Origin of the sequence: Paenibacillus cineris (assembly GCF_018333335.1) — a bacterium.
In the GTDB taxonomy this organism is placed as follows: domain Bacteria; phylum Bacillota; class Bacilli; order Paenibacillales; family Paenibacillaceae; genus Paenibacillus_AQ; species Paenibacillus_AQ favisporus.
The window spans coordinates 230,686-459,403 of record NZ_BORU01000005.1; the positions used below are offsets into that span (position 1 = coordinate 230,686).

Here is a 228,718-nt window from a genome sequence, read left to right on the forward strand (position 1 = left end):
GGCTGGAGCCGAGTCCCGGCCCCCAAGCTCGGGACTCATGTCGGACCGGACATAGAATTCCACGTCCTCCGCTTCCGGCTCACGGCTGATGCTTTGCTTGGTGTATGTTCCCGTATCCTTGAAGTCATCCCGGGGCAGCTCAAACTCGGGCGGAAGCTCGCGCTGCTGGTCGTACCGTTCATAGGTCAAATCGGCATCGCTTTTCATATTCTTATTATACTCATCAGCCATGTCATCCATCTCCTTTGGCGTATTTTCTTTCCTTACCGTTACCCGAAATGAGCCCGTATATCCGCTCCCGGATTAAAACTTAGGAAATACGTATCGGATCAAGAAATAGAGGAAACCGAAAAAAATAATAATGTACGCGGCATATTTGATAAAAGTGGCTGCTACAAGACTGGAATCGGACTTCTGCTGAACTTCCTTATGCTCAACCTCAACGTTGTTCCGGCGGAATTCACTCATGGGTAATCCTCCTTTCAGCGCAGATCGGGAAGTCTGTGTCGTTTGCTACTTTAATAAACGTACCCGCTCAAGGTGAAACATCGTTACCATACTTAGGAAAAAGTGGTATGATTAAATAAGTCCCGGCTTGTATAGCCCCGAAGGCAGTTGTGCTAAGGTTGATGTCAACCCGGGGATTCTTATGTTTTCAAAATGCATAAATATAAAGAATGGCGGCAGTGTGCTCGAGGTTGTATGTATATTTATGCAAATGATATATTTTTTGACGATGCCCGAAAGAACAGGAAGGAGTGGACGATGATGATAGCGAATCTACATAGCAGTTGAAAATTTTACAAATATTAACTTTTGAGGTGTTTTATGAAGGGTTTCCCCAAATCCGTAATCACGAAGCTGGCTCTGATCGCTTGCCTGACCCTGCTGTTTGTGACGGTACCGGTATTTGCTGGAGCGATGCAGACGGGTGGAGAGCGTTGGATTACCGAGTGGGAGGTCAAATGGGCGGACAGCGCGGATCTTGCGGCAGTTCCCGGATCCGTAACGGCAAGCGAAGGCTGGAGCCCGAATCCATCCGGCATGGCTTTGCCGAAGAGGCCCGGAACATCATCGACATTATGGATCAGAACGAAGCTCCCTGCCTTGAACTGGGACATCCCCTCCATGCTTCTCCCTAAGATATACGGACAGAACATTGCGATTTTTATCGGCACGACCCCCATCTACGAATCAAACCGCGACTATATTTACGATAACAACAAAGTGTTAACTCCCCTTCAGAAAAATGATTCCGATAAAATACTGTACATAGGCGTTCAATCCGCCAAGGACCGCATCGGACTGCGTCACGGCATTGAACTGGGCAACTATCCGGAATTGCTGGACAACTACGTCAAGAGAGACCTGATCGATATCATACTGGGCTGCGCGTTTGTCTTTATTGCGCTCGTCATGCTCATTTGCTCGGTTTTTTTGAAAAAGGAGCAGAACGCCTCCTGGATTTCACTGAGTCTGGTGATCGCCTCCGCCGGAGTGCTGGTCATCACGTATTCCCCGTTTCTTTATACCTTTTACAAGGATTACGGCAAGCTCTATACCCGCCTCTGGGATGTCGCGCTGTTCGTGCTGCTTCCGTCACTAACCTATTTTATCGAACGGATCTTCGGCAGCGGGTACCGTTCGGTGATTAAGAAGCTGTTGTATTTTCAAATCGGATATTCGGCATTCTGCCTGCTCTTCATGCTGGCGAACATCGTGCTAAACGATAAATTATTCGGTATCCATTACTTTCTGTCGGTCCGTGTTCTGGGAATCGTTATGATCGTACAAGCCGTGCTGCTCGTCAGCAATTCGATCATCCATGCCGTGAAAGGGAACCGGAGCGCCGAGATTCTCACCGTCGGTTTTGCAGTGTTCGGCTTGACGGTCATTGGCGAAATGGTCTGGTTCTATTTGAAGGACGGCAATTATGACCTGTTTCTGTGGAAGTGGGGGGCGGCTGTATTTATCATATCCCTGATGCTGATCCTCGGCCGGAACTATACCATCAATCACGAACAGATTGTAAAATATTCAAGGGAGCTGGAAATGTTCAACAACGAGCTGCAGCGCTCCGAGAAAATGGCCATCATCAGCGAATTGGCGGCATCCGTCGCCCATGAGGTCCGGAACCCGCTTCAGGTGACACGCGGTTTCCTGCAGGTGCTGACCAAGAAGTACAGAAACCAGGATAAACTCTATATGACGATGGCCCTGGAGGAGCTGGACCGGGCCGCAGGCATCATCACCGACTTCCTGACCTTTGCCAAGCCGCAGTTTGAACGAATTTCCGTCCTGAACGTCAAAGAGGAGCTGGGGCATGTGGAGGGCGTCATCGTACCGCTTGCGAACCTTCAGGGCGCCCAGATCGATATGCGTGTTCCGGACCATCTTCAGGTGAAAGGGAACTCTTCGAAATTTAAGCAGGCTTTTATCAATATGGTGAAGAACAGCATCGAGGCGCTTAACGGAGACGGTCAGATTAACGTATGGGCTTACGAAATGGACGAACGGGTTGTCATCCATATTCAGGACAATGGGGAAGGGATGAGCAAGGAGGAGCTTGCCCGGCTGGGCGAGCCGTATTTCTCCAACAAGACGAAAGGGACCGGGCTTGGTCTAATGGTTACGTTCCGGATCGTGGAAGCCATGGGGGGAAGTCTTGAATTCAAAAGCGAAAAAGGGGTGGGAACCGAAGCGGTCGTCTCCTTTCCATCAGCGGCTGTATAAGCCGCTTGACGGTAAGGTGGCGAACTTCACTGTTCCCAACCCTTTCATCATTTATGTATATTCAAGATGAGGTGAGTAATCTCAATTACCAGGAGTATTTCGGCGCCGCGGCCGCTCTGACCGTTTCTGTTGGACTTGGGGGAAGCACGAGATAAAACTCGTTGGATGATTCCTCCACTGTCTTTACTTTGATGTGTTCAGGTAAAATAATACCGAGCACTTCTTTGATTGCGGCCTTAGGGTCGGCCAGGAGTCTTTCCTTGAAACTTGGGTCTTCCCAGGCTTTTTGAATAACTTGGTTGTGAAGGATAGCTTCTGCTGTCATTAGAATCACCCTTTCAACAAAAATGGTTAATATTACCTTTATAAGTATACCATGGAATAAATTATAAATCTATCATTATTTGATATGATTTAACAACCATAAACTTAATCCGCCTTTTTGCAAGGCGTTTCTCTCATCTTCGATCCGGTTTGCGTCGTCCTGAATCGACAGCAGAATATGCTCGTGAAAAGAAAGCAGCTGGGGAATGCTCAATGGGGTCTGCTTGATGTGCTCATGGTTGGCTTCCGCCACGGCGGTGTATGAGCGCAGAATGCCGTGAACGGCAATATAATGCTCGACACGATCGGCAGTGAGCGGTCCGCCTTGGGCAAACTGCGACCGGATCAGCGAGAGCAGGCTGTTATAGCTGCCTTCCTCAAGATCTTCCCGCCAGTCGGCCCAATCGTCCGCCATTTGCAGCGTAGCCAGTACGTGTTCGAGCAAGTCGGTCACGGCCGGAATTTGTTCCTCCCCGCCCGACAGGAGCAGCGCTCCGGTGCTCGACAGCTTCAGCGGCGCAGCCTTGCGCGCGATGAACAGCGGATTCACGCGGAAATAGTCGGCCGTGTGCTCATTGGTAACGGCTTCCGCCCATTCATGCAGGTACTGCCTGAAATAGGACCAGAACCGGGACGCTGAGGGGAAGTAGCCGCGATAGATGTCGAGAAACTGCAGATACAGCAAATTTCCCAGCGGCAGCTGCTCCTTGTCCTGGGGCGAGGAGGAATCCATGCAATCGTCCTGAATGAAAAAATAGAGCATGGCGCAAACGTTGCCGATCGACAGCTTCCGGGCGTCTTCGGCCGAAAGTCCTGCCATTTCCATCAGCCAGAAGGGCAGCAAATAGCAGATATAGTTTTTGGCGCTGTTTTCTTCGAGCGGGTTAAAATGGGTTAAATAGGAAAGGCCTTTCGTGTTCAACGGAGAAGGGAACGCGGCAATGATGCACTCGGTTTCGCGGAATACATACGACAAATCGGCTTCATAACGCTCTAACCATTCCATATAATCACCTTTTTTAGATAGAATTGTTGTTCCAAGCGGCGGTATCCGGTGCTGAAGACCTCATTGAGCCGTTGACCTGGTTATGAATATGGGGTTGTGTGTATGTTGTTATATGAAGTTTAGTTGAGGTTTTGATTAGTTTAGCATATATTTCCAATTTATGAAATCCGAAATTGAAAGAACCGGATGCGAGGCTGCAGACTGCTGGTTCCGGTACACTAACATTCGGTAGAGGTGCACATATGAAAGCTTCGAGAAAATACGGCATCATCGCGGCGGCGATTTGTATAGTCATCCAGCTTGTGCTTGCCGCCTCCTGTTACGGCAGTTCCGAACCGGCTCTAAAGCCGCTGACGGACTGGCGGTTCACTTGGGAGGGCGGAGGTACGGGCAGCCGCAGCACGGACGGCATCGGGCCGGCTTCCGGGTGGGAGCCGTACCGGATGAAGCAGCCGCTGCAGCTAAGCACCGGGGAAGAGAAGGCGGGATGGTTCGAAACGAAGCTGCCGGCACTCATCTGGAATACGCCTGCCATTTTGCTCAAACCGGTTTATGGAATCAAAATCGACATCTACGTCGGTCAAGAGAAACGATACGAAATCGATCGGGATTACCGGTATGATGTTCATCATATCCTGCTTCCGCTGAGCCGTGAAGACGCTGGTCAAACGCTGCTCATGAAAATCCAGGGGGGAACCGGCCGGATCGGCATGGACGGTCCCGTGTGGGCCGGCGATTACCAGACGCTGCTGACCAAGCTGATCAAGGCCAATCTGGGTGATATCGTTTTGGGAAGCTCGTTTATATTCATTGCGCTGATCATGCTGATTTCGGCTTTACTCCTCAACCGGAGTGAGCGGAACAGCTGGCTGTCCCTGACGACAGTCATTTTGTCGATCGGGCTCATGATCCTGACTTATTCTCCTTTTGTGTACAGTCTGTTCAGAAGCTATGGAGAATGGTTTCAGGTCGTTTTTGACCTTGGCCTGCTGTCGCTCTTACCGGCGATAACCTATTATTTTGAAAGAACCATTGGCCCCGGCTACATGCTGATCATTCGGATGTGCCGTAAATTCCAGGTAGGGTACTCGCTCTTTTGCCTCGGGTTTATGGTCATCAACCTGCTTAGCGGCAGCCGTTTCTCCGATATTTATTATTTCTTCTCCGTCAAGGTGCTCGGCTGCATTATGATCGTTCTGCTGATGATTTTGGCGGCCAGCGCGATATCCTACGCCGCCAAAGGAAACAGGGACGCAGCTGTGTTTGCTTCGGGTTTTGCCTTGTTTGCCATCGCGACGCTGGGTGAACTTGTCTGGTTCTATGTACGCCAGGGGGACTACGTGCTGTTCTGGTGGAAATGGGGAGTCCTTGGCTTCGTGATCAGCCTCATCATGATCCTTGGCCGGAAGTTCGCCCATAATCATCGGCAGATTGTCGTGTATTCCCGGGAGCTTGAAATGTTTAACAGCGAGCTGCAGCGGTCGGAGAAAATGGAAATCATCAGCGAGCTGGCCGCCTCGGTTGCGCACGAGGTGAGAAACCCGCTTCAGGTCACCCGCGGCTTTCTGCAGCTGCTGCAGGAGAAGTCGAGGGACCGGGAGAAAGAGTATCTCCGGCTGGCGCTTGAGGAATTGGACCGGGCATCGGGGATTATTACGGATTTTCTTACATTTGCCAAGCCGGAGGCGGAGAAGGTATCCCTGCTCAATGTGGGGTATGAATTCCGGCATATCGAGGGCATCTTGATCCCCCTGGCTAACCTTCAAGGCGGCCGGATGACGACGGATATTCCCCAAGACTTGTACGTTTACGGCAATTCGTCGAAGTTCAAACAGGCCTTTATCAATATGATCAAGAACAGCATTGAAGCGCTGCGGGAGGAAGGCCACATTCAAATCCGGGCTTACCGGGAGAACGGCCAGGTCGTCATTCGCGTCGCCGACAATGGAGAGGGGATGGAGCCGTCAGAGGTGGCGAGGCTCGGCGAGCCATATTACTCCAACAAATCGAAAGGAACCGGGCTCGGACTGATGGTCACGTTCCGCATCATTGAGGTGATGCAGGGAAAGATCGAGATTGAGAGCAAGAAAGGCGCCGGTACGGTGATGACCGTCCGTTTCCCGGCCGCCGCATCCGGCGAACAGGGAACGGAATAATCCCTTGATCCGCATACACTGGAACAAAAAAATGGCGCCTGCATCGGCGTCATTTTTTTACGTTTAAAATAGCTCTTCAGGAGCGTTCCCTCCATGGAGGTCTCTCCAGGCCAGATATAAGCTGATCGTTGCGGCAATAAGAAACAGAAAAGCGGAAATAAAGGCAAGCTGCTTTCCGATGCTCATCGCACCGATACTTCCGCCTGCTCTCATTCCCGGGGTCGCGGAGGGGACCAAACCGCTGATTCGAACGGGCTTCGCCGGTTTTGATCTTGATTTAACCCGCTTCCTTGGCTTTGCCGATTTCACTGGTTTCACGTTAAGACACTCCTTTGCGTGAGAATCCTTCTTTAAAAAACGATGACAGGGTGCTTTAACGAACTCACAGTAAGTTATGTTACTGCCGTTCGGGTCGTTCCGAGGCCAAGAGAAAATAGACTGGGAAAGAAACCGATGTATGTTTGATCATCTAGAATCGATTTATACAGCTTGTCGCCGCAGCTGAAGCCAGAGGTCTTATTGCAGTGTATGATGGGGCGGCCGAGATGTTATCTACAGGAGCAAAAAAATAGGGTCCCAGTTAGCCCTCGAGCCGTCCCTTCCCGGTGATCCGAAGATGTTGAAAACATCCGGCTGGTGGGGAAAATGATCATTTACTAGATTGTTAGTTTTGTTATAATAAATTATGCTAACTTTCTTTGGACAATACGAGCAATGGCAGGAGGATATCATGGACAAAACGCAATGGAACATCAGCAGCTGGAGCTTTAAAGCTTGCAAGGACCAGGAATGGATGGAGGCGAAGGTACCGGGCTGCGTACATACGGATCTGCTGGCCAACGGCAAAATTCCGGATCCGTTCTACGGAACGAATGAGAAGGAAGTACAGTGGATCGACAAGCAGGATTGGGAATACGAAAGCCGGTTCGATTTGCCGGAGGAGCTGCTGTCCCTTCCGCATCTGGAGCTCGTCTTTAAAGGGCTTGACACCTATGCGGACGTCGCCGTGAACGGCAAAACTGTTCTTCAGGCGGATAACATGTTCCGCACATGGAAGGCCGATGTTAAGAATATGCTGCAGCCGAAGGACAATACCGTCCATGTGCGTTTCCGCTCGCCGGTCCAGGAGGATCTTCCGAAGCTGGAACGCCTCGGCTACGATTTGCCGGCAACGAATGACCAGTCGGATGTCGGAGGACTTGGAGACCGGAAAATCAGCGTATTCGCCCGCAAGGCGCCGTATCATTACGGATGGGACTGGGGTCCTCGTTTCGTAACCAGCGGCATTTGGCGGGATGTCTATATTGAAGGATGGGATCACAGCCGGATTCAGGATGTGTACATCGATCAGACGGAGGTTACGGCAGCATCGGCCAAGTTAACGGCCGTGATCGAGCTGGAGTCAGACCTGGAAAGGGAAGCGCTGGTTCGCCTGAGCGCGGACGGTCAGACTTGGGACCAGAAGGTCCAGCTGTCACAAGGCGCCCAAACGGTGGAACTCCCGCTGGTGATCGACAATCCGAAGCTGTGGTGGTGCCGTGGACTCGGTGAGGCGAATTTGTATGAATTCCGTGCGGAGCTGATCGTTGACGGCGGCGTGGCAGCCGAGAAAAGCGTTAAAACGGGCCTGCGCTCGGTCAGGCTGGTCCGCGATAAGGACGAGGCCGGCTCTACCTTTTATATCGAGCTGAACGGAGTACCGGTGTTCGCCAAGGGTGCCAACCATATCCCGAACGACAGCTTTATTACCGAAGTAACCTACGAACGCTACCGTCATGAGATTGCCAGTGCAGCAGCCTCCAACATGAATATGCTTCGCGTCTGGGGCGGGGGGATTTACGAGCAGGACGCTTTCTATGAGCTGTGTGACGAATACGGCCTGATGGTATGGCAGGATTTCATGTTTGCCTGCAGCATGTACCCCGGCGACGAAGCATTTTTGGAAAATGTGCGGCTGGAAGCGGAGGAAAACGTCAGACGTCTGAGAAATCATCCTTCGATTGTTTTATGGTGCGGCAATAACGAAATCGATACGGCCTGGTCCCACTATTCCGAAAATACCGGCTGGGGCTGGAAGCAGCAGTATACTCCGGAGCTCCGCGAGCGCCTGTGGCAGGATTACGAGGCGATCTTTCACCGGATTTTGCCGGAAGCGATTACCCGTTATGCGCCGCAGGCCGATTACTGGCCGTCTTCGCCGATGATCGAGCTGACCGGGGACATTCGTCAGCATGCGACGAACAGCTCCACCGGCGGGGACATCCATTACTGGGGCGTATGGCACAATGTGGAGCCGTTTGAAAATTATAACGTGTACATCGGGCGTTTCATGAGCGAATACGGTTTTCAGTCGTTTCCGGAATACAAATCGGTTCGCCGTTATGCCGAAGAGCATGATTTGGCCCTGGAATCCGAAGTGATGCTGGCCCACCAGAAGAACGGGCAGGGCAACCGTCTGATCAAGCAGTACATGGATATGAACATGAACGAGCCGAAGGATTTCCCTTCCTTCCTGTATATGAGCCAGGTGCTGCAGGCGGAAGCCATGAAGATGGCGATTGAGGCGCATCGCCGCAAGAAGCCTTACTGCATGGGGACGCTGTATTGGCAGATGAACGATTGCTGGCCGGTGGCTTCCTGGGCGGGGATGGATTATTTCGGCCGCTGGAAGGCGCTCCAGTATTATGCCAAACGCAGCTTCCGCGACGTCGCCGTTTCCATCGACGGTACGCGCGGCGATGAATTGGACATTTACGTCCTTTCCGATGTGCTTCAGCCGCTGTCCGGAAATCTTCGCCTGCAGGTCATGGACCTGAAAGGGAACGTCCTGCAGGAAACGGCGGAGAGCTTCAGCATAAGCGCGAACATATCGGAAAAGGTGCATACCTGCTCCGTGGAGCAGCTGCTGGGTGGAAGCCGCCCGCAGGAAACGTTTCTGCTCGTCCAGCTTGAGGTGTCCGGGCAAGTGGTGGACAGCAAGGAGCATTATTTCGTGCCGGCTAAGGAGTTCGCGTTCGCCAAAGCGAATATCACGGTACGGGAGGAAGAAGGCAGCCAAGGTCATACGCTGATCCTTACAACGGATACGCTGGCCAAACAAGTATGGATTTCCAGCGAGGCGGAGGGCAGCTTCAGCGACAATTTCTTCGATTTGATTCCGGGCAGGGAGCAGCGCGTGCAGTTTTACGCCCGTTCGGAAGGGAAAGAGCCGTTCATCCCGGCCAGACCGGGCCGGATCGAAGTGAAATCGATGGCGGACTTTATCGTAAAGTAGGATATTTGCATACAAAGGAGCCGTCCGGGTATACCGGGACGGCTCCTTTTCTTTGGTTGGACGCGTATGCACCAGCGCTGTAGCCGCTGCTGTTAAATATAATGCAGTCCGGATAAATAAGGCAGAGGTATCGTACAGAAATCTTCCGGCGCCCCCGCCAGGTGGGGAGACTCGGGATCAAACAGCAGCGACAGCAAACCGCTGTCATCCAGCACGAGTTCCTGTCCCTTGTTTGTGACCGTGTATGATCTGCCGCCGGCTTCATCGATGCGGATAAAGGATTGCCAGTCTACCTTGAGCAGCGGGGAACACTGCGTGAGCAGGCTGTGGGCGTCCGCGATCCATACGGTGCCGCTGTTCGGGCCGGATTGGACCGCGGCGCCGGCCTGCTGAAGCAGTTTCAGCAGGGCTTGCTCCTGCCAAGGCACCGGAACCTCCAAGCGCTGAATCCGGTGGCGCTGGAGCATTTCGGCCAGCAGCCGGGCGACGGCCTGCGGATGGCCACCCCACTCGACGGCCTTGGCCGGTTCGCCGGACGTCGAGGATTCAGGAGCCGTTGGCACGGCAGCGGCCAGAAAGGCTGCTATCGCGCCGTCTTTGCGAGCGGTGAGCGTTTCTTGGCGCATCATGGTGATGTCCGCGATGGCGCTGCTGCCCAGCAGCGTGAGCAGCTGTGCGGGGCCCTGCTCATAGGCCGGGGAAGCGCCGGAGAGGATCGCGGAGATGCCGAACGTATCCTCCGGCCGCATAGGGCTGATGCTCCATTCATCTGTATCCGGTTGCAAAAGGGCTGCCGCGCTGCTGCGATCCAGCATGGCATAATGGACTCTGCCAAAATCGTAGCAGCCTGCCCGGCGGTACAGGGAACGGCCGCCGGATACGAATACGAGGGAAGCCCCGGAGCGGCGTGCATGCTCCATGCATTCCGCCAGAAGCGTGCTGGCCAGATTTTGCCCGCGGAAGTCGGGGTGTGTGCATACCGAACCGATGCTGAACACGTTCAGCCTGGCTTCCCCGATCCGCACCACGTCCGGCGCCAGTCCCATGAACGCCACCAGCTCGCCCTCATCGGTGAACGCGCCATAGGAATGGCTGACACCCGGATGAAACAGGGCCGGAAACGATTTGCCCATAGAGGGCTGGCCGGGCTTGCCAAATACAAGGTCCGACAGGTCTGCGGCCTGTTGCAATTCATTTGAATTAAGCAGCCGAATCTTCAAGTTATACATGCCTCCTCATCCGTCATGCTAGTTGTCAAATAGGTCGAGAATAAGTATAGCCCTCTAACGGGATAAAGTGAAGATGGGCGAGCCATTTCCTCTATTGAAAAAAACAGATGCCCGGAAAGCCGTTGTCTGCTCCAACGTTACAAAAAAGTGCTTAAATGACTTTGAAGTGCGTACTTCCCGAGGGCGCAATCCGGGTGCACAATAGAGCCATCACCAAGCACAATAAACAAAGGAGCTGACATTCCATGAATGATCATAAATCGGTTAAGGAAGAACGGAAAGTGGCATTGGTCGTCGGGGCCAATGGGGTGATTGGACGCAATCTCATCGACTATCTGCTGACGCTGCCGGAGTGGGAAGTGATCGGGGTATCCCGGAGGGGAGGGGAGGACCGGGAGCGGGTCCGCTATATCGCGGCGGATCTGCTGGACCCGGAAGATGCCCGGCGCCGCCTGGGCGCGCTTCCCGAGGTGACGCATCTGTTCTACGCCGCTTATCAGGACCGTCCGACCTGGGCCGAGCTGGTGGCACCGAATTTGGCCATGCTGGTCAACAGCGTCGAGGCGGTCGAAGCGGGATCGCCGGGGCTGCGGCATGTCAGCCTGATGCAGGGGTACAAAGTGTACGGTGCGCATCTTGGCCCGTTCAAAACCCCGGCCAAGGAATCGGATGCCGGTCATATGCCGCCCGAGTTTAATGTGGATCAGCAGCAGTTTTTGGAGAAACGGCAGCAGGGGAAGGCTTGGACGTGGTCGGCCATTCGTCCTTCGGTGGTCGCGGGTTTTGCATTGGGCAATCCGATGAATCTGGCCATGGTTATCGCCGTATACGCGTCCATCTCCAAGGAACTGGGCATTCCGCTCCGTTTTCCGGGGAAACCGGGGGCCTATCATACGCTGATGGAGGTTACTGATGCCGGGCTTCTTGCCAAAGCTACCGTGTGGGCCGCAACCGATCCGCGGTGCGCGAATCAGGCGTTCAATATCAACAACGGGGATCTGTTCCGGTGGAACGAGATGTGGCCGAAGATCGCCGCTTACTTCGGAATGGAGACGGCGCCGCCCCTTCAGATGTCCCTGGACGTCGTTATGGCCGACAAGGAGCCGTTGTGGAATGACATGGTCCAAAAGCACGGGCTTGCCCCGCATTCTTACCAAGAGGTTTCTTCCTGGGGCTTCGGCGATTTCGTCTTCTCCTGGGATTACGATTTTTTCGCCGACGGGACCAAAGCCCGCCGCTTTGGCTTCCATGAGTACGTGGATACAGAAGAGATGTTCATGAACATTTTCGATGATTTGCGCCGGCGTAAGGTCATTCCGTAACGCGTGGGTTTGGCCGTCATGCCTATGATAACCCCAACGTATATAAAGAGAGGCTGCCCCTGATCTTGCAGGGATGCAGCCTCTTTGTTTATATGCTTCTGATCCTTCCGGGTTATGCCGCAGGATCTCTCTTGGCGCCGCCGGTGCCTTTCAAACGGCCGATCTGCCGATGGCCGCCTGCCCCTTGCAGCCGGTCAACCTGCCTGTTTACGGCGCAGACTCCAAACGGGAGTTTTCTCTGATGACCGCCGTTCCCTGGTACTTTTTATCGACATGCATTTCTCCCCATCGGCACATCATATGCAGCAGCTCCTTCATGCTCCAACCGTATTCGGTCAGTTCATACTCGACCTTGGGAGGAACCTCATTGTAGATGATGCGCTGAATGATGCCCTCGTCTTCCAGTTCGCGCAAATGCTGGGTCAGCATTTTCTGGGTGATGGAAGGAATGAGGTGCAGGAGCTCGTTATTCCGCTTTTTGCCGAAGGTCAGATGAAACAGGATGACCGGCTTCCACTTGCCGCCGATCACCTCCAGGGTTACTTCCACTGCCGTATTGTATATTTTCACCGGTTGGTCCATACGTTTGCACCTCCGTAAGTAAAGGTCTGTTCGCCGCCGTCTTCAAGTCATCTCAACGGTATAGGATTACCTGGGGCCGCAGGGAGCGATAATCCGTCTGATTAATTCCAATATAGCATGACTGGTTGCGATCCGCATAACAGGTGACGGGAAATGGGAGGGCATTTCATTTTTATTCTTGAATTTAATATATGTATGCGATATATTGCATACATAAGATAAAGGAGTGAGCGATCATGCCGATCCCTAAAAGTTATTCCTCGCCTGTGCGTATGACCGCCAAGGAGCGGGCCTTCAGCCAAATTCAGAGATGGATTATCGACGGCACCCTTCAACCGGGAGAAAAACTGGTGGATGCCGAGTTGGCGGAGGCGTTGGGGGTTTCCCGCACTCCCGTACGCGAGGCGCTGCAGCTGCTTGAAGTCCAAGGGCTGGTTGAAATGCATCCTGGAAGGGATACGCGCGTTCAGACGGTCGAGAAGGATGACATTCTGAAAATGTATGCTACCCTAGCTGCTCTGCACTCCCTGGCGGCTGAAACGGCTGCGACTCATATTTCGGCGGAGCAGATCGAACAGCTGAAGGGGCTTAACGCCGATTTCGCCGCCGCGATCAAGCAGGGACAGCCGTACCAGGCGATGGAGCTTGACGAGCAGTTTCATAACTTGATCGTGGACGCCTCTGATAATGCCTACGTTGCCTCCTTCAGCGCCTCGCTGCAAATCCATATTCGGAGGTTTAAGTATGTTTTTCTGGCCCAGCCGGTGTCGGCAACCGCTGCCTCGGCAGAAGAGCATGCCCGCATCATCGAGGCGTTCGAGAAGAAGGATGCGGCGCTGGCCGCCTCGGTGATGAAGCAGAATTTGCTGAGACCGATGAATGAGCTTTATGCATTCATTCAAAACCACTCGGAAGGAGACGATTCGAAATGACGAGTCAAGATCGACCAGATCTGCGGATTCGCAGCAAAGTTATCAGTGAGGGTGTAAACCGGGTCCCGAACCGGGCCATGCTCCGTGCGGTCGGATTTAAGGATGAGGATTTCAAGAAGCCGATGATCGGCGTGGCCAGCACCTGGAGCGAAGTGACACCTTGCAATATGCATATTGATGAATTGGCCAGGGAAGCCAAGAAAGGCGCTCAGGCCGGCGGCGGGGCTCCGCTCATATTCAATACGATCACCGTTTCCGACGGGATATCGATGGGGCATGAAGGCATGCTGTTTTCGCTGCCCAGCCGGGAAATTATTGCCGATTCGATCGAAACCGTCGTGAACGCCGAGCGTTTTGACGGCCTGGTAGCGATCGGCGGGTGCGACAAGAATACGCCGGCCTGCCTGATGGCGATCGGACGCATGAATCTTCCGGCTGTATACGTTTACGGAGGCACAATTCAGCCTGGATCGCTGAACGGCCGGGACGTAAATATCGTGACGGCCTTCGAAGCCGTCGGGCAGTATCATGACGGCAAAATGACTCCCGAGGAGCTCCATCAAATCGAGTGCCACGTTTGTCCGGGTGCCGGAGCCTGCGGGGGAATGTATACGGCCAACACTATGGCTGCAGCCGCGGAAGCGATGGGCATGAGCCTGCCTGGTTCCTCATCGACGGCGGCCATCGCAAGCGGAAAAGCCGATGAGTGTGCGAGGGCGGGAGAAACGGTGATCCAGCTTCTCGAAAAAGGAATTTATCCAAGAGACATTATGACGAAAAAGGCATTCGAGAACGCCATTACCGTCGTCATGGCTCTGGGGGGATCGACCAACGCCTTTCTGCATCTGCTGGCCATCGCCCATTCCGTTCAGGTTGATCTGACCATCGACGACTTCGAGCGGATTCGCAAGAAGGTGCCGCATCTTGCCGATCTGAAGCCGAGCGGCCGGTATATGATGCAGGATCTGAGCGATGCCGGGGGTGTCCCTGCGGTCATGAAGCTGCTGCTTGAAGCGGGCCTGCTTCACGGCGATTGCATCACCGTAACCGGGCATACGATAGCGGAAAATTTGGCAGCGGTGCCGCCGCTGCGGAGCGGCCAGAACGTCGTCAGACCGCTGGATCAGCCGCTGAAGCCTACAGGGCCGCTCGTGCTGCTGAAAGGTAATTTGGCGCCGGATGGGGCCGTAGCCAAAATGTCCGGCCTGAGCAGGCTGTCCTTTACCGGGCCTGCCCGCGTATTTGACAGTGAAGAAGAAGCCACGGAAGCGATCGTGAGCGACCGGATCCGGAAGGGAGATGTCGTCGTCATCCGCTACTGCGGACCGAAAGGCGGTCCCGGCATGCCGGAAATGCTGTCCGTCACCGCCATGATTGTGGGCAAAGGACTGGGCGGTGACGTGGCGCTTCTGACCGACGGCCGGTTTTCCGGCGGCTCGCACGGTTTTGTGGTGGGACACGTGGCTCCGGAAGCTCAGGTCGGCGGTCCGATTGCCCTCCTTCGGGAAGGGGATATCATTACCATCGACAGCGAAACCCAGGAAATCAATATGCAGGTCAGCTCGGAGGAGCTGGAGGAGAGAGCAAAGCAGTGGTTCCCGCCGCAGCTGAAGCATTCCGCCGCCGTGCTGCGGAAGTATGCGCGGCTCGTATCCTCGGCATCCAAAGGAGCCGTCACGGATGGGGACGTTTAAATTGTAAGCAGGGGCACCGCGATAGAAGCGGTGCTCCCTTTTTTATTTACCATGATCCGCTCATGTCCAATAACCCCGCATAATCCCGCCTTTATTTGGAAAATGTAGACCCATGATTCCCCTTTTCAGAGGGCTGTTCTCACCGTCAATTGACGGCCTAAAGGGGAGGGGACATACCGCTTTTGTTTGTAACATTAGTTGCTTGGTTTATATATAACTAGGGCAATTTTCTTGTTCGCAACCGAAATCAAGGCGTGTTTACATTCCATTTTAAAGAGGCGAGGCTGTTTGGATTCCACAACACTGGTTAATTCACTTGTTCTATTAATGGCCGGCCTGCTGCTCGTCGGCGTACTGACCACCAAATTTTCCTCAAGATTCGGCATGCCGGCCCTTGTGCTGTTTATCATCGTTGGCATGCTGATTACGCGGTTCGTGTATTTCAATAACGTCCTCATCACCCAGATCGTCGGGATTTTGGCGCTGATTGTCATTTTGTTCGAAGGGGGCATGCAGACGAAGTTTGCTGATATCAAGCCGGTCATCAAGCCGGCCCTGTCGCTGGCGACGGTGGGGGTGCTGCTGACGACCTTTATCGTCGGCGTCTGCGCCAAGTATATTTTGGGCGTGTCCTGGGTGGAAGGCTTTCTCTTCGGTGCCATCGTCGGATCGACGGATGCGGCCGCGGTGTTCTCGGTGCTTGGAGGGAAAAATATCAAAAAGCGTCTGACCTCCACCCTGGAAGCCGAGTCCGGCAGCAATGACCCGATGGCCGTCTTTCTTACCGTCTCCCTGATCGAATATGTTCAGCATCCCGAGGCGGAAATCTTCCAAATGATCCTGTCGTTTTTCTGGGAAATGGGCATCGGCCTGGTCATGGGGCTGCTCATCGGCAGGCTGGCGGTTTACGTCATCAACAAGATCAATTTCGATTCGTCCGGACTGTATCCCGTGATGGCGCTCGGATTCGCCATTCTTGCGTACAGCGCCACCTCGGTGATCCATGGCAGCGGGCTCCTCGCCGTCTACGTGACGGCTATCGTCATGGGCAATTCCGATTTGGCCTATGGGCGTTCGATTATGCATTTTAACCAGGGGTTCGGCTGGATGATGCAGATTGTCATGTTCGTGCTGCTCGGCCTGCTTGTCTTTCCATCCGAACTGCCGGGCATCGTCGGGGAAGGTCTGCTGCTCTCCCTGATTCTGATGCTGATTGCAAGGCCCGTTGGCGTCTTCCTCAGCACGCTCGGGATGAAGTATTCTTTCCGGGAAAAGCTGCTCATTTCCTGGGCCGGCCTGCGCGGAGCCGTACCGATCGTGCTGGCGACTTATCCGATGCTGGCGGATATGGAACACGGACGGCTATTTTTTAACGTGGTGTTTTTCGTCGTGCTGACTTCGGCCATTATCCAGGGGGCAACGATTTCCCCGTTTGCCGGGAAGCTGGGGCTGGCGGGAGAAATCAAACCGTCCAACCCTTCGCTCCTGGAGCTGACGGCCTTAGGCAAAGCCAAATCGGAGATCAACCACGTGGACGTCAACGAGACGATGGCGATCGCCGGCAAGGAAATTTCCGAGCTCGACCTGCCGGAGGACATTTTGTTTACAGCGATCATCCGCAACGAACAGATCATCGCTCCGCGCGGGAACACGAGAATCGAGTCGGGCGATACGGTGTATGTGCTGAGCCCGAAGGCGAAACGGAAGCAGGTGAAAGCGATTCTGACCTCGCCGGCGCTTCCGGTGGTTCATCTCAACGAAGAGAAGCAGAAGCCCGAAGAGGCCACTAACATCATACCGCCTAAAGATCCGGACGGCCATCCGGAACAGGAAACTTAACACAAAAGCCCTGCCTTCTTTGCGAAGAAGCAGGGCTTTTTGGAATGCCGGAGGCTCAGGCTTTTCCCAAGATAAAGCTGATGATCAGAATCAGGAGCACCAGAGTGGTAATTCCTGTATACAGCTTGTCGCCTTCGCGCACAAATACCCAGATGGAAATGGCGACGCGCAGTACGGGGGTCAGAATGAGAAGGATCAATCCGGCCGTGATGACGGCATAAGGCTTGAACGACGCGATTCCGCTCACAATATCGGGGAGGCTGTGCGGGTAAGAGCTGCCGGGGTATCCGCTGCTTCCCTCCATAAAAAAGAGCACCAATCCGACGATGATGACGGCTGCGCTCAGCACGACGCCGACCCGGAGCCAGCGGCTGACGGCCAGCTCCACCTCCAAAATATCTTTCTGCTGCCGCTCTTGACGTTGCTCGTTCGTTTCGCTCATTTCGTCAGTCCCACTCCTTCCAAAATCATCTGCACGGCCACGTACGCCAGCACCGGAATGAACAGCAGGCGGATCGTCTTGCTTTTGAGACGCTGCATAATTTGCGCTCCGACGGTCGCTCCGGCCAGAACGCCGAGAGCCACCGGTCCGGCGATATGCGGATCGATATCCCCGCGCAGCAGGTAAACCCCCGCGCTGGCCGCCCCGGTCACGCCCATCATGAAGTTGCTGGTGGCGGTCGAGACCTTCAAAGGAAGCTTCATGAACACGTCCATGGCCAGCACTTTGAAGCTGCCGCTGCCGATGCCGAGCAGGCCGGATACGATGCCAGCGCCGTACATGACGGAGAAGCCTCCGTAGACGTTTCCGGCATGGTAAGGGACGTCCTGCTTGATGGCTTTGTCATAATAGCATCCTTCAAGCCGAAGCTTCTTGGCAGCCGGGCTCATGCTGACCTCACCGGCGGCACCTTCGCTCTTCTTCTTGATCATATTAAACGCGGAGTAGATGAGCAGCAGCCCGAAGATGATATAGAGCAGATTAGGGGCGATGATGCCGCCGATAAACGCTCCGGTGATCGCCCCGATGGTCGTGGCGATTTCCAGAAACATCCCGACCCTCATATTGGTGATCCGGTCGCGGATGTATGCGATGGCGGAGCCGCTTGAAGTGGCGATGACGGATATGATGCTGGCGCCGATGGCATGCTCGATGCTGACGCCGAATAGAAGCGTCAGCGCCGGCGTGACGATGATGCCGCCTCCGAGACCCAGCACCGATCCGACGATGCCGGCCAGAACGGAGATGAGCAGAATTTCCAAAGATAACGTAATCACATGAGTACACCTGCCTGTATCAGAAAATAAGAGTCCGGATTGCGCTCTTCCGCCGTGTCCCTGTACACTAAAAACACGGGGCTTATCGCATCCGGATGCCGTAGGACGGATTCATTATACACCGTTTGTATAATATTAACCATACAAACGGACGATATTTATGTAGTTTATTTTTACAATGTAAAATACAACGAAGCAATGAAGCTTATGCCGGGAGAGGAAGAAAGCCATGAAATTCAAACACTTGGACGAAAAAGACAATATGATTCTGGATCATCTGCTCGATAACGGCAGGCTCAGCCATGCCGAGCTCGGCCGGTTTGTGAACCTGACGCGGGCTGCCGTGCGGGAACGGGTCAATGGCCTCATGGAGCAGGGAATCATCGATAAATTTACGGTGATTGTCAACCCGCTGAAGGCCGGAAAAAGCATGTCGGTGTACTTCTTGATCGAAGTGGAGTGGAACCTGCTTGAGACGGTTGCCGAAACGCTGCTGGCGGATGATGAAATCACGAGCGTCTACCAGATGAGCGGCGGCCCGCACCTGCATGTCCATGCATTGATGGATGACCAGGAGCATGTGGAAAAATATTTGCGGAAGCTCCAGACGGTGGAAGGCATCACGAACGTGCACAGCGAGTTTCTGATCCGCCGGTTCAAAGAGCGGGAAGGCATACAGATTTAAGATGTCCATCATGCAGCTGCATCCATGCGGTCTTTCTCGTTTATCATGCCTATCTTTGTATGTGGTAGCCGGATCGCGGGGAAGGCGTATCGGGGCCGTGTTACATGAACAACCAATTTTGGGAGGTGTCTGGACAGATGGAGACCAAAGATCAGCTGGAACAGGAATTAAGGCGGATTGAAAAATGGGAGAAGGATCAGAAAAGCGCGTGGTTTTGGGAAAAATGGAGCCGGCTGCCGTTTATGCTGTTGGACCGGCTGACGCCGAAAGTGATTCAGGACAAGCTGGCCGAAGGGCTTGGCGAGGTCGGACGGTTTCTGCAGACCGGCGGGCAGTATTTGGTGCAGCGCAGATCCATTCTCAAGCGGCTTGAGCGGACGCATTCGCTTTTGGGAAGCGGTCCGGAGGGAAGCAGAGCGCCGGAACCGGCGGATGGGCATGACGGCGGGGCTGGAGCCGGACTGACGCTCGCCGAGGCGGCGAATCTGCCGCTTGCGGTCATGGACAGCGTGGCGGATGAGCTCACCGCGAGCCGCGCCAAGCTTGCTGCTGCCCAAGGGGCGACAACGGGCATTGGCGGCGTATTGACGCTGGCCATCGACATCCCTGCGGTACTGGGCCTATCTTTGAAGGTGCTGCAGGAGATCGCCGTTTGCTACGGATACGATCCGAGGGATGAGAAAGAGCGCCTGTTTATCGTCAAGTGCCTGCAGTTCGCATCGGCCGACATCGTCGGCAAAAAGGCTGTGCTGGACGAGCTTGGGCAGTTTGACGGAGAGCACGCGCCGGCCCAAGTCATGTCGCAGATTCAGGGCTGGCGGGAAGTGGTGCAGACGTACCGTGACAGCTTCGGATGGAAAAAGCTTTTCCAGCTCGTGCCAATTGCCGGGATTTTCTTCGGCTCCATCAGCAACAAGGGCACGATTGAGGATGTGGCCGAAGCCGGAAAAATGCTGTACAAAAAGCGCCGGATTGTGACCAAGCTGCGCTCGGAGCGGCCGGACGGTGAGGCATAGGGCCGGCAACCTAAAAGGACCGCCACCAGGCTTTTTATAAAGCCCAGGGCGGTCCTTTTTTGCAGATGAATCGCTTGGACGCGCAACAACGCTGATCAGGCTTCCGTTCCCTCGGACCACCGGTTCAGCAGCTTGTCGGACGGAAGCAGATAAGTCAGAATGCCAAGCAGCGGCAGGAAGCTGCAAATCTGCATGACGGTCGTAATGTCTACAATATCGGTCCATTTACCCAGCACGAGTGCGCCAAGGCCTCCCATTCCGAAAGCCAGGCCGGTAATAAGGCCGGAGACGGTTCCGATTTTGCCGGGGAACAGCATTTGCGCATACACGACCGTCACCGAGAAGCTGGAGAAGACGATCAGTCCGATGATCGCCAGCAGCACGCCGGACCAGAATAGATTCGCATAAGGCAGAAGGATGGCCAGCGGAGCAGCAAGGATCATCGAACAGAAGATCATGTTCCGTTTGCCGAACCGGTCGGCCAGCGGACCGCCAAAGAACGTGCCGACGGCGCCGGCTGCTAGGAACAGGAAAATGTAAACCTGCGCGTCGCTCACGGAAAGGTGGAAATTCTCCATGAGATAAAATGAAAAGAACGTGCTGATGGACGAGCTGTACCAGGAACGGACGAACACGAGCAGCACCAGCAGCACGATCGCGAAACGGACGCGGGAGCGCACTTCCGGCCGCAGCTGGCGCGCCTGCGTTTTCTTCTTCTGGTACGCCCCGGTGCGCAGGCGGTTGCCGTACCATCTGGCGATAAAGATTTGGACCGCAATGCCGGCCGCGGCGACGACGGTAAACCAGATCGAGCCGAACAGGCCGAGCGGGATGAAAATCCACATCGTCAGCACGGGAGCCAGGGACTGCCCGGCGTTGCCGCCAACCTGGAAGATCGACTGGGCCAGCCCGCGGCGCGTTCCGGAGGCCATGTGGGATACCCTCGAGCCTTCCGGATGAAAGGCGGCCGAGCCCAGGCCCACAAACACGACGGCCAGCAGCACGGCCGGATAGGTGGTGGCGAAGGCCATCAGCAGCATCCCAGTGAAGGTGAAGCCCATCCCGATCGGGAGCAGCGCGGGCGTCGGCTTGCGGTCGGCGAACCATCCGACCACCGGCTGCATGATGGAGGACGTAAAGTTGATCGCAAAGGAAATGATCCCGATCTGCGTATAGGTCAGGTGCATGGACGACTTCAGAATCGGGAAGATCGCCGGGATGACCGATTGGATCGAGTCATTAAACAGATGCACGAGACTGATGGCGATGAGGATCCGGTAGACCGTGGCCGACATATCCGGCTGCGTCAGCGGCTGCTGTCCACTTGGCGGCGAAGTCTTGGTCATCGTTTGAACGGACATGTTACCTCCTTGTGTTTGAACTCAAGAAGGATCGGCTATGTACATGTCAGGTCCTCTTTTGTTCGGAATGTTTAAGGAGATTATATGTCAGATTCAGGCGAACCGTATACCCCTTACTTGATAAAAACTCCCCCGAACGGAATGATCTCCCTCAGCACCCGCTTGATCAGCCCGTCGTTGTTCAGGTCCTTCTCCAGGTGGCTGCTCCGGTGTCCGGCCTGAAACAGCACCGTTCCCACACCCGTCATTTTAAAATGATAATTCATGTGCTGACTGGCCAGCGTATTGCCGTAAACCGTCAAGTCGAGCTTGGCATTCTCGGGATAAGCGATCACGCTTCCCGCGTCAACGTACAGCGGCTCGTCCGGATGAAGCTCCGCTTCCAGGACCATGCCTTCGGTCAGGACGCCGATCGTGCCCGTCCCGGCAAATTTCACCTTGACGGCGTCATGGGTAATCAGCATATTCTTCGCGCTCAGAATCCGCGTTTTCATAGTGATGCCGGAGCTGTAAAAAAATAAATGCCGCAGGTCGTACAGCAAATCGCTGCCGCCGGCAAGCTCAATCGGTTTGACGCTGTAGCCGGGAGGCAACGCTGCGGTAAAACTGCAGCTCCCCCGCATATCCGCCTGAATCAGCTTTTTCTTCCGGTACATCCCTTTGATATTCATCAGCCGGTCGCTCCGCCCGTCGGACGGTCCCCTGTAGGCGATGATCTGCTCCGGATGCAGAAAGTGCATCTCTTCCCCTTGTTCCAGCAGGAAGGTCACGGCTTGTCCGCTGTCCGGGCTTGCATGTTCCAGTATCGACAGATTCAATGGCAATTCCTCCTACTTCGGACTCCGGGTTTGTCGCTAGATCCGGTTGGCTCTGCGCATGAAGTACCGCATAATGCGAATAAAAACAAAATACCCGGCGGCAAGAGCAACCACAGTGACCAGCATGACTTTCAGCTTATGCTCCCTGGCTGCCCTTGCCTGATTGGTTTCCTGCAGCGCCTGAACGGTTTCGGACAGCTCCTTGTTCTGCGCCATCAGCTCGGCGTTCTGCTCCTGGTACTGCTTCGCGTTGGCTTGAGCCCGGTCGAGGTCGTCCAAGGTTTCCCGGTAGCTCTCCTTCAGCCGGTTGACTTCGCTGGGAAGGCCGGAGAACGTCTCCACCCCTTTATAAAAATCGTCGAAATAATTCGCTTTGGCGGAAGTCTTGAAAAGCATCGTGCCGCATATGACAATCATCACCGCGCATAATAGGCGGATGAGCGATAAGTTCCGGTTCATAAAACAACAACCTCCTGCATAGAGTTATATAAAGTGAGGGTTGTCCATCACGCAGGACAGGCCGGAGCCGTCCATAGAATATACTCGAAAATCGGCGGAAAAGTTCCACTTTCGTCCATTTTTGCCGGACCGGTTTCAAATGGCGCCCAAAGCGGGTAAATGAAAAAGGAAGCCGGATGACGTACCAAAAGGCGGACAGAAGAGCCAGTCCCAGGAATAGAAGAAGCCCTCTCAAATATACGAATATATACGACATGAAAAGGAGTAATGAATGATGCGTGAAACAGAACAACAATATAAAAAGATTATGATTACCGTTAACGGCGAGCCTTTGGGCAAGGAGCTGTGGATTGACAAAATTACGTATGCACCGGTCCAAATCCGCGAAACGGCCGGTCCAAACGAAACCAAAATGAATGCAATTGTCAGTTAATGTCTAAATAATACCATATTTCAACACGCAAAAGACCTGGAATCCTTCGAGATTCTGGGTCTTTTTTCGCATGGGCGAAATTTATGCCGATAAAAAAAGTTGGCCGCTTTGAATCTACACTACACGTTTCGACATTTATTTCAATTTCGTTCTTTTATACTAGTTTAGGACAAATCGTAGGACTTTTTACATAAAAATGCATTGAAGTGAAAAAGCCGCGGTAAAGGGAGTGGTTTACTCGAAAAAAAGGAAGAATCAGGTAGAAAATAGTGGAATGTTGTGATATTATTTACAAATATATGAATACGAACGTATGTTCCGTGACAAGATGCTGTCAGCCAATATTGGTACGATATAAAGACGATGAATTAAGATAGGGGTGAACATCCATGCAGTCAGGTATACAGGATCAATTTACATGGAACCGCAATCATATTTTTGCCAGCGGAATGAATAAGGCTATTCTACTAGTCGAGTGGTACGGAGGAACGCTGCGTCCTGCCCGGAGGCGAACCTCCCCTAAGCTTATCGCCCGGGATGTGGAGCTGCACTTGTGGCTGGAACCGCATGTGACCTTGCTGCGTATTTACGGGGCAAAGGCAAGAAGAGGACTGAATCATTCATTGATCGTGCCGCTGGGGCATCTGCAGGACGGAGTCAAGCAGTTCTTTGCGATCGAGCTTGCCCTTGAGCCGCAAAGTCCAGGTCTTCATGGCGTTATCTCGGTTCAGTGGCGTTATAAGGAGCGGAACAAGGAGCGGATTAAGGAGCTACCCGTCAAAGAACTTTATCTGAATTACACGTATCACATGGGGCTTTTGCGTCAGCCGGAGGATTTCCACGTCCATAAGCATGTGAAACTTCTGGAAACACCGGGAGTAGTCAAGGAAGCCATCAGGCTGTTCGAATTCGGCGATATTGAGCATGGGGAATGGGTGCTCCGCCGCAAGGGGGACGAGCTGCTGATCAGCGCGGCCCGGAACGCGGACGGCCGTTTGCTGGCCGAGGCCGACATGCTGTACCAGCTCAGCGAGCACTATGTAGGAACTTACATGAATAGGAATACTTCTTTGGTTAGAAACGGGTAAGGAGTCGCATGTATACCCTGCCATTTCAAGTACATATTTTTCAAGAATAAATAGCAAAAACGAAGGGGATGGTCTTTGGAACATGAAAGCAGGATTCACTTTGCTACAAGTCGAATGGACTACTTCGGAAGTTGAGATATGAGTCTAATTTACTATACGAGCTAGGAGAATCCACATGACAGACAGACTGATCCGACTAATGCGCATTATCACCCTGGTTCAGGCCAAGCCCGGCATTCTGGCCAGGGAGCTTGCGGAGCGTTGCGGCACCAGCGAGCGGACGATATATCGCGATATGGATGCCCTGAGCGCCATGCACATTCCGATTACCCATCAGGGGCATGGCAAGGGGTACAGGTTCATCGGGGATTTTGCCTTGTATCCGCTGGATTGGACGGAAGAGGAAATGTCCGCTTTCGCGGCGCTTCCTTCCATTATGAATCAGATTAAACCGATCCTGCCCGCGGCGTTTGAAAGTGCATATGAGAAAGTCATGGCGGCGAACCATAAGCGAAGAGCAGATTCCGCGGTAACAGAGCAGCAAGAAGCGATGACATCGGCGGACAAGTCTGCGGCAGCGATACGGGATCAGCCGCCGTTTCTCATCCCGATCCTCATGGCCACCTTGTCCCAGCATACGATCCAGGCGGAATACGTTCTTTCTGACCGCCGGGAGCGAAAGTCCGGAAGAATCGATCCTTACTGGCTCGTACCTTGGAAGCAGCGCTTTTATCTGGTCGGCAGGAGCCATTCGGAAAGGAATATCCAAATTTACGCTCTTAGCAATTTTCAGCAGGTAGAAGTTTTAGATGACGTATTCGTCAAAGTACATATGCATGTTCAGCAAGAGTTGTTGGATCCTTATCATGAGCAGCACGAGCAAGACCAAATACAGTTTAAAATCAGGATCTCTCCCCGGATGGCGAGTATGTTCAGAACTGAGGCGTTTATTCCCCCGATGCGAATGGCGGAGAGCCGGGACGGCAGTCTGATTGTGGAGTTATGTGTAACCAACGTGGTTGAATTTATAAGCTGGCTGTCCCAGTATGGGGCGGAAGCCGAAATCATGGAGCCCGTATTTTACAGGGAAATGATGAAACGAAATTTACGCAAATGGCTTGCTTTATACAAATGATACAGGATCCCCGCACTTTATTGCTCACCCTGCAACAGGGAAATGCCAGCAGTTGACATCCCCCTGCCCGATGGATGCTGGCCCTGTCTTTTCAACTCCTCCGCATGCTTGGCAGCGACTTCAGGTATAGTTTCCCGCCTCATTCGAGAATCCAACGATGAAAGGCCGACTTCGCTTGAGTCATTACGATACAGCCCAGGAAATCGTATATTTATCATTTTCCTATCATTCTCCTCACTGTCAAGATATGTTAAAATTATGGGGAATGTTTTCCAGTATGAGATGAGTGCAAGGAAGTGGGGAGATCGGTGAACAATTTTTTGGGAAGGAACGTGAAAGGCGATAAGGACAATGAGCCCAAGTCCGGGCTTAACTTACGGGTGAATTTGTTTTTTTTCAGCACCTTCGTCATCTTTTGCGTCATTATTATCCGGCTGGCCGTCATACAATTCGTCGAAGCGGACACGCTGACGGAGAAGGAAACCGGGCAAAACACGAAAAATATTCCGCTCCCGCCTGCCCGTGGAGATATTTTGGACGCGACCGGAACCAAACTGGCTTTTTCTACGCCGGTACAGTCGCTGTACATAACGCTTCAGAAGGATTACAGCAACGCGACGGAAAAAAGCAGGAAGAACCGTGCGGAAGCGTTGCAGTTGGCTCAGAAAATAGCGGATGTCTTTAACGGATTGGGGGACCCGATCAAGAAGGAAGACATCATCGAAGCGATGGACCTGGACTCCAAGAAAGAGCACGGGTATTATCCGCGCCGGATCAAGATGGATTTATCACAGCGGGAGATCGCCTATTTCATGGAGCGGAAATCCGAATTTCCCGGGATCGAAATTATTGAGGAATCGAAGCGGACGTATAACCCGAATACGATCGCGGTGCAAACGGTCGGATACATTAAGAGCTTCAAGCATACGGAGTCGTTAAAAGAGTATGACGAGGCGCGCAAAGACCAGAAGGATCCCGGACTCGTCTATACGCCAGATGAGTTGGTCGGTGTCGACGGTGTCGAGATGTCCTTTCAAAAAGAGTTGCGGGGCAAAAACGGGTATAAAGTAGTCTCGGTAACGCCGGGCAACATCGTTGACGGTGTCGAGGAGATCGTCCCGCCCGAGAAGGGGAACGACGTCTGGCTGACGATCAACAAGCAGGTGCAGCAGACGGCGGAGCAGGCGATCATGGACCAGCTGGACTGGGTGCATCACAATCCTGTATCGGGTGAGACGCATCCCAATGCGTTAACGGGTTACGCCGTTGCCATGGAGGTGGATACCGGCAAGATCGTGGCGATGGCCAGCATGCCGGATTATGACACAAATGTATGGGGGAATGGAGGGATTTCTCCAAAAGATTTTGATAAGATCCAGACCAACTATCAGAACGGAACAATTACTCCTTATTCATCCGGTAAATCAGGCCACAACATGGAATCTACGCTGCTTCTCGGATCTACAATGAAGCCGCTGAGCGTGCTGGTCGGCCTGCAGGAGCATTTGTTCTCGACGACGACGCCTTATAACGATGTCGGCATTGCGTATTTCGGCAAAGAGAAGAAGCCTGTACGGAACTCGCAGAACCATGCCTACGGATACCTCCGCACCCCGGCTGAGGCCATCGAGCATTCGTCGAACGCCTTTATGGTGGATATGGTCGGCGACAGGTTGTTTAAGAAATATATTAACGCGGGCGGCGCATACAACAAGGGTGTCGACGTCTGGGATAGATATATGAAGCAGTTCGGTTTAGGCGTATCGACGGGAATCGATCTCCCTAATGAATTCCTTGGTAAACGGGAATATATGCCCGACAAAAACGGAAAGTTCCCGCAAACAGGCAGCGCCCAAGGGTCTCTCGTCTATGCATCCTTCGGCCAGGAAGGGAGATATACAACCCTTCAGCTCGCCCAATATGCCACTACGCTGGCGAATGAGGGGGAACGGATCAAGCCGCAGATCGTCAGCAAGATTACCGACCAGAACGGCAAGGTCGTCAAAACGTTCAAGCGCGAGGTTCTGAACAAGACGGACGACTTTGACAAGTCTTACTGGAACCTTGTGCGGAGGGGGATGAACACTGATGTAAAATCCGCGTTCGCCGGCTTCCCATATGATTTTGCCAGAAAGACTGGGACATCCCAGCAGGAGTCGTCGGATGGGGTCAAACGGGATAACGGCGTCTTTATCGCCTATGCTCCGCGGAACAATCCGAAGCTGGCCGTCGCCGTCGTCATTCCGGAAGGGGGCTTCGGCGCATACAGTGCGGCTCCGATCGCCCGCAAAATTTTCGATGCGTATGACCAGGAATACGGACTCGACGGGGTACCGAAGAAAAACAAGCAGGCTGTGAACCCGTAAGACCGTTCGAAAACAACGGCCATCCGCTTAGCATCTTCACTGATGTCCGCTCTGATAGAGCATTGCTTTCATATGTATATATTGGATGAAGACCGACCCGATTTTCCGGGCGGTCTTTTTCTGTTGTTCTTAAAAAAGTAACAGCATTATTATGTCCCAACCCAGAGGAAGAGCGAAAGATGTCGAATACATGCCTTTTATGCTAGAATAATAAAGGTCGTTTTACATAGGACAGACAGGAAGGAGGAATGCTGGTGAGCGACTATACGACGGACCATGCGCAGGAAGGTCCGAAGAAAGGGAAAAACAGCTTTAACCTGCGGATTAACCTGTTCTTTTTCAGTACGTTTATTATTTTCTGTGTCATCATTATCCGGCTCGCCATTTTGCAGTTTGTGGAGGGGCCGACGCTGACGGAGAAGGAGTCCAGCAACATCGTCAAGGATGTGCCGCTGCCTCCGGTCCGGGGAACAATTTACGACGCTTCGGGCGTGAAGCTGGCCTATTCCACGCCGACCCAGTCGCTGTATCTTACCTTGATGAAGGATTACAGCGAGAAGAACGGGAAGAAGAACCGTCCGGAAGCCGAAAAGATGGCGGAGGATCTGCTGGAAGTGTTCAATAAATACGGCGATCCGAACGGCGAGAAAATGACCAAGCAGGATATCATAGATGCAATGGATCTGGATTACAAGAAATATTCGGGTTATTCACCGCGCCGGATCAAGATGGATTTGTCGGACAAGGAAATCGCCTACTTCTCGGAACATAAGTCCGATTTCCCGGGTATCGCGATCGAAGAGGAAAGCATCCGGCATTATGACCCCGACACCGTGGCGGTGCAGACGATCGGGTACATCCGGACCTTTAAGGGATCCAAAAGTTTGACCAAGTACAAGACGATCGACGAGCAGCAGCGCAGCGGCGATGCTCAGACCGATCCGGGCCTGATTTACACCGAACCCGAGTTTGTCGGTTACGATGGCCTTGAGCTGATGTATCAGGACGATCTGCGCGGCAAGAACGGATACAAGAAGGTGCCGATCGATCCCCGCAACATGCCGGAGGGCGTGGAGGATATCGTGCCTCCGGAGAAGGGGCACAACATCTACAGCACGATCAACAAGGAAGTTCAACTGCAGACGGAGCAGGCCATTACCGAGCAATTGAGCTGGCTCCACTCGCATCCGGTTTCGGGCAAGCTGCATCCGAACGCGACGACGGGATTCGCCGTCGCGATGGAAGTGAAGACGGGCAACATCGTCGCCATGGCCAGCATGCCGGACTACGATACGAACGTGTGGCAGTCAGGCAGCATCTCGCCGGAGAACTGGGATAAGATTCAGAATATTTACCAGAACGGCACGATCCGTTCCTTTAACCCAGGGAAATCCGGCAGCCATCCGGAATCAGTCGTGCTGCTCGGTTCCACGATGAAGCCGCTCAGCGTCCTGATCGGACTGAAGGAAGGCTTGATTCGAACAAACACCTACTATAACGATACGGGTGCGGCATACTTCGGTAAAGAAGGCCACCAGACCCGCGTACAGAACTCCCAGGGCCACGTATACGGCGGGATGGACCCGGCGCGTGCGATCGAGAAGTCGTCCAACGCGTTTATGGTCGACGAGATCGGTAAAAAACTCTACGATAAATATAAAGGAAAAAGTATTGAGGTCTGGGATAAATATATGACCGCGTTCGGCCTTGGTGTAAGCACGGGCAGTGGTCTGCCGGGGGAATGGGAAGGGCGTAAGGAATATAAGGACATTACAGCTGCCGGTTCAGCCCAGGCGGCCATGGCCTATGCTTCCTTCGGGCAGCAGGGGAAATACACGACGCTGCAGCTCGCCCAATACGCCGCCATGCTGGCTAACGAAGGCAAGCGGCTGAAGCCGCAGCTCGTCAGCAAGATCACCGACGACAAAGGCAACATCCTCAAGACGTTCAAACCGGAAGTGCTGAACACCGTCAATTTCAACCAGTCATACTGGGATGAAATCAAGCGCGGGATGAAGAGTGACGTTTCCTCCTTTGAAGGCTTCCCTTACAGCTTTGCCCGGAAGACGGGGACATCGACCCAGAGCGTCGGCGGCAAGCTGATCGATAACGGGGTGTTTATCGCTTTCGCTCCGAAGGAAAATCCGGTTCTGGCCATTGCGGTCATGATCCCGGAAGGGGGCTTCGGCTCGCAGAGCGCCGCGCCGATCGCGCGTAAAATTTTCGACGCGTACGACGAGGTGTACGGACTGGACGGCGTTCCGAAAGGCAAGAAGGAAACGACCGACGGTCAAAGCAACCCATAATAAAGTCAGGCAGTGCCTGCAAGGCCGTGGGTTCCATCGGTGCTTGCGGTAAACTGGCTGATCTAGGCAGGCAGTGACACGGGACTTTCCCCGGCTGCCTGCTTTTTTAATGTTAGACCTGTCCAGCAATGTAAGTGCCGCCGCAAATCCTTTTTGTGAGGTCCCGGTCCTTGTGGTAAAATGTCCGTATGTCTGTGTCAAAACGGAAAGAAAAGCGCTGGAACAAGGACAGGGGGAAACGGCATGAGTACGAAATACAAGTTACTCGCACTGGATATGGACGGAACGCTGCTGACCGATGAGCAGAACATTTCGAAGGAAACGGCGCAGTGGATCCGCAAGGCATCGAAGCACGGCGTGCATGTGTGCCTGTCGACAGGACGGGCGTTTATGAGCGCCCTGCCTTATGGGGAAGAGCTCGGGCTGACTACGCCCATGATTACGGTAAACGGCAGCGAGGTATGGCGTGCCCCGCATGAGCTTCACCTGCGTTCATTGATGGATGTGGAGCTGGTGAAGGCGATGCACGACATCGCGGTGGAAGAGGACTGCTGGTACTGGGCCTATTCCGTGGAGCAGCTGTACAATAAGGATCATTGGACGGATGACGTCGAAGGCAAGGAATGGCTCAAATTCGGCTACCATACAGAGGATGACGAAGCGAGACACCGGATACTCATGAAGCTGCAGGATATGGGCGGCCTTGAAATTACCAACTCCTCGCCGTTTAATCTGGAGATCAACCCGGAAGGCGTGAACAAGGCTGCGGGCATTGCGGAAGTGTGCAAGCTGCTGGGCCTGACGATGTCTGAAGTCATTGCGGTCGGAGACAGCATGAACGATCTGGCGGCGATCCAGCAGGCCGGGCTCGGCGTAGCTATGGGCAACGCGCAGCAGGTCGTGAAAGATACAGCCGATTATATTACGTCAAGCAACAACGATGACGGAATCGCTGAGGTTATCCAAAAATTCATTTTTGACGAGGAGTGAGCATAGGCGATGGCTGTGCTTGGCTGGATTTTGGTCATTGCGCTGTTCGCAATCGGCTTGGCCGGCGCCGTGTACCCGATACTGCCGGGGGCGCTGGCTATCTTTTTTGCCTTTTTTGTGTATGGCTGGTTTTTTACGTTTTCCCATTTCAATACCTGGTTCTGGATCATCCAGGGCCTCATCATCGTGGTGCTGTTCGTAGCCGATTATGCCGTCGGCGCCTGGGGAACGAAGAAATTCGGCGGCTCCAGGCTCTCGGTCATTCTAAGCACCATCGGGGCTATCATCGGGCCGTTCGTCATTCCGGCCTTCGGACTTGTGATCGGACCGTTTGTAGGCGCGTTTGTGGGAGAGCTTATCAACGGATCGTCGCCGTCAAAAGCGGTGAAAGTGGGCTTCGGGACGCTTGTCGGCCTGTTCAGCAGCATGGTGATGAAAGTGATCCTGCAAATCGTCATGATCATCGTATTTTTCGTATGGATCGTGTTTTTCTAATGAGAAGATAACGCACGGGCGGTCACCCGTCCGGGGTTGTGCTTGCTGGGGAAAGAAGGGGAATAGGGTTTGGCGAAGAAAGAATCATTTATTAGAGGCACGCTCATTCTGGCTGCTGCTGCGCTGGTGGCGCGCGTGCTCGGACTGGTGCAGCGGGTTCCGCTGGATCACCTGTTTAATGACATAGGCAAGGCCTCGTTTACGATTTCGAACAACGTCTATTTGCTGCTGCTGACCGTAGCAACGGCAGGCATTCCGAGTACGCTGAGCAAAATGGTATCCGAGCGCTATGCGCTGAAGAAGCCGGCGGAAGCGCAGCGCGTGTACCACGCAGCGCTTATTTTCGCCGCGGCGGCGGGCGTCATCATCACCATTCTGCTGTATGTGCTCGCACCGTATTATGCGACCTACGTTTCCAAAGTGCCGGAAGCGTCGCTCGCCATCCGCGCGCTGGCACCGGCGCTGCTGCTGTTTCCGGCGATCGCGATGATGCGCGGATACTTCCAGGGCCGCGGCAACATGACCGCGGGCGGCATTTCGCAAATCGTCGAGCAGTTCGCCCGGGTCGGCACTGCGATCCTGCTGGCTTACATTCTGCTGAAGAGCGGATATGAGGACAGCTGGGTGGCGGCCGGCGCTTCTTTTGGGGGCGTGCTCGGCAGCATCGGCGCGTTTGCCGTCATGCTGTATTACACCGTCAAGATTCGCAAGCAGGACCGGGCACTGATGCTGGAAGCCGGTCCGGATTCGCATCTGCCGATGGGACAGATTTACAAGGATATCTTTACGATCTCCATTCCGATCGTGCTGTCATCGATGACCGTGCCGGTGGTCAACTTTATCGACTCGTCGATCGTCAATCCGCTCCTGATCGGCCGGATCGGCGAAGCGAAAGCGACGCAGCTGCTCGGAATTCTCGGACAGCGCGCGCAGAGCGTGGCCGGCATCCCGCCGATTCTGGCCATCGCCCTCAGCACCTCGCTGATTCCGGTCATTTCGGCCGCTTTCGCCCGGAAGGACGAAGCGCATCTGAAGCAGCAGATCACGCTTGCGCTGCGCATCTCGATCCTGACCGGCATGCCGATCGTCATCGCCCTCTGCGTGGCGTCATATTCGATCAACGGCCTGCTGTTCAGCAGCCTGGACGGCAGCGGACTGATTATGCTGCTGACGTTCGGCACGATCTTCCAGATTACGATGATGACGACCAACTCGATCCTGCTGGGCGTCGGCAAAGCGTACCTGACGGTCATCAGCGTGATGATGGGCATAATCATCAAGCTCCTTGGAAGCCTTATTCTCGCTCCATGGCTTGGCATTTACGGCATCATCGCCGCGACGGGACTCTGCTTCCTCGTCATTACGTGGCTGAATCTGCGCGTCATGAAAAAAATCGTGCCGTTCTCCATTCTGGGGAAACGCTGGCGTGGTTTTCTCATTACCGTGATCGTCACCAGCGCCGTTGGATACGGGCTTAACGCCGCGGGCGATCAGCTCGTCCACATTTTGCCGGACAGGCTGGCGTTCCTGATCACCTGCCTGGTGGTTGGCGTCGTGGTCGTGGTGCTGTATCTGGCACTGCTGGTCATGCTCGGCGTGCTGCGCCAGCAGGAGCTGTCCAGCTATCCGCGTATCCTGCAGAAGGCGCTGCGTCCGCTGATGCGCCTGCAGCCGTCCCGGTTGAAATCGCAGGAACGGGGTTAATACGGTCCGTGCCGCATCAGTTTAAAGACAAGCTAATACGTTGAAGTCACAGCCCTCCCGACATCGTGCGTGAGGGCTGTTTTTTGCAGCGCGTTCCGGTGGGCATGCGTCATTTCGATCATCAAGGGCCGTCTCGGCCGGCTTACGTAATGAATCGCATCCTCGTTTTTGAACCAGTCATAACGCGGGATCGGTTCGCTGTACAGGTCATGCCACACGTCGTGCAGGAGCGGGCTGTACAGGCGCCGGCCGCCGGGGAGCCATTCCTGCTTCATCAGCTCGACACTTTCCAGCGGGGAGTTCAGCGCGTTTTTCTTGTCATGGGTAAACAGCTGGGGCCAATATTCGCTCCGTGAACCGCGATGCTCGACGACTGAAGCGAACGAGTGCACGCCGGACAATACATCCTCGTAACCGAACAGAGTGGCGTAAAGCGCTTTTCCGAAGGCAATCCTCTCGTTCAGGCTGGAGAACTGCTCCAGAATGAGTCCGACCATGGAATCGGCGGCGTAGCCGGCTGACTCGCGGATCCGGGACTTTTCTTCGGGGGTATGGAACACGTCGGCTTCGAGCTCCGGGATATGCGGCAGCATCGGGAAGACGACTTGATTCATCTGAAATTTGCTGTGCATGGAAAATGCTTTTTTACGGAGGACCCGGCTTTGATAATAACCATTCTGCACGACGCGGCCCTCAATATAGTTTTGTTCATTGATGATCAGCCCGATGGCAAGCAGGGCACTGTCCCGTTCAATCCAGAAGCGGTCCCAGAACGGGCTCATGAACGCCGATACGCCAAAGCTCGGGAGCAGGTGAAACAAGCTCCGTCCAAGGCGCCGGCTGTGACTGTACAGCAGAAGCTGGGGGTAGGCGTCCTGAAAAATGAGCGCGTTGCACCGCTCCAGCATCCGGTACAGGTCTTCCCGGGCGGAAGGCTCCATCAGATCGGACATGAGTCCGCCCTTCAGGTCGCTCATATTCCAGCCGGCGTTCCGCGACACCATGTGGGCCAAAAAGGACCAATGGAGCTCGGGATACTCCCGGTAGCAATCGTAATAGGCCTTCGTCCGCGTAATGTTGCTGTGGTTCGCCTCCCGGGTGCGGGTCCGGATCGTATGTAGAATGTCCTGCTCTTCCTGGGAGCGGGCATTCGTATCCCGGGGATAAGCCAGGTGGTTGCGCATTTCCCGCATCCGGCCGATGTCGCCGGCCATCCGGTCCAGCTGGTCGCGGATACTCTGGGCGGACGTCTCCTTCCAGTCGAGCGGCCGGCGCCGCCGGGTCAACTGCCGGGAGGCTTTCCAGCCGGCGGCTTTGCCGCGGGCGACCTCGGCGGCCGTCTTCGGCAGGGCCGACATGATCCGGATCCAGGCGGGTACAAGGGTGCGCTGCGCAGATGTTACCGGCATGACCGCATCCTCCTTTCTTGTAAACCTCACATTACTTTCAGTATGGCTAAAAAATTTGACTTCCACTCGGTATTTTGATTCACTAAGAGAAGAAATGGACAAGAATTGGACAAGATGTGGGATAGAAAGGGCGGATATCCATGCAAAAAATTACTTCTCAAGCCGAATTTCAAGTCGCAATCCAGTCTCCGAGACTGACCGTAGCCGTATTTAAAGCGGATTGGTGCTCGGACTGCAAATTTATGGACCCGTTTATGCCGGACGTGGAAACGAAATTTTCGAACGATCTGACGCTTGTCGAAGTGGACGTGGATCAAGTCGGCGACCTCAGCCAGGAGCTGAACATTTTGGGCATACCAAGCTTTGTGGCCTTTTCGGACGGCCGGGAGCTGGTGCGGCTGGTAAACAAGCTTCGCAAATCGCGCGAAGAAATCGAGGGATTCCTGAATACGGCGCTGGACGTATACAGAACGATTCATAAATAAGCTTATTCGCACCGCTCTTGCCGCACAGAGGCATTTGAGGCGGTGCTTTTCTCTTTAGAGAGCAGCTTCATGGCATGGCTGTACGGAACCGAAGGTATTCGGGTTTCACCACCATTTGGCCGAACCGGCAGCGAAGCAAAGGCCCCACTTCGTGGGGCTGTTTCATTTTTCCGACATTTCTCCGACATTTTGTCACAAAGTGGCCGTGATGTATGTCAAGGAATCAGGTATAATAGATGAGATTGGTAAAATATTGAGGTACCTGTCTTCAGTGGTAAAGTTTTTATTATGAGCAGCAGGTGAGAGAATTTTGAATACCAGACAATTGAAATGGCTCAGTTATTTAACGTTTGTCGTGATGTTTTTTGCGACGTTCGGCGGAACCGTGGTTACCAAGACCGATTCCGGACTCGGATGTGGGCATGAATGGCCGCTGTGTCACGGGGAGTTCGTTCCGGCGCATACCATCGCCTCATTAATTGAATATTCGCACCGGCTGGTCAGCGGGCTGGCTGGGCTTACAGCGGTCGCGGTGGTGGTCGCCTTCCATCTGTTCGCCAAGAACCGGCGTGACCTGCGCACGTATTCGGTGTTGACCCTTATTTTCGTATTGGTTCAGGCTGTCATGGGGGCAATGGCCGTCGTGTATGACCAGTCCTCGGCCGTGCTTGCCTTCCACTTCGGTTTCTCGCTGATCGCATTTGCCAGCTCGCTGATGCTGGCCTTAGGCGCCCGCAGGATGGACAAACTGGGCGAGGCTTCGTACCCGTCCGGCGGTACATCGCGCGTCAGTGCGACCTTCCGCGGCTATACATGGGCCGTGACCATCTACTCCTATATCGTCGTTTATATCGGAGCATATGTCAGCCACACCAACTCGGCGGGGGGGTGCCTGGGATGGCCGCTGTGCAACGGGAAGTTCATTCCCGAGCTGTCCGGAGGGGTGACTATCGCGTTTATCCACCGGATCGCGGCACTGCTGCTGCTGATCGCCATCGCCGTACTGGCCGTCTGCGGCTACCGGCTGAACCGGGGGAACCGGGAGCTGCAGGGCCTCGGCATCGCCGCGGTAACGCTGTGCCTGATGCAGGTGTTCAGCGGGGCGGCGATCGTGTCGACGCTGAACAAGCCGGAGGTTTACATCTTTTCTGCGCTGCTGCACAATCTGCTGATTTCGTCTCTGTTCGGCGTGCTCTGTTATTTGAGCGTCCGTGTCTGGCAGACCGGAAGGGCGACGCTTCAGCAGCCGAAGTCCGCTTCGGCCGCCCGGGGAATCGGCTTTGAGCCGCAGGGCGGCAAACGATGAACTGAATACCGCTGCACATCCAAAGTCCGCGAAGTGATTCGAGGGCTTTGTTTGTAAGTTTATTTATTATTTTTTGGCTTATTCTGGAGAGGAATGATCGTGTGAGCTATCAAAATTTACGCCAATGGCTCGAAGCCTTGCGCAAGGAAAATGACCTGAAAGTGATCGAGGCTCCCGTGGATCCGTACCTGGAGCTGGCGGAGATCCACCGCCGGGTCATCGACGAACAGGGGCCGGCGCTGCTGTTTACGAATGTACAGGGGACTCCGTTTCCCGTGGCTACGAATCTGTTCGGTACCAGCCGGCGCGTAGACATGGCGTTCGGACCGCGTCCGGAGGAGCTGATGAAGTCCCTGGTGGGTGCGCTCGATACGATGCTTCCGCCGACGCTGTCGGCGCTGTGGAATGAACGCGGCCTGATCAAGGACATTCTAAAGGTAGGCATGAAAACCGTACCGATGGGCGATGCCCCTGTACTCGGTGTCTCCCGCAGCGACCAGCCGCTGAAAGACCTGCCGCGGGTCACAAGCTGGCAGGAAGACGGCGGCCCGTTCATTACGCTGCCCCTTGTTTATACGGAGAGCCCATCGCGGCCCAAGGACCACAATCTGGGCATGTACCGCATGCAGATTTATGACAACCAGACGACCGGTATTCACTGGCAGATCCACAAGGGCGGCGGCTTCCATTACCACGAAGCCGAGCAGCGCGGCGAAGCGCTGCGCATGACGACGTTCCTCGGCGGACCGCCGGCCCTGATCGCGTCGGCGATTGCACCGGGCCCGGAAATGCTGCCCGAGCTGCTGCTCACGTCCATGATTCTCGGCGAAAAGCTGCCGATGGTGGAAAATCCGCTCGGCGGGCACCGGATTCCGGCGGAAGCCGAGTTTGCGATCAGCGGCCTCGTCCCGCCGTTCGAACGGCGTCCGGAAGGCCCGTTCGGGGACCATTACGGGTATTACTCCCTGATGCATGACTTTCCGGTCTTTCACGTCAACCATATGTGGCACCGCAAGGACGCCATTTATCCGGCGACGATCGTAGGCAAGCCGCGGCAGGAGGACTATTTCATGGGCGAATTTCTGCAGCGTCTGCTGTCGCCGGCCTTCCCGCTCGTCATGCCTTCGATCAAGTCGTTGTGGACATATGCCGAGACGGGTTTCCATGCCCTTGCTTCGGCTATAGTCCGCGTCAGTTACTCCCGCGAGGCGCTCGTATCCGCCTTCCGGATGCTGGGTGAAGGTCAGCTGTCCCTGACCAAATTCCTGATCCTGACCGACCAGCCGGTCGATCTCGAGAACGCCAGCGAGCTGCTGGAAACGGTCCTTGCGCGGTTTAACCCGGCCGTCGATCTGTTTATATTTAATAAGACATCCCACGATACGCTCGATTACACCGGACGCAAGCTGAACCACGGCAGCAAAGCCGTGCTGATGGGGATCGGGGAGCCGGTTCGCGAGCTGCCGCGTGCTTATGAGGAGGGGCCGATCGCGGAGATCGAACAGATTGTTCCTTACTGCGGAGGATGCCTCCTTGTCTCAGGCGCAGGGTACGAGGATGAACCTGAGCTGCCGGAGCGCCTGCTGCAGCGGCTGCAGGAGAAGGGAACCGAATGGCCGCTCGTCCTTCTGGTGGACGATGCCCGCCAGACGGCAGCTGACCAGACGTCCTTCCTGTGGACGGTGTTTACGCGCTTCAACCCGGCCACGGACATCTATGCGGGTGCCGAAGTGCGGAATCACCATCTGTCGTACCGGCTGCCGATTGTAGTGGATGCACGCATGAAAACCGGGTATCCGGACGAACTGATTCCGCGGGAGGATATCGTCAAGAAGGTGGATGAACGCTGGAACAGTTATTTTGCGTAAATACTGATCAGGGAGAGAATGCCGATGCTGCGAACGCTGCTTGGAGAGATGCCCCGCCAAAATAACGGGCTGCTCGAAGATGCCATCGAAACGATGGTGGAGACGATCCATTTGCTCCAGAACGAGATCGAAAAGAATGAGGATCCCAGCCATGATTACCGCAAACTGGAGATATGGACACGCGGTTTGGTGTCTTCCCTGGATGAATTGGAGCAGAGCTGGTATGCCGCTTCCTTTTTCCGTCAATCGGTCAAGGCCGGTTATGTGGATGACATGACGATTGAGGAGCAGGCCGAGTACGCCAGGTACGTATACTTCTATAAAAACGGGTTTATTCGCGTGTTTTCCGTTCTGGACAAGCTCGGAACGGTGCTCAATGATCTGTTTGATCTGAACACGCAGAAGAACAAACCGCATTTTTCCTATTTTACGGTGCTCCGGCAGTTTCACTACATGAAAACCCATGAAGGCCTGGCCGGGCAGCTGTCAGAGATCAAGGACGAATACAAGAGCGCCCTGAACGTGCTGCGCAAACGGCGCAATGCAGAGGTTCATTACATGAACTCTGAGATGCAGGATGACTTGTGGCAGCGGCACCAAGGTCTTAAGGATAAGGTCGAGCTGGAGGATCTGGACCAGCATTTGAGCGAGCTGAAGCAGGGGCTGGACATGGTATGCAAGTCGCTCTCGGCATCCTTTCATTACGCCAACAAGCTGTGGAAAAAGGAAGGCATGCATCCATAAAGGGATACAACAAATTTCCTTTTGACAAAGTGCGCAAATATATCTATACTGTAAAAATGAAAACACGTCATCATTAATTTCATAATCTTTTCTTATCGAGAGAGGCGGAGGGACAGGCCCGATGAAGCCCGGCAACCGATTTGAGCACGGCATCCGCCGTTACTTGAATGTCATGGTGCTAATTCCTACAAGCTGCAGCTTAAGCTGCGGGTTGGCAGATGAGAAGGCAGCGACTTTTACAAATAAGGGAGCCCCTTTTCTGATTCTGTCAGAGGGGCTTTTTATTTTGCCTGGATTCGATAGAATAGACTGGTCATTTAGATAGATTATGCGAACCCTATTCGGGTAGGATAGGGGGAAGAGAGGGGGGCCCTTCGGTTGATCGAACTGAAGCAGCTGACGAAAAGGTACGGCCAAGGGGCAAAGGCGACGGAGGCTTTGTCCGGGCTGAACCTCAGCATTCATAAAGGAGAAATTTTCGGCGTGATCGGCCACTCGGGCGCAGGGAAGAGCACCTTGATCCGGTGCATGAACCTGCTGGAACGCCCGACCTCCGGAGAAGTATGGGTAGGCGGCGTTAACCTGACGGGCCTGAGCAAGCAGCGGCTGCAGAACGAACGGCGGAAGATCGGGATGATTTTTCAGCATTTCAATCTGCTGAGCTCGGCGACGGTGTATGACAACATCGCCTTTCCGCTCCGGTTGGCCCGTAAGGGCAAGGCGGAGGTGGAGGCCAAAGTTAACGAGCTGATTGCGCTGGTCGGGCTGGAAGCCCACTGCAATAAATATCCGGCCCAGTTGTCGGGAGGCCAGAAGCAGAGGGTGGGCATCGCCCGCGCGCTGGCCAGCGATCCGCAGGTGCTGCTGTGCGACGAAGCGACTTCGGCGCTAGATCCGCAGACGACGGATTCAATTCTGAAGCTTCTGCTGGACATTAACCAGAAGTTTAATCTGACGATCGTCCTGATCACTCATGAGATGCACGTCATCCAGAGCATCTGTGACCGGGTGGCCGTGATCCATCAAGGCGGCATTGTTGAAGAGGGAGCGGTCACGGACGTATTCCTGAAGCCGCAGCACCCCGTGACCAAGGATTTTGTCCGCGGGGAGCAGAGCCAGGGCGAACCGCTTGAGCTGGCTGCCCAGGCTTCCGGAACGGGTTCGGCGCAGGCTGTGAAAATTACGTTTCTCGGCAGCAAAACGTACGAGTCCATCCTGTCCCGGACCGTGCGCGAGACGGGGGCGGATTTCGCCATCCTGCAGGGTACCATTTCCACCATTAAAGATACCCCTTACGGGCAGCTGATCGTCCGCTTCGAGGGCGGACGGGAGCAGATCGATGCGACGCTCGCGAAGCTAAGCGAGCAAGGGCTTGACGTGGAGGTGATGAACTGATGTGGGGTTTGGATTTTTCCTCGGTTGACTGGAACGAGATCGGCGTAGCCACCCTGGATACGCTGAAAATGCTCGGGGCTTCCGCGGTGTTCACCTTTATCCTCGGTCTTCCGATCGGCATCTTGCTGTTTATGGCATCGGGCTCGACGACGGGCTGGGTGCGTGCCGTCTATGCGGTCATTTCCTTTATCGTGAACATCCTCCGTTCGGTCCCGTTTATCATCCTGATCGTCGCCCTGATCCCGGTCACGAAAGCGATCGTCGGCGTCACCTTCGGGGTGCTGGGGACGATTCCGCCGCTGGTGATCGCCGCTGCGCCGTTCTTCGCCAGACTGGTCGAAACATCGCTGCGCGAAGTGGACCGCGGCGTAATCGAGGCGGCGCATTCGATGGGCGCTTCGACCTGGCAGGTCATCACGCGGGTGCTGCTGCCCGAAGCAAGACCGGGCCTGCTGGCCGGAATTACGATTACGGTCGTGACACTCGTATCCTATACGGCGATGTCGGGAATGGTTGGCGGCGGCGGTCTCGGCGATTTGGCCATCCGCTACGGTTATTACCGCTATGAAACGACCGTCATGATTATTTCCGTCATCTTCATGATCGTGCTGGTGCAGCTGCTGCAAATGGCGGGCGACCGGCTGGTGCGTCACTTTACCAGAAAGTAAGGCGTACAACGTGTTTGGCTCACAGTCATGCATCCGGATCACCGGATTTGACCTGGAAAGGCAAGGCAGGTAACATCAAAGCACTGCCTTTCTAATATAAATCATATTATTCTTATGAATTTAAGGGGGATTTATTCAATGAAAAAATGGCTCGTTTCTTTTCTGACCTTGGCCCTGGTTGTCGTGCTCGCCGCGTGCGGCAGCAAGCCGAATAACAGCAGCAGCGATGCTGCGGGCGAATCCACGGACAAACCGGCTGCAGCCGAAACGGTTACACTGACGGTTGGCGCAACGGCGAAGCCTCATGCCGAAATTTTGAAGCATATCCAGCCTGCGCTTGAAAAAGAGGGCGTGAAGCTCGTTATCAAGGAGTTTTCCGATTATGTGCAGCCGAACGTGCAGACGTTCCAGAAACAGCTCGACGCTAACTTTTTCCAGCATCAGCCTTACCTCGACAATGAAAACAAACAACGCAAGATGGACCTTGTTCCGGTCGTAGGCGTTCACTTGGAGCCGCTTGGTGCTTATTCCAAGAAGGTGAAAAGCGCTGACGAAATTCCGGACGGCGCAACCGTCGGCATTCCGAACGATGCGACAAACGGCGGACGCGCGCTCAGCCTGCTGGCCAAACAAGGCTTGATTACATTGAAGGATCCGAATAAAGTAGAATCTACGGTGAAGGACATTACCGCCAATCCGAAAAACCTGAAAATCAAGGAAGTCGATGCAGCAATGCTGCCGCGTCAGCTGAGCGAATTCGATCTGGCCGTCATCAACACCAACTACGCGCTGGAAGCCAGCCTTGATCCAACGAAAGACGCGCTCTTCATCGAAGGCAAAGACAGCCCTTATGTTAACATTCTGGTGGCACGTCCGGACAACAAAGACTCCGACGCCATCAAGAAGCTGGCTGCTGCCCTGACTTCCGACGATGTGAAGAAGTTCATCGAAGACACGTATAAAGGTGCCGTTATCCCGGCATTCTAAAGCCTGCGCAATGCCGCAGCACAGCCGCAAGGGGTTCATCCCCTGCGGCTTTTTTATTTGCATCTGTGTCGGGCAACCATTTTTTATTTGGATCGCTTTTCCTCGCGGCCCGGCTGTACAGGGTTTCCAAGTTGCGGCGGTGCCGTGAAATCTTTTATACTATACAGGATCAATGATCTTGCGTGAGGTTTGTACATACATACACCATTATATTTTTAATAGGAATGATGTGTCATCGAATGGATCAAAGGATGGGAAGTTCGGATAGCAGAAAGGAGGGTGGCATTTTGAGGGGAAAGGTTGCCCTGATCACAGGCAGTGCCAAGGGACTTGGCAAAATGACGGCGCTCACGCTGGCACGTTCCGGCTGCGACGTCGCGCTTAACTATGTCCACAGCCGCCGCGAAGCGGAGGAACTGCGGGCGGTCATCGAGGGACTGGGCGTGCGCAGCATCGCCGTGCAAGCCGATGTCTCCGACACGGGCCAGCTGGAGCAGTTGGTGGCTCGCGTCGAGTCCGAGCTCGGCAGTCCGGACATCGTCGTGAACAACGCGGGACCTTTTATCCGCGAGCGTAAACGGTTCTCCGATTATACCCAGACGGAAATTTTGTCGCTCATCCAGGGCAATCTGGTCGGCACGATGCTGCTGGACCATTTGGTGCTGCCTGCGATGCGGACTAAGCGCTGGGGAAGAATCATCCACTTCGGCTTCGGCCATGCGGCGGAATCGAGAGCGTGGCCGCACCGGGCGGTGTACGCCGCCGCCAAGACCGGACTGGTTTCTTTTACGAAGACGCTGGCGGTCGAGGAGGCCCCGTACGGCATTACGGTGAATATGGTGTGCCCCGGGGACATCCGCGGGGATAACAAGGAGAAGACCATTGCCGAAGTGGCCGGGTTGCAGGACGGCGAGACGCCGCGGGGCCGGCCAGGCAGCGGCGAAGATATCGCGCGCGTGATCGAGTACTTGTGCCGCGACGCTTCCGATTTTATCACCGGCAACATTATGGACATCTCCGGCGGGCTGGATCCGATCCGTCCCTGGATTGGTCCGGCCGATCACGGGATGTGAGCGCCTGTTATGGCGCCCCAAGCGACAAAAAAAGAAGAGACCCGTCTTCGATGAAGTCAGGTCTCTTCTTGCTATTGAATGGGATTAGAATACTTGAATAACGTCGTTGATTCCTTCAACTTCCTCAACGAGGGCGCGTTCGATCCCGGCTTTCAATGTAATGGTGGAGCTTGGGCAGCTGCCGCAGGCACCCATCAGTTTCAACTTCACGATGCCGTCTTCCACGTCAACCAATTCCACGTCGCCGCCATCGCGTTGAAGGAACGGGCGAAGCTTATCAAGCACTTCCGCTACTTCATCATACATGGTGCTCTGTGCGTTTTCGCTCATTGATTTCAACTCCTTTCCTGTAATCTTTATTATATTACAAACCGAGACAAAATAAAATGGCTATATATGCTGAATCGGACAAGGCCGTTGATATTATTCGGCTCACCCGGTAAACTAAGATAAGGCCTACCTAAGAATCAATACCTAAAGCAGGTGATATCATTGAGACCCATCATCGAGTTTTGCACCAACAACATGCATTTCGGAACCGATGAAGTCATGGAGAAGCTGGAGGAGAATCCGGATTATGACGTTATCGAATACGGATGCCTGAGCAATTGTGGCCAATGTGCCATGATGCCCTTCGCCATGGTGAACGGTGAGATTATAGATGCGGATAGCGCCGATGAGCTGTATGAGGCCATTATGGCCAAAATAAAAGAACTCGAGGCTTGGGACAGCCTCGAGCTGGATTAGCCGAAATGGCGTCTGGACTTCCAGAGTACCCCGCTTTTTAACAGGCGGGGTACTCTTCCTTTTACCGAAGTTTTCCCCATCAGGCCAAAGCCCGCCTTGCTGCCAAGCGATCCAAGGGTTCCGCGTAGGTGGATCTTGTGGATCTTCGGCGTTTCGCCTTTCCAGAGCGCATGGATCACATCAGCCACTTGTCTGGCCTGGGCTCCTGCCGCCTGGGCGCTGGGAGCGAACGGAATGCTGGCGCAGTCCCCCACGACATACACTTCCGGGTAATCCGGAATCTGGGAATACGTGTTGACCACGACCCGGCCCCCCGGATCCTTCGGCACGTTCAAATCCTGAACGACCTTCACCGGCTGAATGCCGCCCGTCCAAACCGCGGCGTCGGTGTAGATTGCTTCATCCCCGTTATAGACGATACCGTCTTCCACCCGGCACACGGATATGTGGGAGCGGGTATTCACTTCATGATCCATGAACCACTGCTCCACGTACAAGGAAACCGTCTGCGGGAAGGAAGAGAGCACCCGGCTGCCCCGGTCCAGAATCGTGATGTTAAGATCCGGACGGCTCTCCCGCAGCTCCGCAGCCGTTTCAACGCCGCTGAGGCCGCCACCGATAATATGTACGTTTCCGTACGGCTTGACATCATTCAAGCGCTGATAGGTTTGGCGCGTGCTTGAGAACGTCTGGATGCTGTTCGTGAATTGATCCGCGCCAGGTATGCCGTGATAACGGTCGGTACAGCCCAGGGCGATCGTCAGGTAATCGTATTCGATCGGGTCGTCGCCTTCGAGGTGTACCCGCTTGCCTTCCAGATCGATGGATGTGACTTCGCCGTATTTTTTCGTGAGCTGGGGATGGTTCGGAAACTGGATACGCAGATCATAGTCGCTTGCCGTCCCTGCCGCAAGCGCGTAATACTCGGTTTTAATGCCTTGGAAAGGCATGCGGTCAATCAAAATCAGCTCCATATCTTGGGGGAAGTGGTTGTTCAGGAGACCTTGAATCAATGCAAGGCCTCCGTAACCTCCACCCAGGATGACGAATTTTCTCATATGTCCGTCTTTCCTTTCTCATACGTCGGGTTTGAGGAAAGGTATAAAATTCCTCTTACTTATTCATAAACTTTTATTTCATTATAAAACGTGTCGCGTTCCACAGGAATGCGTCCTGCGCCTTTGACTAGCCAGATCAGCTCATCGCGGGTGAGGCCTTCCGGAGTGAGCGCGCCTGCGGCGTGGCTGATACGTTCCTTAAGGATGGTGCCATGGACGTCGGAAGCGCCGAAGCTCAGCGCAACCTGGGTCAGCTGCGGCCCGATATTAATGAAGTAAGCCTTCACGTGGTCGATGTTGTCCAGCATCAGACGGCTGATGGCAATGGTCTTCAGATCCTCGTAGGCGGAGTTACGGCGCATGATGCCGGCATTTTTATTTCTTGGCTGCATGGAAAGAGGAATAAATACCATAAATCCGTTCGTTTCGTCCTGAAGGTCGCGAATCTGCATCATGTGGCGGATCCGGTCTTCATGGGACTCGATCGATCCGTACAGCATGGTAGTATGCGTCTTCATGCCCAGGTTATGCGCCGTCCGGTGCACCTCGAGGTATTGCTCGACGTTAGCCTTTTCCACCCGCATTTTTTTGCGGTATTGGTCGGACAAAATTTCCGCACCGCCGCCGGTCAGCGATTTCAGTCCCGCTTTTTGCAGCTCCTGCAGCACTTCCTTGATGCTGAGGCCGCTGATGCGGGTGAAGAAGTCGATTTCGGCCGCTGTATAGGCTTTAAGCGTTACGTCCGGGAAGCGGTCGGTCAGCGCCTGCAGGGAATCCACATAGTATTGGAAAGGCACGTGCGGGTTATGTCCGCCAACGATATGGAATTCCCGGACGCCCGGATGAATGTGCTGCTCAATGTATTCGACCATTTCAGGACCGGAATACGTATAGGAGCCTTCATCACCAAGGTCTTTGCGGAAGTTGCAGAACGCGCAGTGCGCCTCGCAGACATTGGTAAAGTACAGGCTCATGTTTTCGATGAAATATACTTTTTTGCCGTTCTTGCGCAGGTTGGCTTCGTTCGCCAGCTGCCCCAGCGTCAGCAGATCATCGGTTTCATACAGAAATACTCCATCCTCAAGGTTCAGCCGCTCACCCTGGCGGACCTTCTCGATGATTTCCTGCATGCGTCTTTCGGTGTTCGATGTTACAATAGTGGACATTTCCATTCCTCCTGTTCGCATTTTGGTCGTGCGGAAGACACGCCCTTTGCAGGACGCAAGAGTCAACCCGCAGCGCCTGGAAGGAGTCCGGCGTTCAACCCGTCCAGTCGATTTGCCAATTTTATCGGTCAGCGTCTTCCATGTACCGCAGAGGATATGTATTCAGCGGATCATCCAAGCCGTAAGGCCAGACGCTTTGGTAAGCACTCCGGAGAGGCTTTTGGCCGGTAAAGAAAAAGTAGGGGGCCGCCTTTTTTAGATTATAGAATGTATACATTTTTCAACGAAGCCGAAGAATTCTATAATCGCAAGACAAACATCCGCCAAGCGCGGCCTGTCTTCTGTAATGAATCGATAGACTTTTTTTATGTGAAAAAAGTTACAACCCAGAGTGACAGACCGTTGTCTTTTCCATGACAAATTACCGACACTTGCTCCCTCATTACCCACCTATTATAAACCGCCTATCCGGGGTCCGCAATACAGTTATACAGAATCGGCATGCGAAGATCCGGAAATCATACCATCTTTAAGAATCCTGCGAAGGGAGCAAATGTGATATAAATCCTCCGGATGAAGCCTGATTATACCTTTTGGAGGCGCGAATACGGCATTCCGACTGCCCTTCTGGTACATCATGGGAATGGAGGGGCTGCTGCCGGGCGGAACCTCTCTTGAGGGGAACAACGTTGTGGAGTATACTAAAGGTAAGTGCAATGTACTCACAGAGCGGGACTTTTGCTCGGCCGCCTTTCAGGTGCGCTGCTGAAGCCCTGCAATGAATAAATTCACATCAGTTAACCAAGGAGGGTTACCTATGATCAACATTAGCGATTCCGCTTCCGATAAGCTGAAAGAAATGCTCGCCGAACAGGAAATTCCAGGGATGTTCCTCCGTCTTGGGGTACAGGCCGGCGGATGCAGCGGATTTTCTTACGCCATGGGCTTCGACGATGCCGAAACCGAAGATGATGTATACATGGACGTTAACGACCTGAAGGTGGTCGTGGATAAAGAAAGCCTCCGCCTGATTGACGGGCTGGAAATCGACTTTGAGGAGTCCGGCATGAGCGGCGGATTCACTATGAACAATCCGAACGCTACGGCGACCTGTGGATGCGGCGCTTCGTTCCGTACAGCGCTCGATGCAGGCAAACCGGCTCCTGAGGAGTGCTAACGGGCACACACTGCGGATGAATAAGACAAAAGGCTCACACCCGCTTCGTACAGAAGCAGGTTGTGAGCCTTTTTTTGTTCGTTAGGAGAGCCCGGGAACGATAAACGTTTTGTTCACCATCATGACGAGCATGGCCGCCGCCACGATTGAAAAAGCGATGCAGCAGGTGCCGAGCCCTTTGCGTCTGTCTTTCAGAAATTTAAAGCCCAAAGCAAAGATTAAAACGGTTGTCACGACCAGAGCAAGGGACATGCCGATCATGCCGACCCAGTATAATACCCCGAAAAATTGAGCCACAGCTGTTATCCTCCTTCGCAGGATATTCCAAATTTACACACTTCATTTCATTATATCCGATTTAGACAGGCACGCCAAGGCTCCGCTATCCCCCGTTTTTTACGCGTTTATCCTTTTCTATGCACAAACATACAGGAGGGAACCTGTAGATACGAGTATGTTAATAACATAGGAGCATAGAAAGGAGGCGACAACATGGGGGGAAGACAGCTGGCAAGCAAATGGCTGAAGACCGAAGCGCTGCTGACGGATCCGGATGTTGCCCCATATATTCCGCAGACCCGGTCTATGAGCCGGGAGAATCTCCAGCAAATGCTGGGGATGTATGACTTTGTCGTCGTAAAACCGGTCGTCGGCGGAGGCGGTTACGGTGTCATGAAAATATCCCGTACCGGCAGCGGTTATAGTATAACCCGCTTCTCTCAAACCTATTATTTTGACAGCTTCTCCGGCATGTATAGCGGTTTTCGGAAGCTGAAGGTGAGAAGGACCTATTTAATTCAGCAGGGGATTAAATTGGCCCAGGTCGATGGGCGTCCGATCGATTACCGTGTTAAATACGTCAAAGTGGACGATCGTTGGGTTATTACCGCAATGGTGGGACGGGTCGCGCGCAGCGGACTATTCGTAACCAATCTGTGCAAGGGCGGTTATTTGCTGAAAGGCCGCGTTGGCCTGAGCCGTTCCCTGCCGCAGATCTCTTCCAAAGCAAAGCTTAAAGAGATGCGTTCCCTTACCCGGCGCTGTACAGCAATTCTGGAGCGGCGTTTTCCCGGCATCGGCGAGCTCGGCTTTGACTACGGTCTGGACAATAGCGGGAGAATTTGGATTTTTGAAGTAAATACGCGCCCTCAATAAATCAAACTGGCAATGTTTAGGAGATTATAGGCGGGGTAATATCATTATATAAGACTATGAAACTGGAAAAAATTTTTTGAAGCCGGGTCGTATGCACAGCACCTGTGTATAACGTTTATCCCCAAAATCCACTGCAATTTTATTGGTATTCCGACACTTGCTAACAAATTATACACAGGATTTCCACAACAGGTTGTGGATAAAGCGAACGCTTGTTCTCTTATGTGAAGTTTGATATGATAGTTTTGAGGAAAATTAAGGAAAGGATGTGAAGATAATGGCTATGTTGTCGGATGAATTGCTGCTCGATTCTTATCATATGGCCGTGGAACTCATGCTGGATCATGATTTCATCGCTTTACTCCTGGCCGAAATCCACAAGAGGAATCTAGAGACTTCATCAGAGAGTTTAGTTCATTAGGACACATCCCGGTACACATCCACAAATGCTGTTGTATTATAAGCTGCATATGACGTGGAAGTTATGGAAGGTGTGGAGGTGTAACATCTATTTTCCAGATTAGCAGCACCGCAACAAAATGAGGGTATCCTATCTGAATCATGACTTCATGACGATCAGATCAGGATACCCTTTTTTTCGTGCCCAATTTGCGCGGTACTTCGGGCTAGAGTTTCATATTGCTGCTGTGGCCGGGAGACAGCTTAGCTTCCGGATCAATGTATACCTTCGCGTTGTTGACCGCGGTCGGCGCCTCGCCGAATCCTACGGCGATAAGCTTCAGTTTGCCCGGATACGTGGTGATGTCTCCGGCGGCGAAGACGCCGGGAATGTTCGTCTCCATGCGGGAATCCACCACGATGGAGTTGCTCTCGATCTGAATGCCCCAATCGGAGATCGGGCCAAGGGAAGATACGAAGCCAAAGTTCACGATGACGTCGTCGACTTCGATCTCCTGCGTTTCTTTGGTCTTCACATGGGACAAGGTCACCTTGGTAATCGTGTCTTCCCCGTGCAGGGCGGTGATTTCCGTCGGCGTCACGACCTGAACCTTGGAAGCCATCAAATTCTCGACGCTGTGCTCATGCGCACGGAATTTGTCGCGGCGGTGAATCAGCGTGACCTGCTCGGCGATCGGTTCCAGCATGAGCGCCCAGTCTACCGCGGAGTCTCCGCCGCCGCTGATCAGCACCTTTTTCCCCTTGAAGCGGTTTAAGTCATTCACAAAGTAGTGCAAATTCGTTTTCTCAAATTTCCTAGCGTCTTCAAGCTCCAGTCTACGGGGTTCAAAGGCTCCGACCCCGGCCGTAATGATGACGGCTTTGGAGTGGTATTCGCCTTTATCGGTCGTCACCACAAAATGGCGTTCGTCCTGCTTAACGAGGGAAGTAACCTTTTCCTCCAGGCGTACGTTCGGCTGGAACAGGTCCATCTGCTTTTGCAGATTGTCGACCAGCTCCTGTGCCGTTACTTTAGGGAATCCGGCCACGTCATAAATGTATTTCTCGGGATATAAGGCTGCAAGCTGCCCGCCAAGCTGGGGCATACTTTCAATGAGTGTGACTGATGCCTGGCGCATCCCGCAATAGAAAGAAGCGAACATGCCTGCAGGACCTCCTCCGATAATGAGCAGGTCGGTTATGTCAGCCGGCTGCGATGTCATTAGTGTAAGCACCTCCAACAAATATAAATAAGAACGCTAGCGGAATTAAGCACGCTGTATATTCTTCAAATTCCATCTCATTATAATACATCCGGGCTTCGGCTGAAAAGTTTACATCCTATTTTGCAAATTCTCCGTTTAGATAAGAGAATAAACTTAACTGAAAACTGGAATGAAAAGGAAAATGAAAACAGCATGGATGCTCTCATGGAAGGCCAAATAATACTTGATCTTTTATGGGAAAGTGGCTATCATTTTAGTTATGTGCGGGCAGGTTTTGGTAGTATTCCCGCTGTTTTTTTTCTTACACAGGCTGCCTGTGATAAAAAGATTCATTGAAGTTCAAACTAATGTGTAATATTTCACAATAACATTTGTAATGGTTCACAAATATATATAGAGACCGACATTTTGGAAGGAGCAAGATGATGAGCAACATTCCCAAGATAGTAATCCTTGGTGCGGGTTACGGCGGCATCCTGACAGCACAGCGCCTTCAAAAGGAATTGAATTATAATGAAGCGGACGTAACGCTTGTTAACCGTCACGATTACCACTATATTACGACCCATTTGCATATGCCCGCTGCCGGTACGGACAGCGTCGAGAATACACGGGTACCGATTTCGAAGCTGATTGACGAATTCAAGATCGATCTGGTCAAATCCTCCGTTCAGGAAATCCGTCCGCATGAGAAGAAGGTCATCCTGGAGGACGGGACGCTCTCCTACGATTTCCTGGTCATTGCCCTCGGCGGGGAATCCGAAACCTTCGGCATTCCGGGGATGGCCGAATATGCGATGACGATCCGCAGCATCAACTCGGTGCGGCTGATCCGCAAGCATATCGAGTACCAGTTCGCGCTGTATAAAAATGAACGCAGTCCGCAGGAAAGAATCAATTTTGTCGTCGGGGGAGCGGGCTTCAGCGGCATTGAGTTTGTTGCCGAGCTGGCCGACCGCATACCGGCACTGTGCAAGGAATACGATGTCGATCCGAATCTTGTGAATGTCTACAATGTGGAGGCGGCGCCTACGGCGCTGCCGGGTTTTGCTCCGGAGCTCGTGGAGTATGCCATGGAGGTGCTCCGCAAGAAAGGCGTAACCTTCAAAATCGGCGTGGCCATCAAAGAATGCAAGCCGGACGGCGTAGTGCTTGCGACCGGTGAAGAGATCAAGGCGGCTACGGTGGTGTGGACCGGAGGAATCCGCGGCAACCATATGATTGAAGCGGCCGGCTTTGAAACGGCAAGAGGCCGGGTGAAGGTTGACGAGTACTTGCGGGCGCCTGGAAGCGACCACATCTATGTCATCGGGGACAACGCCCTGATTATGAATCCGGAAGGGCGTCCATATCCGCCGACGGCGCAGATTGCGATGCAGCAGGGCGTGTGCTGCGCTCATAACATCGTCACGGCAATCCGAGGCCAGCAGCCGAAAAAGTTCGAATTCAGCAACAAGGGCACCGTCGCTTCCCTGGGTAAAGGCGAAGGTATCGCTGTAGTAGGCGACAAGCATATAAAGGGCTGGCGGGCAGCTCAATTGAAGAAGATCGTGGATATGCGCTACCTATTTATTATCGGCGGCATTCCGCTGGTATTGAAGAAAGGAAAATTCCTGTAATGAGGCACTGCAGTGTTCAAGTCCGCGCATTGTTGACCCGGGACGAACTGGACCGTTATAACGCCTTGATGGAAGTGGGATCCTTCCTTGAGGACCAGAACCGGTACGATCTGTCGTACACGGTCCAAAAGGAAGTGGACATCCTCATCCTGCCTGCCATTGAAAGGTTAAAGGAAAAGGGAAGGGACCGCGATCGCGCGACCGCCGAATTTTTGGAGTCAATGAAATCGCAGCAGGATGAACAACAGGAAGAGGATTAAGGAATTAGCAAAAAGGTTTGCCCTGAATTTACTCGGGGCAAACCTTTTTTTAAGAGATCAGAAAAGTATAAGTTTCGGAGCTTCTGGTTCCTGATCTCGCAAGAAAAACTTCCTTTAGACGCGGTCTGTCTTCTTTGAAGGTACGTCGATAGACGTTTTTTTTAAGAGATCAGAAAAGTATAAGTTTCGGAGCTTCTGGTTCCTGATCTCGCAAGAAAAACTTCCTCTAGACGCGGTCTGTCTTCTTTGAAGGTACGTCGATAGACGTTTTTCTTATATATGAAAGTATTTTAAATTTTCAGCATGTCTTCAAAAGATTCCGGCGTCAGAATCGCTCCGACGAAGAAGCCGCCGAATTCGGCATAGCGGGCGCTGACTTCATCAAAGCGCATTTCATAGACCAGCTTCTTAAATTGAAGCGCGTCCTCTGCGAACAGAGTAACTCCCCATTCCCAATCGTCGAATCCGATGGAGCCAGTAATGATCTGCTTCACTTTGCCTGCATAGCTGCGGCCGATCAGCCCGTGGCTGCGCATCATGTTGCGGCGGTCATCCATGTCAAGCATGTACCAGTTATCGGCCTGATCGCGCTTTTTGTTCATTGGATAGAAGCAGATGTATTTCGTCTTCGGCAGGATCGGCTTCAGGCGGGCGACGACATGCGGATTTTCCATCGGGTCGCCTTCACCGGAACCGGCGAGATAGTTGCTGAGCTCGACGACGCTGACGTAGGAATAGGACTTCGTCGTATATTGCGCAAACAGCGTTTTGTTAAACGCAGTCTCGATGGCGTTCAGATCTTCGAGCGTTTCGCGCAGGTGCATGAACACAAAATCGGCCTTCTGTCCGATGATGCTGTACACTGCTGTGCTGCCCTGCTTGCTGGATTCCACCTCGGACCATTCGTTCAGGAACGCCTGGAGCTCGTCCAGCGCCATGGCGCGGTCCTCGTCGTCGGCGGCCTTCCATGCCGCCCAGTTCATGGAACGGAAATCGTGGAGAGCGTACCAGCCCTCCAGAGTTGATGCTGCTTCATTCATCTATGAATCACTCCTATAAATAGTTGCCTGTAAGCGGATCCCAAGGTTGCTTGCTGGACCCGAGTATCAGGGTCGTTGACGTTTTTCTTCATTGTAGCTCAACCGCAAGCGCAAGAGCAAATGAAGTCACAATCTATTCACCGATTGTTCGTTGATTCGTGACCGTTTTTTTAGTAAACTAACTACTAGTCCACAAAACTTGGCAAGACTGTGAACGGCCTGTTTGTATCCGTTTTAGCGGGGCGATAGAAAAGAAGAGGTGACTTGGCTGAGATGCAATTTATACCCGTTCTCGTGCTGATGGTGTTATTTTTTGTCATGATGTTCGGCATCGGCTTTATTTTGAATATGTTAATGAAAACGACCTGGTTCCCCTGCTATTTGTTTGTCATCGTTATTTTACCGGTGGTCGTATACTCTTTATGGGACCGCAGCCAAATGTCGCTGCTCAGTCACTTGGAGTCTTTTCGCGTAGTTGACTATTTAACGGGAGTAGCCGGATTGGCAGGCGCGGTCATCAGCGGCTGGTCCATCCAGAAGCTTCGCAGAAGCGGATTTAAAATGTTCTAGGCCGGCAAATCGGCCGATTTCGAAACAGCTCTCCACCCGGGGGGCTGTTTTGCGCTATCCCGGCGCTGAAGGGTTGAATGATGGGGGGACGGATGGATGTGGAGAAAAGCATTGGGTCTGGTGCTTGCCGGCGGGCTGATGGCGGGAGCTTCGTTACCAAACGCGATGGCGGCGTCCGCGGGAGAGCAGACTATGATCCCGCTCCGGATTGCGGCCGAGGCGCTGGGCGCCAAGGTGCTGTGGGACGGGACGGACAAGCGGGTTCAGGTCTCGCTCGGCAAAACCCGCTGGAAAATCACGCCCGGCAGCAAGCAGTCCTTATTGGACCAAGCGCCGTATGAACTTGCGCGTACCGCGGTGACGGACGGAGGAGGAGCGCTGCTCGTGCCGCTCCAATCGTTTACCGGGGCTTTGGGCATCCGGGGAACTTGGGCGGACCATCGCTGGTCCCTCGATCCGGATGACTGGAAGGGGCGGGCGATCTACTGGATGACCCTGCTGCGCCATGGGAAATGGGAAGAGGCAGGACGGATGATGGATGCGTCCTTATCGGCTGCTTATCCGCCTTCGTCGCTTCCCAAGTACGAAGAACGGCTGGAAAAGCTGTACGGCCTCGACTGGAGCCTGCTGCATGCCGAAGCCTATACGGATTCCGTACGCAGCAACGCCCGTCTGGTCTACCAGACGCCAAAAGGAGAGACGTTCGGCATGGAGCTCCGGTTCAGCCCGGAGGGGCTGCTGAACGATATCGCCTGGATCGAAAATGTGACCAGCAGCTATCGGGCACCCGCCTATGACCACCCGGAAAAGTACACGGAGGAAGAAGTGCAGGTCGGCCAGAGCCCTCTGCTCCTTCCAGGCACGCTGACGCTCCCCCGGAACGTTCAGGAGAAGGTTCCCGCGCTTGTGCTCGTTCACGGCTCCGGCCCCAATGACCGGGACGAGTCTTCCGGCGGGGGCAAGCTGTTCAGGGACCTGGCGGTGGGGCTGGCCGGCGAAGGGATTGCGGTGCTCCGCTACGAAAAGCGGACGCGGGAATACCCGCTTCGTTCCGCCACCCCGTCCTTTACCGTCCAAGAGGAGACGGTTGACGATGCCGTCAGCGCTGCTGCCCTGCTGGCCGCCGATCCAAGGATCGATCCGCAGCAGATTTATGTGCTCGGCCACAGCCAAGGCGGGATGCTTGTCCCGCGCATCATCGCTTCGGATACGGGCAAGCATATCGCCGGCGCGGTCGTGATGTCCGCCCCATCCGGACCGCTGGAGGACCTGATGCTGATGCAGTACCGGGGAATATTAGGGCGGGCGGAAGAAGATGGAGCTTCGGATGAGAAGCTGGCCCGTCTGCAAAAGCAGGTGGACACATGGGAAAAAGCCGTCGCGCTGCTGAAGGACCCCGGTTATTCGAAGGAGCATCTGCCGGAACATTTTCCGCTGCCGAACGCGTATTGGTGGTTCGATTTCAGAAACTACAGCGGGCCGCTTCTCGCCAGAGATCAGAACGTCCCGATGTACATCCTCCAGGGGGAAAATGACGTGCAGGTCCCTCCGCCGAGCCTTAAGGTGTGGAGAAGTGCGCTGAGCCAACGAAAAGACGTAGCCTTTAAGTCATATCCGGGACTTAATCATATGTATATATATTATAGTAAGAACTCGACCGGCGAGGAGTACAAGCTGCCCGGCAATGTGCCTGAGGAGGTCATCACCGATGTCGCAAACTGGATTCATTTGGGGATGAAAGACTTGTCGAAAAACGGAGAAGAAGCGGACCCTTTTGTGATAGAATAGAGAAAGTCTACGAATCGATGGGAGGGAGCATAGATTATGCATATGAAGAGCCTGCTGCATTTTACCGAAAACCACCGGTACTGCGTGTTCCGTGATTTTGGTTTAAGCAGCCTGGACAACCGAATGCTCAGCTCCGTATACCAGCCCATGGTCGGGGCATTTGCCATCAGCTTATACCACCTGCTGTTTCAGCATATCCCGGCAGAGAAGCTGGGCTACTCCCGGGTTGAACAGCAGCGGCGCATTTTCCTGTCGCTTGGGCTTGAGCCGAGCGAGAAGGGACGCAAATATCTGATTGAGCAGGCTTCCCGTCTGGAAGCGGTGGGGCTGCTGCAATCCTGCCGGATTTACGTGCCCGAGCAGGAAGATTACATGTACGAATACGAGCTCCAGGCTCCACTCTCGCCGACGGAGTTCTTTAATACACAGCATTTGACGCTGCTGCTGCGCGATAAGATCGGCAAATTTGCCGTCCTGTCGCTGCGCGAGGAGCTGTGGTCGAAGGAACCGGAAGAGTATGCCGGATCATCGTCCGTCCATAAAGAAAATATTTCATTGGCCTTTTACGATATTTTTGAACTGAACACCCATGTGATCGATTACGAGCTGGAACAGGCGTTGTCTGAGGTATCCACGTCAAGACAGCCTGGACTTCGGGTTCTCGATGAGGAAGGGGCGCTGAATTATTCCGATATCATCCTGCGCTTCCCGCGGGATTCCGCCAACCGCCGGCATGTGGAAGGGCTGCGCTTCAACCATGAGCAGATGGGCGTCATCAATTTTGTCGGACGCAAATACGATCTTAGCGTCCAGGACATTTGCCGCCTGCTCGATGAGGACGGCATCTTTGGGCCCGACGGCGACATTCTGCTCGACGAGTTCCAGCATAAGGCCAGCCTGCAGTTCCGCCAGGACAAGCGGCGCCAGGAACAGCGGGACGTGTATGCAGGAAAGGTCATTTCCTTCCGGCAGGCGGAAACGGAAGAAGAGCAGGCTCCGCTGGAGCATGCCGTGCAGATGGAATATTACGTCGACGTTCCGGTTCAGTTCCAATCCAAATGCGACATTCACCAGTATAATATGATGCTTCGGAATGAGCCGTATACGAAGCTGCTCAGAACTTATTTTCCGGGCTCGGTGCCGGACAATTTTATCGATATATTCGAGAAGATCGACCTCAGCTACAAGCTGCCGGGTGAAGTCATCAATGTGCTGATCCACTACTTGATGTCCCTATTGACCGAAGGCGGGAACGACCAGCGGATCAACCGCAATTTTGTCGAGGCCATCGCCTCCAACATGCTGCTGAAGCAGGTCAACTCCTATGAGAAAGCCGTGGAGTACATCCGCGACCAGTCCAAGGTCAAAGGAAAGCAGGCCGCAGCAGCCGGCGGCGCAAGAACCCGTACATACGGCGGCAAAACGGTGAAGATGAAGCCGGATATCCCACTGGCCCAGGAAGACGGGCAGGGCGGCGATGTCAGCGAGGAAGAGTTTGAGGAAATGCTGCGTATGGCAGCTGAAATGCAGGCAAGCAAGAAAAAGGGCGGCATATAGAACCGCCTGAAGAGAGGGGAGGACAACCGGCATGGATTCTTTGGGGCAGCTGCTGAAGCAGATGAGAGGGCCTTCCTTTATACAGCGGTCGCAGGAGATCGCGGACGAACTGCTGAGGGATCCGGCGGTACGGGAGCTGCGGAAGGAGCATCCGGAGCTGGAAGAATCGCTGCTGCGGATGAACGTGACCCGGCTGTACCAGTTTGCAACCGACCGGCGGCACTGTGACCGCTGCCCGGGGCTCGATCGGTGCCCGAACGATTTTCAGGGTCATTACAGCAAGCTGGAGGTGGAGGTCGTCAACGGGATTACGGAACTGGTGGAACGCAAGGTTCCCTGCACCCTGCAGACGGCCAAGCAGCAAGAGGACCTGATCAAGAAGCGGATCCGCAGCTTTTACGTGGACGAGCGTGCATTAAGCGAAGGATATAACGAGGTCGAGATTATGGGCAAGGACCGGAACCGGGCTCCGGCGGTGAACCAGGTATTCCGGTATATCCGGGACGTACGCGAGAACGGTCTGCCGAACAAGGGACTGTATCTGTACGGATCGTTCGGGACCGGCAAAACGTTTCTGATGAGCTATCTCCTCCATGAGCTGGCGATTACCGGTCATACCGGGGTTATCGTGTACATGCCTGATTTTGTGGAGGATCTGAAGGGAATGCTTAGCGATAACGTGAAGCTGAAGGAGACCGTGGAGCTGATGAAGGCGTGCGATCTGCTCATTTTTGACGATATCGGCGCCGAAAATTTGAGTCCCTGGGTACGCGACCACGTGTTGGGCTCCATCCTGAATTACCGGATGAACCGCAAGCCGACCTTCTATACGTCGAATTATGCTCTGGACGGCCTGGAAAGGCATCTGAGCTTCACGAACAAAGATGGCGAAGAAGGGCATAAGGGTCAGCGGCTGATGGACCGCATCGCGCCGTTCGTCGATGTCGTGCATTTGCACGGGGAGAATCAGCGCCGCAGACAGTGATAAGGGCCATTTCAACAGGACCTGGGCCAAGCGGCATTTTGCATCATTACCAAATTCACTGTTTATAAGCCAAAAAAACCTGGCCAACCTGTCCAAAAGACAGGCGAAGCCAGGTTTTCTTGTAAGCCCTATGGGGCTAATTAGCCGGAAATAACAAATTTAATGATCACCATGACTGCAAACAGAACGGTCATAAACAGCGCCATTCCGCCAAAGCCATTCATCAGATCCATTAAATCATTGCGCGGCTCTTCGTTCACGTGTTTCCGCGGATCGTTAGCGTGCACGTTTGCATCCATTTGAACAAATGCCTCCTCATCATGGTTTCAGCCTGATGTCAATGAGCCTTCTCATGAACAGAGAAACCCGAGTTAACATTAGTATACCCAAACTTCAAAGAATTTGTAAAGAATATATGGTGAATACTTATAGGGGCAGGAAAGGGTGGCTGAGCGGTTTAGGGGCCCGAATTTCGTTTAATCTGTAATTAAGGGTTTCACATTTCTTGACGGAATGTGTTATACTTAAACTGTCCACAAAGACATATCAGTTTAGACGTCCATTTGCGCTCTTGCGATTACGGGGGATACCAAGCCGCATGGCCGTTTTTTCGTCTCCTGCGTACAGCCGCTAAACATGGTCTGTCTTCTGTGAAGCAGAATACACCGAATTTTTTTCTTATAAGGAGGAAACCTATTATGGCAATTGTGAATGTATCCGACCAATCCTTTAACGCTGAAATCGAAGGTCAAGGTACGGTTCTGGTAGATTTTTGGGCACCATGGTGCGGTCCTTGCAAAATGATCGCTCCGATTCTGGAAGACCTGGCTAACGAGCTCGGAGACTCCGTGAAAATTGCCAAACTGAACGTGGATGACAACCCGGAAACGGCGTCCCGTTTCGGCGTGATGAGCATCCCGACTTTGATTTTCTTCAAGGACGGTCAACCGGTTGATAAAGTGGTCGGCCTGAACTCCAAAGAAAACCTGAAAAACATCATCGCTAAACACCAATAATTGGTGCATGGCCGATGACAGGCGCCTCCGGATGATTCCGGGGGCGCTTTATTCGTATGTAGGTACGGATCCCTGGCAGATGGCCGAAAATAGGTTGTCGGGATTTTTTGCATATTTATATGCAGCGCTGGAATGACCCGAAGGTAACCGAATAGGCTATCTTGACGAAACCCCGACTTTTGCCGGGTTATATTGCTGTATTCAGCCGTTTTCTCCTATAATATAAGTACCGGGAGGTGAGCCGATACGGCATGGACGATTTTGCAAAGCAATTACAGGAACAGGAAAAAGCACTGGAGAAGATCCGCAACAAGCTGGCTTTGCTGCCCGATCTGCCCGGTTGTTATTTAATGAAGAATGCCGATGGCAAGATTATTTATGTAGGTAAAGCCAAGGTGCTGAAGAACCGGGTCCGCTCCTATTTTACCGGCAGCCATGACGGCAAGACGCAGCGCCTGGTGGCGGATATCCGGGATTTTGAATATATCGTGACCGGAAGCAACATTGAAGCACTCATTCTTGAATGTAATCTGATCAAAACGCATCAGCCGCGATATAACGTCCTGCTCAAGGACGATAAGACGTTTCCTTATATTAAAATTACCAACGAGCCGCATCCCCGCCTTGAGGTGACCCGCCGCGTGCTCAAGGACAAGGCCAAATATTTCGGCCCTTATCCGAATGCTTACGCTGCCCAGCAGACGAAAAAGCTGCTGGACCGGATGTACCCGCTTCGCAAATGCGGGGTCATGCCGAAGGAGGTATGCCTGTACTACCATATGGGCCAATGCCTGGCACCGTGCGAGAAGGAAGTTCCTCAGGAGGAATATGACCGTATTACCCAGGAAATTACTTCATTTCTGAGCGGTGGGCACGAGGAGATTAAGAAGGAGCTCCAGCGCAAGATGCAGGAGGCGGCGGAAGAGCTGTATTTTGAACGGGCGAAGGAACTGCGCGACCAGATTCTGAACATTGAAGCGATCATGGAGAAGCAGAAAATTACGACGACGGACACGAAAGACCGCGACGTATTGGGCTTTGCCGTGGATAAAGGCTGGATGTGCGTGCAGATTCTGTATATGCGCCAAGGGAAAATGATCCAGCGCCACGCATCTGTTTTTCCGTTCTATGGCGAGGCGTACAGTGATTTTATGTCCTTCGTGACGCAGTATTACAGCGACAATCCGGCGCTGCCGAAAGAAATTTTGCTGCCTGACATGCCAAAAGGGGAAGAGGCGGAAGACAGCAGCCGGCCAGAGGATGCCGCGGAATCGATCGATGCCGGCGGCGGTGCTGCATCCCTGCAGGAATGGCTCGGCATCAAGGTGCTGGTGCCCCAGCGGGGAACGAAGCGCCAGCTTGTGGCCATGGCGGAAGAGAATGCCAAGGTCTCACTGGACGAGAAGTTCCGCCTGATCGAACGGGATGAGGAGCGGACGTCCAAGGCCGCCGCGAACCTCGGCCAGTATATCGGCATTGAGTCGCTGCACCGGATCGAGGCGTTCGACAACTCCAACATCCAGGGAACGAATCCGGTATCGGCAATGGTCGTGTTTATCGACGGCAAGCCGGACAAAAAGGAATACCGGAAGTACAAAATCCGTTCGGTTCAGGGACCAGACGATTACGATACGATGCGGGAGGTCGTCCGCAGACGCTATGAGCGCGTGCTCAAAGAAAATTTGGAGCTGCCCGACCTGATTGTCGTTGACGGCGGCAAAGGCCAAATTTCCGCTGCGATCGACGTGCTGCAGAACGAGCTGGGCTTGTTCATCCCGGTGTGCGGTCTGGTCAAGGACGTCAAGCACCGGACCGCGCAGCTGATGGTGGGCGATCCGCCCGAGCCGATTTCGCTGCCGCGCGACAGCCAGGAGTTCTACCTGCTTCAGCGCATCCAGGATGAGGTGCACCGGTTCGCCATCACCTTCCACCGCGAGCAGCGCGGCAAGTCGATGGTGGCATCCAAGCTCGACGCCATCCCGGGCATCGGCGAGAAGCGGCGCAAGCTGCTGCTGAAGCATTTTGGCTCGCTCAAAAAAATAAAAGAGGCCCGGATTGAAGACTTCCGGCCTCTCTCGATCGGCGACAAGCTCGCCGGACAAATTATAGCAGCCCTTCAGGAGGAGGAGTCGTAGCATACGGCTTCTCCTTCTTTTTGCCGTAAAACAGGTAAATGACCCAGGCGACGATAAACGGCATGACGCAGGTGACCACGCCCGCCAAAATGTTCGTCAGATCCCCCATGCTGAACAAGCTGAAGCTCATCAGGATGCTGTCGAACACGACGTGGGCGAACATGACCGCGATGTAGCCGTGACGCAGGAAGATCAAGCTGAACAGGAGACCGATGAACAGGAGCTCAATCGGCCGGGTGTATATCGGGTAGATCGGGTACAGCGTATGGCCGAAGGCCCAAATCAGCGTCGGAATGACGCAGGCGACAAATGTGTTTCTTACGATTTTCTTCAGCATCGGTATGCCGAACAGGCGGTACACGGCTTCCTCGGAGATGCCGGCCATCCAGGCCATGATCGGCAGCATCCACGGATACAGCATGTTATACGGGGACTGCGAGGCGTCCGTCGTGGACCAGCTGTGGATCGTCCGGTCCAGGACGAGATAGATCACCGACTGCGCCCCCATCAGGATAAACGCCCACAAATACCCGGTGAACATGCTGTGGAGCACGTAACGCCCGTATCCAGGCTCTTTGGCGCGGGCCCAGGCGTTGTAACCGGCTTTGCGCCATAGTCCGTCCCCGCCGACCAGGGAGAAATACAGGAGCACCGTCATCGCTATGCTCAGGATCACCTGAACGACCATGGCCGCGATGATCCCGAACTGGGAGAAGCCTTCCGCTTCCAGCACTGGCAGCATGTTATAAGTCGTCAGCAATGAGACAACAAAATAAAACAAGGACAAAAACAGCCCGCGTGCAAAGGAGGTGTACCGCCGCGTCAGTGCACTGTAAATGATGGCGAGAATGCCGAGCACGATCGTAAACAGTCCGTATCCCAGCATAGTCAGCATCGTGGCGCTTTTGGTCTGCTTCTCTACATAAGCCGTATGAGCGGATGGGACCGAAAATCCAGGGAGGAAGGAGTGAAGCTCCCCATCCTCAAAGGCAAACTTGAATTCCAGCTGCGATTCCCCGATGTGCGAGGAGAAGTCGGTATAGATCAATCCGGGCTCATCCTTGCCGCTCGATACTTTCAGGGAGCCGGTGTTATAGCCCAGCTTCTGCAGCCAGGACGAGGCGATTTCCTCTTTATCCTCCAGCGTCATGTTCCCTTCCACAATTCTCAGTTTCTGCTTGCGCATGGTTTCGTTCGATTCAGCCATCGCGGCAGCATACTTGGAGTATGGAGGCGTGATAGAGAACCCGACCACCTTGCCCGTGTTCATATGTACGTCTACATTGACATATCCCTGATCGCTCGACTCGGGCAGCCGGACCCGGAACACGTCATAAGGATACTTCGGTTCGTATTTCTTGTTATATTCGTTAAGAAGCTTCTCTCTGGATAAATAACCGTAAAGGTCCGATTCCGACTGGTACGTGACGAGCGGTTCGGCGGCAATGCCTGTTTGAATATTCAACCGGTCCGAGGCAAACGCTTTGGCGGCTGCTTCCGCCTCCGATTTGCTGATGACCTTGGTCGTTTGCCCCTCTAGCGTCTCCGAGCTCGTCTGCGGAAACACTTGTACAAAAAAGAATAAAATAAGGCCGATGACCCCCAAAATGCCCAGCCATTTATAATTGGCCCTGATTTCCAGCGGCTGGTTTAACCGGTCCATGAAATCCCCCCTTGAATGTGATAAAGATACCATTCCCCCCAATACAGTACGGTAAACATAACATAGAAGATTCGCCCAAAACCAGTATACCCTGAAAATAGTGGTGAAAAAACGATGAAAATCAAGGAAAGCCATCGAAAAGAGAAGATAACCGCAGGCCGTGTCCACCTGCATTGCGAATCAGGCTGTTTTCCATCCAATTCATCAGAAAAAGGCCTTTGTGAAGTCCTACAATAAAGATTATAATTTTGATGCAAATGAATAAGAACGCCGAATTTCCAAGTGAAAACGGGGGAACCAATTTTTTGGGGTGAATTTCGTTGGGACGGTTTAGTCCGCGAATAGGGCAACCTGTGCATGCCCGAATCCGTCAGCTAACCTCGTAGGCGTCGTGCATGCAGGAGCCAAACCGAAAGGCATTGGATTTCCGATGCTTTTTTTCTTTTGACTTTTTTAAAGAGGTGAATGTATTGATTGGGAAATGGAAGTGGTTCCGGCTGGCCCCTCCGCAAGTATTAACGCTCGGTTTTGCGGCCATCATTTTGATCGGAGCCATACTGCTCACCTTGCCGATTTCGAACACGACGGGTAAGCCGCTGAATTTTATGGATGCCTTGTTTACGGCAACCTCGGCGACCTGCGTGACCGGTTTGGTTGTCAAAGATACGGGGCTGTATTTCAGCACGTTCGGTCAAGTCGTCATCATGCTGCTGATCCAGATCGGCGGGCTCGGTTTTATGACGATGGCCACGCTGATCGCTCTGGTGTTCAAGCGCCGGATTTCGCTCCGGGACCGGCTCCTGCTGCAGGAAGCGATGAATCAGAACACGATGGAAGGCATCGTCCGCCTGATTCGGAAAGTGATATTTTTTTCGTTGAGTATCGAAGGCTGCGGAGCGTTGCTGCTCGCCATCCGGTGGTCGTTCGATATGCCTCTTGGAAAAGCGATCTATTTTGGAATATTTCATGGCGTGTCCATGTTCAATAATGCGGGATTTGACCTGTTCGGCCATTTTAACAGCCTGACGGGATTTGTATACGATCCGCTCGTCAATTTTGTCGTGATGTTTCTGATCGTATCCGGCGGCATCGGCTTTATCGTCATGTCCGATCTGGTGGATTACCAGGTACACCGGAAACTGTCGCTCCATACCAAAGTGGTGCTGTCCATGACCGGTGCCCTGATTGTGGTCGGAGCGGTCGTCATCTTTATCTTTGAATTCACGAATCCCAAGACGCTCGGTTCGCTGAATTGGGGCGGCAAAATTCTCGCCTCCCTGTTCCAGTCGGTCACGCCGCGGACGGCAGGGGCGAATACGCTGAACTTGGCAGATATGCGCCAGGCATCGCAATTTTTCACGATTATTCTGATGTTTATCGGCGCGTCGCCGGGCTCTACCGGGGGCGGGATCAAGACCACGACGTTCACCATCCTCGTCGGTGCGGTGATCGCGATGATCCGCGGCCGCGACGATATCGTCCTGTACCGGTACCGTTTGGCGCAGGAGAGGATTTTCAAAGCGTTGACCATTACCTTTCTGGCCTTGTTTCTGGTCGTCGGCGTATCGATGATTCTGTCCACGACAGAAGACAGCAGCTTTTTGATGATCCTGTACGAGACGACTTCGGCTTTCGGCACCGTAGGATTATCGCTCGGGCTGACGCCGCATTTGTCCTTGATCGGGAAAATCCTGATCTGCCTGACGATGTTTGCCGGCCGTCTTGGGCCGCTGACCTTCGCCTACGCGCTTGGTCCGAAGAAGGGCAAGGAGCTGTACCGCCATCCCGAAGGTAAGATCATTATCGGGTAAGGAATTTGGGTGATTCAAAGTTTCAATATTGTTATAAGAACCATATATAGAACCAACATTAAAGGATAAGGAGCATCTGGAAAGAAATGAAAACACAGCAGTTTGTCGTGATCGGTTTAGGGAGGTTCGGCTCAAGCTTGGCCATGGAGCTTATGGATCTGGGTTATGAGGTGCTTGGGGTAGACATCAATGAAGAAGTGGTCAATGATATGAGCGAGCATCTGACCCACGCCGTGGTGGCGGATGCAACCGATGAGGAGGTTCTCAAATCGCTGGGAATCCGCAATTTTGACTGCGGAATCGTGGCGATAGGGGACGATATCCAGATGAGCATCCTGGCCGCAATCCTGCTGAAAGAACTCGGCGTTCAGACCGTAGTGGCGAAGGCCATCTCCATGCTGCACGGCAAAGCCTTGTCCAAGCTGGGCGTGGACCGGGTCATCTTTCCGGAGCGGGACATGGGCATCCGGGTGGCGCACCAGCTCGTGACGCCGAATTTGCTGGATTACATTGAGCTGTCCAAAGATTACAGCATCGTGGAGATGACCGTACCGCAATGCCTGAACGGGAAGACGCTGAGCGAAGTCAATACGAGAGCCCGGTACGGATGCAGCATTGTTGCGCTCCATCGTACCGAGGGAGTCATCGTCGCGCCGACGGCGATGGACCAGCTGCATGCGGGCGACATCATGGTCATCATTGGCTCCAACAGCAATATCGACCGCTTCGAGAGCGAAGCGGTGAACGTCAAGTCATAAATCCGGAAGTGAGACAGACATGGAATCCCCGACGACCGAAATTATTCATCACATTTTAATACTGCTGCTGTTTATCATTGCCGTCGGCATGCTGTCCGGAAGACTGGCCTCCTGGCTCAGGCTTCCGGACGTTGCTGTGTTTATCGTGGCCGGCATGCTGCTTGGGCAGGGGCTGCATCTGATCAACGAAACAAGCAGCTCCCTCATCAACCAGCTGATCCTCACCGTTGGGTCGGCGCTTATTCTGTTTGACGGCGGCCGTAACCTGAAGCTGAGCGGGCTGCGGAAGGTATGGATCACACTTTCCATGCTGAGCGTTCCCGGCGTTATCGTCACGACCTTGATCGTCGGAGCTGCCGTGCATTACCTGTTCGGGCTGGACTGGCTCGTAGCCTTCCTGGCCGCCGCCGTCATTGCCTCGACTGACCCCGCTTCGATCATTCCTGTGTTCAAGCAGGTAAAGATCAAGGAAAGGGTCCGGGAGACGGTGGAGAGCGAGTCTGCCTTCAACGATGCGACCGGCTCGATTCTGACCTTTGCGCTGCTGGCCGCGGTGACGGGCAGCGGTTCTTTACATATCGGGACGATGGCCTGGGATTTCGTAAAAACCGCCGTCGGCGGCATTCTCGTCGGCGCCGTCGTATCTATGATTCTTACGTATCTCGTTGCCCATTTCCGGCTTGGCGTCCTGAAGGATTACACGACGATCACGATGATTGTCGTCGCACTTTCTTCTTATTTAATAGGGGACCTGATTCATGTCAGCGGATTTATGGCGACCTTCGTGGCCGGGCTGATCTGGGGGAACGCGGATACGTTCGGGCTGTCAATGGACGATAAGCTGGAGGAGACCGCATCGTTTGCGGACAATACGAGCGTCATGATGCGGATGCTGATTTTCATCCTGCTCGGCAGCCAGGTCAACTTCCGGGTGCTTGGCGATTACTTCTGGCCAAGCCTGGCGGCGGTCCTGGTGCTGATGGTCATCGCCCGGCCCATCACGATTCTGCTCTGCGCCCTGCCCGACCGCAAGGTCAAATGGTCTTGGCGCGAGCTGCTGTTCATGATGTGGGTCCGGGAGACCGGGGTCATTCCCGCCGCCCTTTCGGGCATGATCGCCGGCATGGGCGTAGCCCACGCTGATGTTATCTCGGCCGTGACGTTCATGGCGATCATGCTGACGATTCTGCTGCAGGCCAGCACCACGGGACTTGTCGCCCGCAAGCTGGGCCTTGAGGTCAAGGCGGAGCCGGCGGCTTCCAGGCCCATGGGGCAGAAATAGCCTGTAACATGATACGAGCCGTCAGGAGCGGGGAATCCCGTCTTGACGGCTCGTCATTTGCCGGCACCGCGTCATTCATCCCGGGTGCGGCCGAAAATCTTTTTCGTTTCTTCGATCCAGCGGCGTGCCCCGGCGCTCAGCCCCCCGTTTTCGGAGTAGACAAGCGAGGTGGTGCGCCGCGTTTCCTGCAGATCGGGAATATGAAGAATCGCCAGGTCGTTGTCGTCCAGCAGCTGACTGCGCAAATACGACTTGGGCAGCAGTGCCGCCGCCCTGCAGGCGGGCAGAAGCCGGACGATCGCTTCAAATGAATCCATTTCCATCCGAATGTCCGGCACGACGCCGGCCCGGTGGAACAATTCGTCGGTCAATTTCCGGTACCACGTTCCGGTTGAGAAAATAATCATCGGCAGGCCGTGTAGCATGTCCATGCTCACATTATCCTGGCCGCACAGCCTGTGATTGCGGGGAAGCACCAGCTCCAGGTGGTCGTCGAACAGCGGCGTGCAGCGCAGGCCGGGCTCTTCGATTGAAGAGGCGACGATGCCTGCGTCCAGCTTCTTGTCGCGGACGGCCGACACGATTTCATGCGTTTTCCCGGTGACCAGCTTCAGCTCAGCAGAAGGGTGCTTCTCCATAAACGCGTTCACCAAAGGCGGTAGCGTCGTCTGAAGCGTGGTCAGGCTGGCTCCGAGCGTCACCGAAATTTGATCGTCCCCTTTGTACTTGGCGATCATCTGCATGAACTTCTGCTGCTGCTGCCGCTGCTCCAGAGCAAAGGTATAGGCCGACTGGCCGAAGGCCGTCAGCTCAAGGCGCTTGCCGCGGCGGTTGAACAGCTGCACGCCGAGCTCGTCCTCCAGCTTGGTAATTTTACGCGAGAGGGCGGGCTGGGACAAATTCAGCAGCTTCGAAGCCTTGTTCAGGCTCGACTGCTCCACCACCGTGGCGAATACATCCAGATCTTCAAACATGTCATTCATCTCCATGAAACTTTTGGACTGCGGCTGCTTGGGGTAAGATGGTTATAGGTGCGGTCTGTTCTTCTGTGAAGTTACATCGACAATTGATTTTGTTTAGATATAAGAACGAATATGCTTCAGAGAATGAGCTTCCCTATATCGCAAGAAAAACTACAAGCTAAACGTAGGTCTTATGCATTTACATTATAACGTTTAATAATTATATTGCAATTCCATTATAAGAAAAAAAAGAGTAACATGAAAAGTGCCACAAGTTGTTCACAGGTTAGAAAAAGGGTGGCAGAATGATGTCGAATAATGAATTATGAAAACGTTGTACTATGAAGAAAGGGGCACGTCAATTTATGAAAGGTTACTATGCCAGAAAGCTTCATTCGCTTCTTGGGGTCATTCCGCTCGCCTTGTTTTTCATCGAGCATGCCCTGACGAATTTTGGCGCATTTGAGGGAGGGCCTGAGCGATTCAACGCCGGCGTTAAATTGCTGAATGACCTTCCGCTTATTTTCGTCCTGGAGTGGGTGCTGATTTATCTTCCGCTGATCTATCACGGCGTATACGGGCTGTATATCGCGTATCAGGCGAAACCGAACACCGGACGCTTCAATTATGAGCGCAACTGGCGCTATCTATTGCAGCGGATTACCGGCGTCATTACGTTCGTATACATCATCTGGCACGTATTCGAAACCCGGTTCCAGATCACTCTCGGCAACGTGACTCACGAAGGGCTAGGTTCCCTAATGCATGATATCGTGACACAGCCGGTATTCTTCGTCCTCTATCTGATCGGCGTCGTATCCGCGTCCTTCCACTTTGCGAACGGACTCTGGTCGTTCCTGGTCGCATGGGGAATCACGGTCGGGCCGCGCGCACAGCGGGTATCCTCGTATGTGTGCATGACGCTGTTCGTCTTGGTAGCATTGATGTTTATTTTGTCCCTGGTCGCCTTCCGCAGAGCGGAATTCCAGGAAGCTTCGGTATGGATTGATACCGTGAAGTCAGTTTTAAGTTAAGGAGAGTGAGCAGGCATGGCAACATCTAATATTATTATCGTGGGCGGCGGTCTGGCAGGTCTGATGGCCACCATCAAGGCAGCGGAAGCAGGCGTCCATGTTCACTTGTTTTCTTTGGTTCCGGTCAAAAGATCGCACTCCGTGTGCGCGCAGGGCGGCATCAACGGTGCCGTCAATACGAAGGGCGAGGGCGACTCGCCATGGGTTCACTTCGACGATACCGTGTACGGCGGGGACTTCCTGGCCAACCAGCCGCCAGTCAAAGCGATGTGCGAGGCGGCGCCTGGCATCATCCACTTGATGGACCGGATGGGCGTTATGTTCAACCGTACGCCGGAAGGACTGCTCGATTTCCGCCGTTTCGGGGGAACGAAGCATCACCGTACGGCGTTTGCCGGGGCAACGACCGGACAGCAGCTGCTGTACGCGCTCGACGAGCAGGTGCGCCGCCACGAAACGGAAGGCCTCGTCACGAAGCATGAGCACTGGGAATTCCTGCAGGCGGTCATCGACGACGAAGGCATCTGCCGCGGCATCTGCGCGCAGGATTTGCGCACGATGGAGATTCATACATTCCAGGCTGACGCGGTTATTCTCGCCAGCGGCGGACCGGGAATCATTTTCGGTAAAACGACCAACTCGGTCATCAATACCGGCACCGCGGCCAGCGCCGTGTACCAGCAGGGCGTTCATTACGCCAACGGTGAATTCATCCAGATTCACCCGACAGCGATTCCGGGCGACGACAAGCTGCGCCTCATGTCCGAATCGGCCCGCGGTGAAGGCGGACGGATCTGGACATACAAAGACGGCAAGCCTTGGTACTTCCTTGAAGAGAAGTATCCGGCCTACGGCAACCTGGTGCCGCGTGACATCGCGACCCGAGAAATTTTCGACGTGTGCGTCAATCAGGGGCTTGGCGTCAACGGGGAGAACATGGTGTACCTCGACCTGTCCCATAAAGATCCGAAAGAGCTGGACGTCAAGCTTGGCGGCATTATCGAAATCTATGAAAAATTCGTCGGCGACGATCCGCGCAAGCTTCCGATGAAGATCTTCCCGGCGGTTCACTATTCCATGGGCGGCATGTGGGTCGATTACAACCAAATGACGAACATTCCAGGCCTGTTCGCAGCCGGCGAATGCGATTACCAATACCATGGGGCCAACCGTCTTGGAGCCAACTCGCTCGTATCAGCGATCTTCGGCGGCATGGTGGCCGGACCGAAAGCCGTGGAATACATTAAGGGAATGAAAAAATCCTCAGCTGATGTACCTTCAAGCGTATACGAACGCTACAAGAAGCAGCAGACGGACAAATACGAAGGCATCCTGAAAATGAACGGCACGGAAAATGCGTACGGGCTGCATAAGGAGCTCGGCGATATCATGACCGCCAATATGACCGTGGTCCGTTACAATAAAAAGCTGGAAGAAACGATCGCCAAAATCAAGGAACTGAAGCAGCGCTACAAAAACATCAACGTCAACGACACGTCGCGCTGGAACAATCCGGGCGCTTCGTTTACCCGCCAGCTGTGGAACATGCTGGAGCTGGCCGAAGCGATGACGCTGGGAGCACTGCTCCGCAACGAGAGCCGCGGGGCTCACTACAAGCCGGAATTCCCGGACCGCAACGACGAGGAGTTCCTCAAGACGACCAAAGCGGCGTGGACACCGGATGGCCCGCAAATTTCTTATGAAGCAGTGGATGTATCGCTGATCCCTCCACGGATCCGCGACTACTCCAAAGACAAGTAAAGAAGGGGGATTTGACATGGCGGAAGCAACTGCATCTTCCAAAAAAGTGAAGTTTATCATAACCCGTCAGGACGGCCCGGACGCTGCTGCTTATACCGAGGAGTTCGAGCTTCCGTACCGCCCGGGAATGAACGTGATCAGCGCGCTGATGGAAATTCAGCGCAACCCGGTCAACGCCAAAGGCGAAAAGATCGCCCCGGTATGTTGGGAATCCAACTGTCTGGAAGAGGTGTGCGGCGCATGCTCGATGGTGATCAACGGCAAGCCGCGCCAAGCGTGTGCGGCGCTGATCGATAAGCTGGAACAGCCGATCCGGATTCAACCGATGAAGACGTTCCCGGTCGTGCGCGACCTTGTCATCGATCGCAGCCGGATGTTCACCGCGCTCAAGCGGGTGAAAGCCTGGATTCCGATCGACGGCACGTACGATCTTGGCCCTGGACCACGGATGCCGGAGAAGAAGCGTCAGTGGGCTTATGAGCTGTCCAAGTGCATGACCTGCGGCGTCTGCCTGGAGTCCTGCCCGAACGTAAACGACAAGACCGACTTTATCGGTCCGGCGGCGATCTCCCAGGTTCGCCTGTTCAACTCCCATCCAACGGGTGAATTGAACAAGGAAGAACGCCTGGAAGCGCTGATGCAGGACGGCGGCATCGAAGGCTGCGGCAACTCGCAGAACTGCGTGCGCTCCTGTCCGAAAGGCATTCCGTTGACCACGTCGATCGCGGAAATGAACAAGCAAACCACCAAACACATGTTCAAGCAGTGGCTGGGTGTATAAATCAACGTTAACCATCATCCCCTTGTCAGCGGAGAGCTTTTCGCCGGCGAGGGGATTTTTGGTATATGTCAGGATGCGTCCAACCCTTGTGGCGGGGGTAATCTAACGATAAAGACTTCTAAAACTTTACAGGCAGAAGATGTGCAGGGAGAATGGAGGAGGATGGCTCATGTCTTGGTGGATGTGGGTGCTCAATATTACCGGTTTGATTGTCCTGATTGCGGTGTTTTACGGGTTGGAGAAGAAATGGACGAGCAAGGCGATCCTGCTTGGGCCAATTCTCATTTATGTTCTGGTCTCCCTGGAAGACTTGATCGGCTGGATCGACCTTTCCCGGGTCGTACCGGGAACAGGCGGGATGCGGGCCTTGATTCTGATCTTCTGCCTGAGCTCGGTCATCTTCTACGTGCTGTATATTTTCAACCGGATTGCCGAGTCGGCCCTGAAAAAAGAAGTGCAGCTCAAAACCGTCATTACGCGCATCAGCATGGCCACGTTAACGTGCATCCTCTTTTTTACCGTTATCTACACGTCGATTTACAAGCTCTTCGGCCATAACAGCTTCGACGGCAAAAATATCGGCAACGATTTGCTGAGCCAGGTGATTTCCTTCTTGTATTTTAGCGTTGCAACCTTTGCTACCGTCGGCTACGGGGATATCACTCCTGTCGATAACACCTCCAGAGGAGTCGTCGTGATGGAGATCGCCTTCAGTTTTATTACGGTTGCTTATGCGCTGTCGCTGCTGAGCGTGTTCCGTAAAATTTTTAAAGAGGGCCCGGAGGGTGCAGGTCAGGAGGAGGGGTAAGCTTTCCGGCATCATGCCCGGACTTTGCGCAATAACCGTTGAGTGTATCCCTTTGAACAGCAGCGTTTGTCCCGGGCTAGTGCACCGCCTCCGGCGGAATGATCCGCACTGCTGGAAGAGCGGCGGCCTGAAGGATATAATAGGGGAAAGTCCTATTCTATTCCAATACAGGAGGCCGCCTGCATGAAACATACGCCGCATCCGGGAACGGGAATTCGGCAGGAGGCAGCCCAGCCGGAGCTGCCCGGCAGCCGGCTCACCCGCAGGCAATTTTTGAAGCGCGGCGTCGCCCTAGCGGCCGGAGCGGGATTGCTGGCAGGCGCTTACGCCTGGTTATGGGAGCCGCAGCAGCTGGATACCGTGTACCGGACCCTGGTATGTCCGCGGCTGCCGGCGGCTTTTCACAACTTGAAAGTCGTCCATTTCAGCGATGCCCACCTCGGGTTTCACACCCGAAAGAAGCACATCGAGCTTCTGATTGCGGCCATTCGCAGGGAAGCTCCCGAGCTGATCTGCTTTACCGGCGATATCATTGATTCGAGTGCGGAGGCGATGAACGAGTATATTCCGCTGCTCGCTTCGATCGAAGCCCCTCTTGGTAAATTTGCGGTGCTGGGCAATCACGATTTTTGGGGAGGAAGCGGCAAGGATGTGAGTCAAAGGCTGCAGGTGGCCGGCTTTCGGGTTCTGCAGAACAGCAGCCAGCTCCTGAACCGCGGCGGACAGTCCATCGCGGTGGTCGGCTTGGATGACTGGCTGCATGGATTTCCCGATCCGCAGAAGGCAAGAGCCGGCATTCCGGACGACATGTTCAGCTTGCTCTTGATGCATGAGCCGGATTACGCCGGTAACGCGGCCCTGTTTCCTTTCGATCTGCAGCTGTCCGGACACAGCCATGGCGGACAGGTGCGTCTGCCCCTGCTCGGTGCGCTGATGACGCCTCCGGGATCCAAACGGTACGTCATGGGGATGTACGAAGTGGGAGAACGCCGAATGCCGCTGTATGTCAACCGGGGGATCGGGGAGACCCACCTTCCCGTCCGCTTGTTATGCAAGCCTGAGCTTACCGTCTTCACCCTGCAGTCTGACGCTCGTTAGACAAGCTGGTAACGATTCGAATCAATTTAAGGGAATCAAGCGAAGGAAGGGGAGAAGAGCGTGCTGAATGAGGACACACGAACGCCGATGCCCCTGCTTACGGGCAGCCGTCTGATGATGAAACCGATCGAACCGCAGGACGCGCCGAGGCTGCTGGATATCCTGGCAGACCCCCAGGTGATCAAATACGTGACCCAGAGCTCCTTCTTCAGCTTTGCCCGCTCGCGGCGCATCGCCTCGGAGCTGCTGAGCACCGGCCGCAGGGACTCGCTGCACATGGGCATTTGGCTTCATGGCGAGCGCGAGCTGGCCGGCGTGGTGTCGATGCAGCATTGGCGTGAGGAGAAGCGCGATGCCATGATCGGCTATATGCTGGCCAAAGCGTACTGGGGCAGGGGAATCGCCACCGAAGCGCTCGGCTTGATGCTGCACTATGCCTTCACCGAGCTGAAACTGCTGCACATCGAAGGCAGATGCCATGCGGTCAACACGGCGTCGGCCAAGGTCATGCAAAAAAACGGGATGCAGCTCAGCCGTACTTTTCAGCATAGACGCATGTTTTTCGCCGCGCCGGTCGAGATGATGGTGTACGCTCATACCGACCGTACCTATGATGAATACCGGAAGGGGCTGCAGGTTCAGGCAAACCAGGAGAATGCGCCCAATCTGCAATCATATGAAATCAGGTAAGATTTGTAACATAAATGAAATATTGCTGTTATGGGACTCTAACAGAGACCGGGTAAACTTATTCACATGACCCCCTTTTTGAAAATATAAATGATGTTCTGGGACCCGGATCGTGCGGGTTCATTTTTTTTGCCCAAAAAAAGAGGCTCCCTCAGAGGGGAACCGCCTTTTTGTCTTTGCCCTTGAAATACACCCATTCCCGGAATCCGATGTCCTTCAGGCGCCGGGCTACTTCGTCCCGCTCGTCTCCAACCCTTCCAGGAACATGAGCGTCCGAGCCGAAAGTGACGTCCACGCCGAAGTGGAGCGCCCGCTCAAGGATGGCGTCCGCCGGGTACCAGCCGCCGCTGAGCTTCGTTTTGCCCGATGTATTGATTTCGATCGCGATTCCGCACTCGGCAATGGTCTGCAGCGTTTCGTCAATGATCTCATCGGCGGGAATGTCGGAGAAGGCCGGGAAGTTGCCTTTCATCGCGTCAATATGCCCAAGGATTTGGAACATGCCGCTTCGGGCGGAGTCCTGGATCAGCCGGTAATACTCCTCCTTGACGCGGATGCGCTCCTGTTCGGACAGCCCCTTCCAGCGGTTTTTGTTAAAGATGCTGACGCCGCCCACGCTATGTACCGAGCCGATGATGTAGTCAAACGGAACATCGGCAAGAAACTTCCTGTATGTTTCGGCATGCTCCGGAAAAAAGTCGGATTCGATGCCGAGCAGCACGTCGATGCGCCCCTCGTATTCCTTTTTCAAATCAAGCACTTCCCGCACATAATGCTGAAGCTCCGATTTGCCCATGGCGATGCGCGGAAACGCTCGGTCCTCTTTCTCGCCAAAATAGGGGGTGTGGTCCGAAATGCCGATGACTTGAAGTCCGGCCTCCAGCGCCGCTTCCACGTAATCCCGGATATTGCCGTCGGCGTGCCCGCAGCGGAAGTGATGGGTATGCAGATCGAATTTCATATCGTACTCCTCCTTGTCAATAATCGTTGGAATCAAAGGTATGCGGCGGGGTTACTCCGAGCTGATGAAGTTCGTTTCCGGCATGCCTTTCAGGTCGCTCAGAAACTGCTGCATGGCCGAGTTCAGGTATTTGCCAGACTTGTAAATGACGCCGACGGGATGGCTCACTTCCAGTTCGGTCAGCGGTATGATCTTCAGTGTGCCGAGGCGGAGCTCGCTCGCGACCGACTGTTTGGACATGATCGCCGCGCCGAGGTCGATTTCGACCATCCGCTTGATTTCTTCACTGCTGGACAATTCCATGACGACATTGGGCTCGATTCCGTGCTTTTTTAAAATATCATCGGCAAACCGTCTGCCCACCGTATCGGGTGACAGCAGGATGAGGGGCGTTTCCCGGAGGACATCGATCGTGACGGCCGTCTTCCGGGCAAGCGGATGGCGCGGGGAGACGATCAGCTCAAACGTGTCATAGTACAGAACCGACGTCATCAAATTGGGGTTGCGCTCGATCAGATAACCCAGGCCCACATCGATCTGTCCGTTCTCCACGCTGGTGTAAATCTGGGAAGAAGCCATGGACATGATGGAGGTTTTAATGAGTGGAAACTGGTTCTGGAAGTAAGAAAGGACTCTGGGTAAAATTTGTATGGCTATCGAAGTGGTGGTTCCGAGCACGATGTGTCCCTGCGGTGTTTGATCCAGGTCGTACAGGCGCTCCTTCAGCTCTTCCACAATCGCTAGAATCCGTTCGGCATGGCTGAGAAACACTTCTCCGCGGTCGGTCAGCGTGACGGGCTGATTCCGGTCCACGAGCACCGTCTTGAACTCGTCCTCCAGACTTTTGATCTGGGCAGACACAGCCGGCTGGGTTAAGTTGAGCAGCTCTCCGGCTTTGCGGAAGCTCATGGTTTTTGAGATGGTAATCAGGGTCTCCAATTGGCTAATGTTCATGCATTTCCTCCTTCGGCGTTGATGCCTGCCGTCAAGCAGATCAGTTCGAACAAGTGTATCCTTTCATTATATGGGATTCCGGAAGTCAGGGCAACGCGGGCGGGGCAGCCGGTGATTCGTTTTATTTTTGGAAAAAGCAATCTACAAAATTCGCCACGGTCTTCAAAATTGCTCCGGAAGTACCGATATAGATAAAGGGAATCATCCCGGTTTTCTTTCTTAAATAGGAAAGCCGGTGGATATATAAGGGTATTTATACCCTGGATTGAAGACGTTTCATGAATTTTTCGTGATTTATTCCAGGGTTTAAAGTATAATTATTCCAATGGTAATGGGACTTTTGGGACATGTCCCAACCCGTTGTGAAAGGGGCAGTAATTACATATGAAGGCTGAAGTCATTAATCCTTTTCTGGAGTCCGCCCGGACCGTCATTGAACAAGTGATTCAGGTTACCCCTTCTACAGGCAGCCTCGGGGTGAAGAATATGGAGATCATCGAGGATCACATCTGGATTCAAATCGGGATGACAGGACAGCTTACCGGCAACATCGTGTTCGGAATTCAAGAGCATGTAGCGCTGCGGATGGTGTCCGTGATGATGGGCGGTTACATTCTGACGGAAATGGACGAAATGGGCCAGAGCGCCATATCCGAACTTGGTAATATGATCAGCGGCAATGCCAGCACGATTTTGTCCAACCAAGGGGTCACGGTCGACATTACGCCTCCGAGAGTGATGAAGAGCGAGCACATCGAGTCGTTCCTTCCGCAAAAGGCGCTCAGCATTCCGCTGCTTATGGACGGAATCGGCGAACTGGATATTCAGGTCATGATATCTTAAAATATCAGCAAGGAATAACGGCAGGAAGCACAAGCGTTACGTTTGCTGATCCCTGGGCATGATGCTGGTCCGCTGTGAGCATGCGGGCGACGTTATCCTACAGAAGTGGGAAAGGGCGGGAACAAACTCTGGACGGCGCTGCTGCGCTGATTCGGGGTGTTCCGGCTTGCTTTCCTATAGGAGGACGAGAAGCCATGTTAAAGGACAAAGTCGTCGTGATCACCGGGGCGTCGAGCGGGATCGGGGCCTTGACGGCGAAGCTGGCCGCAGCGGAAGGCGCGGTGACGGTGCTGACCGCCAGGTCGGAGCAGCGCTTGCAGGAAGCAGCTGAAGGCATGACGGGATCCTTTGAATTGCGGGCCATGGATGTGACCCGGGAGGACCAGGTGAGCACCACGATGCAAGACATTATACATAAGTACGGCCATATTGACATTTTGCTGAACAATGCGGGCTACGGCAAGTTTGAGACGATTACGGACATGCCTGCCCAAGAGTTCGGACAGATGATGGACGTCAACTATATGGGCACGGTCCGGTGCACCAAGGCGGTGCTGCCGTCAATGCTCCAGCGCGAAGCGGGACATATCATCAATGTGGCGTCGATGGCGGGGAAAATCGGAACGGCCAAATCCACGGCGTACACGGCCACGAAGCATGCCGTTCTCGGCTTCAGCAACGCTCTCCGGCAGGAGCTGCGGGAATCGGGCATTCGGGTGTCGACGATCAATCCAGGTCCGATCGATACGCCGTTTTTTGACATTGCAGATCCGTCGGGTGGATATATCAGCAACGTGAAATGGCTGATGATGACGCCGGAACATGTAGCCCGCAAAATCGTCAAGGTGATGCATACCGGGAAGGAAGAAATGAACCTGCCGGGGAAAGCGGCGGTCGCCATGCGCCTGTACCAGATGTTTCCCAGACTGGCGGACCGGCTGACCTACCGGATCATGAACCGGAAGTGATACGCCTTCTGATCTCTATAAATAAGCTGGCTCCCATAAGGGGCCGGCTTATTTTTTACGACCGCAGAATTTTGCGGTGAGTCCTATACTTGCATTTGGTGGGATGGCACTTTTGGCATATAATGATAAAGAATGACTTAAAACATAAAGGATGAACGATTTCATGAACCCGACTTCTTTTGAAGCAACAGGTATTGACCGAGTATGGATAGACAAGCTGGCCGAGTACGGCATAACGGAGCCTTCGCCGGTCCAAGCGCAGGCCATTCCTGCGGTGCTGCGCGGAGCGGATGTGCTCGCCCGCTCGCAGACGGGAACCGGCAAAACGCTGGCCTACCTTCTGCCCGTACTGCAGACCATCGATCCGGAGCTGAAGGCGACACAGAAGCTTATTCTTGCGCCGACCCAGGAACTGGCGATGCAGATTGTACGCGAAGGCGAAAAATACGGGGAAGCCCGCGGCATCGGTGTGCTTGGGCTGATCGGCGGGGCCGCGGTCAAGCGTCAGGTGGAGAAGCTGCGGCTGCATCCCCAGCTTGTGGTCGGAACTCCCGGCAGAGTCCGCGAGCTGATCGAGATGCGCAAGCTGAAGATGCATCACGTCTCGACCATCGTGGTGGACGAGGTCGACCAGGTATTTCAGCTCGGCGGTGCCGGCGACGTCGACCGGATATTGAGCAGCGCACTGCGTGACCGGCAGCTGGTATTCCTGTCGGCCACGGTCAGCGAGAGCACGGCGGCGCTGGTCAAACGGGAGATGCGCAGCCCGGTCGAAATCGGCATCGACCCGGACCAGACGACCGCGCCGGGGCTGGAGCATTTGTATGTGGTCGCCGAGGAACGCGACCGGGTCGACATGCTGCGGCGCCTTATCCGCCAGTACAACCCGCAGCGGGCGATCGTCTTCGTCAATCAGACCGAATCGATCGCCGAGGTGGAGGCGAAGCTGACTCATTTGGGCATCGCGGCGGAGGGATTGTACGGAGACGCGGACAAACTGGCGCGCAGCCGGGTGCTGGGCGGCTTCCGCCACGGCAGGTTCAAAGTGCTCGTGGCAAGCGACGTGGCGGCGCGCGGGCTCGATATCGAAGGGCTCGAGCTCGTTATCAACTTCGACCCGGCGCCTGACGCCGAGCACTATGTGCACCGTGCCGGACGGACGGGCCGGATGGGGCGCAGCGGGCGCGTCATCTCGATTGTGACGGACCGCCAGACCTTTATTATGCGGAAGTTTGCAGGAGAGCTCGGCATCTCTCTCGAGCCGCGCGTGCTGTACGCTGGCAAAGTGCTGTCGCCGGAGCAGTTTGCGGCCCGGAAGGGGGAGCCGTCAGGCCAGCCCCATCAGCGCCAGGTTCGGCCATCCGGGAGCCAGGCAGGCATGGCGGAAGTGCGCGGCAGCCGGCAAGGAGACTCGAAGCCGGCCAAGGGGAGCGTCCGCGGCTCATCCAGCCCGGGCGAAACGCGGGAAGGCGGCGGACGCCGCGACGGCCGGGATACGACCCGGCAGGGCGGTGAGCCTTTCAAGGGCGGCAAACCGGCGGCCCGCCAGAGCCAAAGCGAACGGGAGCGTATCCGCAAGAACAAGGGCGCCCCGAAATGGTTAAAAAATAAACCTCCCCGGCCTTAATCGGCGAGCGGGGAGGCAAGTACGGATGGATTCTCCCGTGCGGACGCGCCCCTGGCTATTCCGCCCGGGAATTGAATGAGGTGAAGAGTTGATGAGTGATACGGCTGTGCTGGATATTCAAGGCCTCATCGGTGGTTACAGCCTGAACCGCCCAGTGCTGCACGATATTTCGTTTCAGGTCGGGTCCGGCGAGATGGTCGGCCTGATCGGATTGAACGGGGCCGGCAAAAGCACGACAATGAAGCATATTCTCGGATTAATGCATCCGCAAAAGGGTGACATCCGCGTGAAGGGCAAGAAGCGGGAGGAAGACGCCGGGACCTACCACGGGGCGCTTGCCTTCGTTCCGGAATCTCCGCTGCTCTATGACGAGATGACTGTCAGGGAGCATTTGGAGTTTACCGCAAGAGCGTACGGCGTTGACCGCCAGGACTACGAAGAGCGGGCGGACCGGTTGTCACGCATCTTCCGGATGCAGGACAAGATGGACAGCTTGTCCACGCACTTATCCAAGGGGATGCGGCAGAAGGTCATGATCATGTGTGCGTTCGTGGCCCGGCCTTCCCTGTACATTATCGACGAGCCGTTCCTTGGCCTGGATCCGCTCGGCATCCGCTCCCTTCTTGATTTTATGGTCGAGCTCAAAGAAGGCGGGTCGTCGATCCTGCTGAGTTCCCATATTTTATCGACGATCGAGAATTACTGTGACCGCTTTATCGTTCTCCACCAGGGACGCGTGATTGCGCAGGGGACGCTGGAGGACATCGCCGCGCAGGCCGGCAGACCGGGACTGCCGCTGGAGGAGCTGTTCTATACTCTCGTGCAGGGCAGGGATTGAATGATGGACTTGAAAAAACTTCGGATGGAGCGGCGCGGCCGCTTCTGGGGGGAAGTCACCCCTTATCTCGGCTACGTGATCCAAAGCGGTGTGGCCGTGCTGCTGCTGTTTATGCTGATTGCTTTTGCGGCGTGGTACACGTCGCTCGTTCAGCATATTCCAGCCGGGCTGCCGATTCGCTGGATTATGCTGATCCTGTTCGTGCCGCTGACGGTAAACAGCAGCTTCCGGACGTACTTGCAGCCGGCGGACACGGTGTTTCTGCTGCCGCAGGAGTCCAGGATGAACGATTATTTCAAGGCAGGCTGGACCAGCGGCGTCGTTTATAAACTTATCGGCCTTGCCCTGGTCTTCATCCTGTCCTGGCCGCTGTATGTACGCAGTGATGCGGATCCCAAGTCCTTCTGGCCGTTTCTGCTCCTCCTGTTTGCCTTGAAGATTCTGGCTTCCTACGGCTGCTGGAAGGAGCTGCGGATGGTTTCCCGCCGGGCATCGGCAGGTTACCGTCTGCTGCGTTACGTCGTGCTGATCCTTGCGGTTGCCGCCTGGCTGTGGCAGCCGGAGTGGCGGAGCCTTCTGTTTATCGTGCTGCTGGCGCTGACCTATATCGCCGCCCTGCGCATTCCGGCCAAGCACTTGGTGGCCTGGGAGCGGCTGATTGCCGTGGAGAAAACGCACAGCGCACGCGTTATGCAGATCCTCGGCTGGTTCGTGAACGTTCCAGGCAGGCAGCAGCGCGTCTATCCGCGCAGGTGGATGTCTTGGGCGGGGAACCGGGTTCCCTGGAAGCCGGAGGCAGCGTACCGCTATTTAATTACGAAGAGCTTTGTCCGCAGTGATGTATTCAGCATCGTGATCCGGGCAGGCATCCTCGCAGCGCTCCTCGTTTGGTGGACCCGGCAAGGGCTGCTCGGCAGCGGGATCTACCTGTTTTTCGTATTCGTGATCGGCGTTCAGCTGTCCTCGCTGCTGCGCTACCACCAGGAATCCTTCTGGCTGCACATTTATCCGGTGCCGCCAGCATCGCGCAAGCAGAACGCCGTTAACCTGGCTTTTCAAATTCAGCTGGTTGTAGCTGTATTGATCTGGCTGCCCATGCTGGGTGCGGGGAGCGGCCGAATCGGACCGATGCTGCTGACGCTGCTTGGCGGGGTCGTGATCAGCGTGCTGTTCCGTTATTTTCAGTCCCGGAAGGGCAAGAGTGATGATGATGACGATGACGATGAATAGACAAGCGAAAAAAGACCGGGAATAGGCTCCCGGTCTTTTGGTGCATCCGTCCAAACTGCCGAGAGCTCAGCAGTCTGCTTGGATGCGATTTGCCTGTTTACTTTTTCGATTATAACCAGAAAGAACGAGTGATGATAACCAAGAGGATGAAGAGAACCAGGATAGCGCCTGTGTTGCCAAACAATCCGTGGCAATGTCCATATCCGTATCCATATCCGCCTCTTACTTCTTCGCTCATTGTGCATTCCCCTTTACAGTGGTTTGTTTTTCGTTACACCGTATCCTATGTCTAGGGGGGCTGCTGTGCTTGGGCAATCACCCGTTCTTTCCCAAAAAAATAGGTTGTTGATGGTTGCCCGCTAAATGGTACTTCCGTGCTTATTTCCGCTGCAGATCCTGAACGCCCTGATAGATCAAATCGAACAGGTCTTCGAGATATTCCTCGTCGATGCAGGAAAACGCGATGCGCAGGTCATGCTCGCCTAGGGCGATGGTGCCGACTCCGTATTGGTGGATCAAGTGGCTGCGCAGCTCCTCGGCCGACACGCCTTTCAGCTTCAGGCACATGAAATATCCGGAATTAAACGGATAGTACTCCCACACATCACCGTACTTGCCGCTGTCCAGCAGCGATTTTACTTTGTTGGCTCTGCCTTTCATGATGTGGAATTTCTCTTCTTTCTGAGCCGCGAAATCAGGCGACTTCAGCGCGTCCAACACGAAGGTCTGGGAAGGATGGGGGCCGCTGGAAATCGTCGCGCGAATGATGCCAAGTGTCTTTTGCTCGAGGGCGGCGAGCACGTTGGTATCTTGGGAAGCGTAGGTGATGAAGCCGACGCGGAATCCCCAGACGAACTCCTCTTTGGTGGCACCGTCGACTTTAACGGCCAGTACACGCGGATGGATATCCGCCAATTTGCCGAACAGCGACTCTTTGAGGGAGTCCTCAAAGAAAAGGCCGAAATAGGCATCGTCCGTAACCGCCACGACATTGATGCCGGCTTCGGCGGCTTCCTTGATGGCAGCGACGATGGCTTCGCCTTCCGCCGGACCCGGCGTGTAGCCCGTCGGATTGTTCGGGAAGTTGAGCAGCACGACGGCTTTGCCTTTGTCCTTCTGGGCCAGCAGGGCTTCGCGAAGTCCGTCACTGTTGAAGGTCATGTCCCCGGTGAACAGCGGATAATTGACCAGTTCGCCATGGCGGCGGATGCCGAAGGTCAGCTCGTAGTTCTCCCAGTTTTTGTCCGGATAAATCACGGCGTCCCCTTCGTCCACGAACAGATCGGCCACGATACTAAGCCCGTGGGTCAGGGCGTTCGTCACAATCGGGCTGCTGACCGTTTTGCCCGCGAGCGACGGGTTTTCTTCGATCATTTTTGCCAGCCAGGCAGCGCGCAAATCGGGTTTGCCTGCGGGTGGTGCGTATGGGTACAGGTCCTTCGGCGCGAATGCGGACAGCTTCTCCTGGATAGCAGCCAGATGCATCGGGATGCCCTGTTCGGTCGCAATGCCGATCGTTGCGTTATATTTTTTGGCATGGCTGGTCGCTTCCGCAGATTGGCTCAGGATGCCTTCCTTCGGAAAATAAATTTCCTGGCCGAGCTTGGACAACATTTCGTACACATGCGCGTTGCCGGCTTTCAAACTTTCGTTCAACTGTGCAGCGAGTGGGTTTAACATGGTTTCCATCCTTCCAAATCTGTGTAATGATAGGCTTTTGCAAGGTATATGCCATTTTAACTGCCTAACATTATATCACCTGCGATGAGAGCCGTCACGGAAAAAGGAAAAGGATGGTTGTGCTGTGAAAAAGGTTCTCTAAGGCTCTTGGTGAATCATGCCGCTTTACTCTTCTTCGGAATAGGGATCCGGGGCCAAGGTTTGCTGCATATGAGGGCAAGCGCTGCTGCGAATCAGCTCCATCGTCTCCCGGTCCTTGCCGCGGCCTCTGGCGTCCAGACCCTGCAGCACCTGTTCCCTTTTGTCCTCCGTCAAATTTTGCCCAAACTTGAACTTCGCAGTAATTCGGTCGGGAACGATCCGCAGAACGGCGACACCGCGCAGCCTGGAAGCGTATTTGGGGTTGGCGGCGTCAATGGGGGCGTATCCTCCTTCGGGCTGGAGCTTGTTCATAAACAGGGTAAAGGCGGCTGCTTTCTCTTCCAGGTCCTGTACGACTTCGACCCGTCCCGATGCGGTCACGCTCTTGAAATACGAAGTGGCGGGGCAGGCCATCAGAGGGTCGGTGAAGTAGGAAGGAATGATCGCATATTCCTCCGCGACGCTGAAGCTCACCGCGGGATTGGCGGCGAGGTGGTCCATTTTTTCGCCGAAACGGCTGCCATGCATGTAGAACATGCCTTGATGATACACATAGTTGATCGGAGTCACCCGGGGATGTCCGTCTTCACCGAGGGTCCCCAGGAAGCCGAAGCTCATCTCCGACAAAAACGCCTCGATTTCTTCCTCACGCGTCACTTCAAATTCATTTCTTCTCATTGGTTTTCTCCTCCTTGATGTATCGCTTGCCGATCGGCGGTTATCGCTGCGGTGACAACAGCATAACGGGAATATTGACAAGGAAAAAGGTCCAATTTAGAGTATTTTTTATAGTCCATTTTGCTGGCGGCTGAGACGATAAGCGGTCACGGGAGGAAAAATACGTTTGTTGCATCTGGTTCCGCAGCAATGGAAGGGAGGACGGCATGGAGATATCCCTGCATCTGGAAACTTATATTGAGAAACACCGGTACAAGTACCTGGCGCTGTATCACGCTTTGAGGGACGCCATTATGGAGGGGAGGCTGCCTGGAGGAACGAAGCTGCCTTCGACCCGCGAGCTCGCGGATCAATACGGCTTGTCGAGAGGATCGGCCGCCTTAGGTTACGATATGCTGGTGTCGGAAGGCTATGTCCACAGTGAAGTAGGCCGGGGGACCTTCGTGGCTCAAGCGGGACCTGCGCCAACAGCAGGGGGGGATGCGGCTGCCGCACCGCTTGCCCTATCCCGCTGGGGAGAGCGGCTGCTAGAGCTCCCGCCAATCCCGAGATCCGGCGGCGGCAAGGCTCCCGCCGGCATCGACTTGGGGGGAGGCGGGATGAGCATGGAGCTGTTTCCCTATGCGGAGTGGCGCAGCGCCATGGCCTATGCAGGAGGCCGGGGTGGAGAGGATATGCAGCGCGGCGCTGATCCCGCCGGGGACCTTGGCCTCCGGCAGGCGCTCGCCGCCCATCTGCGCGTCACGCGGGGAATTCATACCGATCCGGAGCAAATCGTGCTCTTCAGCGGATCAATGCAGGGTATTACCCTTCTCTTTCAGCTGCTGCTGAATGAAGGCGAGGCGGCCGTGCTTGAAGATCCGTGCTATTCGGGAATCATCCGGGCGGCGGCTGCCTGCGGAGCGGAAGTGATTCCGGCTGAGGTCGATGTCCACGGCATCCGTCTGTCCGATTGGGACGCCCGCCTTGTACTGGTGACGCCGAGCCGCCAGTACCCGACCGGCGCCGTCCTGACGCTGGAGCGGCGCCGGCAGCTGCTGGACTGGGCGGAGCGGCACGAGGCGGTCATCCTGGAGGACGATTACGACAGCGAGTTCCGCTTCGGCGGCAGGCCGATCGAGCCGCTGAAGACGCTGGATACGCGGGATCGGGTCATTTATATCGGCTCCTTCTCGAAGACGATGTTTGCCGGGCTGCGCCTGGGTTACGCCATTGTCCCCCAATCGCTCGTGGATGCGGTGCTGCGGGCCAAAACGCTGTACGAGCCGCTGACGACAGGGCTGCTTGAGCAGCGGGCGCTTGCCCGGTTTATGGCCCGTGGCGATTATGGCCGGCATCTCCGCCGGCTTACGCGGATCTACGGTGCCCGCCACCGCCGTTTCTGCACCCGGATGCGGGAGAAGGCGGGGCATCTGTTCTCGCTGATGCCGGGAGATTCGGGCCTGCATGTGTATGCTTATTGGCTGCAACCGCCGGAAGCTTTTGCAGCCTTTACAGCCGCAGCAGCGGCTCGTGGCGTAACGTTCAGGGACGCGTCCGGCTACAGGATCCAGCCGGGACCGCCGGCCGCCTTTTTCAGCTATGCCCGATGGGATGAGCGGCAGCTGGAGGAGGGGGTTGACCGGCTGGCTGCGGCATGGGAGGATATCCGGCATCGTATGAACGAATAGTCGAAGGCAGATCCTGTATATTGTGTGCGGTTATTTACGGCATTGGGAGAAGGCGCGATTTTGGACAGGCCTACAGGGGCGTAAACCCGTCGGAATCCCAGGGGGATGGGCCGGATGTGCAAAAACCGCGCCGAAATAGTATCATAGGGAGGAAAGATATGAGTCTATGATATAAGGGGGAATGACGACATGCTGCACGCATCGCCGTCATCTTTTGAAATATTGCCGTCCCTCGCCAAAATTGTGTGCGAGCCCGGCTGGAAATGGCAGAAGCGCGAGAAGGCGCTGGAAAATTACGATTTATTTTACGTATGGAGCGGGGAAGGGACCGTCATCCGGAATGACGAACCGTATGAGGTCGGCAAGGGGAGCTGCTTCCTGTTCAGGCCCGGAGACCACACGAGCGCCACGCACAATCCGCAGAAGCCGCTCGTTCTGACTTACAGCCACTTTCGGGTGTCCGAGCCTGTGACGGATATTCCGCTGCCGTACCGGAAGCTGACGGAAACCGTTGACTTTGAATACATGCTTGCCCGTTACGTCAGGCTGTTTCTTGTGAACACCTTCGCCGCCCAGGAAGAGGGGCAGCTCATCCTGAAGCAGCTGATGATCCATCTGCTCCGGCACGACCGGCAGCAGCCGGAGGAGAAGAAGGTCAGCAACCAGCTGACCGAGGTGATCCACGAGATCGCCAATTACATTCAGCAGCATCCCGGCTTACCGCACCGGGTCGAAGATCTGGCCGCCCGCGCCGGGTTGTCGCCGCGGTATTTCTCGATCAAATTCAAGGAGCTGATCGGCTCACCCGTTCAATCTTACATTATCCGGACGCGGATCGACCGGGCGCAGCATCTGCTCCTGCATGCCGGTATGAACGTCACGGAGGTGGCCGATGCGCTCGGATACCGCGACATTTTTTTCTTCAGCCGGCAATTCAAGCAGTATACGGGCAAGAATCCGTCCGAAATCCGGTAATTGTTTCCTGCTGTTTCGCGGTCTTCCCCTTTCGGGTAATAAGCTTCAAGCTTGCAAATGCACCGAATAAACGAAGGGAGGAAAGAGTCGGATGAGCAGACGGCGGATTCGCAGGCGTGACGGGTATGCCGCAGCTGCGGCGGCGCGGGGGAACGGCCGTAACCGGATGCGCCGGTTCAGACCGGTCAGCATCATGAGCGACGTATGGTTTTAACCCCACTCGTTAACCTTTTTTATGAACTTCATCACACCTGATATAAATGATGTCTAAGAGCAGCGCGGGATGCCAGCCCGCCGCTGCTTTTTTGTGCGCGCATCATTAGATTGAAATGGTCAATAGTACCGGTTACGCGGAGAATACGGTTCGCGGTTGCGCCCTCCCCTGGCCTGCCGGCTTATGGTATGCTGTGGGAGCAAGGTGTTAAGCAGAGGATGGAGGATTGCGAAATGAATGAAGCATTCGGAGCAAATTCGGAGGACAGCCTGCGCCTCCTGCTGGTTCAGGCGGAGCAGGTGCTGATGTCCGCACTGGAGAAGTTTGGCATTAAGGAGGAACATGCGGAATTTATCCAAATTTCAGACCATATTACCTACCGGGTGAGCGCGCGGTCCGGCGGCAAATTTTTGCTGCGGATCCATCCGGTGTCGGCTGACGTACCGGCCATCCGTTCGGAAATGATGTGGCTGAATTGGCTTTCTTCCCAAGGCCTGCCGGTTCCGGAAGGCGTAGCGGACCAGGAAGGGAATACCGTGGCGATCTGCGAGGCGGACCGGAGCCAGGGCTGGCCGGTGACGCTGCTGCGCTGGATCGAAGGGGAGCAGGCGGAGGGCGGCCTCGATGACAGGCAGGTGTACCGGATGGGCGTGCTTATGGCCAGGCTCCATCAGGCTGCGCAGAGCTTTGTTCCGCCGGAAGGGTTCGTCAGACCCGAATGGGGGGCTGCGAGCCTGACAGAAGATATGCAGCGGCTGGAACGGCGGCACCGCGCCTTTCTGAGTTCCGATGAATGGGCGCTTTATGTACAGGCGGCGGACCTAATCAGAGGGCGGATCGCCGCATGGCCTCCGGGCCCTTCCCGGTACGGTATGATCCATGCGGATCTCCACGAAGGGAACGTTGTATTCACGGACGGGGAACCTTGCCCGATCGATTTTGGCCGCTGCGGGTTCGGTTATTATGCATACGACTTGGCGCAGGCGCTCATCGGTCTGTACCCGGCACAGCGGAGCATGCTGCTGGACGGGTACGAAAGCATGCGACTTCTTCCGAGGGAGAGCGTGTCCATGCTGGAAACCTTTTTCCTGCAGGCGGTCCTGGAGAATCAGGCGTTTCACGCCGGCAATCCGCAGGAAATTCCGTCGCTGAAGGAACAGAAGGGGTATATTCTGTCCGCGATCCGCAGCTACTTGGCGGATGAGCCGTTTTTGTTTCCGGCGAAATAACATCTGAACGGGGAGTGGAGCGCAATTGGGAGGACATGATGAGCGGCCGGTCGCGCTGGTCACGGGTGGTTCCAGCGGCTTCGGGCTGCTGACCAGCGTGGAGCTGGCCGCCTCCGGATACACGGTTTTTGCCGGCATGCGAAGGCCGGAAGCGAGCGGGGAGCTGATGGACGCTGCGCAGACGGCGGGGGTAATACAGCATATTCACGTGGTTAGGCTGGATGTGACGGACGGGGGACAGGTGCTTGAGGCGGTATCGGGCATCCTGAAATCCCACGGAAGAATTGACGTGCTTGTGAACAATGCAGGCACCGCATACGGAGGAATGATCGAGGAGATTCCGATGGACGAGTGGAAGGCGCAGCTGGAAACGAATTTCTTCGGGATGGTTGCGGTCACCCAGGCCGTTCTTCCCGCGATGAGGGAGGCCCATCAGGGAACAATCATTCAGATCAGCAGCGTCAGCGGGGCTGTCGGATTTCCCGGTTTTGGCCCCTATGTCTCGTCGAAGTTTGCTGTGGAGGGATTTAGCGAATGCCTTGCCCTAGAAATGCGGCCATTCGGCGTCGATGTCGTTGTGGTGGAGCCGGGTTCGTACGGAACGGCCATTTGGGACAAAGGATTTGCGCAGATGAGCGCCGCCGAGCGGTCACCCTACGAGCGGATGCTGAGCCAGGTGATGGCCTTTTCCCGTGACAACGACGACCAGCGCGGCGATCCGGCCGATGTGGCCCGGCTGATCGCGAGAATCGCACGTATGAACAAGCCGGCATTCCGCTATGCGCTGCCTGCCGGCACACGCTGGACGATGAAGGCCAAGCAGCTGCTTCCGGGCCGGTGGTTTCAGCGGATTATGCTCGCGCTCCTAAGCAAAAAAGGCTGAGCCGGATTCGCTTCCGGTTCAGCCTTTATGCGGGTGCAGCTGACCGAGCAGCTGGCCCATGCGGACATGATCTCCGGTCCGGAGGTCTGTCCGCGGGGTGAATGCGCCGTCCTGGATCAGCAGCACGACGGTCGAACCGAACTCAAAATAGGCGAGCGGATCGCCGTTACGCCAGGAATTGGCGGTTTCGTCGTCGTAGCGGATGCTGCTGACATTCATGGCGCCGACTTTGACGACCGCGACTTCTCCCAGGGCTCCCTTGATATACGTTATCAGCCTCTCATTGCGGCACAGCACGGATTTCATCTGGGTCATGCCAAAATCATTGACCGGGTAGCACCGGCCCTTGATATGCTCGCTCTCCACTTTCACGCCTGTGATTGGAGAGTGGATCCGGTGATAGTCGGTAGGGCTGAGGTACAGCACAAAGACATAGCCATGTTTATATAACTCCAGGTGGGGAGAGAAATTAAGCAGCTCCGCCACCGAATAATCCTGCCCTTTCACGTTCAGAATCGTGCCTGAGGTGATTTCACCCATTGCGGTGATCTTGGCGTCGACGGGGCTCGTGAGTACGTGCTCGCCTTCGTGAATTGGACGCATGCCAGGCTTCAGCCGCCGCGAAAAAAATTCGTTGAGCGTGCGGTATTCATAGATTTCTTTCTCCGCTTCATGCGCCGGGATCTGATAGCTTTTGATAAACGTAGGGATGATCCCTCTGCTGAGTCGGCTGTGCGAGAAGCGTCCCATCATGGAAGAGAGCCACTTTCGCGAGGAGAGCTCTGTCATGAGCCGCAGTAATTTCTTTGTCATGCCTAATCTCCCTTCCATACGTGCCTGTAGCACTCTGAATATATTGACATAGAACGGCTACCAAATCAATATGCAACACATGCTGGAAACCGACCCGGAGAAAAATGGTATTGCCAATCCTTCGAGGATCATGTATTTTGGAATCAATACGGGCCCGACGTCGACTCATCGCGGCGAGGTGCCTGTTACACGGAATCGAACCCAAGCATCTCATCGCTTTGGACGGCGATGGCTCCGGGACCAGGAGGCGGCGATGCCGCGCCTTGCGTTCATCTGTGTACATATGGGAATACGGGAGCTCGAGCGAATCGGGCTGAGAGTGCAGCTAATGAACCGCTGCTGACCGGGAATCTGATCTGGATAATGCCAGCGTAGAGAATTCAAGTCCTTTTATGGGCTTATTTGACGATCTCCCTCGCTTATCCAGGGGGTTTTTTTATTGCCCAATTTTGGAAAAAGAAAGGATGTTGTCAAATGAACAGCAGTACGATGCAGATGGATCGGCCGAAGGGGCTCAAGCTCAGCGACCTGCTCGTGACGATTCTGCTCTCCCTCGTGATCGGGGTGGTGTACCATTTTTGGGGTTCGGTGAACGACTTGTTCAAGCCGCTGTTTTTCCAAGCGGATGAGCTGATGTACGGCATGTGGTTCCTCGCTTCGACGCTTGCCGCGCTGCTGATCCGCAAGCCCGGCGTAGCCCTCCTGGCCGAGGTTGCCGCGGCTCACGTAGAAATTCTGTTCGGCAGTGAATGGGGCCTTCAGCTGGCGATTTACGGCGTGGCGCAAGGTCTAGCCGCGGAGCTGATCTTCGCCCTGTTCCGTTACCGCAAATTCTCCATGGGGGTAGCGGCGCTGGCCGGCATGGCTTCGGGATTGGGATCATTCCTGGTAGATGTGTACTACGGCTACGTCACGGACTATACGACATGGATGATCGTGTTGAAGTATGTGATGCGGTTAATCAGCTCGGCGGTACTCGCAGGGTACCTGGCGTATGCCCTGACCAAAGCTTTGGAAGCAACCGGAGTAACCCAGCTGCTCCGGCCGGTGACAGCCAAGGATTATGAAGCGCTCGATCATGACTGAGACTAACCGGGGTATCGCGACGATGCAGCATTCGGCGGTGCATGAGACGGGTCAAGGAGCGGATCAAAGGACGGATCAAGGGAGCAGGCAAATTGCCGTTTCGGTAACGGACCTGCGCCTGAAGTTTCCGGGTGAGAAGGCGTTCGTGTTCAAGGATGTTTCCCTGTCCGTGCCGGCCGGGGAAAAGGTGCTTCTGCTCGGCCCAAGCGGATGCGGGAAATCGACGCTGCTGCAGGTGCTCGGCGGGTTGATTCCGGCAGTCATTGACGTTCCGCTCAAATATGCGGACATTCGGAAGCCCCGCTCGTGCGGGTATGTATTTCAGGACCCGGATACCCAGTTCTGCATGCCGTATGTCGATGAGGAGCTGGCGTTTGTGCTGGAGAACCGCCAAGTAGCCAGGGAGGATATGGTGCCACGGATGCGGGAGGCGCTCGGACGGGTCGGCCTGGACCTCGAAGAGCTGCACACTCCGATTGAACGGCTGTCCCTGGGGATGAAGCAGCGGCTCGCGCTCGCCTCGGTCCTCCTGCTGGAACCGGAAGTGCTCCTGCTGGATGAGCCCTCGGCGCTGCTGGACCCCGAGGGGAGACAGCAAATTTGGGAGGCGGTTCGCGGTGTATCGGCCGGACGGACCGTGCTGATCGTCGAGCACCGAATCGAAGAAATCGTGAACTGGGTCGACCGGATCGTTCTGTTCGCGCGGGACGGAAGCATTCTGGCCGACGGCAAGCCGGCCGAAATCTTCACGGCGTACCGCCGGACCCTTCAGGAAAATGGCATTTGGTATCCCGGCGTTTGGGAGGATTATATCCGTCACCGGGATACATGGAACAGCGGCCTGGTGCAATCCCCGCAGCAAGGTGCGGACTTGGCGGCGCCGGTCTTCTCCTTGCGGGGGTTTGTCGGTCTCCGCGGAGATGAGCCGGCGATTATGGTGGAAGAGGCGGAGGTATATGCCGGCGATTTTGTCGCTGTTGTCGGTCCTAACGGGGCGGGGAAAAGCTCCTTGCTGCTGAGCCTGATGCAGCTTCTTCCGACAGCCGGCAGCTACGTGCTGGAAGGCAGGCTGCTGCAGGGAAGGGGCAGGAAGCGGACCTGCCCTTCGGACCGGATCGGGTTCGTGTTTCAGAACCCGGAGTTTCAGTTTGTGGCCCAGACAGTACTGGAGGAGACGGCCTTTTCCCTTCACATGCAGGGCGGCATGTCGCGGGCTGAGGTGGAGCGTAAAGCCGAAGACTGCCTGAAGACGTTTCATTTGCATGGCTTGGAGAACCGGCATCCGTATCAGCTCTCGACCGGACAGAAACGCAGGCTGAGCGTTGCCACCGCGGCGGTCCGCCGCCAGGGGGTGCTGCTGCTGGATGAACCGACGTTCGGGCAGGATGCCCGCAACGCCTTTGCGATCCTGGAATACTGCGAAGCGCTTCGCCGCAGCGGCACGGCGATCATTATGGTGACGCATGAGCGAGAAATCGCTGAGCTGGCCGCTACCCAGGTATGGGAAATCCAAGGCGGAAGCCTGACGGCGATAAAGCCCGGGAGGCGGAGGCTTGAGGGAGAAGGCGCAGCTTCGAATGCCCAGGAGGAGGTGAGCGGATGAACCGGTTTTTAACTCCGAGCCGTCATACCTGGCTGCACCGGGCGAATCCCTCGCTGAAGCTCGCCGTGCTGATCATGTTGTTTATCGTTACGATTCAGACGCGAAGCATGGATTTTGCCGTCTATCAGGCAGCGGTCTACATCGCCCTCCTGTTTCTGCTCAGCGGTTATCCGGCATGGAAGGTGGGGCTGCTCGTTCTCTCCTTCAGCCTCGTATTCGTCTCTTCATCCCTGACGATGATCCTTTTCGGGAAAGGGGATCACGTCTGGTGGCAGTGGGGGCTGTTCCGCGTATCCGAGGAAAGCTTCTACCGCGGGCTGCACCTGGGATTCCGGACGATTGCCTTTGCGGCAGAAGGACTGCTCTTCGTCATGACCACGCCGTCCGTCAAGCTGTTCTATTCACTGATGCAAAATTTTCGCCTTCCCCCCAAATTCGCATACAGCTTCATGGCGTCGATCCGGCTGCTGTCCATCGTATGGGAGGAGTTTCTCATCCGCAGGCAGGCGCTGCGGATCCGCGGCGTACGGACAGGCTGGGGGCCGAGTGGCCTCCTTCAGCATGTCCGGTTGTATGCGGTGCCGCTGCTGTCGCAGAGCATCCGCCGGGCGCACCGCGTTGCCGTGGCGATGGAAGCGAAGCAGTTCAGCGGGTCGGGGCGCAGAACGTACTATTATCCGTCGGCTTTCAGCAGGTATGACGGGCTGGCGGTTCTCATGTTCGTCATTGCCCTAGCGGCTGCGTACTATGCGGCCGCTGCCGTTCCCTGGTTCGGCATCGAAGATGTCAGGTACCATGGACAAGGTTAAGCCGTATGATAGCTATTAGCCGATGCAGAACAGACCGAAAAAGCAGCATGACGCATTTTCGGTCTTTCGTTTAAGCATCTTTTTGTCCGGCATCCGTTGTTTTCCCGGTTTCCCGTTCTGCGTTTTTACCTGCTTTACCGGATTTCCGGAGGTTGCGCACAATTTATGGCAGACTAACCCGGGATCCGTGCTCAAAGTCCTATGCCGGCGTGCTGCCGATTTACCAGGTACCGGGCATAGGCCATGGGCTCACGATAGGTTTTTTTCCAATATTGGGGCATATTGGCGTTTCGGAAGCCGTAACGCTGATCCCGTCCGTTGCATTCAATAAAATACGGCTTGCCGCCCTTCGTGACGCCGATATCCAGGCCAAGGTCCGCCGCAAAAGGCAAATGCTGCTCCAGCTGCCGGACCACGCCGAAGGCGAGCTGATGTACGCTATCCGAGATTCTGTCCGCAGATAACCCCGGCAGGCTTTCGGCGAGAATTCGTTCGGCCGGGAAGGCCTTGCCGCCTTGAGCGACATTGGAGACGAACATTCGGGATGCGGCGACTTTGGCGTACATTCCCGTCAGGCTCCAGCTGCCGCTAATGCCTCGCTGGATGGAGACGCGAAGGTCATAAGGCCGCTGTTTATATTCCGCCAGTGCGATGCGTTCCTGGACAAGGAAGGGCGCCTGGGAGATCCGGCGCAGCAGGATGCCCGGAAGTTGTTGTCTATTCAAGCGAACCGTCGTCCATCCCAGGGATCGCCCGGTTCGGGCATAAGTAAGATACCAGTGCTGGCCGTGGGCGTGAAGGCGCATAATTCCTCTGCCGACGCTGCCGACGCAAGGCTTTAATATCAGATCACGATATCGCCGCATCATTTCCTGGACAGAGGAAGGGGCGGCGATCGTCGTATCGGGAAGATGCTGCGAAAGCAGCGGGTTACTTTCGAGCAAGTGATGAATTTCATCTTTCCCGTACCGATTGTGGGCGTTGAATATCATATATCCGCCGTCTATAAGACGTTGAATTCTATTTTTTGACCGCCCGTCAAAGTAGATGGCCCGGTTATGAATGACCCTTGGCAGCGGAAGCCTGGTGTAAACGTATTTTCCCTCTCTCAGAACAAACGCCGAACATTCATGGCGTTCAATATCGATATCCTGTAGTTTCATATAGCACGGCCTTAAGCCGAACATCCGGGCCGCCTCTTCATAATTGACGAGGGATTCCGCTCCCGTCTTTCCGCCGGGAATTCCCCGGTGCACCGCTGCATTCAGCAGAATTCCAACATCAGAAATCCACACGTTCATCCCTCCCTGGCATTCCGTCATCCCACTTTTTATATATCCTATGCCATAGATTGCTATAAGCAAGGGTCTTTGTCCGTAACGTGCCGCCTATTTTCTCAAACGGTGAAAGGATGAATGCACAGAGTAGTTATTGGTGGGCAGGTGACACTCATGTCCCTCAGGATGTCCCTCGATCATCCCCCGAACTTCAACCTTTTATCCCTGAATATTTGTGATCCCGTCCTCCCGGACTGTTCTGCCGGAAGCACTCATCCGATTGGCTAGTTCAAAATCGTTACAAAAACCGGGAAATCAGTGACAACGGCCTATTTGTTCGCATATGATGCCCAAGATGCATCCGGTCAGGAAGGAGCGAGGTCTTTTGAAGAAGAAAAATAAAAGCCGGACGGTTAAACAACCGAACAAGAACCTCTATTTCGTGGATAATCCTGAAATTCAGGAGTTGGAACTGATCCGTAAAAGCAAAGTAACGGCGCCAAAGACAAACCAACTTGATTCATATGCGGAAATCCGATCCATTGCCCCTGATGCAGTCCTTGAAAAGGAAGAAGTCCAGCAAACAACGACTTTGGACACAGTTGAACCGATACAAGAGCACCAAATGGAGGACACTGCAGAGAGCAAGCCTGAGGCAATAGAAGAGCCCGAGGAGGAGGCGGTATCCGAGGAAGCGGTACCCGAGGAGCCTGTTATTGAAGAAGCTATACCTGAGGAGACGGTGCCGGTTCGGGACCGTGAGGAGCTGGAGGAGATCATTGAAGAAAAAAGGATGCCGAACTCCCCGGAGCCAATCATTTATACGGATGATCTGAGCGATGGTTCGGTCACGACGTCCAAAATTGCGCTCCGGGCCATTGACTCGTCCAGACTTCAGCCCGGCTCGGTAGGCAGCGAGGCCATTGCCGATTATGCTGTTTCTCATATTCACTTAGCCGACGGCTCCGTGGTCTCCTCCAAAATTGCCTCTGAGTCCATTTTGGAGGAGCATCTGACCGACGGCGCGATCAGCGGCAGCAAAATTCGGGATCGCTCCATCAGCGGGGAAAAAATCCGTGACGGAAGCATTACATCCGCCAAGCTGGGCGACCAGGTGATCGATTCCACCAAAATCGCCGACGGTTCCATCACGTCACGCCATTTGAGCAATCTGGTCGTAAACACAGATCTGCTGCAAGACCAAGCCGTAACGGCAAGCAAAATTGCTGGGGCCAGCGTCCAGTCCATGCATTTGACCAATGAAGTGATCGACACGTCGAAACTGGCCGAAGGCGCCGTTACCGGCTCGAAGATCCGGACCGGCGAAATTACGGGCGACAAGCTAAAGGAGCGCTCCATCGAAAGCGTTCATATACGGGAAGGATCACTGACCGGGGAACTTCTTCAGAACGGCTCCGTTGGCGGAAATCAAATCGCGACGGGGAGCGTGTCAAGCGAGCATGTCGCCAAAAAATCAGTCGGCACCCAACATCTGCAGGATGGAGCCGTGACCGGACCAATATTGGCACCCTTTGCGGTAACGTCCGCGCATTTGGCGGATGCGACCATTCGCGGCAAGCATATCGCCCCCGGCGAGATCACTGCAGCGCACTTGGCCGACCACAGCGTCGGGGCGAACAAATTGGCAGAGCAGTCGGTCGGAACGGTGCATATTGTCGAGCAGACGGTCACCTCATCTAAAATTGCCGATCAAAGCATTCTGCCCCAGAAAATTGCAGACGAAGCCGTGCAGACCCGGCATCTGGCACAAGGTGCCGTCCAGAAAGCACAGATTGCGCCGAATTCCATCCAGACGTCCCACATTCAGCAGGGGGCTGTTAACGGCAGCCATATTGCGGCAAACGTCGTGGAAGGCTCTCATGTCAGACACGGGTCGATCACCACGGGACACATTACCCGCAGCGCCATTGTCGAGCAGCATATCTCGGATGGAGCGGTAGCTTCCCGTCATCTGCAGAACAAATCTGTCATTGGTGAAAAGCTCGCAGGCGGCAGCGTGACGAGCGGCATACTGGCAGACGGCGCGGTCGGCGGCCGCAATATAGCCGAAGGCGGCATCAGCGCGGAGCATATCCGCCCGGCTTCGATTCAGGATCGGCATTTGTCCGACAAAAGCGTGCGAGCGTCCGCGATTCAGGATCAGGCCGTCACAACCCAGCATATAGCCAAAGGTTCGGTGAACGCAGATCATCTGACGCCCGGAATCGTACACAACGCAATCATTAGGAATGAAGCGGTAACTGCAGAAAAGCTTTCAGCAGGAAGCGTTCAATCCGGTCATCTCAATCACGGCATTATCTATCCGGCTCACTTAGCAGACCATGCGGTCACCTCCCTGAAGCTTTCACCCGAAAGCGTGGCGACCGACAAAATTCAGGATCTGGCGGTGACGTCTGCCAAACTGGCTGATGGGAGTGTGAGCAGCCCCAAGCTGGCCTCCGCGTCCGTAAGCAGTGAGCATTTGTCCGACAACGCCGTCACTTCCCGCTCGATCAACGTGGGTGCGGTAACCCAGCGGCATCTCTCGGAAGAATCAGTCGGCGGAGTACAGCTTCAGCCCGGCTCGGTTTCCAGCGTGCATTTGCACAGTGGAGCGGTCGAAGAAAAGCATCTGGCTGAAGGCATCGTCAGCGAGCGCCATCTAACGGCCGGCTCGGTCGGAGGAACCCAGCTTCAGGCCGATTCCGTCACCGGAGCGCACCTGCAAAACCATTCAGTAGAAGAGAAGCATCTGGCCGAAGGTATCGTCAGTGAGCGCCACCTTACGGCCGGCTCGGTCGGAGGAACCCAGCTTCAGGCCGACTCTGTCTCCGGAATACACCTGCAAAACCAAGCGGTGGAAGAGAAGCATCTGGCTGACAATATCATCAGTGAGCGCCATCTTACAGCCGGTTCGGTCGGAGGAACCCAGCTTCAGGCCGACTCTGTCTCCGGAATACACCTGCAAAACCAAGCGGTGGAAGAGAAGCATCTGGCTGACAATATCATCAGTGAGCGTCACCTTACGTTCGGTTCGATCGGCGGAAATCAGCTTCAGGACGGTTCCGTATCCGGGGTGCACCTGCAGAACCAAGCGGTGGAAGAGAAGCATCTGGCTGATAATATCATCAGTGAGCGTCATCTCACGGCAGGCTCAGTCGGAGGGAATCAGCTCCAGGCCGGTTCTGTTTCCGGCGAGCATCTGCAAGACCGTACTGTCGAGGAAAGACATTTAGCTGAAGGCATTGTCGGCGAGCGTCATCTCACACCCGGCTCGGTCAGCGAAGGGCATCTGCAGTCCGCATTGATCCAGGAACGCCATTTGAGTCAGTTATCGGTTAACACAGAAGCCATCAAGGACGGCGCAATAACCGCATCGAAGCTCGGACCGGAATCGGTCGGCAGCGTCAATATCAAACAGGATGCCGTCCGCTCCATTCATCTCCATGAGAAAAGCGTACAGCAGCGGCATCTTGCTCCGGGGGCGGTCGGTTTCCGGCATCTTGCTCCGGATTCCGTGGGAGAAGAGCAGCTTCAGTCAGGCAGCATCAAAGCCCAGCATTTGGCTGAAGGTGCCGTATATTCGGAGGCACTGCAGGATGGTGCGGTGGGCGCCTCCAAGCTGGCACCGGCATCCGTCGACAGCGCTCATCTGAAACCGGCCTCCATCGGTTTTGAGCATCTTCAGGAGGGGATTATCCGCATCGGCCACCTGGGTGAAGAAGCTGTAGGCTCTAAGCAGTTAGCGCCGGCATCCGTCACAGCGGCCCATCTGACGAACGGCAGCATACAATCCGGCCATCTTGCCCCGGATGCGGTATCCGAAGTTGCCCTCCAGGGCGGATCAGTAACCGGTGACAAGATCGCGCCGGATTCGATCGGAACCCGCCATATCGAGGCGAAATCGATCGGCTCGGCTCAGCTTCAGGAAAAGAGCGTGGAGAAGCAGCATATTGCCCCTGGTGCGGTGGACTTCAGGCATTTAGCCCCCGAATCGGTCGGAGAGGAACAGCTGCAGGCAGGCAGTGTCGGTATGCAGCATCTGGCCACAAGTTCGGTGCATACCGAAGCGCTGCATCCCGGTGCGGTCACAGCCGATAAGCTGGCGGACACGTCGATCGGAAGCCATCACATCCAGACAGGGGCCGTAACGGCGGAGCACCTGGCCTTTGGGGCTGTTCACGAGCATGCGCTGAAGGATGGATCCGTAAGCTCGGCTAAATTGGCCACGGGTGCGATAGGAAGTGTCCACATCCAGCCGGAATCGATCCTCCCGCTTCACCTTCAGGCCGAGAGCATCCAGGATTGGCATCTGCAGCCAGGACTCATTCAGGGCCAGCATATTACAGAAGGGGCCGTCGGTCCGGATCATCTGGCCCCCGAATCGGTCACCTCGGATCATCTGCAGCGGAGCAGCATCCAGCCGCATCACCTGGATCGGAGTTCCGTAACGACTGATTCTCTGAAGGACGAAGCCGTTACGGGGAATAAAATCGCTCCAGGCTCGGTTAGCAGCAGCCATGTCCAGCCGGAATCAATTCAGCCGTCCCATCTGCAGCCCGGCCTCATTCATGAAGAACATCTTGCAGTGGGAGCGGTCGGCGCGGAACATCTGGCAGCTGAATCCGTCACCTCGGATCACCTGCAGCAGGGCAGCATCCAGCCGCACCACCTGGCACGGAATTCGGTCATGACGGATTCACTCGAAGACGAAGCAGTGACGGGGGATAAAATCGCTTCCAACGCGGTTGGCAGCAGCCATATTCAGCCGGAATCGGTTCAGCCGTCCCATCTGCAGCCCGGCCTCATTCATGGGGAACATCTGGCAGAAGGAGCGGTCGGCGCGGAACATCTGGCAGCCGAATCCGTCACCTCGGATCACCTGCAGCAGGGCAGCATCCAGCCGCATCACCTGGCACGGAATTCGGTCACGACAGATGCTCTGAAGAATGAAGCCGTCACGGGAGATAAAATCGCTTCTCGCGCCGTAGGCAGCAGCCATATTCAGCCGGAATCGATCCAGCCGCACCATCTGCAGTCCGGCATTGTACAGGAATGGCATCTGCAGCCGGGTATCGTCCAGGGCCAGCATCTTGCCGAAGGTACGATCGGTCCGGATCATCTGGCGGCCGATTCCGTCACCTCGAATCATCTGCAGTCGGGCAGCATCCAGCCGCATCACCTTGCGCCGGATTCGGTTACGACCGGTTCACTGGAAGATGATGCCGTGACTGGGGATAAGATTGCCTCTAATACATTGGATGGCAGCCATATCCAGCCCAAATCGATCCGGTCTTACCATCTGCAACCCGGCCTTATTCGCGGAGAACATCTTGCAGAAGGAGGGGTTGGCCCGGAGCATTTGGCGTCCGGATCCGTCACCTCGGGTCATCTGCAGCCAGGCAGCATCCAGCCGCATCACCTTGCGCCGGATACCGTCACGACCGAATCGTTGGAAGATGAGGCCGTTACGGGCGACAAGATTGCTCCTCATGCGGTCGACGGCAGCCATATCCAGCCCGAGTCGATCCAGCCGTACCACCTTCACGCTGAGACGATTCAGGAATGGCATCTGCAGCCAGGCCTTATCCAGCCGCATCATCTGGCGGCGGATTCGGTTACGACCGAATCACTGAAGAAGGAAGCCGTAACAGGGGATAAGATTGCTTCCCAAACGGTTGACGGCAGCCATATCCAGCCGGAATCCATCGAGCCTTACCACCTGCAGCCCGGCCTCATTCAGGGCGAACATCTGGCAGAGGGAGCAGTCGGTCCGGATCATCTAGCCCCTGAATCCGTATCCTCGGACCATCTGCAGCCGGGCAGCATCCAACCGCATCACCTGGCGCCGGAGTCCGTCACGGCCGATTCGTTGGAAAAGGATGCTGTAACGGGGGATAAGATCGCTTCCCGTGCGGTCGACGGCGGCCATATCCAGCCGGAATCCATCGGGCCGTACCACCTGCAGCCCGGCCTCATTCAGGGCGAACATCTGGGAGAGGGAGCGGTCGGTCCGGATCATCTGGCCCCTGAATCCGTATCCTCGGACCATCTGCAGCCGGGCAGCGTACAACCGCATCACCTAGCGCCGGAGTCCGTCACCACCGGTCTGCTCGAAGATGAAGCCGTCACGGGGAAAAAAATTGCCCGGAACACAATTGACGGCAGCCATATCCAGCCCGAATCGATTCAGCCGCACCATCTGCAGTCCGGCATTGTGCAGGAATGGCACCTGCAGCCTGGCCTCATTCAGGGCGAACATCTTACAGAAGGAGCGGTCGGTTCGGATCATCTGGCCTCTGAATCCGTATCCTCGGAACACCTCCAGCCTGGCAGCGTCCAGGCGCATCACCTGGCGCCGGAGTCCGTCACCACCGGTCTGCTGGAAGATGAAGCCGTCACGGGGGAAAAGATTGCCCCGAACACGATTGAAGGCAGCCACATCCAGCCGGAAACGATTCAGCCGCACCATCTGCAGTCCGGCATTGTGCAGGAATGGCACCTGCAGCCCGGCCTCATCCAAGGTGAACATCTTGCAGAGGGAGCGGTCGGTCCGGATCATCTGGCCCCTGAATCCGTATCCTCGGACCATCTGCAGCCGGGCAGCGTTCAGGCGCATCACCTGGCACCGGAGTCCGTTACCACCGGTCTGCTGGAAGATGAAGCCGTTACGGGCGATAAAATTGCCCCGAACACGATCGACGGCAGCCACATCCAGCCGGAAACGATTCAGCCTCTTCACCTTCAGGCGAGAAGCATCCAGGAATGGCATCTTCAATCCGGGGCGGTCCATTCGGACCATATCCAGAACGGGGCGATCCAGAACAGACACATCGCCGCTAGGTCGGTCACCGGTGAACAGCTTGCTTTTGCACCCGTTCAGAGTGCTTCGGGACAGCCGGCCCTTCAACAGTACGGCATCACTTCTTTCCGGATCGGCGAAGGCCAGCTGCAGGTTGAAGTACCGGTGACGCTGCCGGAACCGTATCCAAACACCCATTATGTGATCGTGGCGATGTGCAATCATCCCGATTTCTATGCTGTATTGAACACGCAGCGGGAAGATATCGCCTTTATCGAAGTGGTGAGAAGACGGGTGGGCCCGGAAACCTTCGGTTTCCTATCCTGGATCGCGATCGGCTCGGTCTCTCCATCAGGAAAAGGAACCACGGGCTATGCACAGCGCAGCATGAGGCAGCGAAGCGCGTTCAGGACTGAGGCAGAACCAAAAGAGAATAAAGATAAGGAATAAGTAACCAGCGCGGGGCAGAGTCCCCGCGCTTTTTTGTTATGCTCTTGATCATCAGCAAGTATCGTGATGAAATCCGTGAACGATACCTAAATACATTGCACAAACGCCGCTTCCACGGCATTCCCCATGGCATAGGATGTGATGAGATACGTGCTGATATGACAGGGAGGGATATGTCGAATGATGAGGCGGATAAGATACAGACGAACCTATCGACCAACCCGCCGAAAGTACCGACAAGCATCGAAGACGGGCGTATGGTCAAGAACCAGGCATCGAACCAAGCCGCAGGCAAGGCGGATGCCCCATACCGACCTTCCTCCGGTCTTATCGGTGATCATCCCTGCGATGAATGAACAGAAGACGATCGCTGCCGTGGTCCGGGAAGCGCTGCGGGTACATCCTTCCTGCGAGGTTATTGTCGTAGCCAACGGCTGCCGCGACCGAACGGCAGAAGCGGCCGAGTCTGCGGGGGCTCGTGTGCTGAGGTATGAGCATCCGCTTGGGCATGATGCGGGAAGAAGCGCAGGGACGCAGGCCGCCCGGGGTCAGGTAATGCTGTACCTGGACGGAGACATGCCGATCGGTGCCGGGCAGCTTCGTCCCTTCGTCACGGCGGTTATTGGCGGGGTAGATGTCGCGCTGAACCGGTATAGAGGCCCGGTTCGCCGGCGTCAGACGCATCCGGTCGTTCAGGCCAAGCATGTTCTAAATACGATGCTGCGCCGCGCCGATCTGCTTGGAGCCTCTCTGACCGCCGTCCCGCATGCATTAAGCCGCCGCGCCGTCGACATGCTTGGAGCCGAATGCCTGTCGGTCCCTCCCCTTGCTTTAGCGAAGGCAGTCACCGCCGGGCTCAGGGTTGAAGCGGTTCATGAAGTACCCGTAGGACGGTTAAATAAGCGGAGAGCCAAAGTGGACGGAAAAGATCCACTGCAGGAGGTGGTTCTTGCGGATCATATTCAGGCAGTGAAGTGGTATTTGTCGGTAACGGATCCGAGGGGGCTTCGAAGCGATCTGGGACGGGAACGAAAGCGGGTGAGAAGGTGAGCCTGATGAGAAGAAGAACAAGAAGAAGTGTAACGGCTCGGTCTCGAATAAACTGGGCCGGGAGGAAGCGGCGGCAGGAAAGGCGCACCATTCCGAAGCGGAGCCGTGCGGCCCTACCGTCAATCTACCGGGCGGGGGAAGGCAAGCTGGCGGATGCCGCTTATCAGGCAGGACTCCTTGCAGGAGGCAAAGCCGACGCCGAAGAAGGAGAAGGGGATGTTCTCCTCTATGAATCGCCGCTTCAGCGGGCGTTTTCCGATTGGTGCGCGGCATATGTGAAGAAGCGTCCGGGTATTCGTACGATGCTCCGGCTGTCAAAAAGCTACGCCGACGGTTATGCTAAAGGTTCCGGGCGAAAGGACAACCGTATTCCGCTGCCGCTGGCAAGGACGGCCGCAGCCGTCGTCTGTGCCAGCAATGAACAGGATACGCTGGGCAAGGTGCTTCAGCAATTGGAACGGCTGCCGCTCCAGGAAGTAATCGTCGTACTGAACGGCTGCCGGGATCAAAGCTACTCGGCTGCACGCAATCACCGGATCGCCAGCATCCTCCATGTTCCGGGCCGGCTCGGACATGACGTGGGCCGGAGCATGGGGGCCGCCATGACCTCGGCGGATATCGTGTTGTTTACGGACGGGGATGTCGTGATCTCCGCCGAGGAACTGGCTCCTTTTATATATAAGGTGGATGAAGGGATAGACGCTGCGCTGAATGACCTGAATCCGTATTTGCCGCCATATATGCATCAGGATGAGGTAACGCGGTGCAAAAGCTTTTTAAATACGGTGCTAGGGCACCCGGAACTGGGGGCAAATTCGCTAACGGCCGTTCCACATGCACTGGCAAGACGTTTGATTGATGATATCGGCAGCGAGCAGTTGATGGTTCCCCCCAAGGCCCAAGCCCTGGCCCTTGCGAAGGGGCACCGCTTCGCGCTGGTGCAGCCGGTTGACGTGATCAGCGCAAACCGGAAGCGTCCCGGGAATACGGGCACCGGCAATGCGGTGGCAGACCTGATTATCGGTGACCATGCGGAAGCGTTCCATGCGCTGATTGATGCCGGCTGGATGCCCCAGTCTTCTACAGTCTCCCGGACGGAAGTCGCCTTGCGGAGGAATGCCTGATGAGTCTGAATCAGCGAATGACGAGCATTATCATCCCCACGCATAACGGCCTGCATCTGCTTGTCCCTTGCATCGAGGCGATCCGCAAATACACCGATACGCCGTACGAAATCATCGTTGTCGACAACGCCTCGACTGACGGTACCGACGGCTACTGCATCAAGGAGGGAATTCCATTTATCTCCCTTCCGGTGAACCGCGGGTTTCCAGTCGCCTGCAACATCGGTCTGGCGGCGGCCGGAGGGGACGATCTGCTCCTGCTCAACAACGATGTGACGGTTACGACGAACTGGTTATCCAATATGCTCGCCGCCCTGCACAGCCGGCCGGATGTCGGCTTGGTCGGGCCTGTTACCAATGCAGCCTCGGGTAGACAAAAGGTGGATGTTTCTTTTAACAATACAGAAGAATTCCAGCTGACAGCTGCCCGAAACAATCAGCCAGATCCGTCCCGCTGGGTGGAAGTGAACCGGGTTATCGGCATGTGTCTGCTTATAAAACGGGAAGTGTTGAACAGGATCGGATTTCTGGATGAAGCATTCTCACCAGGTCATTATGAGGATGACGATTACTGCTACAGGGCTCGGTTGGCCGGCTTTCATCTGCTGATTTGCGGGGATGCGCTCGTTCACCATCAGGGCAGCGCCAGCTTTAAACAGGCATCCTCCGAACAGATTCAACAGCTGATTGACCGGAATCACCGCTTGTTTATAGAGAAGTGGCAGATTGATCCCCGCCAGTTTATAGAGTAAGCAGGCAGCATATCTGAAGGAGGAGTGGTGCAGTGAGAGGTATTATCTTGGCGGGCGGGACAGGTACCCGATTGTATCCGCTGACCCGGCTGATCAACAAGCATTTGCTACCTGTCGGAAAGTATCCCATGATCGTATACGGCATCGACAGATTGCGTCAGGCAGGAATCAAGGAAATTCTTATTGTCATGGGCAAACAGTCCGCAGGTTTGTATACGGAATTTTTGGGAAGCGGTCAGGATTTTGGTGTGCAGCTAACCTACCGGATTCAGGAGTCTGCGGGAGGAATCGCCGAGGCACTGGATCGAGGAAGAAGCTTTATTATGAAGGACGAAAAATTCGTCGTTCTGCTTGGAGATAATCTGTTTATGGATGATTTGAGCACGTATGTAAATAAATTTGCGCAGCAGCCTGCCGGGACGGCGCGGGTTCTCCTGAAACAGGTTCAGGATGCCAGAAGGTATGGTGTCCCGGTGTTTGACCGGGCGCGCCCGGAGCTCATCAGCCGGATTGAAGAAAAGCCAGCGAAGCCTAAATCTTCTTACAGCGTCACCGGTTTTTATATGTATGACACTTCCGTGTTCGATATCATTTCCGGGATCCGTCCATCGGACCGGGGAGAACTCGAAATAACCGACGTCAACAACGTCTATGCGGCAGACGGGCGGCTGGAGTACGATATCCTGCAGCATTGGTGGGGCGACGCGGGAACCTTTGAATCTCTGCAAGAAGCTGGCAAAAAAATGAAGGGAATTCTCCCATGAGCCGCCCTCGGATCCGAAACAGAGCCTTCATTCCTCCATGGAAGAGGGCTCTTCGTGTCAAATTGGCCAAGCGACGTTTAATACTCCGTCGGCGGCATGCTCCCCTGAACCGAAAGGAGAAAAGAAAGCACAAGTACGGCCAGCGGGGAAATGGTATAAAGCATCCGAACCTGCTGGGGCTTACTCCCCTCGCGGTGCATCCTCTTCCCCAAGAGAGGCCCAGTGAACCCAGTACGGAGCCCTCGATCGATATCCAAAAGGTGCAGGACGCTGCTTACCAGGCCGGATATGCAGAAGGGGTGGAGGAGACAGTCGCCTCCCAGCTTCCACCGTATACGGTACTGCCGGATATAGGTGCCAATGAGGTAATCGCCGCGGGAGTATCGGCATACCGGGAACATTGGCTCCAGCTATTGCGCCCCGAAGAGGTCCATGGCCGCATGGCGCATGCCTTGGCCGTTGGCCAGCCCCTGTCGGTTGTCCGACTGGGAGACGGAGAATTGCTGGCCCTGGCCCATGACACCGTGCTTCCGCTGGAGGAAGTCCGACAAAAGGGGCGCTTTCTCTCGACAGCAGGAATGCAGCTGCCTGATCCGCAGGCACGAGATATGCTGGCCGATTCGCTCCGCATGGCCGGGATCATCGGCATTCCGCATTCCCGTCTGCCGACGTTCCAGGGCCTTTTGTTCCCGGTGCTCCGGTATTACGGGCTATCTTACCGCAGCCTGACACTGACGACATCCACGATGAATTATGCGCTGCATGAGCATGGTCTGCTGCAGCAGCTTCTCCCGGGGAAACGGCTGCTTCTGATCGGAAACCGGGCTCCCGAGCTTGCGAATACGCTGCTGGCTTCGGCTTCGCTGACCATAGCCGGTGTAATCAGCCCGGTGCGGGGATTTTCGGACATTCCAAGGGTGATGCAGGAGGCGGCCATATGCGAATTTGACCTGGCTCTCGTGGCCAGCGGCATTCCCGCGGTCGTGATCTGCGAGCGTATCGCGAGCCAGCTGGGCAAAGTTGCGCTGGATTTTGGACATTTGGCGGATAAGCTCGTTTCCGGTGAGATTCCTTATGCCAGATAGTAAGGTGTATAGCGGAGAGAAATATCATGTGTGCAAAACGGGGAGGGATTGAAATGATAAAGCGGTTCAGGAGTGCAAGGGGCCGCCGGCCAATCCGGCAGTCTCCTCCCTCATCCTCTGGAAGCGACCGATATAACGAGGGTTACGAACGCGGGTACACGGAAGGGCTGGTAAAGGGAAGGGACACATTCCATATTCCGTTTCAAGGCACCAGCATCATCATTCCGACCTATAACCAGGCGGAATATCTGATCCAGTGTATAGGGAGCATCGAGGCCCATACGCCGGAACCGCATGAGATTATTGTCGTTGACAATGCGTCTACGGACGATATTGCCTCCTGCCTCAAGCCGTTTGGCGGGAAAATCAGGTTTGCAAGGCTGGAGCAGAACCGCGGATTTGCCGGCGGCGTCAATTACGGCATCATGATGGCCAAGGGAGAAACGGTTGTCATCCTGAACAATGATATTCTTGTCACGCCGAATTGGCTGACCCACATGCTCCGCTGCCTGGACAGCGACCCTCAGATCGGTGCCGTGGGGCCTGTGACGAACTATATTAGCGGCGAACAGCAAATTCCGGTTCCTTACGAAGATGTGAAGGAGATGTGGGAATTTGCAGCCGGTCATAATGTGCCGGACGAAGGGAAGTGGCGTGAAGCCGACCGATTGGTCGGCTTTTGCCTGCTGCTCCACAGAGATGTTTTGCACCACATCGGTTATTTGGATGAGGGGTACCGGATCGGCAACTATGAAGACGACGACTGGATCATCCGGCTCCGGCTGACCGGCCGGAAATTGTTTATTGCCGGGGATTCGTTTATCCACCATTTCGGAAGCGTAAGCATGAAACAGTTGGGCCAGCAGTTTGAGTCGGTCCATCATCATAACGAGTTGTATTACACGAATAAGTGGGATAATCCTTACGCTTGGGTGACAAACATGAAGGAAGGCGCGCTGGCTCGGTTTCCCGGATTGCGAAGCGGGCATGATTTTTACCCGTCACATGTACTGGTACGGGACCAGTCTGGCCTTGTGTATTTTCTGCTGAACGGGCGCAAGTACGCCCTTAGCGGCGGGGCGGAACAAGTGGGTGCAGAAGCCGTACTGCTGTCAAGGTTAGATATCCGGCAAATTCCAGACGGTGAGTATTCTCTGACAAGCGAGCAGATCCGGGAAATGCTGGATTCGGCAGCAATAGATGAGTCCTTATCGGCCGGGGAGGCCGGCGCCGGTCAGCTGGTGGAGGGCCCCGGTGGACGGGTGTACCAATGGTCCCGCGGAACGATGAGGCCGTTTGCATCGCTGCATACCCTGGAACGATGGCATATGGCGTTGAGAAAACGATCGGTGTGGCCGCTCGAGCGGTTAAATTCTGTGCCGGAAGGGGATCTGATCATCGCCCCCCCACACCTGGATAATCCCGTGCTTTGACGGTTTTCTAAAAAAAGATGAGAAAAAAACGGATGCTGCCCCCAATCGCGTAACTGACTTCAGGATGGCGGCATAGGATATAGCAGGCAGATGCGGATCAGGCGGACCGCCTATTCGCAGAAGGCGTGACCTATCACCAGGGAGGGACCGGAATGCAGAGCAAAATTGACGAAATGCTCACCCATATGTCACATTCCAAGCAGCAAATGGCCAGGGTTCTGGATGCCGAGCGCCAAGTGGCGGTCCGGATGGCCCAGATTATTCATGATTTGCCCGATGAACATCCGGAATTTGACGGTGTGAGCGGGTTGATTGAAAATTCCAGCCAGATCAACAAGAGCATTATTTCTTACCTTAGCAGCATTGCTGACCTGCAGGAAGCGCTGGCGGAAACGTTGAATCATGTGGTGAAAGAGATGGGCAGCAATGAAGAGGAATAATTTCGGGAGAAACGTAAGGGAGTGCTGGATATGAGCAGAGAACAGGCCTTTTTGCATATGCTGGACGCCGCCTCCAAAATCCAGTGGAACATCGCCATGATTCTGGAAGCCAAAGCGGTCGAAGCCGAAAAAATGCGGAACTGGACGCTGAATCATTTGAACTCGGATGCGTTTGCAAGCCATGAAAATCAACTGAGCGAGCCTCTGCAGATTCACGGTCAGATCGTGGAGCTTTTGGAGGGGCTCACGAAGATGGAGAATGGATTGTGCAGCAACTTGAAAGCATTGCTCGTACAGGAAGAAGAAGAGTACGGCGGCGGTGGTGGTGGTGGTGAAGGCATGTTTGGCGGCGGTGATTACGGCGGCCTCGGAGACATGGGCAAATGAGTTTGCTCCTTCGTGAGCAAGAAACGAAGCTGGAGCTGATTCAATCCATCGCGCTCAGCCAAAAGGCGCTGGCTCGGATTCTCGGGAGCATCGCCGACATTTCTTCCGAGTCGGACCTCTCTGCCCGGGCACTTCTTGAAAATATCCGGCTCCTGACGCAGCATCAAGACGCATTATGCCGGATGCTCACGGGCATCAGCCTGTGCCAGCCCCGAAGCGGGAATTCCGCGCCGCCCTGGTTAAACGCATCTCTATCCGCCCATTTCGCAGTCACCCGAGAATTACAGGAGGATTAACGGATGATAACGAAGAAAAAACGTCATCGGAGGCCAAAATCCGTGAAGCGCCTGCTGCTTAGCCGTAAGGCGCGAGTCATCAAGTTGAAAAAGCGGCGTAAACACCTGCTACCCAAAAAAAGAAAGCATCGGATCAAAAGCATTCGCAGAAAACGGAAACGGGTCGTAAAGCCGGTGCTGCCTGTGCCTGTGGCTCAAGGTGTAGAGCCTCATACCAGTCCGGACTCGGCGTACAGCCAAGGATTTGACGAAGCTTACAATGAAGGGTTTAACGCGGGTTTTGCCAAAGGCTATGAAGATGGTCATTTGCTAGCCTACCAATCCAAGTAATAACGTGAGGGAACGGGACACAGTCAAGCCTTTCGCTCCATGGGACAGCCATGGGGCGAAAGGCTTTTTGCCGTTTTTCGGCAGGGCATCCGCCAATTTATCCGCGCGAAGGCAGTCGTCCATGATGCAATTGCCTCTTCCGCATATATTTATATTGTTCTTTCACAATTCAAGACAGACAGGGTGAAGACTGTGGAAAATGTGGCTGAAACGGCGGCAAGCGCCAGTTACCTGCAGGGCTACGAGGACGGCTTGCGCCTTGGTGTCTGTCAGGCTGTCATGGAACGGATACCCGCTCCGGAGCCTTATTTCCGGGACATGAAAGTATTTTATATTCCGCAGGGCTTTCATGCCATTGATCAGGGTATATCTGCCGCGCTTAGCAGCCTGGTCAGAGAATGTATCGTCGTAGAGGCTCCAAAGATGCTGGAGCTTGCTCAAAAGGAGCGTCCGCATCTCATCCTCGTATTGAACGGACTGCATGTATTTCCCGAAAATCATTTGGAGGATATCCGGCGGGTTCGCGCGATGGGGATCAAGACGGCCGTCTGGTTTGTCGATGATCCCTATTTTAGCGAGGATACCGCGGCCGCATGCACCGCGTACGACGTCGTGTTTACCCACGAGCTGGGATGCGTACCTTTTTACAGTGCTCTTGGGGTCAAAAGAGTCCACTATTTGCCGCTGGCCGTGAACGCTGACATGTTCAAGCCTCTGCGCTGCGGACCGGAGCACCTGTACGACATTTGCTTTATAGGCAATGCCTTTTGGAACCGTGTCGCTATTTTTGACGAAATGGCACCGTTTCTGAAGGATAAAAAAGTGTTGATTGCCGGGGGGTTCTGGGAGCGCTTGTCCCGGCAGGATTTGCTGGGCCGCTCGGTACAGCTTGGGTTCATTCCGCCGGAGGAAACAGTCCGCTATTACAATGGGGCGAAAGTGGTCATCAATATCCATCGTCCCGACGAATGGGGGCAGGACAACCGCAACAGTCATCGGATCAGCGGCAAATCGATCAACCCCAGGACCTATGAAATCAGTGCTTGCGGAGCGATGCAGATCACAGATATCCGCGAAGATCTCACCAATTATTACAGACCAGGCTATGACATCGAAACCTATACATCCACTGAGGAACTTAAAAACAAGATCATCTATTACCTGGAGCATGAAGAGGAGCGGAGAATCATGGCGGCCCGCGGGCTGTACACGACTCGGCAGGAGCATACGTTTATTTCCCGGATGAGAACGTTTCTGGAACAGTTCTGACACCGGACAATATCAAACAAGGGAGTGTCGATATGTCGAAGGTTAAATGGCCCTCAAGGGTCCCTGAGCTGACCCTGAGTTACGATTCCGCCCAAGCGAGAGCCAGGGGACGACAGGACGGCTATCGCCGCGGATATGACGAAGGTTATTTGCGAGGCCGTGCGGACGTGATCGCCAGCCGGCCGCCTGAATCCGTCCCGTTCCGTCAAATTCGCGTCTTGTATATCGCTTCGGGCAAGGGGTACCCGTATTCGCCGCTGGACGAGGCCATCTCTTCCACGCTCCGGACGATGGTCGCCGAGGTGGTTATTATCGAACCGGGGCAGATCACCGTCGAAGCAGTTTTGCAGGCGGCTCCAGATCTGGTGCTCGCTTTGGACGGCATGTTCGTAAACAACGAAATGATGGATATCATTCGGCAGCTTGGAATCCGTACGGCCGTCTGGCTTACGGACGATCCCTACTATACCGACATGACGACGGAGAACGTCAAACATTACGACTACATCTTCACGTTGGAGTCCAACTGCGTACCTTTTTATCAGCAGTTGGGATGCACGCATGTCTATCATTTGCCTTTTGCTGCACACACCGAATACTACCGGCCATCCAGGAATATATCTCCGCTTCGCCGGGATGTCAGCTTTATCGGCTCGGCGTACTGGAACCGCATCGGCTTTTTTGATCCGATCATCGACCGGCTTATGCAGCATAATACCGTATTCAACGGGATCTGGTGGGACCGTCTGCCTCAATATACAGCCTATCAGGACCGCATCGAGCTCAACAAATGGATGGGCCCGGCCGAGACCGCGGAGGCTTATAACGGTTCCAAGATCGTCATCAATCTGCACCGATCCCATGAAGACGATACCGTCAACAACAACGCTATTAAAATTCCCGCAGCTTCCCCCAACCCCCGCACCTTTGAAATTGCCGCCTGCGCGACGCTTCAGCTAAGCGACAGCCGGAGCGACCTGGCCAAATTTTATACGCCTGGCGTGGAGATCGAAACTTACAGTTCACCGGAGGAGTTATTGTACAAAATTGAATACTATCTTGCCCACGAGGAAGAACGCAGACAGATCGCCTTGAATGCCTTGGAGAGAACGTTCAGAGACCATACGTACGGCAAACGCCTGAACGAGATGCTCACGATCATTTACCCGTAGTCTCTATACGTTTGGAGGCTTTTTTGTACGAATGACGGGTAGCATGTGTCAGTGCCGGCAAGTGTCGCCTCTCATATCTTGTATTATCTGGGTGAAAGGAGGTGTGATTCGCACCCCTGTACGATTTTTGCAGGTGGGCCTAAAACATGGATATGACTAAACCCAAATTGATGCTGTTCTCGCATGTCAGCAACACCAAAAGCATTACAGGAGCCGAGAAGCTGCTGCTCCTGTTCTGCCGATGCATGGCGTCTTATTTCAATTGCATCTTGGTGGCTCCAGGTGAAGGTAAGCTGACAGACCACGCCCGAAAGCAGGGAACGGTGGTCATGATTCAGACCTTTCCCTTGCTATACGGGATGTATACTCCGGATTCCCGGCTGCCGCTGAATGCCGATGAGCTACGCAGCCATCCCGATTATGCTTCTGTCGTCAGGCTCATCGGAGAGACCGCGCCTGATTTGGTGCTGACGAACACGATCGTCAACGCGCTGCCCGCGTTCGCCGCTAAACAGCTGGGAATCCCCGTCATTTGGAAAGTGACGGAGGTGATTCAGGAGAACGAATTCACGTCGGAAGTGCTAACCATTGTAGACAATTACAGCGATTGGATCATTGCGATTTCGGAGTCTGCCGCCCGTGTGTTTTACGGGCGAATTAGCAGTCCGATCAGCCTGCTCCCTCCATCGACGGACAGCGAGCGGCTTCACTCCTTTGGTAATCTCGTAAGGCAGAGCGAACGAAAGGGGATCGGGCTAAAAGAGGAACATAAGTGCATCGGCTACATTTCCGCTTTTATTCATCCGGAAAAGGGCCTTAGAGAGTTTATTCGTATGGCGTTGTCACTATGCCCGGGCCATCCCGATTGCCGTTTTGTGATCATCGGCCGGGCTGCGGATCACCGTTATTACGATGCCTGTTTGGCGGATGTCAGATTTTCGGGTTATAGATCAAGATTCCAATTTATCCCGTTCGTGGAATCGGTTCAGTCGGTTTACAGCGCGATGGACATTCTGGTCGTACCGAGCATGGTGTCCGAGGGTTTTGGCATGACCGCGCTGGAAGGCATGTTGTGCGGAAAACCGGTTGTGGCCTTTGCATCCGGGGGGCTCGGTGAGCTGATGGAAAGTACAGGCAATGGACATTTGGCGGTACCCGTCGGGGACGCCCAAGGGCTCGCCGATAAGGTTGCCATGCTGCTGAGCGATCCGGATGCCTTGAAGAATATCGGCATACACAATGAAGCGGCGGCGAGGGCGTTGTACGGAATTGAAGCCTACCAATGGAGGCTGGATCAAATCATCAGTCAATGGCGCGAATACCATCCTCATTGGCTGACAGCCGGAAACCGAGCCCCCCTCCTGGTGGAGGGACCCCAGGTACAAGCGGAGCCCCCGGTTGACAAGGCACAGGCCCCCCGCAAAGTGCGGAGGTCCAGTCGAAGAAGATTCTATTATATACGGATTACCCGCAAAAGGAAGTTGAAGAAGCTCGCGAAAAGGCCACGAAGATCCGCGCGAGGAAAAACCTTCCGAAGATCGAGGAGCAAGAAGCGTAAATCCGTCGGGCGACGGAGGGCAGCGAAACGATAGATTAGGAGACGGAAGATATGAGAATTATGACCATTTTGGGTACAAGGCCAGAAATCATCCGCCTCAGTCTCGTTCTTCCGAAGCTGGACCGGTATGCGGAGCGCCACGTGCTGGTGCATACCGGACAGAATTTTGCAGAAAGGCTGAGCGGGATCTTTTTTAGCCAACTGGGATTGCGAAAGCCCGATTACGTGCTGCAGGACTCGGCAGCTTCCCTGGGAATGCAGCTGTCGGCGATGTTCTCCCAAATGGAAGAAATCCTGAAGCGGGAGCAGCCCGACAAAATTTTGCTTCTTGGGGACACCAACAGCGCTCTTTGCGCGATTTTGGCCGAAAGGCTCGGATATCCCGTGGTACACATGGAGGCCGGAAACCGCTGCTTCGACCTGAACGTTCCGGAGGAGAAGAACCGGCGTATCATCGATACGATTTCTTCTATTAATATGCCGTATACAGAACAGAGCAAGAAGCATTTGATTGCCGAGGGTTTTCCGAGCAATCGGATCGTTCTTACAGGAAACCCCATTTATGAAGTAATGAAGTATTACGAACCCCAGACCCGGAGCAGCAATATTCTGAAAACCCTGGGTCTTAAGCCGAAGGAGTATTTTCTTGTCACCGCGCACCGTGCGGAGAATGTGGACCGGCCAGAGCATCTGGAGCAGATTATGCAGGGGCTCAACCTGATCGCTGAAAATCACGGCCGTCGTATCATCTGCAGCATTCATCCCCGGACCGCTTCACGGATTGCCGAGCACTCCGGATTTTCCATGAACCCTCTGGTGGAATTTCATGAACCCTTTGGATTTTTCGACTTTGTCCAATTGGAGCGATCTGCCTGCTGTGCACTAACGGACAGCGGAACCGTGCAGGAAGAGTGCTGCATTATGCAGGTACCGACTGTCACGATGAGGCGAACGACGGAGCGGCCGGAAACGGTGGATTGCGGGAGCAACATCGTATCAGGCGTCGATGCGAAGCGGATTGCCGATTCAGCTGCCCTGATGCTTGAGTTGAACACGATGTGGCAGTGTCCCCAGGGATACCTGGCCGAAGATGTATCGGATAAGGTTGTCAAATTTCTGCTTGGAGGGAATGTGCATGTTTGAAAATCAGCGTATATTGGTGACCGGTGGCACCGGATCATGGGGCTATGAGTTAATTGCCCAATTGCTGCCGCTCATTCCAAAGGAAGTGGTGGTTTTCTCGCGGAATGAATCCTCTCAAGTCGCCATGAGCCGGGAATTCGAAAATGACCGGCTGCATTTCCGGATCGGAGACATTCGTGACAAAGAAGCTTTGATGGCGGCATGCCAAAATATCGATTACGTGTTTCATCTGGCGGCCCTTAAGCATGTTCCGGTATGCGAGGATCAGCCTTATGAAGCACTGAAAACGAACGTGATCGGCACACAGAACGTCATCGAGGCCGCAATTGAAAATAAAGTTAAGAAAGTGTTCTATATTTCGACTGACAAGGCTGCAAATCCCTCCAACTTTTATGGGATGACGAAGGCCATCGGGGAGAAATTGATCGTATACGCGAATCTGCTTCACACCGATACCCGATTCGTCACCGTGCGTGGGGGCAATGTGCTTGGAACCAACGGCAGCGTCGTGCATGTGTTCAAAGAACAGATACGTAATAAGGGCTATGTGTCTATCACCGACATGAAAATGACACGTTTCTTCTTAACGCTTCGCGATGCGATCGCCGTGCTGTTCAAAGCGGCGGAAGAAAGCGTCGGCGGCGAAATTTTCGTCATGATGATGCCGGCCTGCCGGATCGTAGATTTGGCGGAGGTGTTGATCGAGGCTTCCGGACGGGAGGATGTTCAAATTGTTGAATCCGGCGTTCGTCCGGGTGAAAAAATTCATGAAATTTTGATGAGCGACTATGAGAGTCTTTCGACCGTCGTGTTTGACGAAGAATATCTGGTCATTTTGCCGACACTCAACATACCTGGCCTAAAATATCGGTACAGTCACTGCCAGCCGGTCTCGTTCAGCAGCTTCTCTTCAAACACCCACCTGATGAGCAAAGAGGAAATCCGCAATATTTTGGAGCGCGGGGGGTTCTTATAATGAAGCTGTTGATCCTGGGAGCAAGCGGGATGGCAGGCCATATGCTGGTCGATTATTTCAAGCTGCAAAGCAAGCACCAGGTCTTCTACACGACCCGGGATCCCCGCAACAGCGGTGGACTAATCATGGATGCTTCCGATATCGGGACAGTGGATAAATTGGTCGAGATCGTGAGACCCGATTGCATCATCAATGCCATCGGCGTACTCAACCATTTTGCGGAAGAGGACAAAATCAATGCCTACCATATCAACGGCTTTCTGCCGCATCGTCTCCGCCGGGCGGCGGATTCGGTCGGGGCCAGATTGATTCATATCAGCACCGACTGCGTGTTCGAAGGAACGCGCGGAGGTTACCGGGAGAGCGACGTACCCGATGGAACGAGCGTCTACGCAATGACCAAAGCGCTGGGGGAAGTCCAAGCCCCGGGACATTTGACGATCCGTACCTCCATCATCGGCCCGGAGATCCGCTCGCACGGAATCGGGCTGATGCACTGGTTCATGCACCAGCGGGGAATCGTGACAGGGTACTGCAACGTGTTCTGGAACGGGGTAACCACGCTGGAACTGGCAAAAGCGATCGATACTGCATTATTTACGCCATCATTATCTGGGCTGATTCATCTGGCTCATCCGGAACCGATCAGCAAGCACGATCTTCTTCTCTTGTTCCAAGAGATTTGGAACCTGGAGGATGTGACCGTGGTTGCGGGTCATACCCCCGTTCAGGACCGGACGCTGGTTTCGACTCGAGGCGACTGGACTTACAAGGTTCCGCCTTATCGAGACATGCTGAAGGAGCTGAAACAATGGATGCGAGAAACGACTCCCTACAGCGCATCATTCTAATCACCGGAGCTTCGGGGTTTACCGGCAGCCATGCCTGCCGGTATTTTGCCGGGGAGGGTATGCAGGTTGCCGCTTTGGTTCGTCATATCAGCGAAGACGATAAGGTTGAGGGCGTCCAATACTATACATGCGATCTCCTTGACAAGAAGGGCATTGAAGAGCTTGTCGGGACCATTGCTCCGGATTATGTCCTGCATCTGGCCGGCAAGAACTCGGTGCCCGAGTCTTGGACGGAACCGGTGCTCTATATGGAAACCAACGTGCTCCCAACGCTCTATCTCCTGAATGCCCTCCGTCCTTATCCTTTCTGTCGGATATTGATCACCGGTTCAATGCTGGTTTTTCCTCTGTATCCGCCGTTTAGGCCGCCTCACCCCTACGGCCTGAGCAAAAGTTTGCAGAAGGCAGCGGCCCTATCATGGAAAGAGCTGTTCGGCCAGGCTATCATTCTGGCAGAGCCGTCTAATCTTATAGGCCCGGGTCCGTCGAGAGGCTTCTGCAGTTTGCTGGGGCAGCATATCTCAGCCTGGGAACGGGGGGAAACGGATGAAGCTTTCCACATTCCCTCACGCATCATACGCAGAGACTTTTTAGACGTCCGTGATGCGGTTATAGCTTATAAGATTTTGCTGGAGCAAGGACTCCCCGGAGAGATCTACTCCGTCCGGTCAGGAAAAGAATATACACTCGGCGAAATTACAGATCTTTATATGGACATTTTTGAGAAGCCATTCCCTATCGAGTGGGGCGAAGGAGAGAATTCCAGCCAGGGGAATCCAAAGAATACGGCCCCCAGGATGAAGGGACTGGACTGGGAACCTTCCATTCCTCTCCGCACATCCCTTACCGATGTTCTCGAATACTTTCGTACCTGTGGAGGTGATTCCAAATGAGACCTTTAGTCACGATCGTCATTCCTTTTTACAACGATCCATATGTAGGGCAGGCGGTTGAAAGCGCCCTGTCGCAGTCCTACAGCCCCATAGAGATCATTGTGGTTGATGACGGATCGACACAGCATGCCGAACGATTGGCACCTTACAGGCCCTACATTCATTATCTGGGAAAAGCTAACGGAGGCACTGCCAGTGCACTCAACCACGGAATCCGCCATGCGTCGGGAGAATATATCGCGTGGCTGAGCTCAGACGATTTGTTTTACAGGGACAAAATCAATAACCAGGTGTTATTCATGCTGGAGAGGAATGCGTGGATCTCCCATACCAATTTCAATAATATCGACAAGAACAGTCAAGTTGTGAAGTACCATGCGGGCGTATCATATGAACGGATGATTGATTTCTACCGGTACTTTCTGAGCCATGCCAACCCAGTTAACGGGTGCACGGTCATGATGAGAAAAGAATTATTTTGTTACATCGGGCTGTTCGATGAGTCCCTTCCATACACGCATGACCTGGAGATGTGGGGCAGGGCGATTCAAGCCGGCTTTTCGTTTCATTACTTAAACGAAGCGCTGGTCGGCTACCGCTGGCATGAGGCGATGGGAACCCTGCGGCATCAGGAAGTCATTAAACGGGAGAGTGCGGTCACTTGGCAGAAGGTCAGTTACGCGATTGGCCGAATCTCAGCCATGATGGAATAATAGGCAGTCTGCCCGGTGATCTTCGCCAGATTCACTGAAAGCACCGGAACCCTTGGTTTTGGTGCTTTCTTTCATCAATTTGATATAAGCTGACGGCACAGAAGTGAGATCGGTGAATCCAGTATCCCACCGGACTCATAGGAAGGAGAAGAGATGAAGATTTTACTGGCAACCTACTGGCTGATTCCCCATGTTGGCGGAGTATGGAAGTATATGACACAACTCCAACAGAGGCTAGAAGCGATGGGACATCAGGTGGATCTTTTTGGAAACAGCCCGGATTATTCTAAATTCCACATCGTAAACCGCGGCCGGGAGCTCCCCAAGGACCGAATTCGCCCGTTTCTGTCCGCCAAGCTGGCACAGGAATATGCACCTCAGCTGCATGCTGATCGGATCATTTATTTCTACGAAGAGGACCGATATCATTTGGAACTTTCCGCCGCATACTTCGGTCTTGATCAATATGATATTATACACACCCAAGATATTTTTGCGGCTAGAGCGATCAGCCGCGTGAAGCCGGCTCACGTGCCCCTGGTAGCGCAGGTACACGGCTCGGTTTCCGGGGAGCTCCACAATCATTTTCGATTGAATCCTCACCTTGGCATCACAGAGGGATCGCCTGCATGGAAGTATCTGAAGTCTATCGAGTACTATGGGGCTACCTCCGGTGCCGTTACGATTACGTCAACCCATTGGCAGAAAAACGAACTGATACGTGATTTCGGGGTCCCTGAGAACAGAGTTTGCGTATTCCAGTACGGTTTGGATACCCTCGATTTTTGGAGGAAGGCCCAGGCTGGAACCAACATGCAGCGCCCTGTGGATAAAAAGGTGATCATCTTCCCGGCCCGATTGTCTTTTGTCAAAGGAATCGATGTGCTTATATCGGCGCTTGGCATGCTGAAATATATTCGGCAGGATTGGGTATGCTGGATCGTCGGGAACGGGGAGAAGATGGAAGAACTGCAGCGGCAGGTTGACGGGTTGGCCTTGAGCAATGACGTTTTGTTCCTAGGCGAACGCCATGACATCCCAGCTCTTCTCATGCAGTCGGATATATTCGTGCACTCCTGCATCCAGGACAATCAGCCGTTCTCGGTCATGGAAGCACAGATTGCCGGGCTCCCTGCGTGCGTATCGAATGCCGGCGGCCTGCCGGAGATGGTTGAACATGGCCGGACGGGTCTTATTTCGCCGATAAAAGATCCGGTATCCTTGACGCAGCATTTGCATCAGCTTCTGGAGGATGAGAGGTTACGCAAACAACTCGGCCGCAATGCTTCCGCCTGGGGAGAGGAGCACTGGTCCTTGGATCGGATGGTTGGGCGGCTGTTGGAACTGTATCGTCAGGTTATTGGCTAGGCTTGAATCAAGAGCCCAGGAAAGGATTGAGAGGCTTATGTCTGAAGAACCTTTTAAGGTCATAGGTGATTTATATAACCGTATTTTCACGGTCCAGTCTTCCCATTTGGAAATAAAGGTAGATTATTTGGTCTGGAATCAGATTTTTGCGAATCTCCCGAAGGATTACAAGCTGCCGGATATCCCTGTTCTGCAATTAGACCGCCCCTTTGATATAGGAGAGCGATAATCTATCCCACGTACCGTCCCCAGGGCGGTACCTCATATGGCAAAAACGTCCAAATAAATCACAGGGGGAATAAATATGTCCATATTGCGACTGGTGTCGAATGCCGACGGGCCCATAAACAGCCGCTGTATTCAATCTGTTGATTTGGAGATAAACAATTCCGGGGAAGTTCCCTTTGAAATGCTGATCCACGGGTATGGCATTGAGGGACTATTTTATATCGGCCTGATCCATGCGGGGGCGGATGAGTGGGTTGGTGTTCACGATATTATGACTAACTATTCACCGTTTGAGCTAGTACTTGTTACCAACATCAATAACCTGGCGCATACGGGTGTCGTTTTCAAGATAAAGAATCAGGGCATGTTGATTGCTGAGTACACACAGGAGGACACGATGAGAGAAAACTAAATGGCTGCAGGACGGGAGGAGGAGTCAATGAAGGTCTTATTTGTATTTTACGTGCCGAGCGGCGGGATGGATACGATCAATCGTTTGCGCTGCCATGAACTGAGGAATCATGGAATCGAGGCTTCCTGTTTGTATTATTTCTGGGGGGCGGGCATGCAGAACAGGGCGGATTTTCCGATCTATATTACCAATGATGACGCGGAAATCAAACAAATACTGGATGCGGGCGGTTATGACGTGATCGTAGTTACGACAGATCATGAGAGCTTCCCCCGGTTCCGCCAACTTGGATATACCGGCAAGCTGGTGCTTGAAATTCAGGGTTACGGGCCACAAGAGGTAGCCCGAAGCAAGCTGACCGAGGCCGTTCCCTATGTGAATGCTTACGCATCCGCCTTAATGAACCCCAGCACACCGCATATCACTGCTTTATTCCAGGAACTGTTTCCGTACATCCCCTGTTATATCATTCCTAACAGTATTAATTCGGAGACGTTTACCTATCGCCAAACGACCAAGCTTTCCTACCCGGTCATCGCCTGGCTGGGAAGGATAGACGATAATAAAAACTGGCGGGAATTTTTGTATATCGGCCATCAACTAACGCATTTTGTGCCCGATTTGCAGCTGTGGATGTTTGAGGATCCCAATCTTGGTGACCCCGATCAACGCCAGCAGTTTTTAAAAGTTGTGGACGACTTGCAGCTGGGCCCCCGGCTAACCATGCATGCTAATATCCCGAATCAAGAAATGCAGTACTATTATTCTTCGATTGGAGATTCGGGCGGATTTATGTGCTCCACTTCGAAAGTGGAGGGTGGGCCACTATCGGTATTGGAAGCGATGAGCTGCAGATGCCCTATTTTAGCAACCAATTCCGATGGAGTAACGATCACCATCAAGCATAATGTTACAGGAAAGAACTATAATCTGGGAAATGTTCACCAGGCTGTCATTGAGGGATTGAACCTCATGCAAGATGTTGGACTGAGGGAAAGCATTAGGGATGCTGCTCAGCACTTAGTTAAGACAGAATTTACTCCGTATAGGTATAGCGTAAATTTCATTGATATGTTGAACAACATCTAAATTTTAAAACGGACAGTGACTTGATGTTTTAAACAAAATGTATAACCACAAACAAATAAGGGCCTGCCGTTGGGTAACGGTAAGCCCTTATTTGTTAAGACTGCGCCGGTTTCGACAAGGGTGATTCCCTGGCATCGCTGCTAACTCACCCCGCTAAGCGGCTGGATGATGCTCATATCAGGAATTTTATAATCTATAGAATTAGCTTGAAGTGATCTAAGAATTGGATTCCAAATTTCTTCTTCATAAGGAGGGAGTCCCGGTAATGAAAATATGGAAGCGAGTGTGAGCGGTGGATCATCTTTAGTCTTGTTTTTTTTCTTGTTTCTAATAGATAAGCTCCTTAGCATGTACCTCCATTTTTTGCGCTTCCGTCTTTGATAAAGTTTTTTTTGGCGGATTCGCTTTATGGCTGTTTTTTTCTTAGCAGTCTTCTTCTTTTCAGGAAGCGTACTTTTCTTTTTCTTCTGAGTAATAGGCGCCTTCTTCTTTGACTGCTCCATTTTCCATCTCCTCCTTCTGAAGTGTTTTGATTTTGCAGATCATGATCTGGAGCAATTTCGTTACCTTGATCGAGATGCTTGCTGCGTGCGAGCTCATACAACTCATGTAGGCGGGAGGTTAATGCAGGTAAAGACCAGTATATTTCTCCTTGTTCTCTGGCTTGATTTGCGACGGAAAGGAACATTGCGGGGTTCTCTAAAGCAGATCGCAGTAAAATATATAACTGATCGCTATCTCCGCTGCGAAATACAAATCCATTTGATGCACTTTTTATCATTTCAGGAATGCCACCGGCATTAGAAGTGATAATCGGTTTACCAGCAACTTGGGCTTCAATAATGGCGAAAGGCTGGTTGTCTTGGATGCTCGGGAGGACAATGAGGTCTGCTTGGTGTAACAATTCCGGGATATCATCACGATTTCCCAAAAAGGTAACGTGGTCCGTGAGACCAAGTTCCTGCACGGCTCGCTTTAATTTATCTCGGAGTGATCCGTCACCAACAAGCCAGCAAACCCAATCTGTGCGTTCTTCTTTCAGCTTAGATAGAGCATGAAGCAGATAGATGTGCCCTTTTACAGCATCGAAGCGTGCAGGACACATAAACACTTTTTTTGCGGTAGGTTTCGGTATGGTGGCTACACGCATCATGTTTTGTTGAAATTCATCCACATCTATACCGTAAGGGCTAACCACAACATGGTGTTCGGGAACAGAAAATTCTTGAACCAATATATCTTTGAGCCATTGTGATGGAGTAATGGTCACATCGCTAACGGTTGCACCCAGATATTCGCGCAAGGAGCAATAGCGCCATAGGGGAGAGCTTTGATCTTGCTCGGGCAATCCCATTTCCGTCCATTCAACAAACACTTCCTTGGCGAGACATCCGTGAATTGTCGTTACTAAGGGGGTATGTGGCGGTTTAACACGTGACATGGCATGGGCGCTCACGATGTCCTGCGCATGAATCAGATCGTATTCTGCCAAACCGAAATACATGATAGCGGCTTCCAAGCAGTATCGATCGATCTCGGATTGCTTAATCCATGGATGAATTCCTGGTAGATGTTGATCCATATACTGGTGTGTCTGGTCGGCGATCAAGGATTGCAGCCTTCCTCTTTCTATATACAAGTCTTTATTGGAGATCCGAAATCCCTGGCCGTCCGGCGTCGGGGAGAAGATATCAGTGGTATGCCCCGCGCGTTGTAATGCTTTGGTCAGTTGATTGACATAAGTGTTCACGCCACCAGCATTAGGCAGCGCCCAACTGCAGGCGATTAATATTCTCATCTGTTCATCTCCCGATTGACTAATCTGTCGTCCCCATATCATATGAGCTGTTCATACCATTGCTCACGTACATATACCCATTTGCCCCGCAGCAAATTTACGTTTTTATCGGGAGGTACGCCTGCATCATTTAAAAAAGCGGCCACCAATCTACAGCACCCATGACAGACACGGAGATAATAATTATGTAAAAATAAAATGATCCGGCCGCCTGTTTTTCAAGACGACCGGATCCTATTTCTATAATGGTCTGTTTGAGGAAGTCCTCCCCATTGCAAATACGATCAAAATCCTTGCTGCGACCGCTGCTCCGGATAAATCCGATAGTAGTACAATATTTCAGGCAGGTTCTCAACCGAATAGCCCCTAAGCACATATCTTGTAATAAAATACACGTCTTCGGTCGTTGTCTCCGTTCCTGCCGGATAACGCTCCAACCCGCCAAGCAGATCGAACAAAGAACCGCGCATCATTAGCGCGCCATGGCATACACAATGACCGCCTGACAAATAAATGCCGGCAATATTCTCATAACCATACTTTACGAAGTCGGTGACAAACTGCTGCTCAAAGTTTCCATCTACGAAGCAAGCTATTCCTGATCCACAAAGACAGAAGTTTGTATTTGCCTGTAAAAATGCGACCTGTTTTGCGATCCGCTCCGGGTGCGAGAGGTCATCTGCCGCCATTGTGGCAATAAACTCGCCTCTTGCTAAAAAATAGCCTGTGGTAAACGCACCGGAAAATCCGATATTATAAGGCAGCGGATGGTAGACAAATCTGTTTTCTCTTATTACGGGATGATCTCTATGCTTCTGCACCCATTGTTGAATGATTAGGTCTGTATTATCTGTAGAACCGTCATTGACAACAACAATTTCAATAAAAGGGTAGGTTTGATGAATCAGGCTATCCAGTGTTTCCTCGATATGTCGAGAAGCATTATACGCACCTACTACAATACTGGCCAGGTTAGGAATTCTTTGGAATTTCACGTATTGACCTCCTTTATTTAACGTGGCTGAAAGCCACAAGCGTATCAATGATATACTGCTGCTGATCATCGGTAAGAAAGGGATGCACGGGAAGTGCGAGCGCATGCTCGGCTGCCTTTTCAGAAACAGGGAAGTCTCCGACTTTATACCCTAAAGAGGAGAATGCTTGCTGTAAATGAAGCGGACATGGATAATAGCGGGCAGTAGTAATTCCATGCTGATCCATGTGGAGTAATAATTTGTCTGGATCCGGAACCTGTATGACGTATAAATGATAGACATGGCTGCAAGCTGAATCGCAGTATGGTAGAATCACGTCGTTCAGCTGCACGAGTTGATTCGTGTAGCGCTGTGCCAGTTCCTGGCGGCGTTTCGTCCATGCGCTTAATTTTTGCATTTTGATTCTCAGCATCAAGGCCTGAATCTCGTCCAGCCGGCTGTTAAGTCCCACGGCCTCGTGATAATATTTAAGCTTTCCCATCCCGTGGAAAGCGAGTACCCGGATACGATCAGCCATTTCGTCATCATTACTCGTAACCATGCCTCCGTCGCCGAAGCCGCCTAGATTTTTAGTGGGATAAAAGGAGAGGCAAGCCGCATGGCCTAAGCTGCCTACCTGTTTGCCTTTATATTCTGCACCTATGGCCTGACATGCATCTTCAATAATGATCAGAGAATACCGATGTCCCAGTTCGGCAAATGCGTCCATATCTGCTGGCTGCCCGAATAGATGGACGGGGATGATCGCTTTGGTACGCGCCGTTATCTTTGCTTCCGCGTGTGCTGGAGAAAGGTTATACGTTCGCTCATCGATGTCGGCAAAAACAGGCGTTGCTCCTACGCGTACAATAGCTTCGGCTGTCGCAAAGAATGTAAAGGGGGAAGTAATCACTTCGTCTCCAGGTCCGATCCCGTTTGCCAATAAGGTGAGGATGAGAGAGTCCGTTCCATTGGCCGTCGATACGGCATGTTTCGTTCGAGTAAGCAGCGCTATCTCCGCTTCAAACCGCTTCACCTCAGGTCCTGCGACAAAAATACCTTTATCCAGAACCTCGGACAATGCATCCAGAATATGCTCATTTCGTAAGACCCGATATTCTGATTGTGGATCAAATAAAGGAATGGGTTGCATGGGTGAGACCCTCCTTCCAAGTCACTTAGCCGCGACGCCTTTGACAGTCATTCCGTCCGCGACGTCCTTCGTAACGATGGCCCCTGCACCGATTATCGCATTTTCTCCGATAACGATACCTGGCAGCAGCGTCGCGTTATTGCCGATTCTGGCTCCTTTCTTAATATGTGGCCCTTTCAGAGGGACCTTTGTAGGCTCCATGTATTTGTCATTCGAAGTAGAAGCTTCCGGACCAATAAATACGTTGTCTTCGATGATCATGTCCGCGGTAATATACGCCCCGGTCTGGATGACGCATTGATTTCCGATTTCTGTCCGGCACTCCACCTTCGCATTGCGCCCTACTACCGTCGAATGGCCAATGTTTGTTTGTTCCCTGATGCTGGCCAAATCGCCGACCATGACGTCTTCCCCCAGTTGGCTGCCTGCATAAATAACGGTTCCGTTGCCAATGCTTGATCCTTTGCCGATGACCAGTCCTTTTTGATCTGTGATATGATGAATGACTTTGGAATTTTTAAAGGGTTGACAGCCGAGGAAGCTGCCGTTTCCAATAGATACGTCATCTCCAATGACTGTGTTTTGAAGGATGACAGAGTGATGGCCAATCCGGACCCGGTCTCCAATCGTGACTCCCGATTCAATTACGATATGATGGCCGAGCACGACATCTTTGCCGATCATCGCTTTCGTCGAGATCACGTTCGTCGAATCATCGTTTCGCTCACTCATCTGGATTCCTCCGCTTGTAAAATCTTCTTCGTGATTTCTCCGGTGATTTCCATGACCAGAAGTCCACCTTCACCGGGTACATTGGGCTGCGTTCCTTTTTTGATGCATGTAATAAAGTCAAGCAGCTGCAGCCACAAGGGCTCCTGTATGGGAACGGCAATTTTCTCAACGATATTTTGTTGGGCGTAATTCATGTTTAACGAGGTTTGATAAAAGCGAGTCGAACGGGTGATAAGCACCTGTTTATCCAATAAGTCGGCTTGAATGAAAGCGGTCTTGGTCACAATTCGAATGGTTCGAATCTTTTCCTCTGTAATATAACTCGCCGTTACCTGTGCGATGATCCCATTGTCCATTCGAAGGAGCGCCGCCGCATGGCGAATGATGCCATGATCGACATATCCGACAGCCTGGGTTGCCTCGGTTCTTGTCTTAAACAGATGGTTCATAATGTAAATATCGTGAATCATCAGATCATCGACAACATTGACGTTTTGCCATCTGGCTTCGAATGGACTCATACGGTGAACGTCTACCGCAACGACCTCTTCCTGCTCAATGATTTGACGCAATACCCGAATGACGGGATTATACAGTTCGATATGCCCGACTTGCAGCTTCACGCCGGCCTCAGCAGCTCGCTTAATTAAATCCGTACCTTCCTTCATATTTTGAGCGAGCGGTTTTTCCATCAGCATGTGAACACCTTTGGCTATACATGCCAGGCCGACTTGGTAATGATGAAAAGTGGGAACTGCAATCGACACCGCGTCAACCTGCCCAAGAAGCTCATCTAAACTTTTGAAGGCCATTGTCTGGTACTTAGCGGAGATGTGCTGTGCCCGCTCTTGATCAGCGTCATATATCCCTATCAGTTCGCAGTCATTTGGCAACGCAGTATATACCCGAACGTGATTTTCACCCATGACTCCTGCACCAATGACACCTACCCTCATGGTTTATTCTCCTCTTTCTACGATTTCACGGCATAAATACATAAAGTCATACCACTTCTTGCATACTTCTTGGGGTGAAAATCGTTTACTATCATTTATAGCCTTTATCGAGAGGCTATCACGGTAGGCCGCGCTAGAAATAACTTCGTGAAGAGCGGTGGCGTATTTCTCCAGCGCCTCAGGCAGCCACCAATATGGAGGCGAACCCCAATTGACGTCGAAAATCAAGCGCTGACTAGGTGCGGTATGATAGATGGCGCCCATTGCGGCTGCAATAACCGGTACACCACAAGACATAGCCTCCGCAATCTGATTGGAGAAGGTTTCGCTTTTACTTCCGCATACGAGAACGTGCCAGCGGCTAATGATGTCAGCCATTTGGTTATGAGGCACATTCGTTCGAATTAATAGATTTGGAGGGTGATCATTTAACCAGCCTTCCTGATTCGTTGGTGGGGGGGCCATAATCATCTCGAACCGGATATGCGGGAACCGGCGTGCAAGGAATGGCATAACTTCCGGTCCTTTCAGCAAACCATTTAAATCGTGACCGATCCAGCCAACTATAATCTCATTACCTTTTGGCCTGGGGTAAAAAATCTCACTGTCAACCATGTTTGGAATGATATGAATGAGATGCTCAGGGTAATTTAAATCCTTCATATACTGCTTCTGAAATTCCGAATACACGACTAGCGGAACATAGCGTTCGACTGGCCGGTATTGGTCGAAATTAGGACCCGTGCTCCAATATCTTCCCTTATAAACCTGAAAATCCTCGGTATAGTTTTGTACATAATGGTTCCACCAGCCAATATCCTCTTTACCGACAATCAGGGCGTTACTCGGGTAGATCGGAAATTGTCCCGGATTTGGGGCAAATCCGATCTGTATATCAGGCGGACAATAATAAGGAAGCCATTTGGCCCTCATATTGGCTTCCGTGAATGGCCCCGACATGGCTGAGGCGTGGAAATTATCCATAACAAACTTGAAATGAAACATGATGCGTCCCTCCTTCATCGGTGTATCCCAAGCTCCTGCCGGTACCATTCGATCGTGCGTTCTAACCCGAGATCAATACCGACTTGCGGATCATATCCCAGTATCCCTTTGGATCGAGTTAAATCCGGTTTGCGCGCTGGCATATCCTCATACCCGGGTCCATATGCCTCATCATAAGGCTTAATCAAAATCTCCGACGGGGACCCGGTCATCCGAATCACGAGCTCGGCTAACTGCTTGATCGTAATCGATTGTTCAGAACCAATATTGAAAATGAGGCCATCGGCCTTAGAGCTTAATGCCTGCACTGTCCCCTGTACTGTATCGTCAATAAACGTAAAGCATCGGGATTGTGACCCATCCCCATAAACCTCCAGCGGCCGGCCTTCCAAGGCAGCCATAATAAAACGTGGTACGACCATGCCATATTGGGAATTCGTTTGACCGGGGCCATAGGCATTAAAATAACGCAGAATCGTAACCGGAAGGCCTTTCTGAGAATAGCCTAAGCACATATGCTCATCTAACGATTTAGCAGTCGCATAACACCATCGATGAATGGACGTTGTTCCATAAACACGGTCCGAATCTTCACGAAACGGCAGATCACGATTCTTGCCGTATACTTCAGAGGTTGAGGCAAAGATAACCTTTCTCCCCATTTCATAAGCGAGCTCCAGTACGTTTCTTGTACCGTCTATGTTGCCTTCTATAACTTTCAGCGGATTTTCCACCGTGTTCTTAACGCCAAGTACTGCGGATAAGTGAAAAACAACATCTGTTTGTTGGATCAGTGTTTTCATGAGATCACGGTTCAAGACGGTACCCTCAATAAAGCGATGATTCGGGTGATGCAAAACCTCGTTAAGGAATGTAAGAGAGCCGGTAGACAGATTATCAAGTGACCACACCCTGTGATTCATGGACAGCAATTTCTTCACCAGGTTGGATCCAATGAATCCTGCGCCGCCTGTAACTAAAATATCCATAAGGTACACTCCTTGTAATCAAGATCCCTTCCTTGTAGAGCAGAATGAATTGCGAAGGTCTGGACAGGCCGCCTCATAACAAGGTGAATGCTAGATTATCGAGGCCTATGGTACGTTTGGCATAATTTGTTATTGCTTTGTTGAATGAACGGAAGGTTGATATCATTTTGTGGTTTGTCACAGCTGACAAACTCCGCTAGTGTCAAGAAACAACAGGTCCAGGATACCGGGATATCCAACGCCGATGATGGCGATCCTTCTTCACGTCGTCATCTCCTTTTGCGTTAAACTTTGACATATCTTACGGTCACCCGTGTAAGAAAGTACTGGTCTATAATCTAAATTTCCGAGAAATGGTAGAGTATCTTGATGTCTAGAAGAGCGAGAGAAGAAAAGCTGCGATATGAACCGAGACTGGGTTATCTTCTAGATCTCAGAAGAATGGATAGGGGGTTAGACTCTCTTCCAAAATAGGCTATTGCAGTACATTCGTTGACAGCGAGGATGCACTCAAGTCTATGGCAGAACATTGACGGGTTCGGAATTTACAATGTACAACTGTGAGATAGGTAATCTGAAGAGGAAGGGAGTGGGTCTTTTTCTATAATTATCTTTCTTAACTTAGAACGTGGGATTTAGGGGGCGCTGGACCCGATAAGGCCGTCTGTAGGCTGAGGAAACTCCCTTTCTTAGAGTAAAATGATATTTTTGCGATCTGTTATATTTTTTGTGGCGTTACGTGTATCAACTACGATAGGGGTATGCGCTACTAGGGTCTCATAAGGGATATTGGAATGATCCGTTAATATTAAGGTGCAATCGAAGTGTTTCATGTTTCGGGCTGTGAGCTCAATCGAATGAAGTTTGGTTTCGCCAACTTTTAGTTCATCTACATAAGGATCAAAATATTCTACTTGGGCTCCAGACATTAATAGCTGCTCTATGATATGAATGGCAACAGATTCTCGAATATCATTCACATCTTTCTTATACGTTACGCCGATAACAAGGATATGACTCCCAAGAAGCTCTTTTGGAAGCAGAGCCTTTGTTACCCGTTCTACAATATATCCAGGCATATCCTTGTTTACCTGATGGCTAAGCTCAATGAAAGGCAAATCGTTGTCGTGTTCTCTTGCCTTCCATAATAAATACAGGGGATCGACGGGGATGCAGTGTCCACCTACCCCTGGACCCGGGTAATACTTCGTAAAACCATATGGTTTAGTTCCGGCAGCTTCAATGGCCTCCCAAAGGCTAATATCCAGTTTCTCGCACAATCTCAGTAAGCTGTTCATAAACGAGATGTTTACGTAACGCTGAGAGTTCTCCAAAATTTTTGTCATTTCAGCAACCCTTGGTGAGGATACCACAACGATTTGATCAAATACGGCTCCATACACTTGTTTGGCAAAAGTTGTACATGATGGGGTGACTCCCCCTACAACCTTAGGGATTTTCTCCAACTCCCATTTTGATCCGGGGTCGATTCGCTCTGGCGAATAAGCGAGTGAAATATCTCTTCCGACCAGGAATCCGGTTGACTCCAGAATAGGTTGAATTCGCTCCTCGCTTGTTCCTGGAAAAGTGGAGCTTTCGAGCACGACGAGCTGGCCCCGCCGGAGATACGGAAGCGTGCTTTGCAATGCCCCGATGACATACTTCAAATCAGGCTGATCGTCATCTCCAAGCGGTGTTGGAACGCAAATAATGATAACATCAACTTTTTCGATCACATCAAACGAACTGCCGACATAGAATCTATTTTTACTGAACAGTTCCCGGATGTCGCCTTTCTCATAATCCGAAAGATAGGGTTGACGCTTGTGTAACATATTAATCTTTTGTTCATCTACATCAATGCCGTATACAATGTGCCCTTTCTCGAGAAATAACCGGGCCAATGGTAATCCGACATATCCCAGCCCGATTACGCCGATTTTATACTTCGGAATATCCACCATCATTCTTCCAACTCCCTTTGATCGATCTCGTAGCATAGTACGCGGAATAACTAAAACTGCGTTAGTTGATTGTCCAAATTAGCAAAAATAGTGGAGTATCACGAATTTTCATAGATTCCGTGACAAATGATTTGCAGTTTAGAGGATCGGAGGTGAACGGTTCAGATCCGGATTTTCCAGGAAAGGGGAAGTTGAATGGATCCTTGTCGTCTTTTCGTAGCCATAGCTGTGGTTGAGACGAATTTTTTCTTTCGTTACTACTGAGAAGATTAAGGAAGATTCATAGGCTATGACATATCATGATAAACATTGACAGGTATGACGGCGAGTGGGAAGAAGCCTGGAATTACTATAAACTTAAACGAATGTAGTGCTTGACCGGTATGGCTGCGTAGGTGGCTGTCCAACCCGTTAATGTGTCGCTTAAACAGCGGGTGTAGTTAAAAATAATCAGATAAGCAAAAAATCCGCCCTAATTGGACGGTTCTTTTTGAGAAAGGTCTTCGCTTGTTTGTCCTATTCATGGAGTAGAAAGATGTAATGTACGATATAGAAAATGTTACATGAGGTCAGCGAAACTTCGATACGTCTCTTGAAGCCCCTGTTCCAGCGAATAGACGGGTTTCCAAAGCAGCTTTCGCTGAATCGCTTGATTCGATAAGCAGCTGTGACGGATATCTCCAGACTTGTCTGGGCCGTGCTGCACATGAATTTCACGGGAATGAAACTTACGGAGGAACGACACCAAATCGTTAACCGTAGCCGCTTTTCCGGTGCTGACATGCAGCGTCAAATCCTCCGGATGGCTGCTTGCCGCGATGAGTGCTTCGACGACATCCTTGACATAAATAAAGTCCCGCGTCTGATTTCCGTCGCCGTTGACAACCAGCTGCCGGTCATGGTGGATCCGGTCCATAAAGATGGCCACGACGCCGCCTTCTCCCTTCGCGGTCTGACCCGGTCCGTACACGTTGGCGAAGCGGAGAATGGCATGGGACAACCCGAATAAGGACGTGTATAAACGAATGTACTGCTCGCCGGCCAGCTTGGAAAGGCCATAGAAGGAGATCGGGTGCGTTGGGTCGTTTTCTGTCATGATGTCCTTCTGCAGGTTACCGTATACACCTGATGTGGATGCAAAGATGACCTTGCGGACCTTTGCTTCCCTGCAGGCGTTCAGTATGTTAAGCGTGCCCCCAATGTTAATGTCCATATCCAGAAAAGGATCCCGTATCGATTGCTGCACATCCGCCTGCGCAGCCAAATGGACAACGACATCCGGCTGAATGGAAACAATCATCTTATAGGCATCCGGGCTTCGAATATCAAGCGTATGAAGAACCGCCTCGGAGGGGACTTTTTCGGCTCGGCCCGTGGACAGATTATCAATCACATGCACCTGCGAACCAAGAGACGCAAGACGACGGACAAGATGCGAGCCGATAAATCCCGCGCCGCCTGTCACGACAACCGTATTCATGCATCTACCTCCTGTGTGTTAGGTCATGATCTATCGTATGTGGAGGAGAAACGTTCGGTATTAGGCGATCCAACCATTTCTGGGGCTGATGCAAAGTTCTCGAGCGGGATGGGTAAAATGAAGGCAAGGAAGGGTAAAACCGAATGCCTTCAAGCAAATGGGGGATGAGCCATGCACGTTAAGAAAAGCATAGGAGCGGCGGTGTGCCTGCTCTTGGGCGTCATCGTTGCAACACTCATGGCGGATCGTGAAGCGAACCCGCCGGATCCGGCCCGGGAAACAATGGCTGCTAATGGAGAGCAAATCCAGGAGTCGACGGGGATATTCCAATGGAATGATAAAGAGGTTCGAAGTGTGGAGTGGGAAGGGAGAAACCAGTCCTGGATTCTGCAGCGCCAACCGGCTGCGACGGAAGAGAGCATGTTAAGGGGCGGATGGCTGCTTAATGGAAGCGAGCTGCCTGTAAGTCAAGCGGAATCGAGGATTCGAAAGCTTCGCGAGTTGGGGAAAGAAGGGGGTACCCGCCGCACTTCGACTTTAAGCCATGAAGTGATCGTTGGTACCATTACGGTTACTTTAAGCGGATTAAAAAAGGAGCCGGAAGTTTACCTCATTGCGGTCGAACCGGATCACCCCGAACAGGTGTGGATCCTGCGCAGTGGCGATCCTTTAGCTTATTTGGTATCCAAGGATGCATATTTGGAACTTGAGCAGCTGCAGTAGCGCCTGATCCCGCCATGCCAAAACCTTTCAGCATACCGGATCATGCGGGTGGTCATCCTAAATGGTGTTATTAATACACCTATTAGAGATGGAGGATGAACTCATGCTACGATCCAAAGCGATTAGTCTTTCGGTATCAGCAGCCCTGCTCGTGAGCATGGCCGGTGTTGCCGGCTGTACGACGAAGGAGCCTGCAAATACGAACATCCGCACCAAAAACGTCATTGACGGCAACGGCAGAACGGGCCGTATCGGCGTGAATTCCCTGCGGGAAAACGGCTTGATCAGTCCGAAAGGCTACACATACAATACAAACAGCACGAATAACGGCAACGCAGCGACCACCCATAACTTGACGAATGCCCAATTGTCGCAAAAGCTGTCCGATAAAGTGGCGGCCATGAAGGAAGTCAAATCCGCCAACGTTCTCGTGGCCGGCAATACCGCCTACGTTGCCGTTTCCCTGCGTGATACCGCAAGCAACACCGGCGGAAACATGGGGGCGAAAAGCTACAGCGGCACCCACAACATGATGAACGGAAGCAGCTTTAACAATGCCGGAACGGCCAATGGAAGCAGCTTCAACAACCGGTCCAAATCCGGAACCGTGCGCAACGGCGTACGCGGTACTGCTCCAAATCCCGCTGCAGCGCATCATAACATCCGCAACTATTCGTCTAAAGGGGCCAGCATTACGGGGAACAACGGCTATAATATGACGACGTACGGTACGGCAGGTACGACGGATAACGGGGTCGGCACCAACAACGGTATGGGTGCCGGCGGATACAGCGATTACCGCAATGACACGATTACGTCCGATATCAAAGACCGTATCGCCAATACGATCAAGAGCACGGATAACACAATCAAGAACGTCTATGTATCTGCAAATCCGGGCTTTGTCCAGGGACTGGCTAACTTATCGGCACAAACGCAAGGAGGACATCCGATCAAAGGACTCATGTCCGACCTGTCGACGATGGTGGAGCGCATCTTCCCAATGAATGCCGGGAATGGCAACCGTACTACCAATTACAATGCCCCTGTTCACCATTTTGATACGACCAATCGGTAAAATTGCCGATAAAAAGGGGCTGCCATAAGCTTGTTATGGACAGCCCCTTATACATAATCCGTTTTTTAAAATACCTTACGTCCTTTAACCCAAACGCCTTGAATATCGAGCTGGTTATCCAGCAGCAGAACGTCTGCCTGCTTGCCGATTTCGATCGTGCCGGTGCGGTCTTCGATCCGCAGCCGTTTGGCCGGGTTGAAGCTGGCGGCGAGGGACGCCTCTTCGATCGACAGGCCCACGTTGTTGATGAGGTAGCGGAAGCCTTTAATCATCGTCAAGGTACTTCCGGCAAGACTGTCCCGCTGACCCTTCAAGGTAGCGATTCCGTCATGCACCTCAACCGGAAGGTCGCCGATCATGTATTCCCCGTCCCCGAGTCCGGCTGCGGACATGGCGTCCGTAATCAGGAGCAGATTGTTATCCTGCTTCAACCGGGCCAGGATGGAAATGCAGGCCGGGTGCACATGGATGCCGTCGGCGATGATTTCCGCGTGGATGCGCGGGTCGCTCAGCACCGCCCCTGCGGTTCCGGGCTTGCGGTGGTGCAGCGGCGTCATCGCGTTAAAGGTATGCACGCCTTGGCGCAGACCAGCTTCCACGGCCGCTTCCACCTCTTCGTACGTTGCATCCGTATGGCCCAGCGCGGCGTTGATACCGTGCTCGGTCATCCAGGCGATCGCTTCCAGCGCGCCTTCGCGCTCCGGCGCCAGCGTCACCTGGCGAACGAGACCCGGATACGCAGCTTCCCATTCTTCCAGCCATTCTACATTCGGCAGGACGATATGCTCCGGATTTTGCGCTCCCGGCCATTTCGGGCTGATAAAAGGACCTTCCAAATGAACGCCCTCCACGGTTGCGTAAGGCATGTCATGCTGCGTATACTCGTGAACTTCCTTGAGGACGCGGTCGATCGCCGCCTTTGGCGCGGTCATGGTCGTCGGAAGAATCGAGGTGGTTCCCTGTGAGCAGTGGAAGGCGGTAATGGTATCCAGCACTTCCTTGTTTGAATCCATAAAGTCCTGGCCGTTGCCTCCATGCACGTGGACATCAATAAAGCCGGGAACGATGTATCCGTCCGATTTGAATTGGCTTGCAGCAGAGTCCGTCCAGCGCTGCCGCAGATCGCGGGCAAGCCCCGCATAGACGATCTTGCCGTCCTGGATGGCGACCGCTCCTTCTTCCAATACCCCTGCCGGCGTTACAACCTTGCCGTACAAGAGCTGTACGTTTTCTTCACTCATCCTAACAACCTCCCTGCACCTTGATCCAGCAGCACCACGACGTTCGGATGGCATTGCAGCAGCGATGCCGGGCACTGCGTCGTAATCGGTCCTTTCAGCGCGCGCTTCACGATCTCAGCCTTGTCTTCGCCACGAACGAGCAGCAGAATCTGCTTGGCCTTTAGAATGCTGCCGACCCCCATGGTAATCGCGTGCTTAGGCACATCGTCCAGCGATGGGAAGAAGCGTGCGTTCGCCGTGCGGGTTTTTTCCTGAAGCTCAGCCACGTGCGTTCCGCCATCCAGGCTGTCATCGGGCTCGTTGAACCCGATATGCCCGTTGTGGCCGATGCCGAGAATTTGCAGGTCCACCGGGCCGTTCTGCTCCAACATGGCATCGTACTTGACGCATTCTTCCTCCAGATCGGCGGCGTTGCCGTTTGGAACATGCGTATTTTCAAGCTGAATATCGATATGGTTGAACAGCTTCTCGTTCATAAAGGTACGGTAGCTCTCTGAATGGCCCTCAGGCAGGCCGACGTACTCGTCCAGATTGTAGCTGGATGCTTTCGCAAAACTGACCAGGCCCTGCTGGTACATTTCGATAAGCCGTCCATAAATTCCTACCGGGGTGCTGCCTGTGGCCAGGCCGAGTACCGCTCTCGGTTTGGTATGAAGCAGGCTGGCGATCAGGCTGGCCCCGGTGGCGTTAAAATCAGCTTCGTTTTTAAACGTATAAATGTTCATGCTTGAAAATGACCTCCTCTGGATTTTCGGTAATTCTGTACGTTATGGTAGGACTGCTCCAGCTTGGGAACATACTGTCCGAACTGCTCGCTGTTCATCCCCATAAACAGGATGTCGACGAGATGGAGCTGGGCGATGCGCGAAGCCATGTCTCCCCGGCGCATTCCTTTTTCCAGGGAAGAGGCAAACAAAGGAATATCGGCCATGGCAGCCAGCGTATTGCTGCTGTACGACGTCAGCGAAATGGTCGCTGCCCCGCTGTCTTTGGCGCAGGCCAGCGCATCGATCGTTTCGAGCGTTTCCCCAGAATAGGAGATGGCGACCGCCACATCCCGGCCCGACAGCGTCGAGGCGGAAGTGATCTGCATATGTGAATCGGCGAAGGCGGTACAGTTCTTACCGATCCGGATCAGCTTCTGGTAGAAATCCTGGGCGACGATCGACGAGGTGGCTACCCCGTACAAGTCGATCCGATCGGCGGCGCAGAGCAGGCGGATCGCCTGGGCCAGACGGTCCATGTCGAGCAGGGACGTCGTGTCGCGGATAGAGGCCAGATGATTCGCTTCCATGGCCTCTACGATTTGGGATAACGGATTGTTGGCCACGATATCCTGGTAAGAAGACATGCCGCTCCGCTCCTGCATTTCCGTATGGGCGATTTCGGCGGACAGCTTTACTTTTAGATCCGGGTAGCCTTTGAGATGGAACGCTTTGCAGAACCGGGTCACGGTGGCGGGACTGGTCCCGCACTGCTCGGCCAGCTCCTTGATCCCCATGTGAACGACTTCGGAAGGGGAGGAGAGGATAAAATCGGCGATCCGGCGCTCCTGCTGGGACAGCCGTTCCTGTTCCTGCGCCAAGGCGTGTAATATAGGTGCCAATCGCAAGCCTCCTTGGATAAAACTATTGATGCTGTTAAAAGTGAAAATAATTTTAATGAATGATTCTGATTTCGAGAAAATAATTTTTGTTTCATCCCCATCATAGGCCATTTGTCTTACGTTTACAAGGGGCGGGAATGTTAAATTTCTGTAAAAGCGAAAAGCAAAAAACCGGACTTCTTAGAGTCCGGTTTTTATAAGAGATTTATGCGCGTGCCTTGGATCCCTGCGTATTCCGCAGTTCCACGCGAATCAGCTGCCACAGCACAAAAGCAAGCACGACCATCTGTGGAATGAACGTTTCCCAGGTCGGATACATGCCAAGCCAGGATACGGAGGGCAGCCCGGTTTCCGAATGGGCGGGAATGCGACCCGAGACCTGGAGCGAATGGATACTGTCGCCGAGGAAACGGAACACCAGGTAGTAGATCAGCACCGTCGCCGCCAGGAAAAAGCCGCGCAGTGGCAGGCGGGCGCTGAGCACGATAATCGCATAAGCGAGCACGGCCAGAACGGCAATGGCGCCGGCGATTCCAAGGATCAGCTGCCCCATATCAATGGAGGAGGCCATCCCGGCATAGAAAATGGTCGTTTCCGCGCCTTCACGCAGGACGGCCAGACCGGCCAGCACGAATAGAGACCACAGGCTTCCTCGGGCCAGCGCCTGATCCATCTGGCTGCCCACGTATTTGTTCCAGGCAGCCGTGTTGGACTTGCTGTGCAGCCATTGCCCGACGGTCAGCATCATGACCACGGCCACCAGACCGGTGATGCCTTCGATCAGCTCGCGGGCGCCGCCTGAAGCCGCTTTGGAGATGGAGAAAGTGAGCACAACCGCGAGCAGGAGGCTGAGGACGAGGCCTGACCCGGCTCCGCCCCAAATCCATTTCTGGCCGCGCGTATTTCCGCTTCGCTTCAAATAAGACAGCAGGGCGGACAGCACGAGAATAGCCTCCAGGCCTTCACGGAGCAGAATTAGTGCGGCATCCCACGCGGTATATTTGTGATCGACCGCAAGCGGGGTGAGGGAGGACTTCATCGCGTCCATGACCTTTACGGCTTCATCCAGTTTGGGCGGACTGGAAAGCAGGTAGCCCGAAACGGCCGACATTTTATTTTCAATATCCGTGTAAAGGTCCGGAGCGGATACCCGCACCTCGCCCTCGACCGCCGGCCAGATGGAAATGAACTTCGTCATCTGGTCCGCCGCTTCGCTGCTGCGGCCGGCCTGCGCATCCTGGCGTGCGGTTTCGAGAATGCCCAGCGCGTCGGATAGCCGGTAATTTCCGTCACTACCGGAATCAGCGGCAGCGATTTTTCCTTCAGTATAACCGGTCATCAGCGTAACAAGCTTCTGCATTTCCTGCACGGCCTGCTCTTCGCGTACCGGCTCAGCCTGAAGGGCGATCCGCACGAGGCTGATCCCGGTTTCAAGCTGTCCGTAGACCGTGAAGTTATCGCTGCGGATCGGCGTTTCTGCCGTCGGCCATGCATCCACGATCGACTGATAGCTTCGCTTGGCCGCGCCCCAGTCCCCCGCCTGCATGGCCTTCAAGCTGTCCTGCGCCAGAGGCAGCAGCTTCTTGGCCGATTCCACGCCGCTTATGGCCGTGCCGGAAGATCCGGTCGAGCTCTCGGCTGCGGAGACGTATGCGTTGACCGCTTTGGCCAATGCAGACAGCGCGGTTTTTGCCTCCGGTCCGCCGCTTGCAAGCTTGCTCTGAGCGTCTTGAAGCGCTGCGTCGACGGCCGCGGTCAAGCCGGCATGATCCGTGTCCCCGGCTTTGACCGGCTCCCAGAGCTGTTTGAATTGGTTCAGATCCTCGCTCGCTTTGGACCATTCCTGCTGGCCCGCTTCAACCAGGGCGCTGCCAACGGAAGGCAGGAGGGAGTCCAGAGCGGAATTTTCTTCCGCTTCGGCGTGCGGGGCCAAGATGCTCAGGAGGAGCATCGCAAGGGTCAGCAGGGCGCCGAGCAGCGGGCGGTTCCATCGTCCGGTACGAGGCGTAAGGTTGCTTCGCAGCATGGTGAAATCTCCTTTATGTCAATTCTGCTAGAGTTTGATATCTACGGGCTAGAGCAGCGTCTCTCCGATATAACCTCCCGAAGAGGCGCCGGGGAAGCAGGCGAACACCGCGCTCCCGACATGCTGAATATATTCGTTCAGCCGGTCGCTCTTCGCAAGCTTCTGCTGAAGGGGGATGAACTGCTTCTGCAGATCGCGCTGGAAGCAGATAAAGAGCAGTCCGGCATCCAGCTGGCCAGTCTTGGCGTCCATGCCCCCCGAATAAGAATAGGATCGGCGGAGGATCTGTACGGAGCCGTCTCCGCGGGCGAGCGCCATATGCGAATTGGCCGGAATAGCCGGCGATCCGTCAGGCCCTTTGGCGGACAAGTCGACCTTGTCGAACTCGTGCTGGCCGCCAAGCGGTGCGCCGCTGGCCCGGTACCGTCCGAACGTCTCCTCCTGATCCTTCAGGGAGGATCGGTCCCACACCTCGATCCGCATCCGGATCCGGCGCACCGCCATGTAGCTGCCGCCGGCCATCCAGGCTGCGCCGCCTTCGGCCCCGGCCCAAACGACCCGGTTCATCTGCTCGCTGCTTGTCGTATCCGGATTGGCCGTGCCGTCCTTGAAGCCGAGCAGATTTCGCGGGGTTCCGCCTGCTGGGTCGGCGCTGCCGGTGCGCTGAAAGCCCTCCTGGGTCCAGCGGAGCACGGCCGTGCCGCGGGCAATGCGCGCCAGATTGCGGATGGCGTGAAACGCCACCTGCAGGTCGTCCGCGCAGGCCTGAACGGCCAAATCGCCGCCGCACCAGCGGGCGTCCAGCTGATCCCCGTTAAAGGCCGGGAGATCGCTGAAATTCGCCGGCCGCTTGGAGGCGAGCCCGAAGCGCGAATCAAACAGGGACGGCCCCGCGCCGAACGTCAGGGTCAGCCGGGAAGGCGAAAGACCTGCCGACTCTCCGGTATCCACCGGCGGCAGGTTGTGATTGGCGCTCTCTTCCCCGAGCATGGAGCCTTCGGTCATGGCTGCAGCTGCCGCGGTCCAGGCTTGAAAAAGCTTCTTCAGCTCCTTCGCATCGGTCGTAGTCACGTCGAAAGCGGCGAAGTATATGAAGTTTTGCGAGGGGGTGATAATACCGGCCTGATGCTTCCCATAGAACGGGATGCGGTCCCCGGCGTCAGGCTGGCCGGCAACGGCCGCCGCAGTCTTCCGCTCCTTCGCGGCGAAGAGGCCGCCGATACCGGCGCCCCCGATGATCAGTCCCAGGCCGCCGGTGCCCGCCAGCCGCAACAAGTCGCGGCGGGACAGCGGCTTTTTCAAAATCGACGAATCTTTGGTTTCCTCATGCTCACGGTTTGACATGCTTTACACTCCAAGCAGGGTGCCCATATTCGAAAGCGGCTCCGCCAGGGCATCCAGGTTTTGGCTAAGCTTGCGGACTTCGTCCTCTTTCAGCTCGGTGTAGCTGACGTATCCGTCGCCTTTCTTGTAGGCGTCCAGCTCTTTCTTGAGCGCATCAAATCGCTCCCCGATCTGCTTTTCTAGATCAGGGTCCTTTTTGGCCAGGTCGGGCTTCAGGATTTCGTAAATTTTGGCGGCGCCTTCCACATTGGCCGCAAAATCGTACAAGTCGGTATGGGAGTACAGCTCTTCCTCGCCGGTTACCTTGGAGGAAGACACTTCGTTCAGCAGCTCAACCGCTCCGGTTACCATCAGGCTGGCGTCAATATCGACCGTCTCCACCTTGGCACGGAGCAGCTGCGCGTCCTGCAGAAGCCGGTCGGCAAAGGCTTCCTGGCCTTTGGTCGTCTTATCTTCCCACAGTCCCTTCTCGATCCGGTGGAATCCGCGCCATTCGGCGGCATCCACATCGTTCACGCGGGCGTCAATGTCGGGATCCAGATTGCCAAGCGCCTCGGCAATCGGTTCGATCCGCTCGTAATAGGAACGGGCCGGGGCGTACAGCGCCTTCGCTTCCTCGAGCTTGCCGGCTTTCACCGCTTCGGTGAATTTCTCCGTTTGCTTCACGAATTGATCGCACTGCTCCACCGCGAAGGTGCGGTAGGATTCCACGGCTGCGCTGAAATCGGCCGTCTGCGCCGCAGCTGTATCGGTACCGGCGCTTGGCGCCGATGTGTCGGTATTAGCGGCTGGCGTCTCAGTCTTTGCTTCGCCGGCAGCAGGATCCGCGCTTTCTTTCTCCGAGCAGCCTGCGAAGAGCAGGGAGGAGAGAATAATACCGGCGGGAATGATCGTATGTAACTTCAAGTTCAAAGCAGCTCCTTTTTTAAGATTATAGAATGTGTACATTTTCAGCGGCGCTGAATGTTTCTGTAACCACAAGAAAAACATCCTCTATTTCTTATAGAAGAAAGGGGATGGATCAATTTGATAATGATTCTCAATTTCATTGATAGCAACATCATAATGAGTTACCGACCATGTGTCAACTGTCATTTTAAAACGCCGAAATTTCTCCCGCTGTAAGCCCTTTCAAGGCGGGTGCCTAATTTTTATGCATAACGACACCAAAGCCCGGTGCCTTACATAATATGAGTTGACTGTATCCCTTTACCTTGTTATACCATACAAACCCGAGCAAGGAGGGGTGACACCATTGAAGGGTATTGTACTGTGATAATAAATCCTTTGTTTATAAGGTTTCTAAGAGTGTATAACTTGCAAAAATGCGTTTTTGGTGTTAATTTGGTGTTACTGAATTGAAAGGGGAATATCCATGGCAGTTTATAAGGATGAGAAGGCGAAAAAGAACCCTTGGTATTTTGTTTTTTATACTGGCGAAATCAAAAATGGTGTTAGGGAACGTATAAAACGCAGAGGATTTAAGAAAAAGAAGGATGCTGAAGTCGCTGAAGCTGAGGCAAGAACAAACCTAGCCAAAGGCGACTATTTCGAACCAAGCAAGACACTATTCAAGGATTACATCGCAGAATGGCTTAAGAATAGAAGAACACTATCACCCGAAACGGTGGAACTATATGAGAACAATCTGAGGCTCTACATAAATCCATCATTGGGACATATCCCGCTGTCAAAGCTTAACGCGCAGCATATTGAGGATTTTCTGACGGATATGGATGAGAAAGGGCTTGGGGAGTGGTCGATCAAAAGAGCATTCTCCATCCTAAATGCTGCTCTAAATTCAGCAGTGACAAAGGACTTGATTCTGAAGAACCCAGCAAATAAGGTGGAGAAGCCAAAGGTTACACGGAAGAGTATGAAGGTTTGGGAGCCTGATTACACATTTGATTTCTTAGCAAAAACAAAAGGAAAGAGCCGCTATTGGATCGCCATCTACTTGGCAATCATGACCGGAATGCGGCAGGGAGAAATTTTAGGACTCCGCTGGTCAGATATTGATTTTGAAAATAAGTCGCTTCATATCCAGCAAACTGTGACAAAGCGCCGCCGAATTAAAGATGGAGCGAAGACGCCTTCGAGTATTCGTTCGGTCGCGTTGTCTACAGATACAGTTGAAAAGCTAAAGGAGCATCGTTCCATCATCCTGCAGGAGCGTCTATTCTGCGGGGAGGAATATCAGAACAATGATCTTGTCGTGTGTACGGCTACTGGGGGCCCTGCTACAGCCCGGAATATATATAGAGCATGGGAGAGGTTCCTGGAGAAGCATAAGGCGCCACACATAACGTTCCATGATCTACGGCATACCCACGTTGCCATGATGATCAAACAGGGTGTTCATATGAAGGTCATTTCCGAACGGCTTGGACACTCATCGATTTCCGTCACGATGGATATCTACGGGCACTTGTTGCCGAACATGCAATCAGATGCTGCTGAATTAATGGATAAGCTCAATCCTAAATTAACAGCGACTAAAGAGTAGAAAGAATAATAACAGAATAATAAAAGAAAAAAGAAAGGATTACGAATGAGCATTAGGTTTTAGACGTGATATATTTGTATCATGGAAAATCGAGAAGAGGACACCACAGGGGCATGAATGCCCTACCTACTAGGTCGGCCAATGAGCCGGCCTTTTCTATTGGTGGTGAAAAGCTCCCTTCCGGCGGACCTGTCCACGTACCAGCATATTGTGTGGAAACTGTATGGCATGGAGGTTGACCACAATCAGGAGCCTGCCACGGCTGTTACGGTTGCGCGCCGCGCAGCTGAGTTTATGGTGGGCATCTTCTAAAGGGATTTTCTTCCTTGATATCGAATTTAGACGATCAAGGGGGATAGATGGTTATGTTGAAAAAATTTTGTGAATTCGAGAATCCGGACGAGTTGCTCAAAAACATCTTAATTGGTAACGGGTTCTCCACTTGGTTTTCTGATCGATTCAGATATAGTGCATTACTTGATGAATGTACGGGGTTAGATCACACAGATAAGGTGCTTTTTGAACGACTTGAAACCAGTAACTTTGAAGCTTGTTTGAATGCTCTGAATAGTGCTCGTAATGTGAATGATCTCTATGGAATCCAGGACAGCCATGACACTAGTTATAATAGAATAAAGAACTCGCTAATCGAAGTTATAAGGAAAGTCCATATAGACCATTCAGAGGTGAATGGTCATAAATTCGAAATGGCCAAGTCCCTTTTCAAGAAATCAACAAACATTTTTACAACAAATTACGATTTACTATCGTATTGGACAATTTTGAAAATTAATGACGAACTCGACGATGGATTCGGTGACCTGTTTTACAGGAGCGAACAAATTAGGGATCTTCATTTTTCAGAGGAGTTCAAAGAAAAAAGGGAGAAGTGGATATTTTTTCTTCACGGTGCGCTTCATATTTATGAAAAAAGTGGCTCAGTCAGAAAAATGAGCTCCAGTCAAAGCCGTAATCTGCTGAATGCATTGGAATATAATATAGACCAAGGCTCTCCTCCATTGTTCGTTTCAGAAGGGGATTGGAGGTTGAAGCATAGGCAAATTGCTTCGAATCCATATCTCAGATTTTGCATGAAAAGTCTCAATAAGTTGAGCGGATCATTAACTATTTTTGGGCACGGTCTTGACCCTTCAGCAGACAAACACATCGTTAACACTATTTGTGATTCTGACGTGGAAAGAGTCATTTATGGGATGTACTGCGTGAACAAGGGTAGAAGAGATATAGAAGCTGAAATGGCAAGAATCAGAAGGGATTTCAAAGACAAAGAGGTTGAGTTTTTTGATTCAAACTCCTTGTTTGAATATACATATGACCCTGAGTTTGCAAATGCAGATTTATAAAAACCAAGCACTAAGTCGCTCAATCGAGCGGCTTTTTTTATGCTAAGGGAGTGGGGGGGAAGTTCAATGAAAACAAACTGCGATGCAGGTTGTCATATAGCATTTGAAGTTGAATCATTTAGCACGACTCGGATCGGTGATGGTGTCGACAAGATTTATTTTGTTTGCCCGCATTGCCAGTATGAATATGTCGCCTTCTACACTGATCCAGAGATCAGGGAGTTACAGGTGAAGATCAGGCGGATTCAGCAGCGGTTTGCAAATCCGCGGGCGGACACGGTTAAGGCAGTGCAACGTGAGGCGGAGTTAAAGCAGCAGATCAAGGGGAAGATGGATGCGCTACGGGCACGGATTGAGAGTGGACAATCATGAGTCAGTATGGGGAGGTTGATTGATCGTGAAAGGCGGTAGATTAGTTTATGTGTGCCGGCGCTGCAAGAAGGAAGATCGCTCATTACACGTGCCTGATGCAATGAACGCTGCAATATGTCTTGCGAATGGATATGAGCTACCTAAACACTGGGGAGGACCAACGCCGAATCTGCTTGATGTTCACAATTGTAAGGATGGTCATTTAGGGATTACTGATTTGGTTGGAGTTGAATGCGACCGTGATGGTTGAAGAGGAGTGAGCTGGGGATAGGCCGGCTGCTGCCCTCTCTGTTCCGCAAAATTTAAAAGGATGTGATCTTACCATGGATCGAGAAGCATATAAAGGAATACCTGATGGACTAGGCATCTATACACATGATGTGATAACTGGCAAGATGACTGTTAATCAAGCGCGTGAACGGTTGAAACTTGATGGAATGAAACATATTGAAGCTCCTGATTTAACATCGACAGTTGAAATGAAACTGCACTACCTGGGCTTGTTGGAGAAACTTCATCAAGAAGGACCAGACGGATACAGAAAGATCATCGCAAATCGCATCAACAAAGTTTGTGATCAGATCGAGCAGGAGTTAGGTTTAGGTGAGAAGGAGACCGTCAATGTTGCTAATCTAACCTGTAACCTATCTGTTTCTACGCCACCGGAGTTTGATGACCAAGTGGAACGGATGAAGCATGTCTTAGACGAAGTTAAATGCAAAGCCATAGAAATGGCTGCCCAAATCGCCGAATCAATGAAAAACATCAAGGTGACTGTGTCGTGATGCTGTGGCTACCTATCGGATCAATAAGTCAGGCAGCAAGGCTCCACCGTTTACCCGGATCCTGAATGATTCCCTTCAGGACGAACGCCTAAGCTTTAAAGCCCGCGGCCTGCTAGCCTACATGCTAACCAAGCCGGATCATTTCCGGTTTTACCTGGATGAGCTGATGAGACACACGACTGAGAAGAAAGACAGCATCCGCACCGGGATGAAGGAGCTCGAGCAGCTCGGATATGTTCACCGCTATCCGGTCAAGAATGAGCGTGGCAAGATCATATCCTGGGAGCTCGATTTATACGAAAGCCCGTCATTACGTCCAGAATCGGGTTTTCCAGTTGTGGAAAATCCAACGGTAGTAACTAATGATAAAATACTAACGAATGATAAAAGATTAAATAAATACATCAATTTTACAAACAGCGAAGAATCATACGTAAAAACGTATTTGAAATACTTCAGTCAGAAGAAGAACAAACAGCACATGAGAGTTACGGTAGAGCAATACCAGGCAATCCATGAACAGATCGAGCAGCTGAAGAAGTACGGCGTAACCCATGAGGAATGGGAGGCAGAAGTGAAGGATCACTTCGAGCATCTACCGAAGAGCAACAATGGGAATATCATAGCGTTCCTGCATGCTGCACCAAGGCGGTTTGATGTGGGATGAATCAAGGTCACTCATTCGAGTGGCTTTTTATATTGGGAAAAGGAAGTGAAGAGCATCATGCACATCTTCCATAAATGGATCACGGCTAAGCGATCCAACAAGTACAGGTATCAGGAATGTACCAAATGCGGTAAGCGTAGGGTAATCGAAACATTCAGTGGCGGCCACCAGCCGGTTGATGTGGCTTGGTTACAAGGACAAAGCAATGTGCGTCAAGCTGAGCAGATCGGTCGAAGGTAAAGCATCGCCATGAAGAAGGTCGATCCCTTTTACAAGAGCAAGGAGTGGCGCAAGTGTCGTGAGAAGGTCCTAATCCGTGACCACTACCTTTGTCAGCAGTGCTTGCGGAAAGGGATCCTGACGACGGCCAACACGGTCCACCACATCAAACCGAGGGAGGACTATCCGGAGCTTGCTCTGGATGAGGACAACCTGGAGAGTATCTGTCCTACCTGCCATAACCAGGAGCACCCAGAGAAGGGACGACCCAAGGCAGAAGAACCGAGGCGAAAGCGTAGGGCGACCGTTGTAAAGGCTGAGGCTAACCCTGAGAGGTGGTAATCAAAATGGAATGGGAACCTATAGAAAATCCTACACGTCGTCAGAACGATTTTAAGGGCCTTCTCAGGCGTCTTTGCCCGGAATGTCTAAATGTACTGGAGAATATGGAAACACGCCCCCCTCCCTCGGATTTTGAGCCTCAGTATGGTTTGGGACCGGCGTGGGCCCTTCGTTCGTTGCGCGCATCGTTTTTTTTAGATTAAGGGGGGTGCCCCCGGCTGGAAAGGAGTGAGAAAAAACATGGCAGTTCCAACGGCCGAAAAAATCAGAGAGTACCTTGGGGAGAAATATCGGGAGTCGGATGAAGAACTGATTCAGCTCTATATCGAGACCCATAAGTATTACCGGAAGCTGAAAAAGGAAGTCAACAAGCACGACCTGATGATCAGTCATACAAACAAGGCCGGGGCGACGAATATCGTCAAAAACCCTTTAGCCATCGAGATTACAAAGACTGTTCAGACCCTGAATAACCTCCTGAAGTCTCTCGGGCTCACTCCCGCACAGCGTAAAAAAGCAGCTTTGTTGGGGATGGGTGGGAAAGTAGATGACGATGACGATTTCGACGACTACTAGTCCAACCAAGATCCAAAAATGGTATGACGAATGGCGTAATGAGCAGATCGTGAAGCGGCACATTTTGGACGACTTTTCCCCGGTTTTGCTTACGACATGGTATGCCGAACAGGTCGTAAAAGGCGAAATTATCGCCTGCAAAAAGGTCATTCAGGCGTGTTTCCGGCACTTAAATGACTTAAAAAGGCAAGGAACTGATGACTTCCCATACGTCTTTAATGAAGAGTTGGGACACCGGCCGATCGGCTTCATCGAGAAATACTGCAAACCATCGAAGGGTGATTATGAAAAGCTCATCCTGCAGCCGTGGCAGCACTTCGCTATCGGCTCACTTTACGGATGGGTCCATAAAGATACCGGAGTCCGTCGCTTCCGCGAGGGGCTTATTTTTATTGGCCGGAAAAACGGTAAAACGACCAAAATTTCGGGTTTGTCGCTCTTTTCGGTATCCAAAGATCGCGAGGAAGGCGCCCGGGTATACGTCCTGGCTAACACCAAGCAACAGGCAGGCGAATTGTTTGACGAAAGCCGTGTGATGGTCCGGAAATCCCCTTCACTTCGCAAAAGGTTCCGTGAGAACCAAAAAGGGATATTCTATGCCAAGACATACAGCCAAATCGAGCCGCGGGCGTCTGATTCCGAGAAGCTCGACGGGTTGAATACACACCTTGGTATTTTCGATGAAATTCACGAATTCAAGGATTTTAAGCTTATCAACGTCATTAAGCGTTCCTGGTCGGCCCGGAAGCAGCCGATGGTTATCTACATTACGACTGCCGGCTACCAATTGGACGGGCCACTGATGGAGTACTATGAGATCGCCACAGATGTTCTTGCCGGGGAAACCGAGCAGGAGCGGAAATTTTATTTCATGTGCGAGCTTGATGATATCAGTGAGATCGAGAATCCGGCGATGTGGATCAAGGCGAATCCGAACATTGGCGTCACCTTGAACCTTCCCGAATTGATTCAGGATTTCAATACGGACAGGCTCGTTCCCCAGGAATACAATGACTGGGTCACCAAGCAGTTCAACATTTTCATGAATAACAGCGAGCTGTCGTTCGTCACACCGGAAATACTGAACCGGAACAACAAAGTCGTGCCGGAAAATGAATTCGAAGGAAAGGGCTGCGTCGGCGGATTTGACCTTTCCGATTCAGAGGATTTGACCAGCGCCTGCCTTGAGTTTACTGTTCCAGAAACTGGCGAAGTCCTTGTTTTGTCTCATTCATGGGTTCCGGAAGCCAAAGCCAAGATGGATAACGAGAAAATCCCCTATTATGAACGACAAAGGGAGGGACTTTTGACCATCGTTCCCGGCGAATACGTCAAAAAGGAGTATGTCTACGATTGGTTCGTCGAGCAGTCGAAACGATTTGCCATCGAAAAAATAATGTACGACCCGGCGAAGGCTTTTCAACTCGTCGAAGCTTTGAAGGCATACGGATTCGAGATGGAGGTTGTTCGACAAGGGCAGCTGACCCTCGGTCCGGCAGTCGACGACGCCAAGGAGCTGTTTATCGACGGCAAGGTCATTTACAACAAGAATCGAATGTTCAGATGGTATGTCAATAACGTGAAGCTGGGCAACGATCCAAAGAGGGATAGGCTGCCGAAAAAACAAGGTCGCTACCGTAAAATTGACGGTTTCGCGGCCTTTATTAATGCCCACGTTGAGGTCATGAGGAAAATGGCCGTGCCGGCGCCTACCGGAAACGTTGAGTTCGTCAGCATCAATGATCTTCTGAAAAGGGGGTGATGGAAACTTGAAACTTCGACAAAGGGTTAGAATGGCGTGGGACATTGTCCGAAATGATTTCAAATCAGCGACAACGGGATTTGAAAAATGGTTCTTCCGGGGAAGATCGATATTCTCGGGTAAATCCGGCAGCACTTTGGCGACGAACGAGACAATATTCGCTGCGGTGACCAGGCTGTCCAATTCGATGGCATCGCTGCCGCTTAAGCTGTACCAGGAGTTTACGCCGGTAAATACGCCGATTTCTGACATGGTTGCGAACGCACCTAATAACAACATGACCGGGTTCGATTTCATTCGGACCATGGAAGTCATCCGGAATACGAAGGGCAACTCATACGCGTTGAAGATGTACGACGCCCGGTATCAGGTGAGCTCATTGCTGATCCTTGATCCTGATTACGTTGAACCGGTCGTTGAGCAGGACACCAACGAACTTTGGTATTGCATAAACGGACGGAAAGGCCAGTATTATGTCCACAACATGGACATTATTCATGTGAAGCATATCCATACAACCGGGTATAAAGGGATCTCCCCGATCGATGTTCTTTCAAATACAATCGAATTCGATAAAGAGGTAAGGCAGTTTAGCCTCGACCAGATGGATACAGCGATCAAAGCCTCTTTCATACTCAAAATGGCCACAAGTCTGAGTAAAGAAAAGAAGACCGAAATTCTTGAGAACTTCCAACAGTTCTACAAGGAGAATGGCGGGGTCATCATTCAGGAAACAGGCACAGAGATCGAGGCGATCCAGAGGAATTTCATTGACACCAAGGTTTTTGAAGTCGAGAAGATCACAAAGTCCCGGGTGGCTATGGTTTTCAACATACCGATTTTCCTCCTTGGAGAGACCGATGGGATCAGCTATTCCAGCATGGAGCAGCTGTCGCTCAATTACGTGACCAATACGATGATTCCTATCGTTAGGCAATACGAGCAGGAATTTAACCGAAAATTACTCAACCGCGAAGAGCGTTTGCGTGGACTGTACTACAAGTTCAACGTGAACGCTCTTTTGCGTGGGGATATGAAGACCCGCGGGGAGTTCTATTTCAAAATGATGCGCTCAGCCGGCTACAAGCCCAATGAGGTCCGTGCTCTGGAGGAGCTGCCGCCGGTAGAAGGTGGCGACAAGCTCTATATCAGTGGTGATCTGTACCCAATCGACACTCCTGTGGATCAAAGGAAAAAGCGGGGAAAGGAGGTGAATAAGACGTGAAGAACGGCGAAAAAAAGAAGTACTGGGATTTCAAAGCTGCTGCCCGCGAAAGCGAGGGGGAACTTTACATTTACGGCGACATCACTTCCTGGGAATGGGATGATTCGGACACCAGTGCGAACAGTTTCAAGCGGGACCTGGATGCTCTTGGTGACATTCATACGCTGCAACTGTACATGAATAGCCCGGGCGGGTCGGTATTCGAGGGCGTAACGATTTACAACATCCTCAAACGGCATAAAGCAAGGGTGATCGTTCATGTTGATGGCCTGGCGGCGTCGATCGCATCCGTCATCGCGATGGCCGGGGACGAAATTCATATGCCGCGTAATGCCATGATGATGATCCATAATCCATGGACGTTCACTTGGGGGAATGCTGCTGAGCTCCGGAAGGTAGCGGATGACCTGGATCGTATCGGTGGCAGCATGAAGCAAACCTACCTTGACCGGTCCGGGGAAAAATTGGCCGAGGACAAGCTGACCGAATTGTTGGACGCCGAAACATGGCTCTCCGCACAGGAATGCTTTGACTATGGGCTTTGTGATGTTGTAGGAGAAGCGAATAAGGCGGCAGCGTGCGTCAGCGAAGAGCTATTCGCCAAGTATCGCAACGTTCCGGCCGATCTTGTAGCTAGGAATTCAACAGAACCGGACCAATCCGAAGCAAAATCGACGCAGGAATACCTGCAAAGAATCCGCGAAACCGCGGCTATGGAAATTCAAAATATTAATTCATATATTGGAGGAATTATCAATGGCTAAAACACTGTTCGACGTAAAAAACGACCTGGTAACAATCGGCCAAGCATTGGCTGTTGCGAAGCAAGACAAACTTGCAAAAGCATCGGACCCTAACGCAAGTGTCGAAGATATTCGAGCGCTGGAAACAAAGGAGCAAAACCTTCAGGCGCGATTCGAAATTCTTCAAAAGGAACATGACGTGATGGAAGCAGAACAAAAAGCTTCTTTGGATAAAAGCAGAGGGGTTCTGGATGGGGTTCAGGAACCAAAAGCGAAAATTACATCCGCCAAAGCTGGACTGTACCGTGCAGCGGTAAGGGGCCAGAACGTTCCTGATGATGTAAAAGCGGCCTTGGGGGATAACAACGGTTCCGGTGGCGAGAAAATCCTGCCGTCCACTATGACGACAGAACTGCTGCATGAACCTTTCGTCAAGAACCCACTCCGGGATGTCTCCACATTTACCACGGTAACAAATCTCGAAATCCCGAAGATCGATTTCCAACTGGATGACGATGATTTCATTGGCGACGAGGAAACCGCTAAGGAAATCAAAGCTACCGGAGATGTAGTCACCTTCGGCCGCCACAAATTCAAGGTCATGGTCCCACTGTCTGAGACGATTCTTGCTGCCACTGATACGAACCTTGTGCAGACGGTTGACCGTGCTCTGGAAAGCGGCCTTGCAGCTAAGGAAAAAAAGGTTGCCTTTACGACTACTCCAAAAGCTGGGGAGGAGCACATGTCGTTCTATCGCATCACCGATCCAATTAAAGCTGTAACAGGTGCAGACAAGTATAAAGCGATTAAAGCAGCAATCGCTGACCTCCACGAAGACTATCGCGAGAACGCAAAGATTGTGATGCGGTATGTGGACTATACTGATATCCTTGAGGTCCTTGCGAATGGAAATGCGACACTTTACGGTGCGCAGCCGGAGCAAGTGCTCGGTAAGCCGGTGGAATTCTGCGATTTGGCGGTTGATCCGGTAGTGGGTGACTTCAGATTCTCCCATTACAACTATGACCCGACGATTATCTACGACCGCGACAAAAACGTTCGGTCCGGTATCTGGGACTTTGTCCTGACGGCTTGGATCGATCACCAAATCAAGCTGAAATCTGCATTCCGTATTGCAAAAAAGCAGTAGCTCCTTCGCCGGCAACATGGCATCCAACTGGCCGAGAGGGCGAGCGTGATGGTGTGAATAACACCGAGTTCGAGCTGTTGGATGGAGAAGGAGCGCGAATTTCCCTCGCCGCTGGATCAGTGGTTTACATCAAGAAAAACGGGGAGAATTTAACGCCTGATGACCAGGAAACACTCTGGTTTGCAGCGACTAACCCTGCAGGGACTTATAATTTTGAGGTACTGACTACCGGCGGCAAACTCTACACAGCGACTTTGGACTGGGTGCCTACTCCATAAGGAAGGAGCCCAAGACATGGCGGACTTGAATTTATTAAAGTCTTATCTGCGAATTGATGGGAGCGAGGATGATATAGTCCTCGCTCTTTTGCTTGATGCGGCCAAGGAATACCTGCGGAATGCGGGTGTCCAGGAGCCGTCAGGGGACGAGGACTCCAAACTCTATGATCTAGCCGTTATGCTCCGTGTACACCGCGAACGGGCAAGGGATGAAAAAGAGGTCGAGCGGATCGAAAAGTCACTCACAAGCATCATTTTGCAGCTGAAAACAGGAATTTGAAAGGGTGAGGTGCATGAAATACAGAGTCGAAAAGGAATTTACGGATCGTTTTGACAATGGCCGGCACTGTTTCCCGGGGGAACCACACAAGCCTCCGAACAAGGAACGAGCTCAGCAACTCCTGGAGCTAGGTTTTATCTCGGAGGTTAAGTCTGAGCCGAGCAAGAAGAAAACCAGCGATGTGAAGCCGGAAGGTGATCCAGATGGCGAAACGCCTGCAGTCGAATGACCTGAACCGCAGGATCACCATTCAGCGGAAAGGTCGCACCGAGGATGACGCTGGCTACCCTATTCCGGGTGCGAAGGAATGGGAGGATGTCATCACCCTCTGGGCCAATCGGGAACCGCTGAGAGGCCGTGAGTTCTTCGCAGCGGCTGCTGATCAGGCGGAAATCACGGTTCGTTATAGGATTTGGTATCGATCCGGGATCACCTCTGATATGCGGATTGTGGATGGCAAGTCGGTAATTAATGGGGTGGAGAAAGACCGAATTTACGATATTGTCACTGTTCTTGATGACGTATTCGACGACCGGTCTGAGACGCACCTTATGGTGTCTCAGGTGTCCAATGGCTAGCGGGGTGGAACTGCAGGGGGTTGAGCAGATGCTTGCAGCTACACGGCGGAGGATCGAGGCCGGCATTCAGCGGATGGAGAATCAGGGCCTTAAAGAAGGCGGGGAAATCTTTGCGGAAGCACAACGGGAAAAAGTCCCCATGTCCACTATCGACCACATTCACATGAGGGACGATATCAGGGTCAGCCCGGTTCGCAGGGGGGACGGGGTTCGTTTTGTCACCATTGGACCTGGGAAAAAGACAGCATGGAGGGCCCACTTTTCCGAGTTTGGAACAAGAAAGTCACCTGCGCAGCCGTTTATTTACCCATCTTTTCATGAAAACAAGGATCGGGTCACGCAGCTTCTCGCTAACCTTCTGCGAAAGGGGATGTCTGAAGGATGATGATCGATCTGAAGCCCGAAATCAAACAAGCCCTTCGGAGTAATCCCGATCTTGGTTCGAGATTGGGGAAGGACAAGGACGGTAATGTCCGAGTCTACCCCGAATGCTCACCGGACAATACGCTGCCATATGTGACATTCTTTGAATTAGTCAATTACGACAACAAGTACGTCGACAACATACCGATCAGCTCATACATCCACTTTCAGGTCGATATCTGGACAAACGGGAACACAGGTCCCATCGCGGCCGCCGTCAATACGACGATGGAAAGCATGGATTTCGTCCGGTCCGGTTCAATAGATCAATTCGAGCCGGATACCCAGACCTATCATAAAGTTTTACGGTACAAAAAAATTCAATTTGGGAGTTGATTGTCTTGCCAGAAGAAAAATACAGAGCCGCGGTCGGCCTCAAAAATATCTATTTTGCTGTTCTTACCAAGGACGACTCAACGGGTGCGACGTACAGCACGCCGAAAAAGATTTCGCCTGCTCTGTCTGCTAACGTATCGCCTACGGTTAACTCGGCAACGCTCAATGGTGATGACGGTCCGATTCTAACTGCAAATGCCCTGGGCGAGATCAAAGTCGAGCTTGGGGTGTCTGATGTTCCTTTTGAAATCCAGGCAGAGCTGCTGGGATCGCAGATCAACCCCGACACTGGGCTTTTGATCGACAACGCCGATGACCAGGCACCAGAGGTTGCACTTGGTTTTGAGCGGACCATGAGTGACGGTAGCTCGCGATTTACCTGGCTTCTGAAGGGAAAGTTCATGCTGTTCAATGAAGAGGCGAAGACGAAAGAGGGCACGCCATCCTTTCAAACGCCGACAATTGAGGGCACATTCTTGAAGCGGGCCTTTGACGGAAACTGGAGATTCCGCGTAGACAGCAGTAATGAGAAAAGCGCCGATTTGGTAGCGTCTTGGTTCACTGCTGTACCCAGTGCAATCCCAAACCCGTAACGATCTTTTTATCAACAAAGCAACCGTTAATGATCAACTAGATGATAAATAGATCGACCTGGCTGGGCGGCGGTGGCCGCCCTTTTAGTCTATTTTGGGGGGTGTAAATTATGGTGGCAAGTAATAAGGACCTTAAGAGGGCAAAAGGTGGATTGGCAGCTCCGCAGCATTACAACGCAAAGATTGATGATTTTGAATACGCGCAAGGTGAAAATGGAGCGTCCTTTGTGACTGTCCGTAATCCAGTCCTTGATGTTGATTTACAGTTGGCCGCGGGTTCCCCTGGCGAAGGAAATCCTTTTACGCCGACAACAGGTAACTACACGCTGACCTGTGAAATCACGGGCACCAGTACGAGCCGGACTGTGGTGTTTGAGATTGCCGGGCCGAGCGGAGTGTATATTCCAACAACAGCATACAACGTTGCAGATCCGACCAAGTACGGCCCGCAAACAACAGGTGGCAGTGATACAGCGCCGGAGAGTTGGCAGGTTGATGTGCCGGCGGGGTTCTCATTCCGGGCACGCCTTAGCGCAGTCGCTGGGGGAAACGTGACGATCAAGGGCAAGGCGGTGTCGTAGATGGACCTGGGGAAATTAGCATTTAATATGGCTAATCAAGCCAGGGTTAAATACCTGTGGGGCACGGGGCTGAACAAATGGCTTTACGCAGTCTCCTATGCTCGGCGGGAAGGAAAGCAGCTGAACGTGGTATGCGCGATCGATTCGCTAATGGCTGGGGCTGGCGGAACGAGTCCCGTAGACTTCCTGCGACAGAAGCTTCAGGAGATACTGGGCGACGGCGGGGTCGGGTTTATGGCGGCCAATAATTCGGCGGTCGTAGCCGAGGGCGGCACTTTAGGAATAACCGGTGCGACCCAAAAGACCAATGCAACATTCGACCCGGCGACGGATGACAAGTATTGCCCAAATTTGTTCTCAATGATATTCACCGGCTCCGGCGGGTACGCGAATTTCACGGACAAAACCCACAAGTTCACCAAGGCCAAGCTTCTATACCTACAGCAGCCGGGCGGCGGAACGTTCAAGTGGGGTGACGGGAAGAACGCCGCGGGCCTGATGACAATCAATTCAGACGGCGAGAAGGCAGCCAAGTTTGTGGAGTATACCGGCACCTTGCCGGCTCAGGCGGGTAACATCGCCCAGGTTTCGAGCGTCGTGGGTCCGGTTCAAATCATGGGCGTGGATCTGCGGAACGGGAACGGCGGCGTTCGGGTGCATCGGCTGGCCCAGGGCGGCACGCAGACGCGACAGGTAGCGCAGTTGGATGGCGGGATGTATTCCGATATCCTGAAGAACATTGGTTGCGACCTCTTCATTTTGAATGCAGGAATGAACGATTCCGGTACAACCGCCTTCCCGGCCAGCACGGTGGATGCTGACATTCGGACCATTCTCGGGTGGGTCAGGGCCGCGAATCCGAATGCGGCCATCCTGCTGGTTATGCCAAATGAAACGGCGGATATCACGAGAAATGCGCTGCTGGAAACGTACCGACTGAAGATACTGAAGATCGCACTGGACTTTGACGCGCTCATATTTGATACGCGATGGGTGATCGGCAATTACACACAAGCGAACGCGGCAGGAATGATGAACGATTCGATTCATCCGCATCCGACCAAAGCGAACCCACTGATCGGGGAAGCTTTATTCAAATTTATCGGCGGGCAGAGCCTGGCGAATATTGAAAGCGTATTGTCCTAAACGAACAACGGAAATGAGGTGATTTCGAAGTGAGGAATGACCGTGTAGCCCGAACTCTAGGGGTGGAAGCGCTAAGTACAGTGAAAAATATAGAGGCGGTTTCTCCGTCACCTTTAGAACATGACGAGTATGTGTTTGCAATAGAGGATGAGGACGGCCGTGTGTCGTTGACCATCAATAAAGATGGCCACATTGGCGGCAAAATCAAGAATGACTCAGATGTTGCTGGTCTGACGATAACGGACGCACTCAATGAACTACTCGCAGTATCTGGTGTGACGGATAAGTCTGTGCTTCCTCAAAGTATGGACCCGGCGAAAACCGATTCTGTATTTGCTATTGTGGATGAGGATAACAAGGTTGCCCTTTCCATTGGTACGAATGGGTTAGCCCGTTTCAATGTTGACCCGAATTCGATGCCAGACGCATCCATCAAAGAAGTTAAGCTTGCCTCCGAGGTAGTGCGCAAGCTCGGGTCAGGGAACAACCCCAGTGATCGGATGCCTGTAGAGCCGGACGGCTGGCGCAGCACCCAAGGGCAGTTGTACTTTAATACTAGCGTTTTCGGGCACGCTTGGACGGCGCTCCCCGGCATGCGTACCAAGATCGTGAAGGGGATCAATAATTCTGGGGCTGGATTATCCTTCCGAAGACGATCGGGGCTGAACATTCGAGGACGGCAATTCCGGGGCACTTACGACGTGAAGGCCGCAGGCGTCGAGAGTAAAACATACAAGGGTGAGTTTCAGCAGGCTGACACGTTCCCGCCTACAGGTACGTTTGCAGTTGGCGACTACTACAGGTACATTACGAACGGAGCTCGAACCATCAACGGAGAATCGTTCAACTATGGCGACTTGATCGCCTACGACGGCACCGTGTGGAAGAAACAGCCGCTTCCTAACGCAGCCACCTATGAAGCCGAGGGCGGCGACTGGTGGAGCGTATCGAATGGCGGGTACTTTGACGGCATTCTTTATGCTGCGAATGAACGCATTTATTTTGTCGGCACCCAGGCGAATGCCACTCTTCGCCGCAGGCGCTTTGTGAAGGGCACCACAGCGAACGGTGAGTACTATTATCGAGGAGAGTTTGCCCCTGCAGACGGCTTGCCGACAGCGGCCGTTGACGGAGAGGTGTACGCTGCATCAGCCGATGGCACCGCTGGCGGGCTGATATTCAAGGCTAACGACATGCTCGTGCGAGAAGCAGGCGTATGGGGCGTAGTTCCAACATCTGAAGTGGTCAATGCAGCGCAGGGTGCTTTTGTGGTCCTCTCATGCACAGCAAACTGTAACGAGTGGGAAGTGCGCCGCACGGACAAGACCAACGGCCGTGTCACAGGTATGCTGAACGTATACAGACAGACAGCTCGGAAACTGCAAAACCAGAGCAGTATCGTCTTCTGGGGCGACTCTATGCCGGGGACATTGCTGAAACCTGGCGTCCTGAAGCCTTTTACAGACGCAGGATACACATGCACGGTGAACACCTACGGTGGGGGGACGTCAACCCACGTTCTGGAAATGATGAGGTACGCGATCCTACAAGGGACCGACGTCAACAAGGACTGGGTGCACGTTTTCTGGCACGGCCAGAACAACGACAACAACGCATTCTATCCGACAGTCCCGCAGATGCTGGAACTGATTGCCGCGTGGCAGTCGAACCGTTACGTCTTGTTCTCCGTTCTAGGTGAGCGGTTGGCAACGTCCTTTGACGGATCCCGGTTGGTGTTTGCTACCCAAGAAGGCATGCAGGCCAAGACGCCGGGCTCTCGGAACGACATTATAGAGTTCTATAAGGCGACCTACCCAGACAACTGGTTCAATACCCGCCAGCAGCTGCTGGACGCTGCGGATAGCACCCCTTGCCTCGACTTCCCTGGGATGACCGAGCGACAGGTGGCCGATACCTATGGAATCCCGCCGCTCAGTCACTGGTTCGACTTCAGTACGGTTACGTGGAAGCCTTCGGAAATGGTATTTAAGGGCTGGCACTCCACTTCCGGCCTGCCGACAGGCGGAGCCAATAAGGACTACTACGTCCGGTCCGGTGGCGGGCGGCTGGGGAACATTATCGTAAACGAAGGAGGTACTTGGGTGGAATACGCTCATGACGTAACCCATGAGAACTTGACCGGGGCGACCATCATTGCCAACGGGCTTAAAAAATTCTTGGATGCGAAGGGGTGGTAAACATGGCCGGATTAAAGTTTGTGCTTAGCGGTGTAAAATTCACAGACCCGAACCTGCCCGTGCTGGGGGCGGATCCGATCCTGACGAATGGCTCGCTTATCCTGGTCGATATGAGTAAGGTCGACGGCAGCATTCCGGTAAGCGGATCGCTACTTTCGAACCTTGCTGAGGATAAGGCCAAGGTTCTGGCAGGTGGGAGCAGCACTGTCACTTTATCCTATGGGGTTGCAGATACCGGCGTATCAAAGGTCAGTCGGACTCCGAAAGGTGGCATCTATTTTGCAAATAAGCCAGAAGTAATCACCAATCCATTTCCGGCTAACTACCTGAAAATTGAAGTGCTTGGGGCAATCAAAGATTACATTATGGCGAATTATAAGTCGCTGGACAAGTCGAAAAATCACGACTTCTATTTTTCACTGTGGATGGAGATTGCATATGTCGGAAGTTCAACATTTGGGGTATCCCAGCTCGCAAACATCTCGAACCACAATGTCGCGAAGGTCTACTATTTTGAGCGTGCCGTTGGTCTTACGGCTGGTCGGGTTAAGTTTTCGAAGAAGGCTGACCAATACGGTAGTTCAGATCCGACAAACAGCAACACTGTCTGGCACTTGTTCAATGCGGGCAAGGTGGGGCTGAACAGCTATAAGATTGAGGAACGAAAGCCGGAGAGCACTATCTTTTATCGGTATTATGCGGAGGATTTGACGGTGAGTGGTCGAACATTTGATCAAGTCTCTGCCATCGATCAGGCGCTTTATGACGCGGCATTTTCACAAGGCGGTAAATTCTTTGGTGATAATTATTCTAACCCCGCCTCACTTTTCTGATAGTCAAAACTGAAAACGGTAAGAAGGGATTAGGGTACATATTATCCTGGTCTCTATTTGTCTGCAAAAAAAGGAGTGGATCGGCATGAAGATTGAGAAGGTGCCGGTAGACCTCAATGGGGTTACTAGGCATCTTGTCTATGACTTGAATGCTCATTATGACCTTGAGAAAATGTACGGCTCCCCGTCCAAATTGATCGAAGAGATCAAAAAGGAGTCCACGGGGAGCATTCCGTATATACTCCAGGTCGGATTGGCGCATGAAGAAGATATTCCAATTGAGGCGTTAGATTTATTGGTCAACCTGGGCAACGTGAAGTATCTGACTTATAAAATTCTTCAGGCACTGACCGCGGAAATGCCTGACACAAGCAAATACAAAAGCATTCAATCACAACATCAACCTCCATCCGGTGACAGCGATGGAGGCTGGCCTTGGGATTGGATGTATTACATTGGAACCGTCCAGCTCGGAATGAGCGAGGCGGTTTTTTGGCGTTCTACGCCCAAAAAACTGTTTGCCCTATGGGAAATCCATAAGAAATACAACGGCATCGGTGCTCCAGGCGAACAGCAGCAGGCCAACCCGGATACGCCGCCTGCTTGGGTTGACCAATACATTTAGCGAGGTAGGTGAGAACATTGGCTGAAGACATTGAGGTGTCAAACCTAGTCACCAAGCTATCCATAGATGATTCTGGCGTCGAAAAGTCGATGGCTGAGCTGGCTCGCCAGATGAAGGTCGTCCAATCTGAATTCCAGGCGGCATCGTCGCGGATCGGGGAGCACGCAAACTCTCAGGAAGCTTTGCGGACCAAGGTGGACTCACTGAATAAGCAGATGGATGTCCAGGCCCAACGCATCGCGAAACTGAAGAAACAGCATGAAGAAGCGGCGGCGGCAAAGGGGACAGATGCCCGGGAGACGCAGAATCTGGAGATTAAGCTGAACAAGGCCGTCGCTCAGTACAACAAATTGGACAGCGAGCTGAAGGCGACGACATCCGAACTGCAGAAACAATCGTCGGCCTGGACAAAAGCGATAGCAGCGCTGGACGCAGCATCCAAAAAGATGGAGTCTTTGGGCCGGACGATGTCCGCGGCGGGGCAAAGTATGTCCTTGATGGTAACAGCTCCGATTGCGGGAGCAGGGGTAGCTGCTGCCAAATCCTCGATCGATTTCGAAACGGCTTTTGCAGGTGTAAAGAAGACAGTCAATGCAACAGCAGAGGAACTGGAAGGATTCCGGCAAGACATTCGGGATATGTCCAAGGAAATGCCGGCAACCGCGACCGAGATTGCTGGCGTGGCTGAAGCTGCCGGACAATTGGGGATCAAGAACAGCGCCCTCATGAGTTTTACCAAGGTCATGACGAATATGGGCGTGGCGACGAACATGGCCTCCGAAGAAGCGGCGACTTCCCTTGCACGGCTCGCGAACATCACGCAGATGCCGCAGCAGGATTTCGAGAAACTGGGCTCCACAATCGTTGCACTTGGTAACAACCTAGCGACCACCGAATCCGAGATCACGGCCATGGGCCTTAGACTTGCGGGCGCCGGTCATCAAGTCGGGATGTCCGAGGCACAGATTCTGGGCCTTGCTGGCGCGCTGAGCTCAGTGGGTATTGAAGCGGAAGCAGGTGGTACGGCTATCTCGACGGTTATGAGTAAAATGGCCAGTTCCGTAATGTCGGGTGGCAAAGAACTCGATACGATGGCCCAAATAGCGGGTATGACCTCCAAGCAATTCAAAGAGGGCTTCCAAAAAGACGCTGCCACAGCCATTGTTTCGTTTATCGAAGGGTTGCATCGCTTATCTCAATCAGGACAAAACGTATTTGCGATTTTAGATAAAGTCGGAATGTCCGAGATCCGGATGCGAGATGCTCTGTTACGTGCCTCCGGCGCGGGGGACCTGTTTCGAAATAGCTTGCAGCTCAGTACAAAGGCATGGGGAGAGAACACAGCTCTCCAAAATGAAGCGGATCAAAGATATGAGACGACAGCATCTAAACTGAAGATGCTGGGTAACCGAATCACGGACGCGGCGATCACATTGGGAGACGCTTTGGTGCCGGCCATTATGGCAGGGCTCGACGCTCTTGAGCCTTTGTTCAAATCTATCGAAGAGGCATCCACCTGGTTCTCAAATTTGGATGCTTCGACACAAAAGACGATCATCAGCATTGTGGCAATGGTTGCGGCAGCCGGCCCGTTATTGATCATCGCAGGAAAGTTGGTAACAAGCATCGCCGCGTTGATCCCGGTCGTCAAAGGGCTGGGAGCGGCGTTGATGTTCCTGACTACTAACCCAATTGGCCTGGTTATAACTGCGATTGGCGCTGCCGTGGCTGCTTTTGTGTCCATCAAAAACAGCATGGACGATGCCAAGCAGGCAGCGGAGGACCTCGCACAGGCCCAGCAGAACCTGCAGGAAGTCCAGGCAAATGGTATCGAACGAAGCGAAGTCGATGCGGCACAGGAAAAAATCAATAAGCTGAACGAACTGATCGCCACTTATCAGAAGCTCATTGACGTGGCAGCAGAATCCAGTTCGGCGCAGATGGGCAATAACGTTCTTGCCTTGGACACTGCCGCCAAAGAGCTGGGCTACAGTATGAGCGAAGCCGACAAAACCGCTCGTGAATTCGGCATTACGTTGGAATACATCGACGACAACGGGAAGATATCGGCCAAGTCTATGAAGGACCTGCAGAATGCCGTGAATGTCTACTCCAAGGCAGTGAAGGACGCCAAGCGGGAAACGACAACCGAGATCAATGATCAGGCGAAGTCTATAGCCAGTAGAAAACAAGAAATAACCAGCATTCAGAACCTCATTAAAACTTATTCATCCGCTAAGAAGGGTTCGAATGACTGGACGGCAGCTCAGAAGGAACTGGCAAGTCAATTCCCGCAGTTTGTCACGGCAACCGGTATCAATGTCCAGGCGATCAAAGGGCTATTGCTCGTCAAGGAACGGGAGATTGCCCTGGAGTGGGCCAACATCCAGGCGAAGGCTACAGAGGCTCTGCAGGAAAAGAACACGGCCATTGCCAAGCAGCAGGCAGCAATAACGATTGCACAAGGCATTGCGAAGATTACCGGCGCAAGTGGGCTCGCACAAGCGGCCGTTGCTAGAATGAATGCGGAACTGGATCGGTTGCGTGGAGAAGCGGCAAGCCTCCAAGCACTGGCAAACATGAAACCAGAGGACATTAAGATTCCGGCAGTCTCGGTGCCAAAGGTGCCAGTAATCGATGTGAGCAGTGGATCGAAGAAGACTAAGACACCAAAAACGAAGACGCCGAAAACAGAGGCATACGAGAATAAGGCTTTGGATGAGGCGTACAAGAAATTGGAACACCTCAAGGCGATGGACGAGCTCACATCAGCTCAAGAGCTCAAGATGCTGGAAACAATCCAGGCAAAATACATCAAAACCGCTGATGAACGCATGGCTGTTGAGGAAAAGATTCATGCTGTCAAAAAGCAGATGGGCGATGATTCACTAGAGACAGCGTTAAAAGATTATGAGCGAGCAAAGCAGCTCGGAAAGCTCACTGAAAACGACGAGATCGCCAGGCTGCAGCGAATCAAGAAGCTCTACGCAGATTCCGCGTATGAGCGGGCCGACCTAGATGACAAGATCTTTGAAGCTACCCAGCGAAAGATTGAAGCAGAGAAGCAGACGAGGGTGGATGCGGTCCAGCGTACCAGTAACGCGCTTCAGGCAGCTTATGAGGATCGGGTAGCGCGGGAGAACCTTACGGATCAGGAAGCCTTTCAGCTCAAAGATAAGCTTTACAACGAGCAAATTTACCTGAACAAGAATTACCTCGAAAAGGTCTTGGCTGATGATCGGTACACAGCGGCGGAAAAGAAGAAGATCGAAAGGGATACCACCGAGGAGATCCGGAAGCAAACCAATGACCGTTTGCAGCTTCAGAGGGAATACAACGAAGCCGTTCGAAAGGCGCAGATCGACAGTATCAACGACTTGTCCAAAGGCATTCAGGATGCACTGAAAGCAAAGTATCAGGCGGAGAAACAAGCGGCTGAGGACAGCATCAGGGACGCTCAGGATGCCAATGAGCAGTGGAAGAATGATCAACTGGACGCGATCAAGACTGTTTACAATGCCCGGGTCGATGCAGCCCAGAAGGCGGCGGACGCTGAGATTGAGCGGATAAATTCCGTATATAACGCGCAGATAGATGCCATTCAAAAGCAGCTTGATGCACTGGATAAGGCAGAAACTGAGCGGAGCCGGTCGGAACTTGACGCTGCTGATCAGAAAAAGATCAAGCAACTACAGGATAAGATCGATTACGAACACGACGATTACAACAAACAGCAGCTACAGAAAGAGCTCAACAAAGTCGTTGCCGACATGAATGAGCGTCACCGGCAGGAACAACTGCAGGACACCAAGGACGCTCTTAAATCGGAGCAGCAGGAACTGAAAGACAAGCTTTCTGAAGAGACCCAGGCTATTAAGGATCAGCTTGCCGCCAAGAAAGAACTTATGGCAGCGGAATACCAGGCGCAGCAGGACAACATCAATGCGATATACGCCGCGCAGAAGGCTTCCCTTGATCAACAATTAGCTGACACCCAAGCCCATTACGCAAAGCTCCTGGAAGCGAAGAGCCTACAGGCAGAAGCTGAGAAAATGATTATTGATAAGCAGCAAAAGGAAATCATTGAGTTGCTGAACAGCTATGGGGATAGCTACAACTTAGCTGGTCAAACGCTTGGAGAGCAACTGCTTGCTGGATTTAAACCTCAAGTTGATGAAATTTCGGCCATGATAGCGAATGTGGTGGCTCAGATCAACGCGGCACGAAGCGCTGCAGTATCTGCAATGGCCGAAGCAAACGCCGCTGCTTCAGCAGCAGCCGCCGCATCATCAGCAGGGAATAAAAACAGCTCTAGCGGATCATCTTCCAAATCTTCACCGACACAAGTTGCTGTAATAAATCATTTTAATACCCCGATTACGACGCCAAGTTCAATATCAGCAGCGACACAAAGAAGCGCTCAGAAACTGGCGATGGATCTATAGGAGGTGCCGAATTGCAAAAGGTCACGTTCGTAAATACCCGGGGCGAGTCTGTTGTGTTCGGCAGCTCCGGACCATATGTGTTACAGAAAATTGATGGGACAGCTAACGTACCGGCTGACATTAAAAGTACCAAGTCACCGTACCAGGACGGTAGCAGCTTCGTGGACATTCAACTCTCAGACCGAAACATTTCGGTCGAGTGCTTTATAAATGCCCGAAGTCAGCAGGAACTGTATGAGCGCCGGAGAGAACTAACCCGGATCCTGAATAACAAGATGGGGCCCGGAAGGCTGGTTTATACTAACTCATCCCGAAGCTATGTTATTGATGCCATAGCGGAGGAAGGCGCGGTTTTCGGGGAGCGTTACGTTCATGCCAATCTGTTCACGGTGAACTTTATTGCGAATGACCCATATTGGCGGGATGAAAACCAGACAGTAAAGGGTTTGCGGTATGAAGCCGGTGGCCTAACGTTCCCGTTACGGTTGCCAACTCAGTTTGCACAATCCTCATACCGTGGGAACTTTGTGAATTCAGGGGATGTGGATACACCTGTGGAAATTTGGTATCAAGGGCCGGCGACAAACCCGGTAGTTCAGAATGAAACCACAGGGGAATACATCAAAGTCAATTACGAGCTGAAGGAAACAGACACCCTCATCATAAATACCGCCTTTGGAAATAAGCGGGTGGAAGTGCTGAATAGTGACGGGACGCGAACCAACGTGTTTCATTGGATTGACCTGGGAAGCACCTTCTTTCAATTGGCTCCAGGAAATAACGTCCTGAAGTACGGCAGCGATAAAGACTCCGATCAGCAGGCGGCAACCGTGACGATCTATTACAATAACCGGTATCAGGGAGGGTGATGTAAATGGCTGCTCCATCTGTCCGGATACTGGATACAAATTTTTATCTACATGGTGAAATCGACAATTATGAAAGCCTTCAGTTTACCCGGCGATTCTATCGGGCCGGTGAATTTGAAATGCATATTCAAATTGGGAAGCAGCATACAGACCAATTGCTGCAGGATCGAATCATCATGGTCGGCAACAAGCCGCATAAGGCTGGAATCATCCGGTATCGCCAAGTATCAGAAGATGATAACGGTATTGAAACCCTGATCATTAAAGGGCCAACGCTTGGCGGCATTCTCGATCAGAGGGTCACCATGGCTGTAAGTTATGACCGGATCAGGGGCCCTGCTGAAACAGTCCTTAAGCATTATGTAAATAACAATCTTGGCAACGGAACCTACGCAACCGGTATTTATTCGGCGCGGCAGGTTCCGTTTTTCATGGTTGCTCCTGATCTTGGGCGCGGAAAGGAGACACCTTGGCAAACAAGGTTTGAGCAGCTTGATGCTGTTAATCAGGAGATCGCAGAGTTCTGCGACATTGGCTGGCAGGTGGCGTTGGACATTCTCAATAAAAAATGGGTGTATGATGTGCTACCTGGTCGGGACCTTACAACAAGCCAAAACATACACCCGCCAGTTATCTTCAGTCATGAATTCGATAATATCCAATCCCAAGATTACGTGGATAGCTGGCTGCAGTATAAAAACATTGGGTATGCCGGTGGAGCAGGAGAGGACGAGGACAGGTTGATTCAGATTGTAGGCAGCGGATCCGGATTCGACCGGAGAGAAACGTTCCTTGACTGTTCATCGGCTGCGGATGCCTTAGAACTGACAAGCATGGGGGAACAGGCCCTTTCGGAACAGAAGCGCATTCAGACCTTCAACGGGCTCATTCTCAGTACCGGGAGTTTCGTGTATGAAAGGGATTGGGATTTAGGGGACCGGGTGACGCTTCAAAACAAGAAATGGGGCTTGACCATGAACAGCCGGGTGACTGAAGTGAAAGAGATTTACGAGCCAGCCTCCAAGTTGGAAATTGCTCTGGGGGATGAAATCCCAACGATTACCCAATTTGTGAAGCAGCTTAGATCAAACGTGAAAAGGAGTGATTAAGCAATGCCTGAAAAGTCTGGATTTTTTGACAGCACAGCAGACGATCCCCGCGAGTATGCGGCGCGGGACTTTGCTGAATACTTCGCTAGGTTCGTTACGAACGGGGTATTTAACGCGGGGCAATACTTGAACGTTTCAGCATCGGGAAGCGACGCTAACGTTTCCCTCAGCACGGGGTTCGCGTGGATCAACGGCTATGTATATTCCGTTTATGATTCGGCCCTGACACTGCCTATTCAGCCTGCAACCACCCAGGACAGGATAGACAGGGTTATCCTTCGATTGGACACGTCAGTGCAGACACGAAAGATCAGAGCGCTTGTGGTACAGGGATTGCCGAGTGCGAGCCCCACGCCGCCTGCATTGAATCGTTCCGGGTCGATTTTTGATCTTTCCCTTGCTCAAGTTCGTGTCGTTGCTAATTCAAGCATTATTCTGCCCGGTAACATTACTGATGAGCGTTTAGACCAAAACGTTTGTGGTCTTGTCAATTCTCTGATTAGGGTGGATACAGCAAAATTCCAGAAGGATTGGGATGATTTCATAGCATCTGTTCAAAATCAGGGTTTCGCAACACCTGCATACGTTAACCAACGTGTATCGGTCGGAAATTATGGGGCAACGACCAATAGCTCAAATGCGTATTCAGTAACTCTAAACCCGGCACCTACAGCCTTGGTCGAGGGTTTACGTGTTACCGTCAAAATCAATGTAGCAAACACTGGTGCATCGACGCTAAATGTAAATGGCTTAGGTGCAAAAGCAATTAAAAAGGCAAATGGAAATGACGTTGTGAGCGGCAACTTGAAAGCAAACGGTGTTTATACACTAATTTATGACGGTGCATCGGCTTTTATCTTACAGGGTGAAGGGGGTGGTGGTTCAGCCTTAGCAACAGAAATTAGATCCGGCAAGACAGCTACAACAGATTCAGGGGATGTCACTGGGACGTTCTCTGTTGCCGCGGGTGATTATCCGAAAGACGTTTCGGTATTTGGTGTACCAGGATTGCTTGAACGCTTGACTACAGCAGATCGAAACGCCATCATTGCCGCCATTGTAGCAAAGGGAGTCGCGGCGGGCTCGTCAGATACAAACGCTCAACTAGCAACGAAGATCGGGCAGATTAGCACAGGTTCGCGTATAGCTTTCACTCAAACCGAATCACGGTCTGCGGGAGGTACGTACTATAAAGATATATTTGTTGTTCCAGCAGGAAAAGTGTTCACGTACTTGTCTGATGGGTCAGGAGGTTCGGTATCAAATTCATACCTCAATGCATACACGGGCAGTCTTGCAACGAATAATGAAAACGTGCAAGTAGGTTTAACCATTCGTATACCGGGTGTGACAGAAACAACGTTCTCATCAGCCTATTCGACTAGTGGTAACGGTACAAGTAGCGTGAACATCAATAGTCTTGAAATTGACACGGTACTTATGCGGTATCGGTACTCGAATGGATCATCAAGCGGCCTTGGTTTGTGGCAAACTTTTGCTGCCAGCCCCGGTCCTTTGACGATATCCATAAGGTTCAGCATTTACAACCCTAACGGGTGGGGTCAAAACATTGTTATAGGAGAATATAGAATGTACGGTACCGGTATATTAGTTTGATGGAGGTGTCCACAATGTTATTCCTTGTTAAATATGAAAAATTCACAGATACCATCGGGCAAGTTACGATGATTATTCAAAATCCGATATACGAAGATCCCACGGAGGACAGTTTCTACACGGATAGCCTGACCTATCCGGTCCAGGAGTCCATCCCAAACATGGACGCATATCTCCGGGTTAACCTGGAAACCAAGGAACTGTATTATGATTACATCCTACGAGAGACGTTTGAAACGAAGGTCACTGCTTTACAACAAGAAAATAACGAATTAAAACAAGCCATTGCCGATCTGACGATGACTCTTGCCGCCGTGATGGCTGGCTAGGAAGGAGGTGAATGTCATGACCATGACCTACACAAAGGACAGCGGACTTGTAAAAGTATGGGTTGGCCTAGTAATGAATGGTGATTACGAACTTGACCAGGTCCCAAAGCTTTTCAATCTTAAAGAAGTCGTTACCGAAGTGGTAAACGGTACAGTAGCCTAAGCGTTCCGAATAATCGGAGCGCTATTTTTATGCCCTCGGGAGTGGTCCGGGGGCTTATTTTTTTACAGTCACAAAGGGGGAAATAGGATGAACGAAGGGGTGGAGATGATGACGGAGGAAAATTCCAAACTGCTCGTTGATATTCAGATCCAACTTGCAAGGATTGAAAAAACGCTCGAAGTGGTGCCCACACTGGCTGCAGCTGTAGAGACGCTCCGCGAGATTGCTCGTAACGCAGATCAATCCGCAAAGTCCGCCCATCACAGGCTTGATATGCTTCAGACAGCCAAAGAGGTAGCGGACGAGGCTCTGAGGACCGCACAGGCGGCCATTGCCGAACAGACCGCCCAGAAGGAAGACCAGAAATGGTTCAAACGAACATTTTATGGTGCGATCATTACCGGCGTAGCTGGCGGCATCGTCGCGGCTGTTTGGGCTGCAATTAAACTATCTGGACAATAAAAATAAATCATGGAAGGTTGATGAACTATGGATTGGAATATGATTTGGCAATTGATTGACCCGAAGCTGTTGATCGTGGTGGCAGCATGTTGGATTATTGGCTATGTACTTAAACAGACGCCAAAGGTGCCCGACTGGAGCATTGTTTATGCCGTGGTGGTGGTTGCAGTACTCCTTACTGTTTGGATGCTTGGATGGAGCGCTGAGTCGCTTATACAAGGGGTCCTTGCCGGGGCCTTTGCTGTGTTTGGGCATCAGGCGGTCAAACAGACGAAAAAGAGTGGTGAAGACGAATGAGCCACAAAATATCGCAAGCCGGTATTAATCTAATCAAATCATTCGAGGGCTGCCGCTTAACGGCGTACAAGCCTGTACCTACTGAAACCTATTGGACCATAGGATGGGGCCATTACGGACCTGATGTTAGGCAGGGAATGACCATTACTCAAGTGGATGCAGACCGTATGCTAATTACTGATCTTGCCAAATATGAAGCTCCCGTCAATGCCCTGTCTATTGCTGGTCAGCTCAACCAGAACCAATTCGACGCGCTGGTGAGCTTTTGCTACAACTGCGGGGAAGGCAATCTCCGGAAGCTGTGCCTCGGCCGTACAGTCGGGCAAATCGCCGCAAGCATCACCCAGTACAACAAGGCCGGAGGTAACGTCTTGAAAGGGCTTGAAAGAAGACGGAAATCTGAACAGGAATTATTTAATACACCAGAAAAGGAGGGAACGAAAGTGCCTGAACGTGATATTAACAATGTAAGCTCATGGGCAGCTAAGGATTGGGAGGAAGCGACAGCTAACGGTTATGTTGATGGCACTCGACCAGGCGCACCTATAACCCGTGAAGAGATGGCTATTGTCATTAACCGCTTAAGAAAAAGCTTCCTTGCCAAAGACTAGAAGTAAGCAAAGACCCTGCTGGCTAAGTGCTGGCAGGGTCTTTTTTTTTTTTATTGTTGACTGCCAAATGTTCCCACAATACACTGGTTCAAAGACATACATATTTTAGGGGGATATTATGAATAAACCGATCTATAAAAAATGGTGGTTTTGGCTAATTGCTGTGTTCATTATTTGTGCAATTGCTATTGCGACGGGTCAAGAAGATCCAAAAGAACAGGCTGAACCTGAACCATCAAATGTGGCAGCTAATGAAGATGAACCGAACGAAGCAGTAGACGCTCCGAGCCAGTCCAAAGAAGTAGAGCAGCAAACAGAGACTGGTAAAACAGAGTCTGAAACACAACAGCAAAATAACCAGGCGAATAATGATCTTGTGCAAATCACTAAGTCTGGTGGTTTAGGGGATCCGAAATCAATTATTGAAAAGAACTACGGAAACGATGAAAATGAGCCTGATTCAGGTATGTCTGCATACAAAAACAAATCGCTCTTAGTCATGTACTACGATGATATAGCATTTAACGTTACTCTTTACACTGAGGGATCAACAAAAGAGGAGGCATTAGGTGAGGCCAATGCAATAATGCCAACCGATGCTGTGAAAGTCAAAGAGTACAAAGCTGATGAGAATCGGGATGTAATTCAGTTTGAGAGCGAGGGTCTTGCTAACCAACTAAAGGGATTTTACGATGGGCAGGACGATTTAAAACCGGGCACTTTCATTGCTATAGTAAAGCATGACGATAAAGGTGTTTATGCGGTGATAATTGCTGCAGGAGATAATCCATAAATTATTGATGTCACTTATGAGCCGACAACAAGACCCCGCCAACGGATAGCCAGCAGGGTCCTTTTTAACTGCAGGTATAGAATCAACCAAGATTACCCAAAATGTTGATATAGGTAAGCTCCTATAAGCTGCACCTGCTTTTCTCCTCTTCCCGGCCGTCCTTTTGGGCGGCCTTTTTGTTTTACCCATTCATTGTTGAACTATGGTAAGATTTCGGGAAGAGGTGAAACTTGATGAAAAGCAAAAGATTTATGAAGCCCCTGACTTCCCCAATCCATTTCCATACAGCAATGATAGAGCAAATCCCTGTGGCAGTTTTTAGCGACCAAGAATTGATCGGCAGCGGGAAAATCGTTGAAATTACAGACTTCGCTGTGAAAATCGGTGATGAATTCTACGTGCTTGAGGCATGTACGTTTAAATTTGCGGGCTAAATTATAAACCGTAAGAATGCTGTTTCAATTCGAGTGCTAACGGGTAAAAGTACCTGTTAATTGTCTAAACGTTACTTTCACTGCTTATTACCTCCTTTTAATTATTAAAAATCTATTGTTTTCCTCACCTGAAAGGGTTGCTCAAATGAAAGTTCTCGTAGTAGAAGATCAGGAGATCGATCGGATTGTAATGGTTCGTATCTTGCAGAAACTTGGGTACTCTGCAGATACCGCGACAAATGGTATGGAGGCATTAGCAGCCCTTAAGTTCAAATCTTATCATCTTATCTTTATGGATATTCACATGCCAATAATGGACGGAGTAATCGCCTTCCAACAAATCTATTATACTATCCCCTCACCACCACCGATCATTGCAGTTACAGGTGATTTAGATAAAAGAAAATTGTGCTTAGCACTTGGGATGATTGATTTTATTGAAAAACCTGTTGCTGTTCAAAGAATTAAACAATCAATAAAGTCTGTTATAACTAATAAAGATGATTCTTACTAACTGTCCTGCCCGTTAGCTTAACGAAAAAATGGAGCAGTTTGCCGTTGGCAACTGCTCCATGCTGGACTAAACTATAAACCGGGTGAAGACTGGATCGCGAAGGAGCCCCGATTTGTACCAGTTCCTAATCTTAACCTGGCAGCGAATCATTGGCTCTAGGTAAACAAATGTCTTGTCCTCCCCGGTCACCAGCTTTTGACTTTTGATATAAAAGTCTTTGCGCTCTTTCGGGCCTGTCCCCAACTCGATAATCCCTGCCGGACGCAGCTTACCTGATGGATCCGGTACAGCAGCCAGCCATCCGAATTCGTCCTTACGGTACCCAGTCAGGAATACCTCCTCATAAGTCCAGTTGATGACTTTTTGCCACTCGGCAGACCGTCGGCTGACATACCTACTGTCCTTTAACTTCCCAACGATCCCTTCCATTTTCTTTCTTTGGATTTGGGCAAAGAGGCTTTCGCCTTCACCCTCGATAAACGGCATAATCCCAAAAGCATTTGATGGGAGTTTGATACCGCTTAGTATTTCCTTCCTCTGGGCCAGCGTAAGACTACGGAGGTCCTTCCCTTTATATCTCAGGATATCGAAGATTACGAAGGTAACTGGGAGTGTCTTGGTCAATCTTTGAATCCGATCTTGTTTCCCAGTCTTCAGTCGCGACATGACGGCTTCAAAATCGGAAACCCCTGTTCCAGGGTCTACACACGCGACCTCTCCGTCAAGCGTGATGTCATCCTCAAAGGGGTGGACCAACTCGGGATACTGACTGGTACAGTCATTATGGTGGCGGGTAAAAAGCCGGACCCGTCCTGCCTCTTGGTCAAAAACCAGCCGGTGCCCGTCGACCTTTGGTTCAAATATATAATCCGAATGTGAAAACGGACCAGTCGCCGTTTCCAATAACATCGGGCTGATAAACATAAAACCACCTCACCCGTAATTATAACTTTCCGCTGAGGCTTATTCAGGAGGTAAGTTCTGGGGACGAGCAGGGGAATTTTTACATTGATTTGCGAACGAGTGTTTGGGTATAATACAGGAACAGATGTTTGCAAGGAGGGGTTTGAATGCTTGCGGATTCTGAACGAAAATTGTTGCGGATCCTCAGTAATTATCTGACCCGGCACAATAAAATGCCAAACATGGAGCAACTTGAAACTATGGCCGGCAAGCGCAAGGATCAAATTATTCAGTCACTGAGAGAGCTAGAGAAACAGGAATATGTCCAGTGGGAAAACAAGTCGTCGGTGGAGAACGTTGTGATTTTGGAGGCATGGGAGAGAGGGACTGCCCCTACTAAAAGCCCTAAAGTAAGCCGCGGGGCCGATTACTGGACCATGTATTGAGGAGGGTACTAACCATGAGCAAAAAGCTAACCGATAACGGATTGTTTGACAGTTCACGGATGATTATACCGCAACACAAAAGCGCGATCCTGGCCCATCAAATGGGGGTGAAGATCGAGACGAAGCCGGTCATCGACGAGCAGGAGTGGCAGCTGATCGGGCAGGCTCTCCAGGATTCATTTAACGACCATGTCAAAGTGACCCTAACCGTATTTGACCCATTCAATACCCGGGACCTTACTGGATTTGTTACGGTCATAAATACGTTCCGTAAAGAAATTAAACTTTCGATAGCCCAAGACGAATGGGAATGGATCAATTTTGGCGATATCATTGCAGCCAGTACATAAAACAAAAGGACCTTCTCGGAGGTCCTTTTTTTATTGGAATCATTTTGAATTGAGCGGAATTTCTTCGATCAGATCCGCACCCTGGTTTCGAACATTCCCCACCGAATTGGAAACCGGATATGTGTACATATCCTCAGCGTCATAAGGTTGCAGCAGCCCCTGCAGTAGGTCCTTGTCCGACACCCCGGGATCAAGCCATATTTTCAGCTCATCCTCTCCGAGTATAACAGGCATGCGGTCATGGACCTTCTCGGTGAGGGCATTTGGCGTCGTAGTTATGATCGTGCAGCTCGTTATGTGCTCTCCCTCTGGACTCTTCCATGTATCGTACAGGCCAGCAAAGGCGAATACATCGCTTGACTTTACTCTAAAGCGGCATGGCTGCTTTTCCTTGCCTTTGTGGGCCCATTCATAAAATCCATCTGCCAATATGACCATTCTTTTATCCGGGAAGGCAGACCGAAAAGCTGGCTTACTTTGGATTGACTCTGCACGCGCATTAAATGTACTGTAGGCTATCTTTTTTGACTTGGCCCAAAATGGAAGAAGCCCCCAATGGAACCCCTGAAGGACACGTTTGCCGTCATCATTAAGAACGCCCGCGATGGTCTGTGTGGGTGCTATATTGTAGCGCGGCTTAATTTCATATTGAACCTCTTCGATATCAAATGCCTTTATTACATCCTCTGTTTCCACTGTCAATGTGAAGCGTCCGCACATAAGACTACCTCCTCTTTTATTGCCAGAAATCAGACGCTCGAACATCGTAACCAGACTTTCTTAGGGCGGATATTATTTTCTGAACCGTTGCGGCCCGAGGCTGAATTCCCTTAGTTCCGTCGCAAAGTGCTGATATACCATCCCTACTAATCCCTGTCTTCTTTGAAAGCCATTCCTGGTTGATGTCGTGCTGATTATCAATGAACTCCCCAAGTTTTGTCCGTTTCTTCCCTAACCCATACAAGGATAAGCCCCCCTGTTCAAAATATCCACAATCTATCAACAGGGTGGACAATCTATGAAAAATTTAATCATGAAACCTCGAATATTGGAAAAGCATCTCGGTATAGGTATATAACCAGATACACCACTTGATCAAACCTGACGGCTCAGTGATGTATCTATATACACAACATGGGGAGGTGCTTGGACGTATGATCGCAGCCATTGATCCAGGCAACAGACGCACGAAATATGCCGGACTGCAGCAGCGGCCTTTTGTATTCCCTTCGGCGATCGGGGTGAATGACCTGGCGAGGAATCTCAAGCGCGAGACTGGTCCATATGACTTCGAATGGGAATACGAAGGGAAATGCGGCTTCGCCGGCACATTGGCGCTGGAGGAGAGCGAGTATGTTGAAAGCAGGAAAGATGATTCAAAGGCCCACTTTGACGCAAAGCTCCGGACGCTGATCGCTTTGCATCGGTTCGGGGCCGGACATGAATTTGATATCGTGGTCGGCCAGCCTATCGAAACGCACACGGAAGCAGAAAAGACGACCATCAAGCGGATGTATGTCGGCCGGCACGATCTGACAATTAACGGACAGCGGAAGGTCATTACCATTAACCGGTGCGAGGTATCACCGGAAGGAGCCGCAGCGGGGCTGCTGGTGGCGCCGAACACAGGCATGATCCGGGTCATTGATATCGGAAGCGGCAGCGTTAATTTCGCTACAATCATCGACCGTAAATTCAACAACCGCGGCAGCTGGACGTTCACGGAGGGGATGGAGAGCAAGCGTGACCTGCAGCCGGCCGCCTTCGCCCGGCAGATCGCTTCAAAGGCTATCAACCGGAAATGGGCATCTACGGATAAGGTTTACCTCGTGGGCGGCGGTGCTCTGGAGCTGTACCCATTCCTGCAGGAGTATTTACAACATGCCCAGCTGATCGATGACGATCCGTGTACGGCCAATGTGCGGGCATTCCTGATGATTGCGAGGAGAGTCTATGGCTAAACAAATCGAACGGATTCAGGTCACGTTTAACATCCTGGATCCGGACCAAGAAAGACTCTACAAATACGTTCACAGTAAGATCAATTCGTCCGGATTCCTGAAACGTCTGGCCCAGCGGGAGATGGACGGCGGGATGGCTTTTGTTGGTACGGCAGCTCCCCTTGCTTGCGAGCTGGTTGATCAAGAGGAAGATTTCAGCTTGGGAGGTTTTATTTGATGATCAGCTTAATTCCGTTTGTGCAGCTGGCCGTGGTCGGCATTGTCTCTCACTTTATCGAAAACAAAATTGAACGCTGTGGGCACGGCGGCCGGGTTGTCTACATCAAGATGGCGACATATGTAATTTACGGCTGTATTGCCTTGTACCAGTGGCGGATCGCCCTCCGGATGATTGGTATTGCCTTCGGTGTCCACGTCCCTTGACGGCATATTCAGCTGCTCATGTATCAGATCATGTAAATGCACATGTTCCTTTACTCAAGTAATACGGGCCCAAATGCCCGACACATAGCCAAAAATCAAAAGTGTTAGGAGCGACGCGAATGCTAGTGAGCGGAGTGACGTTAGTAGCGGCGGCGAAGCTGGCCGGCGCGGGCGGAAGTGGGGTGGCAGCCTGGCTTGTCTGGCGGAGCATGCCGGACCAGGTGTTCCGGCGGAAGCTGATGTATTTATTTCGATTCGGGAACCTGTATTACAAGATCAACGGATACAAGGGCCGGGAGCTCCGGAGCTACCCGATAATTAAACGAGTGTCATCATACCTAGACAGGACGGAGGCGGCGTTTGTGCTTCCGGTCGGTATGGACCCGACGCGGATTACGGAAAATGAATGGCTTTTCCGGCAGGTGTTCGGCGCGGGCGCAGAGCTTTCCATGAGCGAGGATGCAAAGACCTTTGTGTTGAGCGTGTACAGCACCTCTGTGGCTCCATTTGAGTATGACGCGGCTGAGGTGGATGAATATACCCCCGGGTTGAATCTGCCCATTTACGTTGGCCGTAGTCGGTCTGGCGACATGGTCTACGACATGGTCGAACATCCACATCTGCTGATTGCCGGAGAGACTGGCAGCGGGAAGTCAGTAGCCCTCCGATCGGTACTGACCACACTGATCCGCAGGGTGCCGGGACTGGAGCTGTACTGTGCCGATATGAAGCGCAGCGAGTTCCATTTGTTCCGCGGGATCGCGCAGGAGGTGGTTATGGATGCGGCGGGATTACATCGGATTGTGCTGAAGCTCCGGCGGGAGATGCGGGAGCGTGGGGATCTCCTGGACCGTTACGAGGTGGCGCATGTAAACGACCTGCCGATATGGGACCGGCCGCCGTACATTGTCCTTGCTGTGGATGAGGTGGCGCTCCTGAAGAAGAAGGCCGACATCATGGAAGGAATAGAGGAGATCGCGACGATCGGGCGCGCCTTGGGTGTGTTCCTGATTCTATCCATGCAGCGGCCAGACGCCGACGTTCTCGATGGCAAGCTCAAGAATAACCTGACTGTCCGGATGGCTTTCCGGCATGCAGATGAGATAAACAGCCGGATTACGATCGGCACCGCAGAGGCAGCAGCTATCAAGCAGAGCGAAAAGGGCCGACTGGTATTAAAGCTAGACGGATGCAGGTATGTTCAGGGGCCACACCTGGAGCTTACAGCAGCCAGGGAGATGCTAGAGCCGTATAGAAAGGTCGAACCGACTGCAAGCGAAGCGCAGGCTCCACGGGAGCCCGCAGAGGAGCAGGATGAATACGTGGAGGTGGGTCTATTATGATCGCGCGCGACAAGGCTATTCTGGCCGATCTGGAGCGATTCCGGTGCCTGTCCAGAGACGATATAGCGGAGCTCCATTTCTCGCATACCAAGCACCCAGTGACACACACCAATATGGTTCTTAAGCGGCTTCGCCGCGACGGGTTGATTCGCTGTTCCACGGAGCGACGGAAGTACATTTATTTCTCGGCGGAGCGAACAATGAAGACCGATTCACAGAAGATAAATCATTTCCTCGCCATTGCGGAATTCTTTCGACAGGTCCGTCGATTTGAGATACCTCGGATGTTTCAGGTTGAACCAAAACTCGGCGGGAAAGGGCTGCCAGAGCCTGACGCCTTTATGATCTGGAAAGGTGTGCCGTGGTACGTGGAGATTCAACGAACCCAGTTCAGCCAGAAGGTCATGAATGAAAAGCTCAATCGCTACGAGGGATTCTACGTGGGCGGAGAATGGGAAAAGGAACCATGGCAGCCGGCAGGGAAGAAGCTGTTTCCATATCTATGGATTGTGGGTGTCGGGCGGTATCGAGTAGAGGGGCGGCCCTATAGGGTGTTTCAAAGCACAGTAGATGACATGATCAAGCGCATAAAGTAGACATAGTTTCATTTCCACACTCTTCCAAACGTGGTACAATAGGCCCTAATAATATAGTTCATAAGGGGTGCAATTGAATTGAAAAAGCTGTACTTAATACCCGCAGTGGCTTTGCTATTTTCTGCATTGCTAGGTGGATGTAGTTCTGGTCAAGCAGATGAGTTAGCCGCTACCAAGACAGAACTGGAGAAACTAAAAGGTGAGGTCACGAATTTAAATAGCCAGGTAAAAGAGTCCAAGGATAAGGCGACATCACTGGAAGAAGAGAACAAGAAGTTATCTGAACAACTGTCACTGTATCGTGAGCAGACAAATAAACAAGGAGCTGCTAATACAGTAAGCGATGCTATTAGTGACCCGGTCGAACAGGAGTATGCTTCGAACTTTATTGATATCGTTGATCTCAAGGCCAAATGGTACACGGATAGTTTATATGGAAATAAAGTCGCAGGCTACACATACGGGCTTAAGAACAAAGGGACGAAGGATGTTGAGTATTTGACAGTAACACTCTACTTTTTGGATAAGGACGGGAACACTATTTCTGAGGAGTCCCTAACACCGATCAACCCAGCAGGCATATTTGATAACAAGCCACTGAAGGCGCATTACTCATGGAAAATGGACTCCGGGACTTACTATCAAGCTAAAGATGTTTCAAAGGACTGGAAGGAAGGCTCCGTAAAGGCTGAAATAACAGAGTTGAGATTTAAAAGTGCTGATTAATGAAGTAGTGCTGCTGAAAGGCAGCATCTTTTTTTTGGAAAATATATGATAATGTCTTGCATTATATATGATAATATCGTATATTTTATTTATGAGGAAAAACATTCCAGATGGAAGGTGGATTGATTAAACTGACCTTGAATCAGTACCGTTTGCTGGCTGATGAAATAGGGGGAGAGAAAGGTAAACGTATATTAGAATTAGTAGACCAACTGGAAGAGGCTCGCGCAATCATCGCAGGAATGAAGATGCCACGTGTCCTCGGTAATAAGGAAGTAGCAGACGCCCTCGGAATTGACCCCAAGAACATGCACCATGCCCGGAAGACTCGATTTTTCCCGGATCCGGATTTTGAGGTTGGTACTCGACCATTTTGGTTTGAGACCACCATCCAGGCTTATCAGGAAAAAGTCGAGGAGTGGCGTAACAAAAAGTAATCGATATGGTGTAGGGGGAATAAGGGTGGAAGCACTAGGCTTCATGTTTTTCTCGACTGTTGAGACGTTTTCGATGTACGTGTTCATAATGTCAGTGTTCCGATACAAGATGACAGACTACATATGGCAAGCACTTATCGTTATCTTGCTGGCAAATGTCCAGAGCTTCATTCTCAGAAATGAGCTCTCTGTGCCATATTTGGCACCGCTGATAACAATCTTAATCTTTATTTTCTTGTTCACGACGGTGGTCAAAATCCCTGTCATCTGGTCGGCAATCATGACGATTATTGGATACGTCTTCTATGCCTTGGTCCAGACGGTGTATGTCAGCTTTCTGTTTGGTTCAGTTCGAGAGGCGCAATCAACAGACTGGAATGGATACATGTTGCAGCTTATCTCAGCTGTCACGGTCTATCTCATTTCATGGGTGCTGTATAAGTTCGGTCTTGGTTTTTCGTTTGATATGGAGAAGCTTCGGCTTAAATTTGAGCACATCTTGGTATTGAGCCTGATCGTGATTTGCTGGGCACTTATTTCAGTAATACTTTTCTACAATCACATTTGGTTGAACGTTCTCTTTTTCGCTGCCTCATTTGCAGTTTTCATCTACTATGCAATCAAGAAGGAGACGGTTTAAGTGATCATCGAAGCCGTGTCCCTCCGGATCGCGGAGGGTATAAAGCGCCAGGTACCCGAGCACAAATCTTCAGTCAATGTTTTGAAGCATGCCATTTCAATCGTCCTGAATGTCGTTCTGATCGTGGCAGCTACCCTGATCGTATCCTTGTTTACTGGGAACACGAAAGAGGCAGCCATAGCCTTGGTCTCATTCGCTCTCCTGAGGCAATTCTCTGGCGGGCTGCACCTCAAGACCGGCATATCTTGTGTCCTCGTAACGACAGCGTTGTTCACGGCCATTTCTTATATCGATCTCAGTGTCATGTACCTGCAAATATTAAACGCATTGAGCCTGCTCTTGGTTTTGATTTACGTGCCTTGCAAAATCGAAAAGCAGTCGCGGATCCCCAAGAAGTATTATCCTGTGCTTCGGGTGATCTGTGCGGTAATGGTTCTGGCGAGCATGCTGATCCAGTCTCCTACCTTGGCCGTCACTTTCTTTGTACAGGCCCTGAGCTTGATTCACCGAAAGGAGGTGAGAGACCATGTCACTGATTAAAAAGGCACAACATAAATCCATCTATGCGATTGCATCTGGCTTGACGTTGATCGCGGTATTTTTCGTCAACGTAGCAAGTCTGGTTTATATATATCAAGGCGAGACGCCTGAGGAACTCTTGAAATAAAAATTCATAGCGTGGGAGCTGATTCGATGAATCAATATCTTTCGGTAACAAGGGATATTGAGGGTGAATCAGGAATTGTCAATCTCCGTGTGCAAGACATCATATTCCTGGAATGGAGTGGGAAGCTAGACCGGGTCATTGTTCATACACTTCACGAGCAGTTTTATACTCCAGGGACACTCAAGTATTTATCAACTGCCTTGAATAGTAGCGGGTACACGTTCATGGTGGTCGACCGAAATAATGCGGTCAACGTAAACCGGATCGTTCGGCTCGACAGTATCTTCAAACTGGCTTACTTCGAAGCCGAGATCAATGAGGACTCGAAGCATTGCACAATGGCCTTTACAAGGTACAAAGAGCTGGAGAAGGAATTCATGGTGTACAACCCAGGGCTGTTGGTCTTATGAATAAACGTGAAAGTAAAAGGAGCTGCGATAAAAGCAGCTCCTTTTTTATGTATTGATCTTGCTATTGGTTCTCCCAAAATATATAGGACGCGGAAGAAACGAAAAGGTTTGAGAGAAACCTTTAAATCTTGGAAAAAAATTCAACGCTTTGAAATTTCGTTTACAAAAAAGCTGACATGGCGTTAAATGAAATTAATAAGAACGAAAGTTTCTTGACAAACCGAAACTCTACTCCACTGTATAGTTCGGACTGCGGGGAGCCGGTGATTTACACCTACTCCGGCCTGTGCGTTTATCTCAAAAACTCATAGAGATCGGCTTCATTACACCTCAGAATAATACATATACCGCGCATGACGACTGGTGAACTCATTGTCCTGCGCCCGGTCTCATAGTGAGATATTGTCGTAGGGGAAACATCCAAGCCTAATTCATCATAAAGACGTTCCGACAGCTCGACTTGAGTTAAGCCGGCAGCCCTTCGACGAGAACGCAACAAGCACTTCCCCAGTCGAAGTGCCATATGAATCCTCCAATTTGTAATTTTTGGTTTGTATAAGAACCTGCGTTCGCATATAATAAAAGACACGAACACACCGGGGGTAACAATGATGAAAAACGAGAATGGTAATGCTATTGATGTTGCTCATTTCCTTAAGTCTATTTGTAATGATACTGACGAAACCAAGAAGTTGATCGAGCAGTTCCTTACTGATCTTGCTGCAGAAGTAAACGAGCCATAGCCAGTACCTTCTGTTTTTGAGCCTCAGTTAGTTCCTTCCCGTCGATGGTAAAGTTTAGGTCGAGAAACGAATCGTCATTCAAATTGATTCTATTAGCCGCTTCCCTTTCAGCGCTGGTCAGGCTGCTGTGAGGGTTGTTCGTGTTCCCCAGGACCCAATCCGTAGTTACATCGTAAAGGTCACACAGCTGCTTTAATGTCCCGTAATCCGGTTCACTAACCCCATTCTCATATCCACTCAAGGTCTTATTATTAATTCCAGTATGTTGTTTAACTTGCACTTGAGTTAAGTTCGCTTTTAATCGTGCTTCTTTAAGACGATTGGCATAAGTAGGCAACATTTATTAATCCACCTCTCCTTAATCACAGATATTATCATACTCTATACAAGAAATAAAAAAAAAATTCTTAGAAAAGGGTTGCGTTCCTAGAAATTAAGAGTTATATTGGGTTTACCAAATTCTTAGAAATTAGGAATTTGATAGCTTAATAGATTGGAGGTGATTAAGTTGCTGAAGGCATCTTTTGAAACCTCAGTTTCTAAACGCATCCGTGAAAAGCTTCTTTCTAAGGGAATTCCTTTCAAAGTAGCGGCCGAGAAGGCCGGGATTCCTGCAAAAAGATTCTATCGTGTAATGGACGGATCGTCCTCACTCCACGCGGATGAAGTCGAGAAACTGTGTCGGGTTGAGGAGTTAGAGCTGAATCCAACGGAATTGCTATGTCCATAAATTCTTAGAAATTAGGAATTGGACACAAGAAGAATTATACGACAAAACCGTATAAACGTCAACAAGCGAATGGTTATTTTTCCCTATTGGAGGCTGGACGATGAAAACTCAGGCTGTGGCACTAACCGATGACCAGGCAGCTACATTGATTCAAAGAGGATCGGCGGTCACATTGACGATATTTGAAGCCGAACTTCACGATCCGGAGCGCGGGACTTACATCCCAGCCAAGTCCGTAAGCATCACAAATACCAACGGTCTGAAGCAGCTGCGCGACTTACTGAACACGATGGACCTGGAATCTAAGGAGGTCAACGTATCATGACTCAAATTAACGCAATCCCTTCAGAAGTGATCAGCCATTATAACAATCTTCATCGGTTCTTAAACAGCGGGCTGGTCGCTCCCGATAGAGTCGATTTTATCCGAATGGAAATCGCAATGATCGAGCGAGACACCGGCATCCGCCCGCAGCCATGAGAGAGGTCCTGCTTGTGGCAGCCGCCTGGCTAGTCTTTAACTTCTGGGTGGCGTATCGGCTGTGGTTTTTCGCTGAAATGAAGCAAAGAAGAAATCAAGACCAAGCTCGTCGCCTTGAAGATCAAATGACTGATTCCATGGAGGGAGGTGAAGAAAATGTCACGATCAATCAGAGTCCTTCGCGGGCAAATCTGGTGGGCAACCCTCGGCCCTGGAGAAGGCAGTGAACAGGCTGGCGACCGTCCGGTGCTGATTCTTCAAAACGACACGGGAAACGATCACGCGCCTACAACGATCATCGCTCCAATTACTGACGGCAAGAAGAAGTACCTTCCTACGCACGTCTGGATCAGAGCGGACCGAGCAATAACCGGAGTGAAAAAGGACTCCGTAGTTCTCCTTGAACAAATCCGCACCATCGACAAATCTAGGCTCATCGATCGCTTGGGCCGGATGCCGGTGAAGGGGATGGAACAGGTGGACCGAAGCATCGCAATCAGTCTTGGACTCATTACAGACATAAAAAAAGCCGCCCAGTAGAGAGCGGTCAATAAGAAATTATCCGAAATCATCATATCACGGAAAGGTAGGAACGTGAATGGCAAAGCATTTCAGATTTATCCGACAAGATCTGGTTAACTTCGCCGGGCTTCAAGGCAATACATTGGTCGAGTATGGCGACATTACAAAGCTGTCCGGCAAGAACGGCGAGGGCAAAACATCCATCGGTACAGGTCCTGTATGGACTTTTTACGGCACGGATATTAATGGGAGCAAATATAATCCCTCTCCAACCACTTACGAATTTGATCGTGTTTATGCGGCCTTGAGCCTGGAGGTTGATGGCGAACAGGTCGAATTCGCAAGGGAGATAGACCAGAAGGGCAAAAATGCCTTCTTCATCAATTCTGTTCCAGCCAAGGCCAAGGAATACGAGGAAGCAGTGGCTGCTTTATTCGATAAAGAGGATTTCCTAGCGATGTACAATCCGGTTTTTTTCTTCACACAGCACTGGACAAAACAGCGCGAGCAGATTCTAAAATACTCAGTTCCTCCAGCAAAGAACGAAGTGCTCAAGGAGATGAGCCGGACAAGCCCGGACGAGAAGGCAAAGGATATTAAGCTGAATCCGGCGGCATCCAAGCTGGACGAGCTTATGAAGAAACATTCGCTGGACGATCTGCAAAAGATTCACGGCGGCACCGGCGGTCAGAAGTCGAAGCTGGAGAAACAGTACATCGCCGCGCAGAGCCGGACCAAGACCTTGCAAGAGCAGTTGCAGCAGACGTCACCCAAGGGCGGAGCATCGATCGATCTTGTGGCAGCACAGACCGACATCGCGAAGTTGGATGCGCACATTGCCGAGATCAAGGAGTCAATGAGCGGCGCGGACGAGAACAACCGAAAGATCAACGCGTTAGATGCCAGAATCAAGTATTGCATGGCTCAGAGAGAACTCAAAAAGGCACAGTTCCCCACGCTTCAAAACGAACCTATCGCTGATACATGCCGTGTATGCAAGCAGCCGTTACAGGGAGATGCCGTTGAAGCAGCCAAGGCGGACAAAACGCGTCGTATAACTGAATTCAAGGACGAATTCGACGCAATCGTATCTGAGCGTAAGGAACTGGAAGTAGAGCGCGCCTCTCTCGAATACATCGACGTATCCGAGAAACTGGACGAAGTACGAAGGTTACAAGAAGCCAGGCAATCGCTCGTCGATTCGATCCGCGAAGCCGAACGCCGGCAGCTGCTCGCCGAGCAAATCGAACAAGCTCGCGCAGACGAGGCGGCCACACTCACCAGCCTCAAAGAGTCCATCTTCATCCTGGATTCCATCAAAGCATACCGGGCCAAAGAAGCGGAGCTCCAGGCAGCAAAGGTCCAATCACTATTCACCAGGCTACAAATCAGACTCTTCAAATTCGTGAAGAGTAGCGGAGAGTACGAGCCGGACTTCTCAATCCAGATGGACGGCAAAGATTATGTGTCCTTGTCTGTAGGTGAAAAAATCACTGCTGGCCTCGAACTCATCGAAGTGTTACACAAACAATCTGGCCTGATCGTTCCAACCTTCATCGACGGGATCGGCGAGTACACTGGTGACATCGTGGTATATGACCAGGTAATCACTGCCCGGGCTGTTAAAGGTCAGGAGCTCAAGATCGAATCGGAAATAGCAGTCAGATAAATCAAATCTAATCCAAAACAATCGGAGGAATTATCCATGAATACAAAAGAGCAGAAACGCAATTTATTCAAAGCAGCTTTGCAAGCAGGCGCGGCACGTGACTATGCAATCTTTAAATCTCGCCGACAGTTCAAACACGATCGCTCCGAAAAGAAGGCGTACAAGCCTGGTAGCATCGGACTCTCAATCGTGTCGGCAGCTATTAAGAAAGAATACGGTAGCGTCCTATCCCGCAAGGAGCGCAAACAGCTGGCGAAGCAGTCGGGCACACCATTCCAAGCATTCAACGCACAGGTGGGGTGATATGAAATGAAGAAGGGCCACCCATTTATGCTCCAGATTCCGATGCTTCGGACAGCAGATATCAAGGTCGGACGAGTATTCCAATCAGAAGGGATTCCTCACTTTAAGGTTCACAGCATCGCATCCATTGAAATTGATGGAACAAAGGCAACAATCATCGGCTTCGCCGCAAAGGAGGAACGCAAAGATGATTAAATCAATTCCATTTCAGAATTTTAGGTATTTCAGCGGACCTGAGTCCGACGCGATCGTCCTGAGACGGATCGAGCGGGAACAAACCATCAAGTTTTCACTCCCTTTTCATGAGGACACGCCAAATATTGACTTGACCATATCCGAAGCACTCAACTTGCGGAACGCATTGGATGAGCTGATCGGCCCAATCAAACAATTGGAACCACCGAAGGGGACACAACAGGATTTGTTCCCAGCAACTTTTATCAGCATAGCGGACCAAAGCCGCCTCAGCGGACTGCTGGATGAGTACCCGACGGATAGAGAGGCGGATAGAACAGCCAGAAAGGCGATCCGTCAAGCAATGGGTCTCCTAAATCTCGCAACAGGAGGCCACGAATATTGAAAAACGGTAAGAACCCAACGTTGAAACAGAAGAAAGCCATTCATGCCGCCGGCTTCGAACCAAACGACTGGCTGATCTTTAAAGCTGAGGCCCACAGGCTGCACATCGTCCACCGGACATCTGGAAGGACCGTAATCATTTTACCTTAGGAGGAATCATCCATTATGGGAAATAAAGAAACGCAAATTCAGGCGGTTGACATTAATCAGATTCAGGCCATCGGCGAATTCGGTATTGCTGAGCTGATGGCAATGAAAGAGTCCATCGCAAAGAAGCTTAGCATTCCCCAGTTCAACCTCTTCATGTACCAAATGAACCGAATGGGGCTTGATCCGAGTCTTGGGCATGGTGTTCCAATCCTTTACGGCCAGGACGTAAACATCCGTATTGAGTATGAGGGTTGGAAATCACTCGCTCAAAAGTCTGATGGATATAAGGGAATATATTCAAATGCAATCCGAGAAGAAGATGAATTCTCTGCGGAAACTGACGATGACGGCGTTCTGACGAAAGTGAACTGGAAGCCAGGGAAGCCCCCTCGTGGGAAAGTAGTTGGATCATATGCAGTGGCTAAAAGAGAAGGCCACAAGGATGTTATTGTCCTCTGTGACATGGATGAATTCGAGAAATACGCTAAGAAAAACCCGGGTTTCTGGAAGTTGGATAACGGCGGTATTGATCCAGATATGGCAAAGAAGTTCGCAGCAACCAGGGCCGTGAAAGCGCAGTTTGATGTTACTCAGGTGGTAGAGGGGAACATGATGGCTCTTAATTCGGGAGATGGTGATCAGACGGCTGGTCCAGTTCGTCGCGATATCACTGCTGAAGTAACTGAACACTCGAAGCCATTGCAACCTGAGCCGACGGTTGTGGATGACGCTACCAAGACCAAAGCCCTCAAGGAACAGATGAAACAGAACTACGCGAAGCTCGGAATCACTGAAATGGAAGACAAAGAGAAGCACATGAACGAGTTCTGCAAGGTAAAAGGCGAGACGCCAACGATCGCAGAGATCACAGCTTATCTCAAGATCATGGAAATGCAAATTCAGGAGAAGCAGGCAGCAGAGAGCGCAGACGACGAACTGCCGATCTAAGTCATGCAGACCTATGTTGAAATCTATCAGCTGGCGCCGGATTGCCAGGTTTGTGGCAGTGAGATAAGCCTTGGAGCTGAGAAGAAATTTTTCCAACTGCGGGTATGTACCGCCTGCAAAAAGGAACTGGAGGAGGAAAGGGGACGTGGAAAGCTCAAACAAACCCGAGCAGCTAGATCTGTTCGGCGGCGCTGACCTGGCTTCTCCTCCGGCCCCGGTCGGGGAGCGACTGAACGGCGTGTATTACGAACATGCGACTGGGTTGTTTGTATCCTTTGTGCTCGGGCGCCGGCATTATGAATGGCCCGCCAAGGGATGCACCTTTGATAAGGAATGGCGGGAGAAAACGATAAGGGAGCGTGCGATATGAAGCAAATCACTGCAAGGCATCTGACATTTTTGCAGATTGCGATCAATGTGTTTGAAACTGATGTACTCCGTGAAACACACTGGAACACCGATCGTGATTTGGTTGCTCTTCGATATGGTACTGACAGGGATTGCATCCAGATTTTCGAGCTTGGTGAAGAGGTTGGATTTTTCTCTCAGATGATTCCCCCAACCGATGGCGAGAAGTACCTTGAGGCATTAGGAGGGAAATACGACCTCGAATTTGACGAGGTTCGTTCAGAGGTTGAAGATTTTGCCTTCGAAATGGAGCATGAACTACGCAATAACGACTATAAAGGCGGGTGGGAGAACAGTACACCGCAATTTCTAAAGAATCGGCTTGAAAGGAACCTCAGGAAATTATTCTCTTGCGTCTCACATGCAGAATTTCGCCGTCGCTGTGCCAACATTGCAAATTACGCCATGATGCTGTCCGACAATGATCGGAGGGAAGAAGCAGAGAGGGCGAAACAACCATGAAGGTCGACATCCTTGCATCCGGTTCATCCGGTAACTGCATTGCGGTGACCTCCGGAGAGCAGATCATCTTGATCGATGCCGGCATTGCCCGGACCAAGATCGAAAAGCGACTTCTGGCCGCAGGCATCCGGCCGGATCATATCGAGGGGATATTCATCACTCATGCCCATAGCGACCATGTGAAGGGGCTGCCCCTAGCTAATAAATTCCGGATCCCGGTTTGGGCCACAGACGGCGAATGGAAAGGAATATCCGGCGTAGATGATGAGCTGCGGCGTGTTGCAGAAACCAGGTTCGGCCGATATGAAATGATCGAGTTCGGTGGTGTCCATGTATATCCCTTCAAAGTCCACCATGATGCATACGAGCCTATCGGGTATGTGGTGGAGGACGACGTCGGCGGCCGCGCTTGCATCGTTCTGGATACCGGGCACATTGACCAGGAGATCATCGACATGATGGAGGGACAGATCATCATCATAGAGGCAAACCACGATCCAGACCTGGTGCCGCTGTGCAGCCGGCCGGATTCCATAAAGGCCCGCATCCTCTCAGACATCGGGCATCTAAGCAACGAGCAAACAGCAACGGCCCTGCAGAAAGTCATCCAGGGCCGCGGCGAGCAGATATACCTGACGCACTTGTCAGGCGAGAATAACACCCCGCAGCTGGCGGAGATGACCGTTACGGCAGCGCTACGGCAACGGGGATTCAAAGCAGGAAAACATTACACGATCGAGGTGATTTGAATGCCAAAAGTATTGATTACGAACGGTACTATAGACGGAACTTGGTATGAAGGGAAAGAAGGGACTGTATGGGATGTTAAAACAACTGATGCATCAGTTTACATGCTGAAAAACGGTCACGGTCGGGGAGTAGCCATGGAGGACGGCGAACTGCTATACTCTCAGGCCGAATATAGAGAGCTGGGGGACATCAACGAGATTATACAGCGGCAGCGCGATAAGGCTATCGATGACCTCGCCAAGCACGCACAGACCATCGTTGATCTGCAAGACGAAAAGCTAAGGCTGCAACAAGAAGTCGATCGTGCGAGGGACAAGCAGAAGGTGGAGCTCCCGCGTGAAGTGGCCGAGGCGATCGAACAATTGAAAAATGCAGATTTGTCAAGCTTCGGTATTATGCACTTCATTGATCACATTTCTGAAGTTAAAAATCACCAGTGGCATCAACCACTACGGGTCCTCCGGAAATTCACCTTTTTGGATACCAACCAGTACACAGGTGGTTGTGAACTTCTAATGAATGCCCTGGTCAACGGCTACACCGTCGAGCCAACTGCACGTGACAAGGTGAAGCAGCTCATCGAGAAATGGTACACCGATCCCGGCGATGTAACTGACGCTGAATTGTACGAGTTATCCGACGGCATCATTGATCTGCTGCAGAAATCATCCTGAAATTTGGTGAGGTGGAATGGCGAACGTCCAGAAGGAACATGGCTTCGCTCCAATCGCTAATGAGATTTTAGACGCGATATGCCAGTACACGTTTAACGGCGCACAGCTGCGTATCGTGCTCAAGATATGGAGGCTGACATACGGATACGGCAGAAAAGACCATGATTTTTCAATCAGCTTTTTACAACAGACGACGGGATTATCCGATCGAACCATTAAAAAGGAGATTGCTACCCTAGTTAAGGACAAAGTGCTGGTGGTCACCAAGCAGGAGACCAGCACCACAGCGCGAAGGCTCGCATTCAACAAAGATTATGACCAGTGGACTATATCGAAAAGTGGTGATCATTCAGTGAAGCAAGACGATCTGTTTTCCGTCACTGAGGGGAAGGATTGTTCACCCCCTGATGATGGGGGTAGGGGTGAAGTATTGTTCACCCCCGGGGGGAAGTATCCTTCACCTCCAGATAGTGTTTTGGGGGGAAGTATTGTTCCCCCATATAAAGAAAAAGATCTTTTAAAGAAAAGTATTAAAGATAATATAGCTCTCTTTGATCAATTCTATGAAATCTACCCAAGAAAAGTGAGTAAGAAAAAGGCTCAGGAAACATGGAGCAGATTATGCAAACAGGAAGAGTTTAACCCATTACTGGTCATTGAGCAGACAAGGAACTTTTCTGAGACATGTAAGCTGCTCAGAACTGAGAAGAAGTTCATTCCTCACCCATCCACCTATTTAAACCAAAAACGATATGAGGACTACGACGTAGTTGATCCGGAAGGATTGCTTCAAGTAGCAGAGACTGGTTCAAAGGGGGGCGGCAACGCGCTGGACCGGTTGCTCAGAAAGGAGATGGAGGGCAATGGATCGCAAAGGCGTGATATTACTGATGAAGTACATTTCGGGGGCTTACCGGAGCTTCCGGATGGCCGATGACGAGCAGGCCGCTGATGAGGTTGCGGTCTGGCACGACTTGCTGATGGACATTCCCATCGAACTCGCGATGCAGAAGACTCGGGAATTGTGCCGGATAAACAAACATTTTGCTCCTACCCCCGCGGAGATCTATCAAGCATGCGTGGAGAATCAAACCCTATCAATCTACGAAATTCAGCGGCGGGAGAACGAGCAGCAGCTCCTTGAACTCCAAGAATACCACGAAAGGGAAGAGGTAAAACCGATGCCGGAGCATATCGCACGGCGCCTAGACCAACTCTTCGCCGGCATGCGGGTGAACAACGATGAATCTTGAGGCTCAGCGCGCAGTCCTGGGCGCCCTTCTGAAAGATCATGAACTGATGGATGAATGCTACCTTTCACCAGAAGACTTCAGCGAAGTTGAGGAGGATAATCGCACGGTCTTCAAAGTCCTCCAATATGCGAAGGAACACTTCGAGGATGCCAAGGACCCGTTTGATCCGGTATTGCTTGTCTCCAAGTGGGGTAAACGGCTGCAACAGATCGGCGGTTTTACCAGACTGATGGCTCTCAGGGATGCGGCACCGAGCACCGCCAGCTTTGCCCATTATCAGCAGAGTGTCCGGGCAGAACGGGTTCAACGAGAAATCCAAGAGATTGGGCGGCAGATAGCAGTCACCGGCGGGGGAGATCTGTCCGAACTCCGACTGAAAATGAATAAACTGGCCGAGATGCAACGCGGCCAGGAGGGAACGGGTCCGGTTCACATGGCATCTATACTGGAAGGCCATGGTCTGACAATCATGAAACGGGCACAGACTCAAGGGATGACCGGTGCAAGCACGGCGAATCACGAACTCAATCAGATGAGCGGTGGACATCAACCTGGGGATTTGGAGATAGTAGCAGCCCGCCCGAGTATGGGGAAGACGCAATATGTTTTGAACGATATGGACGCGGTGACAAAATCCGGTTGGTCCGCTGCTATCTTCTCTCTTGAAATGGGAGCCCTGAAAATGGTCGAGAGGCTGGTCGCATCGATCGGCGGGATCAAAAACAAGAAAATCAAATCCGGCATGATGACAGATAACGACTGGGATTCATATAGCAAGGCAGTTGAAATCATAGCAAACAGGAATTTGTATATCGACGACACCCCGGGCGCCACGGTGGAATATGTTCGGCGCCAGGTGAAGCAGCTCAAAAAGAGGCACCCGACAAAGCTGGTTATCTACGTGGATTACCTTCAGTTCTTGAATACCGAACGGAAGTTTTCGAGCAACAAAGAACGGATTGGCTATATCACAAAGATGCTTAAGGGTATTGCTCGAGAATTCCAGGTATCCGTAGTAGCCATTTCGGCGGTTGGCCGGGATTGTGAGAAGCGACCTGACAAGCGCCCGCTAATGTCTGATCTCAGGGAGTCTGGAGACATCGAGAGTGACGCGGATATCGTCATCTTCCTGTACCGAGATGAATACTACAACGCCGACACGATCAAAAAGGGAATCGTCGAGCTGATCGTGGCAAAAGGTCGGGATATTGGCACAGGAACATTCGAAATGGTCTTCCAAAGCAATACCGGCCGGTTCATCAACATGACCAAGGAAGAAAAGGAAAAGCTTGCGGAGAAGGTGAGGGAGCATGAGCGGCAAGGTAATTCAAAACGATGAGCAATACGAGAAGGCTCAGGAGGCAATCATCAAAATAGCTTTGGAATTGGAGGACCCGCTGCTGAGCCCTGAAAAACGTGCAAAGAAGCAGCAGATATATGATCGCACTACTGACCTAATGATGCGGTATCGTCGCGGCGGGCTTGTCCTGGAGTTCCCGTATCTCAAGGAGGCATACGAGCAAATCGGATACCAATGGCAGGAACGGGAGCCAGAGTCCGCTCAGCGCGTCGATATGGTGCAGCAGGCTGACACGGGGAGCAATGGCACCCATGGAAAGTCGGAGCCGCTGGAAGAGCAGCCAGAGGCCGAAGCAATCACTTCAGCCTCCAAAATCATGGCTTGGCTGGATGAATAGGAGGAAGGTGATTAAACCATGAGGTTCGTTGGGATTGACCCGGCCACTAAAACCGGCTTTGTCGCACTGGACGAGCAGGGGAACGTCCTGGTGGAGACTGAGGTTATTGGGTCCGGTAAGAAGATGAAAGGTGGGCTCACGACGGAGCAGCTAGTATCTCTTGAGAACCAAGTCTATAAGCTACTGAAGCCAGGTGACATCATTGCGATAGAGCAGCCGGCCATGGGAACGCAGTCGGGTGTTACGACAGGAATGATCCACGGTGGTCTCCGGTCGATGATCTACCGAAAAGGATTGGATTTCATTGATGTCAACCCGCAGCGAACAAAGAAATTCGTTAATGTGGGCAGGGTACCAAGCAAGGTGAAAAAGAAAGCGATGGAGGCCGCAGCCCTCGATCACTTCGGATATGAGCATCCCAGTGATAACGTAACCGACGCCTATATTATCGCCAGGATCGCGGAGGCGGTGTATCGGGTCCGGAAAGGGCTAAGGGCGCTGGCATCATACATGATTTATCAGGGTGAGGTTATTACCGCCATAGCTGATCCGACGACAGCGAAGAAGCCAAAGCCGAAATCGAACAAACGCCCAGGGAAGCCTGCGGCGGCGGGCAGTCACACCCATTCGACGGAACAGCAGTTCTTATTTTGAGGATAGGAGTGAGCACACTTTGCAGTTACAAGAGAACGTTCAATATAAAACCGCGGCTGTTTTATTCGGTGGCATCGGTGGAGAATCTGCCGGGCTTTTAAAATCACAGGTTGAATATGGCGGGAAAATATATCGCTTCAAGCTCTTGTGCTCAATCGACAGCGATCCAGTCGCATGCCGCAACCACGATCTGATCACTGGGGAGAAGACGGCAGTCCAAATGGATTTGTTCCGTCGCTGGCAATATGAGGCTTGGCACGGCCATGAGCCGCCAGAAGATTGGCATGAGGTTACCCCATGGGATATCTGGGTTGCCTTCAAGAAACAAGTTCCATTCTTCCTCTTCCTCAGTCCTCCCTGCAAAGGATTGAGCGGGCTTTTGCCACAAGGAAAATCAGAATCGGAGAAGTATCAGGCTCTCAATTACCTGACTGTAAGCGGGTTAGAGATGGCGCTCCAGGCTTGCTTGGAATACGGCGGTAGCCTTCCCGCAATCATTCAACTCGAAAACGTGCCGCGAATTACTTCTCGGGGGAAACCGCTGCTTCGTCAGATCAAAAAATTGCTGGTGAAGTTCGGGTACGCGGTGAGTATAAGAGCAGACCACAACCTCGGAGAAATCGGTGGGCTTGGTCAAAGCCGTGTCCGTTTTCTTATCAAGGCACGCCATGAAGCCCAAATACCGAACGTGATCTATTATCCCGAAAAGAAACCACTACGCAGCATCGGGGATGTGATAGGCGCTTTACCAGCGCCCGGGGACACGGAAGCAGGGGGACCTCTGCACCGGCTGCCGCGGCTCCAATGGAAAACCTGGATGCGGCTGGCCCTGATACCCGCAGGCGGCGACTGGCGGGACCTGAACAAAGTCGATTGGCAGAATCTCCATGTCATTCATGAACCACGCCGAGGAGCCTTTGAAGTAGCTGATTGGTCGGAACCAAGTAGAGCAGTAACAAGCACGGCCGGACCTGGCAGAAGTAACGGAGTCACGGCGGTTTCCGATCCACGGCTTCATATCGGTGGGGAAGGGAAGACGAACATCCTACGGGTACAGAGGGGCGATGAAACTGCGATGTGTGTCACTGGTGCGGCCGGACCGCATCAGGGAGGGGCTTGTATAGCTGATCCAAAACTTTCGGATCGACCTGGAAGGCATCCAGCACAATATCGAGTTGTAAATGCGGACGAGCCGGGTCCATGCGTCACTGGTACCAGGTTTGGAAGTGGAGCGATTGCGGTGGCCGATCCTCGCATCAATACTAAGCTTCACCCGGACAGCTATGGAGTCCAGGACTGGGAAGCTACGGCCAAGACCGTTCGCTCAGCAAATAGAATTATGCAGGCTGCTGGAAGCATTAGCGATCCTCGCATTCATAGTACGCCCCGCGCGGATACCATGGGGGTTCAGGACTGGAGCATGACGGCCAAGACAGTCACAGGCAGTATGGATGTGCATGCCGGTGCGGCTGCCGTCTCTGATCCCCGTATCCCGTCGGACAACGAGCAAGGTGTCTGGATGATCATCGCCCAAGACGGAACATGGCACCGCCCGCTCACAACATATGAACTTGCAATGCTGCAGAGCTTTCCAACGCATTTGCCAGATGGGAGACCATTTCAGCTTGAGGGCTGTACCGACGCCAAGGCCCGAGAATATATCGGCAACGCCGTTCCCCGGGACGCTGCTGAAGCTATGGGGAATGTAATCCTGTTGGCTGGGGCTCAAGCAGAGGCGGGTATCACCTTTGAGATGAGCTGGGATCCGGTATGGGTTGCGCCGCTGAACGACGACCAAGCTACTCTGGTTCATTGATTTTATAATATCCAGTTTCGACCATTAGCAGAAACAACCGTCCGCCCAGTTCGAATGCTTTCTGTAAATCTATTCCTTCGACGCTTTTCCAAGACTGGTAAAGCGACTTGTATTCGTAATTTGTAAATACGAATCCAGCAAAGTAACGGTTGTGATCTTGTGGGGAGTACTGAGTTTTTGAAGTATTCATAATTTCATATCTCCTTCAGATAGATATAATTTTCTGCAATCCTTTATACGGGTTCAGCGGGAGAGAATTAAGGGGGCTGTCCTTTTCTCGAACTAACCATCGCTCCATCTATCTGAAAAGTTGCGATAAAAAATTTGTTTTTTTTTAAATTATGAACGGAGAGATAAAACGATATGAACAAATCCATTAACGAATTGGTGCAGGAAGCACATGAGAATGCGAAGGCAAAAGGCTGGTGGGACGAGGAGCGTACCTTTGGGGAGATCGGGGCGCTGATTCACTCGGAAGTTTCGGAGGCTTTGGAGGATTGTCGGAATGGTCATGAGCCCGCTGAGGTATGGTACGAGACCAAGAATTACGACGGGGTGATTGTCCGATTCGAAGAGCAGAGATATCCGGACTGGAAGCCTTGCGGCATCCCTTCTGAGCTGGCAGATATCTGCATCCGGGTGTTCGATGTCTGCGGATGGTACGGATGGGGAGAGACGCTGGAACGCTGGTGTGGCAGCGCAAAACCTGAGGCAGGATGTGAAGTCCAGGAGAAAAGCCCATTTGCTGAAAACCTGAATATTATACACGGCAATTTGGTTGACTGCTTCCGATCTGAGTCCTGGCGTCCATTCAAGTTTGCAATCGTGGTCCAGAATGTCGAGAAATTAGCCAGATTCTACGGCATCGACCTGGAACAAGCAATCGCAGAAAAGATGGCGTACAACACGACTAGGCCGATTCGGCATGGGGGGAAGAAGCTGTAGGGAGATCACTTCTGGTCTTCATGTTGGAACTTCGCTACAAGGGTTGATCCTGGGCTAACTGCCAAGGTGATCGTCTCTATGCCAAATGGAGGGTTGTGTGGGCCAACGAACGTTTTGACTTGCACAGTTACATTGAACGCATACCCTCCTTCATTTACACGCTCAATTTTTAGGATTTTGGCGTCATATAGCCCATATAAGCGTGGCTGACCATAATACCCACTTATGGCGTGCCCTATTGCTGGACTAAGTGCTGTCAGAAGAGCATCCGCTTCTACATCACTGTTCTCGGCACTAGGTCTGGCGAATGTTGTTAGGGGGAGTACAAGAAGAACTGCCAATGTTGCAATTAATATCTTTTTGGTCATTTTGCTACCTCCTGTTTGAAATCATTATTTCCCAGTGGTTTAGCTCTTATTAAGTTTACGAGAGGAAGATAACTATGCTGGACAAAGGAATTAAAACCGAAATCTGGTCGCCTGAGCGCCTGGCCGCACATCTCAAGGAGATTGGAGCAGACAAGCCGCCGGCGCCGAAAGGCAGCGAGCTACAATACGAGATTACCGCGCCGCGGAAAGGATACTCGAACAGATACTTGAAACGTGGTGGAGAGTATTGAGCCGGGCCTGTGAATTGTGCCAGGAACGACTACAACGCCATCAAATCACCAATATGAAGAACGGTAACGTTTTGAAGATATGCTGCGAATGCGCCAAGCTGTTCACCAAAAATGAAAATCGAGAGGGGAAATAATCCATGAAAACTACTATGAACGTTTTGTTTAAATCCATGCAGAAGGACGATAAGAAGGAAATTCTGAAATTCGAAATCAAGGGCTCCGAAGATGCCGGCGACGAAATGGATCTGTTTGAGCTCTCCGGCAGCATTGTGGTTCTGTCCCTTGAAGTTGGTGGGGATGAAGTATGCGGAGATATTTCAGCCGAATTCGTATCAATGCAGCGTGACAATAAGAAAACCGTTATGAAATTCGGCATCAAAGGCGATCGAGACGACAAGGCCCAGCAGTTGTATAAATACGCTGGCCACAATGTAACCCTTGGTGTGGCACCAGGTCAGATGAGCATTGAGGAGTTTAACGAGCCTCGGGAAGGCGTAAGAGGGAAGATAAATCAGGACGGCACGGTCGACGTGGAGGATAAAAACCAGATGACGATCGAAGAGGCTGCTGCAGCCGCAGAGGAAGATGTAGACGGTCCGACGATGCCTGACGACGATGAGCTACCGTTTTGATTGGGACAGACAAGCCCCGGCTTCGGCCGGGGAACCCCCTGGATACAGTGAGGTGAGAGAATGACCCAAATGTCCTTTGAGCTTCCAGAGTTGGATCGCAAGAAAACTCAGGCTGCAGTGGAGGCGGCTCTGGAGAAGTATAGGATTTACAAGTCGATAACCTTCGAGGAAAAGGAAGCAAGCATAACAGCATCGCCGACTGAGCGATTTCACGGCCCCACAAATGTAACAAGCGATCAGACTGCTGCCATCGCGATTTATAACATAGACACGCCGGCAGCGCGGCTCGCTTATTGTGAAAGGATTGAACGAGCTGTAAGCAGACTACCCAAAAAGGAACGGATCCTTATCACAGAACGATACCTGAATACTGATTGTGATTTTGATTATCAAGTATATAACAATGCATTTGAGCGCCCTATCAGCGAGACGACGTATTACAAGTACAAGTGGAAGGCGTTTTATAAGATCGCTTTAAATCTAAACATACAGGTTGTAAAGGAACAGACGGGAGAACAGAAAACGAAGAGGAACTCCGAGTCATAGGACAAACGATTTCGGGAATATGATGGATGCGAGGTGATTTACGATGAAATCTCAACTGGATGATCTTCCTGAAGTGCTTGAGGTGACGGACATTCAAAAATTTTTAGATATCGGCAGAAATCAGGCGTACGATTTGTGTAACTCTGGACAATTCTATACGCTAAGGATCGGGCGATCGATAAAGATTCCGAAACCCTCATTCGTGAATTGGTTTTTGGGAACTAACTCGGAAAAGCAGGGGTAAAATGCCTGCTTTTTTTTGTATTTATGTAGTGCGTTTATCCAAGGTATAATAAGGATAAATATTACAACATAAGGAATGATGAAATGGGACGTAGTCAATTATTAAAAGATTTAGTAAGCGGAAAGGAAAGTATTGAAAATGTGTTGTTAAGATTAAAAGTGATTTTAACTGATCTAGACAATCAACAAATTATGGTTTGGGTTAACGGAGAATTGCAGGGTTACCCAAATGTAGACGATCTCCCGGATTATAGAATTCTTCATGGAACTGCCTACGGAACATTTCTAGTAAACTATCGATATCAGTATACCAACACACCTGTTCCAATTGATTCATTATTGTCAGAAGAATTAGTGGATGAAATTCTTACTGTGCCTTGCACGGATAATATTAAAACCATTGAAAATCAGTATACAGAAGTTAAAGACAATTATACATATGGTCGAATTGTACCCACCTCATTTTGTCACAGTATCTCCAAGGGAGAGCTACAAATCGCATCTATGACAGTGAAAATCGCCCCTAATCTTCTTTCTGAAATAGTGGCTACTGTAAAATCAAAGTTGGTTGAAATTGTTATGGAACTAGAAAAGGAATATGAAAATTTGGATGATCTTGATATAAAAACACAAGTGGAAAGTGATGACAGTAAGACGCAGCAGGTAGTCTACAATATTGAAAAGATAATTTATGGGGATTCAGTATCTGTTGAAATGGGGGATAAAAATAAAATAAGTAAATCAAAGCTTGGGGGTCTTTTAGGTCGTGGGAGATAAAATCGATGTTAAAATTGGGAATAATAATAAAATCAAGAATTCATCTATCGGTAACCATTACGAATCTAACGGTAAGCCGAGTAATTCTGAAAACAGAAAATCGTTCGCTGAGAAACACCCCATTTTGATTGGAGTAATCATTTCAATGGTAACTGGTTTTGTCCTTTTGTTCTCTTTTTGGGATCATCTTGTGGATTGGATTGAGGGCCTTTTTTCATAAACTAGAAGTTGACCGATTAACAAAGAATTGGTCAACTTTTTTTTGCTATCGGTATGTTGGAGTTGGTGTTATTTTTGGTGCTAAACTGTCGATAATCATCGGGGATAATCGAAAACAACAAGGGATAATTAAACAAGCCTGAGTTCGAAAAGCGCCGACGGAACGAGATGTTGAGGGAGCATTAGTGATGGGGAAAAACCAGCAGGGACACGGTACTTTTACCATTGAAGGGGAACGATCATAAGAGCAAATTTTTGTTGACTCATCGTGAGCGCGAAGTATTTGAACTGCTCGTTCAGGACAAAACGACACGCGATATCGCCGGTCAGTTATTTATCAGCGAGAAGACGGTCCGGAACCATATTTCCAATGTGATGCAGAAATTAAACGTCAAAGGCCGTTCTCAGGCCGTTGTCGAGCTGATCAAGCTTGGGGAATTAAAAATCTGATCGAAGCCTCTCTTGCGACCTTGGCCTTCTGCAGGATGTCTTCCTTGACGGGAAGACATGGCGGGAGGTTCTTTATTTTGTTGACTTTCCATCTTATGCGGGGATTTGGTTACATGAGAAAGGGTACCCTGTCGGGCACCCTTTGCAGATGGTTACTGTCTGATGATAAGAATGTCTTGCGGCGGTCTGCCTGTGCGTTGGATTTGGGAAATTTCGGCGTTTGTCAGGTTGCGTCCAACGAGGATGAAAGAAGACGTGACGTTGTTAAAGTTGAAATTGCCCAGGTTGGCTACATTTTGGCTGCCACGGAACACGCGGAAAGATCCCTGGAAATTAATCCGTGAGAACAAAACAAGCGTTACTTGATTGCTCTGCACCGTATTTCTGAGACGGAAGCTGGAGAGAAGATTGTCGAAGCGGAAAGCTCCAAGGTCGCGGACCGCAACTCCACCGCGTCTGAACAAGATTCTGCGGCCCGTAAAATTAATGCCGGACCAAAGGGCAAGACGTACATCGCTGTTTGCCAAATATATCACTCCTTTTCTTAAGATTGATATATTCTATGCCGGCTTCACCAATTGGTATCGGACAGATGATAGCGTGCAAAAGTTTGATTTTCATAGATTCATATTTATGAGCACGTGGGGGAGCGGAAAGCGCCCCAGCTAAGGAAAAAAACGCTATACCCAAACTTTATCGCTTCATCCATGGGATTGCATGAGATAATGAGCGAGGCAACTCAATACCATTTTTTGGAGGAATACATATTGTCAAACTATACGATTCGCCGTTTTGGCAGGGAGGATTTTCGAGCGGCCGCGGGGCTGCTGAGCCTGATCTGGTCGGAACCCGTCACCGCCAAGCAGCTGCAGGACGATGAGGAGAGCATTCCGCCGGGCCAGCTCCATTACGACGAAGAGGGTCGGCTGATGGGCTGGGATCGCCCGAAATGGGTCGCCGTTAACGGGGTAGGAGAGGTCATCGGTTACGCCATCGCCTGGCGTGCACCTTGGAACGAACCCGGCAGCCTCAACGTCACCCTTGTCGTCCATCCGGATGAACGCGGCCGCGGGGCCGGCAGGGCTTTGTCCCGGGAAGTGCGTGAGTGGGCACGCCTGGTTAAGGCTTCCCGTCTCGTTTGTTTTATGAGGGAGAATGACGAGGCCTCGCTATCGTTTGCGGAGCGCCGGGGCTACCTGCTGGAACGTCACACCTTTGAATCTGTGCTGGATTTGTCGTCTTTTACCGACCAAGCTTTGCTGCCAAGCATTCGCAGCGCCGAATCATCCGGCATTATGTTCGTGACGCTGAAGGATGAGCCTGGAGAGGCGCAGGAGCGGAAGCTTCATGAGCTGTACAGGATCGCCCATCAGGACATTCCGGGATACAACGAGGATTTCCCCTGGTTTGAGGAATGGAAGAAATGGAGCATTAACCTGGCCGGCGTACGGCCGGAGTATGTACATATCGCCAAGGACGGAGACCGCTATGTCGGCGTCGTGACCCTGCAGCAGAACGAACAAACCCAGGCGATGTACCATCAGTTTACCGGTGTGCTTCCGGAGTATAGGGGCCGGCGGATCGGGCTGGCGCTGAAGCTGTTGGCCATACAAACCGCACGCGCTGCCAGTGTGCCTTATTTGCGAACTCACAACGATTCGCTGAACGGTCCCATGCTTCGCATCAACCGCGATCTGCTGGGGTTTCAGGCGGTACCCGGGAACTTCAAAATGGTCTGTTCTCTGGAATAGGGGCGGTCATAAAAACAGCAGCATAAACAACCCGATCACGATAAAAATCGAGCCGAGCACGATCGCAAGAAAGCCGCGGATCTTTTGGAGTTCAAGGTAGGATTCGCTGGGCTCCGCTTCTTCTTCTGTCTTCCAGCTTTCACTGCTCCGCCATCCCCTTCCCGGGTTCCGGCGGGTCATGATGCCGCCGCCTATCAGAATCAGCCCTAAGATGATCAGAACGAGGTCCATATCCATCAGCTCCTTTCTATATAGAACGTCTGAATGAAGCCTGCGGTTCCAGAACATCAGTAATAAGCAGTTTCATATTATTTTCCGCAATTCATAAGAAATCCCGGGAAATGAATCATGCTAGGATAATGGCAGAATCAACGAATCCTGTAAAACTTGGAGGAGGATACCCGTGGATACGAAAAACACAGCACTTCCGCAAATCGTTTCGGAAACAGAGTGGATGGACGCACGCGACAAGCTGCTCGTCAAAGAGAAGGAGCTTACCCGCGCGCTGGACGCGCTGGCTGCAGAGCGCCGCAGGCTGCCGATGGTACGGATCGGCAAAAATTATATGTTCGAGGGACCAGGTGGTCCAGCGCGACTGCTTGAGCTTTTCGACGGACGCCGTCAGCTCGTGGTGTACCACTTCATGATGGCTCCAGACGCCAGTCAAGGCTGCACAGGCTGCTCCTCTTTTGTCGACAATATCGGCCACCTTGCCCACCTGAATGCCCGTGATACGACCTTTATTCTCGTCTCCCCGGCGCCCTTGTCACAGATCCAGCCGTTCAAAGACCGGATGGGCTGGAATGTACCCTGGTTCTCATCAAACGGGAACGAATTCAACAATGACATGGGGGCTGGGGACGGGTTCGGCTTAAGCGTCTTTCTCCGCGATGGAGATGAGGTGTTCCGCACCTATTTCACAGCCTCCCGCGGCGTCGACCGGATCCGCGCGGACTTCAATTTGCTCGATCTGACACCCTTTGGCCGCCAGGAAACGTGGGAGGATTCGCCTGAAGGATGGCCGCAAACCCAGCCTTACATCTGGTGGCGTCTGCATGACGACTATCGTTAATCCGTTTTGATGCCACGCGATGCCGCTCAGGTTACCACTGTCGGTTTCTAGCCCGAGTTGTTTCCAAAAATGAAGGCAGCCTTTTTCTCCGACATGGAGAGAAGGGCTGCCTTCTGCTGCCTGCTGACCCAATATCAGGCCAGCTTCTTCAGCATGGCGTTGATCATGCCGGCATGCGATGCCTCATGATTAATGTTCATGACCAGCAGCTCGTCGATCGTCTCGGCTTTGGCAAAGTTGTCCGCTTTGGCGACTGGCTGATTTAGGTCGTCACCGAGCTGCTCTTGGAACACGCGAATCTGCTCGGTGAGCTGCGAAATCAGGGTATCCCACGCCGGTGCCTCGCCCTGCCAATCCGCCGGTTTCGTCCCCGAAGCAAAATAAGGGCGGTATTCAGCCGGAATGACGCCATCCTTGCCGCTGTACTGGAGCACGAGCATGTCGGATATGACCAGCAAATGCCCGAGATGCCAGTGGATATTGTTGTTGAATCCGTCAGGGACGATATCCCGCTTGGATTCAGGCAGCGCGGACACCTTGTTGATGATGCCCGTGCGCACGCGCTCGATTTGGCCGAACAAATAAGCATTTCTCATTATTGTACCTCCGTCGTTCTCCGATTATGATGTAACAGTAGTTATTGTAAATCTGCCCGGCCAGGGAGGCAACCCGGGCGAACGTCCCGGAGTCTACCCCAGCGGGAACCTCTGCAGAGCATGTGGTGGGAAGAGCTGGGGGTCCGCAAACGTCCTGATAGGGACGGCAGCTCACCCGCAGCCTGGATGCAAAATGATTGGAATGAAAAGAAAAAGTTTAAAAAATGCTTGTCGGTTAAAAGCTATACCGGTAGTTGTTACGAGTAAGGCAGTAAAGGAGTGTGGCACCATGTACAAGGTGGTTCTGGTCAGACATGGGGAAAGCGAGTGGAACCGCGAGAACCGGTTCACCGGCTGGACGGACGTCGATCTGACGGACAAAGGGGTCCAGGAAGCGATCAAGGCCGGGCATCTGCTGCAGGATATTCCCTATGAAATCGATATCGCATATACGTCCGTATTAAAGCGGGCGATCAAAACGCTGAATTATATTTTGGACGTCAACGACCTGTTGTGGATCCCGATCCGCAAATCGTGGAAGCTGAATGAACGGCATTACGGTGCGCTTCAGGGACTTAACAAAGAGGAGACGGCGAAGAAATACGGCGCGGAGCAGGTCATGCTGTGGCGCCGGAGCTACGACGTACCCCCGCTGCAGATTACGGCCGACGATGACCGCTACCCGCCCAAGGATAAGCGCTACGGCAACTTGACGAAGCAGGAGATTCCGCTGGGAGAAAGCCTGAAGGATACGATCGCACGCGTGCTCCCTTACTGGGAAGCGGAGATCGTGCCGCAGATCAAGGCGGGCAAGAAGGTGCTCGTCGTCGCGCACGGGAACAGCCTGCGGGCCTTGATGAAGGTGTTGGAAAATATCAGCGAGGAGGACATCGTGGATCTGAACATCCCGACCGCGGTGCCGATTCTGTACGAGCTGGACGACGATTTGAAGCCGCTGAACCGCCATTTTCTGGGGAGCCCGGAGCGCGTGCAGGAGAAAATCGACGTCGTCGCCAACCCGTCAAAAATTATGGAATAACGGCGTCAGGCATCGGATTTGGGTATCGGCAGCATCCATGGCATTAAGGAGTGATCTCTTGGGGAGGTGACTCCTTTGCCGTTTTTATGGTAGGTTAGTAATGCCGATATATTTAGATCGGGCACAGCTTTAGAAAGAAAGAGAAAGAAGGGAACGGCTTTGCCTTTTGTCAGATTTACAGGTTTTGAAAAGAATGTGGTGGAGACCGCCGCACCGGCCATTATCGAATGCATTTCAGGAATCGCCAACATTCCGGAAGAAATCGTCAAAATTGAGCTTTTACATGTGGAAAAAATCACAAACAGCCCCCGGTCCGTGGAAATTTTCATGTTCCCGCGTGAGGAAGAGAAGCATCATGCGATCGCCGAGAACATCAACCGGATCCTCGAGAACCTCGGATGCCCGCATACCCATATTTTCTATGTGCTGCTGAATCCGTCCCTGTATTATAAAGAGGGCCAGCCGCTGAAGCGGATTCCGGCCAAGACGCCTCCCGAAATCAGGCTGTAATCAAGCCTTCAGGAATAAATCTCTGTAAAGGAATTGGAATATAGCCCAATTCCCGCTATAATCGTATGTAGATTACGGCATGAACCAAGTCTTCATTTATTCCAAACGATAAAGGAGCAGTTGAAACCATGGCAAAAACATTGATTTTCGGGCACAAAAACCCGGACACGGACACGATCACATCGGCGATCGTATACTCTTACCTCAAAAATAAGATCGGCCATAATACGGAGCCGGTTCGTTTGGGCGCCGTCAACGGCGAAACGCAGTTTGCGCTGGATTATTTCAAAGCCGAGGCCCCTCGCCAAGTAGAAACCGTGGCTAACGAAGCAAGCGAGGTTATTCTCGTTGACCATAATGAGCGCCAGCAAAGCGCTAGCGACATCGATCAGGTGCGCGTAAGCGAGGTCATCGACCACCACCGCATCGCGAATTTCGAGACAAGCCATCCGCTGTATTACCGCGCAGAGCCTGTAGGCTGCACGGCAACGATCCTGAACAAGCTGTTCAAGGAAAAAGGTGTTGAAGTTACGCCGCAAATCGCCGGTCTGATGGTATCCGCGATCGTATCCGATACGCTCCTGCTGAAATCCCCGACCTGCACCGAGGAGGACGTAGCCGCTGCACGCGAGCTCGCCGACATCGCCGGAGTGAACCTGGAGCAGTACGGACTGGACATGCTTAAAGCGGGTGCAGATGTCAGCAGCAAGACGATTGCCGAGCTGATCTCCCTGGACGCCAAAGAATTCCAAATGGGCAGCAGCAAAGTGGAAATCGCCCAAGTGAACACGGTGGACCCTAACGACGTCCTGAACCGTCAGGCTGAACTGGAGGACGCCCTGAACGCGATCATCAGCGAGAAAGGTCTCGATCTGTTCGTGTTTGTCGTAACGGATATCCTGAACAACGATTCCGTGGCACTGGCCCTCGGAAAATCCGCTGCTGCGGTTGAAACGGCTTATAACGTGAAGCTTGAGAACAATACGGCCGTATTGAAGGGCGTTGTGTCGCGTAAATCGCAAATCGTACCGGTGCTGACCGAAACGCTGAGCAAATAATTACATTGAACGGCTGAACAGGAGCAGGCTGATTCCTTGAAAGGGGAGGACGGCCTGCTCGTTCTATTTTTGCGATCGAAATCAAAAAACCTGTTCATCGCTGAACAGGTCTGTTGGATTAGCTTCTGTGTATCTGGGAGAAGGGATTGTGTTGCCAGTTAAGCTTCTTCGTCGTCTTCTTCATCGTCGGCTTCTTCGTCTTCGTCCTCATCCGCCTCTTCTACGAATTCGGATTCTTCCTCGTCTTCCGCCTCTTCATCTTCTTCTTCGATGTCGTCGATCTGCTCTTCCTGTTCTGCTTCTTCGTCAGCCATCAAGATGTCCAATTCCAAATGTTCCATATCTAATCCCTCCAATTTTTAAAACACTATGATTAGTGCATATTTACTATATCACCAGTCTGGTAAAAGGTTTGTCGCAATATGGGCCGGGTTCCGCATTATTTTCCGCTATATTTCGGCAAATGATGGCGGCTGTGGCAGCTCCCCTAATGCTTTTCATTTAAGGGGGTCGACACCGAAAGGCAGATGGATTAATCTGGATTCAATTCATTCAATGCGGTTCGAAGGAGGAGACATGAAATGAGGCTGGAGACGAACAGGCTGGTCATCCGCGAGTTTGTGCCGGAAGACTGGGAGAGCGTACACCGGTACGCATCAGATCCCAAAGTTACCCGTTATACCCTTTGGGGTCCGAATACCGAGGAAGAAACGAAGGACTATGTCGCAGGCATGAAGGCGATGCAGCAGAAAGAGCCAAGGACCCATTACGAGTGGGCGGTAATCCGCAAAACGGACGGGGAGCTGATCGGCGGCTGCGGAATCAACATCTCGGGCTCGAACGGAGAAATCGGCTATTGTTTCCATGCGGATCATTGGGGCCAAGGCTATGCATCGGAATGCGCGAAGGCGATGCTGGAATTCGGCTTCCGGCAGCTGGGAGTACACCGGATTTATGCGACCTGCCGCCCGGAAAATATCGGGTCCGAGCGGGTCATGCAGAAGATCGGCATGCAAAAGGAAGGCTATCTCCGCGAGCATATGCCGACGAACAAAGGAGGCTTTGCGAATTCCTGGCTGTATTCGATCCTGTCGCATGAATATGTGCCTGAGTCGTAAACCGGATCAGTCCTATATCGGCTCGATTCATACAATCCCATGGCGCGTCGAATCCTATACTGCATACGGCGGGCACAGGCTGCCAGCCGGCTGGTTTCAACCGTCCTTTTTGAATGTAATAATTCATGGAACCGACTCACTTACACAGGAGGATGACGCAGAGGATGAAGGATTGGTATGAAAAAAGCTTTGGAGAGGATTATCTCCTGGTATATAAGCACCGTGACATCGAAGGGGCAGCCCGGGAGGTCAAGACGATGATCTCCTGGCTGGACCTGCCGTCAGGGGCGCAGGTGCTCGACTTGTGCTGCGGAACAGGCAGGCACTCCCTCGCACTGGTGGACGCGGGCTACCGCGTCACCGGGGTTGACCTCTCCGACGTACTGCTGCGGGAGGCCCGGAGGCTGGACACGAAGGAGCGGGTGGACTGGCGGCAGGCCGATATGCGCGAACTTCCGCTGGATGGCGGGTTTGACGCGGTCGTTAATCTGTTTACGTCGTTCGGGTATTTTCGCGAGGACGGGGAGCAGCTCAAGGTACTCCGGGAGATTCGCCGAATGCTGAAACCCGGAGGGTGGTTTATCATCGACTTCATGAACTCTCCTTATGTCCGGAGACATCTGGTTCCGGCATCGGATCGGGAGGAGGAGGGGCAGCGGATCGTGGAGAAGCGCCGAATCGAAGGGGATTTTGTAATTAAGGACATCTCCATATCGGATATGCACGGCACCAAGGGCACACGGGAGTATCACGAGCGGGTGAAGCTGTACACGCGCGGCCGGCTGGAGGAAATGCTGCGGGAAGCCGGGCTCATGACAGACGAAGTGTACGGCGGCTATAATGAGGAAGTCGATTATGACGAGGGGCGCTCACAGCGGATGATTTTTGTGGGACGGCGCCCGCAAGAAGAGAAAGCATAAATGAAAGAAGGACGGGGCATTGAATATACCCGAGATTACGCACTACGAAGACGGCATCATTCAGGTAAAGATGGCGATGTCATATCCTTTGCGCTGGGTAAACAGCTATCTGCTGCGGGGGCCTTCAGGCGGGATTACGGTGATCGATCCGGGACCGCGGACCGCGGAGAATGAAGCTGCCTGGAACAAGGCATTGGATGAACTGGGCATCCCTTTCGGGAACGTGGAGTCGGTCGTGCTTACGCACCATCATCCCGATCATTTGGGATTGTCGGGGTGGTTCCAGGAAAACGCGGGCTGCCCGGTCCGGATGTCCGCGCGGGCGGCGGAGGAAATGCAGCGGATGTGGGGCGAGGCATCCACGATGAATGACGACCTGCCGCTATTGTTTCGGTCGCACGGCATGCCGGAGGCGTGGACAAGCCAGCTGCCCGCCCATTTGGAGAGCTTCTTCCCGCAGGTGGAGCCGCTGCCTTCGGCGCTGCCGCTGACCGAAGGGGAACCGCTGGAGATGGGCGGGCGGCGATGGATGCCCATCGAAACGTGGGGCCATGCGCCAGGCCATATGTCGCTCCTGCATGAGGAGAGCGGGGTCATGCTGTGCGGAGATGCGGTGCTGCCGCAGATCTCCCCGAACGTCAGCCTGCTGCCCGGAAGCGATCCTGAGCCGCTGCATTCGTTTCTGAACGGGCTCAGGAAGCTGCAGGGCTTCCAGGTAAAACGGGCCTATCCGGGACACCGGAATCCGTTTGACCATGTTGAAGTCCGGCTTGAGGCGCTCCTACAGCATCATGAAGAGCGGCTGGTTCGTGTGCTGGGACGGATTCAGGCAGGGCCGGCGACCGGCTTTGAGCTGTGCGCCGCCCTGTTCGGCACCGCGCTCGGCATTCACCAGATGCGCTTCGCCATGTGCGAGACGCTGGCGCATACGCAGGAGCTGGAGCGGCGCGGCCAGGTTAGGAAGGTGCCGGGTGAAGACGGCATCTTCCGATATGAAGCCGCCGTTACATAGCGGCAGGAAGAGCGGGAAGGACGGCCAAGAGGCCGTCCTTGTTTGCGTTCGGAGCGCTGCATTAGTCCGGCTCCGAACCTTCTGCGTTATTTTCCTCGCCAAATGACAAGAGGAGGGCTGACGAATCAGCTCTCCTCGATGATGAAAGATGTTTTAGTGATCTTCGGGAAGCCGAACCTCATCGGGCCCGTCGCCCGTTTCCTTCTCCGCCTGCTTGCCGTGCGCGATCCGGCTGCTGGCCGCCGCGGCGACCGCGCCGACGATATCGTCCAGGAACGTATGGGTTTCCCCGGTGCTTTTGTCATTCAGGCGCTCCAGCACGCCGGGCTTGAGCTTATCGATATACCCGTAATTCGTAAAGCCGATGCTGCCGTATACGTTCACGATGGAAAAGGCCAGCACTTCGTCGACGCCATACAGGCTCTCGTCATTTTCCAGCATGTCCTGCAGCGGGGAGAGCAGCTTGCCCTGCTCGGCCAGCATATCGAGCTGGATGCCGGTCAGCACCGCGTTTTGCACCTCGCGCTTGCTCAGCACTTTCTCCACGTTCAGGATGCATTCCTCCATCGTCAGGTTCGGATAGTACTTTTTCTGCAGCAGCATAACGAGCTCGGCGATCTCCTCCACCCTCACGCCCCGGTTATGAAGCCATTCCCGCGTCGCTTCGGATACCTTTTTACTGTTTAAGCTGTATGGAATTTTTGCTTGCTTTGCCTCATTTGCTTCACTCATTACGTCACCCCGTCATCCAAGTAGTATGTAACTTCACGCAATTTGATTGTATGTTTTGCAGTATATCTTTGTCCAGTTATGCCCATTTTGACGCATCCTCAAGCAGCAGGGTAGGCGCGAGGGGCCTGAATAAAATTAATATGGACCGGCTGTTATTTTTTCGGAAGGGGGCTCGTATACATGGTAGTACAAACTGTACAAAATGATTAGGAGGAACCAGACTTATGACCAAGCTTAACAAAATTCGCGGCATTTCCGCCGCCGGATTGCTGGCCGTTCCCGTTATCCTGTCCGGCTGCGGTTTGTTCGGGACCCATTCGGCTTCGGAAGACATCGATGCGCCGCCGAAGGCGGTCGAGGAGCAGATGCTCAATATGTCGGACGGCACAGGCACCACAGGCGCCAAGGCTAAGGCCGAGCTCACCGGCACCCCGACGACCGTGTATTTGGCGGACGGGAACGGGATGCTTGCCCCCGTCACCCTCGGTCTGCCGGAAGTAAAGGATAAAACTTCGGTTCAGCTGTCGGTGGAAACGCTCGTCTCCGGCGGAGCCTATGCCAAATATATTCCGGAAGGCTTCACGGGCGTCCTGCCTGCAGGAACCGAGGTCAAGAAGGTCACGGTGGACAAGGATAACAAGCTGGCTGTTGTCGAGTTTAACAGTGCATTCACGAAATACAAAGCGCCGGATGAGCGCAAAATTCTCGAATCGCTGGCCTGGACCCTGACCGGTAATGCGGATGTGCAAAAGGTCCAGCTGTGGGTTGACGGCAAGAAGCTGTCGGAAATGCCTGTAGGGGGCACTCCGCTGGATCAGCCGCTCAGCCGGAGCATGGGCATCAATCTGGAAGTCGGGCAGGGGGCCACGCTGACGAATTCGTCGCCAGTCACCGTTTACTTCTCGGCGGCATCGCCGGCCGGCATCCAGTATTACGTTCCGGTAACGCGGCTTGTCAAACCGGGACAGGACGCGCTGCAGTCGGCACTCGCCGAATTGATCCGCGGTCCGCAGGAGACAGACGGCCTGGAACAAGTCATGACCGACGAGACGCAGCTGCAGTCCGTGAAGAAGGAGAAGGATGGCACGGTAACGGTATCCTTGAAGGAAGACATGTTCGCCGAAGGCGATGCGGTACCGACCGAAATGCTCCAGTCCGTCGTGCTGACGGTGGCGGAAAACGCGGGGAATCCTAAGGTCAAAATCGAGCTGAACGGGGAGTCCAAGGTCGTCGGAACCGACAATCTGGACTACAGCCAGCCGGTCACACGCCCCGATTATATTAACGAAATCCCGCTTTAAGGGCAGCTCAGGGTGTTTTTATCCCTCCATTTTGGTAAAATAAAGGTTGCTTAAACAGGATGCGAACGAAGTAGGAGGCAGAAATGATGAGATCAAACGGACGCAGCAGCCATCAGCTTAGGCCGATGAATTTGACAGTGAACGTAAACAAGTACGCGGAAGGCTCCGTGTTCATTGAAATGGGGGACACCAAAGTCCTTTGCACCGCCACGGTGGACGAGAAGGTTCCTCCTTTTTTGAAAGGACAGGGGAAAGGCTGGGTAACGGCGGAGTATTCGATGCTGCCCCGGGCGACGCAATCCCGCAACCAGCGGGAAGCCGCGCGCGGCAAACTCAGCGGACGTACGATGGAAATTCAGCGGCTGATCGGCAGAGCGCTACGCTCCGTTGTGAATTTGCAGGCGCTGGGCGAGCGGACTATCACGCTGGATTGCGACGTCATTCAGGCAGACGGAGGTACGCGCACGACGTCGATTACCGGATCGTTTGTGGCGATGGCCATTGCGATTAACAAAATCGCCCAGCAGCACAAGCTGCCGGTGTTCCCGATTACCGACTTTCTGGCTTCGGTCAGCGTCGGGGTGGTCGGTGAAGAGCCGCTGCTTGATCTGAATTATGAGGAAGATTCGAAGGCGAAGGTGGACATGAACCTCGTCATGACCGGCAGCGGCGCGTTCGTCGAGCTGCAGGGAACCGGCGAGGAAAGCCCGTTCACGCGGCAGGAGCTTGATGAGCTCTTGAAGCTTGGAGAGCAGGGCATCCGCGAGCTGATCACCAAGCAGAAGGAAGCTCTTGGCCCGATTGCGCTGATGATCGGCTCGGGACAAGCCGGAAGAGAGGCCTAGCATGATTCCGGCGGGCGATACGATTATTGTGGCGACGAAGAACAAAGGGAAGGTCAAGGAGTTTGAGCATGCTTTCGCCCCGCTGGGCAAACAGGTGAAAAGCATGTTCGACTATCCCGGCATCCCGGATGTAGTAGAGGACGGGAGCACGTTTGCGGAGAATGCGCTGAAGAAAGCCAAAACCGTAGGCGATGCCCTCGGGCTTCCGGTGCTGGCCGACGATTCCGGCTTATGCGTTGACGAGCTGGAAGGCCGTCCGGGCGTATACTCGGCCCGGTTTGCGGGTGAGCATGCCACGGATGAGCAGAACAACGAGAAGCTGCTGCAAATGCTGGAGGACAAAAAGATGGGCGCGGACGTTCAGGATTCGCTGCTCAGCCCGGCGAGCTTTGTCTGCACGCTGATACTGTATGATCCGGCAACGGGCGGCTTCATTGAGGCCTCCGGCTCGGTTCAGGGCTGGATTACCGCCGACCGCGCCGGCTCGGGCGGTTTCGGGTACGATCCGCTATTCTATCTTCCCGAATACGGGAAAACGATGGCCGAGCTGACGATGGAGGAAAAGCAGGCGATCAGCCACCGCGGAGCGGCGCTCCGCAGCCTGATGGCCAAGCTGGCCCCATAAATAAAGATGATTCCGCTGAAGGCTGCTCCTTTGGATCTACCTGATCCAAGGGGCGGCCTTTTCGCCGTGTCCTGTATTGGCGTCCCACCTAGGAGATCCCGCAAAGTAGAGCACGATCCTATCAAAGCTGTGAACCGTCTGGAGGGGATGAATCGTGCCTTTAACCAAATTTTGTGATCGCTTTCCGGCGGATTATGGTAGAATGGGCGTGCGCAAACTTTGAGAAATGAGGTGTTGATGTGAGCAACACAGCTAAACCGGAGATGGAGCTCCGGTTCATGTCGTATAACATCAAAAACGACTATGACAAGGAAGGCGAGAATACATGGAACAGCCGGCGGGACCTGGTTGCCGGAATCGTCCGCTTCCACCGCGCCGACTTGGTCGGCATGCAGGAGGTGCTGCATAACCAGCTGACGGATCTGGAAGAGCGTCTGCCGGAGTACGGCTGGATCGGAGCCGGCCGGGAGGACGGGAAGCAGGACGGCGAATACGCCTGCATCTTTTACCTGAAGCAGCGGCTGGAGCCGCTGGAGCACGGACATTTCTGGCTGTCCGAAGAGCCGGAGAAGCCGGGCAAATTAGGCTGGGACGCAGCCTGCACCCGGATGGTAACCTGGTGCCGGTTCAAAGATACATATACGGGAAAAGAATTTATCCATCTGAACACTCATTTTGATCACATCGGCGTGGAGGCGGTCAAGCAGAGCGCGCATTTGATCAAAAGCCGGATCCGGGACTTGGTGGAAAAGGGCACCGCGGTGCTGACCGGGGATTTCAACGTCACCAGCGATTCGGAAGCCTACCGCGTCCTCTGCGGCGACGAAGAGGGCGGGGCTCTGCTGCGTGATGCGGCGGTCAGCGCGGATTACCGGCATTTCGGCCCGACATTCACCTTCCAGGGCTTTGACTCCCGGGAAACGGCCGCGCGGCTGTTCCCTGCGCATTTGAACCCGGGCGAGGAGCATGGTCTCGAGTTCGAGAGCGCCATCGATTTTATTTTCGTGACCGGCGGGGTACGGGTGCGCAATTTTGGCGTGATCACCGACCACCGCCAGGGCAAAATGCCGTCCGACCATTTTCCGGTGGTCGCCGACCTGCTGGTGTAGCAGGCATTGGCAATTCGCATGTCAGCAAAAAAACATCCGCTCGGCTTCGTCAGCCGCGGATGTTTTTTTGTCATACGCCATCTGTTTATCCGTTTAGCGTCGCCGTCTCGGACCCTGCGCCGGCCGTTTTGCCGTCATGGCGGACCATCGTCAGGAACAGCAGAGCGATCAGCAGGCTGGCCGACGCGACGACAAACAAGGAGGCGTAGCCGAACTGGTCGATGATCAGCCCGAGCAGCGGCGGCGAAGTGATTGCGGCCAGGGAGGAGACGAGGTAATACAGTCCGGTTCGGGTTCCGATGCTCGCTTCGCTTCCGGTCGATACGATGAACGGATAGGAGTTAATATTGATGCACGCCCAGAAGATGCCGCCGAGGGCAAGCAGCACGCGGAGCGGTCCCACGGTCCCGATGAACGGAACGGCCGCGAACACGAGAAACAGGCCGGCGACGCCCGTCAGGATGATCTTCTTCTTCCCGTACCGGTTGCCAAGCCAGCCGCTCGGGATAGCAAACAGAACGAAGAACAGAGAAAAGAAGGTCAGGGAGAAGGAAGCGGCGCTTTCCTGCAGCCCCATATGATGCTTGCCGTAAAGCGTAAACAACGATTCGACGCCTTGATACCCGACGAACCAGAAAAAGATGGCGATCAGCAGCAGCACCGTCGTCCGGTCCAGCTCGCCGCGCAGCTTGATCCGGCTTCCTTGCTGCGGCGCGGAGGAAGGTGTGGAACCGCTTCCCCGAACGGGGACGAAGCGGTACAGAATCCACAGCGACAGCAGGGTGATGACCGCCGCGGCGATAAACGGGAAGGAGCGGTTCTGGTTGTACATCAGCGATCCGCCGGCAAACGCGAGAATGCCGCCTACGCCGCCCATGAAGTTGATGACGCCGTTGGCCTTGGTCCGCTTCCCTTCCGGCGTGATGTCCGGCATGAGCGCGATCGTTGGCGAGCGGTAGAGGCTCATCGCCAGGTTCATCAGCATCATGAACAGGACCAGCGTCAGCAGACTGGTGTGAAAGGGGATCAAGACGACGAACAGGGCAGCGAGCGGCATCCCGATAAGCAGGTAGGGCATCCGCTTGCCGAAACGGGAGACGGTCCGGTCGCTCCGGTTGCCGATCCATGGCTGCAGGAACAGGGCGAAATAGTTGTCGATGGTCATCATGAAGCCGATCCACGCGGCGCTCTTCAGATACGGATCGAGGAAAAACGGAACAAACGCATTGTACAGCGCCCAGGTGATGCTGATGCTGAAAAATCCGAAGCCAAGCAGCCAGGTCTTTTTCATGGACGACAAATCCTCCGTTTCGTGTTAGGGGTCATTTTCCACTATTATACAACGGCAGTGTATCCGGTTGCTTCATGCGATTGTAAAAATTATTTCAGGAAGGATATTCCTGCCGCGTGTCGTATTATGTTTCAGGACACCCCAAGTGGGAACATAATAGGAGGTTTTTGTCATGTTGAAAGGAATTTCTGCATTGCTGTCTCCTGAGCTGTTGAAAATATTAAGCGAAATGGGGCACGGGGACGAGATCGTATTCGCCGACGGAAATTTCCCTTCCGCCAGTCTGGCCAAGCGGCTGGTCCGGGCGGACGGCCACGGCATTCCCGAGCTGCTCCAGGCTGCGCTTGAGCTGCTGCCCCTGAACAGGTACGTGGAGTACCCCGTCATGCTGATGCAGGTGGTGCCGGGAGATCCGGTGGAAACGCCGGTGTGGGAAGTATACCGCAAGATCGTGCATGAGACGGAAGGGGAAGACATCAAGTTCACCGAATTGGAACGTTTCGAATTTTATGAACGCGCGAAGAAAGCCTATGCGGTCGTGGCGACCGGAGAACGTGCGTTGTACGGCAACCTGATTTTGTCCAAAGGGGTCATTTCTTAAGGGAATGACAGATACGAATGGTCCAGATTTCTCACCCCCAAGCAAGCAAAAACGGTGCTCTCCTCGCCTAAGAGGACGCACCGTTTTGTTGTATTTTCTGACATGTCACGAAAATGTAACACGCTTAGAGCTGGGGCAAAATATCCGCCCAGACGGCGTCCAGAATGCCCTGCATATCATCCTCGTCACTGTTGATGGCGATCACGGCCTCTTTGTCCGGGATGACGACGCAGAACTGTCCACGCATGCCGTCGGCGCGGTATGCTCCGTGTGTGCACATCCAGAATTGGCCGCCGTAACCCGCTCCCCAGTCCGCCGTTCCCGGCGTGTCGATTTGCCTCCGCGTAACCTCGCCGATCCATGCCTCCGGGATCAGCTGGACGCCCTGCCACCGCCCCTTCTGCAGCAGCAGCTGGCCGAACCGGCTCAGCTCTTCGCAGCTGATCCACAGCCCGGTGCAGCCGAGCGTGACGCCGAGCGGCGACGTGTCCCATCGGACATCCCGGATACCGAGCGGCTCGAACAGCCGCGGCACCAAATAATCGCGCACCGTCTCTAGGACGGCTGCCTGAACCATAGCCGAGATCATAAACGTATCGCCGCTGCTGTACGTGAAGGTCTCACCGGGCATCCGGTCCAAGGGCAGGGACATATAGTATTTTGCCCAATCCTTCTCCTGCAGCGTTTCCCGTTCTTCCGCCCAGAGCGGCGGGGCATCGTGGCCGGAAGCCATCCGGAGCAGATGACCGAGGGTCAGCTCTCCCGGTGGATAGGCCGAATCCTTCACCGATTTTCCATAGTCCGGAAAAAAATCGTTTAACCGTGCATCCAGCGTCAGCTTTCCTTCGGCGATGGCAAGTCCGACCGCCATGCTTGTAAAAGACTTGCTGACCGAATGCTGAAGCCGGCGGGCGTCGCCATCCCGGTCCCAGAGCCCCAGCAGCTGCCCATTTTGCAGCACCCGGACGGATAAAACGTTTAGTTTCCTGCTGCCTGCGTTATCGACAAAACCGCCGATTTGAAATGTCATCGTTAAGCCTTCCTTCCGCTTGATCCCTATGGCTGAAACGGGTTACTGCATATGCCTTTCCGCTGCGGCCGTCAGGAATAGGATGAAATCTATAGAAACGTTTCCACATTGACTCGCTAATCTTGAGATTATTACAGATTACTTTATGTTGTCAACTCCATTTTGTAAGCGGTTACCATTTGCCGTCCGCTAGGGATTTTGTCGCATTAACGTAAGTGAGATCAAGGATTTGCACAAAAATACAGTTCGCTGGGCCTTTGTAAAAAAGGTTGTTGACAGGTTTAGACAACGGGCTTATGATGTTAATCGAAACGATTCGAAAAAATCGCTTTCATCGCTTTTGACGCTCCTGCGGCATCTACCGATAACGCCCGATGAGGCTGAATCGGATTTTGCTTAGGCGGGAACGCAATCGGCGATCAGAAGAACCAATGACGGGCCGAAACTGTCCGTTATTGGCTCAGCCGGGCCGGCTTCCCGAAAGGGGGCTGCTGCTGACTAAGGCGGACAACACGATAGAGCAGTCGAACTGAAATGAAAGGGGTTACATATGGCGCATCTAACGATCGATACCGGCTCGCCTACGCTGCGGATGACGACCAGCATCCATGTGATCTCTCCGGTGGATACCGGCGTCCCCACTTCAAGCACGTTGTATCTTCTGCACGGAGCGGGGGACAACGCCAGCACCTGGCACCGCCTGACGACCGTGGAAATGTTCGCGGCGAGGCACGGCTGTACGGTGATCATGCCGGAAGCAGGACGAAGCTTTTATACCGACATGGTTTACGGGCTGGACTATTTTCACTACATCACGGAGGAGCTCCCCGAGCTGTGCGGGCGCCTGCTGCATTTGAATACCGATCCCGAAAGAACGTTTGTGGCGGGATTGTCGATGGGCGGCTACGGAGCGCTCAAATGCGCGCTCACCTACCCGGAGCGGTACGCCAAAGTCGTATCTTTCTCGGGCGTGACCGACATCCGTCAGCGTCTGAATGACCCGGCGATGCCGGAAGGGATGCGCAGGGAGATGCAGGCCGTCTTCGGACCGAAGCTTGAGGTGAAGCCGGATCAGGATGTGTATGCGCTGTCCGCGAAATTGATCGAAGAGGGCCGAAGGCTGCCGCCGGTGCTGTGCTGCTGCGGATCGGAGGATCCGTTCGTCGGAATGAACCGGCAGTTTGCTGCCAGCATGGAGAACAGCCCGTTCGATTTCCGGTACGTTGAGGGACCGGGAACACATGACTGGCTCTTTTGGGAAGAGCATTTAAAGACCGCTTTTGATTTTCTGTTTGAAGACAAGACCCAAGAATAGTGAGGAGATGCCAATTGAAACCCGCAGCCTTAGGGCCGAACAAAAATGCAAAGGGGCGTTCCAAAACCGGTAATCTGTTTACGGAAATTTGGAAGCACCGGATGACGTATACGCTGCTTATTCCCGGCATCATCTGGCTGATCTTATTTGCTTATCTGCCGATGGGCGGCTTGTCGCTCGCGTTTAAGCATTACAAAGCCAACATGGGAATTTGGGGCAGCCCTTGGGTCGGCCTGGAGAACTTCAAGTATGTATTCCGCGACCCGACGTTTGCCCAAGCGGTGTGGAGAACACTGTACATCAACATTATCAAGCTGATCATCACCTTCCCGTTCCCGATTCTGCTGGCGCTCCTGCTGAATGAGCTCCGGATGCGGAAGACGAAGAAGCTGTTCCAGACGATCTTTACGTTTCCACAGTTCCTGTCGTGGATCATTGTTTCAGGGATCGTGATCAACGTCCTTTCCTATGACGGCCTGCTGAACAGCGCGCTGCAGCTTCTTGGACTTCCGACGATCAACTTCCTCGGCTCCGAGCCCATGTTCCTGCCGATGCTGATTTTGACGGACATCTGGAAATCCACCGGATGGGGGGCCATCATCTTCCTGGCTGCTATCTCGGGGATCGACCAGGACCAATACGAATCGGCGCAGATCGACGGCGCTTCACGGATGCAGCAAATTTTCAAAATTACGCTGCCGAACATTTTGCCGACCGTCACGGTCATGTTCATCCTGAACGTGGGCGGCCTGATGTCCGCCGGCTTCGACCAGATCTTCAACTTGGCGAATGCGGCGACGCAGAACGTGTCCCAGGTGCTCGACGTGTATATTTACCGGATCACGTTCCAGTCTTCGACGGACTTCTCGTTCTCGACGGCGGTCAGCTTGTTCCGTTCGCTCGTGAACATGATTCTGCTGCTTGCTGCGGACCGCGTGGCCAAACTGATGGGCGGAGACGGATTGTTCCGTTAGGAAAGGAGTGTTAGAGAGATGAGTACGCATGCTGAGAAACGGCATAAATACCGGGTCGGTAAAATGACGCTTCTCGATTACATCATGTTTATCGTGCTGATTGTGTTGGCTTTAATTATTTTGATTCCGTTCCTGAACGTGATCGCGATTTCGCTCGCCTCACAGAAGGAGTATGCCGATAATCCGATGATGCTGTGGCCGAAGCATCCGACGCTGGACGCCTACCGTGCGCTGTTCGAGGACGGCAGGCTGCTGACGGGCTTCTGGAACACCATTAAAATTCTGGTGGTCGGCCTGCCGCTGAGCTTGTTCCTGACGAGCACGATGGCTTACGGCCTCAGCCGCAACAAGTTCCCGGGGAAAAAGTTTATCTTCTTCCTCGTCCTGTTCACGATGATCTTTAACGGCGGGATTGTGCCGCTGTATCTGGTCATGAAATCGCTGCACCTTACCGGTTCCCTGTGGTCTGTCATCCTGGTAGGAAGCTTCAGTGCCTTCAATATGATCCTGATGATGAACTACTTCCAGGGCCTGCCGGAGTCCTTGATGGAATCCGCGAGGCTCGACGGGGCGGGCGAATGGCGCATCTTGTTCTCCGTCGTCCTTCCGCTCGCGGCGCCGATTATGGCGACCATCACGCTGTTCTACGGCGTGGCCTTCTGGAACGGATGGTATGATGCGATGATCTTCCTGCGAAAAGCGGAAATGCTTCCGCTGCAAAACGTCCTGCGGACCATTATCGTCGAATCGTCGACAAACGTTTCGAATGCGGCCAGCGTGGACGCCCTGAACAAATCCGGTTTTTCCACGGGAATGAAGATGGCTTCGGTCTTCGTATCGATGGTGCCGATCATGTGCTTCTTCCCGATGCTGCAAAAGCACTTCGCCAAAGGGGTGTTAACAGGGGCTATCAAGACCTGATTACACAATAGATTTTTTTTACCACAAAAAATCTGATCAAAAGAGGGGAAAAAACATGAACACCAAAAAGCTGTTCAAACCGCTTCTGGCCGTTGCGCTGTCGGCGGTGATGCTGACGGTGACTGCCTGCGGGAAAGACACGGCATCATCCGGCGGCAACGAAAAAGACGCGGACGGGAACTACAAGGACAAATTAAAAATTTCCGTCGCGCAGACCACGGAAGTAAAAGACGGTGTGCTCGACAACGAGTTCCACAAGTACTGGATGGACAAATTCAACGTCGAGTGGGATTACAACTACGTACAGTGGGATTCCTGGCCGGAAAAACTCCGCTTGTGGATCAACTCCGGCGACCTGCCTGACGTGGCCAGCTGGAACTACGTGCACGGCGATTTTATGAACTATGTCGATCAAGGACTGCTCTACAAATTCCCGGATGACTGGAAAGAGCGTTGGCCGAATGTGGCGGCGGCCTACAAGCTAACCGGCCTCGGCGACAAACTGGAAGAGCTGACAGGCGGTACTTACATTCTGCCGAAACCGGTGTACTACCAGAACAAACCGGCTGATCCGCTTGTGAACCAAATCGGCGTCATCGCGATCCGCAAAGACTGGGCCAAAGCTGTCGGGTTTGAACTGAAGGATGCATACACCACAAGCGAACTGATCCATTATGCGGAACTGGTCAAAGAGAAAGACCCAGGGAAGCTGGGCTCCAAGCTCGTTCCGATCTCATACACAGCGGATGACGCTTTGACCAACATCATCATGGCCAACAGTGAGCACTCCCGCGTGGAATCGGCGTTCTACAAAGGAGAAGACGGCAAGTTCCATTGGGGACCAGCCGATCCGGAGACGCTGACCGGTCTGAAGCTGATGCAGAAAGCGTACAAAGAAGGCCTGCTTAATCCGGAGTTCTACACTTGGAAAAACAACGAAGGCAGCGACAACTTCAGAGTTAAAGGCGTTGCTGCGATGATGTCCCTGGGCGGTCTGGCTTCGTACAGACAAGATATGGACAAGAACATGCAGAAGAACCTGGGCGTAAGCAGCGACGACCTCGTCCATACGGCGATCGTTCTGGGTGACGACGGCAAATACCGCAACCTGGAGCAGCCGAACTTCTGGTCTGCGCTGATCTTCTCGCCGAACATCAGCAAAGAGAAGTTCGAACGCATCATGGATATTATCGATTACTCGACGACCAAAGAAGGACAAATGCTCCTGAACATGGGCTTTGAGGGCAAGGATTGGAAGTACGACGAGAACAAAGAGCCGGTCAGCCTGCTTCCGGAAGGAACGACTCTGGAAGACAAATATCCGGCACGTTTTGAAGGACTGTACATTTTGGGCGACGACTTCAGTATCGTGAACCCTGCAATCAAGAAGGAATACCGTGACCGCGCCGTTGAGCTGTTTAAAGAGAAAGCGAAACTGGGCAGCGAAGGCGGCAAGCTGGCAACTTACGACTGGGATGTGCAGCTGTACGATTCCAAAGCGAAGAGCCAGGCATCCTTCGATTACCAGAACGAGTATGCGAACCTGATCCTGCAAGGCGGCGATTTGGAAGCAAACTGGAAGAAATGGGTACAAAGCAAGCAGTCCCTCGTTCAGCCGGTTCTGGATGAACTGAACAGCAAATTTGCCAAGTAACAGATCGTTCTGAAATAAGGATAAGAACTGAGCATTATACGCAGTCCGAGTCTAAGGAACCCGGTGTGCAGCACATTTTGATGCAGCCGGGTTCTTCTCTTCCACGGTGGTGCCGGGTCGGGTTTCTTCTATTATAAATAGGCCGGCCTGGCCACAGGGAGGAGACATAGATTCTTATAACGATTAAAGAACGCAAATGTACATCGATAGACGCTTTTCTTCATGAGGAATTTGCACAAAAGATAAGCGCCAAGGACGGGTTACATCCTTGCTGCCCTTGTCAGCCAGGTTTTGTGCAAGCTCCTGAGAAAGGAGAAAGGGTCTGAAAGAGCCGGACCATTCGTGTCCGGAAGGCCTGGATCATCATACGACTTTGTTGTGGAGGGAATGGAATGGACAACCGGCAGTTAACCGAACTGTTGAATCAGATGACGCTGGAGGAGAAGATTGCGCAGCTGCTCCAGCTGACCGCCAATTTTCATGAAGGCGGCGAAAGCCAAATTACCGGACCGCTTGAGGAAATGGGGATCACCGAATCGATGGTGACCGCCAGCGGCTCCGTTCTGGGGTTATCGGGAGCGCAGTCGGTCATCGACGTACAGAAATCATATTTAAGCAAAAGCCGTCTCGGCATTCCGCTGATGTTCATGGCCGATGTGGTGCATGGCTTCAAAACGATCTTTCCGATCCCGCTGGCGATCGGATGCTCCTGGGATACGGAGCTGGCCGAGAAGAGCGCCGAAATTGCCGCGAGAGAGTCGGCGGTATCCGGCATTCATGTAACGTTTGCACCAATGGTCGATCTGGTGCGCGATCCGCGGTGGGGACGCGTCATGGAGACGACCGGCGAAGATCCGTACCTGAACAGCCTGTTTGCCCGCGCTTTTGTCCGCGGCTATCAAGGCGGGAGCCTGAAGGATGAGCCGGAGCGGCTGGCTGCCTGCGTGAAGCACTTCGCCGCCTATGGCGCTCCTGAAGGGGGACGCGACTACAACACGGTCAACATGTCGGAACGCAATCTGCGGGAGCAGTATCTGCCGGCCTATAAAGCGGCACTGGACGAAGGCTGCGAGATGGTCATGACGTCGTTCAATACCGTGGACGGCATTCCGGCTACCGGCAATGAGAAGCTGATGCGCGGCATCCTCCGCGATGAGTGGGGATTTGACGGCGTCCTGATTTCGGACTGGGCGTCGATCCGCGAAATGATCGCGCACGGCGCGGCGGAGGACGATGGCGAGGCCGCTTACCGGGCGATCCGGGCCGGCGTGGATATCGAGATGATGACCCCTTGTTACGTACAGCATCTGCCGGGCCTCATCGAGAGCGGACGCGTGGACGAAGCCTTGGTCGACGAAGCGGTGCTGCGGATATTGCGGCTGAAAGACAAGCTCGGGTTGTTCGACAATCCGCTGCGAGGAGCTGATCCGGAGCGTGAGCGCGAAGTGCTGTTCTGTCAGGAACATCGAAACGTTTCTTACGAGCTGGCAGCCAGATCGAGCGTACTGCTGAAAAACGAAGGCGGCCTGCTGCCGCTTGCGTCTGGGAAGAAGGTTGCCCTGATTGGGCCGTTCGCCCAGAGCGACGACATCCTCGGCTGGTGGTCCTGCGTCGGCGTGAAGGAAGACGCCGTGAAGCTCGGAACCGCGCTGCAGGAGCGGCTGGCTGAGGGACAGCTGGTCATTGCCGAAGGCTCCGGCGTCGTAAGCGTGGAGCAATCGCAGATTGACGCTGCCATCACCGCGGCTCAAGACGCGGACGTGATCGTGCTCGCCCTTGGCGAAGATTCGGCCATGAGCGGGGAGGGCGGGTCCCGCACGAACATCCGCCTGCCGGAAGCTCAACTGGAGCTGGTGCGGCAGCTGAAGAAGACCGGCAAGCCGATGGCTGCGGTGATCTTCAACGGCCGCCCGCTGGACCTGCACGGAATCATTGACGAAGCGGATGCCGTCCTGGAAGCCTGGTTCCCGGGCAGCGAAGGCGGAGCCGCGATCGCCGACATTCTGATCGGGCGCGTGAATCCTTCGGCCCGGCTGACGATGTCCTTCCCGCATTCGGTGGGTCAAATTCCGGTCTATTATAACCATTACAATACCGGCCGTCCGATGAATCCGGACAAAACGGAAGAACGGTATGTGTCCAAATATATCGACAGTCCGAATGATCCGCTGCTTCCGTTCGGATACGGCCTATCCTATACGACGTTTGAATACGGCGAGCTGAAATTGTCCGGAAACGAGATAACGGCCAATCAGCCGCTTCAGGTCAGCGTGAGCGTAACGAACACCGGGGATCGCGCAGGGATCGAAACGGTTCAGCTGTATATCCGCGACGTGGCCGGTGAAGTGGTCCGTCCGATGCGCGAGCTGAAAGGCTTCGTACGTCTCGAGCTTGCTCCCGGGGAAAGCGCGGATGCAGTCTTTACGATTACGGAGGAACAGCTTCGTTATCATCATTCCGACCTTACGCAAGCCAGCGATCCGGGAACGTTCCAGGTGTTTGTCGGTCCGAACAGCCGGGACACCCTTGCTGAGTCGTTCCGGCTGGTTTAGATGAACAGACGGCCATGCGCGTACACAAAGAACAGCGCATGGCCTTGGAGAGAGCTGACCAACAAGACGATGCAGGATGAAAAATACTGTAAAAGCTGCCTCGAAGCCGTACCGGACAGGTTCCGGCCGGCTTCCGGGATAGGAGGATGAACAACTATGACAACCATTACGAATTCCAAGCTTCACGTCCAGGCCGGCGATCTGTCCTTTACGTTCTGGGAAAGCGGCGACCTGTTCCAAGCCGTCAGCGGCAAGACGATGATCAACCAGCTGATGAGCAGCCCGCTCGACGGGGCTTTAAATAACCTGTATCTTCGCATCCATGACGATTCCGCTATCCGCTTCTACCCGCTGCTGGGCATCCGTTCGGACAGCCGGGTCAGCACAGGCGAAGGACGTATCGTCTGGACAGGCGAAGCCGAAGGGGTAGCGTACAGCGTAACGTTTGCGCTCAGCCCGCTCGGCGTATGGTTCTGGGACGTCCGGGCGACTGGGCAGGGCCTCAAGGTCGACGTCGTTTACGGCCAGGATATCGGGGACGCGGATCCGGGCGCCGTTCGCAGCAACGAGGCGTACCTGTCCCAATATATCGACCATACCGTCTTCGAAGACAAAGACCACGGCTATGTGGTGTGCTCGCGCCAAAACCAGCCGCAGGGCGGAGCGTTCCCTTACATACAGCAGGGTTCGCTGACGCGTGCCGCGGGGTTCTCTACGGACGGCTTCCAGTTCTTCGGCCTGTCTTATAAAGAAACGAACGTGCCGGCATGCCTCAGCCAGCCTCAATTGGCGAACGAGGTCTATCAATACGAGTTCGCCTACACGGCGCTTCAGTCCGAAGCGGTAACGCTGGACGGGGAAGCACGCTTCGTGTTCTACGGCTTGTTCAAGCCGGATCATGCGGCTGCGGTAACCGAGCTGGAATTCAAGGACGAGGTGCTGAAAGCCTGGGATCAGGTGCAGGCAAATCTGGCCGCTGCGGACGGTCCGCTGCATGAACTGCCGCAGGTCCGCCTGAATCCGGAGATCGGCGAACCGCTGCGCACCCTGCCGCTTACCGCGGAGGAGCTCGAAACCCTTTTCCCGGCAGCCGGAAGACAGGAGGAGGAAACCGAGAACGGACAGCTTCTTGCGTTCTTTACCGACACCTATGAGCATGTCGTGCTGAAGGAGAAGGAGCTGCGGGTGGAGCGTCCGCACGGGCATATCCTGATGAGCGGCGGCAGCGTGAAGCTGGGCGCCAAAGTCGTGACGACGACTTCTTATATGTACGGCATTTTCAACTCCCATCTGGTGGTGGGCAATACCAACTTCAACAAAATGATGAGCAATGCCCGCAGCGCCTTGAACGTGCCGAAGACGGCGGGACAGCGGATATACGTAAACATCGAAGGAGTGTACCGACTCCTGACGATGCCGTCCCTGTTCGAGATCGGCTTCAACTATGTGCGCTGGTATTACAAAACGGCGGATGACATGCTGGTCATCACCAATTTCGCGGCTGCGGATGCGCCTGAAGTACGCCTTCATGTGCGCTCGGAGAGCGGCAAAGCGTATGAATTCCTGGTGACCAGCCAGGTCACCATGGACGTCAACGAGTTCGGAGCGCCGGTCCGCATGACGGAATCGGCGGGTGTGCTGACGTTCCACGGCGCTCAGGACGCGCTCCGGAAGGAAGCCTATCCGAACCTGAAATACACCATGCGGATCGACGGCGCCAAGGCGGCTGTTAGCGATGAAACGGCACTTGCAAGCGGCGTTCAGGCTGGGGAAGCATCGGTAGTGACGCTCAAGCTGGATGCTGCCCCGGAGTGGACTTTGACGATGCAGGGGCTGCTGGACGGGGAAGACCTTCCTGAAGCTAACCGCAGCGCAGAGGATGAAATCGCGAAGTACCGGGAGTTCTTCCGGGACTTGATGAACGGATTCCGCTTAACCGGCGGGGATGGCACGGAAGGCAAGGACTTTTTCAAAGTGAATGCGCTGGCCTGGTGGTACACCCATAACATGCTGGTTCATTATTCGGTGCCGCATGGCTTGGAACAGTACGGAGGCGCGGCTTGGGGAACGCGGGACGTCTGCCAGGGGCCGACCGAGTACTTTATGGCGACGCAAAAATTCGAACAGGTGCGCGACATTCTGAAAATGGTGTATTCCCACCAGTACGAAGACGACGGCAACTGGCCGCAGTGGTTCATGTTCGACAACTACTATACCGTCCAACAGGAGGAGAGCCACGGCGATATCATCGTATGGCCGCTGAAGGTGCTCAGCGATTACCTGCAGGCGACCGAAGACTTCGGCATTCTCGAGGAAAAGGTTCCGTATACGGTCAAGCACAAGTTCCATTTTACCGAAGAAACAGCCACGATTCTGGATCATGTGTACAAGGAGATCGGTTACATTCGCAGCCACTTCCTGCATGATACCCACCTGTCCTCTTATGGGGATGGAGACTGGGACGATACACTGCAGCCGGCCAACGCCCAGCTGAAGCAGTACATGGTCAGCAGCTGGACCGTCGCCCTGACGTACCAGACGATGACGCAGCTGTCGGGGGCCTTGAAATCCGCCAAGCCGGAACTGGCTTCGGAGCTTCATGTCATGGCGCAGGGAATCAAGCGCGATTACGAAAAATACATGCTCGGAACGGAAGTCATTCCTGGGTTCCTCTATATGGAGAATCCGGACGAGGTGAAGCTGATGCTCCATCCGACCGACGAAGAGACCGGCATTCAGTACCGCCTGCTGCCGATGACCCGCAGCATGATTGCGGAGCTGCTGGATCCGGAGCGCGCCAAGGCGCATTATGGGCTGATCAAAGAGAAGCTCTTCTTCCCGGACGGCGTCCGTCTCATGAACCGTCCAGCCCAGTATGCCGGCGGCGTCAGCACGCACTTCAAACGGGCGGAGCAGGCGTCGAACTTCGGGCGCGAAGTGGGCCTGCAGTATGTTCACGCCCATATCCGCTTCGTTGAAGCGATGGCGAAGCTCGGGCATGCGGATGATGTATGGAACGGCCTAAACGTGATCAACCCGGTCGGCATCCGCAATGTCGTGCCGAATGCCGAGCTGCGTCAAAGCAACGCTTATTTCAGCAGCTCCGACGGCAAGTTCAACACGCGTTATGACGCGCAGGCGCATTTTGATGAGCTGCGCAGCGGCAGCGTGCAGGTGAAGGGCGGATGGCGTATTTATTCCAGCGGCCCGGGGATCTACATGAATCAGCTGATCTCGAACGCACTGGGCATCCGCCAGGAGCAGCAGGATCTCATCGTGGATCCGGTGCTGCCGCAGAAGCTGGACGGCCTGCGCTTCGACTTCCGCTACGACGGTCAGGACGTGGCCTTCATTTACCATTTGAACGGCACCGGCGAGCGCCGCGTGAAGCTGAACGGCCGGGAGCTGGAAGCTTCGGCGGTGAGCAATCCGTACCGCGAGGGCGGACTGCGGATTTCGAAGGACGTGTTTGAGCAGGGAATGAAGCCGGACGGCCACAATGTGGTTGAGATTTTTATGTAGCAGTTTAAGGCGATCTTCACGGATCGCCCTTTTCCATGAGAACTGGAATATGGATAATTTTGGACCTAGCAATGGTTTGATACGGGGGAGCGAGGAACATTGGTTAGTATTAAGGATATCGCTAAAAAAGCCGGGGTTTCCATATCGACGGTATCATATGCCCTGAACGGCAGCAGCAAGGTGACGGATGAAACCCGCTCGAAAATTTTGGCGATCGCCAAGGAACTGAACTATGTGCCGAACGCGGCCGCGAGATCGCTGAAGAAGCGGGAGTCCCGGATCATCGGGGTATTTCTGACGGATTTTAAGGGGGACGTGTATGGCGACCTGCTCGACGGGATGAAGGAGGTCTGCAACGCCCAGGGCTACGACCTGATCGTATGCAGCGGTAAGCAGGCCCACCGGATGCTTCCGGAGCGGATGATCGACGGAGCTATCATTCTGGACCATGCGTTTACGAACGCGGAGCTGCTCAAATATGCCGAGCGGAACCACAAAATCGTCGTGCTGGACCGGGAGCTCGAGCATCCCAACATCAATCAGGTGCTGCTGGATAATAAGGCAGGGGCTACGCTGGCCACCGAATTTTTGGTCGAGCAGGGCCACAAGAAGATTTACATCGTGACGGGGCCAGATGACTCGTTTGACTCCATTCAGCGCATGAAGGCGGTCAAAATGGTTGCGGACCGCACGGAAGATGTGGAATGGATCGAGATCCCCGGCGATTTCAAGAAAAGCGGAGGGGAACGCGCCGCCGAACGGGTCATCGGTGAGTATACCGGCCCGGCGGCCGTGTTCTGCCTCAATGACGAAATGGCCATCGGTTTTTGCAACCGGCTGGCGGAGACCGATTACCGGATCGGGGAGCATGTGCATTTGATCGGCTTCGATAATATTGAGCTGACGAGCTACATGCAGCCGCGCCTGGCGACCATCAACTACTCCAAACGGAAATGGGGGGCGCTGGCATCGGAGCAGCTGATCAAAATTTTATCGGGTGAGGAAGTGGAGCATGAGCGCATCTACGTCACGCTGATCAAAGGGGAATCTGTCGGAAAAAGCGCCCGGCAGGTTAACGTGGGATAGATGAAGCACGCATGCACCGCGGTAAACAAACAGAAGGGTATCCGGCTGACTAGAGCCTGTCGGATACCCTTTTTGCATGTTCATTTTACGTTAACGAATGGCCACATTGTAGGTTTTCAACCAGTTGTTGATCTGGGCCAGGTAAGCAAACAGCTGCGGCCCCGACATCAGCTGGCCGAACCATGGCAGATTCGAGGACGCCTCAGGGGAAGCGGCGATCTCGAGAATTTTGTTTTTGTCGATCAGCGGCAGGATCGGGGCAGACGGATCGTCCAGAATGTCGAGCATCTGCTGCTTGACGGCGGCAAGGAAATCCGGATTGTGGGTTTTCGGATACGGGCTCTTCTTGCGGTAGAGCACGTCGTCCGGCAGCACGCCTTCCAGTGCCTTGCGCAGAATGCCCTTTTCCCGTCCGCCGGTCATTTTGATTTCCCAAGGGATATTCCATACGTACTGGACCAGCCGGTGATCACAATAAGGCACGCGTACTTCGAGGCCGACGCCCATGCTCATGCGGTCCTTGCGGTCCAACAGCGTCGGCATGAAGCGGGTGATGTTCAGGTAGGACATAACCCGCATTTTGGCCTGCTGGCCGGTCTCGCCGCGCAGCTTGGGAACTTCCCGTACCGCATCGGCGTAACGGTCCCCCAGGTAATCCAGCGGACGGATCCATTCGCGGATTTCGGGAGACAGCAGGCTGGCCCTCATGTCGGGTGCGACCGACCAAGGGAACGTGCCGGAATTCAGCATTTCCTCGCGGTGAAACCAGGGATAGCCGCCGAAAATTTCGTCGGCCGCTTCGCCGGAGACGGCTACCGTCGCCCCTTTTTTGATCTCACGGCAAAATAAGTAGAGCGAGCCGTCCACGTCCGCCATGCCGGGCAGGTCCCGGGTCAGGGTAGAGGCGTTCAGCGATTCTACGAGCTCGGGGGTATCAAATTCGATGTAATGGTGCTGTGTTCCGAGCTCCTCCACCATCCGCTGGATAAACGGAGCATCGGCTCCCGGCTGGAAGGCATGCGATTTGAAATGCTTCTCATTGCCGACGTAATCGACGGAGTAGGTGTGGACCTGCCCTTGGTTGGTCCGGTTATAATACTGAACGGCAAGGGCCGTCAGGGCGCTGGAATCCAGCCCTCCGGACAGCAGCGTGCAGACCGGAACGTCCGAAACCAGCTGCCGTTCCAGCGTATCCTGCAGCAGCTCGCGCAGCTTGGCCGCCGTTTCCTCCACGCTGTCTTCGTGAATGTGGCTGTCCAGACGCCAGTAGGCGTAACTGCGCAGCCCGTCGCGGCTGAAGATCATCGCGTGCCCTGCCCGCAGCTCCTTCATGTCTTTATAGACACCCTGTCCCGGCGTTCGCGCCGGACCGATAATGAACACTTCGGCGAGCCCTTCAGGGCCGACCACGGGCTCCATTTTGGGATGCTGCAGCAGCGCTTTGGGCTCAGAGCCGAATATTAAAGTGCCGTCGATGTAGGCGTAGAACAGGGGCTTAACGCCCAGGCGGTCCCGCGCCATAAACACCTGCTCCCGGACGCTGTCCCAGATGGCAAAGGCAAAAATGCCGTTGAACCGGTCCACGCAGGCCGGCCCCCACTCGATGTATGAAACCAAAAGAACTTCCGTATCGCAATGGGTCCGGAAGTGATGTCCTCTTTTGACCAATTCGCTCCGCAGCTCGGGCGCGTTATATAGCTCCCCGTTATAACAAATCGCATACACATCATCATCATCATGAACGATCATGGGCTGTGCGCCGTTTTCGGGGTCAATGACGCTCAGACGGCGGTGGCCGAAGGCGCATGGATTGGAGATCCATGTTCCCGAAGCGTCCGGTCCGCGATCC

General features: G+C 52.9%; 238 protein-coding genes and 3 riboswitches (2 of these 241 running past the window's edge). Of the genes, 180 read left to right on the plus strand and 58 right to left on the minus strand.

What is annotated here, in order from left to right:
- Both KI379_RS30320 and KI379_RS30325 read right to left on the minus strand, forming a co-directional pair.
- On the minus strand, window positions 1–231 hold the 5' portion of the coding sequence (locus KI379_RS30320) for a hypothetical protein (RefSeq protein WP_089548484.1). Its footprint begins 204 nt before the window's first position; 231 of the gene's 435 nt are visible here — the first part of the coding sequence; its start codon is at window positions 229–231; the stop codon falls past the left edge of the window.
- Between the two features lie 72 nt (window positions 232–303).
- Window positions 304–468, minus strand: a complete 165-nt coding sequence (locus KI379_RS30325; protein WP_167372908.1) for a hypothetical protein — start codon at window positions 466–468, stop codon at window positions 304–306.
- Window positions 469–828: 360 nt separating this feature from the next.
- On the opposite strand from KI379_RS30325, the gene KI379_RS30330 reads away from it, so the two are divergent.
- Window positions 829–2,733 (plus strand): sensor histidine kinase, encoded by a 1,905-nt coding sequence (locus KI379_RS30330; RefSeq protein WP_212985889.1) that lies wholly within the window; start codon window positions 829–831, stop codon window positions 2,731–2,733.
- An 85-nt stretch (window positions 2,734–2,818) separates the two neighbouring features.
- Here the strand turns inward: KI379_RS30330 and KI379_RS30335 are convergent, their stop codons facing one another.
- Both KI379_RS30335 and KI379_RS30340 read right to left on the minus strand, forming a co-directional pair.
- Complete coding sequence (locus KI379_RS30335) at window positions 2,819–3,058, minus strand: NHLP leader peptide family RiPP precursor (protein ID WP_076173667.1); 240 nt, start codon at window positions 3,056–3,058, stop codon at window positions 2,819–2,821.
- A gap of 75 nt (window positions 3,059–3,133) precedes the next feature.
- Window positions 3,134–4,063, minus strand: coding sequence for a hypothetical protein (locus KI379_RS30340; protein WP_076173668.1), 930 nt, complete (start codon window positions 4,061–4,063; stop codon window positions 3,134–3,136).
- A 242-nt stretch (window positions 4,064–4,305) separates the two neighbouring features.
- Here KI379_RS30340 and KI379_RS30345 point away from each other — a divergent pair, with 242 nt between their 5' ends.
- Window positions 4,306–6,219, plus strand: a complete 1,914-nt coding sequence (locus tag KI379_RS30345; protein WP_212985890.1) for a sensor histidine kinase — start codon at window positions 4,306–4,308, stop codon at window positions 6,217–6,219.
- 63 nt (window positions 6,220–6,282) lie between these two features.
- Here KI379_RS30345 and KI379_RS30350 read toward each other — a convergent pair whose 3' ends face one another.
- Entirely contained in the window at window positions 6,283–6,537 is a 255-nt protein-coding gene (locus KI379_RS30350) for a hypothetical protein (RefSeq protein WP_212985891.1), read from the minus strand.
- A gap of 412 nt (window positions 6,538–6,949) precedes the next feature.
- Between KI379_RS30350 and KI379_RS30355 the strand changes: the two genes are divergently transcribed.
- Entirely contained in the window at window positions 6,950–9,493 is a 2,544-nt protein-coding gene (locus KI379_RS30355; RefSeq protein WP_212985892.1) for a beta-mannosidase, read from the plus strand.
- A 92-nt stretch (window positions 9,494–9,585) separates the two neighbouring features.
- On the opposite strand, the gene KI379_RS30360 is transcribed toward KI379_RS30355, so the two are convergent.
- Window positions 9,586–10,713 (minus strand): GNAT family N-acetyltransferase, encoded by a 1,128-nt coding sequence (locus KI379_RS30360; RefSeq protein WP_212985893.1) that lies wholly within the window; start codon window positions 10,711–10,713, stop codon window positions 9,586–9,588.
- A gap of 254 nt (window positions 10,714–10,967) precedes the next feature.
- On the opposite strand from KI379_RS30360, the gene KI379_RS30365 reads away from it, so the two are divergent.
- Window positions 10,968–12,044 carry an SDR family oxidoreductase gene (locus tag KI379_RS30365; RefSeq protein ID WP_089548479.1) on the plus strand — a complete coding sequence of 359 codons (1,077 nt, stop codon included), beginning with the start codon at window positions 10,968–10,970 and terminating at the stop codon, window positions 12,042–12,044.
- Window positions 12,045–12,251: 207 nt separating this feature from the next.
- On the opposite strand, the gene KI379_RS30370 is transcribed toward KI379_RS30365, so the two are convergent.
- Window positions 12,252–12,626, minus strand: a complete 375-nt coding sequence (locus tag KI379_RS30370) for a winged helix-turn-helix transcriptional regulator (RefSeq protein ID WP_145141782.1) — start codon at window positions 12,624–12,626, stop codon at window positions 12,252–12,254.
- Window positions 12,627–12,862: 236 nt separating this feature from the next.
- Between KI379_RS30370 and KI379_RS30375 the strand changes: the two genes are divergently transcribed.
- The 3 genes from KI379_RS30375 to KI379_RS30385 all read left to right on the plus strand — a co-directional run bounded on the left by KI379_RS30375 (window position 12,863) and on the right by KI379_RS30385 (window position 17,091).
- Window positions 12,863–13,558 (plus strand): GntR family transcriptional regulator, encoded by a 696-nt coding sequence (locus KI379_RS30375; RefSeq protein WP_116234095.1) that lies wholly within the window; start codon window positions 12,863–12,865, stop codon window positions 13,556–13,558.
- Window positions 13,555–15,252, plus strand: a complete 1,698-nt coding sequence (gene ilvD, locus KI379_RS30380; RefSeq protein ID WP_212985894.1) for a dihydroxy-acid dehydratase — start codon at window positions 13,555–13,557, stop codon at window positions 15,250–15,252. Before KI379_RS30375 ends, ilvD begins: the two co-directional genes overlap by 4 nt.
- Before the next feature lie 288 nt (window positions 15,253–15,540).
- Entirely contained in the window at window positions 15,541–17,091 is a 1,551-nt protein-coding gene (locus KI379_RS30385; protein ID WP_212985895.1) for a potassium/proton antiporter, read from the plus strand.
- A 55-nt stretch (window positions 17,092–17,146) separates the two neighbouring features.
- Here KI379_RS30385 and KI379_RS30390 read toward each other — a convergent pair whose 3' ends face one another.
- Window positions 17,147–17,533 carry a DUF1634 domain-containing protein gene (locus KI379_RS30390; protein ID WP_076173676.1) on the minus strand — a complete coding sequence of 129 codons (387 nt, stop codon included), beginning with the start codon at window positions 17,531–17,533 and terminating at the stop codon, window positions 17,147–17,149.
- Entirely contained in the window at window positions 17,530–18,369 is an 840-nt protein-coding gene (locus tag KI379_RS30395; RefSeq protein ID WP_212985896.1) for a sulfite exporter TauE/SafE family protein, read from the minus strand. The genes KI379_RS30390 and KI379_RS30395 overlap by 4 nt, the downstream gene beginning before the upstream one ends.
- Window positions 18,370–18,598: 229 nt before the next feature.
- Here KI379_RS30395 and KI379_RS30400 point away from each other — a divergent pair, with 229 nt between their 5' ends.
- Both KI379_RS30400 and KI379_RS30405 read left to right on the plus strand, forming a co-directional pair.
- Complete coding sequence (locus KI379_RS30400; protein WP_089548473.1) at window positions 18,599–19,054, plus strand: Lrp/AsnC family transcriptional regulator; 456 nt, start codon at window positions 18,599–18,601, stop codon at window positions 19,052–19,054.
- Window positions 19,055–19,191: 137 nt separating this feature from the next.
- Complete coding sequence (locus KI379_RS30405) at window positions 19,192–20,070, plus strand: EcsC family protein (RefSeq protein WP_244879498.1); 879 nt, start codon at window positions 19,192–19,194, stop codon at window positions 20,068–20,070.
- A 95-nt stretch (window positions 20,071–20,165) separates the two neighbouring features.
- Here KI379_RS30405 and KI379_RS30410 read toward each other — a convergent pair whose 3' ends face one another.
- From KI379_RS30410 to KI379_RS30420, 3 genes are all read right to left on the minus strand, one after another.
- Window positions 20,166–21,431 (minus strand): MFS transporter, encoded by a 1,266-nt coding sequence (locus KI379_RS30410; protein WP_076173681.1) that lies wholly within the window; start codon window positions 21,429–21,431, stop codon window positions 20,166–20,168.
- A gap of 113 nt (window positions 21,432–21,544) precedes the next feature.
- A complete protein-coding gene (locus KI379_RS30415; RefSeq protein ID WP_212986051.1) occupies window positions 21,545–22,171 on the minus strand; it encodes an AIM24 family protein in 627 nt (208 codons plus the stop codon).
- 114 nt (window positions 22,172–22,285) lie between these two features.
- Window positions 22,286–22,708: a hypothetical protein gene (locus KI379_RS30420; RefSeq protein ID WP_076173685.1), complete on the minus strand. Its 423-nt coding sequence runs from the start codon at window positions 22,706–22,708 to the stop codon at window positions 22,286–22,288.
- 271 nt (window positions 22,709–22,979) lie between these two features.
- Here KI379_RS30420 and KI379_RS30425 point away from each other — a divergent pair, with 271 nt between their 5' ends.
- From KI379_RS30425 to KI379_RS30460, 8 genes are all read left to right on the plus strand, one after another.
- Entirely contained in the window at window positions 22,980–23,141 is a 162-nt protein-coding gene (locus KI379_RS30425; RefSeq protein WP_167372909.1) for a hypothetical protein, read from the plus strand.
- A gap of 389 nt (window positions 23,142–23,530) precedes the next feature.
- Window positions 23,531–24,229: a hypothetical protein gene (locus tag KI379_RS30430; protein WP_212985898.1), complete on the plus strand. Its 699-nt coding sequence runs from the start codon at window positions 23,531–23,533 to the stop codon at window positions 24,227–24,229.
- 175 nt (window positions 24,230–24,404) lie between these two features.
- Window positions 24,405–25,364 carry a helix-turn-helix transcriptional regulator gene (locus KI379_RS30435; RefSeq protein WP_076173689.1) on the plus strand — a complete coding sequence of 320 codons (960 nt, stop codon included), beginning with the start codon at window positions 24,405–24,407 and terminating at the stop codon, window positions 25,362–25,364.
- Between the two features lie 308 nt (window positions 25,365–25,672).
- Window positions 25,673–27,730 carry a peptidoglycan D,D-transpeptidase FtsI family protein gene (locus tag KI379_RS30440; protein ID WP_373309632.1) on the plus strand — a complete coding sequence of 686 codons (2,058 nt, stop codon included), beginning with the start codon at window positions 25,673–25,675 and terminating at the stop codon, window positions 27,728–27,730.
- 254 nt (window positions 27,731–27,984) lie between these two features.
- The gene (locus tag KI379_RS30445) at window positions 27,985–30,036 is read left to right on the plus strand and encodes a peptidoglycan D,D-transpeptidase FtsI family protein (RefSeq protein WP_244879499.1); all 2,052 of its coding nucleotides are present in this window, start codon (window positions 27,985–27,987) and stop codon (window positions 30,034–30,036) included.
- A gap of 243 nt (window positions 30,037–30,279) precedes the next feature.
- Complete coding sequence (locus tag KI379_RS30450; RefSeq protein WP_076173693.1) at window positions 30,280–31,026, plus strand: Cof-type HAD-IIB family hydrolase; 747 nt, start codon at window positions 30,280–30,282, stop codon at window positions 31,024–31,026.
- Window positions 31,027–31,035: 9 nt separating this feature from the next.
- Window positions 31,036–31,521: a DUF456 domain-containing protein gene (locus tag KI379_RS30455; protein WP_076173695.1), complete on the plus strand. Its 486-nt coding sequence runs from the start codon at window positions 31,036–31,038 to the stop codon at window positions 31,519–31,521.
- A 69-nt stretch (window positions 31,522–31,590) separates the two neighbouring features.
- Window positions 31,591–33,225 carry a putative polysaccharide biosynthesis protein gene (locus KI379_RS30460; protein WP_076173697.1) on the plus strand — a complete coding sequence of 545 codons (1,635 nt, stop codon included), beginning with the start codon at window positions 31,591–31,593 and terminating at the stop codon, window positions 33,223–33,225.
- A 32-nt stretch (window positions 33,226–33,257) separates the two neighbouring features.
- Here KI379_RS30460 and KI379_RS30465 read toward each other — a convergent pair whose 3' ends face one another.
- The gene (locus tag KI379_RS30465) at window positions 33,258–34,634 is read right to left on the minus strand and encodes a DUF2515 family protein (protein WP_212985900.1); all 1,377 of its coding nucleotides are present in this window, start codon (window positions 34,632–34,634) and stop codon (window positions 33,258–33,260) included.
- 140 nt (window positions 34,635–34,774) lie between these two features.
- Between KI379_RS30465 and KI379_RS30470 the strand changes: the two genes are divergently transcribed.
- The 8 genes from KI379_RS30470 (at window position 34,775) to KI379_RS30505 (ending at window position 43,160) form a co-directional block, all read left to right on the plus strand.
- Window positions 34,775–35,119 carry a thioredoxin family protein gene (locus KI379_RS30470; RefSeq protein ID WP_076173701.1) on the plus strand — a complete coding sequence of 115 codons (345 nt, stop codon included), beginning with the start codon at window positions 34,775–34,777 and terminating at the stop codon, window positions 35,117–35,119.
- A gap of 310 nt (window positions 35,120–35,429) precedes the next feature.
- Complete coding sequence (locus tag KI379_RS30475; RefSeq protein ID WP_089548469.1) at window positions 35,430–36,425, plus strand: COX15/CtaA family protein; 996 nt, start codon at window positions 35,430–35,432, stop codon at window positions 36,423–36,425.
- Window positions 36,426–36,526: 101 nt separating this feature from the next.
- Window positions 36,527–38,293, plus strand: a complete 1,767-nt coding sequence (locus tag KI379_RS30480; RefSeq protein WP_076173706.1) for a UbiD family decarboxylase — start codon at window positions 36,527–36,529, stop codon at window positions 38,291–38,293.
- A gap of 24 nt (window positions 38,294–38,317) precedes the next feature.
- Window positions 38,318–39,037 (plus strand): Cthe_2314 family HEPN domain-containing protein, encoded by a 720-nt coding sequence (locus KI379_RS30485; RefSeq protein ID WP_076173708.1) that lies wholly within the window; start codon window positions 38,318–38,320, stop codon window positions 39,035–39,037.
- An 89-nt stretch (window positions 39,038–39,126) separates the two neighbouring features.
- A riboswitch (SAM riboswitch) is annotated at window positions 39,127–39,262 on the plus strand.
- A gap of 153 nt (window positions 39,263–39,415) precedes the next feature.
- Entirely contained in the window at window positions 39,416–40,432 is a 1,017-nt protein-coding gene (locus KI379_RS30490; RefSeq protein ID WP_212985901.1) for a methionine ABC transporter ATP-binding protein, read from the plus strand.
- Entirely contained in the window at window positions 40,432–41,100 is a 669-nt protein-coding gene (locus KI379_RS30495; RefSeq protein WP_212985902.1) for a methionine ABC transporter permease, read from the plus strand. Before KI379_RS30490 ends, KI379_RS30495 begins: the two co-directional genes overlap by 1 nt.
- A gap of 138 nt (window positions 41,101–41,238) precedes the next feature.
- Complete coding sequence (locus tag KI379_RS30500) at window positions 41,239–42,087, plus strand: MetQ/NlpA family ABC transporter substrate-binding protein (RefSeq protein WP_089548465.1); 849 nt, start codon at window positions 41,239–41,241, stop codon at window positions 42,085–42,087.
- Window positions 42,088–42,374: 287 nt separating this feature from the next.
- Window positions 42,375–43,160, plus strand: a complete 786-nt coding sequence (locus KI379_RS30505) for an SDR family oxidoreductase (RefSeq protein WP_076173717.1) — start codon at window positions 42,375–42,377, stop codon at window positions 43,158–43,160.
- Window positions 43,161–43,244: 84 nt separating this feature from the next.
- Here KI379_RS30505 and KI379_RS30510 read toward each other — a convergent pair whose 3' ends face one another.
- On the minus strand, window positions 43,245–43,490 hold the full coding sequence (locus tag KI379_RS30510) for a NifU family protein (RefSeq protein WP_076173718.1): 246 nt from the start codon (window positions 43,488–43,490) through the stop codon (window positions 43,245–43,247).
- 162 nt (window positions 43,491–43,652) lie between these two features.
- Here KI379_RS30510 and KI379_RS30515 point away from each other — a divergent pair, with 162 nt between their 5' ends.
- Window positions 43,653–43,907, plus strand: coding sequence for a YuzB family protein (locus KI379_RS30515; protein ID WP_076173719.1), 255 nt, complete (start codon window positions 43,653–43,655; stop codon window positions 43,905–43,907).
- Here the strand turns inward: KI379_RS30515 and KI379_RS30520 are convergent.
- Both KI379_RS30520 and mqnE read right to left on the minus strand, forming a co-directional pair.
- Window positions 43,904–44,965, minus strand: coding sequence for an NAD(P)/FAD-dependent oxidoreductase (locus KI379_RS30520; RefSeq protein WP_076173720.1), 1,062 nt, complete (start codon window positions 44,963–44,965; stop codon window positions 43,904–43,906). The two genes, KI379_RS30515 and KI379_RS30520, sit on opposite strands and share 4 nt — an antisense overlap.
- 59 nt (window positions 44,966–45,024) lie before the next feature.
- A complete protein-coding gene (gene mqnE / locus KI379_RS30525) occupies window positions 45,025–46,131 on the minus strand; it encodes an aminofutalosine synthase MqnE (protein ID WP_076173721.1) in 1,107 nt (368 codons plus the stop codon).
- 817 nt (window positions 46,132–46,948) lie between these two features.
- Between mqnE and KI379_RS30530 the strand changes: the two genes are divergently transcribed.
- On the plus strand, window positions 46,949–47,308 hold the full coding sequence (locus tag KI379_RS30530; protein WP_076173722.1) for a HesB/IscA family protein: 360 nt from the start codon (window positions 46,949–46,951) through the stop codon (window positions 47,306–47,308).
- Between the two features lie 81 nt (window positions 47,309–47,389).
- Here the strand turns inward: KI379_RS30530 and KI379_RS30535 are convergent, their stop codons facing one another.
- Window positions 47,390–47,605 carry a hypothetical protein gene (locus KI379_RS30535; protein ID WP_076173723.1) on the minus strand — a complete coding sequence of 72 codons (216 nt, stop codon included), beginning with the start codon at window positions 47,603–47,605 and terminating at the stop codon, window positions 47,390–47,392.
- Window positions 47,606–47,800: 195 nt separating this feature from the next.
- On the opposite strand from KI379_RS30535, the gene KI379_RS30540 reads away from it, so the two are divergent.
- Window positions 47,801–48,463 (plus strand): YheC/YheD family protein, encoded by a 663-nt coding sequence (locus tag KI379_RS30540; RefSeq protein WP_212985903.1) that lies wholly within the window; start codon window positions 47,801–47,803, stop codon window positions 48,461–48,463.
- A 277-nt stretch (window positions 48,464–48,740) separates the two neighbouring features.
- Complete coding sequence (locus tag KI379_RS30545) at window positions 48,741–48,884, plus strand: sporulation histidine kinase inhibitor Sda (RefSeq protein ID WP_089548462.1); 144 nt, start codon at window positions 48,741–48,743, stop codon at window positions 48,882–48,884.
- A 205-nt stretch (window positions 48,885–49,089) separates the two neighbouring features.
- Here KI379_RS30545 and KI379_RS30550 read toward each other — a convergent pair whose 3' ends face one another.
- Entirely contained in the window at window positions 49,090–50,085 is a 996-nt protein-coding gene (locus tag KI379_RS30550) for an NAD(P)/FAD-dependent oxidoreductase (protein WP_076173725.1), read from the minus strand.
- A 428-nt stretch (window positions 50,086–50,513) separates the two neighbouring features.
- Between KI379_RS30550 and KI379_RS30555 the strand changes: the two genes are divergently transcribed.
- Both KI379_RS30555 and KI379_RS30560 read left to right on the plus strand, forming a co-directional pair.
- Window positions 50,514–51,707, plus strand: coding sequence for an NAD(P)/FAD-dependent oxidoreductase (locus KI379_RS30555; protein ID WP_076173727.1), 1,194 nt, complete (start codon window positions 50,514–50,516; stop codon window positions 51,705–51,707).
- Window positions 51,707–51,967, plus strand: coding sequence for a hypothetical protein (locus KI379_RS30560; RefSeq protein ID WP_116234121.1), 261 nt, complete (start codon window positions 51,707–51,709; stop codon window positions 51,965–51,967). Before KI379_RS30555 ends, KI379_RS30560 begins: the two co-directional genes overlap by 1 nt.
- 290 nt (window positions 51,968–52,257) lie before the next feature.
- Here KI379_RS30560 and hemQ read toward each other — a convergent pair whose 3' ends face one another.
- Window positions 52,258–53,007 (minus strand): hydrogen peroxide-dependent heme synthase, encoded by a 750-nt coding sequence (hemQ, locus tag KI379_RS30565; RefSeq protein WP_076174040.1) that lies wholly within the window; start codon window positions 53,005–53,007, stop codon window positions 52,258–52,260.
- Window positions 53,008–53,280: 273 nt separating this feature from the next.
- Here hemQ and KI379_RS30570 point away from each other — a divergent pair, with 273 nt between their 5' ends.
- The 4 genes from KI379_RS30570 (at window position 53,281) to dnaI (ending at window position 57,907) form a co-directional block, all read left to right on the plus strand.
- A complete protein-coding gene (locus tag KI379_RS30570; RefSeq protein WP_076174042.1) occupies window positions 53,281–53,577 on the plus strand; it encodes a YuiB family protein in 297 nt (98 codons plus the stop codon).
- 96 nt (window positions 53,578–53,673) lie between these two features.
- A complete protein-coding gene (locus KI379_RS30575) occupies window positions 53,674–55,365 on the plus strand; it encodes an alpha/beta hydrolase family protein (RefSeq protein ID WP_212985904.1) in 1,692 nt (563 codons plus the stop codon).
- A 36-nt stretch (window positions 55,366–55,401) separates the two neighbouring features.
- A complete protein-coding gene (locus KI379_RS30580; protein WP_212985905.1) occupies window positions 55,402–56,922 on the plus strand; it encodes a helicase DnaB in 1,521 nt (506 codons plus the stop codon).
- A 31-nt stretch (window positions 56,923–56,953) separates the two neighbouring features.
- The gene (gene dnaI, locus KI379_RS30585) at window positions 56,954–57,907 is read left to right on the plus strand and encodes a primosomal protein DnaI (protein WP_212985906.1); all 954 of its coding nucleotides are present in this window, start codon (window positions 56,954–56,956) and stop codon (window positions 57,905–57,907) included.
- A gap of 140 nt (window positions 57,908–58,047) precedes the next feature.
- Here dnaI and KI379_RS30590 read toward each other — a convergent pair whose 3' ends face one another.
- A complete protein-coding gene (locus tag KI379_RS30590; RefSeq protein ID WP_089548459.1) occupies window positions 58,048–58,206 on the minus strand; it encodes a YqzM family protein in 159 nt (52 codons plus the stop codon).
- A gap of 399 nt (window positions 58,207–58,605) precedes the next feature.
- On the opposite strand from KI379_RS30590, the gene trxA reads away from it, so the two are divergent.
- Together trxA and uvrC are read left to right on the plus strand one after the other, a co-directional pair.
- A complete protein-coding gene (gene trxA / locus KI379_RS30595; RefSeq protein ID WP_076174051.1) occupies window positions 58,606–58,923 on the plus strand; it encodes a thioredoxin in 318 nt (105 codons plus the stop codon).
- 251 nt (window positions 58,924–59,174) lie between these two features.
- Complete coding sequence (uvrC, locus tag KI379_RS30600; RefSeq protein WP_212985907.1) at window positions 59,175–61,058, plus strand: excinuclease ABC subunit UvrC; 1,884 nt, start codon at window positions 59,175–59,177, stop codon at window positions 61,056–61,058.
- Here the strand turns inward: uvrC and KI379_RS30605 are convergent.
- Entirely contained in the window at window positions 61,027–62,721 is a 1,695-nt protein-coding gene (locus tag KI379_RS30605) for a CPBP family intramembrane glutamic endopeptidase (protein WP_212985908.1), read from the minus strand. The genes uvrC and KI379_RS30605 overlap by 32 nt on opposite strands.
- Before the next feature lie 258 nt (window positions 62,722–62,979).
- Window positions 62,980–63,124: riboswitch (cyclic di-AMP (ydaO/yuaA leader) on the plus strand.
- Between the two features lie 67 nt (window positions 63,125–63,191).
- Here KI379_RS30605 and KI379_RS30610 point away from each other — a divergent pair.
- The 3 genes from KI379_RS30610 to KI379_RS30620 all read left to right on the plus strand — a co-directional run bounded on the left by KI379_RS30610 (window position 63,192) and on the right by KI379_RS30620 (window position 66,572).
- Window positions 63,192–64,532, plus strand: a complete 1,341-nt coding sequence (locus KI379_RS30610) for a TrkH family potassium uptake protein (protein WP_244879500.1) — start codon at window positions 63,192–63,194, stop codon at window positions 64,530–64,532.
- 86 nt (window positions 64,533–64,618) lie between these two features.
- A complete protein-coding gene (locus tag KI379_RS30615; protein ID WP_076174058.1) occupies window positions 64,619–65,290 on the plus strand; it encodes a potassium channel family protein in 672 nt (223 codons plus the stop codon).
- 19 nt (window positions 65,291–65,309) lie between these two features.
- The gene (locus tag KI379_RS30620; RefSeq protein WP_212985910.1) at window positions 65,310–66,572 is read left to right on the plus strand and encodes a cation:proton antiporter; all 1,263 of its coding nucleotides are present in this window, start codon (window positions 65,310–65,312) and stop codon (window positions 66,570–66,572) included.
- A gap of 71 nt (window positions 66,573–66,643) precedes the next feature.
- Here the strand turns inward: KI379_RS30620 and KI379_RS30625 are convergent, their stop codons facing one another.
- Entirely contained in the window at window positions 66,644–67,546 is a 903-nt protein-coding gene (locus KI379_RS30625) for a LysR family transcriptional regulator (RefSeq protein WP_089548454.1), read from the minus strand.
- 353 nt (window positions 67,547–67,899) lie between these two features.
- On the opposite strand from KI379_RS30625, the gene KI379_RS30630 reads away from it, so the two are divergent.
- The 6 genes from KI379_RS30630 (at window position 67,900) to KI379_RS30655 (ending at window position 73,706) form a co-directional block, all read left to right on the plus strand.
- On the plus strand, window positions 67,900–68,568 hold the full coding sequence (locus tag KI379_RS30630) for a succinate dehydrogenase cytochrome b558 subunit (RefSeq protein WP_076174065.1): 669 nt from the start codon (window positions 67,900–67,902) through the stop codon (window positions 68,566–68,568).
- A gap of 15 nt (window positions 68,569–68,583) precedes the next feature.
- Complete coding sequence (sdhA, locus tag KI379_RS30635) at window positions 68,584–70,329, plus strand: succinate dehydrogenase flavoprotein subunit (protein WP_076174068.1); 1,746 nt, start codon at window positions 68,584–68,586, stop codon at window positions 70,327–70,329.
- A 16-nt stretch (window positions 70,330–70,345) separates the two neighbouring features.
- The gene (gene sdhB, locus KI379_RS30640) at window positions 70,346–71,110 is read left to right on the plus strand and encodes a succinate dehydrogenase iron-sulfur subunit (protein ID WP_076174070.1); all 765 of its coding nucleotides are present in this window, start codon (window positions 70,346–70,348) and stop codon (window positions 71,108–71,110) included.
- A gap of 169 nt (window positions 71,111–71,279) precedes the next feature.
- Window positions 71,280–71,918, plus strand: a complete 639-nt coding sequence (locus KI379_RS30645; RefSeq protein ID WP_089548453.1) for an ion channel — start codon at window positions 71,280–71,282, stop codon at window positions 71,916–71,918.
- Window positions 71,919–72,101: 183 nt separating this feature from the next.
- The gene (locus tag KI379_RS30650) at window positions 72,102–73,016 is read left to right on the plus strand and encodes a metallophosphoesterase (RefSeq protein WP_212985911.1); all 915 of its coding nucleotides are present in this window, start codon (window positions 72,102–72,104) and stop codon (window positions 73,014–73,016) included.
- Between the two features lie 60 nt (window positions 73,017–73,076).
- Window positions 73,077–73,706 (plus strand): GNAT family N-acetyltransferase, encoded by a 630-nt coding sequence (locus tag KI379_RS30655; RefSeq protein WP_212985912.1) that lies wholly within the window; start codon window positions 73,077–73,079, stop codon window positions 73,704–73,706.
- A gap of 151 nt (window positions 73,707–73,857) precedes the next feature.
- On the opposite strand, the gene KI379_RS30660 is transcribed toward KI379_RS30655, so the two are convergent.
- On the minus strand, window positions 73,858–74,667 hold the full coding sequence (locus tag KI379_RS30660) for a histidinol-phosphatase (RefSeq protein ID WP_089548451.1): 810 nt from the start codon (window positions 74,665–74,667) through the stop codon (window positions 73,858–73,860).
- A 51-nt stretch (window positions 74,668–74,718) separates the two neighbouring features.
- Window positions 74,719–75,621, minus strand: a complete 903-nt coding sequence (locus tag KI379_RS30665) for a LysR family transcriptional regulator (RefSeq protein WP_076174084.1) — start codon at window positions 75,619–75,621, stop codon at window positions 74,719–74,721.
- A gap of 384 nt (window positions 75,622–76,005) precedes the next feature.
- On the opposite strand from KI379_RS30665, the gene KI379_RS30670 reads away from it, so the two are divergent.
- The 5 genes from KI379_RS30670 (at window position 76,006) to KI379_RS30690 (ending at window position 81,127) form a co-directional block, all read left to right on the plus strand.
- On the plus strand, window positions 76,006–76,464 hold the full coding sequence (locus KI379_RS30670; RefSeq protein WP_076174086.1) for a chemotaxis protein CheX: 459 nt from the start codon (window positions 76,006–76,008) through the stop codon (window positions 76,462–76,464).
- 194 nt (window positions 76,465–76,658) lie between these two features.
- Window positions 76,659–77,432 carry an SDR family NAD(P)-dependent oxidoreductase gene (locus KI379_RS30675; RefSeq protein WP_212985913.1) on the plus strand — a complete coding sequence of 258 codons (774 nt, stop codon included), beginning with the start codon at window positions 76,659–76,661 and terminating at the stop codon, window positions 77,430–77,432.
- Window positions 77,433–77,595: 163 nt separating this feature from the next.
- Window positions 77,596–79,059 carry a DEAD/DEAH box helicase gene (locus tag KI379_RS30680; protein WP_212971273.1) on the plus strand — a complete coding sequence of 488 codons (1,464 nt, stop codon included), beginning with the start codon at window positions 77,596–77,598 and terminating at the stop codon, window positions 79,057–79,059.
- A gap of 91 nt (window positions 79,060–79,150) precedes the next feature.
- Complete coding sequence (locus tag KI379_RS30685) at window positions 79,151–79,897, plus strand: ABC transporter ATP-binding protein (RefSeq protein ID WP_076174092.1); 747 nt, start codon at window positions 79,151–79,153, stop codon at window positions 79,895–79,897.
- Window positions 79,898–79,900: 3 nt separating this feature from the next.
- The gene (locus tag KI379_RS30690) at window positions 79,901–81,127 is read left to right on the plus strand and encodes an ABC transporter permease (RefSeq protein WP_212986053.1); all 1,227 of its coding nucleotides are present in this window, start codon (window positions 79,901–79,903) and stop codon (window positions 81,125–81,127) included.
- Window positions 81,128–81,236: 109 nt separating this feature from the next.
- On the opposite strand, the gene KI379_RS30695 is transcribed toward KI379_RS30690, so the two are convergent.
- The 3 genes from KI379_RS30695 to KI379_RS30705 all read right to left on the minus strand — a co-directional run bounded on the left by KI379_RS30695 (window position 81,237) and on the right by KI379_RS30705 (window position 83,626).
- Window positions 81,237–81,365, minus strand: coding sequence for a YjcZ family sporulation protein (locus tag KI379_RS30695; protein ID WP_208629380.1), 129 nt, complete (start codon window positions 81,363–81,365; stop codon window positions 81,237–81,239).
- Between the two features lie 140 nt (window positions 81,366–81,505).
- Window positions 81,506–82,807: an aminotransferase class I/II-fold pyridoxal phosphate-dependent enzyme gene (locus KI379_RS30700; RefSeq protein ID WP_076174093.1), complete on the minus strand. Its 1,302-nt coding sequence runs from the start codon at window positions 82,805–82,807 to the stop codon at window positions 81,506–81,508.
- 165 nt (window positions 82,808–82,972) lie between these two features.
- Window positions 82,973–83,626 (minus strand): pyridoxamine 5'-phosphate oxidase family protein, encoded by a 654-nt coding sequence (locus KI379_RS30705; RefSeq protein WP_212985914.1) that lies wholly within the window; start codon window positions 83,624–83,626, stop codon window positions 82,973–82,975.
- A 206-nt stretch (window positions 83,627–83,832) separates the two neighbouring features.
- On the opposite strand from KI379_RS30705, the gene pdxR reads away from it, so the two are divergent.
- The 5 genes from pdxR to KI379_RS30725 all read left to right on the plus strand — a co-directional run bounded on the left by pdxR (window position 83,833) and on the right by KI379_RS30725 (window position 88,597).
- Window positions 83,833–85,296, plus strand: a complete 1,464-nt coding sequence (gene pdxR / locus KI379_RS30710) for a MocR-like pyridoxine biosynthesis transcription factor PdxR (RefSeq protein ID WP_076174097.1) — start codon at window positions 83,833–83,835, stop codon at window positions 85,294–85,296.
- A 189-nt stretch (window positions 85,297–85,485) separates the two neighbouring features.
- Window positions 85,486–86,271 carry an AraC family transcriptional regulator gene (locus tag KI379_RS30715; RefSeq protein ID WP_076174099.1) on the plus strand — a complete coding sequence of 262 codons (786 nt, stop codon included), beginning with the start codon at window positions 85,486–85,488 and terminating at the stop codon, window positions 86,269–86,271.
- Window positions 86,272–86,362: 91 nt separating this feature from the next.
- Complete coding sequence (locus KI379_RS34275; protein ID WP_256992934.1) at window positions 86,363–86,485, plus strand: hypothetical protein; 123 nt, start codon at window positions 86,363–86,365, stop codon at window positions 86,483–86,485.
- 233 nt (window positions 86,486–86,718) lie between these two features.
- Window positions 86,719–87,714 (plus strand): phosphotransferase enzyme family protein, encoded by a 996-nt coding sequence (locus KI379_RS30720; protein ID WP_212985915.1) that lies wholly within the window; start codon window positions 86,719–86,721, stop codon window positions 87,712–87,714.
- 25 nt (window positions 87,715–87,739) lie between these two features.
- Window positions 87,740–88,597: an SDR family oxidoreductase gene (locus tag KI379_RS30725; RefSeq protein ID WP_212985916.1), complete on the plus strand. Its 858-nt coding sequence runs from the start codon at window positions 87,740–87,742 to the stop codon at window positions 88,595–88,597.
- 18 nt (window positions 88,598–88,615) lie between these two features.
- Here the strand turns inward: KI379_RS30725 and asd are convergent, their stop codons facing one another.
- Entirely contained in the window at window positions 88,616–89,410 is a 795-nt protein-coding gene (gene asd, locus KI379_RS30730) for an archaetidylserine decarboxylase (RefSeq protein ID WP_089548444.1), read from the minus strand.
- A gap of 281 nt (window positions 89,411–89,691) precedes the next feature.
- Window positions 89,692–89,805: riboswitch (TPP riboswitch) on the plus strand.
- Between the two features lie 79 nt (window positions 89,806–89,884).
- On the opposite strand from asd, the gene KI379_RS30735 reads away from it, so the two are divergent.
- Genes KI379_RS30735 through KI379_RS30745 form a run of 3 tightly spaced genes read left to right on the plus strand, consistent with a single transcriptional unit; the run spans window position 89,885 to window position 92,908 of the window.
- Window positions 89,885–90,496 carry an ECF transporter S component gene (locus KI379_RS30735; RefSeq protein WP_089548443.1) on the plus strand — a complete coding sequence of 204 codons (612 nt, stop codon included), beginning with the start codon at window positions 89,885–89,887 and terminating at the stop codon, window positions 90,494–90,496.
- Entirely contained in the window at window positions 90,489–92,099 is a 1,611-nt protein-coding gene (locus KI379_RS30740; protein WP_244879501.1) for an ABC transporter ATP-binding protein, read from the plus strand. Before KI379_RS30735 ends, KI379_RS30740 begins: the two co-directional genes overlap by 8 nt.
- Complete coding sequence (locus tag KI379_RS30745) at window positions 92,096–92,908, plus strand: energy-coupling factor transporter transmembrane component T family protein (protein WP_212985917.1); 813 nt, start codon at window positions 92,096–92,098, stop codon at window positions 92,906–92,908. Before KI379_RS30740 ends, KI379_RS30745 begins: the two co-directional genes overlap by 4 nt.
- A gap of 191 nt (window positions 92,909–93,099) precedes the next feature.
- Here KI379_RS30745 and KI379_RS30750 read toward each other — a convergent pair whose 3' ends face one another.
- Window positions 93,100–94,203: a YheC/YheD family endospore coat-associated protein gene (locus tag KI379_RS30750; protein WP_244169395.1), complete on the minus strand. Its 1,104-nt coding sequence runs from the start codon at window positions 94,201–94,203 to the stop codon at window positions 93,100–93,102.
- Window positions 94,204–94,570: 367 nt separating this feature from the next.
- Here KI379_RS30750 and KI379_RS30755 point away from each other — a divergent pair, with 367 nt between their 5' ends.
- The 23 genes from KI379_RS30755 (at window position 94,571) to KI379_RS30860 (ending at window position 120,770) form a co-directional block, all read left to right on the plus strand.
- Window positions 94,571–101,437: a WIAG-tail domain gene (locus tag KI379_RS30755; protein WP_212985918.1), complete on the plus strand. Its 6,867-nt coding sequence runs from the start codon at window positions 94,571–94,573 to the stop codon at window positions 101,435–101,437.
- Window positions 101,438–101,610: 173 nt separating this feature from the next.
- Window positions 101,611–101,793, plus strand: a complete 183-nt coding sequence (locus KI379_RS34200) for a hypothetical protein (protein WP_186326167.1) — start codon at window positions 101,611–101,613, stop codon at window positions 101,791–101,793.
- Window positions 101,786–102,487 (plus strand): glycosyltransferase family 2 protein, encoded by a 702-nt coding sequence (locus KI379_RS30760; RefSeq protein WP_244879502.1) that lies wholly within the window; start codon window positions 101,786–101,788, stop codon window positions 102,485–102,487. Before KI379_RS34200 ends, KI379_RS30760 begins: the two co-directional genes overlap by 8 nt.
- A gap of 5 nt (window positions 102,488–102,492) precedes the next feature.
- Window positions 102,493–103,611: a glycosyltransferase gene (locus KI379_RS30765; RefSeq protein ID WP_084204104.1), complete on the plus strand. Its 1,119-nt coding sequence runs from the start codon at window positions 102,493–102,495 to the stop codon at window positions 103,609–103,611.
- Complete coding sequence (locus KI379_RS30770; RefSeq protein ID WP_084204105.1) at window positions 103,611–104,363, plus strand: glycosyltransferase family 2 protein; 753 nt, start codon at window positions 103,611–103,613, stop codon at window positions 104,361–104,363. The genes KI379_RS30765 and KI379_RS30770 overlap by 1 nt, the downstream gene beginning before the upstream one ends.
- A 32-nt stretch (window positions 104,364–104,395) precedes the next feature.
- Window positions 104,396–105,127 (plus strand): sugar phosphate nucleotidyltransferase, encoded by a 732-nt coding sequence (locus tag KI379_RS30775; protein ID WP_076174117.1) that lies wholly within the window; start codon window positions 104,396–104,398, stop codon window positions 105,125–105,127.
- Between the two features lie 62 nt (window positions 105,128–105,189).
- Window positions 105,190–106,212, plus strand: a complete 1,023-nt coding sequence (locus tag KI379_RS30780) for a GT-D fold domain-containing protein (protein WP_244169397.1) — start codon at window positions 105,190–105,192, stop codon at window positions 106,210–106,212.
- Window positions 106,213–106,265: 53 nt separating this feature from the next.
- Entirely contained in the window at window positions 106,266–107,645 is a 1,380-nt protein-coding gene (locus KI379_RS30785) for a glycosyltransferase family 2 protein (RefSeq protein WP_212985919.1), read from the plus strand.
- Window positions 107,646–107,797: 152 nt separating this feature from the next.
- The gene (locus KI379_RS30790; protein WP_076174121.1) at window positions 107,798–108,085 is read left to right on the plus strand and encodes a nucleoside-diphosphate sugar epimerase; all 288 of its coding nucleotides are present in this window, start codon (window positions 107,798–107,800) and stop codon (window positions 108,083–108,085) included.
- A 30-nt stretch (window positions 108,086–108,115) separates the two neighbouring features.
- A complete protein-coding gene (locus KI379_RS30795; RefSeq protein ID WP_076174457.1) occupies window positions 108,116–108,472 on the plus strand; it encodes a restriction endonuclease subunit S in 357 nt (118 codons plus the stop codon).
- A complete protein-coding gene (locus KI379_RS30800) occupies window positions 108,469–108,768 on the plus strand; it encodes a hypothetical protein (protein ID WP_076174124.1) in 300 nt (99 codons plus the stop codon). The genes KI379_RS30795 and KI379_RS30800 overlap by 4 nt, the downstream gene beginning before the upstream one ends.
- 3 nt (window positions 108,769–108,771) lie before the next feature.
- Complete coding sequence (locus KI379_RS30805) at window positions 108,772–109,098, plus strand: hypothetical protein (protein WP_076174127.1); 327 nt, start codon at window positions 108,772–108,774, stop codon at window positions 109,096–109,098.
- A gap of 183 nt (window positions 109,099–109,281) precedes the next feature.
- Window positions 109,282–110,367, plus strand: a complete 1,086-nt coding sequence (locus KI379_RS30810) for a CgeB family protein (protein WP_373309633.1) — start codon at window positions 109,282–109,284, stop codon at window positions 110,365–110,367.
- A gap of 32 nt (window positions 110,368–110,399) precedes the next feature.
- On the plus strand, window positions 110,400–111,539 hold the full coding sequence (locus tag KI379_RS30815) for a glycosyltransferase family protein (protein WP_076174129.1): 1,140 nt from the start codon (window positions 110,400–110,402) through the stop codon (window positions 111,537–111,539).
- Window positions 111,540–111,685: 146 nt separating this feature from the next.
- Window positions 111,686–113,131: a glycosyltransferase family 4 protein gene (locus KI379_RS30820; RefSeq protein ID WP_076174131.1), complete on the plus strand. Its 1,446-nt coding sequence runs from the start codon at window positions 111,686–111,688 to the stop codon at window positions 113,129–113,131.
- Between the two features lie 17 nt (window positions 113,132–113,148).
- Entirely contained in the window at window positions 113,149–114,240 is a 1,092-nt protein-coding gene (gene wecB, locus KI379_RS30825; protein WP_089548439.1) for a non-hydrolyzing UDP-N-acetylglucosamine 2-epimerase, read from the plus strand.
- Window positions 114,233–115,216, plus strand: a complete 984-nt coding sequence (locus tag KI379_RS30830; RefSeq protein ID WP_076174136.1) for a polysaccharide biosynthesis protein — start codon at window positions 114,233–114,235, stop codon at window positions 115,214–115,216. The genes wecB and KI379_RS30830 overlap by 8 nt, the downstream gene beginning before the upstream one ends.
- Window positions 115,216–116,067: a dTDP-4-dehydrorhamnose reductase family protein gene (locus KI379_RS30835; RefSeq protein ID WP_089548438.1), complete on the plus strand. Its 852-nt coding sequence runs from the start codon at window positions 115,216–115,218 to the stop codon at window positions 116,065–116,067. Before KI379_RS30830 ends, KI379_RS30835 begins: the two co-directional genes overlap by 1 nt.
- The gene (locus KI379_RS30840; protein WP_212985920.1) at window positions 116,028–116,960 is read left to right on the plus strand and encodes an NAD-dependent epimerase/dehydratase family protein; all 933 of its coding nucleotides are present in this window, start codon (window positions 116,028–116,030) and stop codon (window positions 116,958–116,960) included. Before KI379_RS30835 ends, KI379_RS30840 begins: the two co-directional genes overlap by 40 nt.
- On the plus strand, window positions 116,957–117,673 hold the full coding sequence (locus KI379_RS30845; protein WP_076174141.1) for a glycosyltransferase: 717 nt from the start codon (window positions 116,957–116,959) through the stop codon (window positions 117,671–117,673). The genes KI379_RS30840 and KI379_RS30845 overlap by 4 nt, the downstream gene beginning before the upstream one ends.
- A 153-nt stretch (window positions 117,674–117,826) precedes the next feature.
- Entirely contained in the window at window positions 117,827–119,041 is a 1,215-nt protein-coding gene (locus tag KI379_RS30850; RefSeq protein WP_076174144.1) for a glycosyltransferase family 4 protein, read from the plus strand.
- 304 nt (window positions 119,042–119,345) lie between these two features.
- Window positions 119,346–119,681, plus strand: coding sequence for a hypothetical protein (locus tag KI379_RS30855; RefSeq protein WP_076174152.1), 336 nt, complete (start codon window positions 119,346–119,348; stop codon window positions 119,679–119,681).
- Between the two features lie 27 nt (window positions 119,682–119,708).
- Window positions 119,709–120,770: a glycosyltransferase family 4 protein gene (locus KI379_RS30860; RefSeq protein ID WP_076174461.1), complete on the plus strand. Its 1,062-nt coding sequence runs from the start codon at window positions 119,709–119,711 to the stop codon at window positions 120,768–120,770.
- A gap of 406 nt (window positions 120,771–121,176) precedes the next feature.
- On the opposite strand, the gene KI379_RS30865 is transcribed toward KI379_RS30860, so the two are convergent.
- The 9 genes from KI379_RS30865 to KI379_RS30905 form a co-directional block, all read right to left on the minus strand.
- Window positions 121,177–122,568, minus strand: coding sequence for a glycosyltransferase family 4 protein (locus KI379_RS30865; RefSeq protein WP_076174154.1), 1,392 nt, complete (start codon window positions 122,566–122,568; stop codon window positions 121,177–121,179).
- 284 nt (window positions 122,569–122,852) lie between these two features.
- On the minus strand, window positions 122,853–123,563 hold the full coding sequence (locus KI379_RS30870; protein WP_076174156.1) for a glycosyltransferase family 2 protein: 711 nt from the start codon (window positions 123,561–123,563) through the stop codon (window positions 122,853–122,855).
- 13 nt (window positions 123,564–123,576) lie between these two features.
- Window positions 123,577–124,695 (minus strand): DegT/DnrJ/EryC1/StrS family aminotransferase, encoded by a 1,119-nt coding sequence (locus KI379_RS30875; protein ID WP_212985921.1) that lies wholly within the window; start codon window positions 124,693–124,695, stop codon window positions 123,577–123,579.
- A gap of 21 nt (window positions 124,696–124,716) precedes the next feature.
- Entirely contained in the window at window positions 124,717–125,427 is a 711-nt protein-coding gene (locus KI379_RS30880; RefSeq protein WP_244169398.1) for an N-acetyltransferase, read from the minus strand.
- Window positions 125,424–126,383 carry a Gfo/Idh/MocA family protein gene (locus tag KI379_RS30885; protein ID WP_076174161.1) on the minus strand — a complete coding sequence of 320 codons (960 nt, stop codon included), beginning with the start codon at window positions 126,381–126,383 and terminating at the stop codon, window positions 125,424–125,426. Before KI379_RS30885 ends, KI379_RS30880 begins: the two co-directional genes overlap by 4 nt.
- A 3-nt stretch (window positions 126,384–126,386) precedes the next feature.
- Window positions 126,387–127,388: a glycosyltransferase family 4 protein gene (locus KI379_RS30890; RefSeq protein WP_076174164.1), complete on the minus strand. Its 1,002-nt coding sequence runs from the start codon at window positions 127,386–127,388 to the stop codon at window positions 126,387–126,389.
- A gap of 14 nt (window positions 127,389–127,402) precedes the next feature.
- The gene (locus KI379_RS30895; protein WP_076174167.1) at window positions 127,403–128,377 is read right to left on the minus strand and encodes an NAD-dependent epimerase/dehydratase family protein; all 975 of its coding nucleotides are present in this window, start codon (window positions 128,375–128,377) and stop codon (window positions 127,403–127,405) included.
- A gap of 689 nt (window positions 128,378–129,066) precedes the next feature.
- Window positions 129,067–130,344 carry a nucleotide sugar dehydrogenase gene (locus KI379_RS30900; protein WP_306433710.1) on the minus strand — a complete coding sequence of 426 codons (1,278 nt, stop codon included), beginning with the start codon at window positions 130,342–130,344 and terminating at the stop codon, window positions 129,067–129,069.
- Between the two features lie 556 nt (window positions 130,345–130,900).
- A complete protein-coding gene (locus KI379_RS30905; RefSeq protein WP_076174169.1) occupies window positions 130,901–131,821 on the minus strand; it encodes an NAD-dependent epimerase/dehydratase family protein in 921 nt (306 codons plus the stop codon).
- Between the two features lie 171 nt (window positions 131,822–131,992).
- On the opposite strand from KI379_RS30905, the gene KI379_RS30910 reads away from it, so the two are divergent.
- Window positions 131,993–132,544: a hypothetical protein gene (locus KI379_RS30910; RefSeq protein WP_089548433.1), complete on the plus strand. Its 552-nt coding sequence runs from the start codon at window positions 131,993–131,995 to the stop codon at window positions 132,542–132,544.
- 103 nt (window positions 132,545–132,647) lie between these two features.
- A complete protein-coding gene (locus KI379_RS30915) occupies window positions 132,648–133,622 on the plus strand; it encodes a YhcN/YlaJ family sporulation lipoprotein (RefSeq protein WP_179232039.1) in 975 nt (324 codons plus the stop codon).
- A 65-nt stretch (window positions 133,623–133,687) separates the two neighbouring features.
- Here the strand turns inward: KI379_RS30915 and nagA are convergent, their stop codons facing one another.
- From nagA to efeO, 6 genes are all read right to left on the minus strand, one after another.
- The gene (gene nagA / locus KI379_RS30920) at window positions 133,688–134,863 is read right to left on the minus strand and encodes an N-acetylglucosamine-6-phosphate deacetylase (RefSeq protein WP_212985922.1); all 1,176 of its coding nucleotides are present in this window, start codon (window positions 134,861–134,863) and stop codon (window positions 133,688–133,690) included.
- Window positions 134,860–135,588 (minus strand): glucosamine-6-phosphate deaminase, encoded by a 729-nt coding sequence (gene nagB, locus KI379_RS30925; RefSeq protein ID WP_089548430.1) that lies wholly within the window; start codon window positions 135,586–135,588, stop codon window positions 134,860–134,862. Before nagB ends, nagA begins: the two co-directional genes overlap by 4 nt.
- On the minus strand, window positions 135,585–136,469 hold the full coding sequence (locus tag KI379_RS30930; RefSeq protein WP_076174180.1) for a MurR/RpiR family transcriptional regulator: 885 nt from the start codon (window positions 136,467–136,469) through the stop codon (window positions 135,585–135,587). Before KI379_RS30930 ends, nagB begins: the two co-directional genes overlap by 4 nt.
- Window positions 136,470–136,674: 205 nt before the next feature.
- Window positions 136,675–138,495, minus strand: a complete 1,821-nt coding sequence (locus KI379_RS30935) for an FTR1 family iron permease (protein WP_212985923.1) — start codon at window positions 138,493–138,495, stop codon at window positions 136,675–136,677.
- Between the two features lie 48 nt (window positions 138,496–138,543).
- On the minus strand, window positions 138,544–139,839 hold the full coding sequence (efeB, locus tag KI379_RS30940; RefSeq protein WP_212985924.1) for an iron uptake transporter deferrochelatase/peroxidase subunit: 1,296 nt from the start codon (window positions 139,837–139,839) through the stop codon (window positions 138,544–138,546).
- A gap of 3 nt (window positions 139,840–139,842) precedes the next feature.
- Window positions 139,843–140,745 carry an iron uptake system protein EfeO gene (gene efeO, locus KI379_RS30945; RefSeq protein WP_212985925.1) on the minus strand — a complete coding sequence of 301 codons (903 nt, stop codon included), beginning with the start codon at window positions 140,743–140,745 and terminating at the stop codon, window positions 139,843–139,845.
- 469 nt (window positions 140,746–141,214) lie between these two features.
- Here efeO and KI379_RS30950 point away from each other — a divergent pair, with 469 nt between their 5' ends.
- The 35 genes from KI379_RS30950 to KI379_RS31120 all read left to right on the plus strand — a co-directional run bounded on the left by KI379_RS30950 (window position 141,215) and on the right by KI379_RS31120 (window position 171,064).
- On the plus strand, window positions 141,215–142,345 hold the full coding sequence (locus KI379_RS30950) for a site-specific integrase (protein ID WP_212985926.1): 1,131 nt from the start codon (window positions 141,215–141,217) through the stop codon (window positions 142,343–142,345).
- A 141-nt stretch (window positions 142,346–142,486) separates the two neighbouring features.
- Window positions 142,487–142,657: a hypothetical protein gene (locus KI379_RS30955; RefSeq protein WP_212985927.1), complete on the plus strand. Its 171-nt coding sequence runs from the start codon at window positions 142,487–142,489 to the stop codon at window positions 142,655–142,657.
- Between the two features lie 53 nt (window positions 142,658–142,710).
- A complete protein-coding gene (locus KI379_RS30960) occupies window positions 142,711–143,709 on the plus strand; it encodes a DUF4917 family protein (protein WP_212985928.1) in 999 nt (332 codons plus the stop codon).
- 66 nt (window positions 143,710–143,775) lie between these two features.
- A complete protein-coding gene (locus KI379_RS30965) occupies window positions 143,776–144,081 on the plus strand; it encodes a hypothetical protein (protein WP_212985929.1) in 306 nt (101 codons plus the stop codon).
- A 323-nt stretch (window positions 144,082–144,404) separates the two neighbouring features.
- Window positions 144,405–144,866 (plus strand): hypothetical protein, encoded by a 462-nt coding sequence (locus tag KI379_RS30970; protein WP_212985930.1) that lies wholly within the window; start codon window positions 144,405–144,407, stop codon window positions 144,864–144,866.
- A 4-nt stretch (window positions 144,867–144,870) separates the two neighbouring features.
- Window positions 144,871–145,533 carry a hypothetical protein gene (locus tag KI379_RS30975; protein WP_212985931.1) on the plus strand — a complete coding sequence of 221 codons (663 nt, stop codon included), beginning with the start codon at window positions 144,871–144,873 and terminating at the stop codon, window positions 145,531–145,533.
- Window positions 145,534–145,782: 249 nt separating this feature from the next.
- Window positions 145,783–146,094 (plus strand): HNH endonuclease, encoded by a 312-nt coding sequence (locus KI379_RS30980; protein ID WP_212985932.1) that lies wholly within the window; start codon window positions 145,783–145,785, stop codon window positions 146,092–146,094.
- A gap of 240 nt (window positions 146,095–146,334) precedes the next feature.
- Complete coding sequence (locus KI379_RS30985; RefSeq protein WP_212985933.1) at window positions 146,335–146,670, plus strand: phage terminase small subunit P27 family; 336 nt, start codon at window positions 146,335–146,337, stop codon at window positions 146,668–146,670.
- Complete coding sequence (locus tag KI379_RS30990; RefSeq protein WP_212986056.1) at window positions 146,648–148,432, plus strand: terminase large subunit; 1,785 nt, start codon at window positions 146,648–146,650, stop codon at window positions 148,430–148,432. The genes KI379_RS30985 and KI379_RS30990 overlap by 23 nt, the downstream gene beginning before the upstream one ends.
- Window positions 148,433–148,439: 7 nt before the next feature.
- Window positions 148,440–149,657, plus strand: coding sequence for a phage portal protein (locus KI379_RS30995; RefSeq protein WP_212985934.1), 1,218 nt, complete (start codon window positions 148,440–148,442; stop codon window positions 149,655–149,657).
- Window positions 149,654–150,421: a head maturation protease, ClpP-related gene (locus KI379_RS31000; protein ID WP_212985935.1), complete on the plus strand. Its 768-nt coding sequence runs from the start codon at window positions 149,654–149,656 to the stop codon at window positions 150,419–150,421. The genes KI379_RS30995 and KI379_RS31000 overlap by 4 nt, the downstream gene beginning before the upstream one ends.
- Window positions 150,414–151,550 (plus strand): phage major capsid protein, encoded by a 1,137-nt coding sequence (locus KI379_RS31005; protein WP_212985936.1) that lies wholly within the window; start codon window positions 150,414–150,416, stop codon window positions 151,548–151,550. Before KI379_RS31000 ends, KI379_RS31005 begins: the two co-directional genes overlap by 8 nt.
- A gap of 294 nt (window positions 151,551–151,844) precedes the next feature.
- Window positions 151,845–152,108, plus strand: coding sequence for a head-tail connector protein (locus tag KI379_RS31010; RefSeq protein ID WP_212985937.1), 264 nt, complete (start codon window positions 151,845–151,847; stop codon window positions 152,106–152,108).
- A gap of 13 nt (window positions 152,109–152,121) precedes the next feature.
- Entirely contained in the window at window positions 152,122–152,337 is a 216-nt protein-coding gene (locus KI379_RS31015) for a hypothetical protein (protein WP_212985938.1), read from the plus strand.
- Window positions 152,312–152,686 (plus strand): phage head closure protein, encoded by a 375-nt coding sequence (locus tag KI379_RS31020; protein WP_212985939.1) that lies wholly within the window; start codon window positions 152,312–152,314, stop codon window positions 152,684–152,686. Before KI379_RS31015 ends, KI379_RS31020 begins: the two co-directional genes overlap by 26 nt.
- A 28-nt stretch (window positions 152,687–152,714) precedes the next feature.
- A complete protein-coding gene (locus tag KI379_RS31025; RefSeq protein WP_244879503.1) occupies window positions 152,715–153,071 on the plus strand; it encodes an HK97-gp10 family putative phage morphogenesis protein in 357 nt (118 codons plus the stop codon).
- Window positions 153,068–153,445 carry a DUF3168 domain-containing protein gene (locus tag KI379_RS31030; protein WP_244879504.1) on the plus strand — a complete coding sequence of 126 codons (378 nt, stop codon included), beginning with the start codon at window positions 153,068–153,070 and terminating at the stop codon, window positions 153,443–153,445. Before KI379_RS31025 ends, KI379_RS31030 begins: the two co-directional genes overlap by 4 nt.
- 5 nt (window positions 153,446–153,450) lie before the next feature.
- Window positions 153,451–154,038: a major tail protein gene (locus tag KI379_RS31035; RefSeq protein WP_212985941.1), complete on the plus strand. Its 588-nt coding sequence runs from the start codon at window positions 153,451–153,453 to the stop codon at window positions 154,036–154,038.
- A 110-nt stretch (window positions 154,039–154,148) separates the two neighbouring features.
- Entirely contained in the window at window positions 154,149–154,619 is a 471-nt protein-coding gene (locus KI379_RS31040; RefSeq protein ID WP_212985942.1) for a hypothetical protein, read from the plus strand.
- Window positions 154,620–155,765: an SGNH/GDSL hydrolase family protein gene (locus KI379_RS31045; RefSeq protein WP_212985943.1), complete on the plus strand. Its 1,146-nt coding sequence runs from the start codon at window positions 154,620–154,622 to the stop codon at window positions 155,763–155,765. It begins immediately after the preceding gene.
- Between the two features lie 275 nt (window positions 155,766–156,040).
- On the plus strand, window positions 156,041–157,963 hold the full coding sequence (locus tag KI379_RS31050) for a hypothetical protein (protein WP_212985944.1): 1,923 nt from the start codon (window positions 156,041–156,043) through the stop codon (window positions 157,961–157,963).
- A gap of 2 nt (window positions 157,964–157,965) precedes the next feature.
- Window positions 157,966–158,796: a hypothetical protein gene (locus KI379_RS31055; protein WP_212985945.1), complete on the plus strand. Its 831-nt coding sequence runs from the start codon at window positions 157,966–157,968 to the stop codon at window positions 158,794–158,796.
- A gap of 85 nt (window positions 158,797–158,881) precedes the next feature.
- On the plus strand, window positions 158,882–159,421 hold the full coding sequence (locus KI379_RS31060) for a hypothetical protein (protein WP_212985946.1): 540 nt from the start codon (window positions 158,882–158,884) through the stop codon (window positions 159,419–159,421).
- Window positions 159,422–159,438: 17 nt separating this feature from the next.
- Window positions 159,439–163,866, plus strand: a complete 4,428-nt coding sequence (locus KI379_RS31065) for a phage tail tape measure protein (protein ID WP_212985947.1) — start codon at window positions 159,439–159,441, stop codon at window positions 163,864–163,866.
- Window positions 163,867–163,877: 11 nt separating this feature from the next.
- On the plus strand, window positions 163,878–164,735 hold the full coding sequence (locus tag KI379_RS31070; RefSeq protein ID WP_212985948.1) for a distal tail protein Dit: 858 nt from the start codon (window positions 163,878–163,880) through the stop codon (window positions 164,733–164,735).
- A 5-nt stretch (window positions 164,736–164,740) separates the two neighbouring features.
- Window positions 164,741–165,844 carry a siphovirus ReqiPepy6 Gp37-like family protein gene (locus KI379_RS31075; protein ID WP_212985949.1) on the plus strand — a complete coding sequence of 368 codons (1,104 nt, stop codon included), beginning with the start codon at window positions 164,741–164,743 and terminating at the stop codon, window positions 165,842–165,844.
- A 3-nt stretch (window positions 165,845–165,847) separates the two neighbouring features.
- Window positions 165,848–167,461: a hypothetical protein gene (locus tag KI379_RS31080; RefSeq protein WP_212985950.1), complete on the plus strand. Its 1,614-nt coding sequence runs from the start codon at window positions 165,848–165,850 to the stop codon at window positions 167,459–167,461.
- A 14-nt stretch (window positions 167,462–167,475) separates the two neighbouring features.
- Window positions 167,476–167,790, plus strand: coding sequence for a hypothetical protein (locus tag KI379_RS31085; RefSeq protein WP_212985951.1), 315 nt, complete (start codon window positions 167,476–167,478; stop codon window positions 167,788–167,790).
- Between the two features lie 16 nt (window positions 167,791–167,806).
- Window positions 167,807–167,953: a hypothetical protein gene (locus KI379_RS31090; protein WP_212986067.1), complete on the plus strand. Its 147-nt coding sequence runs from the start codon at window positions 167,807–167,809 to the stop codon at window positions 167,951–167,953.
- An 87-nt stretch (window positions 167,954–168,040) separates the two neighbouring features.
- Complete coding sequence (locus KI379_RS31095; protein WP_212985952.1) at window positions 168,041–168,415, plus strand: hypothetical protein; 375 nt, start codon at window positions 168,041–168,043, stop codon at window positions 168,413–168,415.
- Window positions 168,416–168,442: 27 nt separating this feature from the next.
- Entirely contained in the window at window positions 168,443–168,712 is a 270-nt protein-coding gene (locus KI379_RS31100) for a phage holin family protein (RefSeq protein ID WP_212985953.1), read from the plus strand.
- Complete coding sequence (locus KI379_RS31105) at window positions 168,709–169,323, plus strand: glycoside hydrolase family protein (RefSeq protein ID WP_212985954.1); 615 nt, start codon at window positions 168,709–168,711, stop codon at window positions 169,321–169,323. The genes KI379_RS31100 and KI379_RS31105 overlap by 4 nt, the downstream gene beginning before the upstream one ends.
- A gap of 118 nt (window positions 169,324–169,441) precedes the next feature.
- A complete protein-coding gene (locus tag KI379_RS31110; RefSeq protein ID WP_212985955.1) occupies window positions 169,442–170,116 on the plus strand; it encodes a hypothetical protein in 675 nt (224 codons plus the stop codon).
- Window positions 170,117–170,349: 233 nt separating this feature from the next.
- Window positions 170,350–170,550, plus strand: a complete 201-nt coding sequence (locus tag KI379_RS31115) for a hypothetical protein (protein ID WP_244879505.1) — start codon at window positions 170,350–170,352, stop codon at window positions 170,548–170,550.
- 145 nt (window positions 170,551–170,695) lie between these two features.
- Entirely contained in the window at window positions 170,696–171,064 is a 369-nt protein-coding gene (locus KI379_RS31120) for a response regulator (RefSeq protein ID WP_212985956.1), read from the plus strand.
- Window positions 171,065–171,130: 66 nt separating this feature from the next.
- On the opposite strand, the gene KI379_RS31125 is transcribed toward KI379_RS31120, so the two are convergent.
- Entirely contained in the window at window positions 171,131–171,988 is an 858-nt protein-coding gene (locus KI379_RS31125; protein ID WP_212985957.1) for an ATP-dependent DNA ligase, read from the minus strand.
- A 146-nt stretch (window positions 171,989–172,134) separates the two neighbouring features.
- Between KI379_RS31125 and KI379_RS31130 the strand changes: the two genes are divergently transcribed.
- The gene (locus tag KI379_RS31130; RefSeq protein WP_212985958.1) at window positions 172,135–172,413 is read left to right on the plus strand and encodes a hypothetical protein; all 279 of its coding nucleotides are present in this window, start codon (window positions 172,135–172,137) and stop codon (window positions 172,411–172,413) included.
- A gap of 14 nt (window positions 172,414–172,427) precedes the next feature.
- On the plus strand, window positions 172,428–172,763 hold the full coding sequence (locus KI379_RS31135; RefSeq protein ID WP_212985959.1) for a YolD-like family protein: 336 nt from the start codon (window positions 172,428–172,430) through the stop codon (window positions 172,761–172,763).
- A 39-nt stretch (window positions 172,764–172,802) separates the two neighbouring features.
- On the opposite strand, the gene KI379_RS31140 is transcribed toward KI379_RS31135, so the two are convergent.
- Window positions 172,803–173,483 carry an SOS response-associated peptidase gene (locus KI379_RS31140; protein ID WP_212985960.1) on the minus strand — a complete coding sequence of 227 codons (681 nt, stop codon included), beginning with the start codon at window positions 173,481–173,483 and terminating at the stop codon, window positions 172,803–172,805.
- 434 nt (window positions 173,484–173,917) lie between these two features.
- Between KI379_RS31140 and KI379_RS31145 the strand changes: the two genes are divergently transcribed.
- The 11 genes from KI379_RS31145 to KI379_RS31195 all read left to right on the plus strand — a co-directional run bounded on the left by KI379_RS31145 (window position 173,918) and on the right by KI379_RS31195 (window position 179,966).
- A complete protein-coding gene (locus KI379_RS31145; RefSeq protein ID WP_212985961.1) occupies window positions 173,918–174,724 on the plus strand; it encodes a ParM/StbA family protein in 807 nt (268 codons plus the stop codon).
- Entirely contained in the window at window positions 174,717–174,941 is a 225-nt protein-coding gene (locus KI379_RS31150; protein WP_212985962.1) for a hypothetical protein, read from the plus strand. Before KI379_RS31145 ends, KI379_RS31150 begins: the two co-directional genes overlap by 8 nt.
- Window positions 174,941–175,147, plus strand: coding sequence for a hypothetical protein (locus KI379_RS31155; protein WP_212985963.1), 207 nt, complete (start codon window positions 174,941–174,943; stop codon window positions 175,145–175,147). The genes KI379_RS31150 and KI379_RS31155 overlap by 1 nt, the downstream gene beginning before the upstream one ends.
- A gap of 119 nt (window positions 175,148–175,266) precedes the next feature.
- Window positions 175,267–176,490, plus strand: a complete 1,224-nt coding sequence (locus KI379_RS31160; RefSeq protein WP_212985964.1) for an FtsK/SpoIIIE domain-containing protein — start codon at window positions 175,267–175,269, stop codon at window positions 176,488–176,490.
- Window positions 176,487–177,086 carry a replication-relaxation family protein gene (locus KI379_RS31165; RefSeq protein ID WP_212985965.1) on the plus strand — a complete coding sequence of 200 codons (600 nt, stop codon included), beginning with the start codon at window positions 176,487–176,489 and terminating at the stop codon, window positions 177,084–177,086. The genes KI379_RS31160 and KI379_RS31165 overlap by 4 nt, the downstream gene beginning before the upstream one ends.
- A 78-nt stretch (window positions 177,087–177,164) precedes the next feature.
- On the plus strand, window positions 177,165–177,812 hold the full coding sequence (locus KI379_RS31170; protein WP_212985966.1) for a hypothetical protein: 648 nt from the start codon (window positions 177,165–177,167) through the stop codon (window positions 177,810–177,812).
- 110 nt (window positions 177,813–177,922) lie between these two features.
- Window positions 177,923–178,249 (plus strand): hypothetical protein, encoded by a 327-nt coding sequence (locus KI379_RS31175; RefSeq protein ID WP_212985967.1) that lies wholly within the window; start codon window positions 177,923–177,925, stop codon window positions 178,247–178,249.
- A gap of 25 nt (window positions 178,250–178,274) precedes the next feature.
- Window positions 178,275–178,889 carry a hypothetical protein gene (locus tag KI379_RS31180; RefSeq protein WP_212985968.1) on the plus strand — a complete coding sequence of 205 codons (615 nt, stop codon included), beginning with the start codon at window positions 178,275–178,277 and terminating at the stop codon, window positions 178,887–178,889.
- Window positions 178,890–179,429 (plus strand): accessory gene regulator B family protein, encoded by a 540-nt coding sequence (locus KI379_RS31185; RefSeq protein WP_212985969.1) that lies wholly within the window; start codon window positions 178,890–178,892, stop codon window positions 179,427–179,429.
- Window positions 179,416–179,556: a cyclic lactone autoinducer peptide gene (locus KI379_RS31190; protein ID WP_212985970.1), complete on the plus strand. Its 141-nt coding sequence runs from the start codon at window positions 179,416–179,418 to the stop codon at window positions 179,554–179,556. The genes KI379_RS31185 and KI379_RS31190 overlap by 14 nt, the downstream gene beginning before the upstream one ends.
- 26 nt (window positions 179,557–179,582) lie before the next feature.
- A complete protein-coding gene (locus tag KI379_RS31195) occupies window positions 179,583–179,966 on the plus strand; it encodes a LytTR family transcriptional regulator DNA-binding domain-containing protein (protein WP_212985971.1) in 384 nt (127 codons plus the stop codon).
- Between the two features lie 292 nt (window positions 179,967–180,258).
- Here KI379_RS31195 and KI379_RS34390 read toward each other — a convergent pair whose 3' ends face one another.
- A complete protein-coding gene (locus KI379_RS34390; RefSeq protein ID WP_212985972.1) occupies window positions 180,259–180,489 on the minus strand; it encodes a helix-turn-helix transcriptional regulator in 231 nt (76 codons plus the stop codon).
- A gap of 185 nt (window positions 180,490–180,674) precedes the next feature.
- Window positions 180,675–181,049: a helix-turn-helix domain-containing protein gene (locus tag KI379_RS31205; RefSeq protein ID WP_212985973.1), complete on the minus strand. Its 375-nt coding sequence runs from the start codon at window positions 181,047–181,049 to the stop codon at window positions 180,675–180,677.
- A gap of 168 nt (window positions 181,050–181,217) precedes the next feature.
- Here KI379_RS31205 and KI379_RS31210 point away from each other — a divergent pair, with 168 nt between their 5' ends.
- The 20 genes from KI379_RS31210 to KI379_RS31305 all read left to right on the plus strand — a co-directional run bounded on the left by KI379_RS31210 (window position 181,218) and on the right by KI379_RS31305 (window position 193,804).
- Complete coding sequence (locus tag KI379_RS31210) at window positions 181,218–181,439, plus strand: hypothetical protein (protein ID WP_212985974.1); 222 nt, start codon at window positions 181,218–181,220, stop codon at window positions 181,437–181,439.
- Window positions 181,440–181,539: 100 nt separating this feature from the next.
- Window positions 181,540–181,764 carry a hypothetical protein gene (locus KI379_RS31215; protein WP_212985975.1) on the plus strand — a complete coding sequence of 75 codons (225 nt, stop codon included), beginning with the start codon at window positions 181,540–181,542 and terminating at the stop codon, window positions 181,762–181,764.
- On the plus strand, window positions 181,761–181,919 hold the full coding sequence (locus KI379_RS31220) for a hypothetical protein (protein WP_212985976.1): 159 nt from the start codon (window positions 181,761–181,763) through the stop codon (window positions 181,917–181,919). Before KI379_RS31215 ends, KI379_RS31220 begins: the two co-directional genes overlap by 4 nt.
- 156 nt (window positions 181,920–182,075) lie before the next feature.
- Entirely contained in the window at window positions 182,076–182,459 is a 384-nt protein-coding gene (locus tag KI379_RS31225) for a type II toxin-antitoxin system PemK/MazF family toxin (protein WP_373309634.1), read from the plus strand.
- 58 nt (window positions 182,460–182,517) lie between these two features.
- Complete coding sequence (locus KI379_RS31230; protein ID WP_212985977.1) at window positions 182,518–184,110, plus strand: ATPase; 1,593 nt, start codon at window positions 182,518–182,520, stop codon at window positions 184,108–184,110.
- Window positions 184,111–184,146: 36 nt separating this feature from the next.
- Complete coding sequence (locus tag KI379_RS31235) at window positions 184,147–184,413, plus strand: hypothetical protein (protein WP_212985978.1); 267 nt, start codon at window positions 184,147–184,149, stop codon at window positions 184,411–184,413.
- Window positions 184,414–184,419: 6 nt separating this feature from the next.
- Entirely contained in the window at window positions 184,420–184,608 is a 189-nt protein-coding gene (locus KI379_RS31240; RefSeq protein ID WP_212985979.1) for a hypothetical protein, read from the plus strand.
- Window positions 184,601–184,993 (plus strand): hypothetical protein, encoded by a 393-nt coding sequence (locus tag KI379_RS31245; RefSeq protein ID WP_212985980.1) that lies wholly within the window; start codon window positions 184,601–184,603, stop codon window positions 184,991–184,993. The genes KI379_RS31240 and KI379_RS31245 overlap by 8 nt, the downstream gene beginning before the upstream one ends.
- Entirely contained in the window at window positions 184,990–185,142 is a 153-nt protein-coding gene (locus KI379_RS31250; protein ID WP_212985981.1) for a DUF6906 family protein, read from the plus strand. The genes KI379_RS31245 and KI379_RS31250 overlap by 4 nt, the downstream gene beginning before the upstream one ends.
- Window positions 185,143–185,157: 15 nt before the next feature.
- Entirely contained in the window at window positions 185,158–186,090 is a 933-nt protein-coding gene (locus tag KI379_RS31255; RefSeq protein WP_212985982.1) for a recombinase RecT, read from the plus strand.
- A gap of 145 nt (window positions 186,091–186,235) precedes the next feature.
- A complete protein-coding gene (locus tag KI379_RS31260) occupies window positions 186,236–186,460 on the plus strand; it encodes a hypothetical protein (protein WP_244879506.1) in 225 nt (74 codons plus the stop codon).
- Window positions 186,457–186,960, plus strand: coding sequence for a hypothetical protein (locus KI379_RS31265; RefSeq protein WP_212985983.1), 504 nt, complete (start codon window positions 186,457–186,459; stop codon window positions 186,958–186,960). Before KI379_RS31260 ends, KI379_RS31265 begins: the two co-directional genes overlap by 4 nt.
- On the plus strand, window positions 186,957–187,709 hold the full coding sequence (locus KI379_RS31270) for an MBL fold metallo-hydrolase (RefSeq protein WP_212985984.1): 753 nt from the start codon (window positions 186,957–186,959) through the stop codon (window positions 187,707–187,709). Before KI379_RS31265 ends, KI379_RS31270 begins: the two co-directional genes overlap by 4 nt.
- Entirely contained in the window at window positions 187,710–188,384 is a 675-nt protein-coding gene (locus KI379_RS31275; RefSeq protein ID WP_212985985.1) for a DUF1642 domain-containing protein, read from the plus strand.
- A 16-nt stretch (window positions 188,385–188,400) separates the two neighbouring features.
- A complete protein-coding gene (locus KI379_RS31280; protein ID WP_212985986.1) occupies window positions 188,401–189,321 on the plus strand; it encodes a replication protein in 921 nt (306 codons plus the stop codon).
- Window positions 189,311–189,637, plus strand: coding sequence for a hypothetical protein (locus KI379_RS31285; protein ID WP_373309635.1), 327 nt, complete (start codon window positions 189,311–189,313; stop codon window positions 189,635–189,637). The genes KI379_RS31280 and KI379_RS31285 overlap by 11 nt, the downstream gene beginning before the upstream one ends.
- Window positions 189,627–190,976, plus strand: coding sequence for a replicative DNA helicase (locus KI379_RS31290; RefSeq protein ID WP_212985988.1), 1,350 nt, complete (start codon window positions 189,627–189,629; stop codon window positions 190,974–190,976). The genes KI379_RS31285 and KI379_RS31290 overlap by 11 nt, the downstream gene beginning before the upstream one ends.
- Window positions 190,948–191,334 (plus strand): hypothetical protein, encoded by a 387-nt coding sequence (locus tag KI379_RS31295; protein ID WP_212985989.1) that lies wholly within the window; start codon window positions 190,948–190,950, stop codon window positions 191,332–191,334. Before KI379_RS31290 ends, KI379_RS31295 begins: the two co-directional genes overlap by 29 nt.
- Window positions 191,335–191,352: 18 nt before the next feature.
- On the plus strand, window positions 191,353–191,988 hold the full coding sequence (locus tag KI379_RS31300) for a hypothetical protein (protein ID WP_212985990.1): 636 nt from the start codon (window positions 191,353–191,355) through the stop codon (window positions 191,986–191,988).
- Between the two features lie 19 nt (window positions 191,989–192,007).
- Entirely contained in the window at window positions 192,008–193,804 is a 1,797-nt protein-coding gene (locus KI379_RS31305) for a DNA cytosine methyltransferase (RefSeq protein WP_212985991.1), read from the plus strand.
- On the opposite strand, the gene KI379_RS31310 is transcribed toward KI379_RS31305, so the two are convergent.
- Window positions 193,788–193,994 (minus strand): hypothetical protein, encoded by a 207-nt coding sequence (locus tag KI379_RS31310; RefSeq protein ID WP_212985992.1) that lies wholly within the window; start codon window positions 193,992–193,994, stop codon window positions 193,788–193,790. The genes KI379_RS31305 and KI379_RS31310 overlap by 17 nt on opposite strands.
- Window positions 193,995–194,167: 173 nt before the next feature.
- Here KI379_RS31310 and KI379_RS31315 point away from each other — a divergent pair, with 173 nt between their 5' ends.
- Complete coding sequence (locus KI379_RS31315) at window positions 194,168–194,749, plus strand: hypothetical protein (RefSeq protein WP_212985993.1); 582 nt, start codon at window positions 194,168–194,170, stop codon at window positions 194,747–194,749.
- A gap of 5 nt (window positions 194,750–194,754) precedes the next feature.
- Here KI379_RS31315 and KI379_RS31320 read toward each other — a convergent pair whose 3' ends face one another.
- Window positions 194,755–195,117, minus strand: a complete 363-nt coding sequence (locus KI379_RS31320; protein ID WP_212985994.1) for a DUF3888 domain-containing protein — start codon at window positions 195,115–195,117, stop codon at window positions 194,755–194,757.
- Between the two features lie 74 nt (window positions 195,118–195,191).
- On the opposite strand from KI379_RS31320, the gene KI379_RS31325 reads away from it, so the two are divergent.
- The 7 genes from KI379_RS31325 to KI379_RS31355 all read left to right on the plus strand — a co-directional run bounded on the left by KI379_RS31325 (window position 195,192) and on the right by KI379_RS31355 (window position 198,235).
- Window positions 195,192–195,368: a hypothetical protein gene (locus KI379_RS31325; protein ID WP_212985995.1), complete on the plus strand. Its 177-nt coding sequence runs from the start codon at window positions 195,192–195,194 to the stop codon at window positions 195,366–195,368.
- A 137-nt stretch (window positions 195,369–195,505) separates the two neighbouring features.
- The gene (locus tag KI379_RS31330) at window positions 195,506–196,000 is read left to right on the plus strand and encodes a hypothetical protein (protein ID WP_212985996.1); all 495 of its coding nucleotides are present in this window, start codon (window positions 195,506–195,508) and stop codon (window positions 195,998–196,000) included.
- A 69-nt stretch (window positions 196,001–196,069) separates the two neighbouring features.
- Complete coding sequence (locus tag KI379_RS31335) at window positions 196,070–196,546, plus strand: ArpU family phage packaging/lysis transcriptional regulator (RefSeq protein ID WP_212986061.1); 477 nt, start codon at window positions 196,070–196,072, stop codon at window positions 196,544–196,546.
- Between the two features lie 43 nt (window positions 196,547–196,589).
- A complete protein-coding gene (locus KI379_RS31340; RefSeq protein WP_212985997.1) occupies window positions 196,590–196,790 on the plus strand; it encodes a helix-turn-helix domain-containing protein in 201 nt (66 codons plus the stop codon).
- Window positions 196,791–196,873: 83 nt separating this feature from the next.
- Complete coding sequence (locus KI379_RS31345) at window positions 196,874–197,566, plus strand: AbiTii domain-containing protein (RefSeq protein ID WP_212985998.1); 693 nt, start codon at window positions 196,874–196,876, stop codon at window positions 197,564–197,566.
- Window positions 197,556–197,786: a hypothetical protein gene (locus tag KI379_RS31350; RefSeq protein ID WP_244879507.1), complete on the plus strand. Its 231-nt coding sequence runs from the start codon at window positions 197,556–197,558 to the stop codon at window positions 197,784–197,786. The genes KI379_RS31345 and KI379_RS31350 overlap by 11 nt, the downstream gene beginning before the upstream one ends.
- A gap of 224 nt (window positions 197,787–198,010) precedes the next feature.
- The gene (locus KI379_RS31355) at window positions 198,011–198,235 is read left to right on the plus strand and encodes a helix-turn-helix domain-containing protein (protein WP_036649309.1); all 225 of its coding nucleotides are present in this window, start codon (window positions 198,011–198,013) and stop codon (window positions 198,233–198,235) included.
- A 152-nt stretch (window positions 198,236–198,387) separates the two neighbouring features.
- Here the strand turns inward: KI379_RS31355 and KI379_RS31360 are convergent, their stop codons facing one another.
- Window positions 198,388–198,762, minus strand: a complete 375-nt coding sequence (locus KI379_RS31360) for a hypothetical protein (RefSeq protein ID WP_076174186.1) — start codon at window positions 198,760–198,762, stop codon at window positions 198,388–198,390.
- A 240-nt stretch (window positions 198,763–199,002) separates the two neighbouring features.
- On the opposite strand from KI379_RS31360, the gene KI379_RS31365 reads away from it, so the two are divergent.
- Window positions 199,003–199,986: a GNAT family N-acetyltransferase gene (locus KI379_RS31365; protein WP_212985999.1), complete on the plus strand. Its 984-nt coding sequence runs from the start codon at window positions 199,003–199,005 to the stop codon at window positions 199,984–199,986.
- Window positions 199,987–199,992: 6 nt separating this feature from the next.
- On the opposite strand, the gene KI379_RS31370 is transcribed toward KI379_RS31365, so the two are convergent.
- Window positions 199,993–200,217: a DUF6199 family natural product biosynthesis protein gene (locus tag KI379_RS31370; RefSeq protein WP_076174190.1), complete on the minus strand. Its 225-nt coding sequence runs from the start codon at window positions 200,215–200,217 to the stop codon at window positions 199,993–199,995.
- A gap of 172 nt (window positions 200,218–200,389) precedes the next feature.
- Between KI379_RS31370 and KI379_RS31375 the strand changes: the two genes are divergently transcribed.
- The gene (locus tag KI379_RS31375) at window positions 200,390–201,058 is read left to right on the plus strand and encodes a DUF899 domain-containing protein (protein WP_212986000.1); all 669 of its coding nucleotides are present in this window, start codon (window positions 200,390–200,392) and stop codon (window positions 201,056–201,058) included.
- 134 nt (window positions 201,059–201,192) lie between these two features.
- Here KI379_RS31375 and KI379_RS31380 read toward each other — a convergent pair whose 3' ends face one another.
- Entirely contained in the window at window positions 201,193–201,654 is a 462-nt protein-coding gene (locus KI379_RS31380; RefSeq protein ID WP_076174194.1) for a DinB family protein, read from the minus strand.
- A 289-nt stretch (window positions 201,655–201,943) separates the two neighbouring features.
- On the opposite strand from KI379_RS31380, the gene gpmA reads away from it, so the two are divergent.
- The 3 genes from gpmA to KI379_RS31395 all read left to right on the plus strand — a co-directional run bounded on the left by gpmA (window position 201,944) and on the right by KI379_RS31395 (window position 204,261).
- The gene (gene gpmA / locus KI379_RS31385) at window positions 201,944–202,693 is read left to right on the plus strand and encodes a 2,3-diphosphoglycerate-dependent phosphoglycerate mutase (protein WP_076174196.1); all 750 of its coding nucleotides are present in this window, start codon (window positions 201,944–201,946) and stop codon (window positions 202,691–202,693) included.
- A 159-nt stretch (window positions 202,694–202,852) separates the two neighbouring features.
- Window positions 202,853–203,203 (plus strand): DUF1904 family protein, encoded by a 351-nt coding sequence (locus KI379_RS31390; RefSeq protein ID WP_089548421.1) that lies wholly within the window; start codon window positions 202,853–202,855, stop codon window positions 203,201–203,203.
- A gap of 128 nt (window positions 203,204–203,331) precedes the next feature.
- Entirely contained in the window at window positions 203,332–204,261 is a 930-nt protein-coding gene (locus KI379_RS31395) for a manganese-dependent inorganic pyrophosphatase (protein WP_089548420.1), read from the plus strand.
- 158 nt (window positions 204,262–204,419) lie between these two features.
- Here the strand turns inward: KI379_RS31395 and KI379_RS31400 are convergent, their stop codons facing one another.
- Complete coding sequence (locus KI379_RS31400; protein ID WP_163881492.1) at window positions 204,420–204,602, minus strand: hypothetical protein; 183 nt, start codon at window positions 204,600–204,602, stop codon at window positions 204,420–204,422.
- 240 nt (window positions 204,603–204,842) lie between these two features.
- Here KI379_RS31400 and KI379_RS31405 point away from each other — a divergent pair, with 240 nt between their 5' ends.
- The 3 genes from KI379_RS31405 to KI379_RS31415 all read left to right on the plus strand — a co-directional run bounded on the left by KI379_RS31405 (window position 204,843) and on the right by KI379_RS31415 (window position 207,311).
- Window positions 204,843–205,379: a GNAT family N-acetyltransferase gene (locus tag KI379_RS31405; RefSeq protein WP_212986001.1), complete on the plus strand. Its 537-nt coding sequence runs from the start codon at window positions 204,843–204,845 to the stop codon at window positions 205,377–205,379.
- 164 nt (window positions 205,380–205,543) lie between these two features.
- Window positions 205,544–206,299: a class I SAM-dependent methyltransferase gene (locus KI379_RS31410; protein ID WP_212986002.1), complete on the plus strand. Its 756-nt coding sequence runs from the start codon at window positions 205,544–205,546 to the stop codon at window positions 206,297–206,299.
- Window positions 206,300–206,318: 19 nt separating this feature from the next.
- Window positions 206,319–207,311, plus strand: a complete 993-nt coding sequence (locus tag KI379_RS31415; protein ID WP_212986003.1) for an MBL fold metallo-hydrolase — start codon at window positions 206,319–206,321, stop codon at window positions 207,309–207,311.
- 153 nt (window positions 207,312–207,464) lie between these two features.
- Here the strand turns inward: KI379_RS31415 and KI379_RS31420 are convergent, their stop codons facing one another.
- Complete coding sequence (locus KI379_RS31420; RefSeq protein ID WP_105446124.1) at window positions 207,465–208,043, minus strand: phosphatidylglycerophosphatase A family protein; 579 nt, start codon at window positions 208,041–208,043, stop codon at window positions 207,465–207,467.
- Window positions 208,044–208,267: 224 nt separating this feature from the next.
- Here KI379_RS31420 and KI379_RS31425 point away from each other — a divergent pair, with 224 nt between their 5' ends.
- The 4 genes from KI379_RS31425 (at window position 208,268) to KI379_RS31440 (ending at window position 211,923) form a co-directional block, all read left to right on the plus strand.
- A complete protein-coding gene (locus tag KI379_RS31425) occupies window positions 208,268–209,344 on the plus strand; it encodes a GerMN domain-containing protein (RefSeq protein ID WP_076174208.1) in 1,077 nt (358 codons plus the stop codon).
- Between the two features lie 83 nt (window positions 209,345–209,427).
- A complete protein-coding gene (rph, locus tag KI379_RS31430; protein ID WP_280518791.1) occupies window positions 209,428–210,189 on the plus strand; it encodes a ribonuclease PH in 762 nt (253 codons plus the stop codon).
- Between the two features lies 1 nt (window position 210,190).
- Window positions 210,191–210,814 carry an XTP/dITP diphosphatase gene (locus tag KI379_RS31435; protein WP_116234185.1) on the plus strand — a complete coding sequence of 208 codons (624 nt, stop codon included), beginning with the start codon at window positions 210,191–210,193 and terminating at the stop codon, window positions 210,812–210,814.
- 239 nt (window positions 210,815–211,053) lie between these two features.
- A complete protein-coding gene (locus KI379_RS31440) occupies window positions 211,054–211,923 on the plus strand; it encodes an endonuclease/exonuclease/phosphatase family protein (RefSeq protein ID WP_244879508.1) in 870 nt (289 codons plus the stop codon).
- An 85-nt stretch (window positions 211,924–212,008) separates the two neighbouring features.
- On the opposite strand, the gene KI379_RS31445 is transcribed toward KI379_RS31440, so the two are convergent.
- Window positions 212,009–213,214 (minus strand): SLC45 family MFS transporter, encoded by a 1,206-nt coding sequence (locus KI379_RS31445; RefSeq protein ID WP_212986004.1) that lies wholly within the window; start codon window positions 213,212–213,214, stop codon window positions 212,009–212,011.
- Between the two features lie 172 nt (window positions 213,215–213,386).
- On the opposite strand from KI379_RS31445, the gene fucU reads away from it, so the two are divergent.
- A complete protein-coding gene (gene fucU / locus KI379_RS31450; protein WP_076174215.1) occupies window positions 213,387–213,815 on the plus strand; it encodes an L-fucose mutarotase in 429 nt (142 codons plus the stop codon).
- Window positions 213,816–213,939: 124 nt separating this feature from the next.
- On the opposite strand, the gene KI379_RS31455 is transcribed toward fucU, so the two are convergent.
- A complete protein-coding gene (locus KI379_RS31455) occupies window positions 213,940–214,845 on the minus strand; it encodes a serine hydrolase domain-containing protein (RefSeq protein WP_212986005.1) in 906 nt (301 codons plus the stop codon).
- A gap of 550 nt (window positions 214,846–215,395) precedes the next feature.
- Between KI379_RS31455 and KI379_RS31460 the strand changes: the two genes are divergently transcribed.
- The 7 genes from KI379_RS31460 (at window position 215,396) to KI379_RS31490 (ending at window position 226,869) form a co-directional block, all read left to right on the plus strand.
- Window positions 215,396–216,160 carry an alpha/beta hydrolase gene (locus KI379_RS31460; protein WP_212986006.1) on the plus strand — a complete coding sequence of 255 codons (765 nt, stop codon included), beginning with the start codon at window positions 215,396–215,398 and terminating at the stop codon, window positions 216,158–216,160.
- A 14-nt stretch (window positions 216,161–216,174) separates the two neighbouring features.
- Window positions 216,175–217,134, plus strand: coding sequence for an ABC transporter permease (locus KI379_RS31465; protein ID WP_116234189.1), 960 nt, complete (start codon window positions 216,175–216,177; stop codon window positions 217,132–217,134).
- Window positions 217,135–217,152: 18 nt separating this feature from the next.
- A complete protein-coding gene (locus tag KI379_RS31470; RefSeq protein ID WP_076174223.1) occupies window positions 217,153–218,055 on the plus strand; it encodes a carbohydrate ABC transporter permease in 903 nt (300 codons plus the stop codon).
- 55 nt (window positions 218,056–218,110) lie between these two features.
- Entirely contained in the window at window positions 218,111–219,709 is a 1,599-nt protein-coding gene (locus tag KI379_RS31475; protein WP_116234190.1) for an extracellular solute-binding protein, read from the plus strand.
- A gap of 392 nt (window positions 219,710–220,101) precedes the next feature.
- Window positions 220,102–222,261 carry a glycoside hydrolase family 3 N-terminal domain-containing protein gene (locus tag KI379_RS31480; RefSeq protein WP_212986007.1) on the plus strand — a complete coding sequence of 720 codons (2,160 nt, stop codon included), beginning with the start codon at window positions 220,102–220,104 and terminating at the stop codon, window positions 222,259–222,261.
- 156 nt (window positions 222,262–222,417) lie between these two features.
- A complete protein-coding gene (locus KI379_RS31485) occupies window positions 222,418–225,783 on the plus strand; it encodes a GH36-type glycosyl hydrolase domain-containing protein (protein ID WP_212986008.1) in 3,366 nt (1,121 codons plus the stop codon).
- Between the two features lie 99 nt (window positions 225,784–225,882).
- Complete coding sequence (locus KI379_RS31490) at window positions 225,883–226,869, plus strand: LacI family DNA-binding transcriptional regulator (protein ID WP_089548407.1); 987 nt, start codon at window positions 225,883–225,885, stop codon at window positions 226,867–226,869.
- A gap of 90 nt (window positions 226,870–226,959) precedes the next feature.
- Here the strand turns inward: KI379_RS31490 and asnB are convergent, their stop codons facing one another.
- Window positions 226,960–228,718, minus strand: partial view of an asparagine synthase (glutamine-hydrolyzing) gene (asnB, locus tag KI379_RS31495; protein ID WP_212986009.1) — the 3' portion only. The gene runs 86 nt beyond the window's last position; 1,759 of the gene's 1,845 nt are visible here — the last part of the coding sequence; the start codon falls outside the window, past its right edge; the stop codon is at window positions 226,960–226,962.

What these genes read in the sequence shown, in the direction of transcription:
- KI379_RS30325 (WP_167372908.1), bottom strand. Translation starts at nt 468, where the DNA reads ATGAGTGAATTCCGCCGGAACAACGTTGAGGTTGAGCATAAGGAAGTT.
- KI379_RS30330 (WP_212985889.1), top strand. Translation starts at nt 829, where the DNA reads ATGAAGGGTTTCCCCAAATCCGTAATCACGAAGCTGGCTCTGATCGCT.
- KI379_RS30335 (WP_076173667.1), bottom strand. Translation starts at nt 3,058, where the DNA reads ATGACAGCAGAAGCTATCCTTCACAACCAAGTTATTCAAAAAGCCTGG.
- KI379_RS30340 (WP_076173668.1), bottom strand. Translation starts at nt 4,063, where the DNA reads ATGGAATGGTTAGAGCGTTATGAAGCCGATTTGTCGTATGTATTCCGC.
- KI379_RS30345 (WP_212985890.1), top strand. Translation starts at nt 4,306, where the DNA reads ATGAAAGCTTCGAGAAAATACGGCATCATCGCGGCGGCGATTTGTATA.
- KI379_RS30355 (WP_212985892.1), top strand. Translation starts at nt 6,950, where the DNA reads ATGGACAAAACGCAATGGAACATCAGCAGCTGGAGCTTTAAAGCTTGC.
- KI379_RS30365 (WP_089548479.1), top strand. Translation starts at nt 10,968, where the DNA reads ATGAATGATCATAAATCGGTTAAGGAAGAACGGAAAGTGGCATTGGTC.
- KI379_RS30370 (WP_145141782.1), bottom strand. Translation starts at nt 12,626, where the DNA reads ATGGACCAACCGGTGAAAATATACAATACGGCAGTGGAAGTAACCCTG.
- KI379_RS30375 (WP_116234095.1), top strand. Translation starts at nt 12,863, where the DNA reads ATGCCGATCCCTAAAAGTTATTCCTCGCCTGTGCGTATGACCGCCAAG.
- ilvD (WP_212985894.1), top strand. Translation starts at nt 13,555, where the DNA reads ATGACGAGTCAAGATCGACCAGATCTGCGGATTCGCAGCAAAGTTATC.
- KI379_RS30390 (WP_076173676.1), bottom strand. Translation starts at nt 17,533, where the DNA reads ATGAGCGAAACGAACGAGCAACGTCAAGAGCGGCAGCAGAAAGATATT.
- KI379_RS30400 (WP_089548473.1), top strand. Translation starts at nt 18,599, where the DNA reads ATGAAATTCAAACACTTGGACGAAAAAGACAATATGATTCTGGATCAT.
- KI379_RS30405 (WP_244879498.1), top strand. Translation starts at nt 19,192, where the DNA reads ATGGAGACCAAAGATCAGCTGGAACAGGAATTAAGGCGGATTGAAAAA.
- KI379_RS30410 (WP_076173681.1), bottom strand. Translation starts at nt 21,431, where the DNA reads ATGTCCGTTCAAACGATGACCAAGACTTCGCCGCCAAGTGGACAGCAG.
- KI379_RS30415 (WP_212986051.1), bottom strand. Translation starts at nt 22,171, where the DNA reads ATGCACTTTCTGCATCCGGAGCAGATCATCGCCTACAGGGGACCGTCC.
- KI379_RS30420 (WP_076173685.1), bottom strand. Translation starts at nt 22,708, where the DNA reads ATGAACCGGAACTTATCGCTCATCCGCCTATTATGCGCGGTGATGATT.
- KI379_RS30425 (WP_167372909.1), top strand. Translation starts at nt 22,980, where the DNA reads ATGATGCGTGAAACAGAACAACAATATAAAAAGATTATGATTACCGTT.
- KI379_RS30430 (WP_212985898.1), top strand. Translation starts at nt 23,531, where the DNA reads ATGCAGTCAGGTATACAGGATCAATTTACATGGAACCGCAATCATATT.
- KI379_RS30435 (WP_076173689.1), top strand. Translation starts at nt 24,405, where the DNA reads ATGACAGACAGACTGATCCGACTAATGCGCATTATCACCCTGGTTCAG.
- KI379_RS30450 (WP_076173693.1), top strand. Translation starts at nt 30,280, where the DNA reads ATGAGTACGAAATACAAGTTACTCGCACTGGATATGGACGGAACGCTG.
- KI379_RS30455 (WP_076173695.1), top strand. Translation starts at nt 31,036, where the DNA reads ATGGCTGTGCTTGGCTGGATTTTGGTCATTGCGCTGTTCGCAATCGGC.
- KI379_RS30465 (WP_212985900.1), bottom strand. Translation starts at nt 34,634, where the DNA reads ATGCCGGTAACATCTGCGCAGCGCACCCTTGTACCCGCCTGGATCCGG.
- KI379_RS30470 (WP_076173701.1), top strand. Translation starts at nt 34,775, where the DNA reads ATGCAAAAAATTACTTCTCAAGCCGAATTTCAAGTCGCAATCCAGTCT.
- KI379_RS30485 (WP_076173708.1), top strand. Translation starts at nt 38,318, where the DNA reads ATGCTGCGAACGCTGCTTGGAGAGATGCCCCGCCAAAATAACGGGCTG.
- KI379_RS30495 (WP_212985902.1), top strand. Translation starts at nt 40,432, where the DNA reads ATGTGGGGTTTGGATTTTTCCTCGGTTGACTGGAACGAGATCGGCGTA.
- KI379_RS30500 (WP_089548465.1), top strand. Translation starts at nt 41,239, where the DNA reads ATGAAAAAATGGCTCGTTTCTTTTCTGACCTTGGCCCTGGTTGTCGTG.
- KI379_RS30510 (WP_076173718.1), bottom strand. Translation starts at nt 43,490, where the DNA reads ATGAGCGAAAACGCACAGAGCACCATGTATGATGAAGTAGCGGAAGTG.
- KI379_RS30520 (WP_076173720.1), bottom strand. Translation starts at nt 44,965, where the DNA reads ATGAGAAAATTCGTCATCCTGGGTGGAGGTTACGGAGGCCTTGCATTG.
- mqnE (WP_076173721.1), bottom strand. Translation starts at nt 46,131, where the DNA reads ATGTCCACTATTGTAACATCGAACACCGAAAGACGCATGCAGGAAATC.
- KI379_RS30530 (WP_076173722.1), top strand. Translation starts at nt 46,949, where the DNA reads ATGATCAACATTAGCGATTCCGCTTCCGATAAGCTGAAAGAAATGCTC.
- KI379_RS30540 (WP_212985903.1), top strand. Translation starts at nt 47,801, where the DNA reads ATGGGGGGAAGACAGCTGGCAAGCAAATGGCTGAAGACCGAAGCGCTG.
- KI379_RS30545 (WP_089548462.1), top strand. Translation starts at nt 48,741, where the DNA reads ATGGCTATGTTGTCGGATGAATTGCTGCTCGATTCTTATCATATGGCC.
- KI379_RS30550 (WP_076173725.1), bottom strand. Translation starts at nt 50,085, where the DNA reads ATGACATCGCAGCCGGCTGACATAACCGACCTGCTCATTATCGGAGGA.
- KI379_RS30555 (WP_076173727.1), top strand. Translation starts at nt 50,514, where the DNA reads ATGAGCAACATTCCCAAGATAGTAATCCTTGGTGCGGGTTACGGCGGC.
- KI379_RS30560 (WP_116234121.1), top strand. Translation starts at nt 51,707, where the DNA reads ATGAGGCACTGCAGTGTTCAAGTCCGCGCATTGTTGACCCGGGACGAA.
- hemQ (WP_076174040.1), bottom strand. Translation starts at nt 53,007, where the DNA reads ATGAATGAAGCAGCATCAACTCTGGAGGGCTGGTACGCTCTCCACGAT.
- KI379_RS30570 (WP_076174042.1), top strand. Translation starts at nt 53,281, where the DNA reads ATGCAATTTATACCCGTTCTCGTGCTGATGGTGTTATTTTTTGTCATG.
- KI379_RS30575 (WP_212985904.1), top strand. Translation starts at nt 53,674, where the DNA reads ATGTGGAGAAAAGCATTGGGTCTGGTGCTTGCCGGCGGGCTGATGGCG.
- KI379_RS30580 (WP_212985905.1), top strand. Translation starts at nt 55,402, where the DNA reads ATGCATATGAAGAGCCTGCTGCATTTTACCGAAAACCACCGGTACTGC.
- dnaI (WP_212985906.1), top strand. Translation starts at nt 56,954, where the DNA reads ATGGATTCTTTGGGGCAGCTGCTGAAGCAGATGAGAGGGCCTTCCTTT.
- KI379_RS30590 (WP_089548459.1), bottom strand. Translation starts at nt 58,206, where the DNA reads ATGGATGCAAACGTGCACGCTAACGATCCGCGGAAACACGTGAACGAA.
- trxA (WP_076174051.1), top strand. Translation starts at nt 58,606, where the DNA reads ATGGCAATTGTGAATGTATCCGACCAATCCTTTAACGCTGAAATCGAA.
- uvrC (WP_212985907.1), top strand. Translation starts at nt 59,175, where the DNA reads ATGGACGATTTTGCAAAGCAATTACAGGAACAGGAAAAAGCACTGGAG.
- KI379_RS30605 (WP_212985908.1), bottom strand. Translation starts at nt 62,721, where the DNA reads ATGGACCGGTTAAACCAGCCGCTGGAAATCAGGGCCAATTATAAATGG.
- KI379_RS30615 (WP_076174058.1), top strand. Translation starts at nt 64,619, where the DNA reads ATGAAAACACAGCAGTTTGTCGTGATCGGTTTAGGGAGGTTCGGCTCA.
- KI379_RS30620 (WP_212985910.1), top strand. Translation starts at nt 65,310, where the DNA reads ATGGAATCCCCGACGACCGAAATTATTCATCACATTTTAATACTGCTG.
- KI379_RS30625 (WP_089548454.1), bottom strand. Translation starts at nt 67,546, where the DNA reads ATGTTTGAAGATCTGGATGTATTCGCCACGGTGGTGGAGCAGTCGAGC.
- KI379_RS30630 (WP_076174065.1), top strand. Translation starts at nt 67,900, where the DNA reads ATGAAAGGTTACTATGCCAGAAAGCTTCATTCGCTTCTTGGGGTCATT.
- sdhA (WP_076174068.1), top strand. Translation starts at nt 68,584, where the DNA reads ATGGCAACATCTAATATTATTATCGTGGGCGGCGGTCTGGCAGGTCTG.
- sdhB (WP_076174070.1), top strand. Translation starts at nt 70,346, where the DNA reads ATGGCGGAAGCAACTGCATCTTCCAAAAAAGTGAAGTTTATCATAACC.
- KI379_RS30645 (WP_089548453.1), top strand. Translation starts at nt 71,280, where the DNA reads ATGTCTTGGTGGATGTGGGTGCTCAATATTACCGGTTTGATTGTCCTG.
- KI379_RS30650 (WP_212985911.1), top strand. Translation starts at nt 72,102, where the DNA reads ATGAAACATACGCCGCATCCGGGAACGGGAATTCGGCAGGAGGCAGCC.
- KI379_RS30660 (WP_089548451.1), bottom strand. Translation starts at nt 74,667, where the DNA reads ATGAAATTCGATCTGCATACCCATCACTTCCGCTGCGGGCACGCCGAC.
- KI379_RS30665 (WP_076174084.1), bottom strand. Translation starts at nt 75,621, where the DNA reads ATGAACATTAGCCAATTGGAGACCCTGATTACCATCTCAAAAACCATG.
- KI379_RS30670 (WP_076174086.1), top strand. Translation starts at nt 76,006, where the DNA reads ATGAAGGCTGAAGTCATTAATCCTTTTCTGGAGTCCGCCCGGACCGTC.
- KI379_RS30675 (WP_212985913.1), top strand. Translation starts at nt 76,659, where the DNA reads ATGTTAAAGGACAAAGTCGTCGTGATCACCGGGGCGTCGAGCGGGATC.
- KI379_RS30680 (WP_212971273.1), top strand. Translation starts at nt 77,596, where the DNA reads ATGAACCCGACTTCTTTTGAAGCAACAGGTATTGACCGAGTATGGATA.
- KI379_RS30685 (WP_076174092.1), top strand. Translation starts at nt 79,151, where the DNA reads ATGAGTGATACGGCTGTGCTGGATATTCAAGGCCTCATCGGTGGTTAC.
- KI379_RS30690 (WP_212986053.1), top strand. Translation starts at nt 79,901, where the DNA reads ATGGACTTGAAAAAACTTCGGATGGAGCGGCGCGGCCGCTTCTGGGGG.
- KI379_RS30695 (WP_208629380.1), bottom strand. Translation starts at nt 81,365, where the DNA reads ATGAGCGAAGAAGTAAGAGGCGGATATGGATACGGATATGGACATTGC.
- KI379_RS30700 (WP_076174093.1), bottom strand. Translation starts at nt 82,807, where the DNA reads ATGTTAAACCCACTCGCTGCACAGTTGAACGAAAGTTTGAAAGCCGGC.
- KI379_RS30705 (WP_212985914.1), bottom strand. Translation starts at nt 83,626, where the DNA reads ATGAGAAGAAATGAATTTGAAGTGACGCGTGAGGAAGAAATCGAGGCG.
- pdxR (WP_076174097.1), top strand. Translation starts at nt 83,833, where the DNA reads ATGGAGATATCCCTGCATCTGGAAACTTATATTGAGAAACACCGGTAC.
- KI379_RS30715 (WP_076174099.1), top strand. Translation starts at nt 85,486, where the DNA reads ATGCTGCACGCATCGCCGTCATCTTTTGAAATATTGCCGTCCCTCGCC.
- KI379_RS34275 (WP_256992934.1), top strand. Translation starts at nt 86,363, where the DNA reads ATGAGCAGACGGCGGATTCGCAGGCGTGACGGGTATGCCGCAGCTGCG.
- KI379_RS30720 (WP_212985915.1), top strand. Translation starts at nt 86,719, where the DNA reads ATGAATGAAGCATTCGGAGCAAATTCGGAGGACAGCCTGCGCCTCCTG.
- asd (WP_089548444.1), bottom strand. Translation starts at nt 89,410, where the DNA reads ATGACAAAGAAATTACTGCGGCTCATGACAGAGCTCTCCTCGCGAAAG.
- KI379_RS30735 (WP_089548443.1), top strand. Translation starts at nt 89,885, where the DNA reads ATGAACAGCAGTACGATGCAGATGGATCGGCCGAAGGGGCTCAAGCTC.
- KI379_RS30740 (WP_244879501.1), top strand. Translation starts at nt 90,489, where the DNA reads ATGACTGAGACTAACCGGGGTATCGCGACGATGCAGCATTCGGCGGTG.
- KI379_RS30745 (WP_212985917.1), top strand. Translation starts at nt 92,096, where the DNA reads ATGAACCGGTTTTTAACTCCGAGCCGTCATACCTGGCTGCACCGGGCG.
- KI379_RS34200 (WP_186326167.1), top strand. Translation starts at nt 101,611, where the DNA reads ATGTCGAATGATGAGGCGGATAAGATACAGACGAACCTATCGACCAAC.
- KI379_RS30760 (WP_244879502.1), top strand. Translation starts at nt 101,786, where the DNA reads ATGAATGAACAGAAGACGATCGCTGCCGTGGTCCGGGAAGCGCTGCGG.
- KI379_RS30765 (WP_084204104.1), top strand. Translation starts at nt 102,493, where the DNA reads ATGAGAAGAAGAACAAGAAGAAGTGTAACGGCTCGGTCTCGAATAAAC.
- KI379_RS30770 (WP_084204105.1), top strand. Translation starts at nt 103,611, where the DNA reads ATGAGTCTGAATCAGCGAATGACGAGCATTATCATCCCCACGCATAAC.
- KI379_RS30785 (WP_212985919.1), top strand. Translation starts at nt 106,266, where the DNA reads ATGATAAAGCGGTTCAGGAGTGCAAGGGGCCGCCGGCCAATCCGGCAG.
- KI379_RS30790 (WP_076174121.1), top strand. Translation starts at nt 107,798, where the DNA reads ATGCAGAGCAAAATTGACGAAATGCTCACCCATATGTCACATTCCAAG.
- KI379_RS30795 (WP_076174457.1), top strand. Translation starts at nt 108,116, where the DNA reads ATGAGCAGAGAACAGGCCTTTTTGCATATGCTGGACGCCGCCTCCAAA.
- KI379_RS30800 (WP_076174124.1), top strand. Translation starts at nt 108,469, where the DNA reads ATGAGTTTGCTCCTTCGTGAGCAAGAAACGAAGCTGGAGCTGATTCAA.
- KI379_RS30805 (WP_076174127.1), top strand. Translation starts at nt 108,772, where the DNA reads ATGATAACGAAGAAAAAACGTCATCGGAGGCCAAAATCCGTGAAGCGC.
- KI379_RS30815 (WP_076174129.1), top strand. Translation starts at nt 110,400, where the DNA reads ATGTCGAAGGTTAAATGGCCCTCAAGGGTCCCTGAGCTGACCCTGAGT.
- KI379_RS30820 (WP_076174131.1), top strand. Translation starts at nt 111,686, where the DNA reads ATGGATATGACTAAACCCAAATTGATGCTGTTCTCGCATGTCAGCAAC.
- wecB (WP_089548439.1), top strand. Translation starts at nt 113,149, where the DNA reads ATGAGAATTATGACCATTTTGGGTACAAGGCCAGAAATCATCCGCCTC.
- KI379_RS30830 (WP_076174136.1), top strand. Translation starts at nt 114,233, where the DNA reads ATGTTTGAAAATCAGCGTATATTGGTGACCGGTGGCACCGGATCATGG.
- KI379_RS30835 (WP_089548438.1), top strand. Translation starts at nt 115,216, where the DNA reads ATGAAGCTGTTGATCCTGGGAGCAAGCGGGATGGCAGGCCATATGCTG.
- KI379_RS30840 (WP_212985920.1), top strand. Translation starts at nt 116,028, where the DNA reads ATGGATGCGAGAAACGACTCCCTACAGCGCATCATTCTAATCACCGGA.
- KI379_RS30845 (WP_076174141.1), top strand. Translation starts at nt 116,957, where the DNA reads ATGAGACCTTTAGTCACGATCGTCATTCCTTTTTACAACGATCCATAT.
- KI379_RS30850 (WP_076174144.1), top strand. Translation starts at nt 117,827, where the DNA reads ATGAAGATTTTACTGGCAACCTACTGGCTGATTCCCCATGTTGGCGGA.
- KI379_RS30855 (WP_076174152.1), top strand. Translation starts at nt 119,346, where the DNA reads ATGTCCATATTGCGACTGGTGTCGAATGCCGACGGGCCCATAAACAGC.
- KI379_RS30860 (WP_076174461.1), top strand. Translation starts at nt 119,709, where the DNA reads ATGAAGGTCTTATTTGTATTTTACGTGCCGAGCGGCGGGATGGATACG.
- KI379_RS30865 (WP_076174154.1), bottom strand. Translation starts at nt 122,568, where the DNA reads ATGAGAATATTAATCGCCTGCAGTTGGGCGCTGCCTAATGCTGGTGGC.
- KI379_RS30875 (WP_212985921.1), bottom strand. Translation starts at nt 124,695, where the DNA reads ATGCAACCCATTCCTTTATTTGATCCACAATCAGAATATCGGGTCTTA.
- KI379_RS30880 (WP_244169398.1), bottom strand. Translation starts at nt 125,427, where the DNA reads ATGAGTGAGCGAAACGATGATTCGACGAACGTGATCTCGACGAAAGCG.
- KI379_RS30885 (WP_076174161.1), bottom strand. Translation starts at nt 126,383, where the DNA reads ATGAGGGTAGGTGTCATTGGTGCAGGAGTCATGGGTGAAAATCACGTT.
- KI379_RS30890 (WP_076174164.1), bottom strand. Translation starts at nt 127,388, where the DNA reads ATGTTTCATTTCAAGTTTGTTATGGATAATTTCCACGCCTCAGCCATG.
- KI379_RS30895 (WP_076174167.1), bottom strand. Translation starts at nt 128,377, where the DNA reads ATGGATATTTTAGTTACAGGCGGCGCAGGATTCATTGGATCCAACCTG.
- KI379_RS30900 (WP_306433710.1), bottom strand. Translation starts at nt 130,344, where the DNA reads ATGATGGTGGATATTCCGAAGTATAAAATCGGCGTAATCGGGCTGGGA.
- KI379_RS30905 (WP_076174169.1), bottom strand. Translation starts at nt 131,821, where the DNA reads ATGAATACGGTTGTCGTGACAGGCGGCGCGGGATTTATCGGCTCGCAT.
- KI379_RS30910 (WP_089548433.1), top strand. Translation starts at nt 131,993, where the DNA reads ATGCACGTTAAGAAAAGCATAGGAGCGGCGGTGTGCCTGCTCTTGGGC.
- KI379_RS30915 (WP_179232039.1), top strand. Translation starts at nt 132,648, where the DNA reads ATGCTACGATCCAAAGCGATTAGTCTTTCGGTATCAGCAGCCCTGCTC.
- nagA (WP_212985922.1), bottom strand. Translation starts at nt 134,863, where the DNA reads ATGAGTGAAGAAAACGTACAGCTCTTGTACGGCAAGGTTGTAACGCCG.
- nagB (WP_089548430.1), bottom strand. Translation starts at nt 135,588, where the DNA reads ATGAACATTTATACGTTTAAAAACGAAGCTGATTTTAACGCCACCGGG.
- KI379_RS30935 (WP_212985923.1), bottom strand. Translation starts at nt 138,495, where the DNA reads ATGCTGCGAAGCAACCTTACGCCTCGTACCGGACGATGGAACCGCCCG.
- efeB (WP_212985924.1), bottom strand. Translation starts at nt 139,839, where the DNA reads ATGTCAAACCGTGAGCATGAGGAAACCAAAGATTCGTCGATTTTGAAA.
- KI379_RS30950 (WP_212985926.1), top strand. Translation starts at nt 141,215, where the DNA reads ATGGCAGTTTATAAGGATGAGAAGGCGAAAAAGAACCCTTGGTATTTT.
- KI379_RS30955 (WP_212985927.1), top strand. Translation starts at nt 142,487, where the DNA reads ATGAGCCGGCCTTTTCTATTGGTGGTGAAAAGCTCCCTTCCGGCGGAC.
- KI379_RS30960 (WP_212985928.1), top strand. Translation starts at nt 142,711, where the DNA reads ATGTTGAAAAAATTTTGTGAATTCGAGAATCCGGACGAGTTGCTCAAA.
- KI379_RS30965 (WP_212985929.1), top strand. Translation starts at nt 143,776, where the DNA reads ATGAAAACAAACTGCGATGCAGGTTGTCATATAGCATTTGAAGTTGAA.
- KI379_RS30970 (WP_212985930.1), top strand. Translation starts at nt 144,405, where the DNA reads ATGGATCGAGAAGCATATAAAGGAATACCTGATGGACTAGGCATCTAT.
- KI379_RS30980 (WP_212985932.1), top strand. Translation starts at nt 145,783, where the DNA reads ATGAAGAAGGTCGATCCCTTTTACAAGAGCAAGGAGTGGCGCAAGTGT.
- KI379_RS30985 (WP_212985933.1), top strand. Translation starts at nt 146,335, where the DNA reads ATGGCAGTTCCAACGGCCGAAAAAATCAGAGAGTACCTTGGGGAGAAA.
- KI379_RS30990 (WP_212986056.1), top strand. Translation starts at nt 146,648, where the DNA reads ATGACGATTTCGACGACTACTAGTCCAACCAAGATCCAAAAATGGTAT.
- KI379_RS31005 (WP_212985936.1), top strand. Translation starts at nt 150,414, where the DNA reads ATGGCTAAAACACTGTTCGACGTAAAAAACGACCTGGTAACAATCGGC.
- KI379_RS31010 (WP_212985937.1), top strand. Translation starts at nt 151,845, where the DNA reads ATGGCGGACTTGAATTTATTAAAGTCTTATCTGCGAATTGATGGGAGC.
- KI379_RS31015 (WP_212985938.1), top strand. Translation starts at nt 152,122, where the DNA reads ATGAAATACAGAGTCGAAAAGGAATTTACGGATCGTTTTGACAATGGC.
- KI379_RS31020 (WP_212985939.1), top strand. Translation starts at nt 152,312, where the DNA reads ATGGCGAAACGCCTGCAGTCGAATGACCTGAACCGCAGGATCACCATT.
- KI379_RS31025 (WP_244879503.1), top strand. Translation starts at nt 152,715, where the DNA reads ATGCTTGCAGCTACACGGCGGAGGATCGAGGCCGGCATTCAGCGGATG.
- KI379_RS31030 (WP_244879504.1), top strand. Translation starts at nt 153,068, where the DNA reads ATGATGATCGATCTGAAGCCCGAAATCAAACAAGCCCTTCGGAGTAAT.
- KI379_RS31040 (WP_212985942.1), top strand. Translation starts at nt 154,149, where the DNA reads ATGGTGGCAAGTAATAAGGACCTTAAGAGGGCAAAAGGTGGATTGGCA.
- KI379_RS31045 (WP_212985943.1), top strand. Translation starts at nt 154,620, where the DNA reads ATGGACCTGGGGAAATTAGCATTTAATATGGCTAATCAAGCCAGGGTT.
- KI379_RS31055 (WP_212985945.1), top strand. Translation starts at nt 157,966, where the DNA reads ATGGCCGGATTAAAGTTTGTGCTTAGCGGTGTAAAATTCACAGACCCG.
- KI379_RS31060 (WP_212985946.1), top strand. Translation starts at nt 158,882, where the DNA reads ATGAAGATTGAGAAGGTGCCGGTAGACCTCAATGGGGTTACTAGGCAT.
- KI379_RS31075 (WP_212985949.1), top strand. Translation starts at nt 164,741, where the DNA reads ATGGCTGCTCCATCTGTCCGGATACTGGATACAAATTTTTATCTACAT.
- KI379_RS31080 (WP_212985950.1), top strand. Translation starts at nt 165,848, where the DNA reads ATGCCTGAAAAGTCTGGATTTTTTGACAGCACAGCAGACGATCCCCGC.
- KI379_RS31085 (WP_212985951.1), top strand. Translation starts at nt 167,476, where the DNA reads ATGTTATTCCTTGTTAAATATGAAAAATTCACAGATACCATCGGGCAA.
- KI379_RS31090 (WP_212986067.1), top strand. Translation starts at nt 167,807, where the DNA reads ATGACCATGACCTACACAAAGGACAGCGGACTTGTAAAAGTATGGGTT.
- KI379_RS31095 (WP_212985952.1), top strand. Translation starts at nt 168,041, where the DNA reads ATGAACGAAGGGGTGGAGATGATGACGGAGGAAAATTCCAAACTGCTC.
- KI379_RS31100 (WP_212985953.1), top strand. Translation starts at nt 168,443, where the DNA reads ATGGATTGGAATATGATTTGGCAATTGATTGACCCGAAGCTGTTGATC.
- KI379_RS31105 (WP_212985954.1), top strand. Translation starts at nt 168,709, where the DNA reads ATGAGCCACAAAATATCGCAAGCCGGTATTAATCTAATCAAATCATTC.
- KI379_RS31110 (WP_212985955.1), top strand. Translation starts at nt 169,442, where the DNA reads ATGAATAAACCGATCTATAAAAAATGGTGGTTTTGGCTAATTGCTGTG.
- KI379_RS31115 (WP_244879505.1), top strand. Translation starts at nt 170,350, where the DNA reads ATGAAAAGCAAAAGATTTATGAAGCCCCTGACTTCCCCAATCCATTTC.
- KI379_RS31120 (WP_212985956.1), top strand. Translation starts at nt 170,696, where the DNA reads ATGAAAGTTCTCGTAGTAGAAGATCAGGAGATCGATCGGATTGTAATG.
- KI379_RS31125 (WP_212985957.1), bottom strand. Translation starts at nt 171,988, where the DNA reads ATGTTTATCAGCCCGATGTTATTGGAAACGGCGACTGGTCCGTTTTCA.
- KI379_RS31130 (WP_212985958.1), top strand. Translation starts at nt 172,135, where the DNA reads ATGCTTGCGGATTCTGAACGAAAATTGTTGCGGATCCTCAGTAATTAT.
- KI379_RS31135 (WP_212985959.1), top strand. Translation starts at nt 172,428, where the DNA reads ATGAGCAAAAAGCTAACCGATAACGGATTGTTTGACAGTTCACGGATG.
- KI379_RS31140 (WP_212985960.1), bottom strand. Translation starts at nt 173,483, where the DNA reads ATGTGCGGACGCTTCACATTGACAGTGGAAACAGAGGATGTAATAAAG.
- KI379_RS31145 (WP_212985961.1), top strand. Translation starts at nt 173,918, where the DNA reads ATGATCGCAGCCATTGATCCAGGCAACAGACGCACGAAATATGCCGGA.
- KI379_RS31150 (WP_212985962.1), top strand. Translation starts at nt 174,717, where the DNA reads ATGGCTAAACAAATCGAACGGATTCAGGTCACGTTTAACATCCTGGAT.
- KI379_RS31155 (WP_212985963.1), top strand. Translation starts at nt 174,941, where the DNA reads ATGATCAGCTTAATTCCGTTTGTGCAGCTGGCCGTGGTCGGCATTGTC.
- KI379_RS31160 (WP_212985964.1), top strand. Translation starts at nt 175,267, where the DNA reads ATGCTAGTGAGCGGAGTGACGTTAGTAGCGGCGGCGAAGCTGGCCGGC.
- KI379_RS31165 (WP_212985965.1), top strand. Translation starts at nt 176,487, where the DNA reads ATGATCGCGCGCGACAAGGCTATTCTGGCCGATCTGGAGCGATTCCGG.
- KI379_RS31175 (WP_212985967.1), top strand. Translation starts at nt 177,923, where the DNA reads ATGGAAGGTGGATTGATTAAACTGACCTTGAATCAGTACCGTTTGCTG.
- KI379_RS31190 (WP_212985970.1), top strand. Translation starts at nt 179,416, where the DNA reads ATGTCACTGATTAAAAAGGCACAACATAAATCCATCTATGCGATTGCA.
- KI379_RS31195 (WP_212985971.1), top strand. Translation starts at nt 179,583, where the DNA reads ATGAATCAATATCTTTCGGTAACAAGGGATATTGAGGGTGAATCAGGA.
- KI379_RS34390 (WP_212985972.1), bottom strand. Translation starts at nt 180,489, where the DNA reads ATGGCACTTCGACTGGGGAAGTGCTTGTTGCGTTCTCGTCGAAGGGCT.
- KI379_RS31205 (WP_212985973.1), bottom strand. Translation starts at nt 181,049, where the DNA reads ATGTTGCCTACTTATGCCAATCGTCTTAAAGAAGCACGATTAAAAGCG.
- KI379_RS31215 (WP_212985975.1), top strand. Translation starts at nt 181,540, where the DNA reads ATGAAAACTCAGGCTGTGGCACTAACCGATGACCAGGCAGCTACATTG.
- KI379_RS31220 (WP_212985976.1), top strand. Translation starts at nt 181,761, where the DNA reads ATGACTCAAATTAACGCAATCCCTTCAGAAGTGATCAGCCATTATAAC.
- KI379_RS31225 (WP_373309634.1), top strand. Translation starts at nt 182,076, where the DNA reads ATGTCACGATCAATCAGAGTCCTTCGCGGGCAAATCTGGTGGGCAACC.
- KI379_RS31230 (WP_212985977.1), top strand. Translation starts at nt 182,518, where the DNA reads ATGGCAAAGCATTTCAGATTTATCCGACAAGATCTGGTTAACTTCGCC.
- KI379_RS31235 (WP_212985978.1), top strand. Translation starts at nt 184,147, where the DNA reads ATGAATACAAAAGAGCAGAAACGCAATTTATTCAAAGCAGCTTTGCAA.
- KI379_RS31240 (WP_212985979.1), top strand. Translation starts at nt 184,420, where the DNA reads ATGAAGAAGGGCCACCCATTTATGCTCCAGATTCCGATGCTTCGGACA.
- KI379_RS31245 (WP_212985980.1), top strand. Translation starts at nt 184,601, where the DNA reads ATGATTAAATCAATTCCATTTCAGAATTTTAGGTATTTCAGCGGACCT.
- KI379_RS31255 (WP_212985982.1), top strand. Translation starts at nt 185,158, where the DNA reads ATGGGAAATAAAGAAACGCAAATTCAGGCGGTTGACATTAATCAGATT.
- KI379_RS31265 (WP_212985983.1), top strand. Translation starts at nt 186,457, where the DNA reads ATGAAGCAAATCACTGCAAGGCATCTGACATTTTTGCAGATTGCGATC.
- KI379_RS31270 (WP_212985984.1), top strand. Translation starts at nt 186,957, where the DNA reads ATGAAGGTCGACATCCTTGCATCCGGTTCATCCGGTAACTGCATTGCG.
- KI379_RS31275 (WP_212985985.1), top strand. Translation starts at nt 187,710, where the DNA reads ATGCCAAAAGTATTGATTACGAACGGTACTATAGACGGAACTTGGTAT.
- KI379_RS31280 (WP_212985986.1), top strand. Translation starts at nt 188,401, where the DNA reads ATGGCGAACGTCCAGAAGGAACATGGCTTCGCTCCAATCGCTAATGAG.
- KI379_RS31285 (WP_373309635.1), top strand. Translation starts at nt 189,311, where the DNA reads ATGGCCGATGACGAGCAGGCCGCTGATGAGGTTGCGGTCTGGCACGAC.
- KI379_RS31290 (WP_212985988.1), top strand. Translation starts at nt 189,627, where the DNA reads ATGAATCTTGAGGCTCAGCGCGCAGTCCTGGGCGCCCTTCTGAAAGAT.
- KI379_RS31295 (WP_212985989.1), top strand. Translation starts at nt 190,948, where the DNA reads ATGAGCGGCAAGGTAATTCAAAACGATGAGCAATACGAGAAGGCTCAG.
- KI379_RS31300 (WP_212985990.1), top strand. Translation starts at nt 191,353, where the DNA reads ATGAGGTTCGTTGGGATTGACCCGGCCACTAAAACCGGCTTTGTCGCA.
- KI379_RS31310 (WP_212985992.1), bottom strand. Translation starts at nt 193,994, where the DNA reads ATGAATACTTCAAAAACTCAGTACTCCCCACAAGATCACAACCGTTAC.
- KI379_RS31315 (WP_212985993.1), top strand. Translation starts at nt 194,168, where the DNA reads ATGAACAAATCCATTAACGAATTGGTGCAGGAAGCACATGAGAATGCG.
- KI379_RS31320 (WP_212985994.1), bottom strand. Translation starts at nt 195,117, where the DNA reads ATGACCAAAAAGATATTAATTGCAACATTGGCAGTTCTTCTTGTACTC.
- KI379_RS31325 (WP_212985995.1), top strand. Translation starts at nt 195,192, where the DNA reads ATGCTGGACAAAGGAATTAAAACCGAAATCTGGTCGCCTGAGCGCCTG.
- KI379_RS31330 (WP_212985996.1), top strand. Translation starts at nt 195,506, where the DNA reads ATGAAAACTACTATGAACGTTTTGTTTAAATCCATGCAGAAGGACGAT.
- KI379_RS31335 (WP_212986061.1), top strand. Translation starts at nt 196,070, where the DNA reads ATGTCCTTTGAGCTTCCAGAGTTGGATCGCAAGAAAACTCAGGCTGCA.
- KI379_RS31340 (WP_212985997.1), top strand. Translation starts at nt 196,590, where the DNA reads ATGAAATCTCAACTGGATGATCTTCCTGAAGTGCTTGAGGTGACGGAC.
- KI379_RS31345 (WP_212985998.1), top strand. Translation starts at nt 196,874, where the DNA reads ATGGGACGTAGTCAATTATTAAAAGATTTAGTAAGCGGAAAGGAAAGT.
- KI379_RS31370 (WP_076174190.1), bottom strand. Translation starts at nt 200,217, where the DNA reads ATGGACCTCGTTCTGATCATCTTAGGGCTGATTCTGATAGGCGGCGGC.
- KI379_RS31380 (WP_076174194.1), bottom strand. Translation starts at nt 201,654, where the DNA reads ATGAGAAATGCTTATTTGTTCGGCCAAATCGAGCGCGTGCGCACGGGC.
- gpmA (WP_076174196.1), top strand. Translation starts at nt 201,944, where the DNA reads ATGTACAAGGTGGTTCTGGTCAGACATGGGGAAAGCGAGTGGAACCGC.
- KI379_RS31395 (WP_089548420.1), top strand. Translation starts at nt 203,332, where the DNA reads ATGGCAAAAACATTGATTTTCGGGCACAAAAACCCGGACACGGACACG.
- KI379_RS31400 (WP_163881492.1), bottom strand. Translation starts at nt 204,602, where the DNA reads ATGGAACATTTGGAATTGGACATCTTGATGGCTGACGAAGAAGCAGAA.
- KI379_RS31405 (WP_212986001.1), top strand. Translation starts at nt 204,843, where the DNA reads ATGAGGCTGGAGACGAACAGGCTGGTCATCCGCGAGTTTGTGCCGGAA.
- KI379_RS31410 (WP_212986002.1), top strand. Translation starts at nt 205,544, where the DNA reads ATGAAGGATTGGTATGAAAAAAGCTTTGGAGAGGATTATCTCCTGGTA.
- KI379_RS31420 (WP_105446124.1), bottom strand. Translation starts at nt 208,043, where the DNA reads ATGAGTGAAGCAAATGAGGCAAAGCAAGCAAAAATTCCATACAGCTTA.
- KI379_RS31425 (WP_076174208.1), top strand. Translation starts at nt 208,268, where the DNA reads ATGACCAAGCTTAACAAAATTCGCGGCATTTCCGCCGCCGGATTGCTG.
- rph (WP_280518791.1), top strand. Translation starts at nt 209,428, where the DNA reads ATGATGAGATCAAACGGACGCAGCAGCCATCAGCTTAGGCCGATGAAT.
- KI379_RS31435 (WP_116234185.1), top strand. Translation starts at nt 210,191, where the DNA reads ATGATTCCGGCGGGCGATACGATTATTGTGGCGACGAAGAACAAAGGG.
- KI379_RS31445 (WP_212986004.1), bottom strand. Translation starts at nt 213,214, where the DNA reads ATGAAAAAGACCTGGCTGCTTGGCTTCGGATTTTTCAGCATCAGCATC.
- fucU (WP_076174215.1), top strand. Translation starts at nt 213,387, where the DNA reads ATGTTGAAAGGAATTTCTGCATTGCTGTCTCCTGAGCTGTTGAAAATA.
- KI379_RS31455 (WP_212986005.1), bottom strand. Translation starts at nt 214,845, where the DNA reads ATGACATTTCAAATCGGCGGTTTTGTCGATAACGCAGGCAGCAGGAAA.
- KI379_RS31460 (WP_212986006.1), top strand. Translation starts at nt 215,396, where the DNA reads ATGGCGCATCTAACGATCGATACCGGCTCGCCTACGCTGCGGATGACG.
- KI379_RS31470 (WP_076174223.1), top strand. Translation starts at nt 217,153, where the DNA reads ATGAGTACGCATGCTGAGAAACGGCATAAATACCGGGTCGGTAAAATG.
- KI379_RS31475 (WP_116234190.1), top strand. Translation starts at nt 218,111, where the DNA reads ATGAACACCAAAAAGCTGTTCAAACCGCTTCTGGCCGTTGCGCTGTCG.
- KI379_RS31480 (WP_212986007.1), top strand. Translation starts at nt 220,102, where the DNA reads ATGGACAACCGGCAGTTAACCGAACTGTTGAATCAGATGACGCTGGAG.
- KI379_RS31485 (WP_212986008.1), top strand. Translation starts at nt 222,418, where the DNA reads ATGACAACCATTACGAATTCCAAGCTTCACGTCCAGGCCGGCGATCTG.